Below are 221,049 nucleotides of genomic sequence, written 5' to 3'. Positions count from 1 at the left end.
TCAGCCCCCAATTCATGATGCGGTCGATCTCGGGCGAATGCTTGCGCTCACGCAGCAGGTACAGCGCCAGCGTCACCAGCCACATCACCGCGCAGATCAGGAAATTGTAACCCTTGACGAAATCCATCTCCTGCTCGGTCGTGATGTAGGACGACAGGATCGAGACGAACAGGTTCTGGAAGAAGATGATGAAGATGGCGATCGACGGCGCATAGGCCGGCGCCGCGAGCACGATGGCGCAGCCGATCAGGCCTTCGACGGCGATCGCGAGCCCTGCATTGGCCGCCTGCATGATCGGCGCGAAGGCGATCGATGCCACGGCGATGCCGAGCGCAGGAACGAGGTCGCCGGCCAACAGCGGCCGCGGGGCTATGTCTGCTCGCACAGGCTCTGACCTAAATGACCGGATGGGTGGCGTGCCACACCCGCAATCGCCGATCTAGCCGCGCATTGTGTAAGAACCGGTTAACCAGATGGGTCAGCGGCTCCCGAGCAGCGCCTTCAACACGTCGCGGTCGGCCTTGCCGGTGACGGCGTCGGCGAGGCCAAAGCCCTGCGACAGTTCCCAATGGGTCCAGCTCCAGCACTGCTGCCGGGCGTAGGCCGTGACGCCGGCGAGCCAGCGCAACCGGCTGTCGCGCGGCGCCCCGGCCTTCAGCACCCCGAACTCATTGATGATGATCGGGCGGGAATACTGCCGCTGCCAGGCAGCCGCGGGCTCAAGCCATTGGTCGATGTCGTGGCCCTGGATGGCGCGGTCGACCATCGCAAGCGCCTTGGGCTTGTTCAGCGCGGTCAACTGCTCCCGCAACTGTTGAACCTTCGGATCGTCGGCACGGATCGGATAGGGCAATCCGACGACGTCGTGGAGCGGCTCGTTCCGATCCCAATGGGCCTGATGGGTGAATACCATCGGATCGTAGAAGTGGATGGCATAGACGACGTTCGGATCGTCGAGCGGGGTGAAGCCCGGCAGCGAGTCCGCGCGCTGCCAGTTGACCGGACCCGTGATCAGCGTGGTCTGCGGCAGCAATTGACGAATGAAGCCGGCCAGTTCCCGGACCTCGCCTTGCCACTGCGCAGCATCAACCTCCGGCTCGTTCAGCAGTTCCGCAAACACCCGATCGGAGGGATAGCGCTGCATGACCTGCGCGAGTGCGGTCCAGGCGCTCTTCATCTCGGCCATCGCCCCGGGCGGATCGTCCTTGTGCAGCGTGTTGAAGTGCTGGCCCGAATGCAGGTCGATCGACACGGCAAACCCGAGTGCGAGCAGGGTCTTCAGCGCGGCATCGACGGTTTGCAGCCGGCTGTCGATCTCCGCCTTGGTGGCGAAGCGCGGCATGACGAAGTCGGCAGGCACCGGCAGCCGAATGTGGGTCAGGCCGGCCTTGCGCAGTTCGAGCAGCAGGCCGCGCGGCGGCGCTGACCGCGGATCGGCGATCCAGCCGTCGGCATTGACGCCGCGTGACAAGGCCTTGATCCGGTCCGGGGCCACGCCTTCGATCAGGGCAGGGCAGGCCCGCGCGGCGACGGACAGCAGAATGGATGCGGCGGCGATGATGGCGGGGATCGATAGCCGGGCCATTGGAGGATCAACTCGCGATAAATGTCGCAGCAGCGACGCCGAACGCGGCGCGGCTGGCGCGTTGCTCACGCATACTGCTTGTCGCGTTGCGGACTTGCGACAGTCGGCTGGAGTTCGTTGAGCACGACACCGGCGAGCTTGCGCTCGGCACCACCGAGCGCGGTGATGATGTCTTCCATTGACGCGTTGATGTCGCGATCCACCGGCAGCGCCGCGATCAGCCCGTCGGCCATGTCGAACAGCCGCCGTTCGTCCGCACCCCACGGCATCGGCGGGCCGTCGAGGATCACGAGATCGTAGCCACCGGCGGAGCGCGCCTGCGCGATCACCTTCTGGATCGCCTCGCTGGCCCTGGCGGGATTACCCTGAATCGCCGGCAGGATGGCAATGCCGTTTGCGGTGTTGATGGCGCGGGACGCCTTGCTGCCGATGGTGAGCCAGTCGAGCCGGCTCGGCTTGCTCTGGATGGGGTGCGCGACCCTGTCGGTCAGCGCGTGGACGGCAGCGTCGGCGTCGATCAGCAGGACGCGGGCGCCATCGCGTGAGGCGACGAGCGCGATGTTGAGCGCGACAACGCTGCGGTCGGGATTGTCGGCGTTGCCGATCACGGCCAGCACCGGAACGGTTTCCGGGGCGGCGCCGGTCGCCAGTACTGCATGGATCTGCCGCATCGTGTTGGAGAACGGCCCCAGCGCCGAACTGGTCCGCAGCGTCGGCCAGCCGAACCGCGTAACGTCGGCGGGATTGTCGCCGGTCAGGATACCGCCAAGCGTGCGCATGACGTCGGATTCCTGCAGCTCGGCGATCAGCGGCTTCTCGATCACGGGCTTGTCGATCAGAGCGGCAGCCGGCTGGATCGCGGGCGGCGCCGGCACGGGCGGCTTGGCCATCGCGATAACGGGTTGCCGCTCCGGCACGGCATCCTGTTTCGGCTGGAGCCTGGGACGGATCGGATCGGCGCCGGGCGCCAGCTGACCGGCTGCAACGATCCAGGCTGCTGCGGCGAGGGCGCCGAACATGAAGCCGATCATCGCGAGCAGGGTCATCGGCGGCGGGAAAGTGCGCTGCTGCGGGATCGTCGCATCGCCGATCACGCGCGCGCTCGAGGTGTTGAGGCTCTCCTGCTCCTCGGTCTCGCGCGAGCGCTTGAGGAAGGACTGATAGACGTCGCGGCTGGCATCGACCTCGCGCTCGAGCTCGCGCAGCCGCACCGACGCCTGGCTCATCTGCACGCTCTGGTGCTTTTGAACGTCGAGCGCCTTGTTGAGCGAGGCTTCATAGTCGCGCGCCCGGGTCAGATCGTTCTTCGCGGATACCGCAAAGCGGTCGATCTCTTCCTTGATGGTCCGGCGCAGGTCCTCGACCTGCTGCTCGACCTGGCGCAGCGCCGGATGGCGCGGCCCGAGCTCGCCCTGCAGCTCGGCCTGGCGCTTCTTCGCATCGGCATATTGCGAGCGCAGATTGGCGATGGTCGGCGACTGCAGCGCCTCGGCGGTCGCGCCCGCGTCCATCGACCCACGGCGGCTGGCTTCGAGCTGGTCATATTTGGCCTGCGCATCGAGCGTGAGCGCCCGCGCGGCGGCCAGCCGCTGGTTGCCGACCGAGAGCTGCTGGTCGGTGAGCAGATTGTCCTGCGAGCCGACGAAGTTGTTCTGCGCCTTGTAGGTCGCGAGCGTCTCTTCGGCGTTGCGCAGGCGCTGCTGTAGCTCCTTCAGCCGGCCGGACAGGTCGCGGGTGGCGCGCCGCGCGGCCTCGGCCTGCGACTGCTTGGACTCGGTGAGATAGGCCTTGGCAATCGCGTTGGCGAGCATCGCCGCCTTGACCGGATCGTGCGACCACACGTCGATATCGACGATGAAGGTGCGATCGGTCTTCTTGACGTTGATATGACGGTTCAGCGTGTCGAGCGTCGTCATCTCGATCTGCTGTTGCTGTTCGGCCGTCGTGCGCGGCTCGATGCCGAACAGGCCGAGCAGCGAGGCGAGCAGGCCGCGGCTCGCGGCACCACCGCCGAACTCGGGATCTTTCACCAAATTGGTGTCGCGGATCACCTGCAGCAGCACGTTGTTGGATGTGATCAGGCGCGACTGGCTCTCGACCACCATCGAGAGGCCGGAGACATCCTGGGCGCGCGGGGTCAGCTCGCGCTCGACCAGCTGCAGCTCGCGCGGATCGACATAGAGCTGGGCGCCGGCGGTATATTTCGGTGTCAGGCTCTTGCCGACCGCGACCGCGATGCAGGCGCAGAGCAGTGCGGCTGAGACCATCGTGACCTTGCGCGCCCACAGCAGCCGGGCCAGCTCGAGCACGTTGAAGCCGGCCGGGATTGCGGCCCGGCGCGGCTCCGGTTTGGCCCGGTTGATCGGCTGGTCATAGCTAAGCATCGACCCCAGCTTCCGTCTGAATGGCCGCACGCATCGGCTGAGGAGCACTCTTTCGGGCCACGCAACGCGCACGAGACGCGGAAAACACGCAACACGAAAAATTAACCATACTCATTCGCCGACTATTCACCAGAAAGGCAAACAAAGGGTTTAAGCGCGGGCGCATCGGAACGCCTCCGCCATCGTCAGCACAGGGACATTGCGCCGCGCCGCCGTCTCCAGCGTGTAGGTCATCAGGTCAGGCGTACAGCCATAGAGGCTCGGCGTGTCGGCGACGTCATGGCTGTAGAAAATTAACCAACCGTTCATGTGTGCCGCCTCGGCGAAGGCCATGTCGATCCGGTCGCGGGACATCTGGCGGTCGATCAGCGGCATGGCGCGGAGGAATTGCAGGTCGACCTCGCCGCTGTTCACGCCGGGCACGATGCTGCGGCAGGTGCGGAATTCCGACCTCAACTGGTGCTTCCGCGCGTAGGAGCCGTAGCCGAACGGGTAGGCGAAGGTCTCGACCGGCATGGTCGGATCGAGCGAATGGAAATAGGTCCGGTTGCGCGCGATCTCCGCGGCCAGCGAGGCCTCGTCGAGATCGCAGGCGCGGCGGTGCGAGAACGTGTGGCAGCCGACCTCATGGCCACGGCGATGCAGCGAGATGACGTCGTCGGCGCTGCCGGTGGTCCAGTCCGGTGCGTCCAGTCCAACCAGTCCGCCCGACACGTAGAACGTACCGCGGGCGCCGTAGGATTCCAGGATGTCGGCGCCGAACGTCGCCGCGCTCTTCGGCAGATCGTCAAAGGTGAAGGTCACCATCGGCGTGGCATTGTTCAGGCGAAAACGCTCGACCTGTACATGCATCGCCAGCCGGTGGCTGACCTTGACCCTGGCTTCCGACCACAATGCGTTCATGAGCCGAGCTTCCGCAAGATCACGTGGTAGTCGCCGTGCCGGACGTCGGTCTTGCCCGGCAGCAGCGCGTTCATCGTCTTCGCTGCCGCGTCAATCAGCGTGGCCAGCAGCGGCTTGCGCCGGCGCATCTCGGGATAGCGCGGGCTCTCGTACTTCTTCCGGTAGATCACCTGCAGTCCGCGGCCGGCCGCGAACGCCTCGAGGTTGCCGAGGGTCACCAGCGGATGGAAATGGGTCGGGAACGGCGCCTCGCCCGGCAGCCCGGCGTGCTTCTCGCCGCGCACATGGCGGTAGAACCAGACGTGAAACCAGTGCGGGGAGTATTTCGTGACGATGCCCGACAGCGACTTCGGGTTCGGTGCGCCGATCAGCAGCAGGCCGTTCGGCTTCAGCGCCTCGCAGAACCCGCTCAGCACGGCCTCCACGTCGGGGATGTGCTCGATGACGTTGTAGCAGATGATCAGGTCGAAACGCTGCTGCGGCGGGAAGCGATAGGTCTGGATGTCGCCGAGAACGGCTTCCTGCGCGTAGCTGTTGTTGCGGATCTGATCGGCGTCGATGTCGACGACGGTCACATGCGAACGGCGCAGCACGCCGAGCGGCAGATAGCTGGTCGAGCCGCCGCCGGCCTCGTATATCGCGAGCGGACCGGCCGGCAGCCGGGCTTCGAGGATGCTGTGAACCGTGAGCAGGCTCTGCTTGGCTTCGCCGGGCGGCAGTGCAAGCAGCGATTCCGGATGGATTTCAGCGGGGACGGGCATCGGGAGTTCGGCGAGCGGGGCGGGACGCGTAGCAAGCGCGAGGGATCTGTTCATCGGCTCATCCAACGTTGCTGTTTGCGGATCTGGTGTAGAACATGACAAGGCCCCGCTTCAGCCGGCCGCGCAGGCGCGCGATGTCGAACAGCCAGCAGAGCGCGGCATAGACGACGAGCCCGGCTCCGATCAGCACGATGCTGGCGGGGAGATCGGTGAGGTCGAGAGCGCGATCGAGCGCGCCGACGGTGAGCGCCATCGCGAGTGCGGCGATCGCGATCAGCGCGAGCCTGCCGAGCGGGATCGGAACCCGGAAGGCGAAGCGGCTCAGGATCAGGGCGCAGACAAAGCCCGTGATGTCGGCGCCGAGCCGCGCCCATGCCGCGCCGATCGTGCCATCAAGGCTGACCAGCACGTAGGACAGGATCACATTCGCGGCGATGATCGAGGCGGTGTTGATCAGGTAGAAGGAATTGCGTCCCGACAGCAGGAAGCTCGCATGCAGATATTGCTGCGTCAGCACCTGGAACAGCACGGCGATCGCGATGATCGGCATGATCTCGCTTGCAACCGCGCGGAAGTCCGCGCCGAGGACGATGTTGGCGACGTGCGGGGCGATCAGCGCAAAGCCGAGACAGGCCGGCAGCGTGACGCCGGCAAGCAGCTCGAGGCAATCGGCGAGATGGCTCGTGACTGCGGCGTCGCCTTGCCGGGCATGGATCTGCACGGCCATCGGAAAGAACGCCGCGGCCATGCTCATCGCCGGCATCATCAGGGTCTGCCGCACCAGGTCGAGCGCGGCGACATATTTGCCGGCATCGGCCGCGCCGACCAGGTTGGCGATCATGAAGCGATCGGTCACGCTCGAGATCGCGAGCAGCGTCAGCGACAAGGTCAGCGGCAGGCCGGTGCGGGCGAGCGATCGCAGGTCGGCACGGTCGAAACTGACGATGGTGCCGCGCCATGCGCTGCGCGATTGCACGAGCACCGCGACGAGATAGGCCGAGGCGGCCGCGAGCAGCAGCAGCACGCCGGTCGGGCTGGCCAGCGCAACCACGACGCCAAGGCCGAGCAGGGCGGCCGCGCGGACCAGCGTGGCCTTCATGACCGAGAGCGCCTTCAGCCGCGCACGCAGCAGATCCTGCGTCAGCTCGAACAGGCCGATTGCAACAGCGAGGACCACGGCCGCGAGCGCGGCGGCGCCATCGAGGCCGACGAGGCGGGCCAGCAGGTAGGCGATCGGCGCGGAGAGGCAGCAGATCAGGTAACCCGACACGACTAGGCCGCGGACATCGGTGCCGTCGTTGCGGGCATGGCCGCTCAGGATCAGGTTGCGAAACCATCCGACCAGGAAGACCGATATGACCGAGGCGAAGCCGACACCGAGCAGATAGACGCCATAATTATGCGGTGTGAACAGCCGCGTGAAAATGAATACGCTGAGCAGTCCAAGCAGCGCCGAGAGCACGTTGGCGGTCAGGTTGATGCTGGCCTGTCCGATCAGCATGATGCGGCGAGCTCCGAGACCATTGTGGCCGCCGACGACGCCAGGATCGCGTCGCTCTCGGCCACGACCTCGCGAATTGTCGCGACCGGCGTCCCCGAGAACGATGCGATCGAGAATGCGACGTCGTCCCTGTTGGCGCGCAGCAGCAGCCGGGTGAGCTCGTCCTTGCTCAGGGTCGGATCGTCCCAGTAGCTGACGCATGGCGTCTTCGGTACGTCTGAGTGTCGCAGCGCGGCGGACTCGTCGTTTTCGACGAAGAAGCCGTACAGCAGATATTCGGAGAACTCGCGGGTCCGGCACAACGCCTCGATCCAACTCATCCCGGAGACGGCCTCGATGCGCTCAGCGAGCGCGCGCGTGGTCTGCTTGTCCCAGAAGATGATGTGTCCGATGAAATCCGGCGCCGGGAACGGCGGCGTCGGCAGGCCGATCAGCTGATGGCTGGTCTCAAGCCAGCGTGAATGGCGCGGCTGGTCGGCGGTGACTGCGTCCACCATCTTCAGCAGCGGGATCGTGTTCGGATACTGGAAGCGCGAAAGGTCGAAATCGCGGAAGAACACGATGTCGGAATCCAGGATGCAGAACCGCTCATAAGGCAACGCGATCGTCGCCGCGATCTTCAGGATCTGCTGCACGTGCCAGCCGTTCACCGGCTTGGCGCGCAGCGACCACCAGAACTGGCGGCGCTTGCGCTGGATCATGCGCGGCAGCGGCCGCAGCCAGTCAGGCAGGAAGGAGGAGGCCGGAATGATGATGCGGCGCTCGCTGGTCAGCGGCGCGAACAGCGGCAGGTCGCAATCCGGGACCAGCAGATAGTGCCTGGAGAACGACGTGACGTGACGATCCACGCTCTCGCAGAGCAGCGTGCAAATTTCCAGATCGCGCCCGTAGGTCGGGGTCAGCAACGCGACAGGGTTCATCTCGTAACTCTCTCCGGCGACACCGTTTCACGGCGGCACATTGTGGCCGCCGGACTTTGTCCTGAACCCCAGTTCAGCAAGATCGGTGCCGGAGAAATTTGATGACCCTATCGACGGCGTTGATGGTTAACGATTGCTAAATGACGGCCCGCCGCGGCCGTTAACGGATCGCAAATCATCGTCCGGCTGCGCGATTTTGACGCTGGACCGGGATGTTGCCCGGATATTGCAGTGCTGGCGTCTCGAATGCCGACGTGGTCGGCGCAGGCGAGTGCACATGCAGATTCGATGGTATTTCCGGTGGGTAAGCGGCACGGCCGAACGGCGGGCTGCACCATCAGTCCATTTCGAGACATCCGCACTGTCGGCGCTGTGTGCTTTTGGCACGCGCGCTTTAAGCGAGCCGGCTGGAGCGCACGATGCCGACTGATCGCGGAATCACGCGGCGCGATGCCCTCGCAGTCGCGGCGCTTGCCCTGGGCGGACTGTCGACCGCGCGGGCCGCGCCGTCAGCCCGATCGCAACTCGGGACGGGGTCGGCGCGGTTCGCCGGTGCCTTCGTCAATTGGGGCGAGATCGGCCGCGAGCATGTGTTGCAGACCTGGGAGACATGGCTCAATCGGCCGCGGTCGTCAGTGCTCGGCGTCGACTTCTATGGCCAGAGCAGTTGGGACGACTTTCACAAGCTCGATTGGGTGCCGGGGCTCTGGAAGAAGCTCAATCCGGCGCGCAATCTGGTGTGGTCGGTACCGCTCACCATGTCAGGCACGCCGCTCACCGATGTCGCGGGCGGCCTGAACGATGCCGAGTTCGAGGTGGCCGCGCGCGCGATTGCAGGAGCGCATCCGAAGGCGATCATCCGCCTGGGCTGGGAGATGAACATCTCCAACTCGGGCTGGTTCGCCAAGGGCCACGAGGACGATTACATCAAGGCGTTTCGCCGCGTGGTCGGAATCTTCCGTCGCCATTCCTGCAGTTTCAAATTCGACTGGTGCCCGGGCTGGGGAGCGCAGGACATGCCGGCAGACGCCGTCTATCCCGGCGATGACGTCGTCGATTTCATCGGCCTCGACGTCTACGATTTCAAATCCGAAGGCAGCGCGGCGGAGCGCTGGACCAATTCCTGCCTCAAGGCGCCCTTTGGTCTCGAATGGCAGCGGACGTTCGCAGCGAAGCACGGCAAGCTGATGAGCTATCCGGAGTGGGGCGTCGGCCAATCCGGCGACAACGCGCTTTTCGTGCAGCAGATGCACGACTGGTTCGCCGCAAATCAGGCCGCGATCGCCTATGCAGCCTATTTCGATGTCGACGGCCTGTGGCCGACGCAGATCGACAACGGCCAGTTTCCGGAATCCGCGAGCCTGTTCCGCAAGCTGTTCGCGGGCTGAGCTCAGCACGATCACGCAAAAGCCCGATCCGTCCCTGGACCGACCGGGCTTTGCTGTTTCCCTCTTGCTGCGTCAGGCGGCCTTGGTGTTGGTCAACAGCGTCAGGCCCATCTTCAGCTTGTCCTGCAGCGTGCGCTGCGCGAGGCAAGTGAACAGGCAGAGCTTGTCGCAGGCGACGGTCTCCTTGCGGCGAGCCCGGGCTTCCTCGCTGTACCAGATCTCGCGTGCGGTCTGGGTGCGCACGTTACCGATCGGCTTGAAGAACCAGCACGTTTCCAGGCGACCGTCGGAGCGGATGAAGTAATTCCGCATGCCGACGCGGCAGGGCATCACTTCCTTCGGCGCCTTCTCGCGGCGGAAATGGTTCGGCCAGGCCCGCAGCACGGCCTCGCCGTTGAGGATCGGCGCGCCCTCGCGCTTCATCCGCAACAACTCGTCGCGGACCTTGATGAGATCGTCGAGCTCGTTCTCGCCGATCCACAGCTCGTCCTCGACCTCTTGCGTGCCCTGCTCGACCGGTTGGAAGCTCAGCGCGGTGGCGCCGATCTGCTGGATCCAGTCGACCATTTCGGGCAAGCGGCGGAAGTTCAGACGGTGCACGACCGGCTTGATGATGATCGGGAAATCCAGACCTTCGGCACGGCGCTGTTCGGCGACGTTGCGGATGCCCTGCACGATGTCGCTCAGCGAGTTTTCGACGCCGCGCGAATAGTTGTGAATCTTGGGATCGGTGGAATCGATCGAGATGTTGATGTTGAACGGGTGTGCCTCGACGGTTTGCGCCACGATCTTCTTGTTGAGGTAGGCGCCGCCGTTGGTGGTGACGCCCCAGTGGATGTCGTTGTCGCGGCAGAACCGCAGCAGGTCGAGGAAGCCCTTCTTGATGTAGGGCTCGCCGCCGGCGAACTCGACGTGATAGGCGCCGATGAATTCCTTCAGGCTCGCGAGCGCGCGCTGCCATTCGTCGATCGACATCTCGTCGCGATAGTTCGGACGGCGCCAGTAGTCGCAGTAGCGGCACTTGTAATTGCAGCGTTCGACCACCTCGGCGAAGATCGCGGCCGGGCGGGTGACGTCCCGTCCGGTGCGCAAATAGAGCTCTTCCGAGAGGGCGTTGCGGACGTGCTTGGTGCCGAGCGAGACGAGGTCGAGCGCTTTCAAGGTAAACCTCAAGCAGTGTTTTGCGTTGTTGCGACCGGATCGATCGAGGATTTATGGGGTGATCAGCAAATTGAATGCCAACCGGAGCGCAAGGCACACGGCACGCGCGCGTGACGGCTCTTAACCCTAAGGATCAGCTAACGGCGTGCCGCCGATCGCGAGGCCTCGCTCCCACGCGGCCGCTCGTTCCAGCAGAATCGCTTCGTTCGACTTCAAATTAACCTTGCGACGAAGTTGCGGTAACGCGGGTCTCACCTGGAGCGGATTTTGCCATGAGGTCGCCGTAACGTTCGATCCGCGGCCGTATCGCTGCCCGCGCCGGTCACTTTGGGACGGCCATGTCCCATTCCGATCCGTGCCGGGATGATGCGTGGTGCGGATCGCGATTGCCAGGAGGGCATGAAGATGTCGACCGAGCTTGCTGTAGCTGACCGCGCCTGGGTAACCATCTCGCCCGCGCTCGATTGCTCCATTGAGACCGTCGTCTGCATCCCGAGCTTCCGGAGGCCGAAGCACCTGCGGCTGACGCTGGAGTCCATTGTGGCGCAGCGCACCGAGCGCAGCTTTGCGATCGTTGTGGTCGAGAACGATGCCGCGCGGTGCGAGAGCGCGCCGGTTGCGGCCGAGTTTCTCAATTCCGGCAAGCTTCGCGGCGTCTGCATCGTCGAGCCGCGGCAGGGCAATTGTCAGGCGATCAACGCGGCATTCGAGACCGCACTCGAGACGTTTCCGAACGCGCAGAACTTCCTGATGATCGACGACGACGAGGTTGCCTCGCCCGATTGGCTGGAGCGGATGCTGCAGGCGGCCGAGAGTTCCGGCGCCGAGATCGTCGGCGGCCCGGTGTGGCCGAATTTCGACGACAAGCACAAGGGAGGCCTCAAGCGCCATCCAGCGTTTGCGCCGGCCTATCACGCCAGCGGTCCGGTTCCGGTGATCTATGGCTGCGGCAACTGCCTGATCCGGCGCGCGGTGTTCGACAAGCTCGGACAGCCCGCCTTTGACCTGCGTTTCAACTTCCTCGGCGGCGGCGACCACGATTTCTTCGCGCGGGCGCGCCGCGCCGGCTTTCGCTTCTTCTGGGTCACGGACGCCGCCATCAGCGAGACCGTTCCCTCGACCCGGACCAATCTCGGCTGGATCGTGCGGCGCGGATTGCGGATCGGCGCGATCAACTATCACATCGAGCGCAAGGCGGCGCAGACAATGTGGTCACGCGCGGCGGTTAAGGCCAAGATGTTCGGCCTGGTGCCGTTCTCGCTGTATCGTTTCACGCACATCGTGCTGCGCGAGCAACAGGCGGTGATTGCGATGCATCCGATGGTGGTCGCGGTCGGCAGCGCGCTTGCCGTGCTCGGCATCGAGCCGCAGCCCTATGCGGCCTCCAAGATCGCGTCGTGAGTGAGTTGTCCGTCACCGCGGAAAGCCGGGCGTTGATCGCCGACATTGCGCGCCGGCCGGTGATGGACATCGTCCGCGGCGCATTCTTTGTCGGCATCCTCCTGCTGGTCTGGATTTCGCTGCGGCCGTTCGCGGATCTGAGCGGCTTCTATGTCGGCGACGTGGTCACCGGCAAGGATGCGGTGCTTTACGCGCTGTTCGGCGTGCTGATGGTCGCGATGCTGGCGCTGACCTTGCGCGACAATCTGCCGGCGCTGAAATCATTGCTGACGCCGGCCTTCCTGCTGTTCGGCGGCTGGATTTGCGTCACCGTCGTGCTGTCGTCTGATCCCGCCACTTCGCTGCGCCGTCTGGCGTTGTCGGTGTTCGTCATCGTGGTGACCGCGACGCTGCTGCTGCTGCCGAAATCGCGGGGCGAATTGATGCGCTGGTTCGGCATCGCCGCGCTGGTCCTGCTCGTGACGTGTTATCTCGGCGTCTTCCTGACGCCGCATCTGTCGATCCATCAGGCCACCGATCCGCAGGAGCCGGCGCTTGCCGGCAACTGGCGCGGCGCGTTCGGCCACAAGAACGTCGCGGCCGCGATGATGGCGATGCTGATCTTCCTTGGCATCTATCTGATGCGGGCCGGCGGCTCGCTTTCGGGTATCGCCGTGACCACCCTCGCCGCGGTATTCCTGTTCTTCACCGCCGGCAAGAGCGCGATCGTGCTCTGTGTCGCCGTGCTGATGCTGACCGCGCTGATGCCGATGATCCGCTCGCTGTGGGGCCGTGCGCTGCTGCTGCTGACGCCGCTGCTGCTGCTCAATCTGTTCAGCGTCGGCACCGTGATGAGCGATACGCTCGCCGCGATCGCCGACCGGATGCCGATCGATACGTCGTTCACCGGCCGCGCCGACATCTGGGCCTTCGCGCTGGAATCGCTGCATCAGCGGCTATGGACCGGCTACGGCTTCGAGTCGTTCTGGGGCACCAGCGCGATCCAGAACCTGCAGGAAGGCAAGGAGTGGGCGGGCTACGCCTCGCATAGCCACAATGGCTATCTCGATACCGCGCTCGGGACCGGTCTGCCGGGTCTCGTGCTGCTGATCGCGGCTGTTGTCGTCAAGCCGTTGCGCGACTTCCAGGCTGCCGATGGCGGCGGCAATGATGCCCCGCTGACGATGCTGTTCCTGCGCATCTGGCTGTTTGGGCTCTATTTGTCGTCGATGGAGAGCTTCTTCCTCGATCGCGCCGACACGATCTGGGTGACGTTCCTGATCGCGGTATTCGGGCTGCATTATCTGGCCCGGTTCCGGACGCGCAACGAGATCTAGAGCTGCGCGCGGACCGCGTTGGCAACGTCCGTCCACCAGCCGTCGAAATCGAACGGCACGGGCACGGTCGGCCGCTTCAGCGCCGTGACGATCCGGTCGGCATAGGCCGCACTGTCGGCGTCGCGCGGCACCAGCAGGATGGCGCCGCGATCGATCAATTCCTTGAAGCGCGGATGGTGGTCGAATTCGTCCGGCAGCGCCGGGCCGGTGACGATCAGCGGCCGGCCCGACTGCACACAGGCCAGGATACTGGAGCGCCGCGCGGTCAGGCCCTCGGCCAGCGAGTAGCAGAACACGTCGATCTCGCCGAGCAGGCCGAACACCTCGTGATCGGACGCGACATAGCCGGAGACGATCACGTCGCCCTTCAACCCCAGCTCGGCGACGCGGGCGTAGAACTTCTGCTCGATGTTGTCGGTGCCGCGGATGAAGGAGCCGACATAGACGATCAAGGGCTCCAGGCCCCGCTGCTTCAGGATCGCACCGATCTCGAGCAGCCCGTTCGGCTGCTTGCCGGGATAGATCGAGCCGAAATGCCCGACGATGAGCTGGCCTTTGCTGCGTGCCGCAACGAGCCGCTGCAGCAGCATCGAATCCGAAAAGCCGGCGGGCGCGGCGATGTTCGGCGGCAGCGGCGCCAGCACGCATTTCCGCACCATGCCGCGCATGATGCGATCGTCGGCGAGCTCGCGGCGCACCAGCGGCGAGAACATCACGATGGTGTTGGCGAGCCACAAAGCGGGGATATAGGTCAGCCGGCGGATGCCGTTGAGGCCGGCCCATTCGTGCTGAATCAAGACAACCTTGCGACGCCGCAGCCGGGCAAACAGCAGCGCGAGCAGCGGGCGTGCAATCACGCGCTTCCAGGCCACGATCGGGAAGTTGCAGACCACGCTGTCGGCGCTGCCGACCGCGCGCCAGGTCTCGGCGATGGTGCCGTCGGTCTGGGTCAGGGTTAACGCCGTGCTGGCGCCGGGCTCGATCTTGTCGAGCGTCTCCTGCAGCAGGCGGGTGAACTGCCCGACGCCGCAGTGCATCTGCGGCCCGGCGCCGAGAAACAGCGCGCGATATCGGGGTGGTTCAGTCATTCAGTCCTGTCGGCCACGGCGGCCGGCTCCGGAAACGTCGCGGTTAGCCATATCGGCGAGACATTAGCGTTGTGTAACCCCGCGCGCATACGCGACGGCACCGTTCTTGCCAATCCCTGCTCAAGAGCTGCCAGCTCGTCCCGGAACGGGACATCGGATCAAGCGAAACGGCGCAGCCAGGAGCGCGACCATGACGACGGGCAAGATCTTCACGAATTGGGATGACGACCATTCCAGGCTCTGGAGCCATCAGCCGATCCGGCTCGAGCACACCATGCACAAGCAGCCGGCGTTCTCGATGGACGATCTCGCCAAGCTGATCGAGCACTATCCGCGCGAGCATTACAGCCTGGTCAAGACTGGCGCCAAGGGATCGAGCCGGGTCTGGCGCGAGGGCGAGATCGGCAGGTTGCGCGGCCATCAGGTGATCGAGGCGATTTCGCGCGGCGGCCTGTGGCTGAACCTGCGCAACGTCACCGCGATCGATCGCCGCTACCGCGACATGATCGAGCGGATGTTCGGCGAGATCGCGGCCAAGGTTCCCGGCTTCGATGCGCCGACCCATCAGGCCGGTATCCTCATCTCGTCGCCTGATGCGCAGGTCTACTACCACGCCGATTTGCCGGGGCAGGGCCTGGTCCAGATCGCCGGCCGCAAGCGGGTCTACATCTATCCCAGCACGCAGCCGTTCATCCGGCCCGAGCATCTCGAGAACATCGCGCTGTTCGACGTCGAGGTCGATATCCCCTACGAGCCCTGGTACGACTGGCATGCGCAGGTGATCGATCTCGAACCGGGCCAGATGCTGAACTGGCCGCTCAATGCGCCGCACCGTGTCGAGAACCTCGATACCGTCAACATCTCGATGACGATCTCCTATGTCAACGACGACATCCGCCGCGCCCAGATCCTGCATCTCGCCAACGGCATGTTGCGTCATCGCTTCGGCTACACGCCTCGCAGCCGTAGCATCCGCGGCCCGACCTTCTTCGCCAAGCAGGTGATGCAGAAGCTGCTGCGCGACGGCAAGTGGGTGAAGCGCGAACGCGCGGTGCGGCGCACGATCGACTTCCGCCTCGACGAGAGCGATCTCGGCAAGATCGTCGACCTGCCCAAGGACTCGGCCAAGGACCCACCCAAGGCGGCGTTGGAAGCGGCGTAAGCGAGCTTGCCGGTAGCAGGTGCTGGAATGACGGTCTTGACGACAGCGGTTGAGAGATTCGGGGCGCGGGTCGCTTCCTATGCGGTCGGCTATCGCGTCGAATTGGTTTCCGATTGGGCGCAGGCGGCCGCCCGCTGGGGGATGTTCGAGCCGCTCACGGCGTTCCAGCATCCGCAATGGTATGCATCATGGTACCGCGCCTTCGCGTCGACCGACGGCGTCGAGCCGCTGATCGCCCTTGTCAGCGATGCCGCGACCGGTGAGCGGGCGGCGCTGCTGCCGCTGATCTGTCACCGGCAAGGAAGCCTGCGCATCGTCGAATTCGCCGACCTCAACCTCACCGATTTCAACGCGCCGATCCTCGGCCCCGCCGCGCCGCGCGACGACGTCGCCGCATGGCAGTTCTGGCGGGATTTGCAGGCCGCGCTGCGCAAGGCGCACGGCGGGGCCGATCTCATCCGGTTTCGCAAGATGCCGGTCAAGCTCGCGACGCGACCCAACCCGCTGGCGCTGCTCGATGGCGTCGGACCATCGGTCGTCAACGGCAATCTCTTGACCATCGGCGACGACCACAATGCCTGGCGCTACGAGTTGGACCGCAAGGTCCGCAAGGAATTGGGGCGGAGCTGGCGCGTGTTCACGCGCGAGCCGTCCGCGGCGTTCAGGGTTGCCACGGATACCGACGAGGCACTCGACCTTCTGTCCACCACGGAAATGCAGCAGGGCGCGCGGCTGAATGGTCTTGGACTCAATTACGTACTCGACAATGCGGACTGCACCGCCTTCTATCGCGATCTCGTGCGCGAAGGCACCAGTCGCGGCTATGCCGTGATGACCGCACTTGTAACCCACGACGAAGTGGTGGCGACGCTGCTCGGCATCCGCACCGGCTCGCGTTACGTCATGATCCGCATCAGCAATGCGGGCGAGAAATGGTCGACCTGTTCGCCGGGCCGGTTGATCATCGATCGCACAATCGCAGCGCTGCACAAGGACGGTGTGCGGGAATTCGATTTCTCGATCGGCAATTACAGCTACAAGCGGCGGTTCGGACCGCAGCGTACGCCGCTGGTCGATCTCGGCGCACCCTTGAGCTGGCGCGGACAACCCCACGCGCTGCGCGACCGCGCCGTGCTGGCGCTGCGTCATTATCCGGAGCTGACCGCGCGGCTGAAGCTGGCGCTCGGCAAGTCGCCCCCCTCGCGCGAAGATGACTGAGCCGTTTGTACGGCGCGCCGGCGTTAGACCCCTCTGACCACGCCCGGCTGGCCCGGTGCGCACTCCAGCGCAGCACGGTCCCAGTTCGCATTGATGGCCGCTGCCTCATAGCTTGATTGCAGGAACGCGAGCAGCGCCTTGTCCGGGTCCGGAGCCATACGCACGGCGTCGTAGGGCAGGATGAATTCGCCGAGCGCCTCGCTGAAGAATGCAGCATCAGGTCGCACCGGCGTGCTGCGATAGCCCGCGGGTTCCGGGTAGGCATAGGAATAGAAAGCAGGATAGTCGATCGCGCCGCCGCCCGGCCAGAAGCCGGCGCTGCTGACCTCGTGCGAATAGGCTTCGTGCGCCACCTCATCGGGCAAATGCGGCACGCCGCCGGGGTGCCGCGGTGCCGTCCTGCCCGAGAAACGCGTCACCGCGAGATCGAAGCTGCCCCAGAAAAAATGCACCGGGCTCGCCTTGCCGAGAAAGCCGGTCCGGAATTGCTTGAATACGCGGTCGCAGTTCACGAGGATCTGGTAAAAGCGGCGCACAGCGTCCGCATCGTAGGCGGCATGTTGCGTGTCCTGCGAAAACCGGGTCGGGTCGGGGATTTCGTTCGGCGTCTCGTCGATGACGACGTCGACGCCGAGCTCGCTCAGGTTCGCCACGATCCCCGCGTAGAAGCTCGCGACCGATTGCCCGGCCAGCGCGAATTGCCGCTCGGTGCCGTCGCTGGTCGAGATGCGCAGCAAATGATCGATGAAATCGAAGTCGATCTGGAACGTGCGGTCGCCATCCGGGATCGGCGAGGTCGTCAGTCCGCGCGCCGTGACATAGAGCGTGACGTGCCAGGAGTGATTGAGCCAGGGCGACTTCGCCAGCCGGATCTTGCCGGCGATTTGGGTGAAGAGCTGAAGCGTGGCGCAGCTGTCGCGCCACGCCGCGGTCGGCAGTTCCGGCCAGCGGGTCTTCGGTGCGTTGGTCATGGCAAACCTCAGGGCTGTGCCGACAAGGAGCCTTGCGGCATATCACGAAAATGGTCCCGATGACCTCGGAAACCGTTGCAGTAGCGAGGGCGGCAATCGTCACCGAGTGCCGCCCTATCGCGCATGTCCAGCCGGGCGTGGAACCCAGCCATGCAGCTTAGCCGTGTAGTTTCTTGGCGGCTTCCGCGATCGCGCGGCCCTGGTAGCGTGCGCCGGCGAGTTCGTTCTCGCTGGGCTGGCGGCTGCCGTCGCCGCCGGTGATCGTGGTGGCGCCGTAGGGCGCGCCGCCGGTGACTTCGTCGAGCTTCATTTGTCCTGCAAAACCGTAGTTCAGTCCGATCACCGTCATGCCGAAATGCAGCAGGTTGGTGATGATCGAGAACAGCGTGGTCTCCTGGCCGCCATGCTGGGTCGCGCTCGAGGTGAAGGCGCCGCCGACCTTGCCGTTCAGCGCGCCCCGAGCCCAGAGCCCGCCGGCCTGGTCGAGGAAATTGGCCATCTGCGAGGCCATGCGGCCGAACCGGGTGCCGGTGCCGACGATGATCGCGTCGTAGTTGGCGAGGTCGTCGATCTTGGCGACCGGCGCGGGCTGGTCGAGCTTGTAGTACGAGGCCTTCGCGACTTCGGCCGGCACGAGCTCGGGCACGCGCTTGATGTCGACGGTGGCGCCGGCTTCGCGCGCGCCTTCCGCAACGGCATTCGCCATCGCTTCGATGTGACCGTAGGCGGAGTAATAGAGAACGAGAACCTTGGCCATGATGGCCTCCTTTGGGGCGTGAGGTTAGGGGAGTTGGTTGGGGGAGGGGCATGCGCGGACGTCGGTCCGCGCATGCAGGGTGAGTGGTGATCAGGCCGCGTCGACCAGCACGAGCTCGGCATCCTCGAGCGCGGTGATCTTCAGCTTGGCCTCATCGCGGATCGCGGCGCCGTCGCGCGCATTGACGCGCACGCCGTTGACCTCGATGCTGCCGGCCGCCGGCACCAGATAGAGGTGACGGGCCTTGTCGGCGGCGTATTCCGCGCTCTCGCCGGCCTTCAGCGTGGTGGCGAGCACCCGCGCATCGGCGCGGATCGGCAGCGCGTCGTTGTCGCCGTCGATGCCGGAGGCGATGGTGACGAGCTTGCCCGAGCGGTCCGCCTTCGGGAATGGCTTCGAGCCCCAGGTTCGGTGACCGCCCTTCGTCGTCGGCTCGATCCAGATCTGGAAGATCTTGGTCTTGGACGGCTCCAGATTGTACTCGGAGTGGCGGATGCCGCTGCCGGCGCTCATCACCTGCACGTCGCCGGCCTCAGTGCGTCCCTTGTTGCCGAGCGAGTCCTGGTGCGTGATCGCGCCTTCGCGAACATAGGTGATGATCTCCATGTTGGCGTGCGGATGCGCCGGGAAGCCGGAGTTCGGCGCGATCTCGTCGTCGTTCCACACGCGCAGTGCGCCGTGGCTGACGTTGGCGGGATCGTAGTAGCTCGCGAACGAGAAGTGGTGCTTGGCCTTGAGCCAGCCGTGGTCGGCACCGCCAAGCTCTGCGAATGGTCTGAGTTCGATCATGCGTTGCTCCGTTTGATAGGTTGGTTTCGATCTCGTTGACCCTTGGATATGCCTCCGGCTGTGGTATAGAAATAGAAACTATTGAAACTCATTGTTTCCAAATTGAGCGATCGGGACAGCTGCCATGTCGAAACTGCCGGACTTCGAGGCGCTCGCGATCTTCGCAAAAGTCGTGGAATTACGGTCGTTTGCGGCGGCCGCGACCGAGCTCTCGCTGTCCAAGGCGACGGTCTCGAAGGCGGTCAGCCGGCTGGAGGAGCGGCTCGGCGCGCGGCTGTTCAACCGCACCTCGCGGCGGCTGGCGCTGACCGATGCCGGCCAAAAACTATCGGAGCGCGCCGCGCGGCTGCTGGCCGATGGCGAGGCGGCCGAGAACGAGGCGCTGGCGCAATCGACCACGCCGCGCGGCCTGGTGCGGCTCGCCGTCCCGATGAGCTTCGGCATCAAGACCGTGGCGCCGCTGCTGCCGGAATTCATGGAGGCGTATCCGGAAGTCGCGATCGATCTGCACCTGAGCGACGCGACCGTCGATCTGATCGGCGAAGGATTTGATGCCGGCCTGCGCATCGCGCGGCTGCCGGATTCCTCGCTGATCGCGCGGCGGCTGTGCGGCATGCCGCGCTACACGGTGGCGGCGCCGTCCTATTTGAAGCGCCACGGCCGGCCGACCCATCCGATGCACCTCGCCGAGCACAAATGCTTCGGCTACGCCTATCTCTCAACCCAGGGCGTCTGGCACTACACCAACGCGTCAGGGGAGCAGGCGAGCGTGCGTCCCGCCGGCCAGTTGCGCGTCAACAATGGCGAGGCCGTGATGCCCGCGCTGCTCGCCGGTCTCGGCATCGCCGATCTGCCCGACTTCATCGTCGGCGACGCGATCGCACGCGGCGAGGTCGAGGTGATCCTGAAAGGCTGGAAGCAGCCGGAGGGCGCCGTGCATCTCGTCACGCCGCCCGGCGGCCCGCGGCCCGCTCGCGTCGAGGTGCTGGCGGATTTCCTCGCCAGCCATTTCGCCAAAGACCGTACCCAGCGGAAGTAAAGGGCAGCGCTCACCGGAAGTATCGAATCCACATACGCAGGCTGAAGGCCGCGTGACCCGTCACATTCGTGTCATCCCTTTTAAATTGTATAAGTTGTGTGAACTAACCCATGATCGTGGGCTGCCGCGATCGTCTATTTCTGTGTCCTGAACCTGTTGCCGCCAAGCGCATTTTCGGAGGAACCAGATGATTGATCTGACCAAGCACGATTTCACGTCATTGTCGGTGAAGGATCTGCTCGATGCCCGCGAGGCCTATCACGTACATCTGGCCCATCTGCAATCGGTCTACGCTACGGCGATCGGCCGCTATCTGATCCGGGATACCGACCGCAACGCGACCGAACGGCGGCACCATTCCAAGCCGCAGGCGCTCGGACCGCGGACGCTGTTCAATTCGTCGGTCAAGGACTGGTCGTGGCCCTGCATCCTCGTCTTCGTGCGGGACTGGATGAAGCGCTCCGAGCTGAAGAACCACCCGGAGAAGCAGGACCAGCTGGTGCCTCCGTTCCTGTATCTGCCGGATGGGCGCGTCGTGCCCACTTGCGTCGTCAAAGTCGATCCGAATGAGGAAAGCCCCGGCGTCGTCGATCCGCCGGTGTTCAAGAGCGATCTGGTCGGCGGCGGCTTTCCGGTCCAGACCATGATCCAGGGCAAGATCCATCGCGGCTCGATCGGCTGTCTCGTCACCAATGGCGAGACCGTGTTTGCACTCTCCAACCGCCACGTGGTCGGCGCAGCCGGGCGCGAAATCTTCGCCGGCTTCAAGAACACGGAGCGGCGTCTTGGCGTCAGCGATGCTCTGCAACTTGGCAAGCGCGCCTTCAGCGACGTCTATCCCGGCTGGCCCGGCGCGCGCGTGGTGGCCAATCTCGATGCCGGATTGATCCGCGTCGACGACGTCAAGGGATGGACCGCGCAGGTCTACGGTGTCGGCCAGGTCGGCGACGTCGTCGATCTCAATGTCGGCACCTTCCGCCTCGATATCATCAACCAGCCGCTGATCGCGTTCGGTGCGACCAGCGGATTGATGAAGGGCAAGATCATCGGACTTTTCTATCGCTACAAGACCGTCGGCGGCATGGAATATGTCAGCGATTTCGTGATCGGTCCTCGCGATAGCGACACGCCGCTCAACAACTATCCCGGCGATTCCGGCACGGTCTGGTTTCTCGACGATCCGGACGCGAAGAAGAACGCCGGCGGCGCACGCATCCTCAGTCCGCTGGCGCTGGAATGGGGTGGCCAGGAATTGTTCGGATCAGGCGGCAAGATTCCGATGCAGGTCGCGCTCGGCATCTGCATGGCGACGCTGTGCCGCGAGCTCGATGTCGAGCTTATTGGCGACTGGAACGCCGGCCACACCGAGTATTGGGGCGAATGGGGACACGTCAAGATCGGCGCCTACGCGACCGGCCTGATCGATGCGAAGCTGCCCAAGCTCTCGGCCATGATGGACGCCAATTCCGACAATATCGGCCTCGACGACAAGCTGCTTTCCGATCTCAAGCCATACCAGCGCGGCGCATTCGCGCCGCTGGCCGACGTTGCCGACCTGGTCTGGCGCTTCACCCGGCACACCGACGAGAGCAACCATTTCGCCGACATGGACAAGCCGGGCAAGGACGGCAAGACGCTGCTGGATCTGTGCGCCGAGTCGACGCGCAACGTCGATCCAAAGGTCTGGAACGACTACTACGACGGGATCGGCGAGGACAGGCGCGGCGCGTTGCCGTTCCGGGTCTGGCAGATCTTCGACGAGATGGTCGAATATGCTGCCGCCAACAAGAAGCTGGAATTCGTCTGTGCCGCGGGAATCGTCGCCCATTACATCGGCGATGCCTGCCAGCCGCTGCACATCTCGCAATTCCACCATGGCCTCGATCCGAACGACAAGTCGCACGCCAAGGTGCACAGCGTGTACGAGACCACGATGATCGGCCGCCACGGCAAGGATCTCATCAAGATGATCCCCGACGCCCGCACCAGCGACGTCGCGGAGATCGTTGCGGGCGGCACGCCCACCGGCCGCGATGCTGCAGTCGCCGTGGTCGCGCTGATGCAGCGAACCGTGAAGCGGCTGCCGCCGATGACGATCGTCAATCTGTTCAACTCGCATATGGGAAGCGGCCAGGTCGACGTGCTGTGGTCGAAGCTGAAGGATGCCACGGCGGCCTGCATGCAGGACGGTGCCAAGACCCTGGCCCGGGTCTGGGAGGCGGCCTGGCGCGCCGGCGCCGGTGAGGATCGCGGGCAGGGCAGCAAGTTCGATCAGGGCAGTTTGAGCAAGCTCTACAACGATCCGAGCTTCCTGCCGGCATATCAGCTCCAGCAGCTCACGCTCGATGCGGACGATCACATCGTTCCGATCGGGGGAAGCGGTGCACGTCGCCGGAGTGCGTCGACGGCACGGCGCGCGCGCCCGCAAGCAGCGAAGAAGGCGGCGAAGAAAGCGGCCAAGAGTTCGGCCAGGAAGGCGGTCAAGAAGGCCGTGGCGCGCAAGCGTCCGGCTGCGGCCGCCCCGGTCCGCCGCGCCGCCGCCAGCAAGAAGGTCGCAACCAAGCGCGGCGCGGCGAAGAAGCGCTCGTTTGGAAAGACGCGCAAGGCGGCGCGTCGGCGCTAAGGCGCGATGAGACTAGGTCGACCGCGACGGCGCTGCGGAAGGCGCCGGAGATGATCAGGGCCTTGGACACCGCGGGCGTCCGGTCGCTTATCCGGACGCACCGGAGTTTTCAAAATTTGTTGCAGACGACAGCGCGCGCTTGATCGGCGCTGTGAAGAAGATCGGCGAAGTCGAATAAGGAACTCGGTTTCATTCGCTTTCACATTTAGTTGTCTGCACGAACGATCCTTGGCCGCATTCATTTGCCATTTTTGAAGCAAGTCGTCGCGCGGAACCCGCGTGCGCAGATGAAATCGAACTCATTGAATAAAGGCACGGGCATGCAGACGGAGCGAATTGTCCTGAGCTTAGCGATCGCGATCGGCGGCCTTGGCGCTTCCGCGCCTGCGTTGTCGCAGGAGTATCGCGGCACCTGGGAACAGCAGATGGCGTGCACGCCCGACGTGATGCGGCTGTGCAGCGATCAAATTCCCGATACCAACCGGATCGTCGCCTGCCTGCGGCAGAATACGGCACTGCTTGGCAGTTCCTGCCGTGCGGTGTTCGAGTCGAATGCGCAACAACAGGCGCAAACCCAGGGACGCGTACCTCAGCCGCAGATGCAACAGCGACCGCACGCGCCGCCGCAGATGCAGCCGGCCCCGGTTGCGCCGCCGCGGCCCGATGATGATGAGGATTAGAGCGTTTTCAAGCGAAGTCGATGCCGGTTCGCGTGAAGAAAACGCGTCAGAACAAAAATCCTACGGACTAACTTCTACCTGAGACCTGACTTCGCACACATCGACCCATTCGGCCGCGGTCAGCTCGGCCATCCGCTCCGGCGTGATGCGTACCGCGCTGTGGGTCGAGCCTGCGGCCGGCACCACGACGTCGAACGCCTTCAACGACACATCGCAATACACCGGCAGCGGTGTCTTCAGCCCGAACGGGCAGACGCCGCCGACCTCGTGACCGGTGATATCGGCGACCTCGTCGAGGCCGAGCATCTTCGGCTTGCCGCCGAACGCCGCCTTCACCTTCTTGTTGTCTATCCGCGACGTCCCGGCAGCGACGATCAGCACCACGCGATCGCCGACCCGCAGGCTCAGCGTCTTGGCGATCCGCGCCGGCTCGACGCCATAGGCCTCCGCCGCCAGCGCGACGGTCGCAGAGCTCACAGCGGATTCGATCACGGAGATTTCGGGCGCCTTCTCGGCGAAGAAGGCGCGGACGGACTCGAGACTCATGACGTTCAGGACCTTGCAGACACCAGGGCAGGAAGTTCGGAGAGGCCGTGGATCCGGTGATCGGGCACCACGCCGAGCTCGTCCATCTGGGTACGCAGGGCCTTGAACATCGTCAATGGGGCGACCGTCTCGCTCTCGACGCAGGCCAGCGCCATCGCTTCCGGCGTCACCCGCTCGATCCAGGCGACATTCAGTCCAAACGCCTTGGCGCCGCAGGCGTCCCACGGATTGGAGGAGATGAACAGGACCTCCGCGGGCGGCACGTTCAGCACCTCCTCGATCAGCGTGTAGGCCTCGGGCGCCGGCTTGAACACCTTGTGGGCATCGACGCTGATGGTCGCATCGAGCAGGCGGTCGAGCCCGGAATTGCGCACCAGCGCGTTCAGCATGTCAGGGCTGCCGTTGGAGAGGATCGCGAGCTTCTTGTCCTTCATCGCCTCGAGCGCGGCGACGGCATCCGGATACAGCGCAAGATGCTGATACTTGTCGATGATGCGCGCAAAGGTCGCTTCGTCATATTGCAGGCCGAGGCAGCGCAGCGTGTAGGCGAGGGAATCGCGGGTCGCTGTGGCGAAATCCTGATAGCGCCGCATCAGCGTGCGCAGCCAGGAATATTCGAGCTGCTTGATGCGCCAGACCTGGGTGATGATGTCGCCGTAGCCGGGGAACGCATCCTCGGTGATTTCGGCCACCGACTGGACGTCGTAGAGCGTGCCGTAGGCGTCGAAGACGATTGCTTTGATGGTCATTGAGTTTTCTCTTGTCCGCCAATGGTCGCATACAGGAATTTCCTGAGAGCGTCGATGGACTGATCGCGGACCTGCTCGTTGAATTCGAGGTGATGACCGAGCAGCCGCCCCGGTATGCGATATTGTGGCTCGTCAAAATCGTGATGGGCGCCGGGATAGACGATCAGCTCGATCGGATAGCCAAGGCCCTGCTGCCGGGAGATGCCGTCATCGTCGCGGCCTTCCGCCAGGTTCCGGCACTCTTTCGCGGGCGTCCAGTCGTCGAGTTCGCCGACCATGATCAGGGTCGGCACGGTCATGTTGCCCTTGATGCCGAGGCAGCGCGGATAGAAGGCGACGGCGGCGCGGAATTTTTCCGTTGCGTTGACCTCGATCGCGCCGCGCTCGACCGAGAGCAATGCGAGCCATCCGCCTTGCGAAAAGCCGATCACGGCAATGCGTCTTGGATCGACCAGGGATTGCCGGCTCAGGAAGCTCAGCGCGCGATAGGCGTCGTGAACTGTTGCGGCCGGGGCATCACCGGTGCAGGTGTTGCTGATGCCGCGCGGACCGAACCGGTCCACGGTGAGCGTGACATAGCCCCAGGCCGCGAGCCGTTTGCCCCAACGCTCGTCGAGTTCCCGCCACTGCCCGCTGCAGCCGTGCAGCAACACCACCGCGGGCAGGAGGCCTGGTCGCTCCGGCCGGCGCAACAGGCCCTGCAACGGTTGCGCGTTGTTGAGCGGGCTTTCGAATTCGACCAGCACGGATGGCGCTTCGGCCGCCGCCGCAGGCTTGCCGCCCGCGCTCCCGACCAGGAGCACGGCGAAGAGGATGGCAAGTCCGGCCCGGTTGTTCATCGGCCGCCCCGCAAGAGTGCGGCCGATGATACTCCCTTAGATCCCCAAAATCTTGCGCGCGTTCGCCTTCAGGACCTTGGGGCGGATCTCCTCGCGGATGTCGAGTTTTGCGAAGTCGGCGAGCCAGCGGTCCGGCGTGATGACAGGCCAGTCGGACCCGAACAGCATCTTGTCCTGCAGGATCGAGTTGATGTAGCGCACCAGGATCGGCGGGAAATATTTCGGCGACCAGCCCGAGAGGTCGATATAGACGTTCGGCTTGTGGGTCGCGACCGACAGCGCCTCTTCCTGCCAGGGGAAGGAGGGATGCGCGAGGATGATCTTGAGGTCGGGAAAATCGGCCGCGACGTCGTCCATGTACATCGGGTTGGAGTATTTCAGGCGCATCCCCATGCCGCCCGGCATACCGGAGCCGACGCCGGTCTGCCCGGTGTGGAACAGCGCGATCGCGCCGCCCTCATTGATCGCCTCATAGAGCGGATAGGCCATGCGGTCGTTGGCGTAGAAGCCCTGCATGGTCGGATGGAATTTGAAGCCGCGGACGCCGTATTCCTCGATCAGCCTGCGCGCCTCGCGGACGCCGAGCTTGCCCTTGTGCGGATCGATCGAGACGAACGGGATCAGCACGTCGAGATGGTCAGAGGCGATCTCCAGCATCTCCTCATTCTTGTAGCGGCGGAAACCGGTCTCGCGTTCGGCGTCGACCGGGAAGATCACCGCGGCGATGTTCTTGGCGCGGTAATAGGCCGCGGTCTCCGGCACGGTCGGCGGATGCTTGTGCGGCGACTTGAAATAGTCGGCCATCTGCGCCTGGAAATCGTCGTAGCCATCGTCGCCATGCATGCCGCACGGCTCCTCGGCATGGGTGTGGATGTCGATCGCTGTGACCTTTTCGATGTCGGGCAGTTTGAGCTTGGGCATTCGGCTTCCCCGGCGGCGTGTTTGTTGGTGATGGAAAATAATTATATGATATAACAATTTTCGCAAGCGGTCTGAATTGCCGGAAGGCGCTGGCGGTGCGGGCTCAGTGCGGCCGCGAAGCGGTCCTTGGTGGGGGCGAGGCCACCTCGGGAGCACGATTCACCGGCCAGGAAGCCACCATCAGGGCGCGGCGGCGCGACCGGGCCTTGGCGTGGATTATCGCGACGGTCGCCGTTTCCGATGTGATCTCAATGGTGTGGCGGGATGACCGGCACCGGTTCCAGGCCTCGATATGGCCGAAAATCGGCCCATCTCGGTTGACATTTAACGGTCCGATGGCTTAGAACCCGGCCGTCCCGCGCGGTAGGCCGCTTGTCGGGATAATCCCATTTCGCCAACTATTGGCTTTTTGCCGACGATTGGCATTGATCAGGTACGGCCTCCAACACGGGCCTTTCGAAGTAACAGGATTGTCCCATGAAGGTCCGTAACTCGCTGAAGTCGCTGCGCGGCCGCCATCGCAACAACCGTCTGGTCCGCCGCAAGGGCCGCGTCTACGTGATCAACAAGGTCCAGCGCCGCTTCAAGGCGCGCCAGGGTTGATCCAGCGCGGATCGGCTGATTGCGCCGATCCCAATACATCGCTTTCACAGGTCTTTGACGCCGTGCTGCTTTGCAGCGCGGCTTTGTGCGTCTAGACTTCGGGTCATGGGATTCAACTTCCTTGGGCCTACCCACCGCCGGCTGGCGATCGTGATCGCAGCACTTCTGGCCATGCCTGTCGCGGCCGCCGCGCAGGACGATCCGCGCGTGATCCCGCCGCCGAAGGCCCAGAAGAAACTGCCGGAAGCCCCGACCAAGCTGCCGCAGGTTCCGGCCGATCGCACCCGTGGTCTGGATTTCCTGTTCGGCGCGCTGAAGGCCGCGCCCGATGAGGATAGCGCCCGCCACGTCGAGGCGCGGATCTGGGCGCTGTGGCTGCAAACCCCGAGCGATACCGCGGCGCTGCTGATGGTGCGCGCCAAGGCTGCGCTCGATGCCCAGAATATCGATGTGGCGCTGAAGCTTCTGGACGCGGTGATCAAGCTCCGGCCCGACTATGTCGAGGCCTGGAACCGGCGCGCGACGATCTACTATCTCAAGAACGACTACGTCCGGTCGCTGGGAGACCTGCAGCAGGTGTTGACCCGCGAGCCCCGCCATTTCGGCGCGCTGGCCGGCGTCGGCATGATCATGCAGGACATGGGCGACGACAAGCGCGCGCTGGACGCTTTCCGCAAGGCGCTGGCGGTCGATCCCTACCTCGAGAAGGTGCCGCAGATCGTCAAGCAGCTGACCGAGAAGGTCGAAGGCCGCGACATCTGATTGCCTTCAATTGATTGCGTGCGATTGATCGCGATCGCGGGCCGATGGCCGCGAATGGGCACATTGCTCGCGGGCTTGATGCTTGCTCGCGATATGGCCCGGCGCAGGAGGGCAGGCTAGTGCAGGAACTTGCCGCGTGACGCGCAGTCCTCGGCCACGGCAGCATAGAATTGCTGAAGCTCCGCCTCCAGGTGCTCATTCACGAGCAACAGTGCCTTCAGGGCGCCGCGCAGGTCGCCATTGCAACTCGCCACGATCTGATCGATGGCCGCATCGCTAGGGTCGGAAATCATGGTACTCCTCCGATTACTTCCCGTTGAACTCGTCGTGCGGACGCAGGTTCCTGTGGATTCAGTGCACAAGCCAAGAGGCATCCCGGGTGCGTCCCGGTTTGGATGAAGCCTCGCCTCTGATGGCGAAATTGCCACCGGCAATCTATGGAATTACTAATGACGGTGGGATGAACCCGCTATCCACAGGCTGGGGGCATTGTGGACAACTCCGCGCCCCGGCGCGAGCCGGAAATCGACAATTGGCTTTCCGAACAAGAGCATGCCCGGGCAGGGGGCAAATCGACGCGAAACCAGGCTTGGGCTTCGTCGTAATTTTCAGGTGCCCAAGACACTTCAACTTCTCAAGATCTTCGGACCCCCTCGATGTTGACCGCGATCATTGCGCTGGCGGCCGCAGGGCTGGCGCTGGCCCTGGCGACGCAAATCGGCGTCATCCTCATTCAGAGGACCTTTCCGCCTCGGGGCCGCATGGTCGATGTCGCCGGCGCGCGGCTGCATGTGGTCGAGCTCGGCCCGCGCGATGCAGCGGGGCCGCCGATCGTGATGCTGCATGGCGCAAGCTCCAACCTGCGCGCGATGCGGCCGCTCGGCGACCGCATTGCGAAAACGCGCCGGGTGATCCTGATCGACCGGCCGGGCCATGGCTGGAGCACGCGCGCGCGTGTCGCGGACTCGACGCCGGCGATCCAGGGCCGGATGATCGTGGAGGCGCTGACGAGGCTCGGTATCGACCGGGCGATCGTGGTGGCGCATTCCTGGGCCGGCGCGCTCGCCCTGCGCATCGTGCTCGACCATCCGGACCGCGTCGCGGGCCTCGTGCTGCTCGCCCCCGTCGCCTATCCCTGGCGTGGCGGTGCCGGGCGCTACAACGATGTGATCTCGACGCCGCTGATCGGGCCGTTGCTGGCGCACACGATCACCTTGCCGCTCGGTTATCTCGTCACGACATCTGGCGTGCGCGGCGTGTTCGCGCCGCAGCCGATGCCGGACGATTTCGTCCGCGACAGCGCGACGTTGCTCCTGCTGCGCCCGCACGAGTTCATCGCCAATGCGCGCGACCTCGTCACGCTGAAGGCCGCCGTGGTCGAGCAGGCGCCGCGCTATGCGGAGATCAAGGCGTCGGTCACGATCATTGCGGGCGACGTCGACAAGACGGTCTCGACCGGCATTCATTCGCGGCCGCTTGCAGCAACGGCGCCGAACGCCAAGCTCATCGTGCTGCCCGGTGTCGGCCACATGGTGCAATATGCCGCGCCCGATCTTGTGGTGTCCGAGATCGAGGCGACGGCTGACCGGTTGGTCCAATCGGCAGCAACAGCGGACAATTGCGCCCGCGAATCTGTGATCCGGTGAGGCTTGCGCAGTCGCATCCTGCCGAACATCATGCGGCTGCGCGGCCCGATAGATCTCACCCAAAGGACAAGCCTCATGCGGATCGACAACATCGCCGACCTCATCGCTGAAACCCTTGCCCAGGCTGGCGTGAAGCGCATCTACGGTGTCGTTGGCGACAGCCTCAACGGCTTGACCGAGGCGTTGCGCAAACGCGGCACGATCGACTGGCTGCATGTGCGCCATGAGGAGGTCGCGGCCTTCGCCGCCGCCGCCGAATCCCAGATCACGGGCGACCTCGCGGTGTGTGCGGGCTCTTGCGGCCCGGGCAATCTGCATCTCATCAACGGCCTGTTCGACGCGCATCGCAGCCGCACGCCGATGCTGGCGATCGCGGCACAGATCCCGTCGGCCGAGATCGGCGGCGGCTATTTCCAGGAGACCCATCCGCAGGACCTGTTCCGCGAATGCAGCCACTATTGCGAGTTGGTGTCGGATCCGGCGCAGCTGCCCTACATGCTGGAGAACGCGATCCGCGCCGCGGTCGGCAAACGCGGCGTGGCGGTTTTGGTGCTGCCTGGCGATGTCGCGATGCGGCCGGCGCCGAAGCGCGACATCGCGCCGAATGCGGGCCTGCTGCCGCCCGTGCCGGTGGTGCGCCCGGCCGAAGCCGAATTGAACGCGCTGGCCGCACTGCTCAATGGCGCGAAGCGCGTCACGCTGTTCTGCGGCCGCGGCTGCGCCGGCGCGCATGATGGCCTGCTCAAGCTCGCCGAGACGCTGAAGAGCCCGATCGTGCATGCGCTCGGCGGCAAGGAATATGTCGAATACGACAATCCCTACGATGTCGGCATGACCGGCTTCATCGGCTTCTCCTCCGGCTATGCCGCTATGCATGGCTGCGACGTGCTGCTGATGCTGGGCACCGACTTTCCCTACAAGCAGTTCTTCCCGACCGGCATCAGCATCGCCCAGGTCGATCTCCGCCCGGAAAATCTCGGCCGCCGTTGCAAGCTCGATCTCGGCGTCGTCGGTGACGTCGGCGAGACCATCGCCGCGCTGTTGCCGAAGCTCACGGTCAAGACCGAGCGCAAGTTTCTCGACGCCAGCCTCGCGCATTACAAGGACGCCCGCGCCGGCCTCGACGATCTCGCCCGCGGCAAGCCGGGGCAAAAGCCGATCCATCCGCAATATCTGGCGCGGCTGCTCAGCGAGCAGGCGAGCGAGGATGCGGTGTTCACCGCCGACGTCGGCACGCCGACGATCTGGGCCGCGCGTTATCTGCAAATGAACGGCCGCCGCAGGCTGGTCGGATCCTGGGTGCATGGCTCGATGGCCAATGCGATGGCGCATGCGATCGGCGCGCAGGCGGCGCAGCCGGGGCGGCAGGTGGTGTCGATGTCCGGCGACGGCGGCTTTGCGATGCTGATGGGCGATCTGATCACGCTGACGCAGGCAAAGCTTCCGGTGAAGGTCGTGATCTTCAACAACAGCGTGCTCGGCTTCGTCGCGCTGGAGATGAAGGCCGCGGGCTTCATCGAGACCGGCGTCGACCTGAAGAATCCCGATTTCGCGGCGATGGCCCGCGCCATGGGCATTCACGGCGTCAGGGTGGAGGATCCCGGCGAGCTCGAGGGCGCGATCCGCGGCGTCTTCGCACATGACGGCCCGGCCGTGCTCGACGTCGTGACCGCGACGCAGGAATTGTCGATGCCGCCGACCATCACGCTGGAGCAGGTGAAGGGCTTCAGCCTGTGGGTGCTGCGCGCCGTGATGAGCGGCCGCGGCGACGAGGTGGTCGATCTCGCCAAAACCAATCTGTTGCCGCGCTGACCGCGGCGGCAGCTCAAATCAGAAAGCCTTCCCCGTCCGCCCTGGCATTTGCACAGGGCGGACGACGTCCGATACCGCCGATTACTTCGGCTTGCCGTCCTTGTCGAACGACGACACGTAGGCCCACAGATTGTTGGCCTCGGTCTCGTTCTTGATGCCGGCGAATGCCATCTTGGTGCCGGGGATCTTGGCCTTCGGGTCCTTGATGTATTCGAGGAACTGATCCTTGTTCCAGGTGATGCCGGAATTCTTGTTGGCATCGGAATAATTGTAGTCCGGCGCGGAGCCGGAGTGGCGGCCGTCGAGGCCGTTGAGCTCGGGGCCGACCTTGTTCTTGGCGCCTTCGCCGATCGCGTGGCAGGCGAGGCATTTGTTGAACGAGGTCTTGCCGGCGGCGGCATCCTGCGCCAGCGCGGAGGATGCGGTGGCCAGCGATGTGACGACCGCCAGCGCGCTCAAGGTCTTTAGGTTCATGGGGTTCTCTTCGTTTCGTCCCGGGGGGTAGTGTTTGGTTTGTGGCATGTCCGGCTTGGACAGGACAAGCCACGAAACCTTGACAGGTTTCATGGCCGCCCGCTTGTCCGAGAGAGAACTCGCCCTTGCGGGCCGGGGCAATCCGACCTTCGGCCGGGGTGACTGAAACAGGGTGACTGAAACAGGTGCAGACCTGATTGATTTGTCGTAACAAATCCGCAAAGCGCGCTGAGCGCTCCGAGGAAACAGCGATGTCCATCATGATGCCGGCGGCCGATCAGGCCGTCCTTGCCCGCCGCGCCGAAATCGTCGCCGCGTTGCGCGCAATCGTTCCGGGCGAGGGGGTGATCGACAGTGCCGCCGAAATGCTAGCATATGAATCCGACGGCCTGACCGCCTATCGGCAGCCGCCGATGGTCGTGGTGCTGCCCGATACCACCGAGCAGGTCGCGAAGGTCCTCAAATATTGCCAAGCGCAGGGCATCAAGGTGGTGCCGCGCGGCTCCGGCACCTCGCTATCCGGCGGCGCGTTGCCGCTCGCCGATGGCGTGCTGCTCGGACTCGGCAAGTTCAAGCGCATTCGCGAGATTGACTTCGATAACCGCGTTGTTGTCACCGAGCCCGGCGTCACCAACCTTGCGATCAGCCAGGCGGTCGCCCATGCCGGCTTCTATTACGCGCCCGATCCGTCGTCGCAGATCGCCTGCTCGATCGGCGGCAATGTCGCGGAGAATTCCGGCGGCGTGCACTGCCTGAAATACGGCATGACCACCAACAACGTGCTGGGCTGCGAGATCGTGCTGATGTCGGGCGAGATCCTGCGCATCGGCGGCAAATCGGCCGAGAATGCCGGCTACGATCTAATGGGCATCATCACCGGCTCGGAGGGGCTGCTCGGCGTCATCACCGAGATCACGGTGCGCATCCTGCAGAAGCCGGAGACCGCCCGCGCGCTGATGGTCGGCTTCGCCGAGGTCGAGGCGGCCGGCGAATGCGTGGCCGCCATCATCGGCGCCGGCATCATCCCCGGCGGCATGGAGATGATGGACAAGCCTGCGATCCACGCCGCGGAGGCCTTCGTCCACGCCGGCTATCCGCTCGACGTCGAGGCGCTCCTGATCATCGAGCTCGACGGTCCCCAGGTCGAGGTCGACGAGCTGATCAAGCGGGTCGAGGCGATCGCGCAAGGCTGCGGCTCGACCTCCTGCCAGATCTCGACCTCGGAGGCCGAGCGCAATCTGTTCTGGGCCGGCCGCAAGGCGGCATTCCCGGCGGTCGGTCGGATCTCGCCGGACTATCTCTGCATGGACGGCACGATCCCGCGCGGCGCGTTGCCCAAGGCCTTGGCGCGGATCCGCGAACTCTCGGAGAAATATGGCCTCGGCGTCGCCAATGTGTTCCACGCCGGCGACGGCAATCTGCACCCCCTGATCCTCTACGATGCCAACAAGCCGGGCGAGATCGAGAAGGCGGAAGCGTTCGGCGCCGACATCCTGCGTTGCTGCGTCGAGCTCGGCGGCGTGCTCACCGGCGAGCATGGCGTCGGCATTGAGAAGCGCGACCTGATGCCCGAAATGTTCACCGAGATCGATCTCAACCAGCAGCAGCGGCTGAAATGCGCCTTCGATGCCCAGGGCCTGCTCAACCCTGGCAAGGTGTTTCCCACCCTACATCGCTGCGCCGAACTCGGCCGCGTCCATGTCCACGCCGGCAAGCTGGCCTTCCCGGATATCCCGCGGTTCTAGTACCGTCTCACCAGGCCGCGCGCCGCGCTGGCATCGCCATAGGCGGCGCAGGCCCGTTCGGGGTCAGCTATCAACTCCGCCCGGACTCGCTTGAACGTTTTGCCGGCCGCTTCGGACACCTCGGGACGGAATTTGCGCGGATCGTAGTCATTGCCATCGTTGGCCTTGATGGCCGCGTCAAAGGCGCCGATCATGGCCATGGCGGCGTCGGGGCTGCCGAGAAGCGTGGCGCCGAGCTGAACGCCGCCGGCACCATTGGCTTCATAGCCGGTGCATCGTTGTTCGAGCACCGCGGCCGCGGTGGCGAGCTGGTCGAGGAACGTCGCCTCGGCGTCGGTGAGCATTGCGGCGCGCGCCTGCGGAGCCACGATCATCGCGAGCAGCGCGATGGCTGTTGGCTTGATGTTCATGGTGGCGGTTCTCCTGCGGCGGTTGAGCCGCGATTGAAATCACCGGTTGCCGAATGGCGACAGCGCCGGCCAGTCCTTTTGGGGCATCAGGTGCCGCGCCGGCTATTGGCCCCAAGGCCAACATGCATCGGCGTCGGCCGCAAGCGGACGTGGGGAAATTGCGAGCGCCTTGCCGATCAATCCAATTTGGCTGATCGCGCTAGCCAACCGATAACCTTAACCGATGCTTGCCGCGGTGGCCGTGGCAAGCCGTCAGGGCTGCCGTTGCGCGTCGCTGCAATTGCGGCGGCCACCCGTTTACACGACCTTCAACTGTTCCCCGGTATTTTCCCAAGATGCATGTCTTCGGGACCACATCGATGCCCAGCCTGGCTGATCAGCTGGCGCTTTCGCGCAATCGGCCCGCGGGTTTCGACTACATGCGGATCGCGCTGGCGGTATCGATCATCTGCCTGCACAGCCTGAACGTGACGCTCGGGCTTGGCCGGGCGCTGGAAATCCTGGGTTCGTTCCGCATCTTGATCGCGATGATCCTCGCGCTGTTCTTCGCGTTGAGCGGCTTCCTCGTGACGGCGAGCCTGCAGCGGTGCAAGAGCCTGATCTCCTTCCTCGGCCTGCGCGTGCTTCGGATCGGGCCCGCGCTCGCGGTCGAGACGACGCTGTCGGCGGTCATCATCGGCTCGGTGTTCACCGAACTGCCGTTGGCGCAGTATGTCGCCGACCCGAAATTCCACGCCTATTTTCTCAACATGGTCGGCGACATCCATTACGAGCTGCCGGGCGTCTTCCTGCACAATCCGATGCCGGACGTGGTGAATGCCCAGCTCTGGACGGTGCCGTATGAATTGTGGTGCTACGTGATCCTGGCGCTGCTCGCGGTGACCACGATCTGCTTCAACAGGGTGACGTACCTCGTGTTCCTGGTGATCGTTCAGGTCGCGCTGGTGAGCTACGACGTCTACCGCTGGGAGGAGGTGCCGATCCAGCTTCGCCCGCATCTTCTGGTGTTCTGCTTCCTTGCCGGTGTCGGCTTCTATCTCTGGCGCGACAAGGTGCCGTTCAACCGCACGGCGTTCCTGGTCGCGCTGTTGCTGTGCGCCGCCGGGATGGCCACGGGTCGCGGCGACGCGCTGGCTCCGGTGCCAGCCGCCTATGCCGCGTGCTATCTCGGCCTGATGAATCCCCGGCGGAGCTGGATCGTATCGTCAGGCGATTACTCCTACGGGCTCTACCTCTATGGGTTCGTCATCCAGCAGTGCGTTGCCGCGTTCGGCCCGCCGGTTCAGCACTGGTATCTCAACATCCTGATCAGCCTGCCACTCGCCTTCGGCGTCGCCGTCGCGTCCTGGCATCTCGTCGAGAAACACGCGCTGGGGCTCCGCGGCCATGTCGAGACGTTCGAGGTCGCGGTGCTGTCGCGGATTTCGATCGTCGGCTTCTGGCGCAAGTCGCCCGAGCAGGCCGAACGAGAGGCTGTCGTCCAGCCAGGGCCGATCAATCCGGTTCGACCGATCGTTCTTTCCGGCCGGTAACCCCTAACCATTACTTGCTGCGAATTCGGTCTCGGATTTCGATCATCGGCTTCTGGCGCAGGTCGCCCGAGCGGGTCGGGTTGCGCGCAAGGTTCGGCAACAGCGGCGCATCGATCTGATCTGCGCGCGGGGAGGGATTGGTATCCTCCCCGCGGCGCCGTCGCTCACAGCAATACGTATTGCGTCCGCTCGCGCTTGGCGAGCAGCGGCAGTGCCTGCTCCGCGATGTAGGTCTTGAAGTAGGCGCTCTCCGCGTGAGCCTTGAACGCCGCTTCGTCCTGGAACAATTCGTAGAACAGGAATTGCGCCGGATTGTCCTTGCCGCGGCCGATCAGGAACAGCTTGGTGCCGGGGTCCTTCTGCGCCTCGGGCAGGAAACCGTCGAGAATTGCCGCGACCTTGTCGGCCTGGCCTTCCTTGGCTTCCCATTGCGCCACCACCAGAAGGCCTGACGTGTTGATCACGTCGCTGATGGTTCGAGTGCTCATCGCATAGTGCTTCATTTGCATTCCTCCGTTGCTTTGCTCCGATCGAGCTTGCGATCCGGCCCAGGGCGAGACGCCGGCGATCGTCATGATCGCGGCGAACGAGCCGATGGCCGATCGTCGGGTGAGCATCATCGTCGTGGTCGTGCCTTCCGAACGTTTCATGATCGCCTCCAGATGATTTGCGCCAACCGTCGTGCCGGCCGAACCGCACCGCGACAGATAGGGGATCGTGCCGCGCACTCGGTTAGGCCACGGTCGAAATGTCGATGTCGTGAAAATGGTTCGACATTGGTCGAAGTGTTGCGTCTCCGCTTACGCAGGATGCGCGATGTGGCCAAAACCTCGATCACGGCGGCCCGACCGCCGTTCCCGCCGCGGTCGGGCGGCAAGCCCTGCTCCCGGGCCATTCCGTCGACGTTGCGACGGTGGGGTTCGTCGCATTTGATCTCGGAGCCAAATTTCGTTACCGACTAGCGGGTGGAAACGCTGAAAGTCAGAGACGTCCAGGACGTCGAAGAGGTGGTGCGCGCGGCTGTCGCCAGCGAGCAGCCGCTCGAGGTCATTGGTCATGGATCGAAACGCGCCATCGGCCATCCGATGGCGACCAATGCGGTGCTCGACGTCTCGGTGCTGAACGCGGTCAGCTCCTATGAGCCGAACGAGCTGATCATCACCGTGCAGGCCGGCGCGCCGCTCGCCGACGTGCAATCGCTGATCGACGCCAAGAACCAGCAATTCGCCTTCGAGCCGATGGACATGTCCGTGCTGCTCGGCACCGCGGGAGCCGGTACGATCGGTGGCATGATCGGCGCCGGCCTTGCCGGTCCGCGCCGTATCAAGGCCGGCGGCGCGCGGGATCACCTGCTCGGCGCCCATGCGGTGTCCGGGTTCGGCGACAGTTTCAAGACCGGCGGGCGGGTGGTGAAGAACGTCACCGGCTACGATCTCTGCAAGCTGCTCACCGGTTCCTGGGGCACGCTCGCGGTCATGACCGAGGTGACGCTCAAGGTGATGCCGAAGCCGGAAGCCGAGCGCACGCTGGTGCTGCGCGGGCTCGATGACGTCGCCGCCAACAAGGCGATGACGGCAGCGCTCGGTTCGCCCTTCGACGTGTCGGGCGCGGCGCATCTGCCCGGTTCGGCGTTGCGGTCCGGGACCGGCGCACTCGCTGGCCTCGCAGCCTCCGGCCAGCCGGTCACGCTGGTGCGGCTCGAGGGAATTTCGGCGTCGGCGGCCCACCGCGCGGCCTCGCTGAGCCAGGCACTGTCGTCCTATGGAACGGTCGACAGCCTCGCTGACGACGCGTCGGCTTTGATCTGGAGCGCGCTGCGCGACGTGGTGCCGTTTGCGGCGAACGGCGCGCTCGGGGCCTCGCCGGTGTGGCGCATCGTTTGCCCGCCGGCCTCGGGCGGCGCGCTGGGCCAGGCGCTGTCGCGCTTAACCGGCGGCGACGTGATCTACGATTGGGGCGGCGGGCTGATCTGGGCCGCGGTGCCGCCGGGCGACGACGCGCAGGCCGCGCTGGTCCGCGGCCAGGTCGAGGCAGTCGGCGGGCATGCCACCCTGATCCGCGCCACTGAGGACGTGCGCCGCGCGGTCGACGTGTTCCAGCCGCAGCCGGCCGGGCTCGCCGCGCTCGGCGAACGTATCAGGGCGAGTTTCGATCCGAGGTCGGTCCTCAACCGCGGCCGGATGATTCGAGGCGGGGGCGCATGAAGACCGAGTTTAGCCTGGCGCAGCTTGCCGATCCCGACATCAAGGAAGCCGACCAGATCCTGCGCGCCTGCGTGCATTGCGGCTTCTGCACGGCGACCTGTCCGACCTATGTGCTGCTCGGCGACGAGCTCGATAGTCCGCGCGGCCGCATCTACCTGATCAAGGAGATGCTGGAGAAGGACAAGCCGCCGACGGCGGATGTGGTCAAGCATATCGACCGCTGCCTGTCGTGCCTCGCCTGCATGACCACCTGTCCGTCGGGCGTGAACTACATGCACCTCGTCGACCAGGCCCGGGTCAGGATCGAGCGGGATTACGAACGGCCGCTGACCGAGCGGCTGCTGCGATCGGTGCTTGCCTACGTGCTGCCGCGGCCGGGCCTGTTCCGGATCAGCATGATCCTGGCCGGGCTCGCCCGTCCGTTCACGGCGCTGCTGCCAACGCCGTCGGTCGGTGCGGCGAGCCCGGGCCTGCTGCGGCGAATCAAGGCCATGCTGGCGCTGGCGCCGCGCGGCCTGCCGCGGCCGGGGCCGGCTGCGGGAACCGTGTTTGCGGCGACCGGCCGGCGGCGTGGGCGGGTCGCGCTGCTGCAGGGCTGCGCCCAGCAGGTGCTGGCGCCGCGCATCAATCAGGCCGCGATCAATATGCTGACCCGGCACGGCGTCGAGGTGGTGCTGGTCAAGGACGAGCAATGCTGCGGCGCGCTGACCCATCACATGGGACAGGATGCCGACGCGCTGGCGCGCGCTCGCGCCAACATCTCGGTGTGGCAAAGGGAAGCGGACCAGAACGGGCTCGACGCCATTCTGGTGACGACCTCGGGCTGTGGGACAGTTGTCAAGGACTACGGCTACCTGCTGCGCGAGGACAAAACATTCGCCGAGCCGGCCAAGCGAATCTCCGCGCTGGCAAAGGATATCACCGAGTATCTCTCAGCTCTCGAGCTCGCGCCTTCAACGCAGAAAGGCGACATCACCGTCGCCTATCACTCGGCTTGTTCGTTGCAGCATGGACAGAAAATCACTCAACTTCCGAAAGAATTGCTTTCCAAGAATGGATTCGTGGTGAAAGATGTGCCTGAGAGCCATTTGTGTTGCGGTTCGGCGGGGACCTACAACATTCTCCAGCCCGACATTGCGAGCAGATTGCGCGATCGCAAGGTCGCCAATATTGCGCTTGTCAAACCGGACATGATCGCTGCGGGCAATATTGGGTGCATGGTTCAGATTGCCGGCGGTACGTCAGTTCCTGTGGTGCACACGATTGAGCTTCTCGATTGGGCGACAGGAGGTCCCCGGCCAGGATTGAATTGATCGACTGCCATTCGAGCATGATCCGGACCCCAGCCTTGCCCTGACGCAAACTGAAGGACCGGCGCTTCCCTGCCACAGACGCGAAGCGATCGCGCGGCCATCATGCCCGACAAGCGAAGTGGAGGGTGCCTCTCCCCGAGGTGCAGCTGCTGACCGGCAAGCGATCACTTCAATACGCGGTGGACTCTAATCAGCGGCAACAGGAGGACCACGATGGCGAAGTCGAAGAAGGCGAAGAAAAGCAAGAAGGCCAAAAAGGCCAAGAAGGCGGTAGCGGCGAAGAAGAAGTCCGCGAAGAAGTCGGCCAAGAAGACCGCGAAGAAGGCCGCGAAGAAGTCTGCAAAGAAATCGGCGAAGAAATCAGCCAAGAAGACAGCCAAGAAAGCTGCGAAGAAGGCTGCTCCGAAGAAGGCCGCGCCGAAGAAGGCCGCGAAGCCGGCTGCGAAAAAGGCCGCCAAGAAGAGCGCTCCGAAAAAGGCCGCCGCGCCGAAGCCGGCTGCCCCGGTCGCAGCACCCCCGGAGCCTGTGCCGCAGCCGGCCCAGAGCTGGGCCACGCCGAGCCACGAGCCGGCGCCGAGCTGGGGCACTTCCGACAGCGAGCACCACTAGCCGAACCTTCTATCGGTTCACCTGATCGAAGCCGCAGCGGACGCCGCTGCGGCTTTTTCCGTGCCGGTGGTCCGTAATATTGCGGAGACACGATTCGCCGCCGGCGCCGCCCGCAGCGCGTCAAACCGTTGCGCAATTCCGGATTGGGCGCGTCGTTCAACCGGAACTTGAGCCTCAGCCTTGTGGTGCAAATGCAACACCCGTCAACCAACGTATGGCGAGACTGCTAGAACGCCTAAAAAGTCGGCAGATGCATGTCTTTTCGCCTTCTCCAAAATGGGGGTGCGTTTCAGATTGAGCACACGCGATTGAGTTGCAGTCCGTTATCGCGCGCCCTGGGGGGCCACCGGAGCTGGGCTGTCTGGAAAAGTAGATGGGGATCGTCATGAAGAAACTGGCTTTGTTAGCAACGGCGCTAGCAATGATTTCGAGCTCGGCAATGGCAGCTGACATGGCGGTGAAGGCCGTCAAGGCGCCGCCGCCGGCTCCCTTCGATCCCTGGGACATCGCCTTCGGTGCAGGTATCGTCAGTGACTACGTGTTCCGCGGCGTCACCCAGTCGAACCACAATCCGTCGGTCACCGCCTATTTCGAGCCGCGCTACAACGTCAACAAGGACCTGCAGCTCTACATCGGCACCTCGACCGAAAGCATCTCCTTCGCCAACCGCGCCGCGGCTGAAGTCGACGTCTACGGCGGTATCCGCCCGACCTTCGGCGCCTTCGCCTTCGACATCGGTGTCTGGGGTTACCTGTATCCGGGTGGAACCTGCTACTTCGGCGCGCCGTTCGACACCGCCGGCAAGGCGGTCGGCGCCGAGTGCGCCCTCAACTTCCTGCCGAACGGCAACGTCATGAAGAAGGACGTCTCGTTCTTCGAAGTCTACGGCAAGGCGACCTGGACCATCAACGACAACTGGGCGTTCACCATCAACGAGTACTACTCGCCCAACTTCCTCAACACCGGCGCCTGGGGCAACTACTCCTCGATCATCGGCAAGTACACCGCGCCGAGCACCGTGTTCGGCACCAGCGGCGTCGGCATGTACGTGTCGGGTGAGTTCGGCCGGCAGTGGCTCGGCACCTCCGACAGCTTCTACGGCGTTCCGGCATTCCCGAACGGCATCAAGTATGCCGACTACAACACCTGGAACATCGGCATCGGCTTCACCTACAAGGTGTTCACGCTCGATCTGCGCTACTCCGACACCGACCTGTCGAAGGGTAATTGCAGCGCCTTCACCAGCGATTATACCGCGGGCGGCACCAACAACGTGACCCCGATCAATCCGCTCGGCACGGGCTCCAACTGGTGCGGCGCGGCCGGTATCGCCAAGCTCTCGGTCGACCTGACCGCGATGTCCAACCTGAAGTAACTTCCTCACCCGAGGATCACGGGGGGCGGCAGAGCAATCTGCCGCTCCTTTTGTTTTGCGGGCGCGGGTGATGACGAGACTGAAGCGGCAGACTGGCTGCACCTCCCCCGCAAGCGGGAGAGGGAGCCGACTGTCTTCCGGGCCGGCTGTTCGCGTTCGCAGCTAAGTTGGCTCGCCTACGACGCGGCGGCCTTGACCTTGTCACGCAAGGTGAAGCGATCGCCGTCGCGGACCAGCGACACGTTGCGCTGGTGGAACGCGTCGAGCGTCGCGCGATGACCGATCGAGACCACCGTGGTGCCGGGCAGCTTCTCGGCGATCAGTCGGTACAGCGCGGCCTCCGACGGCTCGTCGAGCGAGGCCGTCGCCTCGTCCAGGAACAGGAATTGTGGCGCATGCAGCAGCGCGCGGGCGATCCCGAGCCGCTGTTGCTCGCCGAGCGACAGCATCCGGTTCCAGTGCGCCTCTTCCTCGAGTCGCGCCGCGAGCTGCGGCAGTCCGACCGCGGCGAGGACGTCGCGGACCCGTCCCGCATCGTAGCTCGCAGCCTGGCCCGGATAGACCACCGCATCATGCAGCGAGCCGATCGGCAGATAGGGACGTTGCGGCAGCATCATCAGGCTGGCGTTGGCGGGGACCTGGACTGCGCCGCGGCCGAACGGCCAGATGCCGGCCATCGCGCGGAACAGCGTGGACTTGCCGGCGCCGGAGGGACCGGTGACAAGGGTGCGTTCATTGTCGCGAAGGCTGAAGCCGTCAGCCGCGAGCAGCGGCTTGCCGTCCGGCAGCGTGACCAGGAGATCGTCGAGATCGATCGTGTCGCCGGCTGTGGGCTTGACGTGGATGATGTCCTGCCGCTGCGCGAGTGCATCGCCACCGCGGATCGATTTCTCGAAGCCGTCAAGACGTGCGACCACCGCCTGCCATTCAGCCAGCGTCCGGTAGGCCGAGATGAAGAAGGACAGCGAATCCTGCACGCTGCTGAAGGCGGACGCGGTCTGCATCATGCCGCCGAGCTGAATCTTGTTGGCGAAATAGGCCGGTGCGATCAGCACGTAGGGGAAGATCACGGCGGCTTGCGAATAGGCCGAGGTGAACGCGGTCAGCTTCTTGGTTCGTTGCATGATGTCGAGCCAGTTTCCGACCACGAAACCGAAGCGATCGAGCAATCGCGTGCGCTCGGCCGGCTCACCGTGCAGCAGTGCGATCTGCTCGGCGTTCTCGCGGGTCCGCACCAGGTTGAAGCGGAAATCGGCTTCGAACCTTTGCTGACGGAAGTTAAGGTCGACCAGCGGCCTGCCGATCAAATGGGTCAGGACCGTTCCGAGGATCGCGTAGACCAGCGCGCCCAGCACCAGGTAGCCCGGAATCGCGAGGTCCTTGCCGAACAAATGCAGCGGCGCCTGATTGGAAAGGCCCCACAGGATGAACACGAAGGAAGCAAGCGTCACCACGGCGCTCAGCAATCCGATCCCGAGCGCCAGGGTCTGTTCGACGAAGCGCTGGGTGTCGTCGGCGATGCGCTGGTCCGGGTTATCAGCCGCGTCGCCGAGCAACTGCATGCGGTAGTGGTTGGCATCGTGCAGCCAGCCGCCGAGATAACGCGTGGTCATCCAGCGCCGCCAGCGGATCTGCAGCCATTGATTGAGATAGAGCTGGTAGACTTTCAGGCCGATCCAGAACGTTGCAAGCACGCAGAAATAGCCGATCTGATAGGTGAAGACCGCCTGATCGCGCTCCTGCAGCGCGTTGTAGAAAACATTGTTCCAGCGGTTGAACAGCACGGTGAGAAAGACGGCGGCGAGCTCGAGTATCACCACCGCGGCCAACAGCCCGCGGCCTGCCCATTTGTCGTCGGAATTGAAATAGGGCGAGGCGATGCGCCACACCGTTGCGAGCGTCGAGCGAATGTTGTTCACAGATTATCGTCTCCGGGGAAGCGGCCGCAACGGCCTGAAGAATCGGGACAATCGCAGTGCACCTCGACTAAAGTCGTAGGCCTGGCATGCAAGCGTTGGCTTGTCCCGGCAAGCGAGTCAACCCTAGCATGACGACAACGGCGAGGGGCGGGGGACCTTCGATTTTTCGCGAGGATGTGAGCGATCCTTACCGATCGTTCATTCGCGAGCCGGGGCTGCAATCTTTCCGACGGACTCCCGCAATCGCACCAGCGCGCCGGCCTGCACGCAAGGCCGGGGCGCTGCATAAGAATGTGGGAAGGATCCCGAGATGAGCACCTGGAATCAAATCTACAATCCGCTGGGCAATGCAGGGCTGTCGACGCTAGCCGCCGCCATTCCCGTGGTCACGCTGCTGGTCTTGATCGCCAGCGGCAAGGTGAAGGCGCACATCGCGGCCATCATCGCCGTGATCGTGACCAACCTGATCACGATCTTCGTGTTCACGATGCCGGCCGGGATGTCGATCCGCGCATCGATCCTCGGCATCGTCACCGGGTTCTTCCCGATCGGCTGGATCGTGCTCAACGTCATCTTCCTCTACCAGGTCACGGTGAGGTGCGGGAAGTTCGAGCTGTTGAAGCGCGCGGTCGGCGGCGTCACCGAGGATCGCCGCCTACAACTGCTTCTCATCGCGTTCTCGTTCGGCGCCTTCTTCGAGGGCGCCTCGGGCTTCGGCACGCCGGTCGCGATCACCGGCGCGGTGCTGATCGGGCTCGGCTTCTCGCCGCTCGCAGCCTCCGGCCTGTCGCTGATCGCCAACACCGCCCCGGTCGCCTTCGGAGCGCTCGGCACGCCGATCCAGGGCCTTGCCTCGGTCACCGGGCTCGATCCCTACCTCCTCGGCGCCATGGTCGGCCGGCAGCTGCCGCTGTTCTCGCTGATCGTACCGTTCTGGGTGGTGTGGGCGTTCGCGGGCTGGCGCGGCATGAAGGAAGTCTGGCCGGCGATCCTGGTCACCGGCGTGTCGTTCGCGGTCCCGCAATTCGTGATCTCGAACTACATCAATCCCTGGATCGTCGATATCGGCGCCTCGCTGATCTCGATGGGCGCGCTGATCCTGTTCCTCAAGGTCTGGCAGCCGCGTCAGCTCTGGCTGTCGCCCGCGCTGCGCGGCCGCGATGAATCGGCGGCGACGATGGCGGCCGCCAAGCCGCTCGACAAGACGCCGCTGACCCAGGGCGAATTGTGGAGCGCGCTGCTGCCATGGATCATCGTCTGCATCCTGATGCTGATCTGGGGCAACGGCGCCTTCAAGGCCTGGGCGAATGCCAACTTCGTCTGGAACTATCCGGTCCCCGACCTCGACAAGCTGATCTTCAAGGTGCCGCCGGTGGTGCCCAAGCCGACGCCGGAAGGTGCAGTGTTCGGCTTCACCTATTTGTCGTTCACCGGCACCGGATTGCTGATCGCCGCGATCATCTCGGGTCTCCTGATGGGCTTCTCGCCGCTCAAGCTGATCGCCGAATATGGCCGCACCATCCGCCTGTGCGCGATCTCGCTGATCACGATCTCGGCGATGCTGGCGATCGGCACGCTGACCCGGCTCTCCGGCGTCGACGCCACGCTCGGCCTCGCCTTCGCCGCGACCGGCGTGCTCTACCCGTTCTTCGGCACCCTGCTTGGCTGGCTCGGCGTGGCGCTGACCGGATCGGACACCTCGTCCAACATCCTGTTCGGCAATCTGCAGAAGATCACCTCCGAGCAGCTCGGCCTGCCGCCGATCCTGATGGCGGCCGCGAACTCCTCGGGCGGCGTGATGGGCAAGATGATCGACGCGCAATCGATCGTGGTCGCCTCCACCGCGACCAACTGGTACGGCCACGAAGGATCGATCCTGCGCTACGTGTTCCTGCACTCGATCGTGCTGGCGTGCCTGGTCGGTCTGTTCGTGACCCTGCAGGCCTATGTCTACCCGTTCACGGCGATGGTTCTGAAATAAAGAGGCGAGGCGTCGCCCAAACGGAGATCCCCGCGGGTGCGAGCCCGCGGGGATTTTGCTTTTCAAGCGCTTTTTCTCGCCCTGCCATTCTGGCCAATCGCAGCCTCGTCCCATACAAGGGCGGCGTTGCAATCGCTGGGAATGGCATGATCTCGATGAAGCGGATTCTGAACGGCGGCATGGCCGCATTGGCGCTGGCTGCAGCGGCTCTTGGCGCGAGGCCGGTGCAGGCCCAGGAAGAATTCCCGTTCGGCTTCGTGATGACGCTCGATGCCGCGCGCATGCCGGGCTCCAAGCGGATTCCCTCGATCGAGGTCGGCGACAATGGCGAGGTGATCCTCGAGCTGTGGTGCGACGGCGGCAAGGGCCAGTTCTCGGTTGCCGGCAACAGCATCGTGTTCGTTCCCGGCGCGATGGAGAACCGCAGCTGCACGCCGGACCGGGTGCAGGCCGACAAGGATCTGCTGGCTGCGCTCGGCGACACGACGAGTTGGCGGCGGCAGGGTGATCAGGTCACGTTCGTGGGAAGCAAGTCGCTGCGTTTCGTGATCAACAGCAACTAACGCACATCGCGTCGCCGCTCAGGGCGTCGCGACCAATCCGCTTGCGGTAGCGACGATCCAGCGATTGCCCCAGCGCACGATGGAATTGACGCGGCCAAGGCCCGGGACGACGTCGCCGCGTGCGGCCATCTTGACGCCTTCCGGCCCCTCGAGCACGGCGGTGCCGTCTCGGACTTCGACCACCGACCATCCGGGGATGGTGCTCGGCCGGGTCTCAGGGGGCGTCGCCGGGGGCTGCTTCGGCCCCAGCGCCATGGCTTGCGCGTTCAGCGTCGTCGGCGCGGCGCCGACCACCTGCGGGCGTGGATTGGCTACCGATTTGGGAATGCTGCCGGTGACGGCGGGGTCGGCGTTGGAGGCGGTCCGGCGCGGGCTCTCGCTCTTTCGGCTCGGTGGCGCCTCCGCAACGTGCGGGACAGGCGCTTCCTTCTGGGCCACCGGGACGGGGGCGGGAGCTGCAAAGTCATGCCAGTTGGCGCCGCCGGTCCATCCCAGCACGAAGCTTGCGGCCAATGCCGTGGCTGCCAGCAGCGCGGTGCCGATCCGGTCGGCGAACGGCTCCCGCAGCAGCAGGCTGGCGTCGTGATTTTCGCCTGAGACGTCCCAGAGGTCCGCCGTCTGCGCCGGCGAATGACCCTCCGTCACATCCGTTGGCCAGATGCTCCCAGGACTGATCGGCTCGCGGTCTTGCATGGCGTGACCTGTGTTCGGTGACGCAAAGGATGATCCCCGAAACTAAATCGAGCCTTAATTTTCGGTGACCGAACTGCGGCAGCACGAAGTCTTTTGGTCGCAGTCCCCGTAGTTTGACGGGACGGTGAGGGCGGCCGACAATCGCGACGACGACTCTGCATTGGGCCAGAGATGCACAATTCTGAAATCAGCATTGCCGCCGAAGACCCGCGACATGCGGACGTGCGGCAGCTGATAGATCTGTCGGACGACCACATGCGGGCGCTGTATCCGTCTGATAGCAATCACCTCGCCGCCGTCGAGACGCTGGCCGCCCCGGACACCGTCTTCCTCGTCGCGCGGCGCGATGGCGAGGTGCTCGGCTCGATCGCCTTCCGCCTCATCGCGCCCGGTCATGCCGAGATGAAGCGGATGTTCGTGCGTGCCGATGCGCGCGGGCACGGGCTCGGCCGCCGCCTGCTCGACGCGCTGGAGGACGCCGCGCGCGACCGGAAGATGGCGCGTATCAGCCTGGAGACCGGAATCCGGCAGCCGGAGGCGATCGGGCTCTATCGCGCCGCCGGCTACCAGGAATGTCCGCCGTTCGGGGACTACGCGCCGGATCCGCTCAGCCTGTTCATGACCAAGCGTCTCTAGCCCCAAGCGGTCGTTTCCGGACGCCGTCACCGCAAAGCGGGTCGCCGCGGCGCGCGGCCGCCGCTATAGCGATTTGCATGCTCGACTTCGCCGCCCAGTATGCAGCCTTTCAGCGCCGCGACCCGGCCTGGGATGGCGTCGTGTTCGTCGCGGTCCGGACGACGGGCGTGTATTGCCGCCCAGTGTGCCGCGCGCGCACGCCGCTCGCCCGCAATGTGCGGTTCTTTGGCAGCGCCGCGTCGGCCGAACGCGCCGGCTTCCGGCCCTGCCTGCGCTGCCGTCCCGAGGCAGCGCCGTTCTGCCCGGCATGGAAGGGCACCAGGACGACGGTCGAGCGCGCGCTGGCGCTGATCGAAGCGGGCGCACTCGATCGCGGCAATGTCGAAGCGCTGGCCGATCGGCTCGGTATCGGCGCGCGGCATCTGTCGCAGCTGTTCGCCGAGCATCTCGAAGCCTCGCCGCTGCAGGTCGCGCTCTCAGTGCGCGGGCAGCGCGCTAAGCGCCTGATTGACGGCAGCGATCTCCCGCTCTCCCTGGTCGCGCAGCGCGCCGGCTTCTCCAGCGCAAGGCGCATGAACGCCGCATTCGCAAAACTCTACGGCCGCTCGCCCGCGTCGCTGCGACGGAAGCGGCTGCAAAAAATCACGATGCAATGAGCCTGAAGGAGATCAGCAATGGCCAAGAGCTACGGCACCGTCAGTGCCGAACAGAAACTTGAGATGACCGGCCTCGAATTCGTGCAAGGGCTCGCCTCTGGCGCGTTGCCGCTCAACACCATCGCGCGGACGCTCGGCTATGATGTCACCGAGGCCGAGCACGGCCGCGTCGTCGTCACGCTGCTGCCGACGGATGCGCATCTCAATCCGGCCGGCACCGTGCATGGCGGGCTCACCGCGACGCTGCTCGACAGCTGCATGGGGCTTGCGGTGCAGTCGACGCTCGATGCCGGAACGAGCCAGACCACGCTCGAATTCAAGATCTCGCTGGTGCGGCCGATCACGCCGGACACCGGGCTCATCCGGGCCGAGGGCCATGTGCTCAATTGCGGTCGCCGCGTCGGCACCGCGGAGGGCAGGGTGACCGACGAGAAGGGGCGATTGCTCGCGCATGGCACGACGACGTGCCTGATCTTTCCAGCTTGATGCACAATTGTTGCGGAGAGGTTGCGCTGGCGCCGCATCGGGAGATGCCAAGCCGGCGCAGCAACATTGGAATGACTCCAGCGAGCCTGCGGATTAGAGCGCTTCAATTTCACTGAGCCGATCGCTCGCGCTACCCGGACGCATGGAATGTGCGTTCGGGTAGCCGCGATGCGATCGTCGATGAAGCGCCGGTTCACCCGGCGTAGCCACTCTGTTCAGGCAAGCGGATGAGGCCGAGCTGCAGCATGGCGGTCAGCGCATCTTCCTGTCCGAGCTCCTCGGCGATCCGTCCGTCCCGCACGCGCAGTACGGTCGTGCCGGCGAACGTCATCTTGCGGCCGGAGGCCGCGGGCAGCGAGCCGAGGCGGAAGTCGCTGAAGGCAGGCCCCGTGTGCGTACCGCCACCTTCCCAGCGGCCGACGACGAGATCACCTTCCGCGACGAGATCGCCGACGCCCCAGAAATTGAGATCCGGAAACGCTTCACGAAACTCGGTGATGAATTGCGTGACCGCAGCGCGGCCCTTCTTCGGTTCGTGCATCGGGTAGTGCACGACAATGTCGGGTGTCGCGAGCTCATCGATGATGCGCGGATTCCATGGGTTTCCCCAAAAGCCCTCGAACCACCGGCCTACGATGCTCTTGTTTTCATCTGACATCGGATCGTCTCCATTTGCGTGTTGCCGGTATCGCGACCGGCGCTGTGTCGATGAACGCATTAGGCATCTTGAGACGGGTGTCGTGCCACCCGATTCCAGATCGGGCGTGGCGTCGGCGTTCAGACGAGATTCCGCTTGGTCGATATGGCGCTTAGCGCCGCTTCTCGGATGTCGCCGCGCAATCGGGAAGCGGGTGGCGCGCGCAACACGAACGCGAAACCTCTTCGCGATCACACAGGAGAACATCATGCGCAACTTCAATGCGATCGCCGCGCTGCGCGGCGACGGACTTCGTCCCGAACTGCGGGCGCTGCTCGATCGCACCGCGATCGATCTTCGTTCCGAATTGTTCGTCAGAAGCGACGGGATGCTTCAGTCCGGCCCGGACGCAGCTCCCGAGATGGCGCGCAACAACGTGGTGACGCTGAAGACGAGGGCAGCCTGAATAAGCGGCGCGCCGACCTCAGCGCCACACCGACTTGTCGGCGTCCCAGCGCTGGCCTTTGAACTCCTTGAGCAGCGCGTCGATCGCGCCGTTGTCGTCCTTGGCCTCGCTGCCTTCCTCGTCGCTGCTGGAATCGTCGGACAGATTGAGCTTGGCGCCGGCGCTGTCGTCCGACGTCGAAACGGTGGGGCTCGAAACCCACAGCATCAGCTTGTCGGAGCTGCCGGGCTTGTCGGGCGAAACGAGGGCGGTGACCTCGTAATTCTGGGTGAGGCCGAGCGCAGGGTAGATCGCGCTGGGCCGCTTCAGCACCAGCTTGAGCTTGCCGGTATTCGCGTTCCAGGTCGCGGAGGCGGGCTTTGCCGCAAGCGTCCTCGCCAGCACATTGGAAATCACAGTTGCGAGCTTGTCCTTGTTGATCTTGTCGCCGTCGCGCCAGTCGGCGGCGGCGAAGCGGATGGTGCGGTCCATCTCGACCACACCGCTGGTCCAGCCGGCCGCCGTCACGCCGGGCGTCGATTTCACCTTGGCTAGCAGCGCGCCGGCGTGCTCGGGATCGACGGTGAGGTTGAGGGTCTGCTCGCCGGAGCGCATCGCATCGCAGGTCACGGCGAGGCTCGAGCTGCCGATCTCGGCAGCCTCGCCCTTCAGGTTCTTGAGGAAATCGGCCGCGGCGTCGAGCTTCACCCGCACCCCGATCGCTTCCGGCGAGACGTCGGTGAAGTCCTTCGGCTGCGGCGTGATGCCGTCCTCGGTGGCCTGGTTGTCCTGGAATTCCTTTTCGCTGAGATCGGAATTGTCCGTCGAGGCGACCTCGGTGACGGTCTGGCCGATCGTGATCTGGCCGCGGAACTCAAAGCTGTCGCCGGACTGCTTGCGGTTGAGCTTGACCGTGATCGGCTGCTTGTCGGCGACGCTCTGGGCGGTGCCGGAGAGCGTCTGGCCGTTGACGGTCAGGTTAGCGACGAAGCGGTCCTTGCGGTCCGAGCTCTTGTCGGCGGGATAGCAGACGTCGAGCACGGCCGCGGTCACGGCCTTGCCCTGGCGGGTTTCCTTCAGCACGACGTCGGCATTGCCGTCCATCAGGCCGTCGATCGACGTGAAATAGCGCGTCTCGGGGCCATTCGACGGTGCTGGCTTGGTTTGCAGCTTCATCTGGGCGAGAGCAGGCGCCGAGGCGACGGCAAGACCGAGCAGCAGGAGCGGGAGCGCGCGCATACGATAAGTCCTCGAAGGGCAGAATCGGTTCCGTCGTAACTAGCAAACCTCCGTGTCATTGGCCAAAAAAGAAGGCCGCCTAACGGCGGCGCTTCCAGAATCGCCGTCATGTGCGATCGTTGGGTTCCTGGCCGCTCTCCAGCCTGCCGCGCAGCGTGCTGACGACGCGACTCACGGTTTCGATGTCCTTCATCGACAGCCCGTCGGAAAGGCCGTTCACCCAGGGCAGCTGCAGGCGCATCGCCGCGTCGAAGCTTTGCTGCCCCTTCTCGGTCAGCACGACGAGCTGGGCGCGGCGATGATGCGGATTGGTCTCGAATGTGACGAGCCCGTCCCGTCGCAGGTCGTTGACGATCCGCTGCACGTTCTGTCTGGCGGCGCCGAGGTCGCGCGCCAGCCACGCGACCGGTTGCGGGCGTTCTGTGGTGACGATGGCGCCGAGGATCTGCCAACGCGCGCTGGTCAGGCCAAGTCCGGCCACCATCCGGTCGCCGGCGGTGAACAGCAGGCTGTTGAGCCTGAACAGGTCGAGAATCAGGTCGCTCAGGGCTTCGCCGGCCGGCGTTCGTTTGGTTTGCGGCATTTGTCACCATATGCTGATATTGACATCGTGATGTCAATATCATATGTATCCATCTGATCGAAATGACATCATAGCACCATATCAACGGAGCCAGCCATGCCGCAGATGCGCCCCCTCGACCCCGCATTCCCGATCGACCGTCAGCTCGCGGTCGAAGCCAGCAACGTCGTGCTCGTCAACCTCTTCACGCTCGATGCGGCCGACGTGGAGATTTTTCTGAAGGCCTGGCAGGCCGACGCCGCCATCATGAAGCGGCAGCCCGGCTTCATCTCGACCCAGCTGCACCGCGCGCTCGGCGACAGCCCGGCCTATCTGAATTACGCGGTGTGGGAATCGACCGCGGCCTTCCGCGCCGCCTTTGCGAACCCCGAGTTCAGGGCCAAGCTCGCCGCCTATCCGGCTTCGGCGGTCGCATCGCCGCATCTGTTCCAGAAGGTGGCGGTGGCTGACATCTGCGTCGCTTGAAGCGCGATAGGCACCGTCCATAGCTCTATCCACGTCATTGCGAGCGAAGCGATCCATGGTTCCGCAAGCGGAGAAGTGGATTGCTTCGTCGCTATCGCTCCTCGCAATGACGGTGGTGCCAAGCATCGCGGCCCCCGTCGCGGGCGAAAGCGAACATTGGACGCCGCTTCAAAGATCACTCAACTGTGCATCAGCATGCCGACGCCGAGCGTGGCCGCGGCAGCCAGGAACGATATGTCCAGAAACCGCAGCGGCGCTTTTGGACGATGACCGGTCGAACCGGAAATGACGTAATAAATGCAATAGGCGGCGCTGAGGACGACAAACGTCAACGTCTGCTTGATCCAGAAGGTCAAGACGACCGCAAGATCATCGGTGCTGTCCAGGGCATAAGCGCCGAATGCGAGCACCGCGCCGATCGCGTAGAACAGCACGAGTGTTGACGTCAGGGATTTCGCGTCGCGGGACATGCGATGATCCTTACAGCTCCATTGTCATCAAATCGCAAAAAAGAAGGCCGCCCGGAGGCGGCCTTCGATCTCGATGCGGATGTGATGAGGGCTTAGAAGCCGCCCATGCCGCCCATTCCACCCATGCCGCCGCCGCCCGGCATTGCCGGCGCTGCGTCCTTGGGCAGTTCGGCGACCATGGCCTCGGTGGTCACCAGCAGGCCGGCCACCGAGGAGGCGTCCTGCAGCGCAGTGCGCACCACCTTGGCGGGGTCGATGATGCCCTTGTCGACCATGTCGACATACTCCTCGGTCTGGGCGTCGAAGCCGAAGGTCTCCGACTTGTTCTCGAGGATCTTGCCGACCACGATCGAGCCCTCGACACCGGCGTTCTCCGAGATCTGGCGAACCGGAGCTTCGAGCGCCTTGAGCACGATGTTGATGCCGGCCTGGACGTCGGCATTGGGGTTGGTGAGACGGCCGACCGCCTTCTTGGCGCGCAGCAGCGCCACGCCGCCGCCCGGCACGATGCCTTCCTGCACCGCGGCGCGGGTCGCGTTCAGCGCGTCCTCGACACGGTCCTTCTTCTCCTTGACTTCGACCTCGGTCGCACCGCCGACCTTGATGACGGCAACGCCGCCGGCGAGCTTGGCAAGGCGCTCCTGCAGCTTCTCACGGTCGTAGTCCGAGGTGGTTTCCTCGATCTGCGCCTTGATCTGGCCAACGCGGGCGTCGATGTCCTTCTTGCCGGCGCCCTTGACGATCGTGGTGTTCTCCTTGTCGATCACGATCTTGCCGGCGCGGCCGAGCATGTTGACCGTGACGTTCTCGAGTTTCATGCCGAGGTCGTCGGAGATCAGCTGACCGCCGGTCAGGATCGCGATGTCCTCCAGCATCGCCTTGCGGCGATCGCCGAAGCCCGGCGCCTTGACGGCGGCGACCTTCAGTCCGCCGCGCAGGCGGTTGACCACCAGCGTCGCCAGCGCCTCGCCTTCGACGTCCTCGGCGAGGATCAGGAGCGGACGGCCCGACTGCACCACGGCTTCCAGCACCGGCAGCATGGACTGCAGGCCGGTCAGCTTCTTCTCGTGCAGCAGGATGTAGGCATCCTCGAGCTCGGCGGTCATCTTCTCGGCGTTGGTGATGAAGTAGGGGCTGAGATAGCCGCGGTCGAACTTCATGCCCTCGACGATGTCGACCTCGGTCTCGAGCGACTTGTTCTCCTCGACGGTGATGACGCCCTCGTTGCCGACCTTCTGCATCGCCTGCGCGATCATCTTGCCGATCGCGGCATCGCCATTGGCCGAGATGGTGCCGACCTGGGCGACTTCGGCGGAGGAGGCGACCGGCTTGGCGCGCTTCTCGATGTCCTTGATCACGGCGGCGACCGCGGTGTCGATGCCGCGCTTGAGGTCCATCGGGTTCATGCCGGCGGCGACCGACTTGGCGCCCTCGCGGACGATGGCCTGCGCCAGCACGGTCGCGGTGGTGGTGCCGTCACCGGCGGTGTCGTTGGTCTTGGAAGCGACCTCGCGCAGCATCTGCGCGCCCATGTTCTCGAACTTGTCGTCGAGCTCGATCTCCTTGGCGACGGTGACGCCGTCCTTGGTGATGCGGGGAGCGCCGAAGCTCTTCTCGATGACGACGTTGCGGCCCTTCGGGCCGAGCGTCACCTTCACGGCATTGGCGAGCACGTCGACACCGCGCAGCATGCGGTCGCGGGCGTCTCCGGCGAATTTTACGTCCTTGGCAGCCATTGATTTGAACTCCTGGAATGTCTGTGAATTGCTTGCCGCTTCCGCGCCCGTCATCGTCGGGCTTGACCCGGCGATCCATCTTTCGAAGAGCGATGGATGCCCGGGTCGAGCCCGGGCATGACAGCGGAGAGACTGGGCGCTCTCGAATTGGTCGTGGCGCTTACGCCAGCACGCCCATGATGTCGGACTCCTTCATGATCAGGAGCTCCTGGTTGTCGAGCTTGACCTCGGTGCCCGACCACTTGCCGAACAGCACGCGGTCGCCGACCTTGAGGTCAATCGGGATCAGCTTGCCGGCCTCGTCGCGGCCACCCGGGCCGACGGCGACGATCTCGCCCTGGGACGGCTTCTCCTTGGCCGAGTCCGGAATGATGATGCCGCCCTTGGACTTCTCCTCGGCATCGATACGCTTGACCACGACGCGGTCATGCAGTGGGCGGAAGGTGGATTTAGCCATGACGTTCCCTCTTGGAGGCTCGGTTTCAGGTCCGGTTCATCGAGACCGGCGTTGAATGCCGGCCCGGTCGGCGCCAGGCAGGACGCCCGGCGGATTTAGCAATCGTTGTGCAAGAGTGCTAATTGTGCGCCGGGAAATATGGCTTGGCGCAGTTTCTGTCAAGCAAACGGGTTAAGGCCTTGGTGAGGCCAATATAGGATGGTGGACCGGAAACCAAATCGTAGCGATGACGTAATTTTGTCAGACGTCATTGCTCCGCCTTAAGTTTTACGCTTGGCTGCATGACGGGTGCGGCCGGGAGATAAGTTCGGGGGATGCATATGATCAGGTCACTCAACGCGCGATTGGTCGCACGGTTCGTGGCTGTCTCGGCGCTGACGACGCTTTTGGGGGCGTGCGGCAGCATGAGCCTGCCGTCGCTGTCGTCGAACCCCGAGCCGGGGCCTGTCGAACCGGGCGTGGCTCCGGAGATGCCGGCGTCGATCCGCCCGGACGAGATCGTCGGCCGCTGGGGCCTCGCCTCGTTCCAGAATCCAGCCGACCGCGCCCGCACCGAGGCCGCCGCACGCGGCCAGTGCAAGCAGCCTTATGTGATCGGCGCCGGCCAGAGCGGCGGCGTCATCATGCATCTGGCCGACCAGGCCACCCCGCAGGAACTGCGGCTGAAGGGTTCCCCGAGCGGCAAGAACTATATCGGCCCACCCGGACCTGTGCCCGGCGAGCAGGACCGCGAGATCATCTCGTTCGACGGCCGGGTCTTGATCACCCGCTTCGTCGACAAGGACGCCGCCGTCCGCTACGGCAACATGGTCTACGTCCGCTGCGCCCCGAGGGCGTGAGGGCGGGATTTCCAGTTATCTGCGGATGTAGCGCCGCATAGGCGATGCAGCTCTCCCCTTGCGGGAGAGGTTGGGTTGCATCACCAGATGCAATCCGGGTGAGGGGTCTCTCCGCGAGTCCCTCTTTAAGCCCGCGGATAGAACCCTTGATCCGGCGCCATAGCCGCTGCGAAGCTTCGGCGTTCTCTGGAACGGCCGGCCGGAAGGCCGTCTACGCCACCTCGCAAAGCCCTGCTTTATCGCCGCACGCCAACCCGATTGACGCCGCCATTCAGGTTGCCGCCCGCGTTATGACGAACCGCAGCCCGCGCCACCGGACGAGGCCTGAGCACGACGCCCGCCCTCGCCACGCAACCGTGCGGATAGCCGACATACTGGCAGTAGACGACCGCCTTGGCCGGTGCCGGATTGAGCGCGACACCTGCTGCCCCCAACAGGAGGCTCGCCACGATCCCCGTAACCGTCACCGATCCGGTCGAAAAAATGCGCGTCCGATGCATGGTGATCCTCTCCATCGCAAGCGAACCGACGATGATGGCGGCGGTTCAGGCACGGCTGAAGATATGAACGGCGAGGGATCGACGATGTTGACGTAGATCAACGCTGGGCCCGGGCCGCCGCCATACCAGATCGATCTACTCCATATGAAAGAGGGCGGCTCATTGAGCCGCCCTCTTGTCGTGTCGTTGCGCGGATCTCACTGACAGACGTAACTGTGGCCGTCGGCCATCTTCGTCATCGTGCCAGGTTCGCAGGTGATTCCATTGGCTGCCTTGTAGTCTGCCCATCCGGCATAACCGTAATACGGGCTGCCACCATAGTAGGCTCGTGCTGGATAGTAGGGCTGGCCAAAGTGGGGATCCGTCTGGGCGGCGTATGCATCGGTCCAGTTATTTGTGCCCCAGCCAGCATAGACCGGCGCAGTGGCGGCTGCCGTGGCAACCGCGGCCGTCGCGGCGATCCCCGCGCCGACTCCGTACCCGTACGCAGCGCGCCGGGTTTGGCGACGTGCAACGCCCGCGACGCTCAAGGGCGTCAGCGGTCGGCCCACGCGCGCCTGGGCGCTTTCGACTGACGCCGAAATGCCGCCCTGCTCAGACCAGGTGATGGAGAACAGTGTCGCACAAGCGAAAGTCGAGAGCGCAATTGCAGTATTTCTGACAATTCTTCGCGTCATGTTCTATCTCCAGTTTTGGGTACTCCAGTGGCTCCCCCAATCGGTGATTCCTCAACAAGCCGCAGGTATCAGCGCCCAAGAAACCCGCCGTGCGTCGTCATGGTTTCAATGACGCCCTCGGATGCGCGCAACGAGTGGCCGGCAAAGCTGTACTGTGTGTTGTGTGAAAGTGCGAAGCCCCGCTCGGGGCGACCGGATTCGCTCCGGAAGTCCGATGCAACCGGCACCCAATGTTGGCTCCCGGCACACGCATGACAACGTCCTCACACACAGTATGCGCCTGCGACAGCAGACCTGCCAGTAAATTTGCAGGTGTCACAATTGGCACAAACTGCATGCGGTCGAGACAGGGTTCTGACTGATGTGTCACCTGACGTGCATGCAAGGAAAGCTGCCGTACAGAATTGCTCACGCCTTGCAACGCGGCGACGCGATGATCTGGCAACTTTTGTCTGGTGATCCCTCTCGGGCTCGACCACCGCTCAAACAAAAACGCCGGCCCGAGGGGCCGGCGCTTTTCGAATTGATCCGACAAATCTCAGTTGAACATCGCGTCAGTTGAACATCGCGTCGATGTCGTCCTGCGAGGCGTGGCCCGCGTCGCCGTCGAGCTTCGGGCCGTTGAGCAGGCGGGCATCGCCCTCGCGGGTGTCGACGATCGGCGGGACGTGGGTCTTGATGGCGTCGACGCCGCCCCAGATGTTCATCATCTCGTTGATGTGCTGTTCGATGAACTTCATCGTCTGCATCACCTTGCTGATGCGCTGGCCGGTGAGGTCCTGGAAGTTGCAGGCCTCGAAGATCGAGACCACGCGCTCCTGAATATCTTCGCTGAGCCGCTTCTGCTGGTCGGGCGTGACGTTGTTGGCGAGCGCGCTTGCGGCCTGGTCGATCGCTTCCACCGCTTCGAGGATCTGCTGGGTGGCCTGTTCGGTGCCGCCGACCACGGCGCCGAGTTCGCCATTGACCTTGGCCATCTCCTCGCCGTTGAAGCTCTTGCCGTGCAGCACGGCGATCTCGCGCTTGGTGCGGCTGATCGCGTCGTGGATCAGGTCGAGCTCGACCTTGAGCTTCTCGCACTGTTCGACCTGCGCGCGGTAGGTCTCGAGCAGCGCCTGCGTCTCGGCGACTTCGCGTACGACGGCGGCATCGACGCTGTCGCCGGTGCGCTGCGCCGGTGCCGCGGCCATCTGGGCGCGGATCGAGCGAAGCTCCGCCATGATCTCCCGATGCATCGGACCGAGCTCGCCGCCGCCGGCAACTTCCGGCTCCGGCATCACGACTTCACCCATGGCCTGCTCGACACGAAAACGCTTCCGCTTCACTGACATGATTTCATTCCCGCCCCTTCACTGCGGTCCGTTCTAGCGAGAGGTGATTTAACGTCAGGTTCACGCGGGAACAGTTTGCGCCGATGGCGCGCAATCGACGCGATACCGGCGATTAACCATGTCTCCCCGGCATTCACGCAAAATAAACGCTGTCAGGCAAAACCGCGCTGCAATGCCGACGTGGTGAATCTAAACCGCGATTCCGTTTACCAAACCGATGCGGTTTTCATTGCTTATTGACCACGTGCAACGGGGCTTGTGCGCTCCGTCCACGTCACACGTCACGACGAAACCAGTACAGAGTACGTCGATGTTCAGGAAAACCACGCTTGCGCTGCTCGCCGGCGCCTCTTCGTTTATTGCCGTTCCCCATCATGCGATGGCGATCGACGCGTCGGCTCAGCCCGAGCCCACCGTGATCTACGCCAACCAGGGCGCACCGCAGCCGCCGATGCGCACCGCCTATGTGCAGCCGCAACGCTCCAACATGGGCGGCGGCTTCATCGAATTCCTGTTCGGCGATGCGCCGTCGTCACAGGGGTATTCGCCGCAGCCGATGTATCAGCAGCAGCCTGGCTATTACGGCAACCGCCAGGGGCTGCCGCCGATGGATCCGCAGCAGCAGATGATCCGCCAGCAGGAAGAGGCGGCTGGTGATCCGACGCAGCGTCCGTTCGATCACCGATATGAAAAGCAGCTGGTCGATTACAGCGGCAAGGAAGGCGTCGGCACCATCGTCGTCGATACGCCGAACAAGTTCCTCTATCTGGTGCAGGGCGACGGCCGTGCGCTGCGCTACGGCATCGGCGTCGGACGGCCCGGCTTCACCTGGGCCGGCGTCAAGACGATCTCGGCGAAGAAGGAGTGGCCGGCCTGGACGCCGCCGCCGGAAATGCTGGCGCGCCGTCCCGACCTGCCGCGGCACATGGAAGGCGGCCCGGAGAATCCGCTCGGCGCCCGCGCGATGTATCTCGGCTCCTCGCTCTATCGTATCCATGGCTCCAACGAGCCCTGGACGATCGGCACCAACGTCTCGTCCGGCTGCATCCGGATGCGCAACGAGGACGTCATCGACCTCTACGGCCGCGTCAATGTCGGCGCCAAGGTCGTCGTGATGTGAGGTGGTTTGAAGCAGTCCCGGCTTTCGTCGGGACGACGGAATCAAAACGGCCGCTCGATTGGAGCGGCCGTTGTCGTTTCAGCGATCGCGTTTACGCGTAATCGCTGTTGTCGTCGCCGCCGTTGTCGTCGAAGTCGTCGGCGTCTTGATCATCGTCACTGTCCTGGTCGGCCTGCGCCTGGTCGAACGCGCCGGCGCGCGAGCCGGAATCGCTGTCGCGACCGGACGAACTGACGTCGTTGATCCCGGCGTCACGGGCGAGGTTGCTCGACGACTGGTCGCCGCCCCAGGGACGCGAACCACCGCCGCCGGCGTCAGCCAGCGATTGATGGCTGCCGCCACCCATCATGCCGCGGATGCTGGAGAGCAGCAGTCCGCCGCCGACCACGCCTGCCGCGGCCGCAGCCGCGGTGCCGAGGAACGAGCCGCCACCGCCACCGGGCGCGCCGCCGCCGAAGGGCGGGGGCTGCTGGCCGCCGTAGGGCTGGCCGTATTGGGGCTGGCCGTATTGCTGCGGCGGCTGGCCGTAGCCGCCCGCCTGCTGCATCGCCTGGCCCGAGTTCCAGACCGGGCGGCTGCCGCCGACATCCGGCGGGCGCACCGGAGGCACCGAGCCGTGCGGCTGCTGCTGGCCCTGTCCGAAGATCGCATCGCGCATCGAATCGAGGAATCCGCCGCCCTGCTGCTGTGCTCCCTGCTGCTGGCCGACCGCGGCCTCGAGCTCCTGGATGCGGTCATGGGCGCGCTTCAGCGCCTCGTCCTGCACCAGCGCGGTCTGCACCAGCGCGTAAACCGCATTCGGCGCGCTGCGCAGGCCCTGCATGATCGCGGACATGGCCTCGCCGTCGCGCGGGGCATTCTCCAGCTTGGCGAGCCGGTCGAAGAGATCGTCAATCAGTTGGCGTTCTTGCGGTGTCATGGCGTTCTCCATCGCGTCGATCGAATCGGCGCGCGGCTGATGTAGGACGGGCTTTGTGGCGCAAGGAGTGGGGGCCCGAATTAAATTTATGTATGCGACAATCCGACCGGCGGTTTTTCGTGAACCCCAAGCGTTTTCGAGCGAAGTGGATCCCGGTTCGCGTGAAGAAAACGCGTCAAAACAGGGGTCTCAGGCCAGTGTAACTTTATTCAGGGCCAGCAGCCCGGGGAAATCGTCGCCTGCGAGGTAGGCATGCTCGGTCTCCCGCTGCGTCGTCAGCGGGTCGAGATTCTTCAGGGTTTCATCGACGAAACCGGGATGGCACATCACGAGCCCATCCTCGGGCAGGCCGTCGAGGAAGCCCTGCATGAGCGCTCCGAATTCGCTGCCGCGCGTAAAATCATAGGCGCCGGCGAAGGCCGGATTGAAGCGCAGGCCGGATCGCTGGGCCTTGATCCGGAATTGGGTGCTGAGCACGTTCAGCACCAGCGCCTTCGGCGCCGTCAGCTGGCGCGCCAGCGGACCTTCGCGTCCGCACTGCCGCACCCAGGCGTCGGGTGCGCGCTCCTTCACGGCGCGCAGAAAGCCGTCGCGGACCTGCGGAAACAGTTGCGCGTGCTGATGGCCGTCGACGAAATCGGGCGCGCGGCCGAACAGATCGCGGAAGGCGTCGAGCTGCGCCAGCACTTCGGCATGGACCAGATCGGCATCGAGCCGATGCATCAGCCCTGCGCGCAACAGTTTTGGGAACGGCAGGAACATGTCGCCGTCGAGCGGACGGAAATGCATCGTCAGCGGCCGGAACGGCGCGGTCAGCGTCGCATGCAGCCCGATCGCACAGCGCGGGCTTTTCGCCGCCGATGCCGTGAGCGCAGTCGCTGCCTCGCGGCCGATCGCCGGCGTCACCATCATCACCGACGTCGCATTGAGGCGGTCGCGTTCGATCAGGTCGCGGATCGCGCGGTTGACGCCATCGCTCAAGCCATAATCGTCAGCACACAGCCAGATCCGGCGCGGCGAAACTTCGCTCATTCGGCGGCGGTCCGCTCGGTGGCGCTCTGCGCCGTGCCGCCGTCGGCATGCTTCTCGGTATGCTCGGCAACGAAGTAGATCGGCCGTGCCTTCAGCTCGGAGAGGATCTTGCCGATATATTCGCCGACGATGCCGATCATGATGAGCTGTACGCCGCCGATCGTCATCACGCCGATCATCAGCGACGGATAGCCGGGCACCTGCTTGCCGGTGGTCAAGACTTCCCACAGGATCGAGAGGCCGAACAGGAAGGCCGCGCCCGCGAGCAGCGCGCCGAGCAGGCTGGCGAAGCGCAACGGCGCCACCGAGAACGAGGTCAGGCCCTCGATCGACAGGCCGATCAGCCGGCCGGCATTGAAGGTGGTGACGCCATGCGCGCGCGGCGCCGGCTCGTAGTCGACGCGGATCTGCCTGAAGCCGATCCAGCTCGCGAGGCCCTTGAAGAAGCGGTTGCGTTCCGGCAATTGCCGCAGCGCCAGCGCCGCGCGCGGCGACAGCAAGCGGAAGTCGCCGGCATCCTCGGGGATCTTCTGCCGCGCGCCCCAGTTGATCAGCGCGTAGAAGCTGCGCACGGAAAGCCGCCTCAACGCCGATTCATTGTCGCGATGCGCCTTCGCCGTGTAGACCACGTCGTAGCCGTCATCGATCCAGTGCGCGACCAGCTGCTCGACCAGCGTCGGCGGATGCTGGCCGTCGCCATCCATGAACAGCACCGCGCCGCGGCGGGCATGGTCGAGGCCGGCCATCAGCGCCGCCTCCTTGCCGAAGTTGCGCGACAGCGACACCACCTGCAGGTCGAGCCCGTCGGCGGGCAGGCCGCGCGCGATCGCAAGCGTGTTGTCCGCGCTGCCGTCGTCGACATAGACCACTTCGCAATGGAGCCCGTAACGGGCGCGCAATGAGCCGGCGAGGTCGATCAGCCGCTGGTGCAGCGCCACAAGCCCGGCGGCCTCGTTGTAAACGGGCACGACGATCGACAGACCCTGCGCGGCAGCGGTCTTGGCGGTTGTGGTCAGGCTGGAAACGTCAGAGCCCAGCATCATCGGTCAGGTTCCAGAACTATAGCGTTTTCCAGCGAAATCGGGTTCGCCTTCGCGTGAGGAAAACGCGTCACGACGAGAGATCATGAACACAATATGGTACCGACGGCCGGCTGTCGCCAACATGAACGGCGACACCGACTCATTGTCGCAGGAACGCCTCGAGCTTGGCGAACAGCGGGTTCTCGCGGTCGAACACATAGTCCAGCGACACCACCGACACCGTTTCGGCGCCGTGCTCGCGCAGGAAGCTGCCGAGCGCGTAAAGCTTGCCCGGTGGGCAGTGCAGCGTAAGCATGCCCGATGAGGTCGGCCCGCCGAACGGGGCGACCACGCCGAAACGGGTATGCGCTTCCGACAGCAGCGCGTCGTTGCAGCCGGCGAACCGGGTGCGGACCTCGCGGTACTTGCTGGCGCGGGCGCGCGCGGCGATGTGGTCGAGGATGACGCGCGCGGTCTCGCGGGCGCCGGTCGACCAGTCGGCATCGCGGGAGGCGACGAGATTGGCCTGGCTACGCAGCATCACGCCGTCGTCGAGCACCTTGAGCCCGTTGGCGGCGAGCGTCGCGCCCGTTGTCGTGATGTCGACGATCAGCTCGGCGGTGCCGGCCGCGGGCGCACCCTCGGTGGCGCCGGCGCTCTCGACGATGCGGTAGTCGCCGACGCCGTGCTTCGCAAAGAAGCCGCGCGTCAGATTGATGTATTTGGTCGCAACCCGCATGCGGTGGTTGTGCTGCTCGCGGAAGCCCGATGCGACGTCGTCGAGATCGGCCATGGTGCGGACGTCGATCCAGGCCTGCGGCACCGCGACCACGACATTGGCATAGCCGAAGCCGAGACCTTCGATCATCAGCACCCGCTTGTCGGCATCGGGAATGCTCTCGCGCACCAGATCCTCGCCGGTGACGCCGAGATGCACTGAGCCGCGCGCCAGATTGGCCGCGATCTCGCTCGCCGACAGATAGGCGATCTCGACATTGTCGACGCCGGCGATGGTGCCGCGATAGTCGCGTGCGCCGCCGGCCTTCGACAAGGTCAGCCCGGCGCGGGCGAAGAAGCTTTCCGCGTTTTCCTGCAAGCGTCCCTTGGAGGGAACGGCAACGACGAACGGCGTGCTCATTGGACGCCTCCGGTGGCGGTGGCCTTGCCATGCCGGTTCATCGCCTCGATCCAGACCGAGAAGCCGACCGCGGGGATCGGGCTCACCGAGCCGAGCTGCGACATCAGCCCGTCATAGCGCCCGCCCGCGACCAGCGGCTCGCTGCCGTTGCCCTTGGCGTGCAGCTCGAACTCGAAGCCGGTGTAGTAGTCGAGGCCGCGGCCGAACGCGGTCGCGAACCGCGTCTTCCTGATGTCGATGCCGCGCGCGGCCATGAAGCCGACCCGGCTCTCAAACTGGTCGATCGCCGCGGCAAGGTTGAGCTTGGCGTCAGCTGCGAGCGCGCGCAGCTGCGCGATTGCGTCGTCGGGGTCGCCCGATATGGCGAGGAAGCGCTTGATGGTGGCGAGCGCATCGCGCGGCAGCGCGCCGCCCTTCAGCGTCGATTGCTCGAGGAAACGGTCGGCGATCTCGGCGACCGTGCGTCCGCCGACATTGGTGGTGCCGGCGATCGACATCAGATCGGTGACCAGCGCCAGCGCCGCCTTGCGGTCGGAGCCGGCCAGCGCAGCGAGCACGCCCTCATATTCGTTGCGGCCCGGCGCGGTCGCCAGGGTCAGCTGCTCGATGTCGTCGGTCAGCGAAACCTTGCGGTTGAAATCCTTGATCAGCCGGCGCCGCCACACCGGATAGAGCTCCAGCGCATCGATCAGCGCGTTGAACAGCGCGACGTCGCCGGTGCGGATCTCGACATCCTTCAGCCCGAACGCCGTGGTCGCCTCCAGCGCCAGCGCCAGCATCTCGGCGTCGGCCGCAGCGCGATCCTGCCGCCCGAAGGATTCGATGCCGGCCTGCAGGAACTGGCTCGGCTGGCCGTCGCGATAGCGGAACACCGGGCCGAGATAGCTGAAGCCGGCCGGCTGGCCGGCGCGGGGCGAGGCGAGGTAGTCGCGCGCCACCGGGATCGTGAGATCCGGGCGCAGGCAGAGCTCCTCGCCGCTCGGGTCGGTCGTCAGATACAGGCTTTTGCGGATGTCTTCGCCGGACAGGTCGAGGAACGGCTCGGCCGGCTGCAGGATCGCGGGTTCGGAGCGGAGATAACCGGCCTGCGCGAACGAGGCCAGCAGCGCATCCGCCCATAAGGCGGATCCGGCGGCGGGTCGTGGTGCGGCAGCTTCGCTCATCTCGACGTCCAATTCGCTCCGAAATCGCGTTTCAGAGCGGGTTCCATGGGTGGCGTTGGCGGAGCCCTTAGCATGGCCGTATCAGGCTTTCGACAGGCATCAGCCAAGTGGCTTAATGATTGGGTTCGTTAACGATTTTGCGACGGCTTGGCTAGGGAAAGATGTTTCCCACATCCGGGATACGCGCTCACCGGCCCGTCATCCTGAGGTGCGAGCGCAGCGAGCCTCGAAGGAACGGCGGCCATCGGCCGGGCCGTGCATCCTTCGAGGCTCGCCGAAGAGGCTCGCACCTCAGGATGACGGGGATGGAGTGCATGGACCATTTCCTCCCCAATCTCCCAGCGCCGCCTGCACCAGCGCCAGCGCCGCGACGGCGGCGGTGTCGGCGCGCAGGATGCGCGGGCCGAGTGCGATCCGGAGGACGGTGGGTTGGCGCAGCAGCAGCGCGCGCTCCTCCTCGGCAAAGCCGCCCTCGGGGCCGATCAGGACATCGATCCCGCCGCTTGCGGCGGTCGCAGCCTGGAGCGCCTGCACCGGGTTCGCCACTTCGGCCGCCTCGTCGCAGAACACCAGAAGCCGCGCCGGATCGCGCCCCGCCAGGAAGCGCTCGAGCGGGAGGGGATCGGCGACCTCGGCGAGCGAGATGATGCCGCATTGCTCGGCGGCCTCGACCACATTGGCGCGCATCCGCTCGCTGTTGACCCGCGACACCTGGGTGAAGCGTGTCAGCACCGGCACGAGCCGTGCCGCGCCCATCTCGACCGCCTTCTGCACCATGTAGTCGAGCCGCGCATGTTTGAGCGGCGCGAACACGTAGGTGACATCGGGCAGGCGGTCCTGCGGGCGGGTCTGCGCCGTGATCGTCAGCGTGTCGGCCCGCTTGCGGCCGGAAATCTCGGCGCGCCATTCGCCGTCGCGGCCGTTGAACACCAGCACGGTGTCGCCGGCGGCAAGCCGCAGCACGTTGCCGAGATAGTTGCTCTGATCGCGTTCGAGCGAAACGGTCGCGCCGGCACCGAGCGGGGCATCGACAAACAGGCGGGGGCTGCAAAAATCGAGTTCAGGCATGTCCTAGGTTCCTGAGCCGCGTTCTAGCCCAAAGGTGCTGCCAAGTATTGCCCGCTGCCGTTGATTGCGATCGGAGAGGATCGGCAGATTCCGTAATCGGCGTCGGGCGCCGGCGCCAAGGCCGCTTCCATGCGGCGAGCCAAGTTAACCAAGCCGGGCGACACCGTAGTCCCGCGGACTCGTCAGGACCGCTGCGGCCAACTACTACAGGGGTGTCGATATATTGCTTCTGTCACCAAGTCATTTTTGAAGTCCGAGGGGTCGCTTGCACGCGGCCCCTTTGCGTTTCGGTCGGTGTGGGCCGGCAAATTCGACCTGAGGCATGACCGAAAGTCCCGTTCAGGCACATTTGATGGCCCGGATTTACCGCCGTTCGCGGCCTAAAGGCTTCAAATCGGGGAACAATTTAATGTGGCCGGTGTGGCCCTACGCCGCGCTGTCGCCCAAATCCACGGGTTGTTAAGGGCTCACAGGAATCGTAAAACGCCCCCAAATTTCGTTGCTTCGTTTTGTTGCGCTGGGGTTGCCTGGACCTTTTGCCGGAGAAACACCCTCGATGATCCGCCGACTGATCATGCTGACCGTTGCCGCGACCGCCCTGTCAGCGGGGCACGCAGCTGCCCAGAGCGCCTTTCCGGCGCCGCTGCCCAATCAGGGCCAGGTTGGCACCGCGTCGGATCCCGCGTTCCCGCCGGTGAACGGCGCGCGTCCAAGCCGGGCGAGCACCGCTCCTGATCCTGCGTTTCCGCCGGTCAACGGCGCGCCCGCGGCCAGGGTCGGCGGCGCGCCGTCGCCATTCCCGAGCAGTGGTGCGGCTCCCATCGCCGGCGGCGGTCTGTCGTCTCCGCCGCCCCCGCCCGGTGCCGGTGGTGGCGCCGGCGGTGATGCCTGCATGAAGGATTTCGTTCCGCTGCGCGAGGAGACCGAGAAGCGCGGCAAGGCGATCAAGGCGGCGAGCGACCGGCACGCCAGCCCCCAGGAGGCCTGCAAGCTGATCGGCAATTACAGCCAGGCCGAAGTCAGGATGATCAAATACGTCGACACCAACGCGGCGAAGTGCGGGATCCCGCCGCAGATCTCCAACCAGCTCAAGGACGGTCACAAGAATACCGAAGCGTTGCTGAAGAAGGTCTGCAACGTCGCGGAGCAGGCGGCGGCGCAGCCGCGCGGGCCCGCCGGACCGTCGCTGAGCGACGTGCTCGGCTCGTCCGCCTCGCTGCCGGAAGCAACCCCGACCAAGAAGGGCGGCAGCACCTTCGACACGCTGAACGGCAACGTTCTGACCCGATGATCGAGCGCCCGATGATTGATCAGCCAATGATCACGCATTCATGAGCGATGTCTCCGCCCGCGTTGCCGACTCCACAGGCAACTGGGTGGACACCCATGCGCCGGTCTGGTCGCGACCCTATCTGCGGCTTGCACGCTACGACCGGCCGATCGGCTCCTGGCTGTTGCTGATGCCGTGCTGGTGGTCGGCGGCGCTGGCCGCCGGCGTCGCACACGATGTTCGCTCGCTCCCGCTCGTCGTCCTGCTGTTCTTCATCGGCGCCTTCGTGATGCGCGGCGCAGGCTGCACCTGGAACGATATCACCGATCGCGATCTCGACGCCAAGGTCGAGCGCACCCGGTCGCGGCCGATCCCGGCTGGGCAGGTCACGGTGACGCAGGCGGTGATCTTCATGGTCCTGCAGGCGCTGATCGGGCTCGCGGTCCTGCTGCAGTTCAACCGTTTTGCGGTGATGACCGGCATCGCCTCGCTCGTGATCGTTGCGATCTATCCGTTCATGAAGCGGATCACCTGGTGGCCGCAGGTCGTGCTCGGCCTTGCCTTCTCCTACGGCGCGCTGATGGGATTCGCCGTGACGCTGGAGCGCATCGACGCGGCTGCGATTGCGCTTTACGCCGGCTCGATCGCCTGGGTGATCGCCTACGACACCATCTACGCCCATCAGGACGCCGAGGATGACGCGCTGATCGGCGTCAAATCCACCGCGCGCCTGTTCGGCGCACGCACCCATCGCGCTCTGGTGATTTTCTACGGTCTCGCCTTGCTTCTGATCGGCGTGGCCTTCGCGCTTGCGGGCGCGCGCTGGCCGGCCTGGATTGGGCTAGCGGCGTTCGCGCTGCATCTCGCCTGGCAGGTCCGCCGGCTCGACATCAGCGACCCCGCGCTCTGTCTCCGCATCTTCAAATCCAACCGCGACGCCGGCTTCATCCTGTTCGCAAGCCTGGTCGTCGACGCGGTGCTGCGCGTGGCTTAGGTCGCGAGACTGCGAAGCTGCGTCCTCATTCTCGACTGTCATCGCCCGGCTCGAATCGAGAACCATCCTCATCGTCGTCCTGGCGAAAGCCAGGACCCATTACCCCAAATCTCAATTGTTGCGCGACGCTGGGGCCACGATCCTGTTCATCACCGAATGCGGTGGTTATGGGTCCTGGCCTTCGCCAGGACAACCAAGAGGTGAGAGACGTGGAGCGCGGCGAAACGAACTCAATCCCGCGCGATGATCTCGCGCTCGTCGCGATGCACGCTGGTGCCGTTGAGGCTGACGCCGGCGCGGCGGCGGACCAGGAATTTCGGACGGCGGGCGCGGATTGCGTTGCGGCGGCGGCGGCGCGGGGAAGGCGTCCGTGGCGCCGGCTCGGTCAGTTGCGGCAGACGGAAGATGTCGCTCCACATCTGCCAGGCGGAGGTGATTTCTTCGGCATCCGAACTGGTGCCGAGCGGAATGCTAAGCGCAGGATCGCGATGAACCAGCATCAGCATCTGCGCGTCGTCGATGCCGCGCAGCGCGACGCCGAGAAAATCGCTGACGCGAACATTGACCGCCATCCGCATGCCGAGAACGGCACGGCGGAGCACGACATGTTCGCGATGAAGCTCGACCTGCCGCATGCCGCCATCCGCGCGCGCATCCTGCGCGTGGAAGCTGAGCGGAAGGGAAAGTGGGTCGAGCCGTAGTGCGCGGCTCGACCCGGCGGAATTGATTCCGCTTGTTGGTGTTTGACGCCTCAAAGCCTTAGTCTCCCCGCCGGGATTATGTTCCCGGTCGATGTGTGAGAGCCTAGCCGAGCGATGGCCGTTTCGGCTTAAAAAGCCTGGTTAACCGCTCCTCACCTGGCGCCATGATTGACAAGAGGTTGGCCCGCATGATTGACGAAGCCTTGCGCCGATCACTCAAATCTTTGTTGCCCGCCGGTGCAAAGTGCTTGAATTCCCTGTGAAACCGGCACATCTGGTTAGGTCTGTCGACGCCATTCCGGGCCCCCCTCAATCCGCAGGAATTCGTTCGTGAACTCTTCACCATCTGCATCGCGACACGGCGATACCTCCGATCTGTTCGATCAGTCCGGCCTGAGCGACCTTGCGCAGCGTCTGGTCGAGGCCGCAAAGCGCGCCGGCGCCGATGCCGCCGATGCCATCGCGGTGCGCGGCGTCTCGCAAGGCGTCGAAGTCCGCGATGGCCGCGTCGAGGAAACCGAGCGCTCCGAAGGCGATGATGTCGGGCTTCGGGTGTTCGTCGGCCAGCGCCAGGCGGTGGTGTCGACCAATGACGTCAGCGGCGACGGGATTGCAAAGCTCGCCGAGCGCGCGGTCGCGATGGCGCGCGTCGCGCCCGACGACAAATATGTCGGTCTGGCCGATCCCGCGCTCCATGCGCATGACTTCCCCGATCTCGATCTGCTCGACCGCACCGTCCCGACCACGGCCGAGCTCGAGCAGCGCGCCATCGAAGCGGAAGCTGCCGCGCTCGCGGTCAAGGGTGTCTCCAAGTCCGGCGGCGCGTCGGCCTCGACCGGGATCGGCGGCATGGTGCTGGTGACGTCGACCGGCTTCCACGGCTCGTATCTGCGCTCCAGCCACGGCATCTCGACGACGGCGATTTCCGGTGAGGGCACCGGCATGGAGCGCGACTATGATTTCACCAGCGCGCCGCATGCGTCCGATCTCGAGTCGCCCACGGCTGTTGGCCGCAAGGCCGGCGAGCGCGCGGTGGCGCGGGGAAATCCGCGCAAGGTCGAGACCTGCAAGGTGCCTGTGGTGTTCGACCCGCGGGTTGCGGGCTCGATCGTCGGCCATGTCGTCGGCGCGATCAACGGCGCCTCGATCGCGCGCAAGACCAGCTTCCTGAAGGACAAGCTCGGCGAGCAGCTGTTCTCCAGGGATATCCGCATCATCGACGATCCCTTGCGCGTGCGTGGCCTGCGCTCGCAGACCTTCGACGCCGAGGGCGTCAAGGTGAAGAAGATCGCGCTGATCGACGAAGGCGTGCTGACCACCTGGGTGCTGGACTCCGCGACCGCGCGCGAGCTCGGCCTGGTCACGACTGGGCATGCGCATCGCGGCGTGTCGTCCTCGCCGTCGCCCGGAACATACAATCTGCATCTCGAGCCGGGTGCGGTGACGCCGAAGGAGCTGATCTCCGACATCAAGCAGGGCTTCTATGTCACCGACCTGATCGGCTCCGGCGTCAACGGCGTGACCGGCGATTACAGCCGCGGCGCCTCCGGCTTCTGGATCGAGAATGGCGAGATCACCTACCCGGTCAGCGAGGTGACCATCGCCGGACACCTGCTGCCGATGTTCAAGTCGCTGGTTGCCGCCAACGATCTGGAATTCCGCTACGGCGTCAATTCGCCGACGCTGCGCATCGAGGGCCTGACGCTTGGCGGACGCTGATACGGACGACTGGACCAAGGCGCGCGACGCCGCCTTGCTGACCAGATCGGTGCAGGAGGCGGGCCGGCTCGCATTGTCGCTGTTCCGCACCGAATTGAAGAACTGGATCAAGGGCGCGTCCTCGCCGGTCTCAGAGGCCGACATCGCCGTCAACGACTTGCTGGAGCAGCAGCTGCGCTCGGCGACGCCGGGTTACGGCTGGCTGTCGGAAGAGAGCGCCGACAACGCGACCCGGCTCGACCGACGCTTCACCTGGATCGTCGATCCGATCGACGGCACCCGTGCCTATCTCGCCGGCCGCGAGGACTGGTGCGTCAGTGTGGCGCTGGTTGAAAATGCATCGCCGGTGCTCGCGGCGGTGTATGCGCCGGTGACCGAGGAATTTTTCTTCGCCGCCCGCGGCCAGGGCGCCACCCTGAACGACAGCGGCGTGCATGCAACCGCGGGCACGGAGTTCGATTTTCCCCGCATGGCCGGACCGAAGCCGCTGGTGCAGCGGCTCAGCCCGACATCGGACGAGATCACGCTGTTTCCTCGGATCGGATCGCTGGCCCTGCGGTTGTGCCGCGTAGCACAAGGTCGACTTGACGCCGCCTTTGCCGGCGGGCAAAGCCGCGACTGGGATCTTGCCGCCGCGAATTTGATCGTGCAGGAAGCGGGTGGTAAGATGACCGCGCTCTCGGGGGAAGCGATTGAGTACAATCGCCGGGAGGTGACGCATGGGGTGCTGGTGGCAGCAGGACGCGAACGTCATGCACGCATTGTCGAGCATTTTCGCAACCGTCCTTTGCCGTGAGGCCCCGCCGATCCGCTCCGCGTTTCCGATTGTGACGACCAGACTTGTTACGACAGACCTGTGACGACCACGACTTCATTTGCTTGCCGGGCATCTCGTTAGGAAAACCATCATGTCAGACAATGCCCAGCCACAGCTGCTTCACCTCGTGATCGGCGGCGAGTTGACCGATCTCGAGCACAACACCTTCAAGAATCTGGACGAAGTCGAGATCGTCGGCGTCTACCCGAACTATGCGACCGCCTATGCGGCCTGGAAGGCGAAGGCGCAGGCGACCGTGGACAACGCCCAGATGCGCTATTTCGTTGTTCACCTCCACCGGTTGCTCGATCCCGAGCAGGACACAAAGCACTCCCATTGAAACGACTATTTCGCGATCTGCTGCGCAGCGGCTTCGTGCAGCGCGCGCTGGGTGTGCTTGCGGCCGAATATCTGCGGCTGGTGTGGTACACCAACCGCTTCATCTATCAGCCGCATGACGTCTACGGGATCGTCGAGCCGTTGATGCCGGCGATCTTCGTGTTCTGGCACGGCCAGCACTTCATGACGCCGTTCATCAAGACCAAGGACAGCTACCGCGCCAAGGTCCTGATCTCGCGCCACCGCGACGGTGAGTTCAACGCCCTGGCGGTCGAGCGGCTCGGCATCGGCACGATCAGGGGTTCCGGCGATCATTCCGGCGCGTTCCATCGCAAGGGCGGCGTCGGCGCCTTCCTGGAGATGGTCCGGACGCTGGAAGACGGCTGCAACATGGCGACCACGGCCGACGTGCCGAAGCGGGCGCGGGTGGCGGGCCTCGGGGCCATCATGCTGGCGCGGGAAACCGGCCGGCCGATCATCCCCTTTGCGATGGTCACCAGCCGATTCATTCGGTTGAAAAACTGGGATTCCACGACCATCAATTTGCCATTCGGGCGCGGCGCAGTGGTAGGTATTGAGCCGGTCTATGTGCCGCCCGATGCCGATGCCGCGACGATGGAAAAGCTTCGGCAGCACGTGGAGAATCTGCTCAACGAAGCGACCCGGCGCGCCTATGCAGCCGTCGGGCGGCCGGAGGCCACGCTTGGCTAGCTCGCTACCGATGACGTTGCGTGTCTACCGCAAGCTGTCGTCCGCGATGGTGCCGCTCGCGCCTGCGCTGATCAAGCGGCGGCTCAAGCTCGGCAAGGAAGATCCCGAACGCGTCGGCGAGCGGCGCGGCATGAGCGCCGATACCAGGCCGCAGGGACCGCTGGTGTGGATACACGGCGCGAGCGTCGGCGAGGTGCTGGCGGCGGTCGGGCTGATCGAGCGGCTGCGCGCGCTCAATCTGCGCATCCTGCTCACGTCAGGGACGGTGACGTCGGCCGCGATTGTCGCCAAGCGTTTTCCGCCCGATGTGATCCATCAATACGTCCCGTATGACTCGCCGCGCTATGTCGCGCGCTTCCTCGATCACTGGCGTCCGTCGCTGGCGCTGTTCATCGAGTCCGACCTGTGGCCGAACCTGATCCTGTCGAGCGCCGCGCGGCGGCTGCCGATGGTCTTGATCAACGGGCGGATGTCGCAGCGCTCGTTCCCGCGCTGGCGCCGGGTCTCCAACACCATCGGGGCGTTGCTCGGACGGTTCGACATCTGCCTCGCGCAATCGAAGACCGATGCCGAACGTTTTGCCGCGCTCGGCAGCCCCAATGTCATGGTCACCGGCAACCTCAAGCTCGACGTCGCGGCGCCGCCGGCCGATCCCGCCAAGCTGGAGCGGCTGATGTCGGTGACGCGCGGCCGCGCCATCGTGGTTGCCGCGTCCACCCACCCCGGCGAGGAAGCGCTCCTGATCGAGGCGCACAAATCGCTCGCCGGATTCTTCCCCGGGCTGCTCACGGTGATCGTGCCGCGGCATGCCGCGCGCGGCGAGGCGGTGGCGCGGCTCGTGTCTGAGGCGGGCCTGCGCCCCGGCTTGCGCTCGCACGAGGATCTGCCGGTCGCGGCAACAGATGTCTATGTCGCGGACACGATGGGCGAGCTCGGCCTGTTCTATCGGTTGGCGCCAATCGTGTTCATGGGCGGCTCGCTGGTCGCGCATGGCGGCCAGAACCCGATCGAGGCGATCAAGCTCGGCGCTGCGATCGTGCACGGCCCGCACGTCTTCAATTTCACCGAAGTCTATGACACGCTCGATCGGGCCGGCGGCGCGTGGCGCACCGACGATCTGGAGGCGCTGGTCAAGCAGCTCGGCCAGTTCCTCGCCGATCCCGCGGCGCGCGATACGTCGCTTGCGGCCTCCGAGCGCGTCGTCGAACAGCTCGGTGGTGCGCTGGAGCGCACGGTGACCGCTCTCGAGCCCTATCTGTTGCAGCTGCAGCTCGAGATGGGAGCCGCCAATGCGTGAGCCGGCCTTCTGGCACCGGCCATCGTCTTGGACATCGCAACTGTTGAGACCGCTTGCCGCGCTCTATGGCGCCGTGGCCGCGCGGCGGATGCAGCACTTCGGCGTCGATGCGGGCATTCCAGTGATCTGCGTCGGCAACTACCATGTCGGCGGCGCCGGCAAGACGCCGACGGTGCTGGCGCTGGTGAAACTGCTGCGCGAGCTCGACGAACGGCCGGTGGTGCTCAGCCGCGGCTATGGCGGCCGGCTTGCCGGGCCGATCAAGGTCGATCGTGAAAGTCATACGGCGGCCGATGTCGGCGACGAGCCACTGATGATGGCCGCGACAGTGCCGGTCGTGGTGTCGCGCGACCGTGCTGCCGGCCTGGCGCTGGCGCGGGCGCAGAATGCGAGCGTGATCCTGATGGATGACGGCTTCCAGAATCCATCCGTACTCAAAGACACCTGTCTGATCGTGATCGACGGCACGCGTGGCATCGGCAATGGCCGCGTCATTCCGGCCGGACCGTTGCGCGCGCCACTGTCGCCGCAGCTGGAACTCACCGACGCGCTGATCGTGGTCGGCGAGGGGAGTGGCGCGAAGAAGATTGCGGCCGATCTCGCGTCCCGTGGCAAGCCGATATTATCGGCGCATCTGAGGCCAGATGAGGCCTCATTGAGTGCGTTGCGCGATCAGCGCGTACTCGCCTTCGCCGGCATCGGCGATCCCGCGCGCTTCTTCAACACGCTGCGCGCAAGCGGCGTCGACGTCGTGCGCAACACGGCCTTCCCCGATCACCATGCCTTCACCAAGGATGAGATCGAACAGCTCGTCGCCGACGCGCGAAGCGACGCCTTGACGCTGGTGACGACGGAAAAGGATCTGGCGCGGTTGCGCGGACCGGCCGGGATGCCGGCCTGGGGACAGGCGATCGTGCCGTTCGCGGTGACGCTGCAATTCGAGGATGCTGCCGCGTTGCGGCGGCTGGTGAGCGATCAGCTGTTCAAGGCGCGGAACAGGAGGCTGCGCGCGTGAGCCCGGTCTTGAGCTTAAGCCTGCGGCTTGAGCACGCCGGGATGATGGCGCTGCAGCACGGCGGTCGGGGTGGCGTAAGCCTCCTGCAGGTCGACGCTCCAGTACTTCAGCTCGTCGAGCGGGATCCGGACGTCGGTGATGGCACAACGCACAAAGGTGCCGGGCGAGATCACACGGAAATCGCCGTCGAGATATTGCACCTGCGCTTCGCCATGGCCCGAGGGACCGAACTTGTTCAGCACGTTTGAGCTCTCCGCCTTGCCCCCGATGAGGCCCTTAAATGTTCATGAAGCCGTCTATCACAGATAGGGGGTCATGTCCGCCCGTTAAACCACCGACTTGTGATGATTTGGCGGCAGACGTGCATGGTAGCGTTGCAGGCGTGGTCCGCTGTGTCTACAGCGCCATAACGAGCCGGCCGGATCGGATGCGCCTCAAGTCAGTTTTCATGTGCCTGACCATGCTTGCGGCGCCGGCCGCGGCGGCGCCGCTTCCGGCTCCGCATCAGGTCGAAATTGCCGAAGGCAATATCTCGCTGCACGCGCAGCTCTACCGGCCCGATGGAGACGGCCCGTTCCCGACGGTCATCGCGCTGCATGGCTGCGGTGGTCTCGCCGGCCGCTCCGAGCCGGTCCTGCCGCGCTATCGCGACTGGGCCGAGCAATTGCTCACGTCAGGCCATGCGGTGCTGCTGCCGGACAGCTACGGCTCGCGCGAGCTCGGGCCGCAGTGCCGCATCAAGGAGCATCAGGTCCAGACCCGCCGTGCGCGGGTCGCCGACATCAATGCCGCGCGGCAATGGCTGGTGCAGCAGAAATGGGTGGCGAAGAGCCGCATCAGCCTGATCGGCTGGGGCAACGGCGCGGCCGCCTTGCTGTGGGCGGTGCGGCCGCAGATGTGGTCGCGCAATGTCGAGCCGGATTTCCGCTCGGCGGTCGCGTTCTATCCCGATTGCCGCACCTCGTCCGGCCTTGGCTGGAGCGCGCGGGTGCCGACGCTGGTCCTGATCGGCGCGCGCGACGATGTGACGTCGTCATCGGCCTGTCATCAGATGGTCGACGGCGCGCGCGGCCGCAGCGCGCTGGCGCGGATCGTGGTCTATCCCGAGGCCTATCACGATTTCGACCGCGCCAACCTGCCGCTGCATGCGGTCGCGGCCTCGTCCGATGTCGACATCACCGAGCCCGGTCATGTCGGCACCGATGCGAGCGCCCGCAAGGACGCGCAGAAGCAAGTCGCCGAGTGGCTGGCGCGCTAAAACAAACTGCCCTGATCGACCGGCTTGGTGACGCGCTTCGGCGCCGCCGGTTTCGCCTCACGCGGCTTCGGCTGGCTCTCGGGCGTCACCGTCGCCGCGGGCTGATCGGCGTCCGTGGTGGCCGCGACGCGGCCGTCGGCGAACTCGATCGACAAATTGGCGTTCGGGCCGACCGCCGCCGCTGAATGCAGTGCGTGTCCCTGCGCGTCGCGCACCAGCGCAAAGCCGCGCGCCAGCACGCCGCGATAGGACAGCGCCGACAGCAGCTGGCTGCGATGGGCGACCCGCGCCTCGAGCCGTTGCAGCGTCGTCAGCAGCGCGCGGCGGGCGCGCTCGGCGAGGCGGTGGGTGCGCTCGAGATCGCGCGCGATCGCGTTGCGCTGCGCCTGCGCATTGGCGAGCTTCGAGGCCTTGAGCCGGATCTCGAGCCCGCTGAAGCGCTCGCGCCTGCGATGCAGCAGCGCGCGCGCCGAAAGCGTGATGCGCTCGCCGGATGCGGTGAGCCGCTGCCGTGCATGCGCGACCTGGCCGCGCAGCACGCCGATGGTGAGGCGCGAGCTCGACGCGGCAAAGCGGCGGAAGTGCGCGTGCGTATTGGCCTTCAGCCCGCGCGGCAGCCCGGCAGCGAGATGATCGAGCCGCTGCCGCGGGATCGCCAGCAGTTCGTTCGCCGCAGGCAGCGCACGCGCCGCGGCACGCAACTCGTTGCGGCGCGCCTCCTGGCTGCGCTGCCAGCACACCATGGTGCGGCGGGCGAGTCCCTGAACCTCGACGAACAGCTCGCTGCGCACCGGCACCGCCATCTCGGCGGCGGCGGTCGGCGTCGGCGCGCGCTTGTCGGCAACGAAGTCGATCAGCGTGATGTCGGTCTCGTGGCCCACCGCCGAGATCAGCGGGATGTGGCTCTCGGCTGCGGCGCGGACCACGATCTCCTCGTTGAACGACCACAAATCCTCCAGCGAGCCGCCGCCGCGCGCGACGATCAACAGATCGGGCCGCGGGATCCGGCCGCCCTCCGGCAGCGCGTTGAAGCCGCGGATCGCGGCCGCGACCTGCTCGGCCGAGCCGTCGCCCTGCACCTTGACCGGCCAAACCAGCACCCGGCGGGGAAAGCGGTCCTCGAGGCGATGCAGGATGTCGCGGATCACGGCTCCGGTCGGCGAGGTGACGACGCCGATCACGTCGGGCAGCCAGGGCAAAATCTGCTTGCGGGCCTCGTCGAACAGGCCTTCGGCCGCGAGCTTCTTCTTGCGCTCCTCCATCAGCGCCATCAGCGCGCCGACGCCGGCCGGCTCAAGCGAGTCGATGACGATCTGGTACTTCGAGGAGTTCGGATAGGTGGTCAGCTTGCCGGTGGCGATGACCTCGAGCCCTTCCTGCGGCTTGAAGCGCATCCTCGCGTGGGCAAATTTCCAGATCACCGCCTCGATCTTGGCGCTCTCGTCTTTGAGGGCGAAATAGCAGTGGCCGGAGGAGTGCGGGCCGCGGAAGCCGGAGATCTCGCCGCGGACGCGGACATGGCCGAAGCGGTCCTCCACCGTCCGCTTCAGGGCGGAGGAAAGTTCCGAGACGGTGAACTCGGGCGCGTTGACGAGATTTGGCGCGGCAGCAGTCATTTGCAGGTGATTCGGCTGTTTGTGAGCTTCAGCGCAACGTAGGGACTTTTGCCCGCCATCGCCAATGCGCGGGCTTGTTTGTCCATATACTCTGTAATACAGAGTTCTCTGTATTGAGGGCAATGGCGACCTGGCTGGAGGGCTGACCGATGGTCCCGCAGTTGACGTTCGCGAGTTTCGTCCATTCCGCGGCAGGCGCGGTCCATGCCGTCGTGGCTGTCCTGTGCATCGGTGTCGGGCTGATTCAGTTCCTGCGTCCCAAGCGCGGCGCGGGCCACCGGGCGCGCGGCTATTTCTTCGTCTACGCCATGCTGGTCGCCGACGGGACCGCGATGCTGGTCTATCGGTTCACCGGCACTCTCAACCTGTTCCATGTCGGTGCGATCGTGAACTTCGCCTGCATCGTGGCGGCGATTGTTCCACTGCTGCGCAGCCCGCGCCCGGCGAACTGGCGGCTGAAGCACTACTATTTCATCTCGTGGTCCTACGTGTCGCTGATGTCGGCGGCGGCAACGGAAATCATGGTGCACCTGTTGCCGCTGACGACGCGCGGACAAGTTGGGCTGCTGGCATTGGTGCTGTCGATCGTCACCATGACGATCGCCTATGTCCTGATCGGCAAATATCGTCCGGCAGCCGATACACCTGCGCTTTCCGCCAAGCTCGCCGAGCAAAGTGGGGTGCCGTCATGATTGACAGCCAGCAGGCCAGCGCGGCGCTGAACGACATCAACGACGTCGTGCAGCGCGTCCGCCAATCGCGAATCTATCAGAACGCCAGTCTCATCATCGTCATGTGGGGCGTATTGGTGTTCGTGGGCTACCTCGCCAATTTCACATGGCCGCCGCAGGGCTATACGATCTGGGCCGTTGTCGATCTCATCGGAATCGCAGGCTCGATCGCAATTGCAGCGTTCAGCGGCGTCGGTCCGGGGGCGGGCGCCTTCGCGCTCCGGCTGCTGGCGGCGTTCCTGCTGTTCATCGCATTCGGCATTTTCTGTTCGGCGGTGCTCGGCCATTTCGGGCCGCGTCAGATGCTGGTGTTCTGGCCGCTATTCACGATGTTGTTCTATGCGCTCGCCGGCCTGTGGTTCGGCTACGCCTTCATCGTGATCGCGCTGTGCAGCAGCGCCTTGATCGTGACCGCCTACTTCTACGCCGGTCCGGCACTGCTGCTGTGGATGGCGGTGGTGCATGGCGGTGCGCTGGTGCTCGGCGGCCTCTGGATGCGCCGGATCTGATCGATGGCGGAACTCGACGAGATCATCCACCAGCCGCTTCGGCTGCGGATCATGGCGGCGCTCAATGCGCTGCCGGTTTCAAGCGGGCTCGAATTCGCCCGGCTGAAGAAGCTGACGGGCGCCACCGACGGCAATCTCGGCGCCCATATCGAGACGCTGGCGCGGGCCGGCTATGTGGCGGTCGACAAGGCCTTCGTCGGCAAGAAGCCGCAGACCACCGTGACCGCCACCGCGGCCGGCCGCGGCGCCTTCGCCCGCCATGTCGCGACCTTGCAAGAGATCATCGCCGGCAAGCAGCCGTGAGCCGGAATGACGGGGGAATCGGCCCCGTCGCCCCTTGCAGGCCGGCCGGGATTCGTGCGACCGACACAGCTCTTGCACCCTTTTGAGCCTGTCTCTGATGAACATCCTCCTGCTCGGTTCCGGCGGCCGCGAACATGCGCTGGCGTGGAAGATCGCGGCATCTCCGCTGGTGACCAAACTCTGGTGCGCGCCGGGCAATGCCGGGATCGCGCGCGAGGCCGAATGCATCGCGCTCGATGTCGCCGACCATGCCGCGGTGATCGAATTCTGCCGGCGCAACGCGGTCGATCTGGTGGTGGTCGGGCCGGAGACGCCGCTCGCCGCCGGCATCGTCGACGATCTCGCCGCTGAAGGCATCAAGGCGTTCGGGCCGAGCAAGCAGGCCGCGCAGCTCGAGGGCTCTAAGGGCTTCACGAAAGACCTCTGCAGCGAGTTCGACATTCCGACCGGCGCCTATCGCCGCTTCGACAGTGCAAAGGACGCTGTGGCTTATGTCCGCGCCCAGGGCGCGCCGATCGTGGTCAAGGCCGACGGGCTCGCCGCAGGCAAGGGCGTTGTGGTGGCGCAGACGCTGTCTGAAGCGGAAGCCGCCATTGCGATGATGTTCGAGGGCGCGTTCGGCTCGGCCGGCGCCGAGGTCGTGATCGAGGAATTTTTGTCGGGCCGCGAGATCAGCTTCTTTGCGCTGTGCGACGGCGAGACCGCGATCCCGCTGGCGACCGCGCAGGACCACAAGCGGGTGTTCGATCACGACAAGGGGCCGAACACCGGCGGCATGGGCGCCTATTCGCCGACGCCGTTCGTGACGCCTGAGATCCACGACCAGATCATGGCGCGGATCATCCTGCCGACGGTGGCCGGGATGAAGAGCCGCGGCACGCCGTTCAAGGGCGTGCTCTATGCCGGCGTGATGCTGACCGAGCAGGGCCCAAAGCTGTTCGAATACAACGTGCGGTTCGGCGATCCGGAGTGCCAGGTGCTGATGCTGCGGATGATGTCGGACATCGTGCCGGCGTTTCTCGCCTCGATCGACGGGCAGTTGAAGAACTTCGACCTGCGCTGGTATCCGGACCCGGCGCTGACGGTGGTGATGGCGGCCAAGGGCTATCCCGGCGACTACATCAAGGGCACGCGGATCGACGGCCTCGATGACGCCGCCAAGGTCGACGGCGTCGAGATCTTCCACGCCGGCACGGTGGCCAAGGATGGCGCAATCCTTTCCAACGGCGGTCGCGTGCTGAACGTCTGCGCGATGGGCAAGACGGTCACCGAGGCGCGCGACCGCACCTATCAGGCGGTCGATCGCATCAAATGGCCGGAGGGATTCTGCCGCCGCGATATCGCCTGGCAGGCGGTGGAGCAGGAAAAGGGCTAGCTCGCGCCAACGCTTCACATGTCATGCGCGGCTTGACCCGCGCATCCATCACCTTCGAGAGAGTCTCTTCGTGAGATGGATTGCCGGGTCAAGCGCGGCAATGACGATGGGTGTGTGGGACGCCGCTGCCGACTACAGCAAATCGCCGCCCGCCGCGCTCGCGGTGGTGCCGTGCTCGCGGAACGCCTTGATGACGTTCTTGCCGATCTTCCACTTGTGCACCTCGTCCGGGCCGTCGACCAGCCGCTGCGAGCGCACCTGGGTGTACCATTTCGCCAGCGGCGTATCCTGGCTGAAGCCGAGCGCGCCGTGGAGCTGGATCGCGGTGTCGATCACCTTGTGCACCATGTGGGCGTGGAAGATCTTGGCGATCGAGTTCTCCTGGCGGATGTCGAGGCCCTTCTCCGCCTTGTAGGCGATGTGCAGCAGCATCAGCCGGCCGATATAGAGCTCGCTCGCGCAATCGGCGAGCATGAACTGCACCGCCTGGCGGTCGGCCAGCAGCTGGCCGAAGGTCGAGCGTTTGGTGACGTGCGCTGCGGCCATGTCGAGCGCGCGCTGCGCCTTGGCGACGTTGTGCATGCCGTGGCGCAGCCGGCCGTAGGCGAGGCGGTGCTGGCCCATGTTGAAGCCGTTGCCTTCGCCGCCGAGCAGATTGTCGGCCGGCACCTTGAGATCCTTGATCTCGATCTCGGAGTGGCCGCCATGGATCACGTCATCGTGCGGGCCCTCGATCGCCATGTTGGCGACGTTGCGCTTGATGCGGTAGCCGGGGTTGGGCAGCTCGACGATGAAGGTCGAATACTGCTTGTGGCGCGGTGCGTTCGGATCGGTCTTCGCCATCACCAGCGCCATGTCGGCGACGCTCGCCGACGAGGAAAACCATTTCTCGCCGTTGAGGATGTAGTTCTCGTTGCCGTCCTTCACCGCCGTGGTCTGCATGCCGGTGGCGTCGGCGCCGGCGGCCTTCTCGGTCATCGAGAAGCAGATCCGCTTCTCGCCGTTCAAGAGCGGCTTGAGGAATTTCTCCTTCTGGTACTCGGTGCCGTGCGCCAGGATCGTCATCATCGAGGCGTCGTCCGGCCCCTGCGTGTTCATCGAGAGCGCGCCGAGCATGCTCTCGCCGAGCTCCATCTGCACCAGCGCGTTCGCCAGCGGGCCGAGGCCCATACCGCCATACTCCTTCGGCACGAACGGGCACCACAGGCCCTGCGCGCGGGCCTTCTTGCGCAGCGGTCCCAGCACCTCGGCAAGCGGCTTGGTGTCGAGTTCCTTTTCCGCCGGAATGCACTCGTCGTGCACGAATTTGCGGACCTTCTCGCGGATCGCCTTGGCTTCGGCGGGAATCTCGAAATCGATCGACATGGCACTTCCTCGTTTCGTGTTGTTGTTGCTTGGGCTTGAGAATGGCATAAACCTCACTTGGACTAGCGGCAACGCCGAACAAAGTTTGAAGCACGGCGCACGCGACCGGGGGAGCCACCGATGCCTGATCTCGCTGATCTTTTTCCCGGCTATGAGTCGAAATGGATCAACACCTCGCAGGGCCGCATCTTCGCCCGCGTCGGCGGCAAGGGGCCGCCGCTGCTGTTGCTGCACGGGTTTTCCTCGACGCATGTGATGTGGCACACGGTGGCGCCGAAGCTTGACGACAAGTTCACGCTGATCATCGCCGACCTGCCGGGCTACGGCTGGTCCGACATGCCCGACAGCGACAAGGATCATACGCCCTACACCAAGCGGGTCTGGGCCAAGACCATGGTCGAGGCGATGGAGCAGCTCGGCCATGTGCATTTCGCACTCGCCGGTCACGACCGCGGCGGCCGCGTCTCGTACCGGCTCGCGCTCGATCATCCCGGCCGGCTGTCGAAGCTTGCGGTGCTGGATATCGCGCCGACCTATGATTACTGGCAGAAGCTCAACCGCCTCTCGGCGCTGAAGATCTACCACTGGGCGTTCCTGGCGCAGCCCTATCCGCTGCCGGAGACGCTGATCTCCAACAATGGCGAATTCTTCCTCAAGGAGAAGATGGCGAGCCAGACCAGGACCAAGACGCTGGACGCCATCGATCCGCGCGCGCTCGCGCATTACCTTGCGCCGTTCCGCGATCCCGCCCGCATCCACGCGATGTGCGAGGACTACCGCGCCGGCGCCTATGCCGACTTTGAGATCGACAAGGCGGACGTCGACGCCGGCAAGAAGATCACGATCCCGATGCTGGCGTTGTGGGGCGATGCCGGGGTTGCCAGCGCCGCAACGACGCCGCTCGACGTCTGGAAGAACTGGGCAACCAATGTCAGCGGCGCACCGGTGGCGTCGGGGCATTTCCTGCCCGAGGAGGCCCCGGACGCGACCGCGAAGCTGCTGCGCGAGTTTTTCCTGGCGGGGTGACTCTGCATAACCACCGTCATCCTGAGGAGCGCGTAGCGCGTCTCGAAGGATGCACGGCCCGGCTGGTGGCCGTACATCCTTCGAGACGGCCGCTCCGCGGCCTCCTCAGGATGACGGGGTTGACTTGCTGCATGCCGAGAGGTGCGTAGCCCCTACCGCCGCGCTTTGAAAAAATCCTTCAGCAGCGTCGCGGACTCGGTCTCGCCGACTGCGCCGTAGACCTCCGGGACGTGGTGGCAGGTCGGCTGCGCGAAGAACCGCACGCCGGACTCGACCGCGCCGCCCTTGGGGTCGGCGGCGCCGTAGTACAGCCGGCGGATACGGGCGAAGGAGATCGCGCCGGCGCACATGGTGCAGGGCTCCAGCGTCACGTAGAGGTCGCAATCGACCAGCCGCTCGGTGCCGATGGCCTCGGCGGCTTGCCGGATCGCCAAAACTTCCGCGTGGGCGGTCGGATCGCGGTCGGTGAGGGTGCGATTGCTGGCGGTGGCGATGATCTCGTAACCCCGGACAATCACGCATCCGATCGGAACTTCGCCGGCTTTTCCGGCGTTTTCGGCCGTTTTCAGCGCCAAATCCATGAAAGAAGGGGCTGACATGCCTCGTATCATCGGAAGAAACCTGCTAGTAGCTTCGCCTTCAGCAAAAGTGGATGCCGGTTTTGCGTCAAATGCGCTGCCAACAGGGCGCGTACGCCCGGCTGCCCTTGCACCCCAATTGAGCGTCCAGCGAGATTATTCATGCCCCGCGACAGCGACAAAAACAACGATTCCCGCGGCCGGCGTGATCGGCCCGGCGGCGGCCAAGGCCGTTCCGGCGGCGGCAAGGGCCGCTCCGGCGCCGCCCGTGGACCGGACAAGAAATTTGCCAAGCGCGGCTTCGGCGACAAGACGTTTGCCGGCAAGGGCGATGGCGAGAAGCGGCCCTATCGCGGCGATCGCGAGGACCGTCCGCCGCGCCGCGAGTTCGGCGACAAGCCGAGGTTCAACCGCGACGATCGCCCCCGTGGCGATCGGCCATTCCGCGATCGCCCGGCCCGAGACGGCGATGGCGAGAAGCGCACCTTCAAGCCGCGCGAAGACCGGCCGAGATTTGATCGCGGCGGCGATGGCGAAAAGCGTTCGTTCAAGCCGCGTGAAGATCGCGGCGGCGACAAGCGACCCTACGCGCCCCGCGGCGACCGTCCGAACTTCAATCGCGACGACCGCCCGCCGCGGCGCGATCGCGATGATGCCCGCCCGGCAGGGCGGTCTTCTGATCGGAAGTTCGGCGACCGGAAGCCTTACACGCCGCGCGAACGCGACGGCGAGAAGCGGCCCTATACGCCGCGTGGCGAGCGATCGTTCGGCGATCGTCCGTCGCGCGATGGCGACCGGCCGGCGCGGAAATTCGGCGGCGACAGCAAGTTCAAACGCGGTGCGTCGGATCGCGGCGGCGATCGCGGCCCGCGCAAGGACTTTGGCGACCGGCCGCCGCGCGGCGGATCCAAGCCGTGGCAGAAGCGCGAGGGCGGTTCCGATCGTCCGGAGCGTGGTTCGCGTCCGTTCCGCGAAGGTCCGCGCAATTTCGACAAGCCGCGTTACGACAGGCCGCGCGACGATCGCGGCGGCGGCGAGCGGCCGCGGTTCTCGCGTCCCCGCGACGATCGCGAGCAGGGCGATCGTCCGGAGCGGCCGAAGTTCAGCCGGCCGCGCTGGGAAAGAGATGAGGTTGGTGGCGACAATCGCCGGCGCGAGCGCCCCGAAGGCCGCACCGACTGGCAGGAGCATCCGCGCAGCGAAGGCCGTTTCGGTGATCGTCCGCGCCGCGAGAATGAGGACGACAGCAAGGTCTTTGCCAAGCGCCCGGCGTTCGGCGGCCGCGGTGCCTATCGCGAACGTGCCTTTGATGATCGCCGCGAGCGTCCCGAGCCGAAGCCGAAGAAGGCGGGCGAACGCATTGCCAAGGTGCTGGCGCGCGCCGGTCTCGCCTCGCGCCGCGATGCCGAGGAGATCGTCACCCAGGGCCGCGTCACGGTCAACGGACGGGTGATCAACTCGCCGGCGCTCGATATCACCGAGAACGATGTCGTGGCGGTCGACGGCAAGCCGTTGCCGCCGCGCGAGCGAACCCGGCTGTTCATGTATCACAAGCCGCGCGGGCTGATGACGACGCATGCCGATCCCGAGGGACGGCCGACCGTGTTCGACAATCTGCCCGAGGGCCTGCCGCGGCTGATCTCGATCGGCCGGCTCGATTTCAACACCGAGGGCCTGTTGCTGCTCACCAATGATGGCGGGCTGGCGCGGACGCTGGAGCATCCCGACACCGGATGGCTGCGGCGCTACCGCGTGCGCGCGCATGGCGAGGTGACGCAGGGCCAGCTCGACCAGCTCAAGGACGGCGTCGAGGTCGACGGCGTCAAATACGGACCGATCGATGCGACGCTGGAACGCGACCAGAGCGCCAACGTCTGGGTGGTGTTCGCGATCCGCGAGGGCAAGAACCGCGAGGTGCGCAACGTGATGGCGCATCTCGGGCTCGAGGTGAACCGGCTGATCCGGATCTCCTACGGCCCGTTCCAGCTCGGCGAGCTCGAGGAGGGCAAGGTCGAGGAGGTCAAGACGCGGGTGCTGCGCGAGCAGCTCGGCGAGAAGATCGCCAAGGTCGCAGGCGCGGATTTCGCGCGGCCCGAGCAGCGTGACGCCGGCGAGGGCGACGATACGCCCAGGAAGCCGAAGCCCAGCAAGCGCGAGACGATCAATGACCGCAAGGGCCGCCGCGTGCTGGTGCAGCGCACCGGCAGCGAGGAAGCCCGTGCCCGCAACGAGGACGAGGCCAACGGCTACGGCCCGCCGCGCCGCCCCAAGCGCGGCTATCACGGCAAGCGCGATCTCGCGCCGAAGGACGAGTAGGGCGGTCGCGACGATGGATGTGTCGTCTTTACTCGCTGCGATGCGATCAACGCTCTCTCCGTTCCCTCCCCCCTTGTGGGGGAGGGGCAGGGAGGGGGGTGCCACACGGGTAGTCTGCCCGTGGGGCACCCCCTTCCCCAACCCTTCCCCACAAGGGGGAAGGGAGCACACCGCCCGAGCGGCCAACATCGGGGCATCCTGATGCGCGTTGTTGGCGGACGGCTGAAGGGCCGCAATCTCGCTTCGCCGTCGGGCCGCGAGATCCGTCCGACCGCGGACCGCCTGCGCGAGTCCGTGTTCAATATCCTGATCCACGCCTACGACAATCCGATCGAGGACGCGCGCGTGCTCGACCTGTTTGCCGGCACCGGTGCGCTCGGCATCGAGGCGTCCTCGCGCGGCGCCAAGTTCACGCTGTTCGTCGACAATGGCGCCGAGGCGCGGGCGCTGCTGCGCGCCAATGTCGAGTCGCTCGGCCTTGGCGGGACCACCAAGGTCTATCGCCGCGATGCCACCGATCTCGGACCTGCGCATCCGGTCGAGCCGTTCTCGCTGGTGTTTCTCGATCCGCCCTATGGCAAGGGTCTCGCCGACAAGGCGCTCGCCTCGCTGCGCGACGGCGGCTGGCTGACGCCGGGCGCGCTGCTCGTCGTCGAGGAGGCGAAAGCCGCGGCATTCGCGGCGCCCGCGGGGTTCGAGGAGCTCGAGCGGCGCGCCTATGACGACACCGAGTTCGTGTTCCTTCGCGAAAAAGTGTAGGGCGCGTTGGTGTCAGCGTCATCCGCTGAGTTTATGCTGGTTGCGCCTTCTTCACTCCAACACTGATTCAACATCGCTTGCGGAGCGCGCACCATGGCCGACACTCTTGCCGGGCTGGCCGGTCAGCTGGAGATGCAGGTCAAGGCGTTGCGCGGTACGGGTGATGACACAGCGCTGCTCGCGGCCGCACGCGACGCCGCCGATCAGATCGAGCGCCATCGCGGCGCGCAGGATGGTGACGCGCGTGAAGCGCTCATGATGGTTCAGCGGTGGACGTTCAACGCGGCGGCCGATTGCTGGCCGGGCTGGAGTGTTTCCGACAAGCCGATCAATCAGGACAATCTGCTGGCCGCGCGCGAGCTTGCGGAGCGCTCGCTGCGCCTTGTCGAGAAGCTCGAGCTAGGGCCTCTGCGCGTGGCAACGGGCATCTGGCTGGTCGGGGCCTTTGACCTGGCGCTTGGTCGGTACGACGACGCGTCCCAGCTGTTTGGCGATGCGCGCGGACAGTATGGCGCAGCGAACGCGCCCGGTCTCGTGCTGCTGGTGGATGGCTATGCCGCGATCGTGCGGCAGGTCGGCAAGCGCGCTGCCGAAGGCGATGATCTCGATCAGGTCTGTACGCGGATCGCGGCAGGTGGCTTCAAGGACGGTGACGAATGGATCGCGCAGCTTCGGACGGCGCTGGAGGTGTTCGCACGCAAGAATTCGTAGGATGCTCTATTCTGTCGTCCCTGCGAAAGCAGGGACCCATAACCACGAAAGTGCGTTATGAAAGCACGCTGGGGCCCCAGCCTTTGTCAACGGATGCATTTGTGGTTATGGGTCCCGGGTCGCGCTTCGCTTGCCCGGGACGACGGTGGTAGAGACTACCGCCGCCCGAACAGCTTCTCGATGTCGCTCAGCTTCAACTCGACATAGGTCGGCCGGCCGTGGTTGCACTGGCCGGAGTTCGGCGTGTCTTCCATTTCGCGCAGCAACGCGTTCATCTCTTCCGGCTTGAGGCGGCGGCCGGCGCGGACCGAGCCGTGGCAGGCCATGGTGGCGGCGACGTGCATCAGCCGGCGCTCCAGTGGCAGCGCCTCGTCCCACTCGGCCATATGTTCGGCGAGGTCGCGGAGCAATCCGGCCGCATTGGCCTTGCCGAGCAGCGAGGGCGTCTCGCGCACGGCGACCGCGCCGGGACCGAAGGATTCGATCGCGAGTCCGAACGACGCCAGCTCCTCGGCGCGATCGAGCAGCTTCTCGACGGTCGCCTCATCGAGCTCGACGATCTCCGGGATCAAGAGAATCTGCCGCTGCACGCCGTTCTTCGCCAGCGAGGCCTTCAGCCTCTCGTAGACGATGCGCTCATGCGCCGCGTGCTGGTCCACCACGATCAAGCCGTCGCGGGTCTGCGAGACGATGTAGGTCTCGTGGATCTGGGTGCGCGCGGCGCCGAGCGGCCGGTCGAGCATGTCGGGCGCGGGCGCGGCCTCGAAGCGGACATCGGCGGTCGGCGTGCCGACGTCGAAGGCGGCCTGTCCGGGTTCGGCGAAGGCGGGCGCCGCCGCGCCGTCGAATGCGCGTAGCGGATTGGCCGGATAGGACGGCGAACTGCGCCAGTCCCAATTGCCTGGGCGCGGTGGCGTGAAGGCGGGGCGGAACGCGGAGAGCGTCGCGCCGTCGGCGGTGTTGGCCGCGGTGCGTCTGCCCTCGCGCGCCAGGCCATCCTTCAGCGCGTGCACGATCAGCGCGCGCACCAGGCCGGCGTTGCGGAAGCGCACCTCGGTCTTGGCCGGATGCACATTGGCGTCGACCTCTTGCGGGTCGCAGGTGACGAACAGCGCCACGACGGGATGGCGGTCGCGCGGCAGATAGTCGGAATAGGCCGCGCGCACCGCGCCGAGGATCAGCTTGTCGCGCACCGGGCGGCCGTTGACGAACAGATATTGCCCCAGCGCATTGGCCCGGGTCAGCGACGGCGCGGCGGCAAAGCCCTCGACCATGACGCCCTCACGCTCGGCGCGCACTTCGATCGCGCTGGCGCGGAAGTCCGCGCCCAGGATATCGCCGAGCCGCGTCAGCCGGCCGGCCGCGCCGGGCAGCGCGGCGGCCCAGGTGACGGGCGCACGCTCTTCGCCGGCCAAGGTGAAGGCGATGTCGGGCCGCGCCATGCCGAGGCGCCGCACCACCTCGCGGATCGCCTCCGCCTCGGTGCGGTCGGTCTTGAGGAATTTCAGCCGCGCCGGCGTTGCGTAGAACAGTTCGTTGACCTCGACGCGGGTGCCCTGACCGAGCGCGGCCGGCATGACCTCCGACTTCTCGCCGCCCTCGACCGACAGCGACCAGGCATGCGGCTCGCTGGCATGGCGCGTGGTGATGCCGAGCTTTGCGACCGCGCCGATCGACGGCAGCGCCTCGCCGCGGAACCCGAGCGTGCGGATGCGCAAGAGGTCTTCGTCGTCGAGCTTGGAAGTGGCGTGGCGGTCGACCGCGAGCGCGAGGTCGGTGCGCGTCATGCCGCCGCCATCGTCGGTGATGCCGATCCGGCGACGGCCGCCGCCATCGGTGAATACATCGATCCGGCTTGCGCCGGCGTCGATCGCATTCTCGACCAGTTCCTTGACCACGCTCGCAGGGCGTTCGACCACTTCGCCGGCGGCGATGCGGTTGACGAGCTGTTCGGGAAGCTGGCGGACGGGCATGGATTGAATGTCGGAAAAAGCGATTCGAGGCTTGCCGTTACTATAAGTCACCGTCCCGGCAAATGCATGGGAGCGCTGCGGCCAGCAGCTGTGCGTTGGGGATGATTCCGGCCTATCGCCTTGAAGACGCTCGTCTTCGGCGCCCGGCCCGTTACGCCCTACGTCCCGATTGTGGGGCCGCACGCACAGGTATATCGTTTAGAAAAATTATAAGTTCTCGTCGGAGGAACGCCATGTGCCATCTTTTCGCGCACCAGCCGCAGCGTGACTATGAATCGCAGACCCGATCGCTGCGGATCGACGGCCATTGCACCTCGATTCGGCTGGAAATGTCGTTCTGGGACACGCTCGAGGAGATCGCGGCCAAGGAAGGCATGAGCCTGGCCAAGTTCCTCACCACCTTGCACAACGAAGTGCTCGACCATCACGGCGAGGTCAACAATTTCGCGTCGCTGCTGCGCTGCTCCTGCCTGATCTACCGCGCCAGGGCGAATGCGCCGGCGGTCGTTTCGGATTATCGCGAGACGGCGGCGATCATGGACGCCGCGGAATAGCGTCGCGCCAACCCATCACACAGGAAGAAAAGCGGCCTTGTCCAGTTGGGCAAGGCCGCATCAGTGAGAGGGGAATTGGATTTTCTTGCTAGAGCTTCGGTTCTGTTGAATCAGAACCGAAGCTCCAGCTTCTTGTTTCGACGCGTTTTCTTCACGCGAACCGGTGCCCACTTCGCTCGAAAACGCTCTAGATCTCCTTGCGCTGCATCGCGCCGGCGATGTGGTCGGCCTGCCGGATCGCCAGCGACACGATCGTCAGCGTCGGATTGCACGCCGCGCCTGATGTGAACTGGCTGCCGTCGGAGACGAACAGGTTCTTGATGTCGTGGCTCTGGCCGAACTTGTTGACGACGCCATCACGCGGCTTCTCGCTCATCCGGTTGGTGCCCATGTTGTGGGTCGAAGGATAGGGCGGCGTCGGGTAGGTCACGGTGGCGCCGACCGCTTCATAGACCGCGGAGCCCTGCTTGTAGGCGTGATCGCGCATCGCGACATCGTTCGGATGATCGTCGAAATGCACGCTCGCGACCGCCATGCCGAACTTGTCCTTGATCTTCGGGTCCAGCGTGATGCGGTTGGTCTCCTGCGGCATGTCCTCGCCGACCAGCCACATGCCGGCCATCCGCGGATAGCCCTCGATCGCGCTGCTGAAGCTGCGGCCCCAGGCGCCGGGATTGAGGAACGCCGCCATGAAGGGCAGGCCGAGCGACAGCGTCTCCATCTCGTAGCCGCCGACGAAGCCACGGTTCGGATTGTTCTTGGCCTCGTCGCGGATGATGCCGGCCATCGTGGTGCCGCGATACATGTGCACCGACTTCTCGAAGCTCGCATACACGCTGCCGGTCATGTGCCGCATATAGTTGCGGCCGACCTGGCCCGACGAATTGGCGAGCCCGTCCGGGAACATGCTGGAGGCACTGTTGAGCAGGAGCCGCGGGCTCTCGATCGAGTTGCCGGCGACCGCAACCACGCGGGCCTTCTGGCGCTGCATCGCGCCGGTCGCATCGGCATAGACCACGCCGGTCACCTTGCCGGACGGGTCGTGCTCGATCTTGATCACCATGCTGCCGGGGCGCACTTCGAGATTGCCGGTGGCTTCACCCTTCGGAATCTCGGTGTAGAGCGTCGACCATTTGGCGCCCGACTTGCAGCCCTGGAAACAGAAGCCGATCTGCTGGCAGGAGCCTCGGCCGTCGCGCGGCTCGCTGTTGATCGCCATCCGCCCGGTGTGCACCTCCTTGTAGCCGAGCTTCTTGGCGCCGGCCTCCATCACCTTGAAGTTGTTGTTGCCGGGCAGCCCGGGGATGCCGTTGGTGCGGGTGACGCCCATCTTGTCCTCGGCCTTGGCGTACCACGGCTCCATCTCGGCGAGCGTGATCGGCCAGTCCAGCAGGTTGGCGCCGGGGATGCCGCCATAGGCCGACTTGATCTTGAACTCATGCTCGTCGAAGCGCAGCGAGGCGCCGGCCCAATGCGTGGTCGAGCCGCCGACTGCCTTCACGATCCAGGCCGGCAGGCCCGGAAAATCCTGGTGGACGCGCCAGCTGCCCGACGTCGAGCGCGCGTCGGACCAGGCCAGCTGCGTGAAGCTGTCCCATTCATCGTTGATGAAGTCCTGGTTCTCGATGCGCGGTCCGGCTTCGAGGATCACGACCTTGACGCCCTTCTGCGCCAGTTCATTGCCGAGCGTTCCGCCGCCGGCACCGGAGCCGACGATCACGACAACGCCGCTGTCATTCAGATCGAATTTTGCCATTGTTTCCTCCTGGGCGTTGTTCGTTCAAGCCTTCGGCAGCCAGTCGATGTCGGCGAAGCCGCGCTTGATGTAGCCGCCATGCTCGGCGGAGGAGCCCTCGTAGCCGAACCGCGGCCAGACCTCCTTGTTGTTGTAGAGCGAGACGATGAGGTCGCCGCGGATCTTCTGGAAGAACGCGCTCTGCTCGATCTGCTGCAGCAGCACGACGCGATCGTTCTCCCAGGCGATCTGGACATAAGGCATCTTGTGGCGGTCGTTGGCCGCCTGATCGAGCCGGGCGATGCCGTCATTGATCAGCGATTTGACCGCCGGATCCTTGGCGGCCTTGTCGTCCCACGGCTTCACTGCGGTGATGTAGTAGCTGTCGCCGAGGAAATCGTGCGGATAGATGTCGCGCGCCACCTTCAGCAGCGTCTTCATCGTGGCCGGCGTCAGCGTGCCGGCCTCGTCGGCCCACGCATCGGTGATGCCGAGCCCCGTGGATGTCGCGATCGCGACTGCGGGCGCGGTGACGGCTGCGCCTTTGAGAAACACACGCCGGTCATATTTGCTGCGTCGATCGATTTCTCTCATGGGTTTCCTCCGTGGACATTTTTTGTAATTGGATTAACCGAAGCGCCCGCCGCGCTGGATCACCTCGATCTTGTAGCCGTCGGGATCGGAGACGAAGAAGAAGCGCGCCAGCGTCTTGCCGTCATGCTTGAAGTCGCGCAGCGGCCCTGGCGACAGTTGCTCCTTCTCGAAGCGCGCGTGCTCGGCATCGACGTCATCGACGATGACGGCGAGATGGCCGTAGCCGTCGCCGAGCGCGTAGGGTTCCTTGCGGTCGAAGTTGACGGTCAGCTCGACCTCGAAAGGCGATGAGGGATGGCGCAGATAGATCAGCGCGAAATCGCCAAATCGCAGATTGTCCGCGATCTCGAGCCCGAACGCGCGGTGATAGAAGTCGAGCGCCCTGGCCTCGTCGAACACGCGGATCATCGAATGCACGGGTTTCGCCATTCAGTTCAGCTCCTTCAGATAGGCGATGATCATGGCGCGGGTTTCCGGCTTGGCCTGCCGGTAGGCCATCACGGCGCCGGGGATCACCTCTTGTGGATTGGTCAGCCAGGCATCGAGCCTGGCGTCGTCCCAGACGAAATCCGCCTTGGCGAAGCCCGCGGAATATTTGAAGCCGTCGGCCTGGCCGGCATGGCGGCCGACGATCTTGTAGAGCGACGGTCCTTGCCGGACCGGGTCCGAGGTGTTTGACGTGTGGCAGGTCGCGCATTGCTGCTTGAACAGCGTCGCCCCGTCGGGCGGCTTGGCGGCAGGCAACGGCATTTGCGCAGCCGTCATTTGCACTGCAAACATCGCGCTGCAAAATCCCAGCGCCAACGTCAACCTCGCGCGCAGCTTTGTCATATACATCACCGCCCCTGTGCGGTGACTGTAAGAGGCTGAAATCGGCCGTTGGTAGTAGCGGGCTGTTTCACGGCAGAACAAAACAGCAGAACAAAGCTGGGCGGTGTTCTGGCGCGGAACCGATGGCCGCCGCATATGCGGACGACAAATCCGCAAAATGACCGCGAAATCCCTGCACGATGACCACACGCCGCCGCTTGCATTGCGCGTGCGCCGTTTGCGGAAAATTCAATCTCGCACGATGGGGTTCAGGGTCGGCGCTGCAAACGGCGCACACCTGCGCCGCTCCGTCCATCGTCAATCAAGTCCTGGAGAAATGGATGACGTTTGCAAAAACCAGCGTGCTTGCCCTTGCCATCTCGGCCGCAATCGCCGGTCCCGTCCTGGCGCAGGGCGCGGCTACGCCGGATACCCAGCTTCGCGGCGGCGCACAGGGCCGAGGGTCCGTGCAGCAGGGCGGCGGCATGTCCGGCAGCGGCGATGAGGAAATGGCGGCGCAGCCGACTTCGCCGACGCCAAAGAGCGGCACCAGCGCCAAGTCGGGCAACAAGGGAACGGTCGGTAGCGGCCACGCGACACCGAAGTCGAGCGGCGGTTCCGAGATGGCGCCCGCAACCAAGAAGTACTGATCCACGATGATCGGATCCCGGATGCAGCGCCGCGCGTGCGCTGTGTCCGGTGCTCTAGATTCTAGTTTTGACGCGTTTTCTTCACGCGAACCGGGTATCCACTTCGCTCGAAAACGCTCTAGTCGTCGAAACGCTGACTGCCGCGGCCGGCCTTGATGTCGCTGCGGCGTTTCTTGCCTTCGAGCCGGCGCTTCTTGGAGCCGAGCGTCGGCCTGGTCGGTCGCCGCGGTGTCGGCCGCACCATCGCTTCCTTCAGCATCTCGAACAGCCGCTCGATCGCATCGGCGCGATTGCGCTCCTGGGTGCGGAAGCGGAAGGCCTGGATTACGATCACGCCGTCCTTGGTCATGCGGCTGCCGGCGAGCCGCGCCAGCCGCTGCGCGGCATCCGGCGGCAGCGCGATCTTGGTCGTGTCGAAGCGGAGCTGGGCTGCGGTCGAGACCTTGTTGACATTCTGCCCGCCCGGACCGGAGGCGCGGACAAAGACGATCTCAATGTCGTTCTCGTCGATCGTAAGGTCGCGGGACAGCCGCAGCATGACATCACCCGGTGCAGGGAAGAATCGGCGGCCGCAGGATAGCGGGTTTGTGCTGGGCGTGCTTGGGCGGCATTGATGCGGTGTTCGCTACGTCGGCGGTCCGAGCCCGCGGCCACCCCTCTCCCCAACCCTCCCCCACAAGGGGGGAGGGAGCCTATGCGCCTGCGCGTCCCTTACGCTATCTCGAGCGTCTCAAACGCCGGCTATGACGCGACGTGAGGTGAGCACGTCTCTCAGGCACCCTCCCCCCTTGTGGGGGAGGGTGGGGAGAGGGGTGGCCACAACGGAAGTGTGTAGAGAGCGGACGCGCGCGTAACCGCGTCAGTTCGCCTTCGGCGGCGCTGATGCCGGCTGCGCTGCGGCTTGCGGGGCGCGGCCGACGATCACGGTGAGCAGGCCGTTGCCCCACAGCCGCTTGGAGACCCGCTTGACGTCGTCGAGCGTCACCGCATCGACGATGGCGCTGCGCTTCTCGATGTAGTCGATCGGCAGCTTGTCGAGCTGGTATTGCAGCATCGCCTGCGCGAGCTTGGAGGAGGTGTCGAGCGCCAGCATCTGTGAGCCCTTCAGATAGGACTTCGCTTCGTCGAGCTCCTGCTGGGTCGGACCTTGCTCGGCGATGCGGCGGATCTCGGCCTCGATCGCATCGACGGTCTCGCCGGCGCGGTCGGCGCGGGTGCCGGTGTTGCCGATGAACAGCGCGGAGTGATCCATCCAGAGCAGCGCTTCATAGATCGAATAGGCCAGCCCGCGCTTCTCGCGCACTTCCTTGTAGAGCCGCGACGACAGCCCGCCGCCGCCGAGAATGTGGTTCACCACATAGCCGGCCATGAAATCCGGGTCGTGCCTGTTGATGCCGGGGCCGCCGAAGGTGACGACGGTCTGCGGCACGTCGAGCGGGACGAAGGCGCGCTGCGGCGGCTTGGTCGCCACGACGTCGGGGATCGCTGTCAATTCGGCCTTGGCCGGCAGGCCGCCGAAGGTCTTGTCCAGGAGCTTGCCGAGCGTATCGGGATCGACGTCGCCGACCACGGCGATGCGCAGCGTGTCCTTGGCGATGATGCGGCGGACATAGTCCTTCAGATCGGCGATCTCGATGGTCGGCACGCTCTCGAGCGTGCCGGTCGCCGCCCTGGCATAGGGGTGATCGCCGAAGGCGAGCTCGAGGAACTTGCGGCCGGACAGCGAGGACGGATTGGTCGATTCGCGGCGCAGGTTCGAGATCACCTGGGCGCGGATGCGTTCGACGTCCTTCGGCTCGAACCGCGGCGAGGTCAGCGCCATCCGCAACAGGTCGTAGGCCTCGTCCTTGTTGTCCTTGAGCATGCGCAGCGAGCCGCGGAACTGATCGCGGTTGGACTGGAAGCTGAGCTCGATGGCGCGGCGCTCGAGCCGCTCATGATAAGTTTTCGAATCGAGATCGCCGGAGCCCTCGTCGAGCAGGTCGGCGACCAGATTGCCGACGCCCGGCTTGCCCGGCGGATCCTGGCTGGCGCCGCCGCCGAAGGAATATTCCATTGCGATCAGCGGCACGGTGGCGTCCTGCACGAACCACGCCTCGATGCCGCCGGGCGACACCAGCCGCTGGATCTTGGCCGCGGCCTGCGAGGGCACTGACGTCAGCGTCAGCATCGCGGCGCAGGCGCCGCCGATCAGCGCCGCACGTCGGGTGATGGAATAGCTCACGAGCGCTTCTCCTCGCGTTTCGGCGCAGTATCCTTGATCAGATAGCCGGTCACCGACCGCTTCTTGTCGAGCCAGGTGGCTGCTGCTGCGCGCACCTGCTCGGCGGTGACGGCGCGAATGCGGTCCGGCCAGCTCCTGATGTCGTCGATGCTGAGCCCGGTGGTCAGCGCGCCGCCATACCAGCGCGCCAGCGTCGCCTGGTTGTCCTGGGCGTAGATCGCCTCTGCGATCAGCTGGGTCTTGACCCGTTCCAGATCCTCGGCGCGCGCGGGGTTCTGCGCGAGATCGGCGATCACCTTGTCGATCGCGTCCTCGATCTGCGCGAACTCGACGCCGGCCTTGGGCGTCACCGCGATCGAGAATTGCGACGGATCGAGCGCGGTGCCCTGATAGCCGGCGCCGGCCGAGATCGCGAGGCCCTTGTCGATCACCAGCGAGCGATAGAGGTAGGAGTTGGCGCCGCCGCCCATCAATTGCGCCAGCACATCGAGCGCCTGGCTCTCGCCTGCCGCCGCCGTGGTCGCCGAGGGCACCAGATAGTAGCGGCGCAGGTTCGGTTGTTCGACGCGCGGATCCGACAGCGTCACGGTGCGCGGCGCGGCCGGGGTCGGCTCCTGCGGCCGGACCCGCTTCTCGGCGATCGCGCGTTGCGCTGGGATTGGGCCGAAATTCTTCTCGACCAGCGGGCGGATGTCCTTGACGTCGACGTCGCCGGCGATGACCAGGATCGCGTTGTTCGGCGCGTAGAAGCGGCGGTAGAACGCGAGCGCATCCTCACGGTCGAGCTTCTCGATCTCCTGGTGCCAGCCGATCACCGGCCGGCCGTAGGGATGGTTGAGATAGAGCGCGGCCATGATCTGCTCGGTGAGCCTTGCATCCGGGTTGTTGGCGACCCGCATGTTGAACTCCTCGAGCACGACGTCGCGCTCGGGCAGCACATTCTCATCCTTCAGGATCAGGCCGGTCATGCGGTCGGCCTCGAACTCCATCATGGTGGGCAGCTGCTCGCGCGGCACGCGCTGGAAATAGCCGGTGTAGTCGTTGGAGGTGAAGGCGTTCTCGTTGCCGCCGACGCGCAGCACGGTCTGCGAGAACTCGCCGGCCGGGTGCTTGGCGGTGCCCTTGAACATCAGATGCTCGAGGAAATGCGCAAGGCCCGATTTGCCGGGCGTCTCGTCGGCGGAGCCGACCTTGTACCAGATCATCTGCGTCACGACCGGCGTGCGGTGATCGGGGATCACCACGACCTGCAGGCCGTTGTCGAGCGTGAAGCTCGCAGGGCGTTCCGAGGTGACGGTGGTCTGGGCGCGGAGGCCAGTGCCCGACAGCGGGATGGTTGAAACGAAGGCGGCAGCGAACAGGGCAATCGATCGGCGTGAGGGCATCATGGTCCTTGTGGAAGCCTGAACAGACGGCCGGGCATGAAAGACGCCATCGTACACGGTGCAGTCCGTGCCAGTCGTCACGAAGCGGAGAGACGGATGTCCCCCCGCATTAAGCTTTGCTCATGTCAGCCTTCGCCCAAACAGGCCAAGCTTCGCCCAAGCAGGCCAAGCGTCACTGGATCGGTTTTCCGGTCATGATGTCGTACTGGCCCTCGTTCACCTTCGGCTTCATCGGGCCTGTGCCATAGTCAAAGCCCGAGGACGGCGTCTGGTAGCCCGGAGGAGGCTCGGTCAGGGATTCGCGCGTCGGCTCGCCCGGGAACGGCTTGGCCTCGCTGCTGTTCCCCTTGAAGATGCCGAGCAGACCACCGCTGTAGCCGAGCTGGCTCGGCATCAGCGACGGATTGGTGTTGGTGCCCGGCTGGAGCGGCTCCCTGCGGCCCTCGGTGGCCGTCTGTTGCTTGCGGCCCGCCTCGATCTCGGCCGGCGTCAACGCCACCGCTGACTGCCACGGCTCCTTCTTGACTTCCTTCTTGCGCGCAGCGATCGCAGCCTTGCGCGCCGCGATATCGGGGTCCTTCGGCCAGTTCGGCGCGTTGACCTGGGCGGCTGTGGCAGGCGGCGGCAGATCGAGCTTCGGCGGCACCACCAGCGGCGAGCGCTCGCGATAATCGATGCCCTTGCTGGCCGCGCTCTTGGCGCCGAGCCCGGTCATCAGATTGTCGATGATCCTCTCTTCGAAGGTCAGGCCGTCATCGCCGTCATCTTCATCGTCGCCGGCACGCACCGGGCCGGCCGTCATCACCAGGCCGATCCCGGCCGCAACGAACGCCAGACGCAGGCCGCGCAGCAGCGACAGCCGGGACGTCTCGATCAGGTAACCGCGGACTTTGGTGTTGCGCATCGCGCTATTCCCATCTCAAAATTCGCCAAAGCGATCACTGGCTTAGCGCTCAGTTCCGCTCGGTGCAGGTCGGCCGCCGACCGGCTCGTATCGGCCGGGATCAGGGCGCTTTTACGGCGGGGGTCCCCATGACCGAATCATACAATAGGGCCGCCACGCCAGCAACGATCGCCACATCGGCGAGGTTGAATACGTACCAATTGAAGGTTTTTCCCCCGATCTCGACATGAAACAGGGCAAAATCGACCACGGCGCCATAGGCGAAGCGGTCGATCCCGTTGCCGATCGCACCGCCGATGATCAGGCCGAGCGACACCGTCGCGAGCCAGGTCCGCGACCGCGCCATCCAGATCGCCAGCGCGATCACGGCGGCGGTCTTGATCACCATCAGCAGAATCTGGGCCGCCGGGGTCTCGCTCTGAAACCAGCCGAAGCTGATGCCGGGATTCCAGGCCAGCACTAGGTCGAAGAACGGCGTCACCTCGACCGCGCCGCGGTGGGCAATGCCGAAGACGAACAGCAGCCAGAGCTTGGAGGCCTGGTCGGCGATCAGGGTGATGACCGCCGCCAGCACACCGGCACGAACGGGAGGGGTCATTGCCAGCACACCAAAGGTGTCGTCCCGGCGAAGGCCGGGACCCATACGCCGTGCCGGGCATTGTTTGAATGACTCGGGGTCATCACCTTCGTCCATTCGAGACAGCGGTGGTTATGGGTCCCGGCTCCCGTGCGCAATTGCGCACTAGGCCGGGACGACGGACAGTTAGGAGATGCTGACCCCCAGCGCCTTCCACTCGCGCAGCGCTTGCGCGTCGCGCGGCGAGACGTCGGGATAGTCGGGATCCTCGCCGATATCAGGCAGGATCTTCCACGAGCGCGCGCATTTGGTGCCGACCGCCTTCTCCACCACCACGGCGACGCCGGGCACGGCATCGAGGCGGAAGGCATTGGCCGGCGCCTCGCCCTCGCGCACCTCGTAGTTCGAGGTGATGCAGACCTCGGCGAGATCGATGTCGAACAACGTCGCCAGCATCTCGCGGTCGGCGATGTAGATCACCGGCGAGGCCTCGAGTGACGAGCCGATCCGCTTGGCAGCGCGCTCGAGCTCGAGCGCACCGGTGACGACGCGGCGAACGTTGCGGATCGTCTCCCACTTCGCGGCGAGGGCGTCGTCGCGGAACTGCTCGAGACCTTCGGGGAACAGCGTGAGGTGCACCGAGGGCTCGGCGTTCGGCCGGTACATCCGCCAGGCTTCGTCGGTGGTGAAGCTCAGGATTGGCGCCAGCCATTTCAGGATCGCGTCGCACAGCAGGTCGATCGTGGTCAGCGCCGCCTTGCGCGCCACCGAGGACGGCGGGTCGCAATACAACGTATCCTTGCGGATGTCGAAGTAGAACGCCGACAGCTCCGAGTTCATGAAGGCGGCGAGCGTTGCGACCACGGTCTTGTAGTCGAACGCGGCATAGGCCTTGCGGATGGTCTCGGTGTGGCCGGCCAGTTCGTGCAGCATCAGCCGCTCGAGTTCGGGCATCTCGGCGAAGGCGACCTTCTCGCTCGGCTTGAAATGATGCAGCGTGCCGAGCATCCAGCGGACCGAGTTGCGCAGCTTGCGATAGGTCTCGATGGTGTTCTTCAGGATCTCCGGGCCGATGCGCTGGTCGTCGGCATAGTCGGTGGCGCAGACCCACAGGCGCAGGATATCCGCGCCGGAATCCTTGATCACCTTCTGCGGCTCGACCGTGTTGCCGAGCGATTTCGACATCTTGCGGCCGTTCTCGTCGAGCGTGAAGCCGTGGGTCAGCACGATGTCGTAGGGCGCACGGCCGCGCGTGCCGGCGCTTTCCAGCAGCGACGAGTGGAACCAGCCGCGATGCTGGTCGGAGCCTTCGAGATACATCACGGTGTCGTCGCCGCCATCGATTTTGCGGACGATGTTGCCGAGCTGCGGGAAGTTCTGGCGGTCTTCCAGCACGAAGGCATGCGTGGAGCCGGAATCGAACCAGACGTCGCAGATGTCGTCGACCTTCTTCCAGTTTTCCGACGCGCGGCTCCCGAGGAAGCGCTCGCGGGCGCCGTCCATGTACCAGGCGTCGGCGCCTTCCTCCATGAACGCCTCGGTGATGCGCTGGTTGACGACCTCGTCCTGCAGGATCTCGGCCGAACCGTCGCTGTTCTCGCGCACGAACACGGCGATCGGCACGCCCCAGGCACGCTGGCGCGAGATCACCCAGTCGGGCCGGTTGGCGATCATGCCGTTGATGCGGTTCTCGCCGGCCGGCGGCACCCATTGCGTGACCGAGATCGCCTGCAGCGCGCGGGCGCGCAGCGTGTCGCCCTTCTTCGCATGGCCACCTTCCGCGATGTCCTTGTCCATCGCGATGAACCATTGCGGCGTGTTGCGGAAGATCACCGGCTTCTTGGAGCGCCAGGAATGCGGGTACTGGTGCTTGAGGCGGCCGCGCGCCAGCAGCTTGCCGGCCTCGATCAGCGCCTTGATCACCGCCTCGTTGGCGTCGCCCTTCTCGCCCTTGTCGTTGAGCACGCGTTTGCCGGTGAAGCCCGGCGCCTGCGCGGTGTAGGCGCCGTTCTCGTCGACCGTGTAGGGGATCGCCGTCGGGATGCCGCGGGCATCGAGCTCGCGGGTGTTGGCCGTCCAGACGTCGAAGTCCTCGCGGCCGTGGCTCGGTGCGGTGTGCACGAAGCCGGTGCCGGTGTCGTCGGTGACATGCTCGCCGGCGAGCAGCGGCACGGTGAATTCATACCCGCCGCCAAAGCCGCGCAGCGGATGGGCGCATTCGACGGCGTCCAGCGTGTCGCCGGGAATATCGCGGACCTTCTCATAGGACGTGACGCGCGCCTGCTTGAACACCTCCGCGGCGAGCGCATCGGCCAGGATCAGGAGATCGCCGGTCTTCGCCCAATTGTCGGCGGGCGCATCCGTGACCTTGTAGAGGCCGTAGGCGATCTTCGGCGAGAACGAGATGGCGCGGTTGCCGGGCAGCGTCCATGGCGTGGTGGTCCAGATCACCACCGAGGCATTGGCGAGCGCACCATGCGCCGGCGAGGTGACCGGGAATTTCACCCACACCATGTCGGAGGTGTAGTCCTCGTACTCGACCTCGGCTTCGGCCAGCGCAGTCTTCTCGACCACGCTCCACATCACCGGCTTGGAGCCGCGATACAGCGTGCCGTTGGCGGCGAACTTCATCAGCTCGCGGGCGATCTGCGCCTCAGCCGGATAGCTCATGGTCTGGTAGGGATGATCCCAGTCGCCGATGATGCCGAGCCGCTTGAACTCCTCGCGCTGCACGTTGATCCAGTGCGTCGCATAGGCGCGGCATTCCCTGCGGAACGCGACCATCGCGGCGGAGTCGCGGAAGTCGGGCTTCTGCTTGCCCTTGGAACGGTAGTTCTCCTCCTCGATCTTCCATTCGATCGGCAGGCCGTGGCAGTCCCAGCCCGGCACGTAGTTGGAGTCGAAGCCGAGCATCTGCTGGCTCTTGGTCACGACGTCCTTGAGGATCTTGTTCAGCGCGTGGCCGATATGGATGTTGCCGTTGGCGTAGGGCGGGCCGTCATGCAGCACGAATTTGGCGCGGCCCTCGGCTTCCCGGCGGAGCCTGTCGTAGAGCCCGATGTCGTTCCAGTATTTCAGGATTTCCGGCTCGCGCTGGGGCAGGCCGGCGCGCATCGGGAATTCCGTCTGCGGCAGGTAAAGGGTCTTGGAATAGTCGTTGGAGTCGGTCTTTTGCGGCTTGTCGGACATAAAAGCTCTGATTTGGCAGGTGCGGGCGCGGAAACGCGATCAATCGCGGGTGAAACGACGAAGTCCCGGTCTTGCGCCGAGCCTTCAAGCTCAGGCGGAAGCCGGGCCGCTAATCCGTATGATGCGCCGCGAAAACATGGGTTTTCCATAGCAGCCAAGCGGGGAAATCGCAAAGCCCCCGCCGCCGGCAAATCCGGCCCCGCCGGGCCGCCCTAGGCCTGCCGCGGCCGGGCCGGATTTCCGGCCACGGTCGCGCCGGGGGCGACGTCCCGCGTCACCACGCTGCCGGCCCCGACCAGGGCGCCGTCGCCGATCGAGACGCCGGGCAGGATGATGGCACCGCCGCCAATCCAGACGTCGCTGCCGATCCGGATCGGGCGGCCGAACTCAAGCCCGGCGCGCCGGGTCGCGGCGTCGCGCGGATGGTCGGCGGTATAGATCTGCACCGCGGGTCCGATCTGGGTGCGATCGCCGATCGTGACTTCGACGACGTCGAGGATGACGCAATTGAAGTTGAGGAACACGCCGTCGCCGAGGCTGATATTGCAGCCGTAGTCGCAGAAGAACGGCGGACGGATCACGGCGTCCTTGCCGACCTTTCGGAACCGCGCAGAGAGCAGCGCGTGCAGCTCGGCTGCGGACGATGCGCCTGAGGCGTTGTAGCGCGTCATCCAATGTTCCGCCGCGGTATGGTCGGCGGCGAGCTCTTCATCCGGGCGATAGAGTTCGCCCGCCAGCATCTTCTCTTTCTCTGTCTTCAACCAATCACTCCGAGCTGCGGGAACGCGTCCGGCGCTGCGGCCAATGCCGCGCGCGCCTTGGCGCTGTCGTCATCCATCTGGCGTATCAACGCCTCGATGGTGTCGAATTTCAGCTCTTCGCGAATGAAACTGATGAAGGCGACATCGAGCACCGTGTCGTAGAGATCGCCCTTGAAGTCGAACAGGAAGACTTCGAGCAGCGGTGCGCCGTTGTCGAAGGTCGGGCGGCGTCCGAAGCTGGCGACGCCGTTGAACCGCACCTTGTCGTTTCCGTGAGCCTTGCCGACCCGCACTGCGTAGATGCCGTGCTTCAAGCCGCAATGCTTGTCGAGGCGGATGTTGGCCGTGGGGTAACCGAGGTCGCGGCCGCGCTTCTCGCCGTGGATCACCTTGCCGGTCGCAAACCACGGCCCGCCCAGCATCGTGGTGGCATCGTCGACCTGGCCTTCGGCGAGCGCCATGCGGATCGCGCTGGAGGAGACCGGCCGCTCCTCAATGTCGACATGGGCCTGCACGTCGACCTCGATGCCGAGCCGCGGCGCTTCGCTGACCAAGAGGCTCGGCGAGCCGACCCGGCCCTTGCCGAAATGAAAGTCGTAGCCGACCGCAATCCCGCTGATGCCGAGCCGGCCGATCAGATCGTGGTGAATGAAGTCCTGTGCGGTGGTGCCGGCGCGCGCCTTGTCGAAGGTCATCACGACGGCGCCGGCAAGCCCGGTGGCCGCGAGCAGCCGCAGCTTGTTGGTCTCGTCCGTGAGACGGAATTGCGGGGTGTTCGGGCTGAAGAAACTGCGCGGATGCGGTTCGAAGGTCACGGCGAGCGCAGGCACGCCATGCGTCTTGCCCATCGCCAGCGCCGCGCCGATCACGGCGCGGTGACCGAGGTGGACGCCGTCGAAATTTCCCATCGCGACCACGGCGCCCTTCGGAATTGCGCTTTCGGGCGTGTTGTCGCGGATAACGGTAAAGCCGGTGCTCATGTCAGGTATTCTTCAAGGATTCTTAAGCATGATTGGTGCGGGCCGGACCGTGACGCGGCGGCGGCGTGGAAGTCAAGCATAGCGAAAATCGCGTCAAATCCGTAACAATCCGGATTCAGCCGGTTAACGCGCTGTTTAACGCCTGCTGTTAGTCGTTGGCGGAAAGCTGCGTTTGTGCAGAAGCCAAGTTGCGTTAGTGGTTTTGGGGGGAAAGATGGCGGTTGATTTGTCCATGCCGGTTCTGGTGGTTGATGATTACAGCACCATGATCCGCATCATCCGGAATCTTCTCAAGCAGCTTGGATTCGAGAATATCGACGATGCCTCCGACGGCTCTGCGGCGCTCAACAAGATGCGCGGCAAGAAGTATGGCCTGGTGATTTCCGACTGGAACATGGAGCCGATGACCGGCTACGACCTGCTCAAGGAAGTCCGTGCCGATCCCAATCTCGCGACCACGCCCTTCATCATGATCACGGCGGAATCCAAGACCGAGAACGTGATCGCGGCCAAGAAGGCCGGCGTGAACAACTACATCGTCAAGCCGTTCAACGCGGCGACGCTCAAGACCAAGATCGAAGCGGTCTTCCCGGACATGGCGACGGCGTAAGCGCCCGTCCATCGGATCACGATTCATCCTCATCTCATTGCGCGTCAGCGAATGACCAGCGCCGCCTCACCGTCACCCCCGCGCAACGGCTTTGCCGTTGTCGCTGGAGGAGCCGCGAAGCGGCGTCTCGAAGGGTCGACGGCCCCGCTGGTGGCCGTGCATCCTTCGAGACGCGCGCAAGAGCGCGCCCCTCCAGCGACAAAGGCAAAGCCTTTGCGCGGGGATGACGGGACTGAAGCATTGCATTATTTCGGAATATTAGAAGAATATCCCTGAGTTGCCCGACGTGTCAAGTCGGCTGGCCGAACGTCGGCCGCCGCCGGCTACTTTGCATGGGGTTGTTTTCGATATTTTGGCAGCGCGCCCCTGCGGGGCTGCCCGCTACCACTTCAGCTCGCGCATCAGCGCCCGCGGCGGATGGCCGAACAGTTCCTTGATCGAGGCCGCATCGAGCTGCTCGATGCCCTCGAACTGCTCGGAATGGATGCCGCGGGTGACGAACAGGAGATCGATGCCGAAGCCATGGGCGCCGGTGAGGTCGGTGCGCACGGAATCGCCGATCGCGAGCACGCGGCTGAGTTCGGTCGGACGCCCGCGGCGCTCAGTGGCCAGCGCCATGGCGCGCTCGTAGATCGGCCGGTGTGGCTTGCCGTAGAAGACCGACTCGCCGCCGAGCTCGCGATAGAGTTCGGCAACCGCGCCGGCGCAATAGATCAGCCGGTCGCCGCGTTCGACCACGATGTCGGGATTGGCGCAGACCAGCGTCAGCCTGCGCTCGAGCGCCTTCAGCAGCGTGTCGCGATAATCCTCGGCGGATTCGGTCTCGTCGTCGAACAGGCCGGTGCAGATGATGTAGTCGGCCTGCTCCAGCGGCACCAAGGTGGCGTCGAGGCCGCGATGGATCGAGCTGTCGCGCTCCGGACCGATCCAGAATATTTTCTGACCGGGATGATCGGCGACGAAGTGGCGCGTCAAGTCGCCCGAGGAGACGATCGCGTCATAGGTCTCGTCGGCGACGCCGAGCTTGCGCAGCTGGCGCTGCACGGAATCGGCCGGACGCGGCGCGTTGGTGATCAGGATGACGGTCCCGCCCTGCTGGCGGAACGTGTGCAGCGCCTCGCAGGCCTCGGGAAAGGATTCGAGCCCGTTGTGCACGACGCCCCAGATGTCCGACAGCACGACGTCGACGTCGCCAGTGAGGTCGCGCAGCCGCTCCACGAAACGCAACGATGTCATGATGCAAACCGGCTAATTTGGACCGAGCGCGCGGCGCGCCAGCGCGGCGCTGCCGGTTGTGCGCGGTGGCGCTGCGGGGCTGGAGACGGGTGCGGAAGTGCCGGCGCCATTGAGGTCCTGGGGCTTGGTCTGCGGAGCTTCGGCGGTAGCAGATGCCCCTTCCGGCCGCAACGGTCGCGGCGGGGCGAACAGGAAGCCCTGGCCGAACCGGACATCGTAGTCGAGCAGGTCGACCACCGAGCGCTCGCCCTCGATCCGTTCGGCGATCAGGTCGATGCCGAAGCGGCCGAGCAGGTCGGACAGATCGGAGGGATCGATATCGGTGGTTGCGCTCTGCCGGGCGTCGAGCAGCAGCGCAGCCGGCACCTTGATGAAGCGGACGCCGCGATCGGCGAGCTCGCGCGGCTCGAGGCGGAGGTCGCTGACGTGATCGATCGAGAACCGGTAGCCGCGCTGCGACAGCGCCGCGAGATTCTCGCTTTCGACCGGGCCGAGATTACGGAAGGTCGCCTGCTTGAACTCGAGCACGAAGGACGGCGCCAGCGCGCGGTTGGCTTCGAGGAAGTCGAGACACTGGGTGAAGTGCTGCGGGCTGGCCAGTGTCGCCGCCGAGACGTTGCAGAACACGCCGACATCCTTGCTGCGGATCATCAGGCGGCGCAGCACCTGGACGCAGCGAAGCATCACCATGTGGTCGATGCGGCCGATCAGGCCGCCGACCTCGGCCGCCTCGATGAAATCGTCGGCGGCAAGCACCTGGTCGCGCTCGTCGCGCAGCCGCGTCACCGCCTCGTAGTAGCGCACCTTGCGCTGCGGCAGCGTCACCATCGGCTGCAGGTAGATGTCGAGGCGATTCTCGTCGATGGCGTGCCTGATCGCGCCGATGAGCTGGGTCTGGCTGCGGGAGATCGCCGATGCGGGCGCAGCCGGCGGCGGAGGCGCAAACACGACGGTCGGAGCCGGCGGGACCGGTTGCAGCAGATCGTCGCGCGGCGCGGCGACCGGCGGCGCGACGGGAGCTGCCGCCAGCAAATCCTCATGATGGGCGACGGACGCCGCAAGCTGCCGCACCAGGCCGCCAAGCTCGTTGATCTCGCCGGCCATGCCCTGGAGCCGGTCGGCGCCGGTGGAGTTCGCCGAGGCGACGCGGCCCTCCACCGCGGCCAGCCGGCGGCCGAATTCGGCGACCTGGCGGGCGAGGTCGGCGGTGCCGCGCGACAGATCCGCGATCTGGCCGCCGACATCGCTGCGGTCACGGAGCCGCATCGACACGGCATTGTAGAGGATCAGGCAGGTGAGGGCGGTGAGCGCCACGATCGCCGATTCCGTTCCGCTGATGCCCGCCACCGAATACAGGACGAACCCGAGCGACGCTGCGAGCAGCACCATGCAGATGGCGATGAAGATCGTCGAAATGCGAATCATGTCGCGCGCCCGCGCCCTCTCTCCGAACGTCCCCGGAGCGCAAGCTTAGCACCATTGTTGATTCGACGGGCCAGCGATCTTCCGAACTGGCTGGAACTGCACACGATTTTCGCTTCGTCTTGGTCGGCCTCGAAGTCGGCTCCGTAATAGACCGGAGCCGGCCGTGGCGTGCCGGTCAGAGGTCGGCGGCGGCGATCCAGAACACCTCGCCCTCGGAGTCCTCGGTGTCGAGCCAGAGCAGCGGCAGGTTGGGATAGGCGGCCTCGAGATTGTCGCGGCCGCGGCCGATCTCGCAGATGAGGCCGCCTTGCGGGGTCAGATGCCGCTTGGCCTCATCGAGCAGGCGGCGGACGATGTCGAGCCCGTCGGCGCCGCCGTCGAACGCGATCTTCGGCTCGGCGCGGCACTCGCGCGGCAGCGCGGCCATGCCCTCGGCATCGACATAGGGCGGGTTCGAAATGATGAGATCGTAGCTGACGTCGCCGAGCGGCTTGAACAGGTCGCCGCGATGGAGTGTGAGGCGATCGTCGAGGCCGTGGTCGGTGACGTTGCGCGCGGCGACTTCGAGCGCATCCTTTGAAATATCCACCGCATCGACCGCGGCATTGGCAAAATGTCGGGCGGCCAGGATCGCAAGGCAGCCGGAGCCGGTGCAGAGGTCGAGCACGCGTTCGACGTCGGCGGGATCGCCGATCAGCGAGGTGCCGTCCTCGTCACCGCCGAAATGCGAATCCAGCAATTCGCCGATGAAGGAGCGCGGCACGATGGTGCGCTCGTCGACATAGAACGGCAGGCCGCGCATATAGACCTTGTTGACGAGATAGGCGGCCGGCTTTCGCGTCGCGATCCGCCGCTCGATCAGGTCGAGGATCTGCTTGCCTTCGGCAACCGTGACGCGCGCGTTCGCGAAGCTCTCGAACTGATCGGGATGCAAATTCAGCGTCTCGCAGATCAGGAACGCCGCCTCGGCCACCGGATCGGTGGTGCCATGCGCGAACACGAGCTTGGCCGCATTGAAGCGGCTGACCGCATAGCGCAGGAAATCGAACAGGGTGTGAAGCTCGCCGGCACCGACCTTGGGCGCTTCCTTGGGCGTTTTCGGCGCGGCGGGGCTGCGCCTGGCCGGCACTTTGCTGCGCTTCGCCATCAGGATTTGGTCCAGCGCGCGGCGGCCGCGTCGTCATGGCCCTGCGCCTCGATCCAGCTGGTGCCGCGCGCGCTTTCCTCACGCTTCCAGAACGGAGCGTTGGTCTTGAGATAGTCCATCAGGAACTCGGCTGCCTCGAACGCCGCCTGCCGGTGCGCCGAGGCGGTCACGACCAGCACGATGTTCTCGCCCGGCGCGATGCGGCCGAAGCGGTGGATGATGGTGAGGCCCTGCAACGGCCAGCGCGCCAGCGCCTCGTCGGCGTGGCGCGCAATCTCGGCTTCCGCCATGCCCGGGTAATGTTCGAGCGTCAGCGCGGTGATCGGCTCGCCCTGTTCGCTGCCGCGGCAGATGCCACTGAAGCTGACGACCGCGCCGACATCGGTGCGGCCCTTGCTTAAGGCCGCGATCTCCTGCGCGACGTCGAAATCGGCTTGCTGGATCCGGATGGTCGCTGTCACCGTCATGGGAGCATCTTTGTTTGACGCGTTTTCTTCACGCGAACCGGTATCCACTTCGCTTGAAAACGCTATCTTAGCCGCCGGTCATCGGCGGAAAGAACGCGATCTCGCGGGCGCCGGAGATCACAGCGTCCGGTTTGACATGGGCGTGGTCGATCGCGGCGCGGATCACCGTCGGCTTCTCGAAGGCATGGGCGTAGCCGTCGTCGCGCGCGGCAAGCCAGCCGATCAGTTCGCCCACGGTGCGCACCTCGGCCGGCGGCTCGACGATCTCTTCGGCCTTGCCGATGCGTTCGCGCACCCAGGCGAAATATTTCAGCTTCATCCCTCATCCTCCTTGATGAGGTGATGGATGCCGGCCCGGAAGTAATCCCAGCCGGTGTAGATCGTGAAGATCGCCGACATCCAGAGCAGCACGATGCCGATCAGGGTGGTCGCCGGGAGGACCTGCTCGCCGGCCTCGCCCGCGATCAGGAAGCCTATCGCCACCAGCTGGATCGTGGTCTTCCATTTCGCAAGCTTGGTGACGGGTACGCTGACCCGCAGGCCTGCGAGATACTCGCGCAGGCCCGAGACCAGGATCTCGCGGCACAGGATCACGATCGCCGCCCACAGCGTCCAGCCATGGATCGAATTGTCGGCGGCCAGCATCAGCAGGCTGGAGGCCACCAGCAGCTTATCGGCGATTGGGTCGAGCATCCGGCCGAAGGCGGATTGCTGGTCCCACATCCGGGCATAATAGCCGTCGAGATAGTCGGTGATCCCCGCCGCGATGAACACGGCCAGCGCCACCCAGCGCAGCCACAACGGGCCGTCCAGGATCGACTGCCAGTAGACGCAGCCGATCACCACCGGGATGGCGGCGATCCGGGCGTAGGTCAGGATATTCGGGAGGGACATAGTCTTGCCCTGTCCCCGGGTCGTCGCGATGTTCATCCGTTCTACCAATACCGCTGAAGCGAGAAGGTCAACCGTGCGGGCGCCAGAGCGCGGCGAGATTAGGCTGATTAGTCACGGCCCCTTAGTCCCTTGTTTATGCATGATCTTTTCAGAACGTTGCTTGCCACTTTTCCGCATCATGCCCTAGATGCCCTGTCGCAGGCGACGCCCTGATGACTCGCCTTTGGTTTAACCCGGCTGGGCGTGGAAAAACTCGAAAATCTTGCGGGCACTCTCGGCGCTGACGCCGGGAACCTTGCCGAGGTCGGCGATCGAGGCCCGCTCGATCTCCTTGAGCGTTCCGAAGTGGTGCAGCAAGGCACGTTTGCGCGACGGGCCGATGCCCGGGATCTCCTGCAAGCCGGCCTCGCGGATGTCCTTTTTGCGCAGCTTGCGGTGCGATCCGATCACGAAGCGATGGGCCTCGTCGCGCAGCCGCTGGATGAAATAGAGCACCGGGTCGCGCGGCTCGAGCTTGATGGCCTCGCGGTCCGGCATGAACAGGGTTTCCCGCCCCGCATCGCGCTCCGGCCCCTTCGCCACCGCCATCAGCGAGACCTGGGTCAGCCCGAGATTCTCGAAAATCTGCCGGACCGCGTTGAGCTGGCCGCGGCCGCCGTCGATGATGACGAGATCGGGCCATTGGGGGAACGACTCGTCGTCCGCCTTGTCCTTTGCTTTGGCAGCCTCGCCCTCCGGCGGCTTCAGCAGCCGCTTGAAGCGGCGCTCCAGCACCTCGCGCATCATCCCGTAATCGTCGCCGGGCGTCAGCCCTTCCGACTTGATGTTGAACTTGCGGTACTGGTTTTTCATGAACCCGTCGGGTCCCGCCACGATCATCGCGCCGACCGCGTTGGTGCCCTGGATGTGGCTGTTGTCGTAGACCTCGATGCGCTTCGGCGTATGCGGCAGGCCGAGCGTCGTGACCATGCCCTCCAGCAGCCGGCTTTGCGTCGCGGTATCGGCGAGCTTGCGGCCGAGCGCCTCGCGCGCGTTGGTGAGCGCGTGGCCGATCAATTCCTTCTTCTCGCCGCGCTTGGGCACGGAGACCTCGACCTTGGATCCGGCCTTCACCGACAGCGCGTCGGCGAGCAACGTGCTTTCCTCAATCTCGTGCGACAGCAAGATCAGCTTCGGCGGCGGCTTGTCGTCGTAGAACTGCGCGAGGAATGAGGACAGCACTTCCTCGGGCGTGAAGGTCTTCTCCGCGCGCGGGAAATAGGCGCGGTTGCCCCAGTTCTGGCCGGTGCGGAAGAAGAACACCTCGACGCAGGAATAGCCGCCTTCCTGGTGGATCGCGAACACATCGGCCTCTTCGACCGTGCGCGGGTTGATGCCCTGCTGCGACTGGATCGCCGACAGTGCCGCGAGGCGGTCGCGGTATAGCGCCGCGGTCTCGAATTCGAGCTCGCCGGAGGCCTTCTCCATCTCGGCCGCGAGCAATTGCTTCACGGCGTGGCTGCGGCCGGAGAGGAATTCGGTCGCCTCGCGCACCAGCTCACTATAGCCGGGGAAGTCGATCTCGCGCGTGCAGGGGCCGGCGCAGCGCTTGATCTGATAGAGCAGGCAGGGCCGGCTGCGGCTTTCGAAGAAGCCGTCGGTGCAGGAGCGGATCAGGAACGCGCGCTGCAGCGCCGTGATGGTGCGGTTGACCGCGCCGGCGTTGGCGAACGGGCCGAAATAGCGCCCGGGCCGCGACTGCGCGCCGCGATGCTTGAGAATTTGCGGCGCCCAGTGATCGCCCGATATCAAAATATATGGAAATGATTTGTCATCGCGCAGCTGCACATTGAAACGCGGCCGGAGCTGCTTGATCAGATTGGCTTCGAGCAGCAGCGCCTCGGTCTCGGTCATGGTCGAGACGATCTCGACATGCGTGGTCGCCGCGATCATGCGCAGGATGCGCGCCGGCAGCGGCGCGTTGGCCCGCGCATAGGACGACAGCCGCTTTTTGACGTTCTTCGCCTTGCCGACATAGAGGACGTCGTTGGCGGCGTTGAGCATGCGGTAGACGCCGGGCGAGGTCGGGGCGAGGCGGACCGCGTTCTCGATCGCCTCATGCCCGATCGAGAGCGTCCCCTCGGCGACCGTCTCGGTGGCGTCCTCCAACACCTCGGGCAGACGTGCCTCGTCGTCCTCCTCGGCGGCGGAGCTTTCGGGATCGACGTCGCTCGTGTCGAGCGTCAGGTCGTCCTGCGGCAGGTCGGACTTTGAACTGCGCCGCGGCTTGAGGGCCGCCTTGAGATCAGCCTTGGGGGCCGGCGTCGGGCGCTCGGGAGAATCGTGAACCATGGGCCGTAAATTAAGCGCTTGGGCGACCGCTCGCCAGCGTTGGCGACGCAGGAAAAACAATCCCGATTGCAGGACGTTACCGGCCCAGCGCGGCCGCCGGGGCGGGTTGGTAACACATTGTTAAGACTGATGAGCGGGCCGGTAACCGGGCTTAACAACCCTTTAACTTAAAACTCTCGATAAACCTTAGCGAAAAAAGTGGAATTCCGTAACCACGCCGGCTCTGGGCCTGCGGGCTACGGCAGTTGCGTGGTGGAGAGTACCAATGACCCGGTTTGTTGCGCGTGCGCTGGCACTGATCGTCGCAGGCTGGACGACGTCGTCGGCGGCGGCCGATCTCAACTACGGCTCGCCCTATACCGTCTATCAGCCGCTCAATGCCTACAGCTGGGCCGGGCCCTATCTCGGCGGCAACGTCGGCTATGGCTGGGGTTCGGTCGAAAACAACCCGACCAAGCCGTCCGGTTTCGCCGGCGGCGTGCAGGCCGGCTACAATTTCCAGAACGGCTCTCCCTGGGTGTTCGGCATCGAGGCCGATATCCAGGGCACCACTGCCGACGATCGGTTCGCGCCGTGGAAGTTCTCCAACCCTTGGTTCGGCACGGTGCGCGGCCGCGCCGGCTATGCGGTCAACAACGTGCTATTCTACGCGACCGGCGGTCTTGCCTTCGGCGAACTGCGCGGCGAGACCTTCGGCATATCGGAGTCGCATACCAATGCGGGCTTCACCGTCGGTGCCGGCGCCGAAATGGGCTTTGCCCCGCACTGGAGCGCCAAGATCGAATATCTCTACGTCGATCTCGCCAACAGCAACTTCACGATCACCGGCGGCGCGTCGAACGGCTACAGCTTCAGCCTGGTTCGCGCCGGCATCAACTATCACTTCTGAGAACAAGAAAACGTCAGACATCAACTCCCGGCCGCGCCTCGCGTGGCCGGGTTTTTCTTTGTGCTGAGCACGTCGACATCACGCACAGCTGCATGAACGCCACGGCGTCCGCGAAACCGGCCGCACGCATCCAATATGCGGGCACCGTCAGTCGTGTCCGCATCATGCAGGCGGTCTTGCAGCGAGCGCGAGCCACGCGCCCTGCGGTCAACTCACACGCAACGCTTCATTCGTTGTTCATCACGAGCCACGCACCGCGAGAGCTCATCATGAAACCACCAGGTTGACCGCCTTCGGGCCCTTACCCTTCTTGTCCGGTTCAACCTCGAACGTAATGCGCTGTCCTTCAGTCAGGTCCTTCAACCCTGCACGCTCGACAGCCGTGATGTGAACGAACACATCGCGGCCGCCATCGTCAGGCTTGATGAAGCCATAGCCACGCTCTCCGTTGAAGAACTTGACTGTCCCAGTCATGGCCATCGGGAAAACTCCTCCCCCGTATTGCTCCACCGCTACGCGCACGCCGCGTAGTGGTTGACCGACATTCGCTTGTCGGAAGCTTGGCCACCTGAACAAGCCGGCGTCACGCCGCCGGTCTGCCTGGATTTTATTTCGGCCTTGTCACTCCGCCGCAACCATTCGCGGAAGCGGAACGTAAAGCCAGTCGTAACAGGATGAGCATAATACGGTTCCGCGCGCGTTGCCTATGCTCAAATAGAACTTTTCAGTGGGTGCTACCGTTCAAGGTTTAGGCGTTTCGAGTCTGAAGCGTCCGGCGCCGCCTTGACCAAGCGGCTTCTCGAGTTCGGGCAGGATGATCTTCAGCTCGCCCGCCAGCGTCCACGGCGGATTCACTATCAAAAGGCCGGTGGAAACGAGGCCTGCGTCCACTTCTTGCGGCGCCACACTGAATTCCAAACGCAAGCATTTGCCCGCGGGCCGGCTGCTTGCTGCTGTAGCGGCAACGCTGCGCGCGAGCTCGTCGGAAACTCTCCGGGATTTTACGGGGTACCACAAAAGGTACGCGCCGGTCGGCCACTTCGCGAACGCTGCCGTGAAGGCACTGGCCAGTCGCTCGAACTCGTCCTTCGCTTCGAATGGCGGATCGATCAGCACCAGTCCGCGCCGCTCGTTCGGCGGCACGAATGCCGGCAGCGCCATCCAGCCATCGAGATCGACGACGCGCGCCTGCGCATCGCGTCGCAATGCATCGATCAATTGCTTGCGCGCCGCAGGCTCGATCTCGCAGGCCGTCAGACGGTCTTGCGGACGCAGCAGCGCCCGCGCGATCAACGGTGAGCCGGGATAGGCTTTCAGCTCGCCTCGCGGATTGAATGCCCTGACGATGTCGAGATAGGGCCCGATCAGCGGCAGCGCCTTCTCGGAAAGCCGCGCGTGCATCAGTCGCGCAATGCCGGTCAGCCATTCGCCGCCGCGCTGCGCTTCACTCGATGTCAGATCATAGAGGCCGGCGCCGGCATGGGTGTCGATGACGCGGAACGGCGCCTGCTTTTCCTGCAAATAGGTGAGCATGCGCACCAGCACGATGTGCTTGATGACGTCGGCAAAGCTGCCGGCATGAAAGGCGTGACGATAGTTCATGCGATGACGCTGCGCTCCAGAGGGTGCGCATGTTGTACTGCGTCATGCCCGGCCTGTCCCGGGCATCATGCCTTATCTCGCTGGTTTCGTGATGGCGTCCATGGCCGGGACACTCAGCGCGACGACGCGCGTTTGCCCGGCCCTGACGTGGACGAGACGTCAGCCGCCGCGAACCGGCGGCATCAGCACCTGATCGCGGCGGCAGGCGCGGCGATCGATTTCCTCGCAGGAGCGGAATTGCAGATCCTTGCTGAGGCAGATCCGCACCTCGCTGAGCCGCTTGCTGTCGCAGGTCACCGAGATCGCGGAGTTGCTGAGCCCCGGATTGGCCTTGATGAACGCCGTCTCCAGCTCGTCGGGCGCGATCGTCTTCGGCTCCGTCAATTGCAGGAATTCCTCGGGGATCTTCACCGCGGCGCGGGCCTTGCGGATGGCTTCGAAATAGGCGCGCTCGCCGAGGCCGGAGCAGGTGCCGTGCTTGTCCCACTCGTTGTAGATCAGCCCGGGCGCCGGCATCAGGTCGAGCATCGAGGTCATGATGTTGCGGGCGAGGCGGGGCGAGGGCCGCTGGCAGTATTCCGGAAAGCCCCGCTCATACTGCGGCCACAGCCCATGCACCACGAACGAGTACGGCCGTCCGCCGCACTGCGCCTGCGTGCCGCGGCCATTGTTGCCGCGCTCGCTCGCCGCCTCGCAGAACGAGGGCGACCACGACAGCGACAGCACATAGAAATCGAACTGACCGGGCGCATTCTGCCGGCGATCCTGGGCCGAGGCCCCAACTGCACCACACAGAACAAAAGCAGCTGAAATCAGAAATCGGGAAATTGTGACCAACCGAGGCATCAAACGCTCCCCTCACACGACCGTTCGGAGCCTAGCAGGTCGCCGGAACATTTCAAGAACAAAAGCCGCCGTCTGGATGGCGGCGGCTTCCGTTTTGACCGAACTGGTCGGAGATCAGGGCCGGGCGGCCTTGCAGGACGGGTTATAAGCCCAGTTGCGGTCGAGCCCGGCGACGCACCATTCGACGCCCTGACTGAGGCCGGCAAAGCCGCCGTCCTCGATGATCGAATAGTGCACCTTGCGCACCTTGCCGTCGCTCAACATCGCATCGCCCGAGCAATAGCGGCGCGGAATATTGTCGGACTGCCAGGGACGGAAGGCGGTTTCGTGGATCCGGTTGTAGCCGGTGATCACGAGCGGCGAATTCCAGAAGGTGGCTTCCTTTTCCTGAAATTGGTTGCTGATGATCGCCAGGGCCTTCTCGCAGGGGGCCACATTGCCGTCATAGCGCGGGCCGGACAGCCAAAAATTGAGCTCGAACGGATTGGCGGCCTGAGCCGTGCTCCCGAACGCCAGAAGGCCGACCACGAGCGCGGCGCCGAGGCCGAGCTTATGGCTGAGTTTATTGGGGGAGTTGAACAGGTTGCGCATGGGAATCCACCCGATGATCAGATGCGGCGGACGGTGCCGTGAAGCCCCGGCAAGGTCAAGTGCAGCACGGCAACACCTGCCGAGAAGTCCACTTCCAGCAGCCGGCTCGTTCTTTCCATGGTCGCCGGCGCACTCTATGTTGGTCTTCAGCGAAATGGAGTCTGCGATGCGAAGGAAATTGGCCGCGTGCCTGGTTGCCGTTAGCGGGATGCTGGCCGTTGGTCCGGCGCAAGCCGACTGGATGCAGCCGGTGCCACCGTTCAAGGGCAATGATACCGGCGGTATCATCGCCTATTCGCTGGCGGCCCAGACCGACGCGCGGCAGCTTGCCGTCGATCACTGCGCTTCCTACGGCAAGGTGGTCAAGTTCCTTGCGATGCAGCGCTATCCGGGCGGCTACATCTCCTTCGCCTGCCGCTGGGTGCCCTATGGTTCGGCCCAGAGGCCGGTGCGCACGCTCTACTGAGCGCGCTCCAAATCCTTCGATCGTTCAGCCGGGAGCTCACCGCATGACCCGACAGCTTGCCTTGCTTGGTTCTGCTGTTTGCCTTGTCCTGTCCACTGGTGCTGCGAGCGCCCTCGACCTGCCGACACGCAAGGCGGGTCTGTGGGAGATGAAGATGGTGCGCACCGGCGGGCCGATGCCCGAAATCACCATGCAGCACTGCACCGACGAGACCACCGACAAGGAGATGAGCGCGGCGGCCTCGCCGATGGCCAAGGAAGTCTGCTCCAAGCAGGACATCCAGAAGACCGCGACCGGCTATGTCAGCGACAGCGTGTGCAGCGTCGCCGGCATGTCGATGAAGAGCCATGCCGAGATCGTCGGCGATTTCAATTCCGCCTACACGGTCAAGAGCAGCTCGCACGCGGAGGGCGGCGCGGCCGGCTCCCGCGACACCACGATGACCATCGAGGCGAAATGGCTCGGCGCCTGCAAGAGCGACCAGAAGCCCGGTGACATCATCATGCCCGGCGGCATGAAGATGAACGTCAAGGACATGGAAAAGCTGAAGGGCCTGCTGCCCAAGCAGAAGTAGGCGCAGCGCCTTCGATCGCCGCCGCGCGCCTGAGCACGTCCTCGCTCATGTCGAGAGGACGTGATGTCTTGCACCACCGTCATTGCGGGCAGCCCGCGACAAGACTGCCAAGCGGTTTTGCGCCTGCCATTGAGCGTGCGTTCGCGCGACCTCTCAGTCTGCGATGATGCCTTTGGATCGTGTGCGCCGACTCCATCTCCGCTTCGTTGTTGTCGCTGAAAGTTGACGCCTGGCGCGCGTCTCGCCGCATAGGTGTTGGTCCGCGGCCACGCGCAATGCACGACAACATTGCCGGACGACATCAGCATCATTGAATGATCGCTGCGTGCCGCGCGCGCGAGACTCTTTGACAGAGCGAAGACGCGCAGCGAATTCCTCGCGCTGAAAAGTTTGCTGCGACAACATGTCTTTTTTGAATCGCTCCAGTGTTGCGCATCTTGAATCGTTCCAGTGCGCATGCATCGCGTGCTTCAATGGATTCTATTTTGCGCGTGTGGAATTCCGCGCATCCCGCCGATAGAAGTCCGCCCCAATCGATGTCCGCTCAATGACGAACGCGCGGCTCGATCAAGATCGATCTTGGGGAAGTGTGGGGATTGCTTGGTGGGAATGGCTTCGTCGCGGAGCAAGCACAGCTTGCTTGCATCAACGGCTGCGATCAACGCAGCGGTTCTCGGTTCGGTCATGCTGGTGCCGATGGGTACAAACGTCGCCAGCGCTCAAGCGCAAACCAGCTCTGCGCAGAACAATGTCAGCGTGCTTCCCGCAGTGACGGTGGATGAACCTGACGCTGCAAGGAAGCGCAGTGCGGCTGCTTCAAGTCGGAACGCCAGGTCTTCGCGCGCCACCGTATCGAACCGACGCCGCACCGTTGCGGCGCCCGCTCAGAACCAGGCTCCGCGCTCGCAAGGCGCGGCCGGCACGGTCGGTGCAACGACCGGTTATGTTGCGACCGGCAGCACGGCCGGCACCAAGACCAACACGGCGCTGATCGAGACGCCGCAGTCGCTGTCGGTCGTCACGCAGAAGGAGCTCAGGGATCGCAACGTTCAGACGCTCAAGGACGCCGTCAATTACACGCCCGGCGTCACGACCACGGCGTTCGGCTATGATCCCCGGTTCGATAGTTTCTACATCCGTGGCTTCGATGCGACCTATACCGGGATCTATCGCGACGGCCTTCGCCAGGGCGGCGGCAACTTCGCCATTCCCAAGATCGAACCTTACGGTCTCGACAGCGTGTCGATCCTTCGTGGACCGGCCTCGGGCCTCTACGGCCTCGGCTCTCCGGGCGGCATCGTCGACGTCACCACCAAGCGGCCGACCATGACGCCGTTCGGCGAGGTGCAGCTGCAGACCGGCAACTATGATCGTTACCAGGGCAGCTTCGATATCGGTGGCCCGGTGCCCGGCAGCGACCAATTGTACTATCGCCTGACGGGTCTGCTCCGTGACGCCAAGACCTGGTATCCCGGCAACGACGACGATCGCACCTACATCGCGCCCGCGCTGACCTGGCGGCCCGACGTCGATACGTCCTTCACGATCCTCAGCGAATATCAAAGCAGCCGAACCGCCGCGAGCATCGGCAACTTCCGCACGCCCGACGGACAATTGACCAACATCTATTCGAACGATCCGGCCTTCAGCGCCATGGATCAGAAGCAGTATCGCATCGGCTACGCGTTCGAGCACAATGTCGACGACGTCTGGACGGTGCGGCAGAACTTCCGCTTCTATCAGGTCGACACCGACGCGAAATACACCCAGATCGATTCCATCGACAGCAGCACCAATCTCGCGTCGCGATCCGCGTGGCGGATCCTGGATAGTTTCAATACGGTGACGCTCGACAATCAGGCCGAGGCCAAGTTCATGCTCGGCGCGATCAAGAACACAGCGCTGTTCGGCGTCGACTACGGGCACTCCTACTACAACGACAAGATCGGCTACGGGGCGGCTCCCGATCTCAATCTCCTGACGATGAATTACGGTGCCCAGGCGATCGCGTCGCCGGCATTCTCGATCTTCAACAAGCAGTCGACCGACGAGGTCGGAGTCTATGCGCAGGAGCAGGCCAAGCTCGGCGGCTTTGTTCTGACGCTCAATGGCCGGCAGAGCTGGGTCTCGCAGACGACGACCGCAGGCCTCGACGGCGTGCCGTCAACGCAGAAGGCGACCGCCTTCACGGGCCGCGCGGGGCTCGCTTACGTCTTCGACAACGGCATTGCGCCTTATGTCAGCTACGCGACGGCATTCGCTCCGCAGGTCGGCGTCGACGCATCGGGATCGCCGTTTAAGCCGACCACCGGCGAGCAGAAGGAGATCGGCATCAAGTACCAGATGCCGCAGGTGCCGGTGCTGTTGACCGCCGCGGTGTTCGACATCACGCAGGACAATGTGCTGCGCACCGATCCGAGCAACATGGCGTTCCAGGCGGCAACCGGGCGGGTCGAATCGAAGGGCGTGGAGCTCGAGGCGAAGCTGGCGCTCAAGCAGGGATTCGATCTCACCGCGGCCTACACCCATCTCAACGTCGTGATCACGCAGGGCAATCCCGATACGACCGGCAATGAGCTCTCCGGCATTCCGAGGAATTCCTTCGCCGCCTTCGGCAAATACACCTTCCAGTCCGGCGTCCCGGTCGAAGGGCTCGGGCTTGGCCTCGGTGTCCGTTACATCGGGACGAACTTCGGCAACGACCAGAACACGTTTCAGAATGCAGCGAGAACGTTGTTCGACGCCGTGATCGACTACGATCTCGGCAAGCTCGACCGGCGCTTGCTCGGCGCCACCGCGCGCCTGAACGCGACCAATCTATTCGACACGCGCTACCAGACCTGTCAGTCCGGCTACTGCTATGCCGGCGAACGGCGTCAGGTGATCGGCACCCTGTCTTACCGCTGGTAGCTACACCGGAATCCGCACGGCGGCGCGCAGGCCGCCCATCGGGCTTTCGCCGAGCATGATGTCGCCGCCATGCGAGCGGGCGATGTCGCGGGCGATCGCAAGTCCGAGGCCGCTGCCGCCTTCGTCCTGGTTGCGGGCGTCGTCGAGCCGCAGGAAGGGCTTGAACACTTCCTCGCGCATGGCGGCGGGGATGCCGGGGCCGTCGTCGTCGACCGTGATGTTGAGATAGCGGTGGTCGCGCTGGCCGGTAATCGAGATCGTGTTGGCGTGGCGCGCCGCGTTGGAGACGAGATTGGCGAGGCAGCGCTTGAACGAGGCCGGCTTCACCGTGACGACGGGCAGGCCGTGGAATGCAACGGTCGCGGTGTGGCCGTGGCGTTCGGCGTCGCTGCGCAATTCCTCGAGCGCCATCGCCATGTCGGTCGGCTGCGCGACCTCGCCGGAATCGCCGCGTGCAAAGGCTAGATAGTCCTCCAGCATCATCGACATCTCGTCGACGTCCTTGCGCATCGCGTCGATCTCGGGGCCTTCGCCGATCAGGGCGAGTTCGAGCTTGAAGCGGGTCAGGATGGTGCGCAGATCGTGCGACACGCCGGCGAGCATCGCGGTGCGCTGCTCGATCGAGCGCTCGACGCGCGCCTTCATCTCGATGAAGGCCTGTGCCGCGCGCCGCACCTCGCGCGCGCCGCGCGGCCGGAAGTTCGGCGCCTCGCGTCCTTTGCCGAAGCTTTCGGCGGCATCGGCCAGTCTGAGGATCGGCTTGATCTGGTTGCGCAGGAACAATACGGCGACGATCAGCAGGATCGACGAGGTGCCGACCATCCAGAAGATGAAGATCTCGGAGTTGGAGGCGTAGGCCGCGCTGCGCTGGGCGAAGATCCGCATCACCGAATCGTCGAGCTGGACGCGGATCTCGACCAGGTTGGACTTGCCGACAGTGTCGATCCAGAACGGACGGCTGATCTGGCGGCCGAGCTGCACCGACAGGGTCTGGTCGAGCAGCGAGAAGAACGGCTTCGGTCCCGGCGGCGGCATGTCGCCGGCGGGGAGGAAGTCGACCACCAGCTGCAGCTTCTGGGCGATGCCGCGCAGCTGCGCGCGGTCCTTGTCCTGCGGATAGATCTTGTAGACGTCGATCAGCGCGGCGATGTCGGAGACCACCGCGGCGGACAGGCGGCGCGTCACCGTGTTCCAGTGCCGCTCCATGAACACGAACGCGACCACGGTCTGCAGGATCACCATCGGCACGATCATGATCAGCAGCGCGCGCGCATAGAGGCCGGTCGGCATCCAGCTCTTGAACGCATTGCCCATCCAGCCGTTCGCCTTCGAGACGCGCTGCGAGGCGTTCTTGATCAGGGTCAGGCCGGTGTCGAGCGTGCTCATGGCTGCATCTTACGGCGAGGCGACCAGGCGATAGCCGATGCCGCGTACCGCCTGCAGGAACAGCGGATTGGCGGGATCGTGCTCGATCTTGCGGCGCAGGCGGTTGATCTGCACGTCGACCGCGCGCTCATTGACGGTGCCGCCGCTGGTCAATTCGCCGCGCGGCACGGTCTCGCCGGGCGCGCTCGCGAGGATACGCAGCATCTCGCGCTCGCGATCGGTGAGATGGATGATCTCTTCGCCCTGGCGCAGCTCGCTGCGCTCGATGTGGAAGATGTAGGGGCCGAACGCGATCTGCTCGACCACAGTGACTTGCGGCGGCGCGGTGCGCTTGAGGATATTGCCGATGCGCAGCACCAGCTCGCGCGGCTCGAACGGCTTGGCGACATAGTCGTCGGCGCCGATCTGCAGGCCCTCGATGCGGGCTTCCGCCTCATGGCGGGCGGTCAGCATGATGATCGGCACCGTCGAGGAGGTGCGGATGAAGCGGGCGAGGTCGAAGCCGTTCTCGCCGGGCATCATCACGTCGAGGATCAGCAGGTCGAAATGCAGCCCGAGCAGCTTGGCGCGCGCGTCGGTGGCGCTCATGGCCGTGGTGACGCGATAGCCTTCGCCGGAGAGAAAGCGCGACAACAGGTCGCGAATGCGCCGGTCGTCGTCGACCAGCAGGAGATGCGGCGCGTCGTCGGCCGGCTCGACCGGCGTGCGCACCAGGGTTGCAGCCTGCACCAGGTTCACTCCCTTGTTTTTCTGCCGCCGCCGAAGATCGCTTCGAGCACCTTGTCGGGATCGTCGCGGTCGATCATCGCGCGGAGGAATTGGCGAACCGTCTCGACGCCGGCCGGATCGATGCCGGCGACTGCGCGGTTGATGCGGTCGGTCTGCAGCCCTGCGAGCTTGGCGACCAGCGCCTCGCCCTTCGGCGTTGCGTAGAGCAGGCGCTGCCGGCGGTCGTTGTTGCCGGTCTTCTGCACGATGTAGCCTTCATCCAGCAGCTGTTTGAGCACGCGACCGAGCGATTGCTTGGTGATGCGCAGGACGTCGAGCAGGTCGGCGACCTTCAGGCCGGGATAGCGGGTGACGAAGTGGATGACGCGGTGGTGGGCGCGGCCGAAGCCGAACGCCTCCAGCTCCTGGTCGGCGTCGCCGACAAAATCGCGGTAGGCGAAGAACAACAGCTCGATGATGTCCCAGCGCAGGTCGCGGCCGCCCGCCGCCGGAGCGTGATCATCTCCCTGCGAATCGGGCTTGGCAGCCATGCCTGAGAAATTTATGTCAGTCATATTGACGTATCTTGGGTTCAATGTTACAAAACTGCCAGTCACGACGAAACATTAGGTCGTTTCGTCCCCGACAGCGTTTGAGGCGGCCTGAAAGAGCCTGTGTGGCGGTTTGGGCCGCAAATTGGACTACCGTGCGATTGTCGAGCGGCATTTCGGCAAACATACTGGACTTCAGCACTCTGCAAAAGCATGTCTAACCGGCATGTTGGCGATGGAAACCGGCCGGGTTGCCGGCGGTGGTGAAGTTCGCACCAGCCGAGCCTGATGGCTCCGGGGGAAACAGGCCGTCGCCCGGTATGGCGCCGGTTCCGACAGCGGAAAGCAAGAAAAATGACTTTGAAATTCGACATCCAGCCTTCGCCGAACGCCACATCCGACAAGGATCGTGCAGCGAAGCTCGTGGACCCGGGCTTCGGCCGCGTCTTCACCGACCACATGGCGATCGTCCGCTACAGCCAGGGCAAGGGCTGGCACAGCGCCCGCGTCGAGGCACGCGCGAATTTTCCGCTCGATCCGGCCGGCGCGGTGCTGCACTACGCCCAGGAAATTTTCGAAGGTCTCAAGGCCTACCGGCGCGACGATGGCGGTGTGAACCTGTTCCGTCCCGACGCCAATGCCCGGCGCTTCCACGATTCGGCCGACCGTATGGCGATGGCGCCGCTGCCCGAGGACGTGTTCATCGACGCGGTCGAGCAGCTGGTGCGGATGGATTGCGCCTGGATTCCGGGCGGCGAGGGCAGTCTCTATCTGCGGCCGTTCATGATCGCGAGCGAGGTCTTCCTCGGCGTGAAGCCGTCGGCGGAATACATTTTCTCGGTCATCGCTTCGCCGGTCGGCTCCTATTTCAAGGGCGGTCCCGCGCCGGTCTCGATCTGGGTGTCGGAGAATTACACGCGGGCTGCGATCGGTGGCACCGGCGCCGTGAAGTGCGGCGGCAACTATGCCGCAAGCCTGCGCGCGCAGGCGGAGGCGATCGAGCGCGGCTGCGATCAGGTCGTGTTCCTTGACGCGGTCGAGCGCCGCTACATCGAGGAGCTCGGCGGCATGAACATCTTCTTCGCGTTCGACGACGGCTCGCTCTCGACGCCGCCGCTCGGCACCATCCTGCCCGGCATCACCCGCGACTCGATCATCGCGCTTGCCAAGGATGCTGGCACGCGCGTGCGCGAGGAGCCCTACACGATCCAGCAGTGGCGTGCCGACGCTGCCAGCGGCAAGCTGAAGGAAGCCTTCGCCTGCGGCACCGCGGCTGTCATCTCGCCGATCGGCAAGGTGTGCTCGGCGAGCGGCGACTTCCAGATCAGCGGCGGCGTGGCCGGCCCGGTCGCGATGGGCCTGCGCAAGAAGCTGGTCGACATCCAGTACGGTCGCACCAACGACCCGCATAACTGGATCAGGAACGTCGCCTGACGCGGCGGTTCCACTGCTGACCTGCTTCGATTTGGCGCCTCTTCCTTTGCAAAGGGAGAGGCGCTTTCGCTTTGGAACACCGACAAGCCGACGCTTCGCTTCGGTCGTCATTTTTCCGTGTTGTCTGCCGTCATCGCATGAACGGCCTGCCGCGAGCGCGCGACAAAGTCTCGCCCCGCTTCAAACAATCCCCCATTCGCGTGATGACATGACCAAAACTTCCGTAACACGTCTGACCTGTGCCGTGCTGATCGCGGCTGCGTTCGCGCTCGCCGGAACCAACACGGTGCGCGCCGAGGACCGCTCGCCTGTGATCGATGTCCGCACCGCCGACCCGGAGATGAACGCCGCGATCAGCCATGCGCGCGAAACGCTCCCGGCGTTCTGGGCCTCCTATGAGGCGCCAAAACCGTCGGAGACCCAGCACTCGCTCAAGGTCCGCTTTCCGACCCATCGCAACGAGGGCGAGCACATCTGGATGCGCGAGGTGAAGAAGCTACCGAGCGGCGGCTATTCCGGCCGGTTCGCCAACCAGCCGCGCGACTTGCCGGGCAAGCGGGCCGGCGACCTAGCCGAGTTCAAGGAGGCCGACATCTCCGACTGGATGTTCATGCGCAACGGCAAGATCGTCGGCGGCGAGACCATCAAGCCGCTGCTGAAATCGATGCCGAAGGCCGACGCCGACGCGCTTCGCGCGCGGATGGAGCAGCCCTGAGGACCGGTGTTCGGCCGCGGCGGAGGCGCAGAGCCGGGTTGCCGCCTTGCGCGTCCGCTGGTAAACGCCGCCAATGGCCGAGAAACCCAAAAAACCCCAGAAACTGAAGGCGCGCCTGCCGCGCGGGCTGGAAGATCGCGGCCCGGCCGCGATCAATGCCACGCGGGCGATGGTCGAGAAGATCCGCGCCGTCTACGAACTCTACGGCTTCGAGCCGGTGGAGACGCCGGCGATGGAATATACCGACGCGCTCGGCAAATTCCTGCCCGACCAGGACCGCCCCAACGAAGGCGTGTTCTCGTTCCAGGACGATGACGAGCAGTGGATCTCGCTGCGCTACGACCTGACCGCGCCGCTGGCGCGCTATGTCGCGGAAAACTTCGACGCGCTGCCGAAGCCGTATCGGTCCTATCGGTTCGGCTATGTGTTCCGCAACGAGAAGCCCGGTCCGGGCCGCTTCCGCCAGTTCATGCAGTTCGATGCCGACACGGTCGGCTCGGCGACGCCGGCGGCCGACGCCGAGATTTGCATGATGGCGGCCGACACGATGGAAGCGCTCGGCATTCCGCGCGGCTCCTATGTCGTAAAGGTAAACAACCGCAAGGTGCTCGACGGCGTGCTCGAGGCGATCGGTCTCGGCGGCGACGACAATGCAGGCCGCAGGCTTACGGTGCTGCGCGCGATAGACAAGCTCGACAAGTTTCCTGCCGACGAGGTCCGCAAGCTGCTTGGCCCCGGACGATGGGATGGCGGGGAAGAGGGCAAGGGCGACTTTACCAAGGGCGCCGAACTGAGCCCGGCGGATGCCGACATCGTGCTCGCCGTCACGCAGCAGCGCGCGGATTGGCGAGAGGCCATCGCTGCGGCCGAGACCTACCTTGCAAAGAGTGAAGTCGGTCAGGCCGGCGTGAGCGAGCTCGAAGAGATCGCGAAGCTGGTCGCGGCGTCCGGCTATGGCGCCGATCGCATCCGCATCGATCCCACCGTCGTTCGCGGCCTCGAATACTACACCGGCCCGGTCTACGAGGTTGAGCTGCTGCTCGATACCAAGGACGAGAAGGGCCGCCCGGTGCGGTTCGGCTCGGTCGGTGGCGGCGGCCGCTACGATGGCCTCGTCTCGCGCTTCCGCGGCGAGCCGGTGCCGGCCACCGGCTTCTCGATCGGGGTCTCGCGGCTGCAGGCCGCGCTCACGATGCTCGGCCAGCTCGATACGCAGGCCGAATTCGGGCCCGTCGTCGTCACCGTGTTCGATCGCGACCGCGTCGCGGACTATCAGAAGATGGTCACGCAGCTGCGCCAGGCCGGCATCCGCGCCGAGCTCTATCTCGGCAACCCGAAGAACATGGGCAACCAGCTTAAATATGCCGACCGCCGCAACTCGCCCTGCGTGATCATTCAGGGCTCGGATGAGAAGGCGCGCGGTGAGGTGCAGATCAAGGATTTGATCGAAGGCGCCAAGGCGGCGGCCGCGATCGCGTCCAATCAGGAATGGCGCGAAACGCGCCCAGCTCAGTTCTCCTGCTCCGAGGCAGATCTGGTCGCCAAGGTTCGCGAGGTGCTCGCGCGCCACGACGTGAACTGGGGATAGCTGGTTTGTCGTGCGCGGGCTTGACCCGCGCATCCATCTTCAAAAAGATGGCGCGCCAGCCAGACCGGCAGACGACCGGCCTGCGCGTCAACAACAACTAGGGAGCTATTCCGATGCCCGAGATCACCGTGAGCATGGCCGCCGGCCGCACCGACGAGCAGAAGGCCGGCATGATGCGCGACATCACCCAGGCGCTGGTGAAGAACCTCGGCGTCGACGCCGACGCCGTCGTGATCCAGATCAACGAAGCGCCGCTGCATCACAAGATGAAGGGCGGCAAGACCTTCGTCGAGCGCGCGGCGGCGGCGAAGAAATGACGCGCGAAAGCGCGTCATCCCGGGGCGCGCATTAGCGCGAACCCGGGATCTCGATCAACAATCTCCAGATTCCGGGTTCACGCTTCGCGTGCCCCGGAATGACGAGCAAGGTCTCCATGGACGCACGCGACTTCATCAAGATCGGCATGAGCGCCGAGCGCATGCTGGTGGTGCCGCCGGAGCGCACGGTTGGGCATTTCGTGCCGGGCATGCCGATGGTCTATGCGACGCCGATGATGATCCTCGAAATGGAGATGGCGTCGGGCGATGCCATCCGCAGCGCGTTGCGGCCCGGCTGGGTCACCGTCGGGACCGAGGTCGATATTCGCCATCTCGCCGCCGCGCTCGTCGGGTCCACAGTGCGGACCACCGCAAAAGTGATCGCGGTCGAGCGCCGCGTGATCCGGTTCGCGGTCGAGGCCTTTGAGGGCGCGCGCAAGCTCGGCGAAGGCCGCCACGCCCGCGGCCTGATCAATGTCGAGAGTTTTAACAAGCGGCTCGCCGGGACGTCGGGCCAGGCGCAGTAAGCGAAACGGCCGACGCGCACCGATCCACTTGTTCGAACGTCATCCTGAGGTGCGCGCCCTTGCGCGCCTCGAAGGATGGCCGCGGGCCGTGCACCCTTCGAGGCTCGCTTCGCGAGCACCTCAGGGTGACGGGATCAGCAGGCAGCTACTTCGCCAATTCCTTCGAGCGCCGGGTCGCGGCAGCAATGGCGCGGGTCATCAGCGGCTGCATGCCGTCGCTCGCCATCAGCACCTCGAGCGCGGCCGCGGTGGTGCCGCCGGGTGAGGTGACATTCTGCCGCAGCGTCGCCGAAGGCAGATCCGAGCGATGCAGCAATTCGCCGGAGCCGGCGACGGTCGCGCGCGCCAGCGTGGTCGCGAGCTGCTCGGGCAGGCCGGCTGCGACGCCGGCGCGGGCCAGCTCCTCGGCGAGTAGGAAGACATAGGCCGGACCGGAGCCGGAGACCGCAGTTACCGCATCCATCAGGCTCTCATCGTCGACCCATTCGACGAGTCCGGTCGCCTTCAGCAGCGCATCCGTCATGGCGCGTTGCGCGGCGGTAACGCGCTTTGACGGCACGGCGACCGTGATGCCGCGGCCGATCGCCGCCGGCGTGTTCGGCATCGCGCGCACCACTGCGCCGCCGACCACCTCTTCCAGCGCTGATATCGTCGTGCCGGCCATGATCGAGACCACGAGGGTCGCCGGACCGACCAGTGCCTTCAGCGCGGCGCCGGCGTCGCGGAACGATTGCGGCTTCACCGCGACGACCAGCGTGTCGACCGTGCCGAGATCCGTCGCCTGCGGATTGAGCCGCACGCCCTTGGCGGCAAGCGCGGAGATCTCGGGCGAGAGATGCGGATCGATCACCGCGACATGCTTCGGCGAGAGGCCCTGCGCCAGCCAGCCGGTCAGCATCGCGCCGCCCATCTTGCCCGCGCCCGCAAGCGCGATGGTGCCGGAAGTGTTCGTCAATGCGCTGCTTGTGTTCACAGGTGTCACCGCTCGTCGTCCCGGCGAAGGCCGGGACCCATAACCACAGGTGGTTCTAGTAAAGCGAGGCGGGAGCCACAAGCAGTTTGCTCAACCACTGGGGCCGCGGAGTATGGGTCCCGGCTCCCGTGCGCAATTGCGCACCAGGCCGGGACGACACTGAGTATGCGGATGCGCTTACGCTTCGCCCTCGGTATCGAACATCGCGGCGGCCATCGCCTCGGCGGTCGATTTGCCGGCCCACACCACGAACTGGAACGCCGGATAGTAGCGCTCGCAGGCGTGGATCGCGTTGACCACCATGGCCTCGCATTGCGCGGTGGACGCGGTGAGGCCGCCGGGCAGCACCAGCGCCTGGCGATGCATCACCATGCCGGTGTGGGTCCACAGATCGAAATGGCCGACCCACAATTGCTCGTTGATCGCGGCGACCAGCCGCTGCACCTCGGCGCGCCGCGCCTGCGGCATTTTCATGTCGAAGGCGCAAGCGAGATGCAGCGCTTCGATCTCTCCCATCCAAGTGAAGGAGAGCTGATAATCGATCCAGTCTCCCTTGGAGACGATCGTCACCTCGTCTTCGCCGGAACGCTCGAACGCCCAGTTGTTGTCGGTGGCGATATCTTCGACCACCGCAAGCGGGTTGTTCCGGGAATCGATAATGCTTTCGAGGAGGGACATGCCGTCTCGGACCTTGTTCTTATGATCGCTTGATACGCACACGGAAGCCGGCACTTGCGACATACTGCGTCGTGGCCGAGTGCAGTTCCCTGACCGGGCTTCCGGATGCCCCTGGACCTGACGCCGATGAAGTGATGTGATTTGCGGAATCCGCGCAACCGCACGCCGAGTCCGTCCACAGCCAAAGCGCGCATCGTCCACAGCTGATCTCCGCCACACTTGTGATTTTGCGAACAAATCGGAATCTAGGCGTTCGCGTAACGATTTATTAACCATTTGCCGGCGCCTCGCCGCACGCGTGAATCAGCGTTTCGGGCGCTCACATCTCTCTGCAAGAGCCGCGGCGCGCTCATGGGGACATGCCGTTTCCCCATGCCAAAGGTGCTTGCCCCGCTGTCGCGGTTTGGTCATATTTCGCCTCAGGCACGTCCATCCCGGGCGTGCCGATGTTCTCAGGGCGGGGCGAAAATCCCCACCGGCGGTAAAGGGCGATGAGCCCAAGCCCGCGAGCGCCTTCTTCCGTGAAGCCGGGAGAAGGGTCAGCAGATTCGGTGCAATTCCGAAGCCGACGGTTACAGTCCGGATGAAAGAGAACGGTTGCGGCAGCCAACGCGATTTTCGCGTGGGCTTGTGTCGTTGTCCGTGTGCCCTGATTCTGGTCCTGAAAGAGGAAAGCCATGAATCAGATGTTGCAAGACCAAGACGTTCAAGCTTCTCAAGTCCAAACCTCCCAAGCAGAAAGTGTTCCGGATACGCCGGCTCGTCCGCCGACGCCGGAGCATCCGCACTTCGCAAAGCCGCAGCGGGTTGCCTTCGTGCAGTCGTCCTGGCATCGTGATGTGGTGGAAGAGTGCCGCATCTCCTTCCTGAAGGAGATCGAGGCGCGCCACATCACCAATGTCGATGTGTTCGAAGTGCCGGGCTCGTTCGAGATCCCGCTGCATGCGCAGCTGCTGGCGAAGACCCGCCGCTACACCGCGATCGTCGCGGCCGGGCTCGTCGTCGATGGTGGCATCTATCGCCACGAATTCGTCGCCGATACCGTGATCAAGGCGCTGATGGATGTGCAGTTGCGCACCGAGGTGCCGGTGTTCTCGGCGGTGCTGACGCCGCAGCAATTCCACGAGACCGAAGTGCATTACGACTTTTTCCGCAAGCACTTCGTGATCAAGGGGATCGAGGTCGCGGAGGCCTGCGCCAACACGCTGCTCAGCCTCGAACGGCTGCGCGGCCAGGTCGCGGCGGGAATACCTGGCTAAAGCTTCGGCAGCTTAAGGCCCGGCGCAAAAGCGATTCCGGCATGCGTGCCGGGATCGCTGTCGCAGCCCGTGCGTTCGGTTATGCTTGCCGGCATAATCAGAACGCGCGGGAGGCGTCGCCTATGACCGAACAACATTCCTCCGATTGGCTCGGCCTGTCGGGCCGCGTTGCCGTCGTCACCGGCGGAGGCGGCGGCATCGGCCGCGCCACCGCAGTCAGTTTTGCGCGTGCCGGCGCCAAAGTCGCCGCGCTCGATCGCGACGAGCGTGGGCTGGCGGAGACCAAGGCGAAGCTTCGCGAGTTCGGCGACGGTCATCTCGTCGCAAACTGCGACACGACCAGTGAGGACAATGTCGCGGCTGCCGCCGACGCCGTCGCGAACGCGCTTGGTCCTTGCGACATCCTCGTCAACACCGCGGCGGTGCTGCGTCCCGGCGCGCTCGATACGCTGCCGCTCGCCGAATGGAATGCGGTGCTGGCGATCAATCTCACCGGTTATTTCATCTGCGCGCAGGCGTTCGGCCGCCAGATGCGCAAGGCCGGACGCGGCAGCCTGATTCACGTCGCTTCGATCGCGGCCAGCAATGCGCAGGAGCAGAGCGGCGCCTACAGCGTCAGCAAGGCCGCCGTCGTGATGCTTTCGCAGCAGCTCGCCGCCGAATGGGGCCCGCATGGCATCCGCAGCAATGTGGTCAGCCCGGGCCTCGTCGTCACGCCGATGAGCCAGGCGTTCTACGATACGCCGGGGGTCACCGAGCGGCGCACCGCCGTGGTGCCGATGCGCCGGATCGGCGCGCCGCAGGACATGGCGGACGCGACCCTGTTCCTGGCGAGTGACAGGTCGTCCTACGTCAATGGCGAGGAGATCATCGTCGATGGCGGCTATGCGCGGACGCTGATGAGCCACGTGCCGCGGCCGGGGTTTTAGCGGAGTGGGTGCCGCCGCAAATTCGCCGTCGTCCCGGCCTTGAGCCGGGACCCATAACCACGAATGCGAATTGGTTTACAACGCTGGAGCCACAGCCTTCGCAACAACAATGGGCTGTGGTTATGGGTCCCGGCTTTCGCCGGGACGACAGCGAGTATGAGGCTCTAATCGAACAGGCTCGACACCGACTCTTCCGCGGCGGTGCGGCCGATCGCTTCGGCGATCAGGCCGGCGATAGAGATCTGGCGGATGTTCGGCGCCTTGTTGACGGCTTCGGTCGGCAGGATCGAGTCGGTGATGACCAGTTCCTTCAGCCGCGACGAGGCAATCCGCGCTGCGGCGCCGCCGGACAGCACGCCGTGGGTGATGTAGGCCGAGACTTCTTTGGCGCCGTGCGCGATCAGCGCCTCGGCCGCGTTCACCAGTGTGCCGCCGGAATCGACGATGTCGTCGACCAGGATGCAGTTGTAGCCGGCGACGTCGCCGATCACGTTCATCACCTCGGACTCGCCGGGGCGCTCGCGGCGTTTGTCGACGATCGCAAGCGGGGTGTTGATGCGCTTGGCGAGGCCGCGGGCACGCGCCACGCCGCCGACGTCGGGCGACACGACCATCACCTTGGCGAGATCGAACTTCTCTCTGATATCGCGCACCATCAAGGGCGCCGCGAACAGATTGTCGGTCGGAATGTCGAAGAAGCCCTGGATCTGGCCGGCGTGCAGGTCGAGCGTCATGACGCGATCGACGCCGGAGTGCGAGATCAGGTTGGCGACGAGTTTGGCCGAGATCGGCGTACGCGAGCCGGACCTGCGATCCTGCCTGGCGTAGCCGAAATAGGGCACCACCGCGGTGATGCGGCGCGCCGAGGAACGGCGCAGCGCGTCGGTGATGATCAAAAGCTCCATCAAATTGTCATTGGCCGGATACGACGTCGACTGAATGATGAACATGTCCGAACCGCGGACGTTCTCCTGGATCTCGACGAAGATCTCCATGTCGGCGAAGCGCCGGACCACGGCCTTGGTCAGTTCGATGCCAAGTCCCTTGGCGATGTCCTGCGCCAGCGCAGGATTGGAGTTGCCGGCGACGAGCTTGATTGATCCGTTCTTTGCCGACATCGATGCTTCCCCCCGCGCCTTGCTGGATACGACGTTCAGCATCTCAAGTCCTTACAGAACCGGCGGGTTTTCGGTGCGCGAGGGAATATCAGGCAGGCGGCTCAGATGGCAACCCATTAGGCGCTTCGGCTCACCTTTTCCTGGGCAAAAAACGCCTTTCCCCGGGAGATTCCGGGGGTTAGTTGGCGGAATAGCTGAGTGCCACGGTCTCTGGCGCGGCTGGGGCCGGGGCGCTGACCATCGCTGGCCCACGGAGCTCCGGCGCCGGGCTGTTCGCCGGGCCACCATAGATCATGCTGGACAGGCCGCTGAGGCCGGCCTGGGCGATCTTTCGTAGCACCAGATCGTCGGCGGCGGCCCAGGCGTCGCGGCCGGCCTTGCCGGCGGGCTCTTCGCCGGACAGCCGGAGCGCCCGTTGCTGGTTGCTGTCGTAGACGTCCCAGACCCACGCGATCATGGTGCGGCCGCGCACCACCTGCGCCGAGAGATAGCTGCGGACGCGATAGGCCGCGGTGGCCTGGCGCGACACGATCGACAGGCTGCGCAGCTTGGATTCGCTGTCGAGCACACCGACCATGCGGTCGAACACCTGGGGCGGCGGGCCGTCGATCGATTCGAAGGCGACGGTTGCGCCGCCGCTCGCAGGTGTCGCCATGGCGTAGGAGTCGGCCACGTTGCCGCCCGCCGCGCATCCGCCGAGTGCGGACGCAATCGCCAGCCATGTGGCTGCGATCGCGGCGCGCACGACTGTCCCAGTTTGAAACTGGTGGTTTGACGCTTCCCTCATTGCGTCCTGCGATATCGTTAAAATGGCTTAACGTCTAGGGCAGGACGGCCACAGCGCTTAACGATCCGGGGAGAGGACCGAATTCCTTTCTCGATATTTCCGGCTCAGTCCGCCAGATGATGCCGCATGGCCTCGGTGATCCAGGCCCACTCGCGGTTCGGGCTCGCGTCCGGCGACTGCCCGCGCATGATGGCGACGAGTTCCCAGTAGCGGGCCGCACGGGCGTCGTGCAGCGCGTACTTGCGGCGAATCCAGTTGCGGAATTCGAGGTCGGGTTCGCGTTTCAGCAAGCGCGCCGACGTCGCCAGCCAGTCGCGTGCCAGCACCTGGCCCGCCTCCGACTCCGGCCCGAGGTCGCGCGCGATGATCTCCCTGGCCTTGGCCAGCACGGTTTCGTTGGCCGCTTGCCAGGCAGCGAGATCCAGCACGTGGTGATTCCAGACATCCTCCGCGTTGGCGCGAAGGTTGGCGACGAGGGAGGGATCGCCCAGCATCTCCGAAAGCTCGATCCACGCATCGCATTGCTCTGGCGTCGGCTCGTCGGGCAATTCGGGTACGCTGGTCTCGATCATCTGCCGGATCCATTTCCGGTCGATGTTGATGCCGTCGGACACTCTCTCGAAGAAACGTTCGACGACGTTGCGGCGCTCGGCGCGGGATAGCTGTGTCATGGTCAGGAATCTCCGTAAGTCTGCTTCGGTGAGTTGCGGTGAACGCAACGCAGCCCGCAGGGCCGAGGCGACGCGGCGCTGTGCCGCGATCTCCGCTTCCAGCGTATCGAGACGGAGCTTCAGCGCCTCGACCAGCGAGAGTTCCTTGCTCAGGACCTCACGGATGGCGTCGAGACCAAGCCCCGCATCGCGCAGGCAGCGGATCAGGTCGAGGCGAACCAGTTCGTCGTCGGTGAAGACGCGATAGCCGCTCGCGGTGCGGCCAGCCGGCGGCAGGAACCCCTGGTCCGCATAGAAGCGGAGCCTGCGGACGGAAATTCCGCTGAGCCGCGCCGCCTCGCCGATGCTGTAGCTGCGTTGTGTCATGCGCCGCTTGTCCGGTCCCCAGCAGGTGGAGAGTCAAGCCGGTTGTCGCATAAAAACGAAGATGACGCCCGGCGTCAGCTTTCCAGCGCGATGGCGTGAACGTGCCGGCCGTAATCGGCTTCCTTGCGGTGCACGGAGCGGCGGTAGCTGAAGCAGCGCTCGTCGGAATAGGTGTCGATGCCGAGATCGTCGATCATCAGCACGCCGGCATTTTCCAGCCGCATGCGGATGAAGGCCGGGAGATCGAACATCGCGTGGGCGTCGCGTTCGGCGGGCATGAAGAACATGCCGTTCTCGGCATCGGCCTCGATGAAGCGCTCGACGAATTCACGTCCGACCTCGTAGGATTCCTTGCGGATCAGCGGGCCGATGGCGGCGACGATGCCGCCGCGCTCGGCGCCGAGTTTCTCCATCGCATCGATGGTCGATTCCAGCACGCCGGTCAGCGCGCCCTTCCAGCCGGCATGCGCCGCGCCGATCACCCGCGCGTGGGGATCGACGAACAGGATCGGACCGCAGTCGGCCGTCGTGACCGAGATCGCAAGCCCTTCGGTGCGTGTGACGAGCGCGTCCGCCTTCGGGCGCGCGGCGCCATTCCATGGTCCGGTCACGGCCACGACGTCGGGCGAATGCACCTGATGCACGCTGATCAGGTGGTCGGACGGCACGCCGAGCTGCTCCGCCATCCGCCGCCGGTTCTCCGCGACCTTGGCCGGATCGTCGCGCGAGCCGAGCCCGCCATTGAGGCCGGCATAGATGCCCTCGGAGACGCCGCCATCGCGCGAGAAGAAGGCGTGGCGCAGGCCTGGAATGGCCGACAGCAGAGGTGATCCCAATGTCATTGTTCGGTCTCGTCAGGCTGATCGCTGAGGCCAGCGATCGAGGTGAGGCGCGGGTCGGAGATGGCCATGACCTTGAACATCGAGCCCATCCCGCCGCGCCCGGAATCGGTCAGGCGCTTCAGCGCGCCGGCAATGTCGCCGGAAACCTCGGGTGAGGCCTTCGCCATCAATCCCGCGGCACGGGCTTCGACGCCGAGGCGCTTGAGGAAGTCGCCCTGCGTCGCCGGCCCGTGGACGCGCGCGCCGACATCCTCGGCGGCGCGCGCCAGGGCCTGGAAATCGACATGCGCCGTGATGTCGGCCTGTCCCGGATTCTTCAGCGGGTCGGCGAAGCTGTGGCGCGCGATCGCCTGGAAGGTATCGCCGGCGTCGCTGCGCAGATGGCCGTAATCGATGATCAGCGCGGCGCCGTCCTGGTCGCGCAGGCGCGTTGCGAGCTTCATGATCTCGTTGTCGGGCCGCCATTCGAATACCGCCCCTAACGGCGCGGCGCGTACCAGCGGCGGCAGCAGCACCTCGAAATGCGGTGTCGGCTCGGGGGCGGGGGCGAAATACAGGCTGCCATTGGCATCCATCCCGACAGTGCGCTCGTGCCAGCCGGTCTCGCGGCGGACCATCTGGTGGATCGGCAGCACGTCGAAATATTCGTTGGCGAGGATCACCGCAGGTCCCTCCGGCACGTCGTCGATGTTGTCGTGCCAGGTGATGTTGCGCACGCCGGTCAGCGTGGCGTACTGCTTCTCGCGCAGCACCGGATTGACCTCGACGAGGTGGATGCTGAGCGACTGGTAGAGCGGCGGCAGCACCCGCAGCGCACGCAGCGCATCCGACATCATGGTGCCGCGGCCGGGCCCGAGCTCGATCAGGCGGAGCGTGTCCGGCGAGCCGATCGCGCGCCAGATCGAGGCGCTCCACAGCCCGAGCAGTTCGCCGAACATCTGGCTGACCTCGGGCGCCGTGGTGAAATCGCCCTCGCGGCCGAGCGGATCGCGCGACAGATAGTAGCCGTAGCGCGGATGCATCAGGCACAATTCCATGTAGCGCCAGACCGGCATCGGCCCGGACAGCTTGATCAGCTTCCTGATCTCATCCAGCAGTGGGGAGGGTTCGCTCACGGCCTTCCTTGGATTGCACTTGTTCTACATTGAACTCGGTGCCGGCCCGTTCGCCCTGCGGCGAATGGCGGCCGTGATGATGATGGCGCCCACGATGATCATTGGCACCGACAGCAGCATCCCCATGGTTAATCCGCCCCACAGGAATCCGAGCTGCGGATCGGGCTCCCTGAAATGCTCGCCGATGATTCGGGCAATGCCGTAGATCGCAATGAAGCTGCCGAGGATCAGGCCGGGCCGCTTGAGCGCGCCCATCCGGATCATGATCGCCAGCGCAGTGAACAGCACGATGCCCTCGAGCCCGGCCTCGTAAAGCTGGCTCGGATGGCGCGGCAGCGGTCCGCCATTGGGGAAGATCATGGCCCAGGGCAGGCTCGGATCGGCGTGACGGCCCCACAATTCGCTGTTGATGAAATTGGCGAGCCGGCCGAGGAACAGCCCGATCGGCGCGACAGCGGTGGTGATGTCGCCGAGCGACAGGATCGGGATGTTGTTGCGGCGGGCAAACAGCATCACCGCGGCGACGCAGCCGAGGAAGCCGCCGTGGAACGACATGCCGCCCTTCCACAATTCGAGGATCTCGGACGGGTGCGCGATGAAGAAGGGCAGGTTGTAGAACAGCACATAGCCGGTGCGGCCGCCGACGATGATGCCGATGGTGACCCAGAGGATGAAATCGTCGAGCTGCGGCAGCGTGATCGGCGCCGGGCCGCCCCACAGCCGCTCCTTCTTGATCAGCGAGCGGGCGTAGATCCAGCCCAGCACGATGCCGACGATATAGGCCAGCGCGTACCAGCGGATCACGATCGGCCCGAGCGCGAGCGCGACGGGGTTGAACACCGGAAAGTCGATCAGCAGGAACGGCATCGGGATCAGAGCGCTTTCGTGTAGACGGCGTAGGGCACGCCATGAATGGGCGGAGCGTCATGCACCTTGCTGAAGCCCATCCTGAGATACATCGGCAAGGCGACCGTCATGATGGGGCTCGTGTGAAGCGCAATGGTCCGGCACCGGTCGCGCCGCGCCCTGGCGAGGCATTCCGACGTCAACGCATGCCCGAGTCCCTTGCCCCTGTCGACGGGGTCGACCACCAGCATGCGAATGACCGGCCATGCCTGGTCGAAGAATGCGGCCTTTTTGACGCCAGGCCCAAAATAGCCGACCGCGCCGGCCAGCCGGTCGCCGAGCTCGGCGACGATGATCTCGCCGTCGGAACTCAACTCGGAAGTTTTTGACAGGCCGGCGCGCATCGCCGGCCAGTCATCGAAGGCGTCACGGAATTGCTCGAAGGCGGCAACCGCAAGCCGGTTCACCTCATAGGCGTCGGAGCTTCGGTAGTTCCGAATGCGTGCGGCCTCCGCCATCCGTTTTCTTCGGGCCTCAGACCAGGTTGCGGCGATAGAGTGCGAGCAGCCGCTCCCAATGGCGTTCGGCGGCGTCGCGGTCGTAGACCGGGCGCTTGGGGAAAGCGAAGCCATGATGGGTGCCGGGATAGATCTCGACCTCGTTGTTCGAGCCCTTCATGCCCGCCTTCACCTGCTCGATGATCTCCGCCGGGGCGTAGATGTCGGTCTCGGCGCAGGCGAAATAGAGCTCGGCCTTGGTCTTCTGCACGGCGAGATGCGGGCTGTCGGGCTGATCGGTCGCTAGATGCGTGCCGTAGATCGAGGCGGCCGCCTTGACGCGATCGCCGAAATGCGTCGCCGCGTTCACCGCATAGCGGCCGCTCATGCAATAGCCGACGGTCCCGATGATTTTCGTGTTGGCCGCCTTCTGCGTCTCGGCGTAGGCGAGCAGGCCCTTGGTATCTTCCATGACCAGCGGGATGTTGAGCGAGTGCATCAGCTCGAACATGCGCTTGCGCTCGGGCGATTCCGGATCGGGATTAATCGGGCCGAGCTCCATCACGCCGGCGCGGTAATACATGTTGGGCAGCATCACGTAATAGCCCGAGGTGCCGAGCCGGCGCGCCATGTCGCGCAGCTCCTCGCGGATTGCCGGCGCATCCATGTAGAAGATGACGACAGGAAAGGGGCCGCCGCGCTCGGGATGGGTGATGAAGGTGGTGGTCTTGCCGTCCTTGGTCGGGATCTCGACGGTATGCTCGATCATGGCGTTTCTGCTCGCGTCATGTGTGCGATTTCTGTTGTGAGTTCATACGATTGCAAGGAAACCGGAGCATGACAAGGCAAGCTCGCGCGAGGTCTGCCATTCGCGGCGGACTTGAACCGGGTGGCGGGGATCGCCATTGTCTTTTGCGCAAGCCAGTGAATGCGGAGAGTTTTGCCAGATGACCCAGACCAGCAATCGGTTTTTCGATGAGATCGGCCGTCTGATGAACGATGCCGCGGGCGCCGCCCAGGGCGTCAAGCGCGAGGTCGACACGGTCATGCGCAACCAGGCCGAACGGATCCTGCGCGACCTCGATGTGGTCAAGCGCGAGGAATTCGACGCGGTCAAGGACATGGCCCGCCTGGCGCGCGAGGAGAACGAGGCGCTGAAGGCCAGGATCGCCGCGCTGGAAGCCAAGCTCGGGATCGGTGGAGCGACCTGATCTTGCCCCGATCGTCATGGCCGGGCTCGACCCGGCCATCCATGTCCTTCGAGAAAGCCCCCCTTTTTTGATGGATGCCCGGGGCATAGGCGAGCGGAAGCGACGCCGTCCTTCGGACGGCTACGCCCGGGCATGACGGGTTTCGACCCGCAGAAAAATCCCTTCATTTCCTTGTCATTTCGGCCCTTTGGGGCTAAAAGCCCGCCACGTCCGCGGCCCCCGCACCCCTGGAGGCTTGCTGTGGACTTGAGCATGGGCCGCGCTGCGGCCTTTAACTTTTTAAATACAAGGACTTAACGCTATGGCGACCGTCAAGGAATTGAAGGCGACCGCGCGTCCGAAGAGCGGCAAGGGGGCCGCCCGGGCAGAGCGTCGCGCCGGGAGAGTTCCCGGAGTGATCTACGGAGACAACCAACCCCCCGTCACCATCTCGGTCGACGATCGTGACCTGCGCCAGCGCATCCTGGCCGGCCGGTTCCTGACCACGATCTATGACATCGACCTCGAGGGCAAGAAGCACCGCGTGATTCCGCGCGACTTCCACCTCGACCCGGTGAAGGACTTCCCGATCCATGTCGACTTCATGCGGCTCGGCGAAGGCGCGACCATCCGCGTCAGTGTGCCGCTGCACGTCGTGAACGCGGAAACCGCCCCGGGCATCAAGCGCGGCGGCACCGTGAACATCGTCACCCACGCGCTCGAACTCGAGTGCGCGGTCGACAACATTCCGCAATACATCGAAGTCGACGTCGGCGGCCTCGAGATCAGCTACTCGCTTCATCTCTCCGAGGTCACGCTGCCCAAGGGCGTGAAGTCGCTGACCCGCGAGGACGCGACGCTGGTCACCATCGTGCCGCCGTCCGGCTACGCCGAAGAGCAGAAGGCCGCAGCTGCGGCTGCTGCTGGTGGCGCCGCTCCGGCCGCGGGTGCTGCACCGGCCGCTGCGGCGGCTCCGGCTGCGGGTGCTGCGGCTCCGGCCGCGGGTGCCAAGGCTCCCGCCGGCGGTGGCGACAAGAAGAAGTAACCGATCAGGTCGGCGCGCGATCGTCTGATGGCGCGCCGACGTGGGATGCCGCGCCATGCGCCTTTTTGTCGGTCTCGGTAATCCTGGCGCGAAATACGCCAGCAACCGGCACAATATCGGTTTTCTGGCGGTCGACGAGATTGCACGGCGTCATGGTTTCGCACCATGGCGCCGTCGCTTTCAGGGCGAGACCTCCGAAGGCGTGGTCGATCGTGAGAAGGTCGTGCTGCTGAAGCCGACCACTTTCATGAACGAGTCCGGGCGCGCGGCGCAGGAAGCGGCGAACTTCTACAAGCTCGCCTCTGCCGACATCACCGTGTTCCAGGACGAGCTCGAACTGCCGCCCGCCAAGGTGCGGGTCAAGATCGGCGGCGGGATCGCCGGCCATAACGGGCTGCGCTCGATCTCTGCGCATATCGGCAATGAATATCGGCGGGTGCGGCTCGGGATCGGTCATCCCGGCGTCAAGGAGCTCGTGCACAGCCACGTGCTGTCGGACTTCGCCAAGAGCGACCGGGCGTGGGTGGAGGCCTTGTGCCAGGCCGTCGCCGACAATGCCGGCCTGCTGGCTGCGGGGCACGACGCCTCGTTCGCCAACAAGGTGCATCTGACGATGCAGGCCAAGGGATTTTTCGACAAGGGTGAGGATGGCGGCAAGGAGCCGGCTTGATCTCGCGCCATCGTCATCGGCACGAGCCTGCCATGACGAACCAGAGAATATTGAGGAAGACATGGGATTCAAATGCGGGATCGTCGGGCTGCCGAACGTCGGCAAATCGACGCTGTTCAATGCACTGACCGAGACGGCCGCCGCCCAGGCGGCGAACTATCCGTTCTGCACCATCGAGCCGAATGTCGGCGAGGTGGCGGTGCCCGATCCGCGGCTGGAGAAGCTGTCGGCGATTGCGAAGTCCGCGCAGATCATCCCGACCCGGCTGACCTTCGTCGATATCGCGGGCCTGGTGCGCGGCGCCTCGCAGGGCGAAGGCCTCGGCAACCAGTTCCTCGCCAACATCCGCGAGGTCGACGCCATCGCCCATGTGGTGCGCTGCTTCGAGGATTCCGACATCACCCATGTCGAAGGCAAGATCGCGCCGCTCGCCGACATCGAGACCATCGAGACCGAGCTGATGCTGTCCGACCTCGACAGCCTCGAGAAGCGCGTCGACAACCTCTCGAAGAAGGCCAAGGGCAACGACAAGGAAGCCAAGGAGCAGCTCGAGCTCGTCAACCGCGCGCTGGTGCTGTTGCGTGACGGCAAGCCGGCGCGTGCGCTGGAGCGCAAGCCGGAGGAGGAACGTGCGTTCCGCATGCTCGGTCTCCTGACCTCGAAGCCCGTGCTCTATGTGTGCAACGTCGAGGAAGGCTCGGCCAAGGACGGCAACAATTTCTCCAAGGCGGTGTTCGAGCGCGCGAAGGAAGAGGGCGCGGTCGCGGTCGTAATCTCGGCCAAGATCGAATCCGAGATCGCGACGCTGTCGCGCGAGGAGCGTGTCGACTTCCTGGAGACGCTGGGCCTTGAAGAGGCCGGGCTCGACCGGCTGATCCGCGCCGGCTACCAGCTGCTCGACCTCATCACCTATTTCACCGTCGGCCCGAAGGAAGCGCGCGCCTGGACCATCGACCGCGGCACCAAGGCGCCCGCCGCCGCCGGCGTGATCCACACCGATTTCGAGAAGGGTTTCATCCGCGCCGAGACCATCGCGTATGAGGATTACATCGCCGGCAACGGCGAAGCCGGCGCGCGCGATGCTGGCAAGCTGCGGCTCGAAGGCAAGGACTACGTCGTCGCCGACGGCGACGTCATGCATTTCCGCTTCAACACCTGAGCGCACTGTTCAGGCGCGCATGAAGCGGCTGCGAATCAAGCGCCGCACTTTCCCCACGTCGTCCCGGCGAAGGCCGGGACCCATCATCACAAATCTCAGTGATTAACAGCGCTGTGGCCCCAGCTTTTCCTCAAAGCAGGCAACGGTGGCTATGGGTCCCGGCCTTCGCCGGGACGACACTGAATATGCGGTGCCGCTCTCGATTTCGTCGCAAGCGGGCGAGCTGAAGCGACTCCAGAGCCGTCGTTAGTTTCCTAACTCACCTATCCGCGCGGCCGATCACATCCATCAGCTCGGCGATCTTGCGCCGCTGGTCGGCCTTGTCGCCGGACGAGATCGCATGCTCGACGCAATGGGCGACATGATCGCGCAGGACCTCTTCCTCGACGCGGCGGAGGGCCGCGCGCGCCGCAGCGATCTGCGTCACCACGTCGATGCAATAGCGGTCTTCCTCGACCATGGCGGCCAAGCCGCGGATCTGACCCTCGATCCGTTTGAGCCGTTTTAAACAGGATGTCTTGACGTCGTCTCTCATAGGTCTCATATACCCCCATAGGGTATACAAATCAAGAGGCCGGGATACCGGCCGGGAAGAGTCTTCGTGGCAGACGCAAAGCACGACCATTCGCACGCGGATCATCACCATCATGGCGCGGCCGCGCATTCCTGCTGCGGCGGCAAGCATGATCACCACATGACGCCGGCCGAGGCGACGTTCGCGATCGATCCGGTCTGCGGCATGAAGGTCAACCCGGCGACCGCCAGGCACCGCTTCAGCTACAAGGGCGAGGAATACCTGTTCTGCAGCGGCCGTTGCCGCGAGCGCTTCGAGGCCGAGCCGGACAAGTACCTCAAGCCGCGCGAGGCGGAGCCGCCGATGCCGGCCGGCACGATCTACACCTGCCCGATGCATCTGGAGGTGCGCCAGGTCGGTCCCGGCAGCTGCCCGATCTGCGGCATGGCGCTGGAGCCGGAGCAGATCTCGCTCGACGACGGGCCGGATCCCGAATTGATCGACATGACGCGGCGGTTCTGGATCGCGCTGGCGCTGACGCTGCCGGTGTTCGTGCTCGAGATGGGCAGCCATCTCGGGCTGATGCATCTGGTGCCGCAGGGCTGGTCGAACTGGATCTCGTTCGTGCTGGCGACGCCCGTCGTGCTGTGGGCCGGCGCGCCGTTCTTCGTGCGCGGCTGGCAGTCGGTGGTGACGCGCAATCTCAACATGTTCACGCTGATCGCGATGGGCGTCGGCGTCGCCTATCTCTACAGCGTGGTCGCGACGCTGGCGCCGCAGCTGTTCCCGCCGGCGTTCCGCGACATGCATGGCGCGGTCGCGGTGTATTTCGAGGCGGCGGCCGTGATCACGGTGCTGGTGCTGCTCGGCCAGGTGCTGGAATTGCGCGCCCGTGCGCAGACCTCGGGCGCGATCCGCGCGCTACTCGGCCTTGCGCCCAAGACCGCGCGGCGCGTCACCGATCACGGTGACGAGGATATCGACATCGACGCGATCAAGGTCGGCGACCGCCTGCGCGTGCGCCCCGGCGAGAAGGTGCCCGTCGATGGCGTCGTCATCGAGGGCAGCGCGGTCATCGACGAATCCATGGTGACTGGTGAATCGATGCCGGTCACGAAGGCCGAAGGCGCGAGCGTGATCGGCGGTACCGTCAACCAAAGCGGCGGCCTCGTGATGCGCGCCGAGAAGGTCGGCCGCGACACCATGCTGTCGCGCATCGTCGACATGGTGGCGAAGGCGCAGCGCTCGCGCGCGCCGATCCAGCGGCTCGCCGACCGCGTCGCCGGCTGGTTCGTGCCGGCGGTGATCGCCGCGGCCGTGCTCGCCTTCATCGCATGGACGGTGTTCGGCCCCGAGCCGCGCCTGACCTTTGCGCTGGTCGCCGCGGTCACGGTGCTGATCATCGCCTGCCCCTGCGCGCTGGGATTGGCAACGCCGATGTCGATCATGGTCGGTGTCGGCCGCGGCGCGCATTCCGGCATCCTGATCCGCGACGCGCAGGCGCTGGAGCGGATGGAGGCGATCGACACGCTGGTCATCGACAAGACCGGTACGCTCACCGAAGGCAAGCCGAAGGTCGTGCGTATCATTGCCGCCGATGGGTTCGACGAGAACGGCGTGCTCCGCCTGGCCGCCAGCGTCGAGCAGGGCAGCGAGCATCCGCTGGCGCAGGCGATCATCGCGGCCGCCAAAGAGCGCAGGCTGGCATCGGCGGCCGTCAGCAATTTTGCCTCGCCCTCCGGCAAGGGCGCGACCGGCGCGGTCGAAGGCAAGCAGGTCGCGCTCGGCAATGCGGTGCTGATGGGGGAGTTGAAGATCGCAACGTCAGCGCTGGACCCGGACGCGGAAGCTGCACGGCGGGACGGCGCGACGGCGATCTATGTCGCGGTCGATGGCCGCCTCGCCGGCGTGATCGCGATTGCCGATCCGGTCAAGGCGTCGGCGGCCAGCGCGCTGCAGGCGTTGCGCGCCGAGGGCCTGCGCATCGTGATGCTCACCGGCGACAATGAGACCACCGCGCGCGCGGTGGCGAAAACGCTCGGCATCGACGAGGTCGAGGCCGGCGTGCTGCCGGAGCGCAAGAGCGAGGTCGTGCAGCGGCTGCGCGGCGAAGGCCGCGTCGTCGCGATGGCGGGCGATGGCGTCAACGATGCGCCGGCGCTGGCAGCGGCCGATGTCGGCATTGCGATGGGTGGCGGCACCGATGTCGCGATCGAGAGCGCTGGCATCACGCTGCTCACCGGCGACCTGATGGGCCTGGTCCGGGCGCGGCGATTGTCGGTCGCAACCATGCGCAACATCCGCCAGAACCTGGCGTTCGCCTTCGTCTACAACGCCGCCGGCGTGCCGATCGCGGCCGGCGTGCTGTATCCGCTGTTCGGCATCCTGCTGTCGCCGATGGTCGGCGCCGCTGCGATGGCGCTGTCCTCGGTCAGCGTGATCGGAAATGCGCTCAGGCTTTCGAGGGTGAAGCTGGACTAGCCGTCTCTTACCTCGCCCCGCTTGCGGGGAGAGGTCGGATCGCATCGCAGATGCGATCCGGGTGAGGGGGACTCCACGAGTTCGTCTGTCGCCATTGTTGCGGACGCAGCCCCTCACCCCAGCCCTCTCCCCGCAAGAGCGGGGCGAGGGAGAAGAGGCTTCACGCCGGCAGCAGCAGCTGCGCGCGCCGCTCCATCTCGGCATCGAGCCAGGTTGTGAGATCCTCGCTCACCTCGACCATCGGCAGCCGCACCTCGGGGCTGTCGATCAATCCCTGCCGCCACAGCCAGTGCTTGGCCGGCGCCGGGCTCGGTTCCGCGAACAACAGTCGGGTCAGGCCGACGACGCTCTGCCAGGCGGCGAGTGCCGCGTCGCGCTTGCTTTGCCTCAGCAGCGTGCGGATCGATGCGAATGTGTCCGTCTGCAGATGCGCGGACAGCAGGATCGCGCCGTCGGCGCCATCCGAGAGCGCATCGAAGGTCTGCGCGTCTTCGCCGGTCAGCACGCGGAAGCCGGCGGGCCGGCGATTGAGGAAGTCGATCGACTGCGCGCGGTCGGCACAGCAATCCTTCATGCCGGCGATGTTGGGATGTTCCGCCAGCGCCAGCAGCGTCTCATTGGTGAGGTTCACCGCCGTGCGATACGGAATGTTGTAGAGCACGACCGGCCACGAGGCGTGATCGGCCAGCGCATTGAAGTGCTGCACGAGCCCGCGTTGCGAGGGCCTGATGTAATAGGGGCTCGCGATCAGGTAACCGTTGATCGGCCAGTCGGCCGTATCATCCAGCGCATCCTTCATCCTGGCCGTAGAGGCGCCGGACAGCCCGAGGCAGACCGGCAGATGGCGGGAGTTGGCACTGAGCTCGTCGAGCACGACGCTGACCAGCCCTTCCAGCTCATCGGTGCTGAGCGCCATGCCTTCGCCGGAGGTTGCACCCAGGATGAACCCGTCGACGGGGCCGCCGGCATAGTGCCGCACGAGGCGTCGCAGCGAGGTGGCGTCGAGTTCGCCGTTGCGGAACGGCGTGATCAGGGGCAGCCAGAGGCCCTGCAATTGCTGGTGTAGCTCAGTCATGTTCCATCTCCTTGGGAAGTCAAAGCCGGAGACGGGACCAACAAAAAAACCCCGTTCAGGCGGCGGGGTTTCGGGATCGGTAGGATGCGAAGGTGATCTTATCGCGCGCGATCTCGTGTCCCCGGGAGGGGAGCTTTTTTCGACGACAGAACGGCGCACGAAGTCGTGATCATGGGATAATGATGCTGCGCTGCGAGGTTGTTGTCAATCCACATGCTGACCGTGACGTGCGGCACGTTTGCGCGTGACATCAAGGTGAAAGACATTGAGATGAAAAAAAGCCGGGCTCGAGTGAGCCCGGCTTAAGGTATTGGCCACGTGAGGCCGACACAATCACCTTCCAAGAGGGATTACTGAACTTCCGCGCCACTGGAGGAGGGGGACATATGCGCGACGCGACCGCTCAGCGTGTAAGCACTATGATCCCCATCGACGCCTTGCAGCAACTATCCAGCTCGCATGTCAGTCATGCGGAGATTCAGGGGCCTCTTGGCGCGGCGCGGAAGGCCTATAACCCAGTCCATAAGGCCGGCTTAATCAGGACGGCCAGCGCTGCGCCTTGCTGACCACGAAGTCGCGGAACACCTGCACCCGGGCCACCGTCTTCAGCTCTTCCGGATAGACGAAGTAGGTGTCGAGCGCGATCGAGTCGGACTCGCCGAACAGCTGCACGAGGTTGTTCTGTTCGACCAGATAGTCCGGCAGCGCGGCGATGCCGAGGCCCTGCTGGCAGGCGCGCACCAGGCCGAGGATGTTGTTGACCTTGAAGTAGGGTTCGCGCGGACCGGAGCCGTTGCGGCCGGCATCGATCAGCCAGCTGCGGTTCTGCAGATGCGGCGGCACCTGCGAGTCGCCGAGCATGATGATGCGATGCGAGTCGAGATCATCCAGCGTCCGCGGCGTGCCGAAACGCTTGATGTATTCCGGCGAGCAATAGGCATGGAAGCCGATCGAGAACAGCTTGCGCTGGATCAGGTCGGGCTGGGTCGGCTTGCGGGTGCGGATCGCGACGTCGGCCTCGCGCATCGACAGATCGAGATCCTCGTCGGTGACGATCAGCGAGATCCGGATATCCGGATAGAGCGCTACGAACTCGTCGAGCCGCGGGATCAGCCAGTTGATGCCGAGCGCCGGCGGCGTTGTGATCTTGAGGTCGCCGCTCGGCCGCTCGCGGCTGTCGGTGAGCTTGGCGCGCGCCGCCTGCAGCTGCATGAAGACGTCATGCGCGGTGCGGAACAGCAGGTCGCCCTGCTCGGTGAGGATCAGGCCGCGGGCATGGCGGTGAAACAGCGAGACCGAGAGCTCCTGCTCCAGTGCGCTGACCTGGCGGGAGACCGCCGATTGCGACAGGCCGAGCTGCTCGCCGGCATGCGTGAAGCTGCCAGCTTCCGCCGCCGCGTGAAAGACCTTCAGCTTGTCCCAATCCATGTCCGTAAATCCGTCGCGAGATCGTGCCATGATTATTCCGCCGCTGCGCGATCGCTCGCGCGAAGAGCAATGAAGCGTTCGGCCTCGAGCGCTGCCATGCAGCCGAGACCGGCGGCGGTGACCGCCTGCCGAAAGGTTTCATCCGCCACGTCGCCGGCGGCGAACAGGCCGGGCACCGAGGTCGCCGTGGAGTTCGGCGCCACCTCGACATAGCCCGACGGTTTCAGCTTGATCTGGCCTTTGACGAGCTCCGTCGCCGGCGCATGGCCGATCGCGATGAAGATGCCGTCGGTCTTGAGGTCGGTGAGTGCACCGGTCTTGACGTTCTTGAGCCGCACGTGGGTGACCTTGTTCGGGTTCTCGGTGCCGCAGATCTCGTCGATCGCGGAATCCCACACCACCTTGATCTTGGCATGCTTGAACAGCCGCTCCTGCAGGATGCGCTCGGCGCGGAAGTGATCGCGGCGATGCACGATGGTGACTTGCGAGGCGTGATTGGTCAGGTACAGCGCTTCCTCGACCGCGGTGTTGCCGCCGCCGACCACCACGACTTCCTTGCCACGATAGAAGAAGCCGTCGCAGGTCGCGCAGGCTGATACGCCGCCGCCCTGGAATTTCTCCTCCGAGGGCAGCCCGAGCCAGCGCGCCTGGGCGCCGGTGGCGAGGATGACGGTCTCGGCTAGATAGACGTCGCCGGAATCGCAGGTCAGGCGAAACGGGCGCTGGCCGAGCTCCAGCTTGTTCACGAGATCGGTGACGATCTTGGTGCCGACATGGGCCGCCTGCTTCTCCATCTGCTCCATCAGCCAGGGGCCCTGGATCACATCGGCGAAGCCCGGATAGTTCTCGACATCGGTGGTGATGGTGAGCTGGCCGCCCGGCTGAATGCCCTGGATCAGGATCGGTTCGAGCATCGCGCGCGCCGCGTAGATCGCTGCGGTGTAACCGGCGGGGCCGGACCCGATGATGACGACCTTGGCATGGGTAGGCGCGGGCATTGTGAGATCCCTCTGTTTTGGGGATTTTTTCAAGGACTTGTGCGGGAAGCGCCCCGGAAACGCGTCACGGCGGCGCCAAAAGTGTCAAATCCAAGTCTAGGATATCTGGGAAGCTATGCAAGATTTGCAATCCATGGCAGCGATTTTTCCCCGGAACAGAAGTCACATTCGCGAAATCGTGCGCTGCACGCGCAATAAAATTGCGCAATGCCGGCTGCCTGCGCTATGAGAGTTGCCGGCAGACCTGCCAAGCCTTCCGAACCCTGAGGGAACCCAAGTCGCGTGTCGAAGAACCTTGACGAGATCGACCTCAAAATCCTCGCCGAGATCCAGGCTGATGGCCGAATCACCAATGTGGAACTCGCCAAACGTGTCGGGATCTCGCCGCCGCCCTGCCTGCGCAGGGTCCGGGCGCTGGAAGAGGAGGGCTACATTCAGGGCTACCGCGGCCTGCTCGATCCGCGCCGCCTCGGCTTCGACGTGACGGTGTTCGCCTCGGTGCATCTGTCGAGCCAGGCCGACGCCGATCTCCGCTCTTTCGAGAATTTCGTGCGCGCCGAGCCTTTGGTGCGGGAATGCTGGATGCTGTCGGGCGAAGTCGATTTCATCCTCAAATGCGTCGCCCCCGACATGGCGACGTTCCAGGATTTCGTCACCCATCTGACGGCCGCGCCGCATGTGCGCAACGTCAGGACGTCGCTGGTGCTGCACAATTCGAAATACGAAGCCGCGGTGCCACTGGGCGTGAAGGCGGCGTCGTAGCGCATCCGATGTTTGAGCTGGAGTGAAGAGGCTCCTCGTCAACTTCGGGCAATCATCACCGAACCGTTTGCCTCGAATAGTCCAACTGCCCCGGACGGTGAAGTCGCGACGTCGAACTCGAGCGGGCCGCAAGTAATCATGCAATAGTCGTAAACCGAGCGCTGATCGTTCCCCATCAAGAACTGATAGTGGATCTGCATGAAGTCGAATCGATGACGTCTGAAGCGGATCGGACTTATCATTGAATGTATCTGGACGCGCCGAATTTTTGGGTGCTCTCCTGAATAGTCCCGGCTGGTACGTTTCAGCGTGACGGGGTCGAAGCGATAGAAGCTGATCGCGTCATCTCGTGCCTGGTATTCGACCCAGTCGATGGCAGTCGTTCCGGCCACAAGTTGTGCCGCTTCCCGAATTTGGCCGCCCATCGGATGCAATGCGAATTTGGGAATAGTGGCGCCCACTGTGAGAATGCACAGCTTCGGTCCGCGCGTTTCAAGCAGGGGATCCAATTTTAGCGCGCGCGCGACCGCCGCTATCGTGAGTGCGGCGCCAAGAGAATGGCCAACAATGAGAATTTCATCAACTTTCGCAGCCTGAGCTCTCTTTGCGATCAGCTCAGCAAAGTCGTCGAGTCGCGCATCAAGTTCGCTTCTGCGCCCGTAAAGGAACTCGTGGGAGAAAATGGCATCATCGAGGATGTGGTTTATGCGACGCTTCGGTCCGATCCAGAGTACAGCGCTGACGAAGATGGCAAGCGACAGAAAAATGCCAAGCAGCAGTTCCACCCAAAGTGTAGCGTGCAAGGGCCTGATCACGAGATACGATAGCCCAACGCTGCACAATGCGATCAGCAGCAAACAACAATATGGAAAGACGAAAAAGAGGGCGTACTTCCAGCTCGCGATCGCATATCTAAACAGCGTTCCCGTTATGATGAAGTCGAACAGCGCTCTCACGGACTGTACGAGACGAGGCACGAGCCCGACTTTCGAATCGCACCGAATGAGATCATCCCAGCGCAGCATCTCGAAGGTGATGCTGGTTTTCCAGTTTGGACCCCACGCCTCCACGTTGCATGAAGCATCGATTGCAGATGTGTTCGAGATTTCCGACAGCCGTGAAGAAGTGCCCCAAATCCTATCGAAGCTCGAGAGCGACCGGCGCAGGCGTTCGACCTGCTGTTCCGGAGTGATGGGATCGTAACCGCCAACGTGGAAGACGTGCCGTCGTCGAATCATCTAGCAACTCGAAATCTGCATGGACATTGGTTGCCACTCATCCTGAAAGATTGAAATGCATCGGCACTTTACTCCGGAACCCTTGCGACGTTGATCCGCAATCCTTGCTGAATGTGACATGGATGATGGGGATTCGACCCTATCAAATTACCGTTCCGCCCGCGAGGTGGCACTCATTGAGATTGGCTTTGATCAAAAAGTGCAGAGGACAGGCCGTGATGGGGCCAATTGACCCCGGATGGTGGTGAAGGGGGCGCGGCTCGAATGGCTCTTTCCAGTGTGGCAAATCCGCGACAGCAAACAATTGCGCGCTTCAACACGTCTTTCAAAGATCTTTCTCGATTGTCACGATTCCCAAGTTTGCGTTAATGCGACTTAGGTCGGCGAGGGATCCTGAAATGGAAAGACTACGCTACAGCGCGGCGCTGGTGTGCGCCGTCCTGACAGTCCTTTTTGCAAGCAACTTGTATTCGAACAGCGGGGCTCAGGCGCGTCCCGGAATTGCGATTGCACTCAGATCGACAGGTCCGCAGGCTCGATTGCATTCCTCCGCGACGCACGTCTATCTGTTTCGCGGGCTGTTGAACGTCTTTTCCCTGGGCATGGACGACCTTGCCGCCCAGCTGCGCGCGGCCGGCATCGCCGCGGACGTCGCCAACCACGCCCAGTGGAGAGGCGTTGCCGACGAAATTATTGCAAAATATAGAGCGGGCCAGCGCGGACCTATCGTACTGATCGGGCACTCCCTTGGTGCGGATGCCGTGATGTCGATGGCAGAGTACCTCGGCCAAATGGGCGTGCCGGTCGCTTTGGTTGTCCCGTTCGACGGCACATCGCCTCATGCGGCGACGGCGAATGTCGCAAGGGTTTTGAATCTGTTCAAGCATGAAAGCGATCGAATAAGTCGCGGCCCCGGCTTCCGCGGCGAGCTTACAAACTTCAAGGTTCCCGATGTCAACGTCGACCACTTCAACATCGATAAAAGCGCGGCGTTGCATAGCCTAGTGATAAGAAAGATCAGGTCGATCGGATCCGGCGTTGCGCGCCCAAAGGCCCGCCAGAATCCTTCGAACGTGGTTTCACCTGCAGCCGCAGCCTCGACCAATTCCTAGCCTCACGCCCAAAAGACAGTTTGAAGGCGGCATGTGACGCGTCACGTGAGGCTTTGGATTACGCCTCCCCGGTGTCCGTGCTATTTTTCTGTGGCACTTCAGTCCGGGGAGGCAGTCGGTGACGACGTTCGGAAGATTCTCAATCGCTGTAGCGATCGGCATATTGGCGACTGTCTCCGCCGCCTTCGCAAAGCCGATTCGTATCGTGGCAGTCGGCGCAAGCAACACGCAGGGTTGGTACGTCGGGAAGCAAGGCGCTTACCCGGCCAAGCTGGAAGCCCTGCTGAGGGAGAAGGGCGTCAATGCGAACGTCGTCAATGCCGGCATTCCCTTCGATACCACGGCCGGTATGCTCAAGCGCATTGATAGCGACGTGCCGAAGGGAACCGACATCGTCATCCTGCAGCCTGGAGGCAATGACAGGCGCTTCCTTGTCACGAAGGAGCAGCGGGCGGCCAACATCGCGGCGATGGAGCGGCGGCTGCGTGATCGCGCCATCAAGAGCGTCGTGTACGACGATGAGATTCCGCCGCAGTATTACGCTTTTGACTTCATTCACCTCACGGCTGACGGCCATGCCTTCATAGCGTCGCAGTTGCTCCCGCGCGTGCTGGCGATGATCGACCGGAGGGCCGGCGTGGCTTCGCCGCGGTCGAGAGACTAGCGGGTCGCGCGGCCAATTTATCAGTGGAAACAACCCGCAAGCCTTGTATGATTGCTTCATGTTGGTCTGTGGACAGACCCGGTTCGGTCAAATCTCAGACACCGCTAAGGATGGCGCACCTTCGATGGTCGGCAAAAATGGCACGCCAGCGAAAACAGCGCTTGGCCCACGATGACGCCTGGCATTGCCAAGTTCGTGTTTGTGATGATGGCGGTCGGTTGGTATCTCATCCGCTATAGATACGCACGTCGTTCTCGTCGTGAGAAGGTCTTGCGGAGCGCCCGAGGCCCCCGCGAGAACACCCTGCTGCTGATATCGCTCACGGGTCTCGGAATTGTACCGTTCGTGTACATCGCAACGGCCGCACCTCATTTCGCGTCGTATGCCTTCCGGCCAGTTCAAGCATGGCTGGGGATTTTCGTGGCGATTGCGGCGCTGGTCATGTTCCGGCTGACCCATCGCGCTCTTGGTCGGAACTGGTCGGTGAGTCTCGACGTGCGGGAGAATCATCACCTGATCACAGACGGGATTTATCGAAGAATCCGGCATCCCATGTATTCTGCATTTTGGCTTTGGGCCGTCGCGCAGGCGCTGCTCTTGCCGAATCTGGTAGCCGGTTTCGCCGGCCTGATCGGATTTGGGACACTGTTCTTCGGCCGGATTGCCCGGGAAGAACAGATGATGCTGGAGACGTTCGGCGACGAGTATCGCGAGTATATGGCACGGACCGGACGCGTTATGCCGAGGCTGTTCTAGCCGGCTGTAATGGTGACGCCCGTGCCTGCAACTGGACACCCACGCAGGACAACTACCCCGTGTTGTTTTTGTCACAGCCGACCAAGAAACGACCTTGCAAGCACGAGCTTTGGTTCAGCGTTAATTGCGCTGCACCCGTTCGAGGGTATGGTGGTTACGCTCACGCTACCCATCTTCGGAGATCACAATGCTGAAATATCTGGTTGTTGGAGTTGCGACTTTTGGTTTCATGGCCGCTGCCAACGCAGCCGACCTCCCTCGTCCGCAGCCGGTTGCCGAACAGGCTCCGATTGGCAAGATGCCGATTGGCAAGTATCCGGTTGGCAAGTATCCGGTCGGCAAGACCCCGGTTGGAAAAGCTCCGATCGTAACGAAGGGTTAATTTGAGGATCGCCCCGACAACGCGCTCCTTCAGCAATTGCTGAAGGCGCTGTCGGGGGTGATGTCTTGCCCTTGTGAGGGTCTGAAGGTGCCAGAATCGAATCGGAAACGGAGCGGCCTGCGGCTGCTCGGCGGAATTGGTGTCGTTCTGGCTTCCATGACTTTGGAAGCCGGCATTGGTCATGCGCAGCAATTGGCCGCGCAAACGGATCAGGCCCCGCTGCAGCAGGACAAACCGCGTAAACCGTCGTCAAGGTCGGTTGTGGCGGCAGCCGTTGCTGGACCGAGTGCTTCCGTTTCTGGAGCAGACGTGAAACCGGTTCGAAGGTCTACGGCCAAAGGGCCGTATTACGTGGACTTTCGTGCCCGCACGGCAGCTTCATATGGGCATGCCTTTATCTGGTACGGCAAGACAAGCGAGAAGCAGGTTGAAGTTGCGGGGCTGCACCCGGCGGGCGACGTCCTGCCTTACGTGCTGGGGCATCTTATGTGGGTGCCCTCCGAGACGGGAGCAAGCTACGGCGACCTTGACGTCCAGTATTTGACGGCCAGCTATCGCGTCTACCTGAGTGAGGCGGACGCGAAGAAGGTCTTTGCCTACATCAAGGAGCTTCAGGCGAGCTCGCCTGTTTGGAACGCGGAAACGACTAATTGCACGGCCTTTATAGGTCGTATAGCCAGCTTCATGGGTCTGAAGGCTCCATTCCATTTGTTGAAGCCCGAGGAATACGTAAACCAGTTGAGAGACATGAACGGCGGGCGCCAGACCGTGCAACTCGCTTCGGATCGTTAGTTTTCCCACCAAGGACCACCTGGCGGCTGCACTTGGGCAAAGCCGCTATTGGGAACGCTTCCGAGATTTCTTCAGATGAAGGGGCAGATAGTTGCATTGGCATCCAATGCGAACCGGTGCGGAATACAAGTTCGAGCCTACCAAAACGTATTTAAACTGGGGCTGATGTTGGACTTTCTCGCAAAGCAGCCAGAAACTGCGAGCAGCAACTGACCTTCAGTATGTAGCGGGCTTCAGATGCCTTTTTTGGACCGCTAGGAAGATCGTCCACCGGACCCGCGCCTCTTCCATCTTTGCAACGCTCTTCGGGTTTATATCCCATCGCGCTCGGAAAGCGTCCCCAGGCTCCCCGACTATCCCTGCATTGCTCGACGGATCTTGCCGCTGTCCGTTGTGGCGCAACCGTGACGGACCCGTCCCGGTTGAACGGGACGGGCTCAGCCTTCGTTACTTCTTGCCCATCGCCGCGTCGACGCTGATCGGGCCGGGGCCCGAGGTTGCGAGGTAGAGGCAGGCGAAGCAGAACAGGATCGCTGCGGTGCCGTTGTTGAGCAGCGGCAGCAACACCGGCTCGGCCGGGTTCTTCAACATGTGGCCGAGGAAATAGGCGAACGCCATCTCGCCCGACAGGATGAATGCGGCCAGTCGCGAGAACAGGCCGAGCATCAGGAGCGCGCCGAGCACCAGTTCAAGCCAGCCTGCGGCCTGGATCAACGGCGGGATATTGGCGAAGTAGGCGAGCACGGGAAACTTGAAGATCTTCGCGACGCCGTACTGAAACAGCAGCAGTCCGGTGATGAACCGGAACAGGCTCAGCGCCGTCGGCTGCCATTTGGAAAACATCTGGTCCATTGTCATTAACCCCCTGATTGACACGCTGGAACATTGCACGATGCAGAAACACACGGTGTCCGCCACCAGAATGTGATGTCAACACCTTGCGCCTGGAATCATTCCTCGCTCCACGGAAGTTGCGAGAGAACGCGGCAGTGACACGGTGACACGCCGCGATGCGTGTTGCGACGCAATCATCGGCTCCGCCCCCGGTCCCCGACATGATTATACTGCATAAACATGTGACGGCCTCCCTAGTATGCCGCCTTGCCGCCCTCCACTCACATTGCTGTCAGACGTGGGGAAAACGCGGGCACAAAAAAAGCCGCGTGCAACACGCGGCCTTTTTGCACCAGTCACGTCAGGGTAACTACCGCCACTCGACCTTGGTGATCTCGTAGGCCTTGGCGCCGCCCGGCGCCATCACTTCGACGGTGGTGCCCTTCTTCTTGCCGATCAGCGCGCGTGCGAGCGGCGAGGTGATGGAGATGCGGCCCTTCTTGGCGTCGGCCTCGACCTCGCCGACGATCTGCCACACCGCTTTCTTCTCGGTGTCCTCATCGATCAGCGTCACGGTCGCGCCGAACTTGATGGTGTCGCCGGACAGTTTCGAAATGTCGATGATGTCGGCGCGCGCGAGCTTGTCCTCGAGCTCGGCGATGCGGCCCTCGTTGTGCGACTGCTCTTCCTTGGCGGCGTGATACTCGGCGTTCTCCGAGAGGTCGCCGTGCGAGCGCGCTTCCGCAATGTGTTCGATGATGCGCGGACGATCCTCCGACTGTCGCTTCTTGAGCTCGTTCGTCAGCGCGGCGTAACCGCCCGCGGTCATCGGAACCTTATCCATCATCTTCGTCCTTCATCGTGCGCGCCCGGCGGCCGTGCACGAAATATCCAGTTCAGCTAACGCAGGAATCAGGACGCGAACGCGCCCGGAAGCCCAGTGATTTTCGGCCCCGCTAAGGGCCGTGACAACATCCAATCGCGCGGTGAGTTCCAGCCATTCGGCTAATTGACCGCTTCGGGCCTTCAGCCCGGGCAGCGGTCAGCTTTCGGAAAAGTAACTCTGAAGCGTGCGGACCTCAAGGTCCCCGTCCCGATAGGCCCGGATCCCCCGTGCGGCCGCCACCGCGCCTGAAAGAGTGGTGTAATATGGCACTTTATGCAAGAGGGCAGCCCGCCGCAGCGAGCGGCTGTCAGCCAGGGCCTGCGGACCTTCGGTGGTATTGAAGACCAGCTGGACGTCGCCATTGGTGATGGCGTCGACGATGTGCGGACGACCTTCGAGCACCTTGTTCACCTTCTCCGTCGGCACGCCATGGTCGCTGAGATAGCGCTGCGTGCCCGAGGTTGCCATCACCTTGAAGCCGAGCGAGTGCAGCAGCCGCACAGCATCCGCGATGCGCATCTTGTCGTCGCCGCGCACCGAGACGAACACCGTGCCCTGCCGCGGCACACGCGTGCCGCCGCCGAGCTGGCTCTTTGCGAATGCGACCTCGAAGGAGCGGTCGAGCCCCATCACTTCGCCGGTCGAACGCATCTCCGGTCCGAGCACGGTGTCGACGCCGGGGAAGCGCGCGAACGGGAACACCGATTCCTTCACGCCGACATGGTCGAGCTTCTTCTTCTTCAGCTTGAAGTCGGCGAGCTTTTCGCCGGCCATGATCCGCGCCGCGATCTTGGCGACCGGCATGCCGATCACCTTGGCGACGAACGGCACGGTGCGGGATGCGCGCGGGTTGACCTCGAGCACGTAGATCTCGCCGTCCTTGATTGCGTACTGCACGTTCATCAGGCCGACCACGTCGAGGCCGAGCGCGAGCTCGCGGGTCTGCCGCTCCAGCTCCTCGATGGTCTTGGCGTCGAGCGAATGCGGCGGCAGCGAGCAAGCGGAGTCGCCGGAGTGGATGCCGGCTTCCTCGATGTGCTCCATGATGCCGACGATGAAGGTGTCCTTGCCGTCGGAGAGGCAGTCGACGTCGACTTCGGTCGCATCGGACAGATAGCGATCGAACAGCAGCGGGTTCTTGCCGAGCACGGTGTTGATCTGCCCGGTCTTGTCGTTCGGGTAGCGTGCCTTGACGTCGGCGGGCACCAGTTCGGGCAGGGTGCCGAGCAGGTAATCGTTGAGCTGGGTCTCCTCGCGGATGATCTGCATCGCGCGACCGCCGAGCACGTAGGACGGGCGCACCACCAGCGGCAGATCGAGATCGGCGGCCACCAGGCGTGCCTGCTCGACCGAATAGGCGATGCCGTTCTTCGGCTGCTTGAGGCGCAGCTTGTCGAGCACGCGCTTGAAGCGGTCGCGGTCCTCGGCGAGGTCGATCGCATCTGGCGAGGTGCCGAGGATCGGCACTTCGGCGGCTTCGAGCGCGCGGGCGAGCTTCAGCGGGGTCTGGCCGCCGAACTGCACGATCACGCCGTGCAGCGTGCCGTTCTTGCGCTCGGTCGCGACGATCTCCAGCACGTCTTCGGCGGTGAGCGGCTCGAAATACAGCCGGTTCGCAGTGTCGTAGTCGGTCGACACCGTCTCCGGATTGCAGTTGACCATGATGGTCTCGTAGCCGGCGTCCTCGAGCGCGAAGCAGGCGTGGCAGCAGCAATAGTCGAACTCGATGCCCTGGCCGATGCGGTTCGGTCCACCGCCGAGAATGATCACCTTCTTGCGGTCCGACGGCGCGCTCTCGTCGGCAAGCTCGCCGGCGAACGGCCGCTCATAGGTCGAATACATGTAGGCGGTGGGCGACGCGAACTCGGCGGCGCAGGTGTCGATGCGCTTGAACACCGGGCGCACCCCGAGCGCGTGGCGCTTGGCGGTGACGTCGGCTTCGGTGGTCTCGGTAAGCACGGCGAGCCGCGCATCGGAGAAGCCCATTGCTTTCAGGGTCCGCATTGCGAACGCGTTCGGCGGCAGGCCGTTGCTGCGGACCTTGTCCTCCATCTCGACGATAGCGCGCATCTCAGCCAGGAACCAGGGGTCGATCTTGCAGGAGTTGAAGATCTCCTCGTCGGTCCAGCCGAGCCGCATCGCCTGCGCGACCTGCAGGATGCGGTTCGGTGTCGGCGTGCCGAGCGCGGCGCGAATCGCGTTCTTGTCGTCGCCGCGGCCGAGCCCCTCGATCTCGATCTCGTCGAGGCCGGTCAGGCCGGTCTCGAGCCCGCGCAGGGCCTTCTGCAGGCTCTCCTGGAAGGTGCGGCCGATCGCCATCACTTCGCCGACCGACTTCATCGACGTGGTCAGCGTGGAGGAGGCGCCGGGGAATTTCTCGAACGCAAAGCGCGGAATTTTCGTGACGACGTAATCGATGGTCGGCTCGAATGAGGCGGGGGTGGCGCCGCCGGTGATGTCGTTGGCGATTTCGTCGAGCGTGTAGCCGACCGCGAGCTTGGCCGCGACCTTGGCGATCGGGAAGCCGGTGGCCTTCGACGCCAGCGCCGACGAGCGCGACACGCGCGGATTCATCTCGATCACGACCATGCGGCCGTCGACGGGGTTGATGCCGAACTGGACGTTGGAGCCGCCGGTCTCGACCCCGATCTCGCGCAGCACCGCCAGCGAGGCGTCGCGCATGACCTGGTATTCCTTGTCGGTCAATGTCAGGGCCGGCGCGATGGTGATGGAATCGCCGGTATGCACGCCCATCGGATCGAGATTCTCGATCGAGCAGATGATGATGCAATTGTCCTTCTTATCGCGCACCACCTCCATCTCGTACTCTTTCCAGCCGAGCACGCTTTCCTCGATCAGGACCTCGTTGGTCGGGGAGGCGTCGAGCCCGCGCTCGATGATGTCGAGGAATTCTTCCTTGTTGTAGGCGATGCCGCCGCCGGTGCCGCCCATGGTGAAGGAGGGCCGGATGATCGCAGGCAGGCCGATCTCCGACAGCGCCATCAACGCCTCGCCGAAGGCGTGCTCCTGATAGCGCTTGCGGCGTTCGTTCTCGCCAAGCGTCCACTGCCGCTCGAGTTCTTCCAGTGCCTCGCCGGACAGTTTCTCCCGCTCGGCAAGATATTTGTCGCGGTAGGATTTCTTCAGCGCCGAGGCGTTGGCGAGCCGCGATTTCGGCGTCTCCAGCCCGATCTTGGTCATGCACTCGCGGAACAGCTGGCGGTCTTCGGCCTTGTCGATGGCGTCAGCGGTGGCGCCGATCATCTCGACGTCGAACTTGTCGAGCGTGCCCTGCCTGCGCAACGAGAGCGCGCAGTTCAGCGCGGTCTGGCCGCCCATCGTCGGCAACAGCGCAAAGCCACCCGGGATGACGTTGCGCTCCTTCTCGATGATCTTGCCGACGATTTCGGGGGTGATCGGTTCGATATAGGTGGCGTCCGCCAGTTCCGGATCGGTCATGATGGTGGCCGGATTGGAATTGACGAGGACGACGCGGTAACCCTCTTCCTTCAGAGCCTTCACCGCCTGCGTGCCGGAATAGTCGAATTCGCAGGCTTGGCCGATCACGATAGGACCGGCGCCGATGATCAGGATGGTGGAGATGTCGGTTCTTTTGGGCATCAGCTCTCGCGGACTGGAATTTGGGCACAAAAAAAGGGCGCGCTGGTCGCGCGTCCCTCGGGCCATGCGCTACATCTTGCAGCGCAGGAGGCGCGATCCCTCGCGCGCGGGTGGTCTTTAGACCAGTTTCCGCACCCGCGAAACCCCCAAAAACGCGCAATCAACTGCGATTCTGGGGGAAATGGCTCATTTGACCATGCCCGGTTGGGGGTGCTCAGGGGGTGAGGGAGGGTCATGCCGGCGCCCGGCTTCGCCCTGCGGGCTACGCCGCGGTAGCCTTCGCCACGAGATGGCTTGCCGAGCCGAAGCTGCGTGAGCAGCGAAGGCTGGAGGCCCGGCCTGGATTTGAACCAGGATAAACAGTGTTGCACCACTGCCGCGTCGACGCTTCCGCCACCGGGCCGAGTGGATCATTGCTGATTATTTCAGCGCCCGCTACGTTTACTCTTGGTTAACCCTAATATCTTGCACAACTTCTGATCAGTGGTGCGCCACGAACGTCATCCGCCACGGATTGTGCCCGATGTTGCGCGGCGCGCGCGTGGCGTCGAAGCCCGCGGCGGCGAGCTTCGCGATCATCTCGTCCTCGCGGTAGCGCTGCAGCCCGATCTTGGTGCGCAGCTGCCGGTAATCGGACAGCGCGGTCGAGGCGAGCCCGATCAAGGCATCGCGCAGAAAGCCATGGGTCGCGGCAAAGCGCAGCAGCGCGATGACGTCTCGGGCCATGCCGACTTCGGGCCGCAGGATATCGCCGAGCACGAAACGGCCCGAGGGCTTCAGCAGGCGGTGGATCACGTCGAATGCGGAGTCGAGCTCCTGCGGCGTCATGTATTGCGCCACCGAGTTCATCACCACGAGGTCGATCGAATCCGCCTCCATGTTCTTCAGCTCGTCGAGCGAGCGGACGCGGATCTTGGTGTCGGGCGCAAAGCGCGCGACCAGGCGGCCGCGCACGCCGGGCGCAGGCTCCGCCAGATAGAGCTGGGCGCAGGCGTTGGCGACCTTCGCTGCCGATAGCGCCTCACCGCAGGCATAATCCAGCACCACGGCGCCGGGCGAGGTGATGTAGCCGATGATGTCGTTGGCGATGACCTGGAAATGCAGGTCGCGGTGCAGTCGGCTCGCATAAATCGTATGCGTGGAATCGTAATAGTCGATCCATTCATCCATCGCGCTTGGTATCCGGCAGAACGGGTTCCTGACTTCCAGGAACAGGTGGGCTGATGATGCGTTAGCGGTCCGGCGGCCAATGTTCAATGCGCCGAAATACGGGGGTTCCTAACAGGAAGGTCCAACGTGAGCAAAGCCAAGACTGAAAAGATATCGCCCGATCTCGACACGCCGAGCGATCTGCCGCAAGCCGCGGTGGACACGATCTCGGCCTCGCTCAACACGCTTCTGGCGGACGCCTTCGCGCTCTACCTGAAGACCAAGAATTTTCACTGGCATGTCAGCGGCCGGCATTTCCATGATTACCATTTGTTGCTGGACGAACAATCGGACGCGATCTTCGCGACCACCGACCAACTCGCCGAGCGGGTGCGCAAGCTCGGCGGCGCGACGCTGCGGTCGATCGGCGACATCGCCAAGCACCAGACCATCAAGGACAATGACGAGGCCTTTGTGCCGCCGCGCGAAATGCTGCGCGAGTTGATGGAGGACAACAAGCACATGGCGGCGGCGATGCGCAAGGCACACAAGCTCGCCGACGACCACGAGGATTCCGGCACTGCCGGCCTGCTCGAAACCTTCATCGACGAAACCGAGCGCCGTACCTGGTTCCTGTTCGAGGCAAGCCGCCAGGAAGGCAGCAACGCAGCCTGAGTTTCACCCTCTCCCCTTGTGGGAGAGGGTGGCGCAATCGAGCGGAGCGAGATGAAGCCGGGTGAGGGGTTCTATCCGCGGAGACAGACCCCTCATCCGTCGCGGATTTCATCCGCGCCACCTTCTCCCACAAGGGGAGAAGGGAAGGGGGAGCAGCGGTCGTTGAAGCATCACCGCCTCCACAGCTGCACCAGCGGCCCATCCTTCCCCATCACCGGATCGGTGGTCGGGATCGCCACCAGCGGGATCGTCTTCAGCGCCCGGGCGTGGTTCTGCGGCGTCGGCCGTTGCAGGTCCATCGGCGGGCCCGGCGGATAGGCGCCGACCACGCTGAAGTCGCCGCTCGCCGACAGGCATTGATGTCCGGTGCCAGCCGGCAGGATCGCGACGTCGCCGGCTGCGATCTCGAACGCGCGCCCGCGTTCGCCGCCGAACTGCACGCGCGCGCTGCCGCGGGCGACGCCCAGCACCTCGTGCACGGTGGCGTGGTAATGCGCGAAGTCGTAGACGCCGTTCCGCCACATCGCGCCCCAGCCATTGCTGCTGAACAGTTGCTCGATTGTGGCCTCGGGATTTCTGCTGACATCGACCGCGGTCTTGTAGACCAGAAACGGCATCGGATTGTTCGGCACCAGGCCATCGTCCTGAAAGACGATGGTCAGGAGCTCGGCATCCTTACTCACCACCGGCATGGCGGCTCTCCAGCGTTGCGAGAGGCGGGAAATCGTTCCCGCTAGATTTTGAACTTCAGTACCTCGTCCTTGAATTTGAGCCCATGCCCCGGCCGTTCCGGCGCGGTGATCATGCCATTGGCAATCTCTGGCGGATCGACCCAGAGGTCGTCGATCAGGGCCATGTTCTCGCACCAGATGCCGTTCGGGATCGAGGCCAAGAGGTGCACATTGAGTTCGGGGAACAGATGCGGCGCGATGGTGATGCCGAACGTGTCGGCAAGCGCCGCGATCTTGCGCAGGTCGGTCATGCCGCCGCGCATCGGGTCGGGTTGCAGGATCGGCAGGCAGGGATTGAGGAAGAACGGCCGCAGATCGTAGCGCGTGAAATGCGTCTCGCCGCCGACGACGCGCATGTCGAGCGCCGCCGCGATGCGCTGATAGCCGGCGAAATCATCGGCCGGCACCGGCTCCTCCAGCCAGTAGATATCGTACTTCTCGAACTTGCGTCCCATCTCGATGGCGACATCGGCGCTCCAGCCCATGTTGACGTCGATCATGATGTCGATGTCGGGCCCGAGCGCCTCGCGCATGCGGCGCACATTGTCGAGGTCCTGCGCCGGCGTGTGAACATGCGCGACCTGCATCTTGATCGCCTTGTAGCCCTGCTTCACGAAATGCAGCGCCTTCTCGATCATGCCGTCGCCGCCGGCGCCGCGGAAACAGCCGGAACCATAGATCGGGATTTCCGAGCGATAGTGCCCCCATAGCCGGTGCAGCGGCAGGCCGGCGCGTTTTCCCACCGCATCCCACAGCGCGATGTCGAGCGCCGACATCGCCATCGCGGCGATGCCGCCGCGGCCATAGGTCATCGTCGCCGTCCACAGATCGCGCCAGATCGCCTCGATCGCGGTGGCATCCTTGCCGATGACGCGCGGGATGATGCACTCGTCGAGACAGGCCGCGATCGACTGCATCGCCGGGCGGAACACGAACAGATAGCCCATGCCGGTGATGCCGCCGGATGTCTCCACGTCGCAGATCAGGATGTCGCGCGTCGCGCCCAGCGCTGCGCCCTTCAGCCAGCGATCGTCGGCCCAGGGCAGCCGCAGCATCGTGACGCGGACGTTGCGGATGGTCATGTCTGGATTGGCTGAGGTCATCGAGCGTTTCCTTCCTTCCAGGCCGGATCACGTTGCCTGATCTCGGACCGGGAAACTCAATCACAGAGCACTGCCGCCAATCCAGCGCGCTACGTCATGCCTCCAATGCGCCAGGACGCGATTGCCTTCAGGTGTTTTTGGGAAGCTCGAACACCATGCAGGTCGTGGTGGCGTGCGCGATCAGCTTGCCGTTTCCGTCGGTGATGCGGCCTTCGGCGGTCGCGGCGCGCCGGCCGGCGTTGAGCACCCGGCCCTCGGTGCGGATCTTGCCGGTGTCCTGGCTCATGCCGCGGACAAAGGAGATCTTGAACTCCAGCGTGGTGTAGCCCGAACCTTTCGGCAGCGTAGTCTGCACCGCGAGCGCCATCGCGGAATCGAGCAGGATCGCGACATAGCCGCCGTGCACCGAGCCGATCGGGTTGTAGTGGCGCAGCCCGGGGATGCTGTGGATCACCACATGGCCCGGCTCGGCGGTGCAGTCGAACGGCTCGACGTTCTCCATGATCGGCGGCTCCGGCAGGGTGCGGGCGAAGATGCCGCGCACGAAGTCGAGCCCCGGCATCGACGCCATCAGCTCCAGCGAGGAGACGCCGTAGGTAGGCTTCGGAGTGGCGCTGTCGGTCATGTCGGCATGTCCCGTGACGTGATACGAGGGCACATTGTTGCTGTCGGGTTTAGCCGCACACAACAGCTGTCATGCCCGGACTTGATCCGGGCATCCATCTTTCTTCAAGGGATGGATTGCCGGGTCAAGCCCGGCAATGACACGCGCAAGCCTACGCCACCTGCTTCTTCTTCCGCATCAGATCGGCAAACCGCTGGAACAGGTAGTGCGAGTCGCGCGGGCCGGGCGACGCTTCCGGGTGGTACTGCACCGAGAACACCGGCTTGCCCTCGAGCGCGATGCCGCAGTTGGAGCCGTCGAATAGCGAGATATGGGTCTGGGTCGCGCCGGCGGGCAGCGTCGCCTGGTCCACCGCAAAGCCGTGGTTCATCGAGGTGATCTCGACCTTGCCGGTGGTCTCGTCCTTGACCGGATGGTTGGCGCCGTGATGGCCCTGATGCATCTTCATGGTCTTGGCGCCGACGGCAAGGCCAAGCATCTGATGGCCGAGGCAGATGCCAAAGGTCGGCGTCCCCGAAGCGATCACCTGCTGGATGACCGGCACGGCATATTTGCCGGTCGCGGCGGGATCGCCGGGGCCGTTCGACAGGAACACGCCGTCCGGCTTCATCGCCAGGATGTCTTCAGCCGCCGTCGTCGCCGGCACCACGGTCACCTTGCAGCCGACACCGGCGAGCAGGCGCAGGATGTTGCGCTTGATGCCGTAGTCGATCGCGACCACGTTGAATTCCGGCGCGGTCTGCTGGCCAAAACCCTTGCCCCACTCCCAGGGGGTCTCATCCCAGGTGAAGCGCTGGCCCGAGGTGACCATCGGCACCAGGTCCATGCCCTCGAGGCCGGGCCATTCACGGGCCTCTTCCTTCAGGCCGTGCAGATCGAATTCGCCGTTCTTCGCATGCGCGATCACGGCGTTGGGCATGCCCTTGGAGCGGATCAGCGCGGTCAGCGCCCTTGTATCGATGCCGGACAGGCCGATGATGCCGCGCGCCTTCAACCACTGGTCGAGGTGGCGGGTGGCGCGGTAGTTCGAGGGATCCGTGATCGCCGAGCGCAGGATCACGCCGCGCGCGCCTGGCGTCGCGGCCATGTTCACGGTCTCGATGTCTTCCTCGTTGGTACCGACGTTGCCGATATGCGGGAAGGTGAAGGTGATGATCTGGCCGGCATAGGACGGATCCGTGAGGATCTCCTCATAGCCGGTCATTGCGGTGTTGAAGCAGACCTCGCCGACGGCGTGGCCTTCCGCGCCGAGACCAAAGCCTTCCAGCACGGTACCATCGGCGAGCACAAGGAGCGCGGTCGGTTTGTGGTCCGGCCAGGCGGAAGCGTTTTCGGGGGTTGTCATGAGCCCTTTAAATAGTCGCCGCACCCTGCGGCGTCAAAGCGAAAGGGCACGGATTCACACGGCAATGTCCGCCGATTTGACAGGCCGCACCGGCCTTTTAATCTAAAGTTCCCTGAAGCGGTCGTTTGCTTGCCGAAAATGACCCGGTCCGGAGCTCCCGCATGGATAACACGATGCCGATCCTGCTCGTCCCGGGCGTCATCTGCTCACCGCGGATCTTTGCCCCTGTCATCCCGGCGCTGTGGCGGTTTGGGCCGGTCACGGTCGCCAACCACGTCCGGGACGACAATATGGGGGCGATCGCCCGCCGGATCCTGGCCGAGGCGCCGCCGCGCTTCGCGCTCGCCGGGCACTCGATGGGCGGCTATATCGCGTTCGAGATCATGCGGCAGGCGCCCGAGCGGGTCGCGAAGCTGGCGCTGATGAGCACCCAGGCGAGGGCCGACACGCCGGAGGCGACCGCACGCCGCCGCGGCATGATGGAGCGTGCCAGAAACGGTCAGTATCGGAGCGTGGTCGACGAGCTGTTTCCGGGCTTCGTGCATCCGTCGCGGCAAGGCGATGCAGGCCTCCGGAAGATCGTCGACGACATGAGCGAGGACGTCGGCGCCGAGGCCTTCGTCCGCCAGCAAAACGCGGTGCTCAGCCGGCCGGATTCACGACCGGGCATGGCCTGGATCAAATGCCCGACCCTGGTGCTGACATCGGATACCGACAACACCGTGCCGAATTTATTGTCGGACGAGATGGCCAACGGCATTCCCGGGGCCAAGCTCGTGGTGATCCCCGATTGCGGTCACCTGCCGCAGCTGGAGCAGCCGCAGGCCTGTGCCGATGCGCTGGTTCAGTGGTTGCGGAACTAGGTTGTCCAGTCGCTGCAAACTGCCTACATGAGGGGATTGCCAGTTTAAGGACACCAGGATGCTGCGCGACGATATCAATACTGCGGTCAAGGAAGCGATGAAGGCGAAGGACGAGCGCAAGCTCTCCACGCTGCGCATGGTCAATTCGACCATCAAGAACGCCGACATCGACGCGCGCGGGCAGGGCAAGCCGCCACTCTCCGATGCCGATCTCCTGAGCGTCTTGCAGAAGATGATCAAGCAGCGCCAGGAATCGGTCGAGCTCTACGACAAGGGCGGCCGTGCCGAGCTCGCCGCCCAGGAGCGCGAGGAGATCGCCGTGATCTCCGCCTACCTGCCCAAGCAGATGTCCGACGACGACGTGAAGGCCGCGATCGCGGCCATCATCGCCGAGACCAACGCTGCCGGGATCAAGGACATGGGTAAGGTGATCGGCGCCCTGAAGGCGAAGTACGCCGGCCAGATGGATTTCGGCAAGGCCAGCGGCCTCGTCAAGGCGGCGCTCGCGGGATAGCGGCGGAGGCTTCCGATGTTTCGTGTCGCGGCGGACAGTCTGGAAGCTTACCTCGCCTTCGATCCCGGCCGGACCGCGGATCTCGAACAAGTCCATGCGGCGATGCGCAAGGCCGCGCCTTCGCTCAAGCGGCACTTTCATGCGGGCACGCCGGCCGGCGAGGCCGGCATGCGCATGAACATGATCGGCTACGGTCAGTTTCGCTATGCGATCAAGTCCGGCAAGACGGCGGTCTGGCCGGTGATCGGCGTGGCGCTGCAGAAGAACTACATCAGCATCTATGTCGCGGTGACCCGTAACGGGAAGCCGCTGGTGTCCTGCTACGCCGGCCAACTCGGCGAATTGCGGGCGGGTGGCAACAATTTCAGTTTCGAAGCGTTTGTTGATCTGAAGGCGGCTGCCGTTGCGGCACTGTTCGCCGAGGCCGCCGATATCTTCAAGGCGGATCAGGAGAACCCCGTCCGCTACATGCAGGGAAGCTGAGATCGGCTTGCCGCAAAGGGGCGCCAAGGCCCCATGAAGGCGGCGCCATCGAGGTGACGTTCTGGATAAACTGGAGATAGGCCATGGCCGATCAGCAAGCGCCTTCCGGTCCGGATCTGACACAAGGCGTGGCGCTCGCTGACTTCTCGGGCACGATGTTGCTCGGCCATGTCGGCGACGCGGACGTGCTGCTGGTGCGTTCGGGGGCGGATATCTTCGCCATCGATGCGCATTGCAGCCATTACCACGGCCCGCTCGCCGACGGGCTGGTCGAGGGCGAGACTATCCATTGCCCCTGGCATCACGCCTGCTTTGATGTTCGCACCGGTGAAGCGGTCGCCGCGCCTGCCATCAACGCGCTCGCCGTCTGGAAGGTCGAGCGAAATGGCGATCGCATCATCGTGCGCGAGAAGCGCGAGCAGCCGAAACCCCGCGTCAAGGGCCCCCTCGATGCGCCCGGCAGGATCGTGATCGTCGGCGGAGGCGCGGCTGGGTTTGCCGCCGCTGATATGCTGCGGCGGCAGGACTATCGCGGCAGCATCGTCATGCTGAGCGGCGAGACCGCGCCGCCGGTGGATCGGCCGAACCTGTCAAAGGACTTCCTCGCCGGCAGCGCGCCGGAAGGCTGGCTGCCGCTGAAGCCGGACAATTTCTATCCCGACGCGGCGATCGATCTAAGGCTCAGGACCGAGGTCAAGTCGATCGACACCGGCCGCCGCCATGTCGTGCTGGCCGGCGGCGACACGCTTCCCTATGACCGGCTGCTGCTGGCGACCGGCGCGGAGCCGGTGCGGCTGCCGATCCCGGGCGCGGATCAGCCCCACGTTCACGTGCTGCGCACCCTCCACGATTGCCGCGCGATCATCGCCTCGACCAGCGGCGCGCGCCGCGCGGTTGTGATCGGCGCGAGCTTCATCGGGCTCGAGGTTGCGGCCTCGCTGCGCGCGAGGGAGATCGAGGTTCACGTGGTCGGGCTGGAACAGCGGCCGCTGGAGCGCGTGCTCGGGCCTGAGATGGGCGATTTCGTTCGCGCGCTGCACGAGGAGCATGGCGTCGTCTTCCACCTTGGCGACACGGTGACTGCGATCGAGGGCAAGCGCGTGCAGCTGAAGAGCGGGCCGGTGCTCGATGCCGATCTCGTCGTGCTCGGCGTCGGCGTGAAGCCGCGGCTGGCGCTGGCGGAGGGAGCCGAGCTCGCGGTCGATCGCGGCGTGAAAGTAGATGCCTATCTCGAGACCAGTGTCTCCGGCATCTACGCGGCCGGCGACATCGCGCGCTGGCCCGATCCGCACAGCGGCGAGAATATCCGGGTCGAGCACTGGGTGGTGGCTGAGCGCCAGGGCCAGGCCGCCGCGCGGAATATGCTCGGGCAGCGCGAGGTGTTCGATGCGGTGCCGTTCTTCTGGAGCCAGCATTACGACGTGCCGATCAACTATGTCGGCCACGCCGAGCAGTGGGACGAGATCGCGGTGGACGGCAGCATCGCCGGCAGGGATTGCGTGCTCCGCTACAAGCGCGGCGGGCGCGTGCTCGCGGTCGCGTCGATCTATCGCGACCGCGAAAGCCTTGAGGCCGAGATCGCAATGCAGCGGGTGGCAGCCTGACGGCTTCCCCTCAGGGAGGGGTTTGTGGTCTGGCGGCGATGGTCTAGTCTGCGGCCATGCTTCAGGAAGCCAAGACCTACGACGAACTCTACCGCAACTTCCGCTGGGACGTTCCCCCGCGCTTCAACATGGCGACGGCGTGCTGCGACCGTTATGCCGACGGCACGGGCCGGCTCGCGCTGGTCTATGTCGATGAGGAAGGCCGCACCGCGCACACCTCGTTCGATGAAGTCGCCGACGCCTCGCGCCGCTTCGCCAATGTGCTGACCGCCGATGGCCTGGTGCGCGGCGACCGGGTCGCGGTGTTCCTGTCGCAATCGCTCGAATTACCGGTCGCGCATCTCGCGGCGTTCCGCGCGGCGCTGATCTCGATCCCGTTGTTTGCGCTGTTCGGCGAGGATGCGCTCGAATTCCGCCTGTCGAACTCCGCGGCCAAGGCCGTCATCACCGATGAGGCCGGCTGGGAGAAGATTGCGAAGATCCGCGATCGCCTGCCCGAGCTGAAGAGCGTCTACATCGTCGGCGACAAGACGCCGGCCGGTACGAAGTCATTCTGGAGCGCGATCCGATCGGCGTCCCCGGAATTTGCCACCGTGGACACGTCGGCCGACGATCCCGCATTGATCATCTACACCTCCGGCACCACGGGCAATCCGAAGGGCGCGCTGCATGCGCATCGCGTGGTGCTCGGGCATTTGCCCAATGTCGAGATGTGCCACAACTTCCTGCCCAAACCGGGTGACCTGATGTGGACGCCGGCCGACTGGGCCTGGATCGGCGGCCTGATCAACGGCCTGTTCGCGTTCTGGTACCACGGCATCCCCATGGTCGGTCATCGCGCGCGCAAATTCGAGCCGCAGGCGGCGATGCAGATGATGGCCGAGCTCGGCATCCGCAACGTGTTCCTGCCGCCCACTGCGCTGAAGCTGATGCGGCAGGCCGATGTGAAAAACTCCGGCGTCAAGCTGCGCAGCATCTTCACCGGCGGCGAGTCGCTCGGCGGCGAATTGCTCGGCTGGGTGCGCGAGACCTTCGGCATCGATGCTCATGAGGTGTTCGGGCAGACCGAATGCAATCTCGTGATCGGCAGCAATTCCAATCTGTTTCCGATCCGGCCGGGCTCGATGGGCCGCGCCACGCCGGGCTTCGACGTCCGCATCGTCAACGACAGAGGCGAGGAATTGCCGCGCGGACAGCGCGGCATCATCGGCGTGCGCCAGCCGTGCCCCTGCACCATGATCGAGTATTGGCGCAATCCTGAGGCGACCGCGAAGAAATATGCCGGCGAATTCCTGCTGACCGGTGATCTCGGCGTGCAGGATGACGACGGCTATTTCTGGTACGTCAGCCGCGAGGACGACGTCATCACCACTGCCGGCTATCGTGTCGGCCCCTCCGAGATCGAGCACACGCTGATGAAGCATCCGGCGGTCGCGATGTCGGCGGTGGTCGGCATTCCCGATCCGATCCGCACCGAATCGATCAAGGCCTGGATCGTGCTGCGTCCGGGCCACGCGCCGAGCGATGCTCTGGCGCGCGAAATCCAGGAGTTCGTCAAGGTCCAGCTCGCGGCCCACGAATATCCGCGCTTCGTGCAGTTCGCCGACAGCCTGCCGATGACCGCGACCGGCAAGGTGCTGCGTCGCGAGCTGCGGGCGCTGGGATAAAACCCCCACCGTCGTCCCGGCCTCCACCGTCGTCCCGGCGAAGGCCGGGACCCATTACCACCGCTCTAGGCGGTTAGAGTTCGCTGGGGCCACAGCGTCGAGCAACACAAGCATTTGTGGTTATGGGTCCCGGCCTTCGCCGGGACGACGGTGGAGTACGACGCGCATCGCTCGTCCTACCCTGGCATCGGAATTCCCAGTTCCTTCAGCGCGGCCAGCATGCGCTCCGGCGGCTGCATCGGGATCACCATGGCCTTGCCGGTTTCAAGCAGGCTCTTCAGGCTGGAGAGGATTGCCGGCCAGCCGGTGCGGCCGCCGGACAGGATGTCGTCGCTGATCGGGCGGTCATGCGATTGCAGCAAGGTCAGCTTCACGCCGTCGCCGGCCGGCTCGATCTCCCAGGTGACGAGCGTCGGCCCGAGCTTTTCGACGAGCTGCGGCCAGTTGACGTTGAAGGTGACGGTCAGCCGCTTCAAGGGATCGCACTCGATCACCTCGCCGGAGATGTGCAGCGCGCCGTCGGGCGTGCGCACGATGTAGGCGCCGCCGACCCGAAGATCGACCTCGACCGCGTTGCCGGAGAAATACTGCCGGCTGAGTTCGGCCTCGGTCAATGCCTGCCAGACTTTCTCCGGCGTGGCGGCGATGTAGATCGCGTAAACGATCGCCGGTTTGAATTTCTCGATGTTCATGTCTGTACGTACCCGTCGATAGATTTTCATCGTCATTCGAAGCCGTCGATCCCGAGCGCGGCAGGCGGGATCGTGACCACCTTGCCGGTCTCGAGCAGGCTCTTGAGGCCGGACAGGATCGCCGGCCAGCCCTTGGAAATGCCGTCGAGCAGCTTGCTGCCCGCGCCGAAGCCCTCATGGGTCACGGTCAGCTTCACGATCTTGCCATGGGGCTCGAGCGTGAAGACGACTTTGGTCGCCGGCTCCTTGCGCATCTCCTCGTCGCGCACGTGCTTGAAGGTGTAGGCGAGGCGCCGCGGCCGGTCGGCCTCGAGGATCTCGCCGGTGTCGGTGGTCTCGCCGCCCGTCACCAGTGCGAGCGGCGAGCCGACCTTCCAGTCCGATTTCAGCTCGGTGTCGAACCAGTACTGCCGCGTGAATGTGCTTGATGTCAGCGCATCCCACAGCTTCTCCGGCGTGGTCTCGATGTAGGTGACGTAGGCGAATTCGGGCTTAGGCATGGTAGGCCTCCCTGGCACCGCTCGTGAGCAGGTCTGCCGGCAGCTCGCGTCCGGTCTCCAGGAAGCTCTTCAGGCTTGCGATCACCATCGGCCAGCCACCGGAGATGTCGCGCAGCGTCTTCGGGCCGAGATTGTCGTGCGTCATGGTCAGCTTGACCACGCTGCCGTGCGGTTCGATGTCGAAGGTCACGCGCGAGACTCCCTCGCGCTCGACGCCTTCCTTCACGACGTCCCAGCTGTAAGCGAGCCTCTTGGGTGGATCGGCGATCAGCACCTCGCCTTGCACGGCGCGGCGGCCGTCCTTGGTCAAATGATAAAGCGAGCCGACCTTCCAGTCCGAGCTGACGCGATAGCCGAACCAGAAGCGTTCCGTGAACTCGCTCGATGTCAGCGCGTGCCACAGCTTGTCGGCGGTGGTCTCGATATAGGTGACGTAGACATAGTCCGGCTTACTCATCACGCTTCTCCAATTGCCGTTTCAATTCACTGAGCGCGGCGAGCTTGCCGCGCTCGAACTTCCTGATCCACCGCTCGCCGATCTGATGGATCGGAACCGGGTTGAGGTAATGCAATTTCTCGCGGCCATGCTTGATCGTGGTGACGAGGTTGGCCTCCTCGAGAATCCCAAGGTGCTTGGTGACGGCCTGACGCGTCATGTCGAGACCGTCGCAGAGCTCACCGAGCGTCTGACCGTTCTGATCGTGAAGCCGGTCAAGCAGCGTCCGCCGTGAGGCATCCGCGAGAGCTTTGAAGACTTCATCCATGGGTCGGATAATAGGCAACCAAATGGTTGCATGTCAAGAGCGTGTGTTCAGGCGCCGGTATCGCCGTGCTAGCGTTCCGCACAGCCAACGAAGATTGGCCTGGGAATTCGGGGTGGTGCGCATGGGTGGTCGCGTTACGGCAGTTTGCTGCACGTTTCTTCTTGTCCTGCTCGCGGATGCTGCGAGCGCCCAGCAGAAGATCGGCGACCCGCCCGAAGCCTCCAGCATGCGGCTGGTTGGAACCAGCGACTTGCAGGCACGCAGCGCGTATCAGCCGACCATCCATCACCAGGGCGACAGATGGATCGCCTATATCGGCCATCACGGTGGCACCGACGACATTCCCGATCCCGTCAACCCGATGACCGGCAAGGCCGAGCCGAACGGCACCTCGATCGTCGACGTCACCGATCCCGCGCATCCGAAATATCTGCGGCACATTCCAGGCCAGGAAGGCAAATATGAATCCGGCGGCGCGCAGATGGTGCGGATCTGCGACGGCAAGGATCTGCCGAAAGGCGATCGCAACGCGGTCTACATGCTGCGCACTTTCGGCAGCGAGGCGCATGAGATCTGGAACGTCGCCGATCCCGCCAATCCCGTGCTGGTCACCCGGATCGGCGGGCTGAAGGACACGCACAAGAATTTCTGGGAATGCGACACCGGCATCGCCTTCCTGGTGTCGGGTGCACCGGACTGGCGCACGCGGCGCATGACGCAGATCTACGATCTCTCCGACCCCGCGCAGCCAAAGAAGATCAGGGACTTCGGTCTGCCTGGACAGGAGCCGGGCGCGACCGGCGCGGTGCCGACCGAGTTGCACGGGCCGATCTCGACCGGGCCGCGAGGCAACCGCGTCTATTTCGGCTACGGCACCGACAAGGGCGGCTTCCTGCAGATCGTCGATCGCGACAAGCTTCTGAACGGGCCGAAGGAGCCGACGCCGGACAATCTGAAATTCCCGGAGATTGCGCGGATGCCGCTGTCGGCGATGAACGGCGCGCATACGGTGTTTCCGATGCCGGGCATGCCGATTGCGGAATTCGCCCGCGACAAGGATGGCAAGAGCCGCGACATCGTGATGATCGTCGACGAGGCGATCCAGAACGAGTGCGGCGAGGCGCGGCAGATGGTTTGGTTCGCCGACGTCACGACCGAGGCGCGGCCGATGATGATCTCGAACTATACCGTCCCTGAGGCCTCCGGCGCGTTCTGCGAACGCGGCGGCCGGTTCGGCTCGCATTCGTCGAACGAGAGCATGGCGCCGGTCTATTACAAGAAGCTCGCGTTCATCGCCTTCTTCAACGCGGGCGTCCGCGCGCTTGATATCCGCGATCCCTATCATCCCAGGGAAGTCGGCTACTTCATTCCCTCCATCACGGCCGCGACCGACAAACGCTGCGTCACGATCGACGGCAAGGACCGCTGCAAGGTCGCGATCCAGACCAACAATGTCGAGACCGACGAGCGCGGCTATGTCTACGCGGTCGACCGCGCGAACACCGGCCTGCACATCCTTGAACTGACCGGCGCGGCGCGTGCCGTCGCCGGTCTGCCGTGAGCGGGCGATGACGCGCTCGTGGCCGGTCATCGCGGCGATGTTCCTGGCGCTCGGCGGCCTGTCGGCCGTGGCCGGCTACGAGATGGCGCCGCCGCGCCGCGCGCAGTGGCGCGAGATCGCCTGGCCGTTCCCGCGTGATGGCTGGCCCGCCGGCCGCGCCTTCCATTGCGGTGTGGCCGAGTGCGGCGCTGAGGTCGAAGTCTATCTGCGGCCGAAGCTCGGCTTCTGCAATTGCGACAGCGGCGTCGCCGATGACGACGAGGTCGATCGCGTGTCCGATGTCGACATGATCAGCCCGCGGTTTGTGCCGCTGAAGGTGGGCGATGTCGTCGATGTCGCTGAGATGCGCGGACGGATCAGGGCTTATGATGTCGGGATGCCCAAGGAGAAGCGTACCGCGATCGGCATCGCGCTGTCGCATCGCTGCGATCTCATGGCCGTGGCGGCGCAGGGTGGGGGAGATGCGGCGCGGGTGCAAGGCGCGACGTTGAAGTTTCTGGAGTCGCGAGAGATGAAAACGTGGATGACGGCCGCGATGGAAGGTCGCTGAATTGGGTTCCCTTACCTCGCCCCGCTTGCGGGGAGAGGTCGGATCGCATCGCCAGATGCGATCCGGGTGAGGGGGTATAGGTCGTACGACTCACACCGCCTGGTGGAGAGAGCCCCTCACCCCAGCCCTCTCCCCGCAAGGGTGGGGCGAGGGAGCAGACCGCTTCCATGTTCGGCTCTTGCATGCATAATGTCGGCAAAGAACAAACGAGCCCCCCAATGTCCCTGCAAGCCTATTTCGCCTTCGTCGCCGCCTGCATTGCGCTGGCGCTGTTGCCCGGTCCGATCGTCACGATGGTGATCGCCAACGGGCTGCGTTACGGCACGCGCGCGGCACTCACCAATGTGCTGGGCGCGCAGGTCGGGCTCGCGATCGTGATCGGCATCGTCGCGGTCGGGCTGACCTCGCTGATGGCGACGATGGGCTACTGGTTCGATTGGGTGCGCTTTGCCGGCGCCGGCTATCTGGTCTGGCTCGGCATCAAGCTGATCCGCTCACCGGTCGAGGGCGTCGGCACCGACGACCGGCCGCCACCGCCGCGCGGCGGTTTCTTCCTGCAGGGCTTTCTGGTGCTGCTCTCGAACCCGAAGGTCTTGGTGTTCTTCGGCGCCTTCATTCCGCAGTTCATGGACATGGACAAGCCGCACATTCCGCAGGTCGCGCTGCTCGGCATCACCTTCATGGCGACTGCCGTGCTGACCGACGCCGCCTACGCCTTGGCCGCCGGCCGCGCCCGCAAATTCTTCTCCAAGGAGCGGACGCGGCTGATGTCGCGCATCTCAGGCGGTTTCATGATCGGCGGCGGCATCTGGCTGGCGCTGACCCGGGCGCGGTGAGCTGCAGGTTACGCGGCGATCCGCTCGACGAGGTCGCGCACCAGGCCCGTCAGCAGGTCGAGCTTGTATCCGGTCATCGTCAGCGGCTTGGCTCCCGACGTTGCCAGCTCGGCGGCGTGCGCGATGGTCGACGCGTCGGCCGGCTTTCCCCGCAGTGCTGCCGCGCTTGCCGCAAGACGCAGCGGGACCGGGGCGATGCCGCCGGCTGTAAGGTGAACCTCGCGGAATACGCCGCCCTCTATCACGGCCCGCACGCAGACCTCGACCAGCGGCCATTCCGCATGCGTCCGGCTGATCGCGCGCTTGTAGAGCGCGCGCTCGCCGGCGAGCGGAGCAGGGAGCTCGATCCGCTCGATCCGTTCGCCCGGCGCGAGCAGATTGTCGGCCGCCCCGTTGCTGCCGTCGCCGAGCAGGTCGGTGATCGACAATCCGCTGCGCCGGTCGGTGACGATCTTCGCATCATAGGCCAGCAGCGCCATCGCCATGGTGGACGGATGCGGCGCCACGCAAGGACCGAGATCGAACGCGACGTGATAGAGATGATTGCCTGATCGCGCCGGACAGTCGGAGCCGCCCTTCTTGAGACAGGCGATCTGCGGATTGCGGAAATACCAGCAGCGTGAGCGCTGGGCGAGGTTGCCGCCGAGCGTCGCCATGTGCCGGATCTGCGGCGTGGCCAGGCCCTGCGCGGCAGCAGCGATGCCGGGATAGGCTTGCGCGAGCCGCGCGTCGGATGCGATCGCCACGATCGCGGTGAGGGCACCGATGCGTGCCGCGCCGTCCGCGCTCCATGCGATCCCGATCGTATCGGGACTGGCGGTGAGATCGATGATCGATCCGCACGACAGGCCGCTGCGACGGCGCTCCGACAGATCGGTGCCGGCGGCGCGGAATTCGGGCGCGGACAGCGCCTCTGCGATTGCGACGCTCATGCGGCATCCCTCCCTTTCAGTGCGGCGACGATGCGGTCGGGCCGGATCGGAATCTCGGTGAGGCGAACGCCGATCGCGTCGTGGATCGCGTTCGCGACCGCGGCCGAGGTCGGCACCGTCGATGCCTCGCCGATGCCGACGCTGTTGCCGAGCACATGGTCGAAGCCGGCTTCGTCGAAATGGACATCGATCTCGGGTGTGTCGGCGATACCCGGGATGCGATAATCCTCCATCCCCGCGGTCAGCACGTCACCGCTGGTCGGATCGAGCTCGCGCGCCTCGTAGAGCGCGTAGCCGAGGCCCTGGATCACCGCGCCGCAGGCCTGGCTGCGCGCCAGCGCCGGTGCTGCGATCTTGCCGACCGCGATCCCGGTATGCACGTTGAGCACGCGGACATGGCCGAGCCAGGTGTCGACCTCGACCTCGATCACCTGCACCGAGCTCGGCACGCCGGCGCCGACCGCGATGTTCGAGAAGCGGCGCATCATCCAGCCGAACACCATGCCCATCAGGCCGACTTCGCGCAGCGGCGAGCGGATGCCGGGCGCGGTGTTCTTGCCGTCCTCGCCGCGCGTCTCCACGACAGCGATGTCGGGCGAGCGCGCGATCAGCTCGCGCCAGGGCGCGTTCGAGCCGGGCGCAGGCTTTCGTGTCGCCTGTTCGAGGATTGCAGCCTTCAGTTTCCGCACCGCCTGCAGCGTCGGCGGCATCACCGAGGCGGTGACGCGGCTGCCGCCGGAGCCGGGGCCTTCGGGCAGCGATGAATCGCCGATCCGCACCTCGATGTCAGACGGTTCGAGATCGAGCTCGCGCGCGATCGTGTCGGCAAGCACGCTGCGGGTGCCGGTGCCGATGTCCTGCGTTGCGGTGCTGGCGACGATCCGGCCGGCCTTGACCGCGACCTCGACTTTCACGTTCGGCTGCCAGAGATAGAGCCAGTAGCCCGTCGCCATGCCGATGCCGCGGCGATAGCGCCCATTCTGCACCGGCTTGCGGTTGCGCCAGATCTCGAGCGCGGAGGCCCAGTCGTAGAGCCGCTGGCGGTTGGGATCGGGATCCCACTTCTTGCGCAAGGCAATCGGATCGACCTTGAGCCGCAGCGCGGCCTCGTCGATCGCCTGCTCCACCGCGAACGCCATCGGCGGACCGCCGGGGCCACGGAAGGCCGCGCCGGGCGGCAGATTGCTGATGACGTCGAAATCCGAAAGATCCTTCGCCTCGGCCGGATAGATCAGCCGCGCCAGGCCCGCGATCGTCGAGTTGGTCGCAGCCCCCGTATCGGCATGCGCGGTGACGGAGAGCGCTTTCAGGCCGCCCTTGTCGGAGGGCAGCAGCGCGACCTTCAGTTCCGCGGCCGGCCGGTAGCCGGCGACGGAGAGCTCCTCCTGCCGATCGTAGGCGACTCTCACCGGCGCTTTCGCCTCGCGCGCGAGCTCGATCGCGGCGATGGTCTCGACGCCGAGGCTCGCCTTCGATCCGAAGCCGCCGCCGACGTGATCGGCGATGACGCGGACCTTGTCGTGATCGAGCTTGTAGCGCTTTGCGATCTGCTCCTTGAGGTGAAACACCTGCTGGGTCGAGGCGTGCAAGGTCAGCCGGTCGCCGTCGAAGCGCGCCACCGCGGCATGCGGCTCGAGGCATGCATGCTGCTGCGTGGCGGTGCGGAAGGTGGCTTCGACGAGCAGTCGGTTGTTAGCCTGGCGCGCCTCGTCCACCCAGTTGCGGGCCTTCTTGGCGCGCGTCGAGAACACCGCGGTCGGCCCGCGGATGTTCTGCTTCCATGGCGCCGGCCCGCCGGCCGCCTCCGAGACGTTGCCGGCGCGCTTGCGGCTCGCTTTGTCGAACACCACGGGCGCGCCATCCTTGCGCCCGGCGTCGAGCCCGACCACCGCGGGCAGCCGTTCGCTGGTCAGCTTGATCGCCGCCAGCGCCGCCAGCGCCGTCTTGCGGTCCTTCGCGGCGACCGCCGCGATCGGTTCGCCGACATAGCGCACGATGCGGTCGTCGCCGAGCAGCGATACCGCGGCGACGCCGGCGAGCGCGCGCGCCGGTGCCAGATCGAGCGCGGTGATGCGGGCATGCGCCTCGCGCGATCGCAGGATCATGCCTTCGAGCTGGCCGTCATGGTTGATGTCGACAGTGTACTTTGCGGCGCCCGTCACCTTGTCGCGTGCCTCGATGCGTGGCGCCGTGACATTGTCGCCGTCGAAACGGCCGGCGCAGGCATCCGCCACCGCACGGAAGATGCCGTCATAGGCGCCGCAGCGGCAGAGATGGCCCGATAGCGCGGCGCCGATCTCTTCGCGTGACGGCACTGCCGTCCCCTTGGTCGCGCGCCAGCGGTCGCAGAACGCGGTCGCCTCCACGATGAAGCCCGGCGTGCAGAAGCCGCATTGCAGGGCATCATGCGCCATGAATGCCTTCTGCACCGGATGCAGCCCGGCGGCGCCGATGGCCTCCACCGTCGTCACCGCCTTGCCGGCCGCGGCGTGCGCCGGCATCAGGCAGCTTGCGACCGGCGCGCCGTCGACCAGCACCGTGCAGGCGCCGCAGACGCCGGCGCCGCACACGAGCTTGGTGCCGGTGAGCTTGAGCTGGTCGCGCACGATGTCGATCAAGAGCGCATCGGGATCATCGGGCAGCGATTCAACACGGCCATTGATGGTCGTCGTGCTCATGGATGTCCTCCTGTCTTGCTGCGTGTCGGCTTTTGGTTGATCGCCGCCTTCTTGATGGGCGGCTTTGCGGATTTCGGCGAAGATTTGGGCACAGCGCCCGCGCAGAGCGTCCGCACCATGATCGCCATGTCCTTCAGGAACGCATCGGACGGCTGCATCGCCGGATACTGCGACTTCGATGCGTACACTGACATTTCGACAAGCCGCGCGAATTCGGCCGGCGACAGGTCCTGCGGCAGCGCCAGCTGCTGCTTGCGCCCGATCTTCGTGATCGTCGCGACCATGCGCTCCGCATAGCGTGCGGCGTAGGTCTGATAAAGATCGCGCGCGTGCACGAGATGCTCGGAATACAATTCCTCGAGATGCGGCGAGCCGTCCAGCGACGAGATCATGGTCGACATCCGCGCGGTCATGCCCGCGGCAAGGATGTCGCCGAGATCGCCGCCCGCCGTCTCCGCCTCGGCAACGGCAGTCTCCTCGGCCGCGATCGCGGATTCATGCACGCGCTCGATCACGGCACGGAACAGCGCTTCCTTGGATTTGAAATGATGATAGAGCGCCTGCCGCGTCAGGCCGGCCGCTTCGGCGACCTGCTCGATCGAGGAACGGCGAAAGCCGTGCCGGCGGAACACCAGCATGGTGGCATCGAGAATACGGGTTTTCGGTCCCATTTGACGATTTTGACAAATACAGGAGAACTGTCAAATCGCGATTTGGTGAAGGCGGCGTTGGAGCCCCTGATCACCATTCCGCGAGGCCGCCGCGCTGCGTGCGCCCGTGTGAACCGCATCACGGATGGTCGCGTCCAAGTTACGTAGAGCTTCGTCGTACAAAGGCGAGCCAGATCGCCCGGAGCTTGCGAGGACGCGGACATGACGCAGGTCTATTTCCATTGCTCGAATACGCGCGGCGTGTTGATGGACCGCCGCGGCACCGCGGTGACCAGCCTCTCCGAGGCCTGCGAGGCGGCGACCCGCATGATGCGCTCGCTGGTCGCAACGGTCAGTCTGGAAGACTGGCGCGACTGGGCCGTGCATGTCAGCGACGAGGACGGTGAGGAGATCGTCATCCTGCCCTTCGCATTCGTTCTCGGTAAGCCGCACTGAGAGGGTGCCATGTTGTCGCTGAAGTCACTGTTACCTCTGCGCCGTGGCCTGAACGCGATCACGACCGGCTGGCAGAACTTGATCGCGCGTATGCGCGATCCCTACCGGCCCGAGCTGCACTACATGCGCGGACCGGGCCCCAGATGGCGTGCGAAGCATCCTGTCCACGCCGCATCGGCCGGTTGAACGCCGCGATCAAATTTAGAACGATCCCAGGAAATCGCGCTGACAGCCGGGACGCATCGTCGCAGTTGCCGGACGCGCTCGTTGCGAGAGCGCAACACGATCAACGATAAGTCCAACACTGGATCGGTTCTAATCGCCGCGCGACGGCGTGCATCCTTCATCGTGTTAGTGACGGCAAGAATGGAGACTCCCGAAATTAGGTAGCGAAGTTGACTGCGACGACCAAATCCCTGCGGCGGTGGGGCGCCGTCCACAAATGGACCAGCCTGATCTGCACCTTGTTCATGCTGCTATTGTGCATCACCGGCCTGCCGCTGATCTTCCACGACGAGATCGACGATCTCCTGCACAGCCAGGTCAAGCCGGCCGAGGCGCCCGCCGGCACGCCGCCGGCCAATCTCGATCATCTGCTCGCCAACGCGCTCACGCAGGCGCCGGGCAAGGTGCCCCATTTCCTGATCTGGGATCGTGACGAGCCCGGCGCGATCTGGGTCAGCGTTGGCCCGACGATCGACGCCGATCCGACCAACAACCTCCTGGTCCGGATGGATACGCATACCGGCGCCTATCTCGATTCCCCTGACGTGACCGGCCGCTTCACCTACATCATGCTGAAGCTGCACACCGATATGTTCGCGGGCCTGCCCGGCAAGCTGTTCCTTGGATTGATGGGGATCCTGTTCTGCGTCGCGATCATTTCCGGCATCGTGGTCTACGCGCCGTCGATGCGAAAGCTGCACTTCGGCGCCTACCGCGCGCAGCGGAGGCGCGTCGTGCGCTGGCTCGACGTCCACAATCTCGCCGGCATCCTGCTGGTGGCCTGGACGCTCGTCGTTGGCTTCACCGGGGTCATCAACACCTGGGCCGACCTCGTGCTCAAGATGTGGCAATTCGGCCAGCTTGCCGAGATGACCGCGCAGTACAAGGACCGGCCGGTGCCGACGAAGCTGACCTCGCTGAACGGGGCCGTCGAGGTTGCGAGGCATGCGGTGCCCGGCATGACGCCGAGCTTCGTCGCGTTCCCGGGAACCCTGTTCAGCAGCAAGAGCCACTACGCGGTCTTCCTGCACGGCGATACGCCGCTGACCTCGCGGCTCTTGAAGCCCGCGCTGATCGATGCGGAAACCGGCACGCTGACCGACAGTCGCGACATGCCCTGGTATGTGTCGACGCTGTACGTTTCGCAGCCGCTGCATTTCGGCGACTACGGCGGCATGCCGCTCAAGATCGTCTGGGCGCTGCTCGACATCCTCACCATCTTCATCCTCGTCACCGGCGTGTATCTGTGGATGCGCCGGCGCAAGGCGGGCGTGAGCGTGGAACGCGCCATCGCCAACGCCGCCTCCATCGACAACCCCGCGCTCACGTCGTGACATCAGCATGGTCGTACATCGTTCATTGGCCCAGATCTTCGCCGCTCCGCTCGTCATTGCGATCGTGAGCACGGTGGGATTGATCAGCGCGCTGGTCGGCGACGGCTGGTGGGATGCCGTCTCCTGGGTGGCGCTCGGCCTTCCTGTGCTGCTCTATCTGCTGTTCATCTGGCGGCGCCGGTCGAATTGATCGGAATATGCGCATCCCTGCGGTGTCTCAACCGCGGAGATGCGCGGGAAGTCGAACAAGAAATCGAGCAGGCCATCGCCGCCACGCAAGTGCCTGGCGTGCGGCATCGCGCCGGTGCGAGCACCGCAGATCATCTGCCACGGCTGCGTCGGCTCGGCGACGGCGATCGAGGTCGTTCGCAAATCGAGGGTCGCGCCGGGACCGCCCGGGAAAGGCAAGGCGTCTGTCGCGCGTCCTCTGAAGAAGCGGCGGCTTCGTCCCCGGCATCCCAAGGCGCCGGTCTAGGTGGACAATCAGGTCGTGGACCCAAGAACGTGATGGCCGCGGCGACGTCGTGATGTCCCGCCGTTTCCGCTATGGGCGGGAACCGGGGGTCAACATTTCGACGACATTGCGAGAGGACGGGTCCTCACTCCGGGAGCCCTGCCATGCGTAACGGGTTGACCAATGCGTCCAGGTCGCCTTGCCGGCGATACGGAAGCAGACTGGCCCAGCGGGCCAAGCTGAAGTTGGGGTGGCCCGCCAGCAAGTCGGTTGAAATAGCACGTGCTTCATCTTGCCGGCCGAGATTCCAAAGTGCCGCGATGAGTGTCGACTGCGCGGTCAGCCAAAGCGGCCGCTGCTTCAGTACGCGGGAAGCAATGTCGTGCGCCGTCGCGAAGTCTCCGAGATGAAATCTTGCGCGCGCTTCGTCGACCATGGATTCGTTGCGTTCAATGGGACTGAGCCGTTGGGCGTGTTCCTCGTAAAGGACGGCTTTTCTGAAATTGCCGGCGTAACCATGATACATGCCCGCCATGTGATGGGCGTCAGAACTGCTGGGCACGAGGCTGATTGCCGCTTCTCCTGCTGTCACAGCCTCATCATGGCGACGCTGAAAGGTGCGGACATAGCCAATGACCAAGTATGCCTCGCCGAAACCAGGGTCAACCGCGAGAGCCCGATCGGCGCAATCCAGCGCGGCTTGATACGTTTCATCCTCGTCTTTGGCCCAACCAAATCGGGCCTGGTCGGTTAGAGTGAGACCCAGGAGGTAGAGTGCCGGCATGAAGGCCGGATTGATCTCCAGCGCCTCTTCCAGAAGCTTCCGTCCCTGTGCATGAGTCTGTCTCGCAAAATTAACGTAGAGCGCGCGCCCCTTTAGAACATATTCATATGCCAGCGGACTGCCTGAGCGCTTTCGCCATACCCTTGCGCGTTCGCCGACCGTCAGCTGCACCTCGAGCGCTTCGACGATCTCGCGCGTAATTCGGTCTTGGAGGTCGAACACGTCATCGAGTTCTCCATCAAAACGATCCGCCCAAAGGTGGCTACCGTCTCGACTATCGATCAATTGCGCCGTCAACCTTATGCGATTGCCAAGCTTTCGAACGCTCCCTTCCAGCAGATAGCGAGCGCCCAAAATCTGCCCGATCTCGCGAATGTCCCTTTTCTGCCCCTTGAACGCGAAGCTCGAATTGCGAGCTATCACCATCAGCTCTTGAATCTTCGACAGGGTCGTGAGGACGTCTTCGGCGATCCCGTCTGCGAAATACTCCTGTTCGATATCGCCGCTCATATTCTGAAACGGCAGCACCGCGATGGAGGGCTTTCGCGAGAGCGGGCGGACATGGTGTGGTTCGGTGAAAGTTGCAAGATGCGCAGTTGAAGCTTTGGCGCCGATTTTCATTCGCCAGACGCGTACCGGTTCAGCAATGTTCTTCAGATTCTGCTGACCGATGTCTTCGAAGGCCGCATCGACCTTGCCCCGGATTTGCCGGTAGGCGTCGTCGGACAGGCATATGCCGCCGGGGTCGGCAATATTCTCCAGCCGTGCGGCGATGTTGACGCCGTCGCCGAAGATGTCGTCGTTGTCGATCATGATGTCGCCGACGTGAATGCCGATGCGAAACGCGATCCGCTGCTGTTGCGGTGCTGCGGCGTTCAGCTCTGCCATCCTGTCTTGAACCTCCACAGAGCTGCGCACTGCATCGACGACACTGCCGAACTCGACGAGCATGCCGTCACCGGTTGTCTTGACGATGCGGCCACGATGAGCGGCTATCGTTGGATCAATGAGATCCTTTCTGGCTGCCTTGAGTCGCGCGAGCGTGCCTTCCTCGTCCGTTCCCATGAGGCGACTGTAGCCGGCGACATCCGCCGCCAGCACTGCTGCCAGTCGTCTTTCCACTCGCTCGGGGGCCACGGAACTGTCCTAACTCGGAAGTTCAAGCCGGCAGATTAAAGCACGCCAAGTTGCCTCCGGGCTAGAGGCCGCACTCTCGCAGGCCCCGTTCGACGCCCTAGATCCGCGCTTCCTTACGCAACGTCGTTTCGATCTCGCCGAGGATGCGCGCCAGCCGCTCGGCCCATGCGGTCTCTCCGGCCTGGTCGGAGATCAGGTCCTGGCGGATCTCGATGCCGGAATTCATCAGGCCGCGCTTCTCGCCATGCACGGGGATCGTGTAGTCGGTCTCGTCGCTGACTGCATAGGGCTCGTTGTCGCCGACCACGAGATCGCCCTCGCTGCGCAGATGCTTCAGCAGCAGCGGTGGCAGCGCCTTGTCGCGGTGGTACAGCGTGCCGATGTGCCAGGGACGCGCGATGCCGGCATAGACCGGCGTGAAGCTGTGCAGTGACACCAGCACCGTCGGCATGCCCCGATGCGCGCGCGCGTCGATGATCTCGTCGATGCGCTGATGATAGGGATCGAAGATCTGCGCGCGGCGCATCTCGGCGGCTTCGCGCGACAGGCCTTCATTGCCGGGAACGGTGGTGGCTTCGCTGATCAGCGGAACCGAGCTTGCGACATGCGGTGGACGATTGCAGTCGATCACGAGCCGCGAGTAGCGCTGCGCGATCAGGTGTGCGCCGAGCAGGTCGGAGAGCTGAGTTGCCACGCCGGCGATGCCGATGTCCCAGGCGATGTGCCGGACGAGCTCGCTTTCGGGCAGGCCGAGATCGCCGAGCGAAGAGGGAATCAGCCTGCCGTAATGATCGCAGGTGAACAGGAACGGCGAGCGGCCATCGGAATTATGTTCAAGAACCGGTGAAACGTCGGTGCTTGCGAGCAGGAACGATGGGCCACCGCCGTAATTCAAGGGCCTTTTCCTCAACTTTGCCTATTCAAGGGGCATGCTGGTCTGGAATCGAGCAGCTTTCTCTATAGATTAAGCGGTCCGAAATCACGATGATTGTTTGAAGATGCCGCTCCTGACTATCCATCACAAGACCGTTTATCGCTATGCGCGCCCGGTGGCGTTCGGCGAACACCGCATCATGCTGCGCCCCCGCGACGGCCACGATCTGCGCGTGCTCGACAGCGCACTTGTGATCGACCCGCAGCCGATGTCGCTGCGCTGGATCCACGACGTGTTCGGCAACAGCGTCGCGATCGCCACCTTCGACGAGCGCGCCGACACGCTGTCCTTTGTCTCGACCGCGACGGTCGAGCACAATCCGGCCGATACGTTCGCGCTGACGCCGGATGACGCCGCCTACTTCTATCCGTTCCTTTACGATGACGAGGAATTCCCCGATCTGCAGCAGTTCATCACGCCGCAATATGGCGACCCGAACGGCGAGCTGTCGACTTGGGCGCGGCGCTTCCTCGATGTCGAGGCGCCGACGCTGACGTTCAAGATCCTGAGCGACATGACGCATGGCATTCGCGAGGCGTTCAGCTATCGCAAGCGTTATGAGCAGGGCACCCAGCATCCGCTTGATACGCTGCGGACGAAGTCCGGCACCTGCCGCGACTATGCGCTGTTCATGATCGAGGCGCTGCGCCGGCTCGGCATCGCCGCGCGTTTCGTCTCCGGCTATCTCGCAATGCCCGCCGGCAGCGCGCATGGCTATGTCGGCGGCGGCTCGACCCACGCCTGGGTGCAGGTCTATCTGCCGAGCGCCGGCTGGATCGAGTTCGATCCGACCAACGGCATCGTCGGCACGCGCGACCTGATCCGCGTCGCGGTGGCGCGCGATCCGCGCCAGGCGGTGCCGCTGCATGGCGTCTATCTCGGCGCCGCGGATGCCTTCTTGGGCCTGGACGTCGACATCAAGGTCGTCTCGGTCGGCGAGAATGCGGCGGAGCGGGAGACAGCCTGACGATGCAGATCAAGGTCGGCTTCGAGATCACCTACACGGCTCCGCAGCCGACCCCGATGGTGATCATGCTGTCGGTCCATCCGTCGCGCTTCGCCGACATCGTCGGCACCGAGAGCATTGCGGCCGAGCCGGATGTCCCGATCGGCCTCTATCGCGACGGCTTCGGCAATGTCTGCGGCCGACTGGTCGCCCCTGGCGGTGGCGTCACCTTCCGCGGCAGCGCGCTGGTGCGGGATTCCGGGCTGGCGGACATCGTCAATCCGGCGGCGCAGCAGGTTGCGATCGAGCAATTGCCCGATGACATGCTGCTCTATCTGATGCCGAGCCGCTATTGCGAGACCGACAAGCTGACCGACATCGCCTGGTCGCTGTTCGGCAACACGCCGCAGGGCTGGGCGCGGGTGCAGGCGATCACCGATTTCGTGCACCATCACGTGACGTTCGGCTACGAGCACGCCCATCACATGAAGTCGGCGCATGACGTCTATGAAGGCCGCGCCGGCGTCTGCCGCGACTTCGCGCATCTGGCGCTCACCTTCTGCCGCTGCATGGGCATTCCGGCGCGCTACTGCACCGGCTATCTCGGCGACATCGGCGTTCCGCCGGACCCCGCGCCGATGGATTTCTCAGGCTGGTTCGAGGTCTATCTGTCGGGCCAATGGTACACGTTCGATGCCCGCCACAACACGCCGCGGATCGGCCGCATCCTGATGGCGACCGGCCGCGACGCCGCCGACGTCGCGCTCACCACGAGCTTCGGCCGTATGACGCTGACGAAGTTCGTCGTGGTGACTGATGAGGTGGTGGCCTAGCGTCCCCCGGGTTTTTCTGTCATTCCGGGTTCGCGTCTGCGACGCGCCCCGGAATGACCGAGTAACAATGACTTCCGACCTTCTCTTCGTCTACGGCACGCTGATGCGCGGCTTCGACCATCCGATGGCCAAGCTGCTTACCGGCAATGCCGAGTTCCTCGGGCCGGCGCAGTGCCGCGGGCGGCTCTATCTGGTGAAGCATTATCCGGGCCTGGTGGCGTCCGACGATCCCGCCGACATCGTGCACGGCGAATTGTTTCGCCTCCGCGAGCGCGAAGCCATGCTGCGCGAATTCGACATGTATGAGGCCTGCGGCGAGGGCTTTCCGCCGCCGACCGAATATGTCCGTGAGATGCTCAAGGTCACGCGCGCCGATGGCAGCGTGAACGAGGCGTGGACCTATCTCTACAACTGGCCTGTCACCGAGCTGCCGCGGATCGCGTCAGGGAAGTTTCTGGAGCACTAGCGCTCGTGTCCCGCGCGCACTGCGTGCTGCGCAGCGTCCGGGGCACAAGTTCTCAGATTTCCCGCTCGACGCGAATGTCGACCTCGCGCTCGACATAGCTCCACTCCTCGGTCGCGCGCAGGATGCCGACCAGTTCGTCGAACAGGCCATCGTGCTCGGGGGCGAATTCGAACCAGGTCAGGAAGTCGAAGGGCATGCCGAGGTCGCGAGCGTGAAACAGCTGGCGGGCGATGGCGGGCAGGAATTTCAAGGTGCCGGCGATGTGGTGCGACTTGTCCTCGAAGATCTCGCGGCGCTCCGGCTGCGTCAGCTCCCACCACGCCGCGGATTTCCTGATCGGGATCAGCGCCGCGTGCGTGGCCTCGCTGCGGCCGAGCCCGGCCTGCACGGCGGCAAGCTTCTCGCGCTCGTCCTTCTCGGTGTAGCGCAAATAGCTGGCGACGCCGGCGAGCCGCCAGGAGGTCTGCGCCGGCAACAGCGGCAGCGCGATCGAGTCGCTCGCAACGATCGACAGCGCCGGGACCTTCGGCAGCGTCTCGCCCTTCACCCGCGTGATGGATGTGACCTGCCAGCCGCCGCTCTGTCCGCCTCTGAATGTCGTGAACATGGCGCTATCCAATCCCGGAAGCGGGGAGGGGGCAAGCTTGCCGTGCAGGCTCTCCACCGCGGATTCGGGGGTAGCCCGCTCGACGGAGCCGCACGGGCTGGCCTGTGAATAGTCCGGAAAAGCCCCACATTGTTCGGCATGTCTTAGCCTGCCGCTATATGGCTAACCGGTTGTCCGCGATTCGTCGCCCGAGGCCAGAATCACCCTGATGCGTTTCACGCCCGAATTCCTCGATGAGCTGCGTGCCCGGCTTCCGGTCTCAGATGTCGTGGGCCGGCGCGTCAAGCTCAAGAAGGCCGGGCGGGAGTGGAAGGGGCTGTCGCCGTTCCAGCAGGAGAAGACCCCGTCGTTCTTCGTCAACGACCAGAAGCAGGCCTGGTTCGACTTCTCGTCCGGGCTGAATGGCAACATCTTCGACTTCCTGATGAAGACCGAGGGCGTGACGTTCCCTGAGGCGGTGGAGCGTCTCGCCGCGATGGCGGGTGTCGCGCTGCCGGCCGTGACGCCCGATGCGGCGCGCCACGAGCAGCATCGCCGCACCCTGCACGACGTGATGGAACTGGCGACGAAGTTCTTCGCCGACACGCTGGCCTCGCGGGGCGGCGCCAAGGCGCGCGGCTATCTCGCCGACCGCAGCATCTCGCCAGCGACCCAGCTCCAGTTCCGGATGGGCTATGCGCCGCCGGACCGTTTTGCGCTGAAGGAGCATCTGGGCGCGCAAGGCATCTCCACCGAGGACATGGTGGAGGCGGGGCTTCTGGTGTCCGGCGAGGACAAGCCGGTTCCGTTCGATCGCTTCCGCGACCGCGTCATGTTCCCGATCACGGATGGCCGCGGCCGCGTCATCGCGTTCGGCGGCCGGGCGCTGGAGAAGGACGTTCCGGCCAAGTACCTGAACTCGCCGGAAACCCCGCTGTTTCACAAGGGCGACAATCTCTACAATCTGTTCACCGCGCGGCAGGCCGCGCATGACGGCGCGCAGCTGATCGTCGTCGAGGGCTATGTCGACGTCATCGCGATGGTCACCTCCGGCTTTCCCGGCGCCGTCGCGCCGCTCGGCACCGCGCTGACCGAGAGCCAGCTGGCGATGCTCTGGAAGATGGTGGACGAGCCGATCCTCTGCTTCGACGGTGACCGCGCCGGCCAGAAGGCCGCCTATCGCGCCGCCGACCTTGCCTTGCCGCAGCTCAAGCCCGGCAAGAGCTTGCGTATCGCGCTGCTGCCGGAAGGGCAGGACCCCGACGACCTCGCGCGCTCCGGCGGCCGCGGCGCGATCGAGGATGTGATCGGCGCCGCGAGGCCGCTCGCCGAAATGGTCTGGTCGCGCGAGATCGAGGGCGGCAATTTCGACACCCCCGAGCGCCGCGCAGCACTCGAGGCGCGGATCGGCGAGCTCACCAATGGCATCCGCGACGAGGTGGTGCGGCGCTATTACCGGCAGGATTTGCAGGAGCGGCTGCAACGCAATTTTGCCCCGGAGGGGGGACGCGGCGGTTACGGCCGCGGCGGCTACGGCAACCGGGGCAATTTCGGAGGCGGACGCGGCGGCGAATCACCCCGCCAGTTTGCCCCTCGCGGCCCGGGCCAGGGCGGCCGGTTCGGCGCCAAGGGCGGCGCCACCTCCGGGTTTTCACGGGGCCCCTATCAGCCCGCGAGCCAGCAACTGGCCAACAGCCCGATCATGCGCGGTCAGCGCAGCGCGATCTCGAGCCGCGAGGCGCTGATCCTGCAATCGCTGATCAATCACCCCTGGCTGCTGCACGACCATCTCGAGGAGGTGGCGGCGCTGGAGCTTGCCCATCCCGAGGCCCACAAGCTGCGGGCCGCGATTATCGCCGCCTTTGCCCACGACCATCACCATTCTCCTGATGTCGAGGAGCAGGCCGAGAAGATGCGCGCCGACCTCGAAGCGGGCGGATTATCGCAGATACTTCAAAGGGTTGAGCGGGTGATCACGACCCAGGCGGTGTGGGGCGCGCAGATCGGCGCGGCACGCGAGGATGTTTTATCGACCTGGCGTCAACTCGTTGCCTTGCATCAGAAAACCCACGCCTTACTTAGGGAAAGAAAAGATGCGGAAGCCGCCTTGGCTGAAGACTCCAGCGAGGCCAATCTGGCATGGTTGCAGGATATCCAGGCCCGGATGGCAGAAGCCGATGGGACCGAAGCCCTGATTGAAGGGTTCGGCGAATTATCGGGCCGGTTCCAGCGTAACGTCTGATAATAAAAATGCTGCGGACGGCGCTGGCCGAACCCGCAAAAAGACTCGCCAAATCCATGGTTTGGCTGCAAAAACAGGGTTAAGCGAAACTTAATAGCCTCGCGGCTATTTCAAGATGGAAACCGTCGAGACGGATCAGAGGGGTGGCGAGATTTTGCGCCGCCCTTTGTGCGTCGAGAGAGTAAATCTAGATTTCGTGCGGATGCGCGTGCGTGGCGCCATTTTGCATGACCGCGTTTCGGGAGCTTAGTGAATGGCCACCAAGGCAAAGACGCTGCAGGTTAAGGACAAGGAAAAAGACGACAAGGCAGCGGATGCTCCTGAGAAGGATGCCGCTGACGCGCCGTCGCCGTTGCTCGACCTGTCGGATGCCGCGGTGAAGAAGATGATCAAGCAGGCCAAGAAGCGCGGCTTCGTGACCTTCGATCAGCTCAACGAAGTGCTGCCCTCCGACACGACCTCGCCCGAACAGATCGAAGACATCATGTCGATGCTCTCGGACATGGGCATCAACGTCACCGAGGCGGATGACAGCGAAGGCGAGGACGAGAAGGACGACGGCGACGACGAGACCGACAACGAACTCGTCGAGGTCACGCAGAAGGCCGTCACCGAGGTCAAGAAGTCGGAGCCCGGCGAGCGCACCGACGATCCCGTGCGCATGTATCTGCGCGAGATGGGCACGGTGGAATTGCTCTCCCGCGAGGGCGAAATCGCCATTGCAAAACGCATCGAGGCCGGCCGCGAGGCGATGATCGCGGGCCTCTGCGAAAGCCCGCTGACCTTCCAGGCCATCATCATCTGGCGCGACGAGCTCAACGAAGGAAAGATCTTCCTTCGCGACATCATCGATCTCGAAGCCACCTATGCGGGCCCTGAGTCGAAGGGTGGCATCAATCCGAACCTGATCGGCAACAACGGCGCCGAGGGCGCCGCCGCTGAAGGCAATGGCGGCGATGTGCAGGCCGGCGCGCCGGCCCATGTCGCGCCGCCGGCAGCGCCGCCGTCGCCGACCCCGTTCCGTGCCGCGCCCGCCGGTGGCGAAGCCGGCGTTGAGGAGAAGGATCCGGCCGAAGCCGCCGCCGAGTCCGACATGGACGACGACGAGTTCGAGAACCAGATGTCGCTCGCCGCCATCGAGGCCGAGCTGAAGCCGAAGGTGGTCGAGACCTTCGACAAGATCGCATCCGAGTACAAGAAGCTGCGCCGCCTGCAGGAGCAGGACATCGCCAACCAGCTGCAGAGCGAGTCGCTGTCGCCCTCGCAGGAGCGCAAGTACAAGAAGCTGAAGGACGAGATCATCGTCGAGGTGAAGTCGCTGCGCCTCAACCAGGCCCGCATCGATTCACTGGTCGAGCAGCTCTACGACATCAACAAGAAGCTGGTCTCGTTCGAGGGCCGCCTGCTGCGCCTCGGCGACAGCCACGGCGTCGCGCGCGAGGATTTCCTGCGCAACTACCAGGGCTCGGAGCTCGATCCGCGCTGGCTCAACCGCGTCTCCAAGCTGTCGGCCAAGGGCTGGAAGAACTTCGTCCATCACGAGAAGGACCGCATCAAGGACCTGCGCCACGAGATCCAGTCGCTGGCGGCGCTCACCGGGCTCGAGATCGGCGAATTCCGCAAGATCGTACACGGCGTGCAGAAGGGCGAGCGCGAGGCCCGTCAGGCCAAGAAGGAGATGGTGGAAGCCAACCTCCGGCTCGTGATCTCGATCGCCAAGAAGTACACCAACCGCGGCCTGCAATTCCTCGACCTGATCCAGGAAGGCAATATCGGCCTGATGAAGGCGGTCGATAAGTTCGAATATCGCCGCGGCTACAAGTTCTCGACCTACGCCACGTGGTGGATCCGGCAGGCGATCACCCGCTCGATCGCCGACCAGGCCCGCACCATTCGCATCCCTGTGCACATGATCGAGACGATCAACAAGATCGTCCGCACCTCGCGCCAGATGCTGAACGAGATCGGCCGCGAGCCGACCCCGGAAGAGCTCGCCGAGAAGCTCGGCATGCCCTTGGAGAAGGTTCGCAAGGTCCTCAAGATCGCCAAGGAGCCGCTGTCGCTCGAAACCCCGGTCGGTGACGAGGAGGATTCGCATCTCGGCGATTTCATCGAGGACAAGAACGCGATCCTGCCGATCGACGCCGCGATCCAGTCGAACCTGCGCGAAACCACCACGCGCGTGCTGGCCTCGCTCACCCCGCGCGAGGAGCGCGTGCTGCGCATGCGCTTCGGCATCGGCATGAACACCGACCACACGCTGGAAGAAGTCGGCCAGCAGTTCTCGGTGACGAGAGAGCGCATCCGCCAGATCGAAGCCAAGGCGCTGCGCAAGCTGAAGCACCCGTCACGGTCGCGAAAGCTGCGGAGCTTCCTGGACAACTAATTCGGGTCGTCATGCCCGGGCTTGACCCGGGCATCCATCGAGACAAAAACGGCGGGCAGAGGCCCGCCGTTTATTGTTTGCCCGGTCATCAACATCCTCGTCATTCCGGGGCGGCGCGCAGCGCCGAGCCCGGAATCCATCGGGCCGCAGATTTCGTGGTGAAATGGATTCCGGGCTCCCGCTTCGCGCGCCCCGGAATGACGAAAGAGGAACCCAGCACTGCAGAGTTGGTCGGCCTGACGGAGACCCGCGCCGCTACTTCTTCTTCGTCCCAACCCGCTCGATGGTCTTGATCTCGAGCGGCGGGCGGCCGCCCTTTTCGGCGATCTCGCGATCCTGCTCGCGCAGGAAGGCGCGCACCGGCTCGTCGCCGTCCAGCCCGCCCAAGAGCTCCGATGGCACGCGGCGGTTGGAACGCTGCGAGCCGTCTTCATAGAAGACGTTGAAGAAGGCGAATTCGCCTTTGGGATTGGTCCCGGGTTTTTTCGGCATGGGCGGCTTGTCTCCGATCAGGCCGCTGCTGTCAAAGCAAATTACCTGCCGCGCGTGCCGATCTGCCCTGCACGATTCGGCGGCATAGGGCCCTTGCGCCGTTCATATGACGCCTGCGCCTTCACCCCTCGAACAGCACGAACGCCGCCCACACGCTCGCGTCCTTGGCGCCGGCGACCTTGCCGTCGCGTGCATCGCGCCGGGTCTGGCGCAGCGCATCCGAATAGGTCAGGCCCTCAGCCAGGTGCTCGTAGAAGCGCACGGTGAAGTTCGCAGTGCCCTCGTCGGCGACCGGCCACAACGTCAGCAGCGCGCGGCGGGCGCCGGCGATGCCGAGCGCGGTCGGCAGGCCGCGCAGGCCGCTGACGAAGCTCTCGTCGCCGCGGCCGGTTTCGCAGGCCGAGAGCACCAGCAGATCAAGGCCGGACAGGTCCCAGTCCATCACCTCGAAGGCATAGAGATAGCCGTCCTTTTCGTCACGCAGTGGCCACCGGCTGTCGCCGGCGCCCGACAGCACGATGCCGCTCTGCCAGAGCGTATCGAGGCCGGACGCCGTGCTGTCGTGATAGAAGCCGTGGGTCGCCAGATGCGCGATGCGGGCCTTGCCGATCGCCTCGCGCAGCGCGCTTTCGCTGACGCCGCGTCCGGTCAGCACCTCGACCGGCGCGCCGCGCGCGCGGGCGCGTCTTGCGATCGTCTCGATCTCGGTCTTCGTGCCGGGCAGGGGCATCGGCCCCGGCTGGCCGTATTCGATGCCGCCGGCGAGCAGCATCGCGCCCGTCCGGTCGAGCTTTTCGCGCGCATGGATCGCGATCAGCCCGTCGGGGCTGGTCAGCATCCGGATCGTGAACTTGTCCTCCAGCAGCCCGCCATCGGCGCCGGGCAGCAGCGCGAACGGCACGGCAAACAGGAAGCCGTCCGGCACCACATAGAGCGTGGCCTTGTCCTTCAGCAAAGGCTCCAGCGGCGCGAACAGCCGGGCGCGGAGGTTCTGGAAGCGGCCTTTGGTGCCGAGCCCCCTGGTGTCGGGTGCTTCGGCGTCGGGATCCGGCGCGGCGGCCTGCATCGTGCGCAGCCGCGCGATCTCGGTCCGCACGCCGGTGTCGACCATGCGGCCGGGATCGCCGAGATCGACCACGCGGGGTTCGCTCGTTGCGGTCTCGACGATGGCGTAGAGCACGGTCGCGGACAGCGGCTCCTTCGACTGCCGATCCGCCTTCCATTGCCGCGTGATGAAGTAGTTGATGACGGCTTCGTCAGGCGCGAGCAGCTGCGCGGGACGGATCGGATCCTGCGGCAGCTTCATGCCGATCGCGTCGAGCCGCTTGGAGAGCGCCTTCTCGGCCGCGTCCTGCCGCTGCCACACGGACCTCGCCCAGTCGTCGATATTGCCCGACGAGAACAGCTCCTGCTTCTCGCCGTTGAGCCGCAACGCCGCACGCAGCAGCGCCGCGGTCTCCTCGTCCTTGCCCGCCATCTGCGTCTCGAGCTGGCGCAGCGCGGTGGCATCGCCGCCGCCGAGCGTCTTCCAGCGCAGCACCGCGGCGGCAAAGGCCGGCTGCGCCACCGACGATCCGGCGCCGGTGGCGAAGCGGCCGAACGCGAACAGCAGATGGTCGGCATGGGCGCGGATCGCCTCGGCGACGGCGCGATCGCCCGATGTGCCGACCTCGCGCTTCATCCAGTCGAACATCTCGCGGTCGAGCGCGGTGAACGCGCGCGCGGCGCGGTTCGGATCGGTTGCGATCACGGCTGTCGCGATGCCGAGCTTGATCTCGAAGCTGAGCGGATGCTGCGCGGTGAAAGCGCGGGTCGAAATCGCAAGCGCGGTCTCGCGCAGCCGCATGCCCGCATCTCGCTCGCCGCGCTGCTCGCGCTTGCCGGCCGCCAGCCCTGCTGCGCTGATGCGCAGGAAGTCCCCGAAATTCGCCTCGTTGGCGACGATCGCCTCCAGCCGCTCCAGGTCGGCTTGCGACATCGCGGCATCGCCTGTGGCGAGCATGTCGGTATAGAACAGCCAGGCATCGGCCTGCCCGGCGAAGCTCGGATCCTTCGGCGCGAGCACGGTCGCGATCGCGCGATGCCGGCGGAAATAGCGGCGGGCATCGTCGAAGCGGCCGAGATTGAGAAAATCCTGTCCGGCGTTGTTGACCGTCACCAGCGTGTTGAGATGGTTCTCGCCATAATGCCTGGCGCGCTTCTCGATCGCGAACAGATCGAGCTCGAGCGCCTTCGCCGGCGCGCCGATTTCGCGCAGCATGTCGGCATAATTGTTGGCGAGCTTCCAGGTGGTGCGATGGTCGGGCCCCAGCGCTTTCTCGGACAGCTCAAAATTGTGCCGGCCCAAATTCGTCGCCGACGCCGCCGAGCCGTTGGCCGACAGCGCGACCGCGAGCTTGTCGTTGGCGATCAGCGATTCCTCGGAGCCCTCGCCCCAATAGGCGTTGAAGGCCGCGATCGCCTTTATGTAGAGCGGGACTGCTTCCGCGATCCTGGCGTGGTCGGATATGAGGATCGCGTACATCAGGAGCACGTCGGCATTGCCGGGCGGCGATTGCGCCGCCGCGTTGCCCTTGAACGCGCGGACGAACAGTTTTTCGGCCAGGTCGTCGCGCTTGACCGCGCGCAGCGCGGCGGTCGCCTCGAAATACTGCTCCATGACGAATTGCGCGTCGTCGAGCTTGTCAGCCGCATCCAGTGCTCCAAGCAGCTGTGCATAGCCGGCGTCGATCTTGCCGCCGCGCGTCAGCGCGATGGCGTTCTTCATCTGCGCGCCGATCGCCTGTGTGCCGCCGGCGCCTTGCGCCGGCGTGCGCTTGGCCGGGGCGTTCTGCGCTGCGGCGGTATCGATCGGTCCGATCTGAACAGCGCCGAACATGAGGATGATACTGAACGATGCGGCTATGCTGCGCGCGCGTGCGAGACCCCCGGTGATCGTCATCGATGGCGTATCCTTATCGTATCGTCCGTCATCGAAACGCGTTCCCCGCAAATGACGGCTTCGTCGCAACAGGCAGACGACGCTTTAGCGGCGCGCCTTTGCACGAACAAGACACGGCGGCCGGTTGCGCGTGGCGCGGAGCCGGTCAGCCGAATTCGTGCTTCTTGGTCGCCGCCGATGCCTGTGGCGTTCATACGTCGCGCCCCGAATTGCTCCTGCGCCATGCGCCGCCGGATGCCGTGCGCCGCCGCTTGCATGCCACCGGCATGGTCGAGCCATCGGATGATGTTACCGCCGGCATGCCCGCTGGTTGTGCCGTGCGCATCGAGCGGGCTGCGGGAGCGGCAGCCCTCACGCAGGTAAGCACACTTTCCGGGCGACCGCCTTTCGCTTCGGAATGGAAACGCGCGCGGGTCGAAAGCGGCGGTTTTTTCTGACCATCGTCACTTGCACCTTCCCGTCCGATTCGCGTATGAGGCGCATCCTTCCTTTTCTGCAACTTCTCCTTTGATCGAAGGCGCCCCGCCGATGTCCAACGCCACCCTCGACGCCAACAAGGCGCTGGTGCTCGCGCATTACGACGCCGTGACCAATCGGCTCGATCCCGATGCGATCCGCGCGCAGCTGGCGTCTGACTTCTTCGATCATGCCGTCGGCAAGCGGATGAGCGCCGAGGAGGTGATCGCGCATGCAGCGGCCATGCACGAGACCTTTGCCGATTTGTCGGCGGTGGCGGAATGCCTGGTGGCCGAGCGCGACATCGTCGCCGGCCGCTTCGTCTGGCGCGGCCGGCACCGCAGCCCGTGGCGCGGTATCGCCCCCACTGGCCGCCACGTCGAATTTCGCGGCATGACGTTCTGGCGGATTCACGATGGCAAGATCTCCGAGCGCTGGGCCGAGATCGATTTCGTCGATCTGGAACGGCAGCTCAAGGACTGAGCTTCCACCGCGCTCCCTTTGTGCTGTTCCGATACACGGCGGCCGTTTCGACCGGCACGGGCCGTCGATCGGCGTCTTCGCGCGCCGGGATTTCGTGCCCCGGTCGCCTTGACCAAAGGTTGTTGTTGGATGAGAATAATCCTTTGAATTGCTCGACGATATTTGGAAACGAGCATGGATATCGATTATTCCAAGATCTGTTTTGTGATCATGCCATTCGGATCGAAGCCGGTCGGCGGCAAGACCGTCGATTTCGACGCGCTCTATTCCGGCATATTCCTGCCCGCGATCTCCAGCGTTGATCTGCCGGAGGGCGGCAAGCTCAAGGCGCACCGCACCGATCAGGATTTCTTCACCGGCGACATCAAGTTCGAGATGTTTCAGTATCTCGAATATTCGCGTTTCGCGCTCGCCGACATCAGCGGCCTCAACTTCAATGTCGCCTATGAGCTCGGCGTGCGGCATTGTGCCCGCGAGGCGGGTACGGCGATCTTCCGGCAGGAGAAGACCGCGCCGCCGTTCGACATCAGCTCGATCAAGTTGTTTCCGTACGAATATGAGCCGGCGGGCGAGGCGGAAAAGGCGCGCGCCCTCATCGCCGGGGTGCTGACGGAATCCCTGATCCGCAACCGGCCGGACAGTCCGGTTCGCCTCGCGCTCAATGCGCAGCGCGAGTCCGGCCAGATCGACGACCTGCTGGCGCAGGCCGAGAATGCGATCCGCAACCTGGATTTCCCCGGTGCGATGGACATCTATCGGCAGGCGGTTGCCGCCGATCCAAATAATCCGTTGCCGAAGATGAAGCTCGGCCTGCTGTGCAAGAGGAACGATATCTGGGGCCAGGCGCTGCAGCAGTTTACCGACGCGACGGTGGTTGCTGCCCTTTACAGCGAGGCGTGGCGCGAACGAGGAATCGCGGAGAACAAGTCCGCGCAGCTCGCCGGGCAACCGCTCGACGCCAGGCCTGCGCCGGGCGAGCTCTCGGTACGCAAGGCGATCGAGCTCAATCAACTAGGGTTCGATGCCTGGGGCGCGCTTGGCGGCATTCTCAGGCGCGCGAAGCGATTTGAAGAGTCGCTCGACGCCTACAAGCAGTCGATGAAGCTCTCCGGCAACCATCCGTACCCGCTGCTCAACGCCCTGGTGCTGCGTCCGCAGGTCAAGGGGCAACTCGCGCTCACGCCGGCCGACAAGCTCGCGCTCGGCCGCGCGTTGTTCGTTCGCGAGGGACAGGCGAAGCCGGACCCGCCGTTCGATAGCCCCTGGTGCTTCTTCGATGCTGCCCTGATCAAGCTGTTCCAGGGCGACGGCGCCGCCTTCAAGGCCACCGCGCTGACCGGCTTCAACTATCCCGACACGGTCGATTGGCAGCGCAAGACCTTCGTCGACAGCCTGCATTTGCTCCTGCCGGCGGCCAAGGAACTGCCCGGATTGCAGGACGGGCTCGCCGCGCTGGAGCCGATGCTGTCCTGAAATGATTTTGCGCGCTGCCCGAGGATATTTGCGATGGCCATTTTGGAAACGATTGCAAACCGCCAGGCGCAGTGGTCGGAGACCGCAAACCAGCTGAAATCGACCATCGACCGGGCGCGCTGGTCGGTGTTCGCCCTGTCGTCGCTCGGTGCGGTGCTGGCCGCGGTGGCGAGCCAGCTGCCGGACAACACGACGGCGCCGCGCACCACGGTTGCGATCGCAGGCGCCGTGAGCCTCGCCTTCGCGACCTTCTTCACCCAGCGTCTGCTCGGCGCCGATCGCATCTCGTCCTGGGTGCGCACGCGCGCGATCTCGGAGCGCCTCAAGCGGGAGGCCTATCGCTTTGCCGCGAGCGCTGCCCCCTATGACGACGCGGCCAAAGCGGACGCCTTGCTCGACGACGAGGGTCGAAAGATCGAGGCCGATGGCGAGGACCTGCTGCCGCAGCTGGTCCAGGCCAAGGGGCAGGGGTCGCTGCCCCGCCAGGGCCTGCAACAGCGGCAGTACGTCACGCAGCGCGTGCAGGGCCATATCGGCTGGTTCACCAAGCGGGCGGCCCGTTATCAGGCCATTGCATCGCGCCTGCGGCGCATCGAGCTGGTGCTGGCCGCGACCGCGACCCTGCTCACCGCGATTGCCGGAGTGAAAGGCAAGCTGATGATCGGCGACCTGCCGTTCGACGTGGTCGCCTTCACGGCCGTGCTGACCACGCTCGGCGGTGCCGTGCTCGCCCATGTCGAAGCCTCGCGCTACGACTTCCTGGTCACCACCTATCGTGCCACGGCGCGGCGGCTCGAGGATTGCACCAATCGGCCGCGCCCGTCATGGTCGGACTTCGTCAACGAATGCGAGAACATCCTGGCGACCGAGAACATGTCCTGGATCGCCAAGTTCACCGGCAAGCCCGAGGCGCCGTCGAGCCCGTGAGAGGTCAGGTGGCGGCGGCGACGCTTTGACTGCCTCGTTTGCTCCGTGGCATGATCGGCCATTCGAAGCGGAAGGGATTGTTGCATGCTCAGGTGTCGTTTGGCGGTTGTGTTCGGCGCCTTGCTGCTTGCCACCCCCTCCTATGCCGCCCGCTGCGGCGGCAGTTTCCCGGCCTTCGTCCAGTCGTTCTCGCAGGAGGCAGCCAGCGCCGGCATCCAGCAGGATGTGATCTCGCAGGCGCTCGGCGGCGTGCAGCAGGATGGCGGGGTGCTCGCCTTCGACCGGCGGCAGCGCTACACCTTCAACAAGACCTTTGAGCAGTATGTCGCAACCCGCGTCGGCTCCGGGCGCATCAATGGCGGCCGCGCCATGTTGCAGCGTCACGCCGCGCTGCTCTCGAAGATCGAGCAGCAGTACGGCGTGCCGCGCCAGATCCTGGTCGCGATCTGGGGACTGGAGACGGATTTCGGCAAGGGCGACATGGGCAAGCTGCCGGTGTTCCGGGTGCTCGCCACGCTGGCGCATGACTGCCGCCGCACCGACTTATTCCAGGGCGAGCTGCTCGCCGCGCTCAAGATCCTGCAACGCGGCGACCTCCGTCTGAATGACATGATCGGCGCCTATGCCGGCGAGATCGGGCAGACTCAGTTCCTGCCGTCGTCCTACATCAAGTATGGCGTCGATTTCGACGGTGACGGTCATGTCGATTTGCGCCACTCGGTGCCCGACGTACTGGCCTCGACCGCGAATCTGTTGCACTCGAACGGCTTCAAGATGGGCGCGCCCTACGGCGAAGGCAGCGCCAATTTCGAGGCGATGCGCGAGTGGAACAGGGCGGTGATCTATCGCAAGACCATCGGGTATTTTGCCGATCAGCTTGTGGGGCGGTGACCAGCAAGGCGCGCGGCCGCCATCTCCACCACTGTCATTCCGGGGCGCGCCTCTTGGCGCGAGCCCGGAATCCATCGGGCCGCACAACGTGTTGAGAAATGGATTCCGGGCTCTCGCTACGCGAGCCCCTCAGATGCGCAATTGCGCATCGAGAATGACGGGTTGAGAGTGCGGAGCCCCCATGGAAACGATCGGCAGCCAAAAAATCTGGTCGTTCTTCGACCGCCGCGGATGCCAGGTCGCGAAGAACTCGGCGGTGCGGGAGGGGCCGGGGCATCGCGTCGGCTCCTATCTCGAACTCGCGACCAAGATCGCCGAACTGCAATTCCTCAACCGCGACCATGTGCTGCTGTTTCGCGGCCAGGGCGCCGACTTCAGGAACGTCAAGCGCAACTCGTCGCTGAAGCCGACGCTGTTCCGCGCCGGCCGCGGCAATCCGGACCGCGAGACACTAGCGTCGCGGTTCGCGGCGCTGGCCCGCGCCGAGCAGATCCTGATTGCGGACTACGCGAAAGCCAAGCTGCTCGGGTTGGAGCGGCTGAAGCGGCATCGCATCCTGCGCTGGTCGATCCTGCAGCATTACGAGGTCTGCACCACGCCGTTGCTCGACGTCACCCATTCGATCCGGATCGCGGCGTCGTTCGCATCGCTGGCGGAGACCGGCACCGCCTTTCTGTATGTGCTCGGCGTGCCGAACCTCAGCGGCGCGATCACCGCGAGCGCCGAGGCCGGCCTGCAGATCGTGCGACTGTCCAGCGTCTGCCCGCCGGCGGCGGTGCGGCCGCACATCCAGGAGGGCTATCTGCTCGGCGAATACCCTGAAATGTCCGGCACCGAGCAGAAGGAAAACTATTTCCCGTACGAGATGGATTTCGGCCGGCGGCTGGTCGCAAAATTCGCGTTCGCGCCGGCGTCGTTCTGGAAGAACGACAATTTTCCGCAGGTGACGAAGAGCGCGCTCTATCCGTCCGAGCGAAGCGATCCGCTGTTTCGGCTGGCGCTCGGGGTGAAGAAGCAGCTGGGGTGATCAGGCTTTGCCGGGCGCTTCGTGGGGCGGATTAGCTGCAGGCGCAATCGCGCCCCCGGTACTGAAGCATGGATTGCTTCGCTTTGCTCGCAATGACGAAGTTGTAATGGCCGTGTCACCCGTCACCCTGGGAGGCCGCGCAGCGGCCGTCTCGAAGGGGCGACGGCCACCGGTCGGGCCGTGCATCCTTCGAGGCTCGCTCCACTCGCACCTCAGGATGACGGGTCTGATGACGTTCGCAGGGACGGCGCCTCACCTGGCAACGTCACCCATTCAACCGGCCCTCGCCACCTCGCGCGCCAGCCGCCGCGCTGCGGTCTTCTCCATCATCCGTTGCAACACTTTCCAATACGTCCCCGGGCGGAAGCGTTGCAGCAGGTCCATGAAGCGGGCGTCCTTGCCGATCAGGATGCGCGGCTGGTTCTTCTCGATGCCAGCGATGATGCGCTGTGCGGCTGCGGTCGGCGTGGTCCTGGCTAGCGCGTCGAAACGCTCGATCGATTCGGCGCGGCGGGCATTGTCGGTGATGCCGGTGCCAGAGCGCGAGTTGCGCGCGATGTTGGTGGCGACGCCGCCGGGATGCACGACGGAGAGCCTGACCGGGCTGTTCGCCACCGCAAGCTCGTGACGCAGGCTTTCCGAGAAGCCGCGCACCGCGAACTTGGCTGCGCAATAGGCGCTCTGGCCAGGCGGGGCGAGGATGCCGAAGATCGAGGAGATGTTGACGATATGCGCCTCGCGCTGCCGCGACAGCAGCGGCAGGAAAGCGCGGGTGCCGTGCACCACGCCCCAGAAGTTGATATTGAACAGCCACTCCATCTGGGCCTGCTCGATCTCGCCGAACTCGCCGAGCAGCGCCACGCCGGCATTGTTGACGACGATGTTGAGCCCGGGATGGGTGGCGCCGGCGGCCTCGGCAAATGCCGCGATCTGGCCGGGCTCGCTGACATCGAGGCGATGCGTGGTGACCTTGCGCGGGCTTGCCTTGGCGATCTCGGCGGCGGTGGCCTGCAGGCCGGCCTCGTCGCGGTCGGCGATTGCTAGATCGCAGCCGCGCAGCGCCAGTTCATGCGCGAGCGCGCGGCCGATGCCGCTGGCGGCTCCGGTCACGGCGGCGGCAGATCCAGAGATCGCGGTCATACGGGTCAGCTCCATCTCAACGAAGGGTGGCGGGGGCCGTGAGGAACACGGCGGGCTTCCCCACTTTTCTCAGATTGGAACCGAACTATCCAGCGCCGAGGTGTTTGACCCTCGTCACACTCTGAAACCGAGGCATTCAATCCAAGGGAGGTCAGCCATGGGACAATCGAGACCCTGTCGTGCGAAGGCCCTGGTTGTCGAGGACGACCCCATGCAGCGCCAGATGATCGAATTGCTGCTGGAGGAGAGCGACTTCGAGGTCATCTCCTGCGAGAGCGCGGAGGCCGCAGAACTGGTGCTGCGGAGCAATGGCGACACTGTCGTGCTTATGCTGACCGATGTCGAGTTGGCCGGGAGCATGACCGGGATCGAGCTCGCCTTTGCCGCCAAGAAATACAACCCCGATCTCGATGTGATCGTGACCTCGGGCAAGCCGCTGCGCCAGCGCCTGCCCGACGGCGCCCTGTTCTGGTCCAAGCCCTGGGCGCCGCTGGACGTCATCCGGGTCGCCGAGATGAAGGCGTCGGAGCTATCGGGCGGCGGGTCGCGCAGATCCTGACAGAACAAGGGTCCTCGTAACGGAGTTGTCAGCGCGGCCGAAGGGTGGGCGGCCGGTGGCTGCTTCCGCCCTGGGGGAGGGACGTGATATTGCCGGCTTATGCCCCGCCCGTGGTCGGCCATCGGACTGGTCTGGTTCACGCTCGCGACCGCAATGGCTGCTGCGGCCGCGGCGCCTGCCGCGGCGGAGACCTTGGTCAATTTCCCCTCGCTCGACGGTACGACCGACCTGATCGGTCATCTCGACCGTCGCGAGGGTGACGCGCCGCGGCCCGCGGTGGTGCTGATGCACGGCTGCTCCGGTCTCAACGACAACAAGGGCCGCATCTTCGGGCTCTATCGTGCCTGGGCGCGGGCGTTGGCGGTGCAGGGCTATGTCACACTGATCGTCGACAGCGCGACGCCGCGCGGGCTCGGTCAGACCTGCTCGAGCGGTCCCGACCGCCCCCGGATGTGGCGCGAGCGGCCGAAGGATGCCTACGGCGCGCTGCAATATTTGCAGGCGCAGCCCTTCGTGAAGCCCGATCGGATTGCGCTGATGGGCTGGTCGCAAGGCGGCGGCGTGGCGCTGCTGTCCATCAATGACAAGAGCATCGGGCGGCCCGCCGCACTGGCGCAGGATTTCGCCGTCGCGGTGTCGCTCTATCCCGGCGCCTGCTCCGAAATCTACCAGTCGAGGCCGTTCACCAATGTGGAGCCGAACAGCTGGACCACCAGGGTGCCGCTCCTGGTGCTGATCGGCGAGGCCGACGTCTGGACGCCGTTCAAGCCTTGCGACGCCTTCATCGCGGCGGCCAAGGCGCGCGGCAATCCGGTCGAGCTGAAGAGCTATCCCGGCGCCGTGCACGCCTTCGACGCGCCCAACCTGCCGCGCACCGAGCTGCCGCAATATCCAATGCACGACGGCGCCATTCCCGTGATCGGCACCGATCCCGAGGCGCGCAAGGATGCTTTTCCGCGCGTGCTGGACTATCTGAAGCAGTATCTGGAATGACGTGCCCCCAATGACCTGCCTCCCATGACGTGCTCCCCCTTAAGGATTTGAAATGACCTGGTCCTTCCTGCTGACCACCCTGATCGTGGTCGCCTCGCCCGGCACCGGCGTGCTCTACACCCTGGCGGTGGCGCTGACCCGCGGCTCGCGCGCGAGCGTGGCGGCGGCGTTCGGCTGCACGCTCGGGATCGTGCCGCAGATGATCGCGGCGATGCTCGGCCTTGCGGCCATCCTGCACACCAGCGCCATGGCGTTCGCGGCGCTGAAATGGGGCGGCGTGGTCTATCTGCTCTATATGGCCTGGCAGGCGCTGCGCGAGCGCGGCGCGCTCGCCGTCGACACCGAGATCAAGCCGCGCTCGAGCGGGCGGGTGATCGTGACCGCGATCCTGATCAACATCCTCAACCCGAAGCTGTCGATCTTCTTCCTGGCGTTCCTGCCGCAGTTCATCGCCGTCGACGAACCCCATCCGCTGGCGCGGATGGTCGAGCTGAGCGGCGTGTTCATGGCGATGACCTTTGCGGTGTTTGCGATCTACGGACTGTTCGCGGCCTCGGTGCGTGACCGCGTCATCACCCGGCCGAAGGTGATGGCCTGGCTGCGGCGCAGCTTTGCCGCGGGCTTTGCCCTGCTCGGCGCCAAGCTCGCCTTCGCAGAGCGCTGAGCTCGTATTCGCTCGCGGCGTGCAGCAGGCAATAAAAAAGCAGGCCTTGCGCCTGCTGCCTTGGGTCCCTGCCTTGGGTGGTGGTCCGGATCGGGTGCCCGGGCAGGGCAGGAGCCGCTACCCGGGCGAGAAAATTGGTTACTTCTTGGCGGCCTTCTTCTTGGTGGCCTTTTTCGCCTTCGCCTTCTTCGCCTTCTTCGCTTTCTTAGCCATAGTATCCTCTCAGGGTTTAATGGATTGAACGCGACTCCGAGGCATGCTTGGCGGAGGGCCAGCCTCGCAACATCCTCAGTATCAAACTCAGCAGATTCGGAGGCTGCTGCCGCGTGCTGTCACCGCGCTGTCATCGTGTTATCCACAGCTGTTACGTGTTTTCGCCAGTTTTTCGCCAGTGTGCGCGTGTCACGCATCGCGGCGGCGTCGCAACCGTCATGCTTAACGACGCGCAAACGGCCGGTTCGGGAATCTTCATCAATTCAAAACCACGGCTCGAATTGGCGCGAGGCGGGTGAGAGTCCGTTAAGCGGCGCGGCCGCATCCTGTCCCTAAGGCAACGGGGATTGCCATTGGGAGAAAACGCCTCAAGGGGCGGACGGTCATTTCAGAAGAGGCGAGGCCGATACGGGCCTCGAACAGGGGCGATGTTGAGCGTTCCGACGCTTTGGACGGTATTCGTTATCAATTTTCTCGCGCTCGGCCTGATCTGGGCCTATGTCGCGCGCAGCTATCCGGCTTTCGGCGCGGCGCGGTTCTGGACCGCGTCCGCCTTCGTCGCGTCCGCCGGCGCCGCCTGCGCGATGCTCCGCGTGATGATGACGGACTCGCTGCTGCCGCTGCTCGCGGCGGGGACGCTGATGGTGTTCGCCGCTGGCCTCGCCGCGATGGGCATCGAGCGCTTCTACGGCAAGCCGGTCGGCTGGCGCAGCACCGCGCTGTCCACCGCACTCGCTTTCGTCGGCCTTGGCGTCTTCATCTTTGCCTACAACAGCATGCCGATGCGCATCCTGGTCTACACCATCGCCCAGGTCACGCCGCTTGCGCTGACGCTGAAGCTGTTGCTTTCGCCCGAGAACGGCCGCGTCAGCCCCGGCGCGCGGCTTGCCGGAATAGTGGCCTTGGTGCTGATCGGCATTTACGCGCTGCGCCTCGTCGGCGCCGTGCTGGAGCCGGGCGAGTTCACCTTCGTTCGCTTCAATGCGAGCCAGTCGCTGGTGATCCTGCTGATGGTATTCCTGTCGATGGCGCTCAATTTCGGCTTCCTGCTGATGGCGATCGACCGGCTGCGCAACGAGGTCGCCGACCTCGCGCTGCTCGACGATCTCACCGGCGTCGGCAACCGCCGCCATCTCTTGCAGCGGCTGACCGAGGAATGCGCGCGCTCCGACCGCAACGGCGAAGCCTTCGCGCTGCTGGTGATCGATCTCGACGGCTTCAAGGGCATCAACGACACCCATGGCCACGCCGCCGGCGACGCCTGCCTGCAGCACTTCACGTTGATGGCCCAGACAAGGCTCCGCCCGGGCGACATGCTGGCCCGCACCGGCGGCGACGAGTTCTGCATCGTGCTGCCGTCCTCGACGCTGCGCGAGGGCGCGATGATTGCCCGCCGCGTGCTGGAGGTCTGCCGCGCCGATGCCGAGCAGTGCACCGGCAACGACATTCCGATCGCGGTCTCGATCGGCATCGCGCAATGGACCCGCGAGATCGGCCTGCATCCCGACCGGCTGGTCGCCGCCGCCGACCACGCGCTCTACGATGCCAAGAAGGGCGGCAAGAACGGCTATGCGACCTATGAGCCGAAGCTGCCGCCCGAGATGGTCCAGCTGGTGAAGGCGAGCCTGCGCCAGCGCGCCTGAGCATGCTACGAGGGGCGATGGATATTTCCGTGATGCCTCGCCTGCTCACCGCACTCCTTGCGCTCGTCCTGTCCTCCGCCGTAGCAGCCGAAGGCCCCGATCTCGCGACCATCGCGCGATCGCAGGGCACGCCCGAGATCCCCGGTCTGAAGATGGTCTGGCTGTCGCCCTGGGGCGACGTCGCCAAATCGCATCCCTGGCGCAACATCATCGTGCACCAGACCGAAGGCCCGGCCGGCTCGGCGCGAAATGGCGCCACGGAGCAGCACAAGAACCCGACGCGTCGCGGCGTGATGGTCTGGGTCGAGACCGACGGCACGGTCTATTGGGCGGTCGCCGACAATCTGGTCCCGACCCACACCGACGGCGCCGACCGCAACGACAACAAGTATGTCGACAACAGCAAGACCTATCGCCAGGTGAACAAGGACACCTCGATCGGCGTCGAGTTTGCCGGCAACTATCCCGACGTCACCAAGGGACCTACCGACGCGCAGATCACCGCATGGCGCGTATTGGTGAAGGTGCTGCGCGCGCGTTACGGCATTCCGCTCGACCACGTCTATGCGCACAACTGGATCGACTTCAAGGATGCCCGCTATTGCGAAGGCTGCGCGCTCGCGACCATGGCGCGAGAGTGGGGCGAGTAGGGCGGGTCGTCGTCATGCTTGGACGAGGACACTCGGCCCAGCATATAGTCGTCATCGCCCGGCTTGACGCCGCCGAGTACCGGGTTCCCCGCTCTCACTGGGCCTTTCCAGAACAAGCTCCGGCGTTAACGACGCTTGGCGATTTTCGGCCTGAGCGAAATCGCTTCGAAGCTTGTTAAAATTTGCTGGGTACCTGTTCGAAGCACAGGGATCGGGGGAAAGACATGGCAAAGCGGGCCAAACGTAAGAAGACTGAAGCGCTCGCGCTGCCGGTGGCGGGAAGAGTTGCAATTGGCGCCGTGGCGGCTGTCGCATTGGGGTACGGTCTGCTGTGGCGGCCGGCGAGCGTTCAACCGGTACGGAAGCAAGCCGCGCACCAGGTCCCGGCGCCATCCAGTCCTGCGCCATCGGCTCCTGTTCACGTAGCGGCGCCGGTGCAGGCACCAGCGCCAGCTCCGGTTCCAATTCCGGTCCCAGCGCCCGCGCTCCGGATCGAAACACCAAAAGCCGCTGACGCTCCCGGAAGATTTGTTCGGCAGGTGGTTGATTACGCCAGTCACCAGACGCCGGGCACTGTCGTCATCGATACCGGAAACACATTCCTTTATCTCGTTCTGAACGACGGGCAGGCGATGCGCTACGGCATCGGCGTCGGCCGCGAAGGTTTCACATGGTCCGGCGAACAGACCGTGGCCCGCAAGACAGAATGGCCGGACTGGCGTCCGCCGGCAGAGATGATTTCGCGCCAGCCTTATCTGCCGCGGTTCATGGCAGGCGGTCCCGGCAATCCGCTCGGCGCCCGGGCGATGTATCTGGGCGATACCGAATATCGAATCCACGGCACCAACAAGCCCGACACGATCGGGAAGCGGGTGTCGTCCGGCTGTATTCGGCTGACCAATGACGACGTCATGGACCTCTATGATCGGGTGAAGGTCGGCGCGAAAGTCATCGTGCTTCCGGCACAAGCTGCCCCCATGCTGGCCGAAAAATGAAACGTTCGGCTCTTCGGGGTGGACCGCAAGTCCCCCGGTTCGGTCGCCATGAGCGGCTTTGACCCGACGCCGACGTTCGTTGCTCGGTCGCGTTCGATCAGGCTATGGGTGGTCATCGAACTTGGGGGCCCTCGATGCTTCGATGGTTTTGGATTTGCGCCGCGATACTGTGCGCTTTGGCTTCCCCTGCGTGGTCGGCAGGGTCGTCCTTGCCGTTTGCCGACGGTGGTTACATTCCGGACTTCTTGAAGATCGTTCGTCAATACAACGCGAGCAGCGACGAATTTCGCATCGAAGGGATTTGCAAATCAGCTTGCACGATGTTCCTCGGCATCCGGAATGTCTGTGTTCAGCGAGATGCTCAACTGATGTTTCACGCCGGCCACGACCTTGCGGAAAACCGCACCGGTCCCGATACGCGTGCGAGCCGTGCGCTACTTTCCCAGTATGACGAAGGATTGCGGCGCTATCTGCTCGAAGGCCATCATATGGATAGCGATGCATTCCATACGCTGGAAGGTCGCGTGCTGATCGAGCGCTTCAGCTATCGGGAGTGTCCACCGAGCGAGGGGACGCCCTCAACCCGATAGGCAGCGCGGCTGCTTCTGGCCTTTGGCCGACATGACCGGGAGCGCCTCGGGCGAGCAGCGAGGGTGGGCCGAAGCGCGCCTGTATCCGCCCACGGCTCCCCACTTTCGTCAATTTTGACCGCCATGTCAGATGTGGAATTTTTGCCGAAGCGTGGCGATCGGAGCCACGTGATCAATGTTTTCATTCCAAATGATTTGCAGGACGGGTTATGAAGAACGCAACACTGTTTGCCCTTGGTTTGTTGGCGGCGGGAGTTTGGTCACAAGACGGCGCGCGATGTCAGACCTCGCTTTCTCCTCCGCTTTCGATTGCGCCGCCGCCGTCGAATGAGGCAACGGCATCCACGGCCGCAACCAACAGCGTCTGGCCATCGCCGGCGACCGCTAAGAATTCGGCGCCCCGTGCCGCTAAAGATTTGCCGCCACGCCCGACTGCCCCACGATCTGCCACTGTCGAGCACACGCCGTTAGAGCCCGACAGCGTTTCGCAGCCACAAGTGATCGACAGGTCGCGGCCGTCGGCTAGACCTGTCACCGATTACGATGGCTTTAGCGTCGGCATCGAGGACGACACGTCAAGCCGGCCGACGCGACCCGCCAAGTCGCACCGGGCAAAGCATCCCGCGCCCGATCAGGAAGCTGATCGTGTCTCTGATCACCAATCGGTAGATCCCGGCGACGATGACAAGCTAAAGAGCAAGCTTACGATTTGCCGCGGCTGCAAGTAACAGTGACACTCCGGGCGGACGTTTTGATTGGCCCTTCATTTTTCTGGAAGTCTTGCGGCGCAAGAACTATCGCCCGCAGCAGATTTCTGAAGCTGCCACCGGGCATCGCCTTTTGACCCAAACGAACTCCGTCGATTCCTCGATAGGGAACAAGTTGCCAGGAAACCACAGCTATCGAAGGGAATGTCAGCTGATCGCATTTCTCGTGGCGGCGCTCTCGCTCGCGGCCTATTAGTGAGGGACTGCAATTAGTGATTTTGAGTCGAGCATTTTGGTTCTGACGTACTGATTGATCACAGCGGGAAATGGCGGTGGAGCCAATTCCTCGAGCTGCGGGGTAAATCACGAAATGAATTTTAGCGGTCAATCGCAATCCAATCGTTCAAATCCAGCGCATTCCATACCGGTACCCTCCGTCGATCAAACGAGTGGGAGCCGTTGCATCGAGACGCGCTTTGGATTCAAGGCAACTGATCTGATCGTCTACCCGGCTCACGGCGTCGGCCAGATTGTCGCGATCGAGGAACAAGCGGTGGCAGGAGCTCAGCTTGAGTTCTTTGTCGTCTATTTTGCGAAGAGCAAAATGACGCTGCGAGTTCCTACAAGAAAGGCGGCAAGCGTCGGGATGCGCGAGCTTTCCGATCCGGCGGCCATCCAGCAAGCGCGAAGTATCCTGAGTCAAGCGCCTCGCAGAGCGCGCGGTAATTGGTCCCGGCTTGCTCAGGAATATGAGAGCAAGATCAAGTCGGGAGATATTCTCGCCATCGCAGAAGCGATGCGCGATCTCTATCGGCCGGAGTTCAATTCCAGCCAAAGCTACAGCGAACGACAGCTCTATACGGCTGCGCTCGAGCGCCTGTCGGGAGAGGTTGCCGTTGTCGACGGCGTCACCGAAGAAGCGGCCGTCAGAGAGCTTGAAAGTCTGATGACGACTACGGCAACGCGAGGCGCTTAGAGCAGTCTCTGGAGATCGGGACGCTTCCGGCGAATCTTCAGCGAGACGCTCCGCCGGGGCTTGGGAGTGCGCTGGAGCTTAGCGGCCGGCCGGCTCATGGCTCAGCGATACTTCCGGCATTCACGCGCTCCTCATAGGAGACAAGCTTCGCGATGCTGATCGCTTCTCACTTGTCGAGCCTTGTCTCGGCCGGGTGCATCTTGCCGCACACCGGTTACGACCAGGGCACAACGCCGCCCGCTTAAAATACACGCGGGCAGCGTTGCCTCTAGCCCCAGGATGTAAAGTGCAAAATCCTGACGAATAGAAAACTGCGTTGTCCTGCAAACGTTGCTTACCCAGAAGGGGTAGCGGGGCGATCGTGAGACGCGACCAGTGCTGCCTTTGAAGCGCCAGCGCGCCGGCACCACCTGCATGTCAGCATTTGCCCCCTAGCCGACGTGGCCAGGAGCGCGCAGGATGATGATGGGTATCGCTGCGCGCCATCCATCCACCAGACAAAAACAAAAAAGCCGGCGTTGCCGCCGGCTTTCGTGTCTGTTGGCTTGCCGCCGCGCGATCAGTGCGCGGCTTCGAGTGCAGCTTCCTGCCGGGCGATCGTGCCCTTGACGGCCGACTGCACCTTCTCGAACGCGCGGACCTCGATCTGCCGCACGCGCTCGCGCGACACGCCGAACTCGGCGGCGAGGTCTTCCAGCGTCATCGGCTCATCGGCCAGACGCCGCGCCTCGAAGATGCGGCGTTCGCGCGGGTTGAGCACGCCGATCGCACCGTTCAGGGCCTGGCGGCGATGATCGAACTCCTCGCTCTCGGCCATCAAGGCTTCGGCGTTGGGCGAGTTGTCGACCAGCCAGTCCTGCCATTCGCCGGCTTCGCCGTCGTCGCGGATCGGGGCGTTGAGCGACGCGTCACCGCCGAGGCGGCGGTTCATGTCGACCACGTCCTGATCGGTCACGCCGAGGCGCTTGGCAATCAGCTTCACCTGGTCGGGGTGGAGATCACCCTCTTCCAGCGCGGAGATCTTGCTCTTCGCCTTGCGCAGGTTGAAGAACAGCTTCTTCTGGTTCGCGGTGGTGCCCATCTTGACGAGCGACCAGGAACGCAGAATGTACTCTTGTATTGACGCCTTGATCCACCACATGGCGTAGGTGGCGAGACGGAAGCCCTTCTCGGGCTCGAATCGCTTCACCGCCTGCATCAGGCCGACATTGCCTTCCGAGACGACCTCGGAGATCGGCAAGCCGTAGCCGCGATAGCCCATGGCAATCTTGGCCACGAGCCTGAGATGGCTGGTGACGAGCTTATGCGCCGCGTCGCGATCGTCATGCTCGCGCCAACGCTTGGCGAGCATGTACTCCTGCTGGGGCTCCAGCATGGGGAACTTGCGGATCTCGGCGAGGTAACGTGAAAGGCCGGATTCTCCATTGAGGACCGGCAACGTAGCTGTACGGGCCATTACTTGCGCCCTCCAGTGGTTCAGGCCCCCGATAGCGGCGGGCCCGGCAGGTGGCCGCTGGGTTAAAGCCGGCCATGCTGCGATGTTCCGCGTTGGATATTCAACGCAGGTGCAACATACACCAAACTGTCCGTGATAGGGAAGGATTGCTGACGTCACGTCCCCGTGTGGCAGGTATAACCTGTTGTCATAACGGAGCTTTTCCGGGGAGGGTGCGTCATACCGCCGCTGCCAGCGCCCGCTGCAGGAGAAGCAAATCCTCCGGCAAAGCCGACTCCCAGTGTAAAAGTTCCCCGGTGCGGGGATGTTCCAAAGCCAGCAGATAGGCGTGCAGGGCCTGGCGGTCGAGCGCGGTAAGTGCGTGCTTACCTTCCGGACCGAGCTGTCCGGCCTTGGTCTTGAAGTGCGCGCCATAAACGCTGTCGCCCATCAGGGGATGGCCGAGATGGGCGAGGTGCACCCGGATCTGATGGGTCCGCCCGGTCTCGAGCCGGCAGGCCAGGAGCGAGGCGACCGGCTTGCCGTCGCGGCCGGCAAAGCTCTCGCGCACGTCGAAATGGGTGACCGCCTCGCGGCCGCCCTGGCGGACGGCCATTTTCTCGCGGGCATGCGGGTGGCGGTCGATCGGCGCGTCGATCGTGCCATGCGGCCGGTTCGGTACACCCCACGCGAACGCCATGTAGCCGCGCTCCATCGCCCCGGTGCGGCCGTGGTCGGCGAATTGCGCGGTCAGCGACTGATGGGCCTGGTCGTTCTTGGCAATCACCATCAGTCCCGTGGTGTCCTTGTCGAGGCGGTGCACGATGCCCGGCCGCTTGACCCCGCCGATGCCCGACAGGCTGGAGCCGCAATGCGCGACCAGCGCGTTGACCAGCGTTCCCGAGGCGTGGCCGGCCGCGGGATGCACGACGAGGCCCCTGGGCTTGTTGATGACGATGATGTCGTCGTCCTCGAACACGATATCGAGCGCGATATCCTCGCCCTGAGGCTCGGCGGGCACCGCCTCCGGGACGTCGATTATGATCGTATCGCCGTTGGCGACATGATAAGCGGGGTCGCGGACGACGGCGTCCTTGACGGTCACGGAACCGGCGAGGATCAGCGCCTTCAGCCGGGACCGCGACAGCTCCGGAGTGCGCTGCGCGAGCACGCGGTCAAGCCGGGCCGAGCCCTCGTCGCCTGCGACGATGACCTCCAGCTTCCGACCGCCATTCGAAGAAACCTGATTCAAATCGACCTGTTGCAAAGATATAGAGCCTTGTGATGACCGACACCGCTGTGACCGAACCGACCCCCGACCAGGCCGCGCTGATCGCGCGGGTGCGGCGCATGATGCTGATCGCGGGCCTGACCTCGGCGTTGGCCGTGGCCGTCGTGTTGATTGCCATCGGCTACCGCCTTTATCGCAGCGAGGGAAGCCCCGTTTCCGTATCCGATGTCACTGCTGCGCTGCCGAAGGGCGCCCGTATCGTCGCAACCGGCGTCGCCGGCGAGCGGCTGGTGCTCACGCTTGATATAGGCGGTGCAACAGAGATCCGCACATTTGATGCAAAGACACTGAAACCTGTCGGCAGGCTGAGCTTCGTCAACGAGCCCTGATCGCAGCAATCGCGAAGCGGCGCAGTCGATCAACCAAAAGCTGCAGCATGTTTTTTGCGCATGCGTTCGCGCATCGAGAAGGTGTGCCGCCATCTTTTCGGCCGAGTTGCACGCTCAGCTTGCGCCATGTCGGAGTCCAACCCCAGCGCTTCCAGCGAACAGAGAGTTGAATCCGATGCATCGGGTTCGTACGCGGACCCGACGCGTCGCGCGCTGCTGACGGCACTGGCGGGCTGCGCCTGTCTCGCCGCGATCGAGCCCGCGGCCGCCGACGATGAAGATCAGCCCGGTGCCAGTGAGCGACCACAAAAGGCCGACGTGCTGGTCCGCGCCGAAGGCGACAAGGCCGGCCAGGTCATCAAGTCGGATGATCTGAAGCTCGGCGGACCGCCCATTCGCGCTTGGCCGCAGGATCCGAAGAGTTCCGTCGTCCGCAAGGGTTCGCGGCTCAACGAGGTCGTGCTCGTCAAGCTCGATCCGAGCGAACTCGACGATGCCACGCGCGCCCGCGCACCTGACGGCATCGTCTGCTACTCGGTCATCTGCACGCATGCCGGATGTCCGATCACCGCCTGGTTGAAGCAAGATCAGGGCGACAAGAACGTTCTGAAATGCCTCTGTCACAACTCCGAATACGATCCGCGGCAGAATGCGCAGGTCGTGTTCGGGCCGGCGCCACGTCGCCTCGCGGCCTTGCCGCTGACGGTTGCCGACGGCGCGATCACGGTCGCAGCGCCATTCGTCGGAAAGGTGGGTGCTCAGCAGGGAGGATGAGGCCGCATCGGGATTTCTGCACGACCTAAAAAACAAAACAGAGCAGGGAGGTAGCATCTCATGACAAGCAAGCAGTGGTTACTGTCGAGTTGTGTCGCATTCACGTGCCTTATTTCGACCTACGCCGTCGCAGGGCCGATCGAAAACTACAGTTCCGTCACCTCTGCGCGTCTCGAAAATCCCGAACCCGGCAACTGGATGCTCTATCGCCGGACCTATGACGGACAGGGTTTCAGTCCGCTCAACCAGATCAACACATCCAACGTCAAGGACCTCAAGCCGGCCTGGACCTTCTCGACCGGCGTCATCGAAGGCCATGAGGCGCCGCCGATCGTCAACAACGGCGTGATGTTCGTCGCAACCCCGATGGGGCAGGTGATCGCGCTCAACGCCAGGACCGGCGACGAGTACTGGCGCTACAAGCGGCAGCTTCCCGACGATCTGTTCCAGCTGCATCCGACCAGCCGCGGCGTCGGCCTGTGGGAGGACAAGCTCTATCTCGCCACCACCGACGATCACGTCGTCGCGCTCGACGCCAAGACCGGCAAGGTGGTCTGGGACACCAAGGTCCAGGACTACAAGAAGGGACAGTATTTGACGCTGATGCCGCTGGTGGTCGACGGCAAGGTGATCGTCGGCGGCTCCGGCGGCGAGTTCGGCGTACGCGGCTATGTCGTCGCCTACGACGCCAACAGCGGCAAGGAGCTCTGGCGCACCTTCACCATCCCCGGCGAAGGCGAGCCCGGTCACGAGACCTGGAGCGGCGACGATTGGAAGTCGGGCGGCGGATCGGCCTGGATGACCGGCACCTACGACAAGGACACCAAGACGGTCTATTGGGGCGTCGGCAACGCCGCGCCGTGGCCCGGCTCGATGCATGCCGGCGACAATCTCTACACCAGTTCGGTGATCGCGCTCGATCCCGACAGCGGCAAGATCAAGACCCACTTCCAGTATCACCAGAACGATTCCTGGGACTGGGACGAGGTCGATGCGCCGATGCTGATCGACATGCAGCGCGACGGAAAGTCGTTCAAGAGCCTGGTTCATCCGGGGCGCGATGCGATCTTCTGGGTGCTGGAGCGCAAGCCGGACAAGATCAACTATGTCGCCGGCTGGCCGTTCGTGAAGACCAATGTCTGGAAGGGCATCGAGGCCGAGACCGGCCGGCCGATCCTCGATCCCGACCACAAGCCCGTGCTCGGCAAGCGGGTCGAGTTCTGCCCGTCGCTGTGGGGCGGCAAGGACTGGCCGTCGGCGGCCTATAGCCCGAACACCAAGCTCGTCTACGTTCCCGCCAACGAAAACTTCTGCGGCGGCTTTACCGGCGAGAAGCAGCCGCTGGTTCCCGGCCAGCTTTGGCTCGGCACCAAGCCGGAGGACATCGGACTGACGCCCGCACCCAATGCCGATCATTTCGGCGAGTTGCAGGCGTGGGATCCAGCCACCGGCAAGAAGGTCTGGCAGCATGACTACAAGACGTCGCAGCTGTTCGGCGCGGTGACGGCCACTGCGGGCGATCTCGTTCTCGCCGGCGGCACCAACGACCGCGCCTTCCGCATCTTCAATGCCAAGACCGGCGAGTTGTTGTGGGAGCAGAAGACCAACTCCGGCATCATGGCGATGCCGATGTCCTATGAGGTCGATGGCACGCAATACATCGCGGTCCAGTCGGGCTGGGGCGTCGACGCGCAGCGCATCCAGGACGCGCTGGCCGGCAAGGTCGCGGGCTTCGAGAACAACGTCCCGCAAGGCGGCGTGATCTGGGTGTTCGCGCTCGACAAGAAGTAAGGCACAACCAAAGCTTCGGTTCTGTTGATTCAGAACCGAAGCTTCAGGAAGCGCTTCTCACCGATAGGGGGCGATGCGATCGGGAAGCGGCGAGGGGGGAGCCCGCCGCTTCCCGGTCCGCTTCTCGTTACTTGCCTTTGGTGTCGACCTTCTGCTTCTCGTCCTCGTTCATCTTCTTGATCGTGGGATCACGGCTGGCCTCACCGGTGGTTTGGCCGGTGGTCGCGGGCGGCGCATTGCTCGGAACTGAGGTCTGGTCCGGCAGTACCTTGGCCGGACGCGTCGCGGTCGTGCTCGGCGGCGAGGCGGTTTGCGCGAACGCCGCCTGTGTCGCAAAAAGCAAGACGCCCGCGGACAAGGTTGCCGCGAGCGTCCTGAATGTTCGAGGTAGGGTTCTCATCGGTCTCTCCATGTGACCGATGAGAACGGCCCGCTCCAGCTAACGTTCCTGTCTCAGGTCTCCAGCTGCTTGCCGATCGGAAGGGCGCGGATGCGTTTTCCGGTGGCGGCAAAGATCGCGTTGCTCAGCGCCGGCGCGAACGGCGGCACGCCGGGTTCGCCGACGCCGCTCGGCGGGGTGTCTGCTCCGGGCGGCACGATGTAGACGTTGGTGATCCCAGGCGACTCGTCGATCCGGATCACCGGGAAATCGTCGAAATTGCTCTGCTGCACCTTGCCGTCCTTGAAGCTGATCTCGCCATATTTGGCGAGGCTCAGCCCCATGATCGCGGCGCCTTCGATCTGCGAGGCGATCCGTTCCGGATTGACGTATGTGCCGCAATCGATCGCGGTGTCGACCCGTGGCACCGTGAGCTTGCCCTTGTCGTCGACAGCCACCTCGACGATGGTCGCGATGTAGCTGACGAAGGAGCGATGCACCGCGATGCCGAGGCCATGGCCTTTCGGCACGGTCCGGCCCCACTCGCCCTTTTCGGCGACCAGCTCGACCACCTTGCGCAGCCGCGCGGTGTCGATCGGGTAGCTGTCATAGGGCTCGCCGTAGTTCCAGGGATCCTTCACCGAGGACAGGTTGACGATCCGGGGCGATCCGATCAGCTCCAGCAGCATCTCCTTCTGGTCGCGGCCCGTCGCATGCGCGATTTCTCCGACCATGGATTGCACCGCGAAGGCGCGCGGGATGTTGGACACCGAGCGGAACCAGCCGATCCGCGTGAACGCGGCCGCTTCCGGATTTTCGCACTGCAGATTGGCGATCTCGAACGGGTTGTCGATCAGGCCCATGCCGAGTTCGAACGGCGCTTCGTGGTTGGCGCCGGCCGCGAAAGTCGAGGCGATGGTCGGCGCCACACTGCGGTGCCGCCACGCAATCACCTTGCCGCTCTTGTCGAGACCGGCCTCGATCCGTTCCACGGAGACGGTGTGCAGGAAGTCGTGATGGACGTCGTCCTCACGGGTCCACTGCACCTTGACCGGCGCGCCGAGTTCCTTCGACAGCAATGCCGCCTCGAGCGCGAAATCGCATTTCGACTTGCGGCCGAAACCGCCGCCGAGCAGCGTCACGTTGACGGTGACATTGTCCTCGGGGATGCCGAGCGTCTTGGCGACGTCCTCGCGGGTGCCGCCGGGGCTCTGCACCGGCGCCCAGATCTGGGCCTTGTCGCCCTTGACGTCGGCAACCGCGACCGGCGGCTCCATGCTGACATGGGCGAGATGCGGCAGATAATATTCGCCTGTTATCACCTTGTCGGCGCTCTTCAAGGCCGCATCGACGTCGCCTTCCTTGCGCACAATGAGCCCGGGTTTTCGCGCGGCTTCTTCCAGGGACGCACGATACGTGACGGAGTCGTACTTGGCGTTGGCGCCGTCATCCCAGACGATCTTCAGCGCGTCGCGGCCCTTGATCGCGGCACCGGTGTTGCGCGCGATCACGGCCACGCCGCCGAGCGGCTGGAATTTTGACGGCCAGGGCCAGCCCTTGACCTCCATCACCTTCTCGACTCCGGGCACCTTCATCGCCGCGCTGTCATCGAACGACTTCACCTTGCCGCCGGTGACCGGCGGACGGGCGATGACAGCGTATTTCAGGCCGGGCAGCCGGGTGTCGGCGCCGTAATGCGCCTTGCCGGTGGTGATGTCGTGCAGGTCGACGATCGAGACCTGGCCCTTGCCGAGATAGCGGAAGTCCTTCGGGTCCTTCAGCTTGAGGCCTTCGATACTTGGCACCGACTCCTTGGCCGCGTCGGCCGCGAGATCGCCGAAGCCGATCTTGCGTCCGCTCGCGCTGTGAACCACCTCGTGGTTCTGCGCTTTCACCTCGGTCACCGGCACGCCCCATTTCTTGGCGGCGGCGGCTTCCAGCATCGAACGCGCGGAGGCGCCGATCTGGCGCATCGGTATCAGATAGTGCCGCGTGCTGCGCGACCCATCGGTGTCCTGGTTGCCGAACTTGACCTCGTCGCCATGCGCCTGCTGGACATGGACGCGCGACCAGTCGGCCTCCATTTCCTCGGCGACGATCAAGGGCAGGCTGGTGCGGACGCCGGTGCCCATCTCGGCGCGATGCGCCAGGATGGTGACGACGCCGTCGGGGGCGATCGCGACGAACACGCGCGGATCGACCACGACGCCGTGCGGCATCTTGCCGGCGCCGGTCTCATAGGCGAACGCCTGGCGCGTCATCACGGGTGCGGCGAGCACGAAAGAGCCGGCGATGCCGAGACCCTTGAGGATGCTGCGGCGCGACAGGTTCTCGACCTTCACGTGCTTCTCGAAGCCGCGAAGCTTGCGAGAATTAGTGGGGATATTGGTGCGAATGTTCATGTCACACCCCCGTCGATGCGAGATGGACGGCATTCTCGATCCGCTGGTAGCAGCCGCAGCGGCAGATATTGCCCGACATGGCTTCGCGGATCTGGTCGTGATTGGGTTTCGGGTTCTGGTCCAGCAGCGCCGCGGCCTGCATGATCTGACCGGCCTGGCAGTAGCCGCACTGCGGAACGTTGACCTGGCGCCACGCCTTCTGCACCGGATGGTCGCCGGTCGGGTGCAGCCCCTCGATGGTGGTGACCTCGCGGCCGGCCGCGTCGGAGACCGAGGTGATGCAGGCGCGCACCGCCTCCTTGTCGATGATCACGGTGCAGGCGCCACACAGGGCCTGGCCGCAGCCGAACTTGGTGCCGGTGAGGCCGGCTTCGTCACGCAGATACCACAGCAGCGAAAGATCCGGGTCGCCGTCCCAATTCTGTTCCTGGCCGTTGATTTTTAGCTTGATCATGGTCTGTCCTCGCTCTGCCTAAGCTGTTGACCGGTGCGGACAGGGCGGAACATCTTCCATTGCCTGCGACCGCGCTGATGTTTGTTTTTGCCAAGATATTCGTGAGCCAAATTGCCGTGCGCCAATGCCTTAACGTCAAAGCGTCTGCGCTTTGTTCCAAGCACTCCTCTCGCGTATCGAGCGCCTTGCCCGGCGCAGCATGGTGAAGAGCTGCGATGTTAGCAGAGGCAGGCCGCCGGGTGACTTCACAGCCAGGTGTTTTGCATTTCCGTTTGGCGAAAGCAGGGCCGTGCACGATGCAGACATGACATCCGCAGGTGGCCATCATGCGCGCGGCGCGGCCGCACTGGTCCGTGCGGGTGCGGCGTGCTGAGGCCCCGCAAGGCGCAGGGGGCGTTTCGGGGCTGATTCCGTGCCGAAATCGCAGGCACGGCATGGTAAGCATGGATGACAAAATCCCCGCCGCAATGCACAAGCCATCTTGCGGCAGGCCGATTTCGAGGCTATTGCCTTCCCTCTCAACGCTCCCTTCGTCTAGCGGTTAGGACGCGGCCCTCTCAAGGCTGAAACAGGGGTTCGATTCCCCTAGGGAGCGCCAACAAAATCAATCTCTTAATGGCCCGGCACCCGCTTACGTCGAATATGCGTTGAATATACATCAGCGACAGATGACGCACGCTGGCGACCGGTGAACGCGCGAAAATCCGGCCTTAAGACGTTCAATCCTGCCACCTTGGCGTAGCGTGTTTTCGCGTAGCGGTTGAAGATGACCGCTGAAATTCCGCCACCGGGCTGGATCGCTGGACGCATTTCCAGGATATCCCGTCCGATCGATGACTGCGTGGAGTGGCTTCTTCGGAAAGCGTCGATTCGTGCTCCCGCGACCTGCGTGCCGTCCATTCCGCATGGCGCCCGTCCCTGCGCCTTGGCGCGCTATGCGGCGCTGCGCGTTGCATCTCACGCAATGGCTCAGCAATCGTGTGAAGACGAATCAAGGCCGGCGGGGGTGCCCGCCACGGTCGAGCTATGGCAAACAAGGCAAGTCTCAAATCCGCTGTAGCTAGGTCACGTGCAGACGACTCGCTTCTTCAGGCCATCCTGAAGTTGCGCTCGATGGGCAATCGACATTCCTCGACGCGGGGCGGCAAGTGACCCAGGAACGGAAGCGGAATTAGCACGTTGCGGATTATGACACGATATTTCTTCGATTATCGCCCCTCGGACAGCGAAGCCGCGATCGACGAAACGGGGCACGAACTCGAAAGTCTCGACGCTGCACGAGCGATGGCTTTTGCTGCTCTCGGCGATGCAGCCTTCGACGAGGGAAGGGACGGACATGAGTTCCGTCTGACGATCGACATAAGAGACGGCTCGGAGGTCGTCGGCACCGCTACTGCGACTATCTCAACCACGTGATCCCGCAATGCATCAACGACTGATCGCGCGCTTGCAGGCAGTTTCTGGCCTTGCTCAGGAAGAGCTTGCTGTATTGAACGCACTTCCTCACACCGTCAGAAAGCTTGATGATCGAGAAAGCATTCTGAAGGAAGGTGACGGGGCGTTTACCTGTGTCGTGCTCATTAGCGGCTTTCTATATCGCCGCAAAATCGTCGGTGATCGAAGCCAAATACTTTCGCTGCACGTTCCGGGCGACATTCCCGATTTGATGACTTTGTACTTGCCGACGATGGATCACGATCTGATCAGCGTCGGGCAAAGCATCGTAGGGACAGTGCCGCACGCGGCGCTGCGGGCGATGTTCGACAAGCAGCCCTCGTTGGTCCATACGTTCTGGCGCGAGACACTTATTGACGCGGCAATCTTCCGGCATTGGGTCGGCAACCTCGGCGCCTTGGATGCCCTTCATCGCGTTGCACAACTGTTCTGCGAACTTGCCGTACGTCTTGAGTTTGTAGGCCTGCTCAACAGGGGCAGCTTTGCTTTCCCGCTGACGCAGGCAGATATTGGATCAGCTTGTGGCCTTTCGACAGTTCATACCAACAGAACGTTGCAGGCCCTTCGGAGGCGAGGGCTGTTAGAATGGCGTGGAGAGATGGTGACGCTTCCGAACCGCGGAGAACTGGAAGCGCTTGCTGATTTCAACGCTGACTATCTGCAACGAAGTTCGAAATCGGCGTAGTTGGTCTATGCAGGCGCCGCGAGAGGGTCAACGTCCACCCCAGCTTCTCGGAAAGGACTTCCACTGTACGTAATCGTAGCTACTGGTCCACCGAAGAACGATGCCGTTGCATAGCTCGCATCTGAAGTAGTTAGTCGCAGGCCGCGATATTTGGCTGGCTTCGTGGACTGCGTTGCAGTCCGCACAAGCGAACACGACCCTGACAGGCCGTTCTGCGCCGGGCATCCTGGTTTTCTTGCAGCTGGTGTCTGTCATCGGGGCGCCAGATTGGGCGGGGCCACAGTCTCTCCCGGAGAACGGCGGCCCCTGACCGCGCGATACGCATGACCGACGCCAATCCGCGGGCTGGCACGATGATTGGTCGTAGACCGAGGGGCAGCAACGCAATTCAGTTCTTAACCTTGCTCATTGCGGTTAACGGGCGGGCCGGACCGGCTGTCGCACAAGCGGTCATCGTTAGCTTTCGTTGCGAGGCTTTTCGCACACGTGACTGGCGATTAATCAATTTCTTCCATACTCCGTGGCCAGCCAGACCGGAGACGTGGAAGTGTCCTTCCAACTGACCGTCTTGAAAGTGCTGGCCGGCCAATCTGCCGGGCGAGCCTCCGTCGCCGACCTGCGGCACGCCGTTGCAATCTTGATGAATAGCGGCAAGGGACTGGACCGATCGCATGAAGCGATTGGCCGAACACGCGCCGCACCTGAATATTTTCTCGGCCAAGTTCGTGCTGCGCGATGATGCGGGCCGGGAAATCACGGAAGAGGGAAGGCAGTTCCTTGTCGCGCTCGAAGCGGCGGCTTTTCGAAAGGCGCTGCCGCTTCGACCAATCGATCCGTCACTCAGCGAACCCACTACGCAAGCGGCGACAGATGCGCCGAGATCATCTGATCTTCCCGGAAGACGTCGTCGTGATCGGCCGCGTCGTCGCAGCGGAAAGACCGATCCGCTCGCCGCAGGGCGTAGAGCAATGCTCTGACTTGATGGCACGGGTGGCGCCACTGTCCATCCTTAGGCAGCGCGGCGGCCCGGCTGGGTAATTTCTTCGAGCAACTGATCTGGTACTCGATGCTCCTCTTCGATCCTCCGGCTGAATGGATCCCGCTCGTGCTCCAAACGCCGACAAATTCGTTCCCGGTCGAGCGCATCGTTGGGAACGAGGCAGATACGCTGACGTTGGCCTTCGTAATAGGCGTGGCCAGAGGATACCAAATGCCGCTGTATTTCTTTCATGTCTATCATGACGGCCCCAACCGCGACGAGGTTGGGGAGGAGCTTTCGGATCGCCACGCCGCCTGGAAGGAAGCCACGACGATGGCGGGGGAGACCCTGAAGGATCTCGATGGCCAGCTGAAGCCGGGACACGACTGGAGCCTGGAAGTAACCGACGCGTCGGAAAAGGTGCTCTTCAGGCTTGTGGTTTCTGCTGAAGACGGCGTTGACGCGTAGACGCCTGCTTCGGGCCTTTGGTGCTCTGATTGACTTTTTGGAATGGGCGGCATTCTGCCTATATTGATACGTCGTTTGGGTCCAATCGCTCCAGCATAGGCGTTGCTCCTGTTGGAGCGAGAGAAGCATACTCTGTGCGATGCCCTAACCGGAGGAACCCTGGCGCCATGGGGGACTTGGTGGCAGCTGGGAGCTAACGACAAGGACACCACCATGGCACGAGACGAGCATAACAAGGCTGCAGAACACCACGAGAATGCAGCGAAGGCGCACCGGTCCGCCGCTGACCATCACGGCAAGGGCGATCACGCCAAGGGCAAAGAGCACGCCTCCGCTGCCAAGCAGCATTCGCAGGCCGCCCATCAGCACAGTGATGAGGCGCACTCCAAGAGTCAGCAGCAGAAGTAACGAGTAAAAATAGGCCCGGCGGAAGCCGGGCCTATTTTTGTCGCTCCTTCAACGGAGCTGCTAT

At 64.6% G+C, this 221,049-nt stretch carries 220 protein-coding genes, 2 tRNA genes, 1 pseudogene and 1 riboswitch (1 of these 224 cut by a window edge); of the genes and pseudogenes, 111 read left to right on the top strand and 112 right to left on the bottom strand.

Annotation, left to right across the window (positions count from 1 at the left end):
* From ACE103_RS36810 to ACE103_RS36780, 7 genes are all read right to left on the bottom strand, one after another.
* On the bottom strand, positions 1-385 hold the start of the coding sequence (locus ACE103_RS36810; RefSeq protein WP_375776995.1) for a hypothetical protein. 1,118 nt of this gene lie to the left of the window's left edge; the window shows 385 of its 1,503 coding nt (coding positions 1-385); the start codon lies at positions 383-385; the stop codon falls past the left edge of the window.
* Between the two features lie 93 nt (positions 386-478).
* A complete protein-coding gene (locus ACE103_RS36805) occupies positions 479-1,585 on the bottom strand; it encodes a glycoside hydrolase family 5 protein (RefSeq protein ID WP_375776994.1) in 1,107 nt (368 codons plus the stop codon).
* A 65-nt stretch (positions 1,586-1,650) separates the two neighbouring features.
* A complete protein-coding gene (locus ACE103_RS36800; protein WP_375776993.1) occupies positions 1,651-3,969 on the bottom strand; it encodes an exopolysaccharide transport family protein in 2,319 nt (772 codons plus the stop codon).
* A gap of 150 nt (positions 3,970-4,119) precedes the next feature.
* On the bottom strand, positions 4,120-4,872 hold the full coding sequence (locus tag ACE103_RS36795; protein ID WP_375776992.1) for a polysaccharide deacetylase family protein: 753 nt from the start codon (positions 4,870-4,872) through the stop codon (positions 4,120-4,122).
* Positions 4,869-5,687, bottom strand: coding sequence for a class I SAM-dependent methyltransferase (locus tag ACE103_RS36790; RefSeq protein WP_375776991.1), 819 nt, complete (start codon positions 5,685-5,687; stop codon positions 4,869-4,871). The genes ACE103_RS36795 and ACE103_RS36790 overlap by 4 nt, the downstream gene beginning before the upstream one ends.
* 4 nt (positions 5,688-5,691) lie before the next feature.
* Complete coding sequence (locus tag ACE103_RS36785; protein WP_375776990.1) at positions 5,692-7,134, bottom strand: lipopolysaccharide biosynthesis protein; 1,443 nt, start codon at positions 7,132-7,134, stop codon at positions 5,692-5,694.
* A complete protein-coding gene (locus ACE103_RS36780) occupies positions 7,128-8,054 on the bottom strand; it encodes a DUF6492 family protein (RefSeq protein ID WP_375776989.1) in 927 nt (308 codons plus the stop codon). The genes ACE103_RS36785 and ACE103_RS36780 overlap by 7 nt, the downstream gene beginning before the upstream one ends.
* Before the next feature lie 419 nt (positions 8,055-8,473).
* Here ACE103_RS36780 and ACE103_RS36775 point away from each other — a divergent pair, with 419 nt between their 5' ends.
* Complete coding sequence (locus ACE103_RS36775) at positions 8,474-9,442, top strand: hypothetical protein (RefSeq protein ID WP_375776988.1); 969 nt, start codon at positions 8,474-8,476, stop codon at positions 9,440-9,442.
* 72 nt (positions 9,443-9,514) lie between these two features.
* Here ACE103_RS36775 and ACE103_RS36770 read toward each other — a convergent pair whose 3' ends face one another.
* On the bottom strand, positions 9,515-10,603 hold the full coding sequence (locus tag ACE103_RS36770; RefSeq protein WP_375776987.1) for a radical SAM/SPASM domain-containing protein: 1,089 nt from the start codon (positions 10,601-10,603) through the stop codon (positions 9,515-9,517).
* Between the two features lie 399 nt (positions 10,604-11,002).
* Here ACE103_RS36770 and ACE103_RS36765 point away from each other — a divergent pair, with 399 nt between their 5' ends.
* Both ACE103_RS36765 and ACE103_RS36760 read left to right on the top strand, forming a co-directional pair.
* On the top strand, positions 11,003-12,004 hold the full coding sequence (locus ACE103_RS36765; protein ID WP_375776986.1) for a glycosyltransferase family 2 protein: 1,002 nt from the start codon (positions 11,003-11,005) through the stop codon (positions 12,002-12,004).
* Complete coding sequence (locus tag ACE103_RS36760) at positions 12,001-13,320, top strand: O-antigen ligase family protein (protein ID WP_375776985.1); 1,320 nt, start codon at positions 12,001-12,003, stop codon at positions 13,318-13,320. Before ACE103_RS36765 ends, ACE103_RS36760 begins: the two co-directional genes overlap by 4 nt.
* Here ACE103_RS36760 and ACE103_RS36755 read toward each other — a convergent pair.
* Complete coding sequence (locus ACE103_RS36755) at positions 13,317-14,408, bottom strand: hypothetical protein (protein WP_375776984.1); 1,092 nt, start codon at positions 14,406-14,408, stop codon at positions 13,317-13,319. The two genes, ACE103_RS36760 and ACE103_RS36755, sit on opposite strands and share 4 nt — an antisense overlap.
* A gap of 190 nt (positions 14,409-14,598) precedes the next feature.
* Between ACE103_RS36755 and ACE103_RS36750 the strand changes: the two genes are divergently transcribed.
* Together ACE103_RS36750 and ACE103_RS36745 are read left to right on the top strand one after the other, a co-directional pair.
* Positions 14,599-15,570, top strand: coding sequence for a cupin-like domain-containing protein (locus tag ACE103_RS36750; protein WP_375776983.1), 972 nt, complete (start codon positions 14,599-14,601; stop codon positions 15,568-15,570).
* A 36-nt stretch (positions 15,571-15,606) separates the two neighbouring features.
* On the top strand, positions 15,607-16,788 hold the full coding sequence (locus ACE103_RS36745) for a GNAT family N-acetyltransferase (protein ID WP_375776982.1): 1,182 nt from the start codon (positions 15,607-15,609) through the stop codon (positions 16,786-16,788).
* A gap of 23 nt (positions 16,789-16,811) precedes the next feature.
* Here the strand turns inward: ACE103_RS36745 and ACE103_RS36740 are convergent, their stop codons facing one another.
* The 3 genes from ACE103_RS36740 to ACE103_RS36730 form a co-directional block, all read right to left on the bottom strand.
* Positions 16,812-17,759 carry a DUF5996 family protein gene (locus ACE103_RS36740; protein ID WP_375776981.1) on the bottom strand — a complete coding sequence of 316 codons (948 nt, stop codon included), beginning with the start codon at positions 17,757-17,759 and terminating at the stop codon, positions 16,812-16,814.
* Positions 17,760-17,916: 157 nt separating this feature from the next.
* On the bottom strand, positions 17,917-18,516 hold the full coding sequence (gene wrbA / locus ACE103_RS36735; protein WP_375776980.1) for an NAD(P)H:quinone oxidoreductase: 600 nt from the start codon (positions 18,514-18,516) through the stop codon (positions 17,917-17,919).
* Between the two features lie 90 nt (positions 18,517-18,606).
* Complete coding sequence (locus ACE103_RS36730; protein WP_375776979.1) at positions 18,607-19,305, bottom strand: pirin family protein; 699 nt, start codon at positions 19,303-19,305, stop codon at positions 18,607-18,609.
* A 124-nt stretch (positions 19,306-19,429) separates the two neighbouring features.
* On the opposite strand from ACE103_RS36730, the gene ACE103_RS36725 reads away from it, so the two are divergent.
* From ACE103_RS36725 to ACE103_RS36710, 4 genes and pseudogenes are all read left to right on the top strand, one after another.
* Positions 19,430-20,344 (top strand): LysR family transcriptional regulator, encoded by a 915-nt coding sequence (locus ACE103_RS36725; protein WP_375776978.1) that lies wholly within the window; start codon positions 19,430-19,432, stop codon positions 20,342-20,344.
* Positions 20,345-20,531: 187 nt separating this feature from the next.
* A complete protein-coding gene (locus ACE103_RS36720; RefSeq protein ID WP_375776977.1) occupies positions 20,532-22,967 on the top strand; it encodes a hypothetical protein in 2,436 nt (811 codons plus the stop codon).
* Positions 22,968-23,041: 74 nt separating this feature from the next.
* Positions 23,042-23,145 (top strand): annotated as a pseudogene (locus ACE103_RS36715) (tripartite tricarboxylate transporter substrate binding protein); the annotation flags it as partial.
* A gap of 109 nt (positions 23,146-23,254) precedes the next feature.
* Entirely contained in the window at positions 23,255-23,647 is a 393-nt protein-coding gene (locus ACE103_RS36710; RefSeq protein ID WP_375776976.1) for a hypothetical protein, read from the top strand.
* 60 nt (positions 23,648-23,707) lie between these two features.
* On the opposite strand, the gene ACE103_RS36705 is transcribed toward ACE103_RS36710, so the two are convergent.
* The 4 genes from ACE103_RS36705 to ACE103_RS36690 are packed head-to-tail and all read right to left on the bottom strand — an operon-like array spanning position 23,708 to position 26,702.
* Positions 23,708-24,193, bottom strand: a complete 486-nt coding sequence (locus ACE103_RS36705; RefSeq protein ID WP_375776975.1) for a YbaK/EbsC family protein — start codon at positions 24,191-24,193, stop codon at positions 23,708-23,710.
* Positions 24,194-24,198: 5 nt separating this feature from the next.
* Positions 24,199-24,942, bottom strand: a complete 744-nt coding sequence (locus ACE103_RS36700) for a haloacid dehalogenase type II (protein WP_375776974.1) — start codon at positions 24,940-24,942, stop codon at positions 24,199-24,201.
* The gene (locus tag ACE103_RS36695) at positions 24,939-25,781 is read right to left on the bottom strand and encodes a dienelactone hydrolase family protein (protein WP_375776973.1); all 843 of its coding nucleotides are present in this window, start codon (positions 25,779-25,781) and stop codon (positions 24,939-24,941) included. The genes ACE103_RS36700 and ACE103_RS36695 overlap by 4 nt, the downstream gene beginning before the upstream one ends.
* A 36-nt stretch (positions 25,782-25,817) precedes the next feature.
* Positions 25,818-26,702 carry an amidohydrolase family protein gene (locus tag ACE103_RS36690; RefSeq protein WP_375776972.1) on the bottom strand — a complete coding sequence of 295 codons (885 nt, stop codon included), beginning with the start codon at positions 26,700-26,702 and terminating at the stop codon, positions 25,818-25,820.
* Positions 26,703-27,179: 477 nt separating this feature from the next.
* Between ACE103_RS36690 and ykgO the strand changes: the two genes are divergently transcribed.
* Entirely contained in the window at positions 27,180-27,305 is a 126-nt protein-coding gene (gene ykgO, locus ACE103_RS36685; RefSeq protein ID WP_002718645.1) for a type B 50S ribosomal protein L36, read from the top strand.
* A 105-nt stretch (positions 27,306-27,410) separates the two neighbouring features.
* On the top strand, positions 27,411-28,067 hold the full coding sequence (locus ACE103_RS36680; RefSeq protein ID WP_223967101.1) for a tetratricopeptide repeat protein: 657 nt from the start codon (positions 27,411-27,413) through the stop codon (positions 28,065-28,067).
* Positions 28,068-28,183: 116 nt separating this feature from the next.
* On the opposite strand, the gene ACE103_RS36675 is transcribed toward ACE103_RS36680, so the two are convergent.
* Complete coding sequence (locus ACE103_RS36675) at positions 28,184-28,360, bottom strand: hypothetical protein (RefSeq protein WP_165126306.1); 177 nt, start codon at positions 28,358-28,360, stop codon at positions 28,184-28,186.
* A 363-nt stretch (positions 28,361-28,723) separates the two neighbouring features.
* On the opposite strand from ACE103_RS36675, the gene ACE103_RS36670 reads away from it, so the two are divergent.
* Together ACE103_RS36670 and poxB are read left to right on the top strand one after the other, a co-directional pair.
* Entirely contained in the window at positions 28,724-29,713 is a 990-nt protein-coding gene (locus ACE103_RS36670) for an alpha/beta fold hydrolase (RefSeq protein ID WP_375776971.1), read from the top strand.
* Positions 29,714-29,788: 75 nt separating this feature from the next.
* Entirely contained in the window at positions 29,789-31,525 is a 1,737-nt protein-coding gene (gene poxB, locus ACE103_RS36665; protein WP_375776970.1) for a ubiquinone-dependent pyruvate dehydrogenase, read from the top strand.
* Positions 31,526-31,606: 81 nt separating this feature from the next.
* Here the strand turns inward: poxB and cycA are convergent, their stop codons facing one another.
* Positions 31,607-31,999 carry a cytochrome c-550 CycA gene (gene cycA / locus ACE103_RS36660; protein ID WP_375776969.1) on the bottom strand — a complete coding sequence of 131 codons (393 nt, stop codon included), beginning with the start codon at positions 31,997-31,999 and terminating at the stop codon, positions 31,607-31,609.
* A gap of 251 nt (positions 32,000-32,250) precedes the next feature.
* Between cycA and ACE103_RS36655 the strand changes: the two genes are divergently transcribed.
* Entirely contained in the window at positions 32,251-33,744 is a 1,494-nt protein-coding gene (locus ACE103_RS36655) for an FAD-linked oxidase C-terminal domain-containing protein (RefSeq protein WP_375776968.1), read from the top strand.
* Here the strand turns inward: ACE103_RS36655 and ACE103_RS36650 are convergent.
* Positions 33,741-34,154, bottom strand: a complete 414-nt coding sequence (locus tag ACE103_RS36650; RefSeq protein WP_375776967.1) for a hypothetical protein — start codon at positions 34,152-34,154, stop codon at positions 33,741-33,743. The two genes, ACE103_RS36655 and ACE103_RS36650, sit on opposite strands and share 4 nt — an antisense overlap.
* Positions 34,155-34,513: 359 nt before the next feature.
* On the opposite strand from ACE103_RS36650, the gene ACE103_RS36645 reads away from it, so the two are divergent.
* Positions 34,514-35,686 carry an acyltransferase family protein gene (locus ACE103_RS36645; protein WP_375776966.1) on the top strand — a complete coding sequence of 391 codons (1,173 nt, stop codon included), beginning with the start codon at positions 34,514-34,516 and terminating at the stop codon, positions 35,684-35,686.
* Positions 35,687-35,850: 164 nt separating this feature from the next.
* Here the strand turns inward: ACE103_RS36645 and ACE103_RS36640 are convergent, their stop codons facing one another.
* Positions 35,851-36,336: a putative quinol monooxygenase gene (locus ACE103_RS36640; protein WP_375776965.1), complete on the bottom strand. Its 486-nt coding sequence runs from the start codon at positions 36,334-36,336 to the stop codon at positions 35,851-35,853.
* A gap of 315 nt (positions 36,337-36,651) precedes the next feature.
* Here ACE103_RS36640 and ACE103_RS36635 point away from each other — a divergent pair, with 315 nt between their 5' ends.
* The 4 genes from ACE103_RS36635 to ACE103_RS36620 all read left to right on the top strand — a co-directional run bounded on the left by ACE103_RS36635 (position 36,652) and on the right by ACE103_RS36620 (position 41,187).
* Positions 36,652-37,890: an FAD-binding protein gene (locus tag ACE103_RS36635; RefSeq protein ID WP_375776964.1), complete on the top strand. Its 1,239-nt coding sequence runs from the start codon at positions 36,652-36,654 to the stop codon at positions 37,888-37,890.
* Entirely contained in the window at positions 37,887-39,203 is a 1,317-nt protein-coding gene (gene glcF / locus ACE103_RS36630) for a glycolate oxidase subunit GlcF (protein WP_375776963.1), read from the top strand. Before ACE103_RS36635 ends, glcF begins: the two co-directional genes overlap by 4 nt.
* A 213-nt stretch (positions 39,204-39,416) precedes the next feature.
* Positions 39,417-39,812 (top strand): histone, encoded by a 396-nt coding sequence (locus ACE103_RS36625; protein ID WP_375776962.1) that lies wholly within the window; start codon positions 39,417-39,419, stop codon positions 39,810-39,812.
* A 385-nt stretch (positions 39,813-40,197) separates the two neighbouring features.
* Positions 40,198-41,187 (top strand): TorF family putative porin, encoded by a 990-nt coding sequence (locus ACE103_RS36620; RefSeq protein ID WP_223967116.1) that lies wholly within the window; start codon positions 40,198-40,200, stop codon positions 41,185-41,187.
* Positions 41,188-41,363: 176 nt separating this feature from the next.
* Here ACE103_RS36620 and ACE103_RS36615 read toward each other — a convergent pair whose 3' ends face one another.
* On the bottom strand, positions 41,364-43,106 hold the full coding sequence (locus ACE103_RS36615) for an ABC transporter ATP-binding protein/permease (RefSeq protein ID WP_223967118.1): 1,743 nt from the start codon (positions 43,104-43,106) through the stop codon (positions 41,364-41,366).
* Between the two features lie 310 nt (positions 43,107-43,416).
* On the opposite strand from ACE103_RS36615, the gene ACE103_RS36610 reads away from it, so the two are divergent.
* Together ACE103_RS36610 and ACE103_RS36605 are read left to right on the top strand one after the other, a co-directional pair.
* Positions 43,417-45,087: an L-lactate permease gene (locus ACE103_RS36610; RefSeq protein ID WP_223967120.1), complete on the top strand. Its 1,671-nt coding sequence runs from the start codon at positions 43,417-43,419 to the stop codon at positions 45,085-45,087.
* A gap of 155 nt (positions 45,088-45,242) precedes the next feature.
* Positions 45,243-45,650 carry an META domain-containing protein gene (locus tag ACE103_RS36605; protein ID WP_375776961.1) on the top strand — a complete coding sequence of 136 codons (408 nt, stop codon included), beginning with the start codon at positions 45,243-45,245 and terminating at the stop codon, positions 45,648-45,650.
* 18 nt (positions 45,651-45,668) lie between these two features.
* On the opposite strand, the gene ACE103_RS36600 is transcribed toward ACE103_RS36605, so the two are convergent.
* Entirely contained in the window at positions 45,669-46,295 is a 627-nt protein-coding gene (locus ACE103_RS36600) for a hypothetical protein (protein ID WP_375776960.1), read from the bottom strand.
* A gap of 219 nt (positions 46,296-46,514) precedes the next feature.
* Here ACE103_RS36600 and ACE103_RS36595 point away from each other — a divergent pair, with 219 nt between their 5' ends.
* The 3 genes from ACE103_RS36595 (at position 46,515) to ACE103_RS36585 (ending at position 48,121) form a co-directional block, all read left to right on the top strand.
* On the top strand, positions 46,515-46,979 hold the full coding sequence (locus ACE103_RS36595; RefSeq protein ID WP_375776959.1) for a GNAT family N-acetyltransferase: 465 nt from the start codon (positions 46,515-46,517) through the stop codon (positions 46,977-46,979).
* A gap of 77 nt (positions 46,980-47,056) precedes the next feature.
* The gene (locus ACE103_RS36590; RefSeq protein WP_375776958.1) at positions 47,057-47,635 is read left to right on the top strand and encodes a bifunctional transcriptional activator/DNA repair enzyme AdaA; all 579 of its coding nucleotides are present in this window, start codon (positions 47,057-47,059) and stop codon (positions 47,633-47,635) included.
* 18 nt (positions 47,636-47,653) lie between these two features.
* Positions 47,654-48,121: a PaaI family thioesterase gene (locus ACE103_RS36585; RefSeq protein ID WP_375776957.1), complete on the top strand. Its 468-nt coding sequence runs from the start codon at positions 47,654-47,656 to the stop codon at positions 48,119-48,121.
* 193 nt (positions 48,122-48,314) lie between these two features.
* On the opposite strand, the gene ACE103_RS36580 is transcribed toward ACE103_RS36585, so the two are convergent.
* Positions 48,315-49,028 (bottom strand): ester cyclase, encoded by a 714-nt coding sequence (locus ACE103_RS36580; protein WP_375776956.1) that lies wholly within the window; start codon positions 49,026-49,028, stop codon positions 48,315-48,317.
* On the opposite strand from ACE103_RS36580, the gene ACE103_RS36575 reads away from it, so the two are divergent.
* Positions 49,027-49,224 (top strand): hypothetical protein, encoded by a 198-nt coding sequence (locus ACE103_RS36575; RefSeq protein WP_375776955.1) that lies wholly within the window; start codon positions 49,027-49,029, stop codon positions 49,222-49,224. The genes ACE103_RS36580 and ACE103_RS36575 overlap by 2 nt on opposite strands.
* Before the next feature lie 18 nt (positions 49,225-49,242).
* On the opposite strand, the gene ACE103_RS36570 is transcribed toward ACE103_RS36575, so the two are convergent.
* Both ACE103_RS36570 and ACE103_RS36565 read right to left on the bottom strand, forming a co-directional pair.
* Positions 49,243-50,442, bottom strand: coding sequence for a hypothetical protein (locus tag ACE103_RS36570; RefSeq protein ID WP_375776954.1), 1,200 nt, complete (start codon positions 50,440-50,442; stop codon positions 49,243-49,245).
* A 106-nt stretch (positions 50,443-50,548) separates the two neighbouring features.
* A complete protein-coding gene (locus ACE103_RS36565) occupies positions 50,549-51,025 on the bottom strand; it encodes a MarR family winged helix-turn-helix transcriptional regulator (protein ID WP_375776953.1) in 477 nt (158 codons plus the stop codon).
* Positions 51,026-51,121: 96 nt separating this feature from the next.
* On the opposite strand from ACE103_RS36565, the gene ACE103_RS36560 reads away from it, so the two are divergent.
* Positions 51,122-51,490, top strand: coding sequence for an antibiotic biosynthesis monooxygenase family protein (locus tag ACE103_RS36560; RefSeq protein ID WP_375776952.1), 369 nt, complete (start codon positions 51,122-51,124; stop codon positions 51,488-51,490).
* A 179-nt stretch (positions 51,491-51,669) separates the two neighbouring features.
* Here the strand turns inward: ACE103_RS36560 and ACE103_RS36555 are convergent, their stop codons facing one another.
* From ACE103_RS36555 to ACE103_RS36545, 3 genes are all read right to left on the bottom strand, one after another.
* Entirely contained in the window at positions 51,670-51,960 is a 291-nt protein-coding gene (locus ACE103_RS36555) for a hypothetical protein (protein ID WP_375776951.1), read from the bottom strand.
* Between the two features lie 92 nt (positions 51,961-52,052).
* Complete coding sequence (gene groL, locus ACE103_RS36550) at positions 52,053-53,696, bottom strand: chaperonin GroEL (RefSeq protein WP_375776950.1); 1,644 nt, start codon at positions 53,694-53,696, stop codon at positions 52,053-52,055.
* Positions 53,697-53,856: 160 nt separating this feature from the next.
* Positions 53,857-54,153 carry a co-chaperone GroES gene (locus ACE103_RS36545; protein WP_018269780.1) on the bottom strand — a complete coding sequence of 99 codons (297 nt, stop codon included), beginning with the start codon at positions 54,151-54,153 and terminating at the stop codon, positions 53,857-53,859.
* 320 nt (positions 54,154-54,473) lie between these two features.
* Here ACE103_RS36545 and ACE103_RS36540 point away from each other — a divergent pair, with 320 nt between their 5' ends.
* Positions 54,474-54,992: a hypothetical protein gene (locus tag ACE103_RS36540; RefSeq protein ID WP_223967134.1), complete on the top strand. Its 519-nt coding sequence runs from the start codon at positions 54,474-54,476 to the stop codon at positions 54,990-54,992.
* A 236-nt stretch (positions 54,993-55,228) separates the two neighbouring features.
* Here the strand turns inward: ACE103_RS36540 and ACE103_RS36535 are convergent, their stop codons facing one another.
* The 3 genes from ACE103_RS36535 to ACE103_RS36525 all read right to left on the bottom strand — a co-directional run bounded on the left by ACE103_RS36535 (position 55,229) and on the right by ACE103_RS36525 (position 57,500).
* Positions 55,229-55,507, bottom strand: a complete 279-nt coding sequence (locus tag ACE103_RS36535; RefSeq protein ID WP_374707956.1) for a hypothetical protein — start codon at positions 55,505-55,507, stop codon at positions 55,229-55,231.
* 182 nt (positions 55,508-55,689) lie between these two features.
* On the bottom strand, positions 55,690-56,169 hold the full coding sequence (locus ACE103_RS36530) for a hypothetical protein (RefSeq protein ID WP_375776949.1): 480 nt from the start codon (positions 56,167-56,169) through the stop codon (positions 55,690-55,692).
* 554 nt (positions 56,170-56,723) lie between these two features.
* Complete coding sequence (locus ACE103_RS36525) at positions 56,724-57,500, bottom strand: protein phosphatase CheZ (RefSeq protein ID WP_375776948.1); 777 nt, start codon at positions 57,498-57,500, stop codon at positions 56,724-56,726.
* Positions 57,501-57,810: 310 nt separating this feature from the next.
* Between ACE103_RS36525 and ACE103_RS36520 the strand changes: the two genes are divergently transcribed.
* A complete protein-coding gene (locus ACE103_RS36520; protein ID WP_375776947.1) occupies positions 57,811-58,620 on the top strand; it encodes a L,D-transpeptidase family protein in 810 nt (269 codons plus the stop codon).
* A gap of 91 nt (positions 58,621-58,711) precedes the next feature.
* Here the strand turns inward: ACE103_RS36520 and ACE103_RS36515 are convergent, their stop codons facing one another.
* The 6 genes from ACE103_RS36515 to ACE103_RS36490 form a co-directional block, all read right to left on the bottom strand.
* The gene (locus ACE103_RS36515; RefSeq protein ID WP_375776946.1) at positions 58,712-59,539 is read right to left on the bottom strand and encodes a DUF2076 domain-containing protein; all 828 of its coding nucleotides are present in this window, start codon (positions 59,537-59,539) and stop codon (positions 58,712-58,714) included.
* A gap of 189 nt (positions 59,540-59,728) precedes the next feature.
* Positions 59,729-60,571 (bottom strand): ChbG/HpnK family deacetylase, encoded by an 843-nt coding sequence (locus tag ACE103_RS36510; protein WP_375776945.1) that lies wholly within the window; start codon positions 60,569-60,571, stop codon positions 59,729-59,731.
* Entirely contained in the window at positions 60,568-61,614 is a 1,047-nt protein-coding gene (locus ACE103_RS36505; RefSeq protein WP_375776944.1) for a glycosyltransferase family 2 protein, read from the bottom strand. Before ACE103_RS36505 ends, ACE103_RS36510 begins: the two co-directional genes overlap by 4 nt.
* Before the next feature lie 139 nt (positions 61,615-61,753).
* Positions 61,754-62,731 carry an ATP phosphoribosyltransferase gene (gene hisG / locus ACE103_RS36500; protein WP_375776943.1) on the bottom strand — a complete coding sequence of 326 codons (978 nt, stop codon included), beginning with the start codon at positions 62,729-62,731 and terminating at the stop codon, positions 61,754-61,756.
* On the bottom strand, positions 62,728-63,894 hold the full coding sequence (locus tag ACE103_RS36495) for an ATP phosphoribosyltransferase regulatory subunit (RefSeq protein WP_375776942.1): 1,167 nt from the start codon (positions 63,892-63,894) through the stop codon (positions 62,728-62,730). The genes hisG and ACE103_RS36495 overlap by 4 nt, the downstream gene beginning before the upstream one ends.
* Positions 63,895-64,185: 291 nt before the next feature.
* Complete coding sequence (locus ACE103_RS36490) at positions 64,186-64,962, bottom strand: 16S rRNA (uracil(1498)-N(3))-methyltransferase (RefSeq protein ID WP_375776941.1); 777 nt, start codon at positions 64,960-64,962, stop codon at positions 64,186-64,188.
* A gap of 556 nt (positions 64,963-65,518) precedes the next feature.
* On the opposite strand from ACE103_RS36490, the gene ACE103_RS36485 reads away from it, so the two are divergent.
* Both ACE103_RS36485 and ubiA read left to right on the top strand, forming a co-directional pair.
* Positions 65,519-66,253 (top strand): hypothetical protein, encoded by a 735-nt coding sequence (locus ACE103_RS36485; RefSeq protein WP_375776940.1) that lies wholly within the window; start codon positions 65,519-65,521, stop codon positions 66,251-66,253.
* A 40-nt stretch (positions 66,254-66,293) separates the two neighbouring features.
* Complete coding sequence (gene ubiA / locus ACE103_RS36480) at positions 66,294-67,226, top strand: 4-hydroxybenzoate octaprenyltransferase (protein ID WP_375776939.1); 933 nt, start codon at positions 66,294-66,296, stop codon at positions 67,224-67,226.
* 230 nt (positions 67,227-67,456) lie between these two features.
* Here the strand turns inward: ubiA and ACE103_RS36475 are convergent, their stop codons facing one another.
* Complete coding sequence (locus ACE103_RS36475; RefSeq protein ID WP_223967147.1) at positions 67,457-67,981, bottom strand: DUF6101 family protein; 525 nt, start codon at positions 67,979-67,981, stop codon at positions 67,457-67,459.
* Positions 67,982-68,257: 276 nt separating this feature from the next.
* On the opposite strand from ACE103_RS36475, the gene ACE103_RS36470 reads away from it, so the two are divergent.
* The 6 genes from ACE103_RS36470 (at position 68,258) to lpxK (ending at position 73,825) form a co-directional block, all read left to right on the top strand.
* Positions 68,258-69,646, top strand: coding sequence for a TldD/PmbA family protein (locus ACE103_RS36470; protein WP_223967148.1), 1,389 nt, complete (start codon positions 68,258-68,260; stop codon positions 69,644-69,646).
* Positions 69,633-70,442, top strand: a complete 810-nt coding sequence (locus tag ACE103_RS36465; RefSeq protein WP_223967149.1) for a 3'(2'),5'-bisphosphate nucleotidase CysQ — start codon at positions 69,633-69,635, stop codon at positions 70,440-70,442. The genes ACE103_RS36470 and ACE103_RS36465 overlap by 14 nt, the downstream gene beginning before the upstream one ends.
* Positions 70,443-70,554: 112 nt before the next feature.
* Complete coding sequence (locus ACE103_RS36460) at positions 70,555-70,803, top strand: DUF4170 domain-containing protein (protein ID WP_050628541.1); 249 nt, start codon at positions 70,555-70,557, stop codon at positions 70,801-70,803.
* On the top strand, positions 70,800-71,513 hold the full coding sequence (locus tag ACE103_RS36455) for a lysophospholipid acyltransferase family protein (protein ID WP_097671627.1): 714 nt from the start codon (positions 70,800-70,802) through the stop codon (positions 71,511-71,513). The genes ACE103_RS36460 and ACE103_RS36455 overlap by 4 nt, the downstream gene beginning before the upstream one ends.
* Positions 71,476-72,810, top strand: a complete 1,335-nt coding sequence (locus tag ACE103_RS36450) for a 3-deoxy-D-manno-octulosonic acid transferase (protein WP_375776938.1) — start codon at positions 71,476-71,478, stop codon at positions 72,808-72,810. The genes ACE103_RS36455 and ACE103_RS36450 overlap by 38 nt, the downstream gene beginning before the upstream one ends.
* On the top strand, positions 72,803-73,825 hold the full coding sequence (gene lpxK / locus ACE103_RS36445; protein ID WP_375776937.1) for a tetraacyldisaccharide 4'-kinase: 1,023 nt from the start codon (positions 72,803-72,805) through the stop codon (positions 73,823-73,825). Before ACE103_RS36450 ends, lpxK begins: the two co-directional genes overlap by 8 nt.
* Before the next feature lie 14 nt (positions 73,826-73,839).
* Here the strand turns inward: lpxK and ACE103_RS36440 are convergent, their stop codons facing one another.
* Positions 73,840-74,067 (bottom strand): DUF2093 domain-containing protein, encoded by a 228-nt coding sequence (locus ACE103_RS36440; protein ID WP_016848019.1) that lies wholly within the window; start codon positions 74,065-74,067, stop codon positions 73,840-73,842.
* A gap of 185 nt (positions 74,068-74,252) precedes the next feature.
* On the opposite strand from ACE103_RS36440, the gene ACE103_RS36435 reads away from it, so the two are divergent.
* Complete coding sequence (locus ACE103_RS36435; RefSeq protein WP_375776936.1) at positions 74,253-75,083, top strand: dienelactone hydrolase family protein; 831 nt, start codon at positions 74,253-74,255, stop codon at positions 75,081-75,083.
* Here the strand turns inward: ACE103_RS36435 and xseA are convergent.
* Positions 75,080-76,699 carry an exodeoxyribonuclease VII large subunit gene (gene xseA / locus ACE103_RS36430; protein WP_375776935.1) on the bottom strand — a complete coding sequence of 540 codons (1,620 nt, stop codon included), beginning with the start codon at positions 76,697-76,699 and terminating at the stop codon, positions 75,080-75,082. The two genes, ACE103_RS36435 and xseA, sit on opposite strands and share 4 nt — an antisense overlap.
* A 149-nt stretch (positions 76,700-76,848) precedes the next feature.
* On the opposite strand from xseA, the gene ACE103_RS36425 reads away from it, so the two are divergent.
* From ACE103_RS36425 to purD, 4 genes are all read left to right on the top strand, one after another.
* Complete coding sequence (locus tag ACE103_RS36425) at positions 76,849-77,391, top strand: DUF2306 domain-containing protein (protein WP_375776934.1); 543 nt, start codon at positions 76,849-76,851, stop codon at positions 77,389-77,391.
* Positions 77,388-77,939, top strand: a complete 552-nt coding sequence (locus tag ACE103_RS36420; RefSeq protein WP_375776933.1) for a hypothetical protein — start codon at positions 77,388-77,390, stop codon at positions 77,937-77,939. Before ACE103_RS36425 ends, ACE103_RS36420 begins: the two co-directional genes overlap by 4 nt.
* Positions 77,940-77,942: 3 nt before the next feature.
* Positions 77,943-78,242 (top strand): winged helix-turn-helix domain-containing protein, encoded by a 300-nt coding sequence (locus ACE103_RS36415; protein ID WP_375776932.1) that lies wholly within the window; start codon positions 77,943-77,945, stop codon positions 78,240-78,242.
* Between the two features lie 97 nt (positions 78,243-78,339).
* Entirely contained in the window at positions 78,340-79,617 is a 1,278-nt protein-coding gene (gene purD / locus ACE103_RS36410; RefSeq protein WP_375776931.1) for a phosphoribosylamine--glycine ligase, read from the top strand.
* 132 nt (positions 79,618-79,749) lie between these two features.
* On the opposite strand, the gene ACE103_RS36405 is transcribed toward purD, so the two are convergent.
* Entirely contained in the window at positions 79,750-80,982 is a 1,233-nt protein-coding gene (locus ACE103_RS36405; protein WP_076864913.1) for an acyl-CoA dehydrogenase family protein, read from the bottom strand.
* 120 nt (positions 80,983-81,102) lie between these two features.
* Here ACE103_RS36405 and ACE103_RS36400 point away from each other — a divergent pair, with 120 nt between their 5' ends.
* Positions 81,103-82,008 carry an alpha/beta fold hydrolase gene (locus ACE103_RS36400; protein WP_375776930.1) on the top strand — a complete coding sequence of 302 codons (906 nt, stop codon included), beginning with the start codon at positions 81,103-81,105 and terminating at the stop codon, positions 82,006-82,008.
* Between the two features lie 152 nt (positions 82,009-82,160).
* Here ACE103_RS36400 and ACE103_RS36395 read toward each other — a convergent pair whose 3' ends face one another.
* Positions 82,161-82,619 (bottom strand): nucleoside deaminase, encoded by a 459-nt coding sequence (locus ACE103_RS36395; protein WP_223967159.1) that lies wholly within the window; start codon positions 82,617-82,619, stop codon positions 82,161-82,163.
* 129 nt (positions 82,620-82,748) lie between these two features.
* On the opposite strand from ACE103_RS36395, the gene ACE103_RS36390 reads away from it, so the two are divergent.
* From ACE103_RS36390 to ACE103_RS36380, 3 genes are all read left to right on the top strand, one after another.
* Positions 82,749-84,902: a pseudouridine synthase gene (locus ACE103_RS36390; protein WP_375776929.1), complete on the top strand. Its 2,154-nt coding sequence runs from the start codon at positions 82,749-82,751 to the stop codon at positions 84,900-84,902.
* 201 nt (positions 84,903-85,103) lie between these two features.
* The gene (gene rsmD, locus ACE103_RS36385) at positions 85,104-85,661 is read left to right on the top strand and encodes a 16S rRNA (guanine(966)-N(2))-methyltransferase RsmD (protein ID WP_375776928.1); all 558 of its coding nucleotides are present in this window, start codon (positions 85,104-85,106) and stop codon (positions 85,659-85,661) included.
* A 132-nt stretch (positions 85,662-85,793) separates the two neighbouring features.
* Positions 85,794-86,372, top strand: coding sequence for a hypothetical protein (locus ACE103_RS36380; protein WP_375776927.1), 579 nt, complete (start codon positions 85,794-85,796; stop codon positions 86,370-86,372).
* 155 nt (positions 86,373-86,527) lie between these two features.
* Here ACE103_RS36380 and mutL read toward each other — a convergent pair whose 3' ends face one another.
* Entirely contained in the window at positions 86,528-88,345 is a 1,818-nt protein-coding gene (gene mutL, locus ACE103_RS36375; RefSeq protein WP_375776926.1) for a DNA mismatch repair endonuclease MutL, read from the bottom strand.
* A 233-nt stretch (positions 88,346-88,578) separates the two neighbouring features.
* Here mutL and ACE103_RS36370 point away from each other — a divergent pair, with 233 nt between their 5' ends.
* The gene (locus ACE103_RS36370) at positions 88,579-88,899 is read left to right on the top strand and encodes a ribbon-helix-helix domain-containing protein (RefSeq protein ID WP_342709403.1); all 321 of its coding nucleotides are present in this window, start codon (positions 88,579-88,581) and stop codon (positions 88,897-88,899) included.
* 187 nt (positions 88,900-89,086) lie between these two features.
* Here ACE103_RS36370 and ACE103_RS36365 read toward each other — a convergent pair whose 3' ends face one another.
* Genes ACE103_RS36365 through ACE103_RS36350 form a run of 4 tightly spaced genes read right to left on the bottom strand, consistent with a single transcriptional unit; the run spans position 89,087 to position 91,978 of the window.
* Positions 89,087-90,655: a GMC family oxidoreductase gene (locus tag ACE103_RS36365; protein ID WP_375776925.1), complete on the bottom strand. Its 1,569-nt coding sequence runs from the start codon at positions 90,653-90,655 to the stop codon at positions 89,087-89,089.
* Positions 90,656-90,679: 24 nt separating this feature from the next.
* On the bottom strand, positions 90,680-91,228 hold the full coding sequence (locus ACE103_RS36360) for a gluconate 2-dehydrogenase subunit 3 family protein (protein ID WP_375776924.1): 549 nt from the start codon (positions 91,226-91,228) through the stop codon (positions 90,680-90,682).
* Between the two features lie 33 nt (positions 91,229-91,261).
* On the bottom strand, positions 91,262-91,657 hold the full coding sequence (locus ACE103_RS36355) for a VOC family protein (protein ID WP_375776923.1): 396 nt from the start codon (positions 91,655-91,657) through the stop codon (positions 91,262-91,264).
* Positions 91,658-91,978: a c-type cytochrome gene (locus tag ACE103_RS36350; RefSeq protein WP_375781261.1), complete on the bottom strand. Its 321-nt coding sequence runs from the start codon at positions 91,976-91,978 to the stop codon at positions 91,658-91,660.
* A 401-nt stretch (positions 91,979-92,379) separates the two neighbouring features.
* On the opposite strand from ACE103_RS36350, the gene ACE103_RS36345 reads away from it, so the two are divergent.
* Entirely contained in the window at positions 92,380-92,688 is a 309-nt protein-coding gene (locus ACE103_RS36345; protein ID WP_223967169.1) for a hypothetical protein, read from the top strand.
* Positions 92,689-92,806: 118 nt separating this feature from the next.
* Here the strand turns inward: ACE103_RS36345 and arfB are convergent, their stop codons facing one another.
* The 8 genes from arfB to ACE103_RS36305 all read right to left on the bottom strand — a co-directional run bounded on the left by arfB (position 92,807) and on the right by ACE103_RS36305 (position 102,708).
* Positions 92,807-93,226, bottom strand: coding sequence for an alternative ribosome rescue aminoacyl-tRNA hydrolase ArfB (arfB, locus tag ACE103_RS36340; protein ID WP_375776922.1), 420 nt, complete (start codon positions 93,224-93,226; stop codon positions 92,807-92,809).
* A gap of 321 nt (positions 93,227-93,547) precedes the next feature.
* Complete coding sequence (locus ACE103_RS36335; RefSeq protein ID WP_375781260.1) at positions 93,548-94,858, bottom strand: M16 family metallopeptidase; 1,311 nt, start codon at positions 94,856-94,858, stop codon at positions 93,548-93,550.
* A gap of 50 nt (positions 94,859-94,908) precedes the next feature.
* Positions 94,909-96,300, bottom strand: a complete 1,392-nt coding sequence (locus ACE103_RS36330; protein WP_375776921.1) for a M16 family metallopeptidase — start codon at positions 96,298-96,300, stop codon at positions 94,909-94,911.
* 169 nt (positions 96,301-96,469) lie between these two features.
* Positions 96,470-97,201: a hypothetical protein gene (locus ACE103_RS36325; RefSeq protein ID WP_223967172.1), complete on the bottom strand. Its 732-nt coding sequence runs from the start codon at positions 97,199-97,201 to the stop codon at positions 96,470-96,472.
* A gap of 100 nt (positions 97,202-97,301) precedes the next feature.
* Positions 97,302-97,799 carry a signal peptidase II gene (gene lspA, locus ACE103_RS36320; protein WP_375781259.1) on the bottom strand — a complete coding sequence of 166 codons (498 nt, stop codon included), beginning with the start codon at positions 97,797-97,799 and terminating at the stop codon, positions 97,302-97,304.
* Between the two features lie 165 nt (positions 97,800-97,964).
* Positions 97,965-100,967, bottom strand: coding sequence for an isoleucine--tRNA ligase (gene ileS / locus ACE103_RS36315; RefSeq protein WP_375776920.1), 3,003 nt, complete (start codon positions 100,965-100,967; stop codon positions 97,965-97,967).
* Positions 100,968-101,179: 212 nt separating this feature from the next.
* Complete coding sequence (locus ACE103_RS36310) at positions 101,180-101,707, bottom strand: sugar O-acetyltransferase (RefSeq protein ID WP_375781258.1); 528 nt, start codon at positions 101,705-101,707, stop codon at positions 101,180-101,182.
* A 17-nt stretch (positions 101,708-101,724) separates the two neighbouring features.
* Positions 101,725-102,708 (bottom strand): bifunctional riboflavin kinase/FAD synthetase, encoded by a 984-nt coding sequence (locus ACE103_RS36305; RefSeq protein WP_375776919.1) that lies wholly within the window; start codon positions 102,706-102,708, stop codon positions 101,725-101,727.
* A 214-nt stretch (positions 102,709-102,922) separates the two neighbouring features.
* Between ACE103_RS36305 and ACE103_RS36300 the strand changes: the two genes are divergently transcribed.
* Positions 102,923-103,318: a response regulator gene (locus ACE103_RS36300; protein ID WP_016844467.1), complete on the top strand. Its 396-nt coding sequence runs from the start codon at positions 102,923-102,925 to the stop codon at positions 103,316-103,318.
* Between the two features lie 381 nt (positions 103,319-103,699).
* On the opposite strand, the gene ACE103_RS36295 is transcribed toward ACE103_RS36300, so the two are convergent.
* The 7 genes from ACE103_RS36295 to uvrC all read right to left on the bottom strand — a co-directional run bounded on the left by ACE103_RS36295 (position 103,700) and on the right by uvrC (position 110,818).
* On the bottom strand, positions 103,700-104,554 hold the full coding sequence (locus ACE103_RS36295; protein WP_375776918.1) for a TIGR01459 family HAD-type hydrolase: 855 nt from the start codon (positions 104,552-104,554) through the stop codon (positions 103,700-103,702).
* Between the two features lie 12 nt (positions 104,555-104,566).
* Positions 104,567-105,979, bottom strand: coding sequence for an EAL domain-containing protein (locus ACE103_RS36290; RefSeq protein ID WP_375776917.1), 1,413 nt, complete (start codon positions 105,977-105,979; stop codon positions 104,567-104,569).
* Between the two features lie 175 nt (positions 105,980-106,154).
* Positions 106,155-107,126, bottom strand: coding sequence for a 50S ribosomal protein L3 N(5)-glutamine methyltransferase (gene prmB, locus ACE103_RS36285; RefSeq protein WP_375776916.1), 972 nt, complete (start codon positions 107,124-107,126; stop codon positions 106,155-106,157).
* Positions 107,126-107,593: a molybdenum cofactor biosynthesis protein MoaE gene (locus ACE103_RS36280; protein WP_375776915.1), complete on the bottom strand. Its 468-nt coding sequence runs from the start codon at positions 107,591-107,593 to the stop codon at positions 107,126-107,128. Before ACE103_RS36280 ends, prmB begins: the two co-directional genes overlap by 1 nt.
* 67 nt (positions 107,594-107,660) lie before the next feature.
* Positions 107,661-107,912 (bottom strand): molybdopterin converting factor subunit 1, encoded by a 252-nt coding sequence (gene moaD, locus ACE103_RS36275; protein ID WP_173638532.1) that lies wholly within the window; start codon positions 107,910-107,912, stop codon positions 107,661-107,663.
* The gene (gene pgsA, locus ACE103_RS36270) at positions 107,909-108,523 is read right to left on the bottom strand and encodes a CDP-diacylglycerol--glycerol-3-phosphate 3-phosphatidyltransferase (RefSeq protein WP_223967181.1); all 615 of its coding nucleotides are present in this window, start codon (positions 108,521-108,523) and stop codon (positions 107,909-107,911) included. The genes moaD and pgsA overlap by 4 nt, the downstream gene beginning before the upstream one ends.
* A 192-nt stretch (positions 108,524-108,715) precedes the next feature.
* The gene (gene uvrC / locus ACE103_RS36265; protein ID WP_375776914.1) at positions 108,716-110,818 is read right to left on the bottom strand and encodes an excinuclease ABC subunit UvrC; all 2,103 of its coding nucleotides are present in this window, start codon (positions 110,816-110,818) and stop codon (positions 108,716-108,718) included.
* Positions 110,819-111,083: 265 nt separating this feature from the next.
* On the opposite strand from uvrC, the gene ACE103_RS36260 reads away from it, so the two are divergent.
* Positions 111,084-111,707, top strand: a complete 624-nt coding sequence (locus ACE103_RS36260) for an outer membrane protein (protein WP_223967183.1) — start codon at positions 111,084-111,086, stop codon at positions 111,705-111,707.
* 267 nt (positions 111,708-111,974) lie between these two features.
* Here ACE103_RS36260 and ACE103_RS36255 read toward each other — a convergent pair whose 3' ends face one another.
* The 4 genes from ACE103_RS36255 to ACE103_RS36240 all read right to left on the bottom strand — a co-directional run bounded on the left by ACE103_RS36255 (position 111,975) and on the right by ACE103_RS36240 (position 114,746).
* On the bottom strand, positions 111,975-112,187 hold the full coding sequence (locus tag ACE103_RS36255; protein WP_016844477.1) for a cold-shock protein: 213 nt from the start codon (positions 112,185-112,187) through the stop codon (positions 111,975-111,977).
* A gap of 261 nt (positions 112,188-112,448) precedes the next feature.
* Positions 112,449-113,309: a 23S rRNA (adenine(2030)-N(6))-methyltransferase RlmJ gene (locus ACE103_RS36250; protein WP_375776913.1), complete on the bottom strand. Its 861-nt coding sequence runs from the start codon at positions 113,307-113,309 to the stop codon at positions 112,449-112,451.
* A 159-nt stretch (positions 113,310-113,468) separates the two neighbouring features.
* Positions 113,469-114,155: a ribonuclease T gene (locus ACE103_RS36245; protein ID WP_375776912.1), complete on the bottom strand. Its 687-nt coding sequence runs from the start codon at positions 114,153-114,155 to the stop codon at positions 113,469-113,471.
* Between the two features lie 114 nt (positions 114,156-114,269).
* Positions 114,270-114,746, bottom strand: coding sequence for a hypothetical protein (locus ACE103_RS36240; RefSeq protein WP_223967186.1), 477 nt, complete (start codon positions 114,744-114,746; stop codon positions 114,270-114,272).
* Positions 114,747-114,912: 166 nt separating this feature from the next.
* On the opposite strand from ACE103_RS36240, the gene ACE103_RS36235 reads away from it, so the two are divergent.
* From ACE103_RS36235 to ACE103_RS36225, 3 genes are all read left to right on the top strand, one after another.
* On the top strand, positions 114,913-115,212 hold the full coding sequence (locus tag ACE103_RS36235; protein ID WP_212313433.1) for a hypothetical protein: 300 nt from the start codon (positions 114,913-114,915) through the stop codon (positions 115,210-115,212).
* A gap of 43 nt (positions 115,213-115,255) precedes the next feature.
* Positions 115,256-115,786, top strand: a complete 531-nt coding sequence (locus ACE103_RS36230; protein WP_212313426.1) for a DUF3617 family protein — start codon at positions 115,256-115,258, stop codon at positions 115,784-115,786.
* 636 nt (positions 115,787-116,422) lie between these two features.
* Positions 116,423-118,696 (top strand): TonB-dependent siderophore receptor, encoded by a 2,274-nt coding sequence (locus ACE103_RS36225; RefSeq protein WP_375776911.1) that lies wholly within the window; start codon positions 116,423-116,425, stop codon positions 118,694-118,696.
* Here the strand turns inward: ACE103_RS36225 and ACE103_RS36220 are convergent, their stop codons facing one another.
* From ACE103_RS36220 to ACE103_RS36210, 3 genes are read right to left on the bottom strand one after another with little or no spacing between them, the layout of a single operon-like run.
* Positions 118,697-120,082 (bottom strand): ATP-binding protein, encoded by a 1,386-nt coding sequence (locus tag ACE103_RS36220; RefSeq protein ID WP_097671587.1) that lies wholly within the window; start codon positions 120,080-120,082, stop codon positions 118,697-118,699.
* Positions 120,083-120,091: 9 nt separating this feature from the next.
* Positions 120,092-120,814, bottom strand: a complete 723-nt coding sequence (locus ACE103_RS36215; protein WP_171948219.1) for a response regulator — start codon at positions 120,812-120,814, stop codon at positions 120,092-120,094.
* A 2-nt stretch (positions 120,815-120,816) separates the two neighbouring features.
* Positions 120,817-121,365 carry a MarR family winged helix-turn-helix transcriptional regulator gene (locus tag ACE103_RS36210; protein ID WP_375776910.1) on the bottom strand — a complete coding sequence of 183 codons (549 nt, stop codon included), beginning with the start codon at positions 121,363-121,365 and terminating at the stop codon, positions 120,817-120,819.
* A gap of 330 nt (positions 121,366-121,695) precedes the next feature.
* On the opposite strand from ACE103_RS36210, the gene ACE103_RS36205 reads away from it, so the two are divergent.
* The 5 genes from ACE103_RS36205 to ACE103_RS36185 all read left to right on the top strand — a co-directional run bounded on the left by ACE103_RS36205 (position 121,696) and on the right by ACE103_RS36185 (position 125,922).
* A complete protein-coding gene (locus ACE103_RS36205; RefSeq protein ID WP_375776909.1) occupies positions 121,696-122,775 on the top strand; it encodes a branched-chain amino acid aminotransferase in 1,080 nt (359 codons plus the stop codon).
* Positions 122,776-122,983: 208 nt separating this feature from the next.
* Complete coding sequence (locus ACE103_RS36200; RefSeq protein ID WP_375776908.1) at positions 122,984-123,490, top strand: YegJ family protein; 507 nt, start codon at positions 122,984-122,986, stop codon at positions 123,488-123,490.
* Between the two features lie 73 nt (positions 123,491-123,563).
* Positions 123,564-125,078: a histidine--tRNA ligase gene (gene hisS, locus ACE103_RS36195; protein ID WP_223967191.1), complete on the top strand. Its 1,515-nt coding sequence runs from the start codon at positions 123,564-123,566 to the stop codon at positions 125,076-125,078.
* Positions 125,079-125,191: 113 nt separating this feature from the next.
* Positions 125,192-125,395 (top strand): tautomerase family protein, encoded by a 204-nt coding sequence (locus ACE103_RS36190; protein WP_044538952.1) that lies wholly within the window; start codon positions 125,192-125,194, stop codon positions 125,393-125,395.
* A 116-nt stretch (positions 125,396-125,511) separates the two neighbouring features.
* On the top strand, positions 125,512-125,922 hold the full coding sequence (locus ACE103_RS36185) for a thioesterase family protein (RefSeq protein WP_375776907.1): 411 nt from the start codon (positions 125,512-125,514) through the stop codon (positions 125,920-125,922).
* A 145-nt stretch (positions 125,923-126,067) separates the two neighbouring features.
* On the opposite strand, the gene proC is transcribed toward ACE103_RS36185, so the two are convergent.
* Both proC and ACE103_RS36175 read right to left on the bottom strand, forming a co-directional pair.
* Positions 126,068-126,832 carry a pyrroline-5-carboxylate reductase gene (gene proC / locus ACE103_RS36180; RefSeq protein ID WP_375781257.1) on the bottom strand — a complete coding sequence of 255 codons (765 nt, stop codon included), beginning with the start codon at positions 126,830-126,832 and terminating at the stop codon, positions 126,068-126,070.
* Positions 126,833-127,072: 240 nt separating this feature from the next.
* Positions 127,073-127,573, bottom strand: coding sequence for a YbjN domain-containing protein (locus ACE103_RS36175; protein ID WP_016844492.1), 501 nt, complete (start codon positions 127,571-127,573; stop codon positions 127,073-127,075).
* Between the two features lie 444 nt (positions 127,574-128,017).
* Positions 128,018-128,172, top strand: a riboswitch (FMN riboswitch).
* A 78-nt stretch (positions 128,173-128,250) separates the two neighbouring features.
* Between ACE103_RS36175 and ACE103_RS36170 the strand changes: the two genes are divergently transcribed.
* Positions 128,251-128,832: a 6,7-dimethyl-8-ribityllumazine synthase gene (locus tag ACE103_RS36170; RefSeq protein ID WP_375776906.1), complete on the top strand. Its 582-nt coding sequence runs from the start codon at positions 128,251-128,253 to the stop codon at positions 128,830-128,832.
* Between the two features lie 122 nt (positions 128,833-128,954).
* Positions 128,955-129,761 (top strand): SDR family NAD(P)-dependent oxidoreductase, encoded by an 807-nt coding sequence (locus tag ACE103_RS36165; RefSeq protein ID WP_375776905.1) that lies wholly within the window; start codon positions 128,955-128,957, stop codon positions 129,759-129,761.
* A gap of 164 nt (positions 129,762-129,925) precedes the next feature.
* Here the strand turns inward: ACE103_RS36165 and ACE103_RS36160 are convergent, their stop codons facing one another.
* The 8 genes from ACE103_RS36160 to ACE103_RS36125 all read right to left on the bottom strand — a co-directional run bounded on the left by ACE103_RS36160 (position 129,926) and on the right by ACE103_RS36125 (position 136,772).
* Positions 129,926-130,879 (bottom strand): ribose-phosphate pyrophosphokinase, encoded by a 954-nt coding sequence (locus tag ACE103_RS36160; RefSeq protein WP_171948021.1) that lies wholly within the window; start codon positions 130,877-130,879, stop codon positions 129,926-129,928.
* Between the two features lie 178 nt (positions 130,880-131,057).
* Positions 131,058-131,666 carry a hypothetical protein gene (locus ACE103_RS36155; RefSeq protein ID WP_375776904.1) on the bottom strand — a complete coding sequence of 203 codons (609 nt, stop codon included), beginning with the start codon at positions 131,664-131,666 and terminating at the stop codon, positions 131,058-131,060.
* Between the two features lie 104 nt (positions 131,667-131,770).
* Positions 131,771-132,703, bottom strand: a complete 933-nt coding sequence (locus tag ACE103_RS36150; RefSeq protein ID WP_375776903.1) for a MerR family transcriptional regulator — start codon at positions 132,701-132,703, stop codon at positions 131,771-131,773.
* Between the two features lie 74 nt (positions 132,704-132,777).
* Positions 132,778-133,545, bottom strand: a complete 768-nt coding sequence (gene pgeF, locus ACE103_RS36145) for a peptidoglycan editing factor PgeF (RefSeq protein ID WP_375776902.1) — start codon at positions 133,543-133,545, stop codon at positions 132,778-132,780.
* Complete coding sequence (locus ACE103_RS36140; RefSeq protein ID WP_375781256.1) at positions 133,542-134,600, bottom strand: class I SAM-dependent methyltransferase; 1,059 nt, start codon at positions 134,598-134,600, stop codon at positions 133,542-133,544. The genes pgeF and ACE103_RS36140 overlap by 4 nt, the downstream gene beginning before the upstream one ends.
* Before the next feature lie 84 nt (positions 134,601-134,684).
* Positions 134,685-135,527 (bottom strand): prolipoprotein diacylglyceryl transferase, encoded by an 843-nt coding sequence (gene lgt, locus ACE103_RS36135; protein WP_375776901.1) that lies wholly within the window; start codon positions 135,525-135,527, stop codon positions 134,685-134,687.
* Between the two features lie 5 nt (positions 135,528-135,532).
* Complete coding sequence (locus ACE103_RS36130) at positions 135,533-136,024, bottom strand: GNAT family N-acetyltransferase (protein ID WP_375776900.1); 492 nt, start codon at positions 136,022-136,024, stop codon at positions 135,533-135,535.
* A gap of 16 nt (positions 136,025-136,040) precedes the next feature.
* Positions 136,041-136,772 (bottom strand): dienelactone hydrolase family protein, encoded by a 732-nt coding sequence (locus ACE103_RS36125; RefSeq protein WP_375776899.1) that lies wholly within the window; start codon positions 136,770-136,772, stop codon positions 136,041-136,043.
* A gap of 178 nt (positions 136,773-136,950) precedes the next feature.
* Here ACE103_RS36125 and ACE103_RS36120 point away from each other — a divergent pair, with 178 nt between their 5' ends.
* The 4 genes from ACE103_RS36120 (at position 136,951) to ychF (ending at position 140,067) form a co-directional block, all read left to right on the top strand.
* Positions 136,951-137,214 carry an accessory factor UbiK family protein gene (locus tag ACE103_RS36120; protein ID WP_095732773.1) on the top strand — a complete coding sequence of 88 codons (264 nt, stop codon included), beginning with the start codon at positions 136,951-136,953 and terminating at the stop codon, positions 137,212-137,214.
* Positions 137,215-137,515: 301 nt separating this feature from the next.
* Positions 137,516-138,238, top strand: a complete 723-nt coding sequence (locus tag ACE103_RS36115; protein WP_223977068.1) for a 50S ribosomal protein L25/general stress protein Ctc — start codon at positions 137,516-137,518, stop codon at positions 138,236-138,238.
* Positions 138,239-138,293: 55 nt separating this feature from the next.
* Positions 138,294-138,908, top strand: a complete 615-nt coding sequence (gene pth, locus ACE103_RS36110) for an aminoacyl-tRNA hydrolase (RefSeq protein ID WP_375776898.1) — start codon at positions 138,294-138,296, stop codon at positions 138,906-138,908.
* 61 nt (positions 138,909-138,969) lie between these two features.
* On the top strand, positions 138,970-140,067 hold the full coding sequence (gene ychF, locus ACE103_RS36105; RefSeq protein WP_212313393.1) for a redox-regulated ATPase YchF: 1,098 nt from the start codon (positions 138,970-138,972) through the stop codon (positions 140,065-140,067).
* Positions 140,068-140,326: 259 nt separating this feature from the next.
* Here ychF and ACE103_RS36100 read toward each other — a convergent pair whose 3' ends face one another.
* Positions 140,327-140,602, bottom strand: coding sequence for a metal-sensitive transcriptional regulator (locus tag ACE103_RS36100; protein ID WP_097671571.1), 276 nt, complete (start codon positions 140,600-140,602; stop codon positions 140,327-140,329).
* A gap of 66 nt (positions 140,603-140,668) precedes the next feature.
* Here ACE103_RS36100 and ACE103_RS36095 point away from each other — a divergent pair, with 66 nt between their 5' ends.
* A complete protein-coding gene (locus tag ACE103_RS36095; RefSeq protein ID WP_375776897.1) occupies positions 140,669-143,062 on the top strand; it encodes a heavy metal translocating P-type ATPase in 2,394 nt (797 codons plus the stop codon).
* A 160-nt stretch (positions 143,063-143,222) separates the two neighbouring features.
* Here ACE103_RS36095 and ACE103_RS36090 read toward each other — a convergent pair whose 3' ends face one another.
* From ACE103_RS36090 to trxB, 3 genes are all read right to left on the bottom strand, one after another.
* Positions 143,223-144,137 carry a 4-hydroxy-tetrahydrodipicolinate synthase family protein gene (locus ACE103_RS36090; RefSeq protein WP_375776896.1) on the bottom strand — a complete coding sequence of 305 codons (915 nt, stop codon included), beginning with the start codon at positions 144,135-144,137 and terminating at the stop codon, positions 143,223-143,225.
* 537 nt (positions 144,138-144,674) lie between these two features.
* Complete coding sequence (locus tag ACE103_RS36085) at positions 144,675-145,595, bottom strand: LysR family transcriptional regulator (RefSeq protein WP_029081982.1); 921 nt, start codon at positions 145,593-145,595, stop codon at positions 144,675-144,677.
* A 2-nt stretch (positions 145,596-145,597) separates the two neighbouring features.
* Entirely contained in the window at positions 145,598-146,563 is a 966-nt protein-coding gene (gene trxB, locus ACE103_RS36080) for a thioredoxin-disulfide reductase (RefSeq protein ID WP_375776895.1), read from the bottom strand.
* A gap of 282 nt (positions 146,564-146,845) precedes the next feature.
* Here trxB and ACE103_RS36075 point away from each other — a divergent pair, with 282 nt between their 5' ends.
* Positions 146,846-147,325, top strand: a complete 480-nt coding sequence (locus ACE103_RS36075) for an Lrp/AsnC family transcriptional regulator (protein WP_223977078.1) — start codon at positions 146,846-146,848, stop codon at positions 147,323-147,325.
* A 38-nt stretch (positions 147,326-147,363) separates the two neighbouring features.
* On the opposite strand, the gene ACE103_RS36070 is transcribed toward ACE103_RS36075, so the two are convergent.
* Positions 147,364-148,563, bottom strand: coding sequence for a hypothetical protein (locus ACE103_RS36070; protein ID WP_375776894.1), 1,200 nt, complete (start codon positions 148,561-148,563; stop codon positions 147,364-147,366).
* Positions 148,564-148,961: 398 nt separating this feature from the next.
* On the opposite strand from ACE103_RS36070, the gene ACE103_RS36065 reads away from it, so the two are divergent.
* The 5 genes from ACE103_RS36065 to ACE103_RS36045 all read left to right on the top strand — a co-directional run bounded on the left by ACE103_RS36065 (position 148,962) and on the right by ACE103_RS36045 (position 152,269).
* Entirely contained in the window at positions 148,962-149,675 is a 714-nt protein-coding gene (locus ACE103_RS36065) for a thioesterase domain-containing protein (RefSeq protein WP_223977082.1), read from the top strand.
* Between the two features lie 118 nt (positions 149,676-149,793).
* Positions 149,794-150,339 carry an SGNH/GDSL hydrolase family protein gene (locus ACE103_RS36060; protein ID WP_375776893.1) on the top strand — a complete coding sequence of 182 codons (546 nt, stop codon included), beginning with the start codon at positions 149,794-149,796 and terminating at the stop codon, positions 150,337-150,339.
* Between the two features lie 171 nt (positions 150,340-150,510).
* A complete protein-coding gene (locus ACE103_RS36055) occupies positions 150,511-151,095 on the top strand; it encodes a protein-S-isoprenylcysteine O-methyltransferase (RefSeq protein WP_223977086.1) in 585 nt (194 codons plus the stop codon).
* A 187-nt stretch (positions 151,096-151,282) separates the two neighbouring features.
* Positions 151,283-151,477: a hypothetical protein gene (locus ACE103_RS36050; RefSeq protein ID WP_223977088.1), complete on the top strand. Its 195-nt coding sequence runs from the start codon at positions 151,283-151,285 to the stop codon at positions 151,475-151,477.
* Between the two features lie 87 nt (positions 151,478-151,564).
* Positions 151,565-152,269 carry a hypothetical protein gene (locus ACE103_RS36045; RefSeq protein ID WP_375776892.1) on the top strand — a complete coding sequence of 235 codons (705 nt, stop codon included), beginning with the start codon at positions 151,565-151,567 and terminating at the stop codon, positions 152,267-152,269.
* 447 nt (positions 152,270-152,716) lie between these two features.
* Here ACE103_RS36045 and ACE103_RS36040 read toward each other — a convergent pair whose 3' ends face one another.
* The 5 genes from ACE103_RS36040 to ACE103_RS36020 form a co-directional block, all read right to left on the bottom strand.
* Positions 152,717-153,121 carry a DoxX family protein gene (locus ACE103_RS36040; RefSeq protein WP_212313370.1) on the bottom strand — a complete coding sequence of 135 codons (405 nt, stop codon included), beginning with the start codon at positions 153,119-153,121 and terminating at the stop codon, positions 152,717-152,719.
* A gap of 352 nt (positions 153,122-153,473) precedes the next feature.
* Entirely contained in the window at positions 153,474-153,947 is a 474-nt protein-coding gene (gene greA / locus ACE103_RS36035; RefSeq protein WP_097671816.1) for a transcription elongation factor GreA, read from the bottom strand.
* 198 nt (positions 153,948-154,145) lie between these two features.
* On the bottom strand, positions 154,146-157,610 hold the full coding sequence (carB, locus tag ACE103_RS36030; protein WP_375776891.1) for a carbamoyl-phosphate synthase large subunit: 3,465 nt from the start codon (positions 157,608-157,610) through the stop codon (positions 154,146-154,148).
* 327 nt (positions 157,611-157,937) lie between these two features.
* A tRNA-OTHER gene (locus tag ACE103_RS36025) sits at positions 157,938-158,013 on the bottom strand.
* 77 nt (positions 158,014-158,090) lie between these two features.
* Positions 158,091-158,780 (bottom strand): class I SAM-dependent methyltransferase, encoded by a 690-nt coding sequence (locus tag ACE103_RS36020; RefSeq protein ID WP_375776890.1) that lies wholly within the window; start codon positions 158,778-158,780, stop codon positions 158,091-158,093.
* Positions 158,781-158,906: 126 nt separating this feature from the next.
* On the opposite strand from ACE103_RS36020, the gene ACE103_RS36015 reads away from it, so the two are divergent.
* Positions 158,907-159,434 (top strand): Dps family protein, encoded by a 528-nt coding sequence (locus ACE103_RS36015; RefSeq protein WP_223977097.1) that lies wholly within the window; start codon positions 158,907-158,909, stop codon positions 159,432-159,434.
* A 170-nt stretch (positions 159,435-159,604) separates the two neighbouring features.
* Here ACE103_RS36015 and ACE103_RS36010 read toward each other — a convergent pair whose 3' ends face one another.
* The 4 genes from ACE103_RS36010 to carA all read right to left on the bottom strand — a co-directional run bounded on the left by ACE103_RS36010 (position 159,605) and on the right by carA (position 163,238).
* Entirely contained in the window at positions 159,605-160,126 is a 522-nt protein-coding gene (locus ACE103_RS36010; protein WP_375776889.1) for a hypothetical protein, read from the bottom strand.
* A 41-nt stretch (positions 160,127-160,167) separates the two neighbouring features.
* Positions 160,168-161,268, bottom strand: a complete 1,101-nt coding sequence (locus ACE103_RS36005) for a mandelate racemase/muconate lactonizing enzyme family protein (protein WP_375776888.1) — start codon at positions 161,266-161,268, stop codon at positions 160,168-160,170.
* A gap of 127 nt (positions 161,269-161,395) precedes the next feature.
* Entirely contained in the window at positions 161,396-161,893 is a 498-nt protein-coding gene (locus ACE103_RS36000) for a PaaI family thioesterase (RefSeq protein ID WP_375776887.1), read from the bottom strand.
* 151 nt (positions 161,894-162,044) lie between these two features.
* On the bottom strand, positions 162,045-163,238 hold the full coding sequence (carA, locus tag ACE103_RS35995) for a glutamine-hydrolyzing carbamoyl-phosphate synthase small subunit (protein WP_375776886.1): 1,194 nt from the start codon (positions 163,236-163,238) through the stop codon (positions 162,045-162,047).
* A 161-nt stretch (positions 163,239-163,399) separates the two neighbouring features.
* On the opposite strand from carA, the gene ACE103_RS35990 reads away from it, so the two are divergent.
* The 5 genes from ACE103_RS35990 to ACE103_RS35970 all read left to right on the top strand — a co-directional run bounded on the left by ACE103_RS35990 (position 163,400) and on the right by ACE103_RS35970 (position 168,369).
* Positions 163,400-164,101 (top strand): alpha/beta fold hydrolase, encoded by a 702-nt coding sequence (locus ACE103_RS35990; RefSeq protein WP_375776885.1) that lies wholly within the window; start codon positions 163,400-163,402, stop codon positions 164,099-164,101.
* Between the two features lie 58 nt (positions 164,102-164,159).
* Positions 164,160-164,615, top strand: coding sequence for a GatB/YqeY domain-containing protein (locus tag ACE103_RS35985; RefSeq protein ID WP_375776884.1), 456 nt, complete (start codon positions 164,160-164,162; stop codon positions 164,613-164,615).
* A gap of 15 nt (positions 164,616-164,630) precedes the next feature.
* Complete coding sequence (locus tag ACE103_RS35980; RefSeq protein ID WP_375776883.1) at positions 164,631-165,098, top strand: hypothetical protein; 468 nt, start codon at positions 164,631-164,633, stop codon at positions 165,096-165,098.
* Between the two features lie 83 nt (positions 165,099-165,181).
* The gene (locus ACE103_RS35975; RefSeq protein ID WP_375776882.1) at positions 165,182-166,702 is read left to right on the top strand and encodes an FAD-dependent oxidoreductase; all 1,521 of its coding nucleotides are present in this window, start codon (positions 165,182-165,184) and stop codon (positions 166,700-166,702) included.
* A gap of 56 nt (positions 166,703-166,758) precedes the next feature.
* Complete coding sequence (locus tag ACE103_RS35970) at positions 166,759-168,369, top strand: acyl-CoA synthetase (protein WP_375776881.1); 1,611 nt, start codon at positions 166,759-166,761, stop codon at positions 168,367-168,369.
* 176 nt (positions 168,370-168,545) lie between these two features.
* On the opposite strand, the gene ACE103_RS35965 is transcribed toward ACE103_RS35970, so the two are convergent.
* The 4 genes from ACE103_RS35965 to ACE103_RS35950 are packed head-to-tail and all read right to left on the bottom strand — an operon-like array spanning position 168,546 to position 170,325.
* Entirely contained in the window at positions 168,546-169,061 is a 516-nt protein-coding gene (locus tag ACE103_RS35965) for an SRPBCC family protein (protein WP_375776880.1), read from the bottom strand.
* A 32-nt stretch (positions 169,062-169,093) separates the two neighbouring features.
* On the bottom strand, positions 169,094-169,561 hold the full coding sequence (locus ACE103_RS35960; protein ID WP_223977128.1) for an SRPBCC family protein: 468 nt from the start codon (positions 169,559-169,561) through the stop codon (positions 169,094-169,096).
* Positions 169,554-170,018, bottom strand: coding sequence for an SRPBCC family protein (locus tag ACE103_RS35955; RefSeq protein WP_223977131.1), 465 nt, complete (start codon positions 170,016-170,018; stop codon positions 169,554-169,556). Before ACE103_RS35955 ends, ACE103_RS35960 begins: the two co-directional genes overlap by 8 nt.
* Positions 170,011-170,325 (bottom strand): helix-turn-helix transcriptional regulator, encoded by a 315-nt coding sequence (locus tag ACE103_RS35950; protein WP_024581051.1) that lies wholly within the window; start codon positions 170,323-170,325, stop codon positions 170,011-170,013. Before ACE103_RS35950 ends, ACE103_RS35955 begins: the two co-directional genes overlap by 8 nt.
* A 121-nt stretch (positions 170,326-170,446) precedes the next feature.
* On the opposite strand from ACE103_RS35950, the gene ACE103_RS35945 reads away from it, so the two are divergent.
* From ACE103_RS35945 to ACE103_RS35935, 3 genes are all read left to right on the top strand, one after another.
* Positions 170,447-171,886, top strand: a complete 1,440-nt coding sequence (locus tag ACE103_RS35945) for an LVIVD repeat-containing protein (protein ID WP_375776879.1) — start codon at positions 170,447-170,449, stop codon at positions 171,884-171,886.
* Positions 171,887-171,893: 7 nt separating this feature from the next.
* Positions 171,894-172,436, top strand: a complete 543-nt coding sequence (locus ACE103_RS35940; RefSeq protein WP_375776878.1) for a hypothetical protein — start codon at positions 171,894-171,896, stop codon at positions 172,434-172,436.
* A 218-nt stretch (positions 172,437-172,654) separates the two neighbouring features.
* The gene (locus tag ACE103_RS35935) at positions 172,655-173,272 is read left to right on the top strand and encodes a LysE family translocator (RefSeq protein WP_375776877.1); all 618 of its coding nucleotides are present in this window, start codon (positions 172,655-172,657) and stop codon (positions 173,270-173,272) included.
* Between the two features lie 8 nt (positions 173,273-173,280).
* Here the strand turns inward: ACE103_RS35935 and ACE103_RS35930 are convergent, their stop codons facing one another.
* Genes ACE103_RS35930 through ACE103_RS35920 form a run of 3 tightly spaced genes read right to left on the bottom strand, consistent with a single transcriptional unit; the run spans position 173,281 to position 177,553 of the window.
* Positions 173,281-174,204: an FAD binding domain-containing protein gene (locus ACE103_RS35930; protein WP_375776876.1), complete on the bottom strand. Its 924-nt coding sequence runs from the start codon at positions 174,202-174,204 to the stop codon at positions 173,281-173,283.
* Positions 174,201-176,882, bottom strand: a complete 2,682-nt coding sequence (locus ACE103_RS35925) for a molybdopterin-dependent oxidoreductase (protein ID WP_375776875.1) — start codon at positions 176,880-176,882, stop codon at positions 174,201-174,203. Before ACE103_RS35925 ends, ACE103_RS35930 begins: the two co-directional genes overlap by 4 nt.
* Entirely contained in the window at positions 176,879-177,553 is a 675-nt protein-coding gene (locus tag ACE103_RS35920; RefSeq protein ID WP_375776874.1) for a TetR/AcrR family transcriptional regulator, read from the bottom strand. Before ACE103_RS35920 ends, ACE103_RS35925 begins: the two co-directional genes overlap by 4 nt.
* A gap of 201 nt (positions 177,554-177,754) precedes the next feature.
* Here ACE103_RS35920 and ACE103_RS35915 point away from each other — a divergent pair, with 201 nt between their 5' ends.
* From ACE103_RS35915 to ACE103_RS35900, 4 genes are all read left to right on the top strand, one after another.
* Positions 177,755-177,988 carry a DUF6894 family protein gene (locus tag ACE103_RS35915; RefSeq protein WP_223977145.1) on the top strand — a complete coding sequence of 78 codons (234 nt, stop codon included), beginning with the start codon at positions 177,755-177,757 and terminating at the stop codon, positions 177,986-177,988.
* 9 nt (positions 177,989-177,997) lie between these two features.
* Complete coding sequence (locus ACE103_RS35910; RefSeq protein ID WP_375776873.1) at positions 177,998-178,174, top strand: hypothetical protein; 177 nt, start codon at positions 177,998-178,000, stop codon at positions 178,172-178,174.
* Positions 178,175-178,458: 284 nt separating this feature from the next.
* Positions 178,459-179,547 (top strand): PepSY-associated TM helix domain-containing protein, encoded by a 1,089-nt coding sequence (locus ACE103_RS35905; RefSeq protein ID WP_375781255.1) that lies wholly within the window; start codon positions 178,459-178,461, stop codon positions 179,545-179,547.
* Between the two features lie 7 nt (positions 179,548-179,554).
* Positions 179,555-179,737, top strand: coding sequence for a hypothetical protein (locus ACE103_RS35900; RefSeq protein WP_375776872.1), 183 nt, complete (start codon positions 179,555-179,557; stop codon positions 179,735-179,737).
* A 409-nt stretch (positions 179,738-180,146) separates the two neighbouring features.
* Here the strand turns inward: ACE103_RS35900 and ACE103_RS35895 are convergent, their stop codons facing one another.
* Positions 180,147-181,922, bottom strand: a complete 1,776-nt coding sequence (locus ACE103_RS35895) for an adenylate/guanylate cyclase domain-containing protein (protein ID WP_375776871.1) — start codon at positions 181,920-181,922, stop codon at positions 180,147-180,149.
* A 97-nt stretch (positions 181,923-182,019) separates the two neighbouring features.
* Positions 182,020-182,817 carry an N-formylglutamate amidohydrolase gene (locus ACE103_RS35890; protein WP_375776870.1) on the bottom strand — a complete coding sequence of 266 codons (798 nt, stop codon included), beginning with the start codon at positions 182,815-182,817 and terminating at the stop codon, positions 182,020-182,022.
* Positions 182,818-182,920: 103 nt separating this feature from the next.
* On the opposite strand from ACE103_RS35890, the gene ACE103_RS35885 reads away from it, so the two are divergent.
* From ACE103_RS35885 to ACE103_RS35875, 3 genes are all read left to right on the top strand, one after another.
* Positions 182,921-183,823 carry a transglutaminase N-terminal domain-containing protein gene (locus ACE103_RS35885; protein ID WP_375776869.1) on the top strand — a complete coding sequence of 301 codons (903 nt, stop codon included), beginning with the start codon at positions 182,921-182,923 and terminating at the stop codon, positions 183,821-183,823.
* 2 nt (positions 183,824-183,825) lie between these two features.
* Positions 183,826-184,635 (top strand): transglutaminase family protein, encoded by an 810-nt coding sequence (locus tag ACE103_RS35880; RefSeq protein WP_375776868.1) that lies wholly within the window; start codon positions 183,826-183,828, stop codon positions 184,633-184,635.
* Between the two features lie 67 nt (positions 184,636-184,702).
* On the top strand, positions 184,703-185,101 hold the full coding sequence (locus tag ACE103_RS35875; protein WP_375776867.1) for a gamma-glutamylcyclotransferase: 399 nt from the start codon (positions 184,703-184,705) through the stop codon (positions 185,099-185,101).
* 52 nt (positions 185,102-185,153) lie between these two features.
* On the opposite strand, the gene ACE103_RS35870 is transcribed toward ACE103_RS35875, so the two are convergent.
* Positions 185,154-185,708, bottom strand: a complete 555-nt coding sequence (locus tag ACE103_RS35870; RefSeq protein WP_375776866.1) for a chlorite dismutase family protein — start codon at positions 185,706-185,708, stop codon at positions 185,154-185,156.
* A 208-nt stretch (positions 185,709-185,916) separates the two neighbouring features.
* On the opposite strand from ACE103_RS35870, the gene dnaG reads away from it, so the two are divergent.
* Together dnaG and rpoD are read left to right on the top strand one after the other, a co-directional pair.
* Positions 185,917-187,929: a DNA primase gene (gene dnaG / locus ACE103_RS35865; RefSeq protein ID WP_375776865.1), complete on the top strand. Its 2,013-nt coding sequence runs from the start codon at positions 185,917-185,919 to the stop codon at positions 187,927-187,929.
* Between the two features lie 253 nt (positions 187,930-188,182).
* Positions 188,183-190,315 carry an RNA polymerase sigma factor RpoD gene (gene rpoD / locus ACE103_RS35860; RefSeq protein ID WP_223977169.1) on the top strand — a complete coding sequence of 711 codons (2,133 nt, stop codon included), beginning with the start codon at positions 188,183-188,185 and terminating at the stop codon, positions 190,313-190,315.
* A gap of 255 nt (positions 190,316-190,570) precedes the next feature.
* Here rpoD and ACE103_RS35855 read toward each other — a convergent pair whose 3' ends face one another.
* Positions 190,571-190,807 (bottom strand): hypothetical protein, encoded by a 237-nt coding sequence (locus ACE103_RS35855; protein ID WP_223977171.1) that lies wholly within the window; start codon positions 190,805-190,807, stop codon positions 190,571-190,573.
* A 121-nt stretch (positions 190,808-190,928) separates the two neighbouring features.
* Positions 190,929-193,748: a CHAT domain-containing protein gene (locus tag ACE103_RS35850; protein WP_375776864.1), complete on the bottom strand. Its 2,820-nt coding sequence runs from the start codon at positions 193,746-193,748 to the stop codon at positions 190,929-190,931.
* 2 nt (positions 193,749-193,750) lie between these two features.
* Between ACE103_RS35850 and ACE103_RS35845 the strand changes: the two genes are divergently transcribed.
* The 6 genes from ACE103_RS35845 to ACE103_RS35820 all read left to right on the top strand — a co-directional run bounded on the left by ACE103_RS35845 (position 193,751) and on the right by ACE103_RS35820 (position 199,005).
* Positions 193,751-194,185: a hypothetical protein gene (locus ACE103_RS35845; protein WP_375776863.1), complete on the top strand. Its 435-nt coding sequence runs from the start codon at positions 193,751-193,753 to the stop codon at positions 194,183-194,185.
* Positions 194,186-194,276: 91 nt separating this feature from the next.
* Positions 194,277-194,687 carry an ester cyclase gene (locus ACE103_RS35840; RefSeq protein ID WP_375776862.1) on the top strand — a complete coding sequence of 137 codons (411 nt, stop codon included), beginning with the start codon at positions 194,277-194,279 and terminating at the stop codon, positions 194,685-194,687.
* Between the two features lie 174 nt (positions 194,688-194,861).
* Positions 194,862-196,160 carry a hypothetical protein gene (locus tag ACE103_RS35835; protein WP_375776861.1) on the top strand — a complete coding sequence of 433 codons (1,299 nt, stop codon included), beginning with the start codon at positions 194,862-194,864 and terminating at the stop codon, positions 196,158-196,160.
* Positions 196,161-196,193: 33 nt separating this feature from the next.
* On the top strand, positions 196,194-197,087 hold the full coding sequence (locus ACE103_RS35830) for a DUF4231 domain-containing protein (RefSeq protein WP_375776860.1): 894 nt from the start codon (positions 196,194-196,196) through the stop codon (positions 197,085-197,087).
* A gap of 84 nt (positions 197,088-197,171) precedes the next feature.
* Positions 197,172-197,978 (top strand): lytic transglycosylase domain-containing protein, encoded by an 807-nt coding sequence (locus tag ACE103_RS35825; RefSeq protein ID WP_223977179.1) that lies wholly within the window; start codon positions 197,172-197,174, stop codon positions 197,976-197,978.
* Positions 197,979-198,159: 181 nt separating this feature from the next.
* On the top strand, positions 198,160-199,005 hold the full coding sequence (locus ACE103_RS35820) for an FRG domain-containing protein (RefSeq protein WP_375776859.1): 846 nt from the start codon (positions 198,160-198,162) through the stop codon (positions 199,003-199,005).
* A 273-nt stretch (positions 199,006-199,278) separates the two neighbouring features.
* On the opposite strand, the gene ACE103_RS35815 is transcribed toward ACE103_RS35820, so the two are convergent.
* Positions 199,279-200,145 carry an SDR family NAD(P)-dependent oxidoreductase gene (locus ACE103_RS35815; protein ID WP_375776858.1) on the bottom strand — a complete coding sequence of 289 codons (867 nt, stop codon included), beginning with the start codon at positions 200,143-200,145 and terminating at the stop codon, positions 199,279-199,281.
* Between the two features lie 157 nt (positions 200,146-200,302).
* Between ACE103_RS35815 and ACE103_RS35810 the strand changes: the two genes are divergently transcribed.
* The 8 genes from ACE103_RS35810 (at position 200,303) to ACE103_RS35775 (ending at position 208,135) form a co-directional block, all read left to right on the top strand.
* On the top strand, positions 200,303-200,704 hold the full coding sequence (locus ACE103_RS35810; protein WP_223977186.1) for a response regulator: 402 nt from the start codon (positions 200,303-200,305) through the stop codon (positions 200,702-200,704).
* 99 nt (positions 200,705-200,803) lie between these two features.
* The gene (locus tag ACE103_RS35805) at positions 200,804-201,697 is read left to right on the top strand and encodes a dienelactone hydrolase family protein (RefSeq protein ID WP_375776857.1); all 894 of its coding nucleotides are present in this window, start codon (positions 200,804-200,806) and stop codon (positions 201,695-201,697) included.
* Positions 201,698-201,749: 52 nt separating this feature from the next.
* Entirely contained in the window at positions 201,750-202,361 is a 612-nt protein-coding gene (locus ACE103_RS35800; RefSeq protein ID WP_375776856.1) for a LysE family translocator, read from the top strand.
* A gap of 641 nt (positions 202,362-203,002) precedes the next feature.
* A complete protein-coding gene (locus tag ACE103_RS35795; RefSeq protein ID WP_375776855.1) occupies positions 203,003-204,217 on the top strand; it encodes a GGDEF domain-containing protein in 1,215 nt (404 codons plus the stop codon).
* A 32-nt stretch (positions 204,218-204,249) separates the two neighbouring features.
* Positions 204,250-204,867, top strand: coding sequence for an N-acetylmuramoyl-L-alanine amidase (locus tag ACE103_RS35790; RefSeq protein WP_375776854.1), 618 nt, complete (start codon positions 204,250-204,252; stop codon positions 204,865-204,867).
* 224 nt (positions 204,868-205,091) lie between these two features.
* Positions 205,092-205,862, top strand: coding sequence for a L,D-transpeptidase (locus ACE103_RS35785; RefSeq protein ID WP_375776853.1), 771 nt, complete (start codon positions 205,092-205,094; stop codon positions 205,860-205,862).
* A 209-nt stretch (positions 205,863-206,071) separates the two neighbouring features.
* Complete coding sequence (locus ACE103_RS35780; protein WP_375776852.1) at positions 206,072-206,452, top strand: hypothetical protein; 381 nt, start codon at positions 206,072-206,074, stop codon at positions 206,450-206,452.
* Between the two features lie 1,077 nt (positions 206,453-207,529).
* Positions 207,530-208,135 (top strand): CarD family transcriptional regulator, encoded by a 606-nt coding sequence (locus tag ACE103_RS35775; RefSeq protein ID WP_375776851.1) that lies wholly within the window; start codon positions 207,530-207,532, stop codon positions 208,133-208,135.
* Between the two features lie 559 nt (positions 208,136-208,694).
* Here the strand turns inward: ACE103_RS35775 and rpoH are convergent.
* Positions 208,695-209,591, bottom strand: a complete 897-nt coding sequence (rpoH, locus tag ACE103_RS35770) for an RNA polymerase sigma factor RpoH (protein ID WP_021077401.1) — start codon at positions 209,589-209,591, stop codon at positions 208,695-208,697.
* A gap of 217 nt (positions 209,592-209,808) precedes the next feature.
* Positions 209,809-210,789, bottom strand: coding sequence for an RluA family pseudouridine synthase (locus ACE103_RS35765; protein ID WP_375781254.1), 981 nt, complete (start codon positions 210,787-210,789; stop codon positions 209,809-209,811).
* A 65-nt stretch (positions 210,790-210,854) separates the two neighbouring features.
* On the opposite strand from ACE103_RS35765, the gene ACE103_RS35760 reads away from it, so the two are divergent.
* From ACE103_RS35760 to ACE103_RS35750, 3 genes are all read left to right on the top strand, one after another.
* Positions 210,855-211,190 (top strand): hypothetical protein, encoded by a 336-nt coding sequence (locus ACE103_RS35760; RefSeq protein WP_050402671.1) that lies wholly within the window; start codon positions 210,855-210,857, stop codon positions 211,188-211,190.
* Positions 211,191-211,316: 126 nt separating this feature from the next.
* Entirely contained in the window at positions 211,317-211,964 is a 648-nt protein-coding gene (locus ACE103_RS35755; RefSeq protein WP_375776850.1) for a ubiquinol-cytochrome c reductase iron-sulfur subunit, read from the top strand.
* A 60-nt stretch (positions 211,965-212,024) separates the two neighbouring features.
* Positions 212,025-213,755 (top strand): methanol/ethanol family PQQ-dependent dehydrogenase, encoded by a 1,731-nt coding sequence (locus tag ACE103_RS35750; protein WP_375776849.1) that lies wholly within the window; start codon positions 212,025-212,027, stop codon positions 213,753-213,755.
* A gap of 127 nt (positions 213,756-213,882) precedes the next feature.
* Here the strand turns inward: ACE103_RS35750 and ACE103_RS35745 are convergent, their stop codons facing one another.
* The 3 genes from ACE103_RS35745 to ACE103_RS35735 are packed head-to-tail and all read right to left on the bottom strand — an operon-like array spanning position 213,883 to position 216,990.
* The gene (locus ACE103_RS35745) at positions 213,883-214,155 is read right to left on the bottom strand and encodes a hypothetical protein (protein ID WP_375776848.1); all 273 of its coding nucleotides are present in this window, start codon (positions 214,153-214,155) and stop codon (positions 213,883-213,885) included.
* 53 nt (positions 214,156-214,208) lie between these two features.
* Positions 214,209-216,536 carry a molybdopterin cofactor-binding domain-containing protein gene (locus ACE103_RS35740; RefSeq protein ID WP_375776847.1) on the bottom strand — a complete coding sequence of 776 codons (2,328 nt, stop codon included), beginning with the start codon at positions 216,534-216,536 and terminating at the stop codon, positions 214,209-214,211.
* Position 216,537: 1 nt separating this feature from the next.
* Entirely contained in the window at positions 216,538-216,990 is a 453-nt protein-coding gene (locus tag ACE103_RS35735; protein WP_074130888.1) for a (2Fe-2S)-binding protein, read from the bottom strand.
* Positions 216,991-217,513: 523 nt separating this feature from the next.
* On the opposite strand from ACE103_RS35735, the gene ACE103_RS35730 reads away from it, so the two are divergent.
* A tRNA-Glu gene (locus tag ACE103_RS35730) sits at positions 217,514-217,588 on the top strand.
* A gap of 14 nt (positions 217,589-217,602) precedes the next feature.
* On the opposite strand, the gene ACE103_RS35725 is transcribed toward ACE103_RS35730, so the two are convergent.
* Complete coding sequence (locus tag ACE103_RS35725; RefSeq protein WP_375776846.1) at positions 217,603-217,890, bottom strand: hypothetical protein; 288 nt, start codon at positions 217,888-217,890, stop codon at positions 217,603-217,605.
* A 288-nt stretch (positions 217,891-218,178) separates the two neighbouring features.
* Here ACE103_RS35725 and ACE103_RS35720 point away from each other — a divergent pair, with 288 nt between their 5' ends.
* From ACE103_RS35720 to ACE103_RS35700, 5 genes are all read left to right on the top strand, one after another.
* Positions 218,179-218,406 carry a DUF6894 family protein gene (locus ACE103_RS35720; protein ID WP_223977212.1) on the top strand — a complete coding sequence of 76 codons (228 nt, stop codon included), beginning with the start codon at positions 218,179-218,181 and terminating at the stop codon, positions 218,404-218,406.
* A 7-nt stretch (positions 218,407-218,413) separates the two neighbouring features.
* Positions 218,414-219,130 (top strand): Crp/Fnr family transcriptional regulator, encoded by a 717-nt coding sequence (locus tag ACE103_RS35715; RefSeq protein ID WP_375776845.1) that lies wholly within the window; start codon positions 218,414-218,416, stop codon positions 219,128-219,130.
* A 671-nt stretch (positions 219,131-219,801) separates the two neighbouring features.
* Positions 219,802-220,107, top strand: coding sequence for a hypothetical protein (locus tag ACE103_RS35710; RefSeq protein WP_375776844.1), 306 nt, complete (start codon positions 219,802-219,804; stop codon positions 220,105-220,107).
* An 89-nt stretch (positions 220,108-220,196) separates the two neighbouring features.
* Positions 220,197-220,577 carry a DUF6894 family protein gene (locus tag ACE103_RS35705; RefSeq protein WP_223977218.1) on the top strand — a complete coding sequence of 127 codons (381 nt, stop codon included), beginning with the start codon at positions 220,197-220,199 and terminating at the stop codon, positions 220,575-220,577.
* Positions 220,578-220,790: 213 nt separating this feature from the next.
* Entirely contained in the window at positions 220,791-220,985 is a 195-nt protein-coding gene (locus ACE103_RS35700; protein ID WP_375776843.1) for a hypothetical protein, read from the top strand.
* Positions 220,986-221,049: the final 64 nt, after the last annotated feature.

This window comes from Bradyrhizobium sp. ma5, from assembly GCF_042258955.1.
In the GTDB taxonomy this organism is placed as follows: Bacteria; Pseudomonadota; Alphaproteobacteria; order Rhizobiales; family Xanthobacteraceae; genus Bradyrhizobium.
This window is presented reverse-complemented; position numbering and strand designations above follow the sequence as displayed.

Excerpts from the sequence above, each read along its gene's own strand:
- ACE103_RS36170 (WP_375776906.1), top strand. The coding sequence starts at position 128,251 with ATGAATCAGATGTTGCAAGACCAAGACGTTCAAGCTTCTCAAGTCCAA.
- ACE103_RS36165 (WP_375776905.1), top strand. The coding sequence starts at position 128,955 with ATGACCGAACAACATTCCTCCGATTGGCTCGGCCTGTCGGGCCGCGTT.
- rsmD (WP_375776928.1), top strand. The coding sequence starts at position 85,104 with ATGCGCGTTGTTGGCGGACGGCTGAAGGGCCGCAATCTCGCTTCGCCG.
- ACE103_RS36335 (WP_375781260.1), bottom strand. The coding sequence starts at position 94,858 with ATGCTGACGCTGACGTCAGTGCCCTCGCAGGCCGCGGCCAAGATCCAG.
- ACE103_RS36690 (WP_375776972.1), bottom strand. The coding sequence starts at position 26,702 with ATGCCCAAGCTCAAACTGCCCGACATCGAAAAGGTCACAGCGATCGAC.
- ACE103_RS36755 (WP_375776984.1), bottom strand. The coding sequence starts at position 14,408 with ATGACTGAACCACCCCGATATCGCGCGCTGTTTCTCGGCGCCGGGCCG.
- ACE103_RS36310 (WP_375781258.1), bottom strand. The coding sequence starts at position 101,707 with ATGCTGGCGGGCGAACTCTATCGCCCGGATGAAGAGCTCGCCGCCGAC.
- ACE103_RS35800 (WP_375776856.1), top strand. The coding sequence starts at position 201,750 with ATGACCTGGTCCTTCCTGCTGACCACCCTGATCGTGGTCGCCTCGCCC.
- ACE103_RS36785 (WP_375776990.1), bottom strand. The coding sequence starts at position 7,134 with ATGCTGATCGGACAGGCCAGCATCAACCTGACCGCCAACGTGCTCTCG.
- wrbA (WP_375776980.1), bottom strand. The coding sequence starts at position 18,516 with ATGGCCAAGGTTCTCGTTCTCTATTACTCCGCCTACGGTCACATCGAA.
- ACE103_RS36435 (WP_375776936.1), top strand. The coding sequence starts at position 74,253 with ATGCGCCTCAAGTCAGTTTTCATGTGCCTGACCATGCTTGCGGCGCCG.
- ACE103_RS36535 (WP_374707956.1), bottom strand. The coding sequence starts at position 55,507 with ATGGAGAGGATCACCATGCATCGGACGCGCATTTTTTCGACCGGATCG.
- ACE103_RS36140 (WP_375781256.1), bottom strand. The coding sequence starts at position 134,600 with ATGCCGGTCTGGCGCTACATGGAATTGTGCCTGATGCATCCGCGCTAC.
- trxB (WP_375776895.1), bottom strand. The coding sequence starts at position 146,563 with ATGCCCGCGCCTACCCATGCCAAGGTCGTCATCATCGGGTCCGGCCCC.
- ACE103_RS35720 (WP_223977212.1), top strand. The coding sequence starts at position 218,179 with ATGACACGATATTTCTTCGATTATCGCCCCTCGGACAGCGAAGCCGCG.
- ACE103_RS36255 (WP_016844477.1), bottom strand. The coding sequence starts at position 112,187 with ATGGCCATGACTGGGACAGTCAAGTTCTTCAACGGAGAGCGTGGCTAT.
- glcF (WP_375776963.1), top strand. The coding sequence starts at position 37,887 with ATGAAGACCGAGTTTAGCCTGGCGCAGCTTGCCGATCCCGACATCAAG.
- ACE103_RS36090 (WP_375776896.1), bottom strand. The coding sequence starts at position 144,137 with ATGACTGAGCTACACCAGCAATTGCAGGGCCTCTGGCTGCCCCTGATC.
- ACE103_RS36100 (WP_097671571.1), bottom strand. The coding sequence starts at position 140,602 with ATGAGAGACGACGTCAAGACATCCTGTTTAAAACGGCTCAAACGGATC.
- ACE103_RS35725 (WP_375776846.1), bottom strand. The coding sequence starts at position 217,890 with ATGGACGGCACGCAGGTCGCGGGAGCACGAATCGACGCTTTCCGAAGA.
- ACE103_RS36575 (WP_375776955.1), top strand. The coding sequence starts at position 49,027 with ATGCGCAACTTCAATGCGATCGCCGCGCTGCGCGGCGACGGACTTCGT.
- ACE103_RS35825 (WP_223977179.1), top strand. The coding sequence starts at position 197,172 with ATGCTCAGGTGTCGTTTGGCGGTTGTGTTCGGCGCCTTGCTGCTTGCC.
- ACE103_RS36545 (WP_018269780.1), bottom strand. The coding sequence starts at position 54,153 with ATGGCTAAATCCACCTTCCGCCCACTGCATGACCGCGTCGTGGTCAAG.
- ACE103_RS36190 (WP_044538952.1), top strand. The coding sequence starts at position 125,192 with ATGCCCGAGATCACCGTGAGCATGGCCGCCGGCCGCACCGACGAGCAG.
- ACE103_RS36005 (WP_375776888.1), bottom strand. The coding sequence starts at position 161,268 with ATGACCTCAGCCAATCCAGACATGACCATCCGCAACGTCCGCGTCACG.
- ACE103_RS35940 (WP_375776878.1), top strand. The coding sequence starts at position 171,894 with ATGACGCGCTCGTGGCCGGTCATCGCGGCGATGTTCCTGGCGCTCGGC.
- ACE103_RS35795 (WP_375776855.1), top strand. The coding sequence starts at position 203,003 with ATGTTGAGCGTTCCGACGCTTTGGACGGTATTCGTTATCAATTTTCTC.
- ACE103_RS36700 (WP_375776974.1), bottom strand. The coding sequence starts at position 24,942 with ATGACCATCAAAGCAATCGTCTTCGACGCCTACGGCACGCTCTACGAC.
- ACE103_RS35715 (WP_375776845.1), top strand. The coding sequence starts at position 218,414 with ATGCATCAACGACTGATCGCGCGCTTGCAGGCAGTTTCTGGCCTTGCT.
- ACE103_RS36425 (WP_375776934.1), top strand. The coding sequence starts at position 76,849 with ATGGTCCCGCAGTTGACGTTCGCGAGTTTCGTCCATTCCGCGGCAGGC.
- ACE103_RS35750 (WP_375776849.1), top strand. The coding sequence starts at position 212,025 with ATGACAAGCAAGCAGTGGTTACTGTCGAGTTGTGTCGCATTCACGTGC.
- ACE103_RS36240 (WP_223967186.1), bottom strand. The coding sequence starts at position 114,746 with ATGCGCAACCTGTTCAACTCCCCCAATAAACTCAGCCATAAGCTCGGC.
- ACE103_RS36490 (WP_375776941.1), bottom strand. The coding sequence starts at position 64,962 with ATGCCTGAACTCGATTTTTGCAGCCCCCGCCTGTTTGTCGATGCCCCG.
- ACE103_RS35840 (WP_375776862.1), top strand. The coding sequence starts at position 194,277 with ATGTCCAACGCCACCCTCGACGCCAACAAGGCGCTGGTGCTCGCGCAT.
- ACE103_RS35790 (WP_375776854.1), top strand. The coding sequence starts at position 204,250 with ATGCCTCGCCTGCTCACCGCACTCCTTGCGCTCGTCCTGTCCTCCGCC.
- pth (WP_375776898.1), top strand. The coding sequence starts at position 138,294 with ATGCGCCTTTTTGTCGGTCTCGGTAATCCTGGCGCGAAATACGCCAGC.
- ACE103_RS36300 (WP_016844467.1), top strand. The coding sequence starts at position 102,923 with ATGGCGGTTGATTTGTCCATGCCGGTTCTGGTGGTTGATGATTACAGC.
- ACE103_RS36565 (WP_375776953.1), bottom strand. The coding sequence starts at position 51,025 with ATGCCGCAAACCAAACGAACGCCGGCCGGCGAAGCCCTGAGCGACCTG.
- ACE103_RS35910 (WP_375776873.1), top strand. The coding sequence starts at position 177,998 with ATGTTGTCGCTGAAGTCACTGTTACCTCTGCGCCGTGGCCTGAACGCG.
- ACE103_RS36710 (WP_375776976.1), top strand. The coding sequence starts at position 23,255 with ATGAAATCGAACTCATTGAATAAAGGCACGGGCATGCAGACGGAGCGA.
- ACE103_RS36230 (WP_212313426.1), top strand. The coding sequence starts at position 115,256 with ATGACCCGACAGCTTGCCTTGCTTGGTTCTGCTGTTTGCCTTGTCCTG.
- ACE103_RS36695 (WP_375776973.1), bottom strand. The coding sequence starts at position 25,781 with ATGAACAACCGGGCCGGACTTGCCATCCTCTTCGCCGTGCTCCTGGTC.
- ACE103_RS36395 (WP_223967159.1), bottom strand. The coding sequence starts at position 82,619 with ATGATACGAGGCATGTCAGCCCCTTCTTTCATGGATTTGGCGCTGAAA.
- lgt (WP_375776901.1), bottom strand. The coding sequence starts at position 135,527 with ATGCCGTTCCTGCTGATCGACTTTCCGGTGTTCAACCCCGTCGCGCTC.
- proC (WP_375781257.1), bottom strand. The coding sequence starts at position 126,832 with ATGGGCGGCGCGATGCTGACCGGCTGGCTGGCGCAGGGCCTCTCGCCG.
- ACE103_RS35975 (WP_375776882.1), top strand. The coding sequence starts at position 165,182 with ATGGCCGATCAGCAAGCGCCTTCCGGTCCGGATCTGACACAAGGCGTG.
- ACE103_RS36305 (WP_375776919.1), bottom strand. The coding sequence starts at position 102,708 with ATGAGCACCGGCTTTACCGTTATCCGCGACAACACGCCCGAAAGCGCA.
- ACE103_RS35970 (WP_375776881.1), top strand. The coding sequence starts at position 166,759 with ATGCTTCAGGAAGCCAAGACCTACGACGAACTCTACCGCAACTTCCGC.
- ACE103_RS36125 (WP_375776899.1), bottom strand. The coding sequence starts at position 136,772 with ATGATCGAGCATACCGTCGAGATCCCGACCAAGGACGGCAAGACCACC.
- ACE103_RS35935 (WP_375776877.1), top strand. The coding sequence starts at position 172,655 with ATGTCCCTGCAAGCCTATTTCGCCTTCGTCGCCGCCTGCATTGCGCTG.
- ACE103_RS36540 (WP_223967134.1), top strand. The coding sequence starts at position 54,474 with ATGATCAGGTCACTCAACGCGCGATTGGTCGCACGGTTCGTGGCTGTC.
- ACE103_RS35735 (WP_074130888.1), bottom strand. The coding sequence starts at position 216,990 with ATGATCAAGCTAAAAATCAACGGCCAGGAACAGAATTGGGACGGCGAC.
- ACE103_RS36485 (WP_375776940.1), top strand. The coding sequence starts at position 65,519 with ATGATCCGCCGACTGATCATGCTGACCGTTGCCGCGACCGCCCTGTCA.
- ACE103_RS35900 (WP_375776872.1), top strand. The coding sequence starts at position 179,555 with ATGGTCGTACATCGTTCATTGGCCCAGATCTTCGCCGCTCCGCTCGTC.
- ACE103_RS36610 (WP_223967120.1), top strand. The coding sequence starts at position 43,417 with ATGAGCACCTGGAATCAAATCTACAATCCGCTGGGCAATGCAGGGCTG.
- ACE103_RS36645 (WP_375776966.1), top strand. The coding sequence starts at position 34,514 with ATGCCCAGCCTGGCTGATCAGCTGGCGCTTTCGCGCAATCGGCCCGCG.
- ACE103_RS36250 (WP_375776913.1), bottom strand. The coding sequence starts at position 113,309 with ATGAACTATCGTCACGCCTTTCATGCCGGCAGCTTTGCCGACGTCATC.
- ACE103_RS36020 (WP_375776890.1), bottom strand. The coding sequence starts at position 158,780 with ATGGATGAATGGATCGACTATTACGATTCCACGCATACGATTTATGCG.
- ACE103_RS36680 (WP_223967101.1), top strand. The coding sequence starts at position 27,411 with ATGGGATTCAACTTCCTTGGGCCTACCCACCGCCGGCTGGCGATCGTG.
- uvrC (WP_375776914.1), bottom strand. The coding sequence starts at position 110,818 with ATGGTTCACGATTCTCCCGAGCGCCCGACGCCGGCCCCCAAGGCTGAT.
- ubiA (WP_375776939.1), top strand. The coding sequence starts at position 66,294 with ATGAGCGATGTCTCCGCCCGCGTTGCCGACTCCACAGGCAACTGGGTG.
- ACE103_RS36120 (WP_095732773.1), top strand. The coding sequence starts at position 136,951 with ATGACCCAGACCAGCAATCGGTTTTTCGATGAGATCGGCCGTCTGATG.
- ACE103_RS36185 (WP_375776907.1), top strand. The coding sequence starts at position 125,512 with ATGGACGCACGCGACTTCATCAAGATCGGCATGAGCGCCGAGCGCATG.
- ACE103_RS36370 (WP_342709403.1), top strand. The coding sequence starts at position 88,579 with ATGTGCCATCTTTTCGCGCACCAGCCGCAGCGTGACTATGAATCGCAG.
- poxB (WP_375776970.1), top strand. The coding sequence starts at position 29,789 with ATGCGGATCGACAACATCGCCGACCTCATCGCTGAAACCCTTGCCCAG.
- ACE103_RS35955 (WP_223977131.1), bottom strand. The coding sequence starts at position 170,018 with ATGAGTAAGCCGGACTATGTCTACGTCACCTATATCGAGACCACCGCC.
- ACE103_RS36780 (WP_375776989.1), bottom strand. The coding sequence starts at position 8,054 with ATGAACCCTGTCGCGTTGCTGACCCCGACCTACGGGCGCGATCTGGAA.
- ACE103_RS35820 (WP_375776859.1), top strand. The coding sequence starts at position 198,160 with ATGGAAACGATCGGCAGCCAAAAAATCTGGTCGTTCTTCGACCGCCGC.
- ACE103_RS36155 (WP_375776904.1), bottom strand. The coding sequence starts at position 131,666 with ATGAGGGAAGCGTCAAACCACCAGTTTCAAACTGGGACAGTCGTGCGC.
- ACE103_RS36520 (WP_375776947.1), top strand. The coding sequence starts at position 57,811 with ATGTTCAGGAAAACCACGCTTGCGCTGCTCGCCGGCGCCTCTTCGTTT.
- ACE103_RS36655 (WP_375776968.1), top strand. The coding sequence starts at position 32,251 with ATGTCCATCATGATGCCGGCGGCCGATCAGGCCGTCCTTGCCCGCCGC.
- ACE103_RS36670 (WP_375776971.1), top strand. The coding sequence starts at position 28,724 with ATGTTGACCGCGATCATTGCGCTGGCGGCCGCAGGGCTGGCGCTGGCC.
- ACE103_RS36360 (WP_375776924.1), bottom strand. The coding sequence starts at position 91,228 with ATGAGAGAAATCGATCGACGCAGCAAATATGACCGGCGTGTGTTTCTC.
- ACE103_RS36675 (WP_165126306.1), bottom strand. The coding sequence starts at position 28,360 with ATGATTTCCGACCCTAGCGATGCGGCCATCGATCAGATCGTGGCGAGT.
- moaD (WP_173638532.1), bottom strand. The coding sequence starts at position 107,912 with ATGAAGCTGAAATATTTCGCCTGGGTGCGCGAACGCATCGGCAAGGCC.
- ACE103_RS36650 (WP_375776967.1), bottom strand. The coding sequence starts at position 34,154 with ATGAACATCAAGCCAACAGCCATCGCGCTGCTCGCGATGATCGTGGCT.
- purD (WP_375776931.1), top strand. The coding sequence starts at position 78,340 with ATGAACATCCTCCTGCTCGGTTCCGGCGGCCGCGAACATGCGCTGGCG.
- ACE103_RS36050 (WP_223977088.1), top strand. The coding sequence starts at position 151,283 with ATGCTGAAATATCTGGTTGTTGGAGTTGCGACTTTTGGTTTCATGGCC.
- ACE103_RS36290 (WP_375776917.1), bottom strand. The coding sequence starts at position 105,979 with ATGATTCGCATTTCGACGATCTTCATCGCCATCTGCATGGTGCTGCTC.
- lpxK (WP_375776937.1), top strand. The coding sequence starts at position 72,803 with ATGCGTGAGCCGGCCTTCTGGCACCGGCCATCGTCTTGGACATCGCAA.
- ACE103_RS36725 (WP_375776978.1), top strand. The coding sequence starts at position 19,430 with ATGTCGAAACTGCCGGACTTCGAGGCGCTCGCGATCTTCGCAAAAGTC.
- ACE103_RS36640 (WP_375776965.1), bottom strand. The coding sequence starts at position 36,336 with ATGAAACGTTCGGAAGGCACGACCACGACGATGATGCTCACCCGACGA.
- ACE103_RS36355 (WP_375776923.1), bottom strand. The coding sequence starts at position 91,657 with ATGGCGAAACCCGTGCATTCGATGATCCGCGTGTTCGACGAGGCCAGG.
- ACE103_RS36570 (WP_375776954.1), bottom strand. The coding sequence starts at position 50,442 with ATGCGCGCGCTCCCGCTCCTGCTGCTCGGTCTTGCCGTCGCCTCGGCG.
- ACE103_RS35815 (WP_375776858.1), bottom strand. The coding sequence starts at position 200,145 with ATGACCGCGATCTCTGGATCTGCCGCCGCCGTGACCGGAGCCGCCAGC.
- ACE103_RS36595 (WP_375776959.1), top strand. The coding sequence starts at position 46,515 with ATGCACAATTCTGAAATCAGCATTGCCGCCGAAGACCCGCGACATGCG.
- ACE103_RS35760 (WP_050402671.1), top strand. The coding sequence starts at position 210,855 with ATGACCGACACCGCTGTGACCGAACCGACCCCCGACCAGGCCGCGCTG.
- ACE103_RS36400 (WP_375776930.1), top strand. The coding sequence starts at position 81,103 with ATGCCTGATCTCGCTGATCTTTTTCCCGGCTATGAGTCGAAATGGATC.
- ACE103_RS35950 (WP_024581051.1), bottom strand. The coding sequence starts at position 170,325 with ATGGATGAAGTCTTCAAAGCTCTCGCGGATGCCTCACGGCGGACGCTG.
- ACE103_RS35880 (WP_375776868.1), top strand. The coding sequence starts at position 183,826 with ATGCAGATCAAGGTCGGCTTCGAGATCACCTACACGGCTCCGCAGCCG.
- ACE103_RS36625 (WP_375776962.1), top strand. The coding sequence starts at position 39,417 with ATGGCGAAGTCGAAGAAGGCGAAGAAAAGCAAGAAGGCCAAAAAGGCC.
- ACE103_RS35925 (WP_375776875.1), bottom strand. The coding sequence starts at position 176,882 with ATGAGCACGACGACCATCAATGGCCGTGTTGAATCGCTGCCCGATGAT.
- ACE103_RS36460 (WP_050628541.1), top strand. The coding sequence starts at position 70,555 with ATGTCAGACAATGCCCAGCCACAGCTGCTTCACCTCGTGATCGGCGGC.
- ACE103_RS36525 (WP_375776948.1), bottom strand. The coding sequence starts at position 57,500 with ATGTCAGTGAAGCGGAAGCGTTTTCGTGTCGAGCAGGCCATGGGTGAA.
- ACE103_RS35875 (WP_375776867.1), top strand. The coding sequence starts at position 184,703 with ATGACTTCCGACCTTCTCTTCGTCTACGGCACGCTGATGCGCGGCTTC.
- ACE103_RS36740 (WP_375776981.1), bottom strand. The coding sequence starts at position 17,759 with ATGACCAACGCACCGAAGACCCGCTGGCCGGAACTGCCGACCGCGGCG.
- arfB (WP_375776922.1), bottom strand. The coding sequence starts at position 93,226 with ATGCTGCGGCTGTCCCGCGACCTTACGATCGACGAGAACGACATTGAG.
- ACE103_RS36800 (WP_375776993.1), bottom strand. The coding sequence starts at position 3,969 with ATGCTTAGCTATGACCAGCCGATCAACCGGGCCAAACCGGAGCCGCGC.
- ACE103_RS36390 (WP_375776929.1), top strand. The coding sequence starts at position 82,749 with ATGCCCCGCGACAGCGACAAAAACAACGATTCCCGCGGCCGGCGTGAT.
- ACE103_RS36010 (WP_375776889.1), bottom strand. The coding sequence starts at position 160,126 with ATGCCGGTGGTGAGTAAGGATGCCGAGCTCCTGACCATCGTCTTTCAG.
- dnaG (WP_375776865.1), top strand. The coding sequence starts at position 185,917 with ATGCGTTTCACGCCCGAATTCCTCGATGAGCTGCGTGCCCGGCTTCCG.
- ACE103_RS36130 (WP_375776900.1), bottom strand. The coding sequence starts at position 136,024 with ATGGCGGAGGCCGCACGCATTCGGAACTACCGAAGCTCCGACGCCTAT.
- ACE103_RS36805 (WP_375776994.1), bottom strand. The coding sequence starts at position 1,585 with ATGGCCCGGCTATCGATCCCCGCCATCATCGCCGCCGCATCCATTCTG.
- ykgO (WP_002718645.1), top strand. The coding sequence starts at position 27,180 with ATGAAGGTCCGTAACTCGCTGAAGTCGCTGCGCGGCCGCCATCGCAAC.
- ACE103_RS35965 (WP_375776880.1), bottom strand. The coding sequence starts at position 169,061 with ATGAACATCGAGAAATTCAAACCGGCGATCGTTTACGCGATCTACATC.
- ACE103_RS36795 (WP_375776992.1), bottom strand. The coding sequence starts at position 4,872 with ATGAACGCATTGTGGTCGGAAGCCAGGGTCAAGGTCAGCCACCGGCTG.
- pgeF (WP_375776902.1), bottom strand. The coding sequence starts at position 133,545 with ATGACATTGGGATCACCTCTGCTGTCGGCCATTCCAGGCCTGCGCCAC.
- ACE103_RS36730 (WP_375776979.1), bottom strand. The coding sequence starts at position 19,305 with ATGATCGAACTCAGACCATTCGCAGAGCTTGGCGGTGCCGACCACGGC.
- ACE103_RS35905 (WP_375781255.1), top strand. The coding sequence starts at position 178,459 with ATGCTGCTATTGTGCATCACCGGCCTGCCGCTGATCTTCCACGACGAG.
- cycA (WP_375776969.1), bottom strand. The coding sequence starts at position 31,999 with ATGAACCTAAAGACCTTGAGCGCGCTGGCGGTCGTCACATCGCTGGCC.
- ACE103_RS36720 (WP_375776977.1), top strand. The coding sequence starts at position 20,532 with ATGATTGATCTGACCAAGCACGATTTCACGTCATTGTCGGTGAAGGAT.
- ACE103_RS35960 (WP_223977128.1), bottom strand. The coding sequence starts at position 169,561 with ATGCCTAAGCCCGAATTCGCCTACGTCACCTACATCGAGACCACGCCG.
- ACE103_RS36040 (WP_212313370.1), bottom strand. The coding sequence starts at position 153,121 with ATGGACCAGATGTTTTCCAAATGGCAGCCGACGGCGCTGAGCCTGTTC.
- ACE103_RS35920 (WP_375776874.1), bottom strand. The coding sequence starts at position 177,553 with ATGGGACCGAAAACCCGTATTCTCGATGCCACCATGCTGGTGTTCCGC.
- ACE103_RS35775 (WP_375776851.1), top strand. The coding sequence starts at position 207,530 with ATGAATTTTAGCGGTCAATCGCAATCCAATCGTTCAAATCCAGCGCAT.
- ACE103_RS36420 (WP_375776933.1), top strand. The coding sequence starts at position 77,388 with ATGATTGACAGCCAGCAGGCCAGCGCGGCGCTGAACGACATCAACGAC.
- ACE103_RS36160 (WP_171948021.1), bottom strand. The coding sequence starts at position 130,879 with ATGTCGGCAAAGAACGGATCAATCAAGCTCGTCGCCGGCAACTCCAAT.
- ACE103_RS36405 (WP_076864913.1), bottom strand. The coding sequence starts at position 80,982 with ATGTCGATCGATTTCGAGATTCCCGCCGAAGCCAAGGCGATCCGCGAG.
- ACE103_RS36345 (WP_223967169.1), top strand. The coding sequence starts at position 92,380 with ATGACGTTTGCAAAAACCAGCGTGCTTGCCCTTGCCATCTCGGCCGCA.
- ACE103_RS36750 (WP_375776983.1), top strand. The coding sequence starts at position 14,599 with ATGACGACGGGCAAGATCTTCACGAATTGGGATGACGACCATTCCAGG.
- ACE103_RS36530 (WP_375776949.1), bottom strand. The coding sequence starts at position 56,169 with ATGACGCGAAGAATTGTCAGAAATACTGCAATTGCGCTCTCGACTTTC.
- ACE103_RS35980 (WP_375776883.1), top strand. The coding sequence starts at position 164,631 with ATGTTTCGTGTCGCGGCGGACAGTCTGGAAGCTTACCTCGCCTTCGAT.
- ACE103_RS36510 (WP_375776945.1), bottom strand. The coding sequence starts at position 60,571 with ATGAGCGAAGTTTCGCCGCGCCGGATCTGGCTGTGTGCTGACGATTAT.
- ACE103_RS36280 (WP_375776915.1), bottom strand. The coding sequence starts at position 107,593 with ATGACGGTGACAGCGACCATCCGGATCCAGCAAGCCGATTTCGACGTC.
- ACE103_RS36515 (WP_375776946.1), bottom strand. The coding sequence starts at position 59,539 with ATGACACCGCAAGAACGCCAACTGATTGACGATCTCTTCGACCGGCTC.
- ACE103_RS36605 (WP_375776961.1), top strand. The coding sequence starts at position 45,243 with ATGAAGCGGATTCTGAACGGCGGCATGGCCGCATTGGCGCTGGCTGCA.
- ACE103_RS36450 (WP_375776938.1), top strand. The coding sequence starts at position 71,476 with ATGCAGCCGTCGGGCGGCCGGAGGCCACGCTTGGCTAGCTCGCTACCG.
- rpoH (WP_021077401.1), bottom strand. The coding sequence starts at position 209,591 with ATGGCCCGTACAGCTACGTTGCCGGTCCTCAATGGAGAATCCGGCCTT.
- pgsA (WP_223967181.1), bottom strand. The coding sequence starts at position 108,523 with ATGAACATCGCGACGACCCGGGGACAGGGCAAGACTATGTCCCTCCCG.
- ACE103_RS35805 (WP_375776857.1), top strand. The coding sequence starts at position 200,804 with ATGCCCCGCCCGTGGTCGGCCATCGGACTGGTCTGGTTCACGCTCGCG.
- ACE103_RS36065 (WP_223977082.1), top strand. The coding sequence starts at position 148,962 with ATGGAAAGACTACGCTACAGCGCGGCGCTGGTGTGCGCCGTCCTGACA.
- ACE103_RS36295 (WP_375776918.1), bottom strand. The coding sequence starts at position 104,554 with ATGACATCGTTGCGTTTCGTGGAGCGGCTGCGCGACCTCACTGGCGAC.
- xseA (WP_375776935.1), bottom strand. The coding sequence starts at position 76,699 with ATGACTGCTGCCGCGCCAAATCTCGTCAACGCGCCCGAGTTCACCGTC.
- ACE103_RS36235 (WP_212313433.1), top strand. The coding sequence starts at position 114,913 with ATGCGAAGGAAATTGGCCGCGTGCCTGGTTGCCGTTAGCGGGATGCTG.
- ACE103_RS36330 (WP_375776921.1), bottom strand. The coding sequence starts at position 96,300 with ATGATGCCCTCACGCCGATCGATTGCCCTGTTCGCTGCCGCCTTCGTT.
- ACE103_RS35845 (WP_375776863.1), top strand. The coding sequence starts at position 193,751 with ATGGCGTATCCTTATCGTATCGTCCGTCATCGAAACGCGTTCCCCGCA.
- ACE103_RS36220 (WP_097671587.1), bottom strand. The coding sequence starts at position 120,082 with ATGAGCACGCTCGACACCGGCCTGACCCTGATCAAGAACGCCTCGCAG.
- ACE103_RS36790 (WP_375776991.1), bottom strand. The coding sequence starts at position 5,687 with ATGAACAGATCCCTCGCGCTTGCTACGCGTCCCGCCCCGCTCGCCGAA.
- ACE103_RS35855 (WP_223977171.1), bottom strand. The coding sequence starts at position 190,807 with ATGCCGAAAAAACCCGGGACCAATCCCAAAGGCGAATTCGCCTTCTTC.
- greA (WP_097671816.1), bottom strand. The coding sequence starts at position 153,947 with ATGGATAAGGTTCCGATGACCGCGGGCGGTTACGCCGCGCTGACGAAC.
- ACE103_RS35740 (WP_375776847.1), bottom strand. The coding sequence starts at position 216,536 with ATGAACATTCGCACCAATATCCCCACTAATTCTCGCAAGCTTCGCGGC.
- ACE103_RS35705 (WP_223977218.1), top strand. The coding sequence starts at position 220,197 with ATGCTCCTCTTCGATCCTCCGGCTGAATGGATCCCGCTCGTGCTCCAA.
- ACE103_RS36380 (WP_375776927.1), top strand. The coding sequence starts at position 85,794 with ATGCAGGTCAAGGCGTTGCGCGGTACGGGTGATGACACAGCGCTGCTC.
- ACE103_RS36585 (WP_375776957.1), top strand. The coding sequence starts at position 47,654 with ATGGCCAAGAGCTACGGCACCGTCAGTGCCGAACAGAAACTTGAGATG.
- ACE103_RS36415 (WP_375776932.1), top strand. The coding sequence starts at position 77,943 with ATGGCGGAACTCGACGAGATCATCCACCAGCCGCTTCGGCTGCGGATC.
- ACE103_RS36200 (WP_375776908.1), top strand. The coding sequence starts at position 122,984 with ATGACCAAAACTTCCGTAACACGTCTGACCTGTGCCGTGCTGATCGCG.
- hisG (WP_375776943.1), bottom strand. The coding sequence starts at position 62,731 with ATGAGCACGCCGTTCGTCGTTGCCGTTCCCTCCAAGGGACGCTTGCAG.
- ACE103_RS35835 (WP_375776861.1), top strand. The coding sequence starts at position 194,862 with ATGGATATCGATTATTCCAAGATCTGTTTTGTGATCATGCCATTCGGA.
- ACE103_RS35830 (WP_375776860.1), top strand. The coding sequence starts at position 196,194 with ATGGCCATTTTGGAAACGATTGCAAACCGCCAGGCGCAGTGGTCGGAG.
- ACE103_RS36245 (WP_375776912.1), bottom strand. The coding sequence starts at position 114,155 with ATGCCTCGGTTGGTCACAATTTCCCGATTTCTGATTTCAGCTGCTTTT.
- ACE103_RS36590 (WP_375776958.1), top strand. The coding sequence starts at position 47,057 with ATGCTCGACTTCGCCGCCCAGTATGCAGCCTTTCAGCGCCGCGACCCG.
- ACE103_RS36580 (WP_375776956.1), bottom strand. The coding sequence starts at position 49,028 with ATGATGTTCTCCTGTGTGATCGCGAAGAGGTTTCGCGTTCGTGTTGCG.
- ACE103_RS36070 (WP_375776894.1), bottom strand. The coding sequence starts at position 148,563 with ATGATTCGACGACGGCACGTCTTCCACGTTGGCGGTTACGATCCCATC.
- ACE103_RS35755 (WP_375776850.1), top strand. The coding sequence starts at position 211,317 with ATGTCGGAGTCCAACCCCAGCGCTTCCAGCGAACAGAGAGTTGAATCC.
- ACE103_RS36765 (WP_375776986.1), top strand. The coding sequence starts at position 11,003 with ATGAAGATGTCGACCGAGCTTGCTGTAGCTGACCGCGCCTGGGTAACC.
- lspA (WP_375781259.1), bottom strand. The coding sequence starts at position 97,799 with ATGACCCCTCCCGTTCGTGCCGGTGTGCTGGCGGCGGTCATCACCCTG.
- ACE103_RS36210 (WP_375776910.1), bottom strand. The coding sequence starts at position 121,365 with ATGACTGACATAAATTTCTCAGGCATGGCTGCCAAGCCCGATTCGCAG.
- ACE103_RS36260 (WP_223967183.1), top strand. The coding sequence starts at position 111,084 with ATGACCCGGTTTGTTGCGCGTGCGCTGGCACTGATCGTCGCAGGCTGG.
- ileS (WP_375776920.1), bottom strand. The coding sequence starts at position 100,967 with ATGTCCGACAAGCCGCAAAAGACCGACTCCAACGACTATTCCAAGACC.
- ACE103_RS36055 (WP_223977086.1), top strand. The coding sequence starts at position 150,511 with ATGACGCCTGGCATTGCCAAGTTCGTGTTTGTGATGATGGCGGTCGGT.
- ACE103_RS36350 (WP_375781261.1), bottom strand. The coding sequence starts at position 91,978 with ATGCCGTTGCCTGCCGCCAAGCCGCCCGACGGGGCGACGCTGTTCAAG.
- mutL (WP_375776926.1), bottom strand. The coding sequence starts at position 88,345 with ATGCCCGTCCGCCAGCTTCCCGAACAGCTCGTCAACCGCATCGCCGCC.
- ACE103_RS36775 (WP_375776988.1), top strand. The coding sequence starts at position 8,474 with ATGCCGACTGATCGCGGAATCACGCGGCGCGATGCCCTCGCAGTCGCG.
- ACE103_RS36505 (WP_375776944.1), bottom strand. The coding sequence starts at position 61,614 with ATGATGCTGGGCTCTGACGTTTCCAGCCTGACCACAACCGCCAAGACC.
- carA (WP_375776886.1), bottom strand. The coding sequence starts at position 163,238 with ATGACAACCCCCGAAAACGCTTCCGCCTGGCCGGACCACAAACCGACC.
- ACE103_RS35870 (WP_375776866.1), bottom strand. The coding sequence starts at position 185,708 with ATGTTCACGACATTCAGAGGCGGACAGAGCGGCGGCTGGCAGGTCACA.
- ACE103_RS36365 (WP_375776925.1), bottom strand. The coding sequence starts at position 90,655 with ATGGCAAAATTCGATCTGAATGACAGCGGCGTTGTCGTGATCGTCGGC.
- ACE103_RS35745 (WP_375776848.1), bottom strand. The coding sequence starts at position 214,155 with ATGAGAACCCTACCTCGAACATTCAGGACGCTCGCGGCAACCTTGTCC.
- ACE103_RS35945 (WP_375776879.1), top strand. The coding sequence starts at position 170,447 with ATGGGTGGTCGCGTTACGGCAGTTTGCTGCACGTTTCTTCTTGTCCTG.
- ACE103_RS36705 (WP_375776975.1), bottom strand. The coding sequence starts at position 24,193 with ATGAGTCTCGAGTCCGTCCGCGCCTTCTTCGCCGAGAAGGCGCCCGAA.
- ACE103_RS36620 (WP_223967116.1), top strand. The coding sequence starts at position 40,198 with ATGAAGAAACTGGCTTTGTTAGCAACGGCGCTAGCAATGATTTCGAGC.
- ychF (WP_212313393.1), top strand. The coding sequence starts at position 138,970 with ATGGGATTCAAATGCGGGATCGTCGGGCTGCCGAACGTCGGCAAATCG.
- ACE103_RS36115 (WP_223977068.1), top strand. The coding sequence starts at position 137,516 with ATGGCGACCGTCAAGGAATTGAAGGCGACCGCGCGTCCGAAGAGCGGC.
- ACE103_RS35915 (WP_223977145.1), top strand. The coding sequence starts at position 177,755 with ATGACGCAGGTCTATTTCCATTGCTCGAATACGCGCGGCGTGTTGATG.
- ACE103_RS35710 (WP_375776844.1), top strand. The coding sequence starts at position 219,802 with ATGAAGCGATTGGCCGAACACGCGCCGCACCTGAATATTTTCTCGGCC.
- ACE103_RS35985 (WP_375776884.1), top strand. The coding sequence starts at position 164,160 with ATGCTGCGCGACGATATCAATACTGCGGTCAAGGAAGCGATGAAGGCG.
- ACE103_RS35885 (WP_375776869.1), top strand. The coding sequence starts at position 182,921 with ATGCCGCTCCTGACTATCCATCACAAGACCGTTTATCGCTATGCGCGC.
- ACE103_RS35785 (WP_375776853.1), top strand. The coding sequence starts at position 205,092 with ATGGCAAAGCGGGCCAAACGTAAGAAGACTGAAGCGCTCGCGCTGCCG.
- ACE103_RS36000 (WP_375776887.1), bottom strand. The coding sequence starts at position 161,893 with ATGACCGACAGCGCCACTCCGAAGCCTACCTACGGCGTCTCCTCGCTG.
- rpoD (WP_223977169.1), top strand. The coding sequence starts at position 188,183 with ATGGCCACCAAGGCAAAGACGCTGCAGGTTAAGGACAAGGAAAAAGAC.
- ACE103_RS36085 (WP_029081982.1), bottom strand. The coding sequence starts at position 145,595 with ATGGCACGATCTCGCGACGGATTTACGGACATGGATTGGGACAAGCTG.
- ACE103_RS36325 (WP_223967172.1), bottom strand. The coding sequence starts at position 97,201 with ATGCGCAACACCAAAGTCCGCGGTTACCTGATCGAGACGTCCCGGCTG.
- ACE103_RS35990 (WP_375776885.1), top strand. The coding sequence starts at position 163,400 with ATGGATAACACGATGCCGATCCTGCTCGTCCCGGGCGTCATCTGCTCA.
- groL (WP_375776950.1), bottom strand. The coding sequence starts at position 53,696 with ATGGCTGCCAAGGACGTAAAATTCGCCGGAGACGCCCGCGACCGCATG.
- ACE103_RS35810 (WP_223977186.1), top strand. The coding sequence starts at position 200,303 with ATGGGACAATCGAGACCCTGTCGTGCGAAGGCCCTGGTTGTCGAGGAC.
- ACE103_RS35700 (WP_375776843.1), top strand. The coding sequence starts at position 220,791 with ATGGCACGAGACGAGCATAACAAGGCTGCAGAACACCACGAGAATGCA.
- ACE103_RS36205 (WP_375776909.1), top strand. The coding sequence starts at position 121,696 with ATGACTTTGAAATTCGACATCCAGCCTTCGCCGAACGCCACATCCGAC.
- hisS (WP_223967191.1), top strand. The coding sequence starts at position 123,564 with ATGGCCGAGAAACCCAAAAAACCCCAGAAACTGAAGGCGCGCCTGCCG.
- ACE103_RS36150 (WP_375776903.1), bottom strand. The coding sequence starts at position 132,703 with ATGACACAACGCAGCTACAGCATCGGCGAGGCGGCGCGGCTCAGCGGA.
- ACE103_RS36175 (WP_016844492.1), bottom strand. The coding sequence starts at position 127,573 with ATGTCCCTCCTCGAAAGCATTATCGATTCCCGGAACAACCCGCTTGCG.
- carB (WP_375776891.1), bottom strand. The coding sequence starts at position 157,610 with ATGCCCAAAAGAACCGACATCTCCACCATCCTGATCATCGGCGCCGGT.
- ACE103_RS36560 (WP_375776952.1), top strand. The coding sequence starts at position 51,122 with ATGCCGCAGATGCGCCCCCTCGACCCCGCATTCCCGATCGACCGTCAG.
- ACE103_RS36495 (WP_375776942.1), bottom strand. The coding sequence starts at position 63,894 with ATGAGCGAAGCTGCCGCACCACGACCCGCCGCCGGATCCGCCTTATGG.
- ACE103_RS35930 (WP_375776876.1), bottom strand. The coding sequence starts at position 174,204 with ATGAGCGTCGCAATCGCAGAGGCGCTGTCCGCGCCCGAATTCCGCGCC.
- ACE103_RS35850 (WP_375776864.1), bottom strand. The coding sequence starts at position 193,748 with ATGACGATCACCGGGGGTCTCGCACGCGCGCGCAGCATAGCCGCATCG.
- ACE103_RS36555 (WP_375776951.1), bottom strand. The coding sequence starts at position 51,960 with ATGTCCCGCGACGCGAAATCCCTGACGTCAACACTCGTGCTGTTCTAC.
- prmB (WP_375776916.1), bottom strand. The coding sequence starts at position 107,126 with ATGGCGAAGCGCAGCAAAGTGCCGGCCAGGCGCAGCCCCGCCGCGCCG.